The organism is Photobacterium satsumensis (genome assembly GCF_050336935.1).
GTDB classification, from domain to species: Bacteria; Pseudomonadota; Gammaproteobacteria; order Enterobacterales; family Vibrionaceae; genus Photobacterium; species Photobacterium satsumensis.
Map to the genome: position 1 here is coordinate 1 of NZ_JAKJSK010000007.1, position 230686 is coordinate 230686.

Sequence of the window (230686 nt, forward strand, 5' to 3'; positions counted from 1 at the left end):
GTCTCATCGCTCATCGCTCATCGCTCATCGCTCATCGCTCATCGCTCATCGCTCATCGCTCATCGCTCATCGCTCATCGCTCATCGCTCATCGCTCATCGCTCATCGCTCATCGCTCATCGCTCATCGCTCATCGCTCATCGCTCATCGCTCATCGCTCATCGCTCATCGCCCGCATAATCTTTCTTTACTATTCAGCTATTTTTTCACCAACCGCTGTGCTACTTTGAACTTAAAGGTATAAATAACCATTTAAAGTGAATGGTTATGGTTTTAATGGCCCATTGGAATCGGTCAAATGCAATAACAAGCAACAGAGGAGTATGCTTATGATCAGGAGCGATCGACTACTCTATGAACTAGAACCTGATGGTTTTGGCGGCCGCCACTGTGAGTCTTGGGAAGAGTGGCAGCCGAAAGCCAGTCAGGCCTTGCCTAACTTCCCCGAAGATGTGCTGAAGCAATGGCTTTTCAGGCATTGGAAAGGGGTGCTCTGCAACTGGGGTTGGTTGGATTTTCAGTCAATGCGCTTTGAACTTGAGTCTTGGACCAGTGAGCAAATTCAGTCACAAATTCATACGCCCCATCAAGAGGTGGTTGATAAATTATCGCGCCGTATGACCAACCCGGTATTTCAGCGTAGCTGGCTGGTACAGCAGATGCAGGAAACCGGTACTTGGCCACAAGCACCCATTGTGCTTCGCTATGACCGAGATATACCGATGACAAACGGCAAGTCGCTTAAAGCCCCTTATAATTTATTGGAAGGGCATCATCGCATGGCGTATTTGAATAAAATTATTGACCAAGGTGCATATCACCAAGAACAGCATAAAATTTGGATAGTTAGCATCCCGCTGCATTAGCAGCGCAAACCATCTTTCAAGCTCGTCCTTCCAAAAAAGGGAAATGACATTACGTCATTTCCCTTTTTTATTAAACAAGTTTCTCATTGTGTTTTTTTTGTTGTGACTCGGATAAAACGTACTACTTGTTGCGATTTTGTTTCTTTTTGTGCTCAAAAAGTAGCCTGTTGGTTGTTTTTCTTATACCGTTTTTTTTGTTTTATAAATTCCTTATTCCATTTCGTTATTGATAAGGCTGTGATTTGTACTACCGGTATCCTGAATAAAACCTGAACCGAGTGCGGGGTTATCTGAATAATAATGGCGTAATTGAGTTTTTTTGTGGTTTTTTATGTGATTAATTTATGTTTATTTAGGTGGTGAAAAGTACTGTGATATTTTTTTATGTCAGTTTTTTGCTCTATTGATGATTTTTTTTGTTGTTGATATGTTTCATTTCGGCTCAGGACGAGTCTGAAAGATTAAAAAAATTATTACAGGTAAGTAAAAATGAAAAAAACACTTCTAGCAGTAGCAATCCCAGCAGTACTTTTCGCTCATTCCGCATCCGCCGTAGAAATTCTTAAATCCGACGAAGCACTTGTCGACTTCTATGGCCAACTTCGTACTGAAGTGAAAAAACTAGAGGATAAGGATGTCACTCTGAATGCTGGTTCTTCCCGTGCAGGTGTACAGGCACAGTACGCTGTTACGGACTCGGTAGATATTTTCGGTAAAGTTGAGTTTGGCCTGAACTACAACACAGCTTCTGAAGATTACACCATGAAAAACCGCCTACACTTCGCCGGTGTAGATACAGATTTCGGTAAGTTTTCATTCGGTCGCCAGTGGGTGGTTGCGGATGATATTTACGGCGCAGATTACTCATACTTCTTCGGCGGTACCGCACTACGTTACTCAACCCTTTCAGGTGCCCGTCACGACTCGCTAATCAAATATAACTACGAAGGTGAAAACTTCATCGTTGCGGGTAACGTTGGCTTGGCTGAAGATGACACAAACCAAGAGCTAGCAGAGCTGTATGTTGCATCTAGCTACGGTGGCTTTAATTTCCACGTTGGTGGTGGTGTTAACCGTGACAAGTCTTTCGATGTCGAAGAGGATACAGCTGATATTGAAAACACCTATTTCGAAGGTACAGTCGAGTATACAGTTGGCGCAGCACTAATCGGCTTCACTTACTACAACGCTGAGCTGAAGAACAAAGGTACTGGCAACACGATTGATGAAGATGGTTTCAGCCTTGCTGGTACATACAGCTGGGCAGATAACGCAACCGCATACGCTGGTTACGAGTACACTGAACAAGAGTCTAAAGCAATCAACACTGACGGTGATGGCAAGCTGTTCTATATCGGTACTGACTACCACTTCAACAGCTGGTCACGTATCTATGTTGAGTATGCATATGCTGACGGTGACACGCTTGGCTATACTAACAAATCTAGCGATAGCTTCGTGGGCGTAGCTTCTGCTGACGGCGAAAGCAACTTCGCAGTGGGTGCCCGCGTCTACTGGTAAGCCCCAACGTTCATTGTCTTATTTATTTTTGCCCGGCCATGCGCCGGGCCTTTTTTTATCTGAAAGGACGGTTTGAGTAAAGGTTATATAAAGGAGGGGAAGTTAATCGAATTTCTTGAGGTGTTGGTAGCACTTTCTCTCGGCGGCATTGAGTTCCATCATTAGGCGGTTGATATCCGCTTGTTGCTGCTTGAGCTTCTGCTGGCGTGATTGGATGGTGTGGAGCATATGTTGTACCTGAGAAGGGCTCTGGGCACCAGAATCATAGAGCTGGAATAACTCCTGTATTTCTTGGAGACTGAAGCCAAGACGCTTGCCACGCATGATCAAGATTAGCCGTGCCCGATCTTGACGCGAGAACACCCGGGTCTTTCCTTTTCTAAGCGGTGTAATTAATCCCTGATCCTCATAGAACCTGATGCTGCGTAGTGTCAGTGAAAACTCAGCCGCGAGCTGTGAAATGGTATAGCCCTCTTCTTGTCGAGCGGTATCCCTCATCTTTCTTTCCTTGAAATGTCTATGTCATTGCTAGGATCAAGTCCGTGATCCACTGACGATCATTCCATAACATGCGATAGATCACAAGCCATTAACATGGTGGAGCCGTATGAGGGGCAGAAAAAAGCCCCTCATCGAGGGGCTTGTAGACTTGTCTATCAAGGTTCAATTGATACGCTTATTCCGCTTTCGGCTTGTGCGATGGTGGCACATAGCCGTGGCGAACGCGGGAAGGGCTTGGACGCGAAAAACAACCAGCTGGTCTCATACTTTCTGACTCTCAAGGATAACGGAACGGGAACGGAATGTGGGGTAAACCTAAGGTTTGCTCCACAAAAAGATAGTAGCGTTAATAAGAGGTGAGAGAAACGTATCAAAGTTGAAAAGTTCAGCTATGTAACAACTTAATCTATAGAAGCTGTTTCATATAGATATTGGTTATTATAGCGGCGATCTTGTAGAGGGAGTGGAAGGAAAAAGTGCGGAACCTGTGCCATGCTTAATGCTGTGTCTAAGGCAACAGAGTTCGTCTGTGGCAAAGTTACCTTAAAGACATAGGTTATTACATTTATGGGTCAAAAGTGCTGTGGTTAACAGCGGAGGGTTCCATGAAGCATAAAAGAATGTCTAATCGTCGAATTAAGCAAATGTTGGAAGATATTAATCACGATGGTTTGTTCGATGAAGCAATCAGTAACGAGCACAATTCCATGGTTGAGGGAAAAGAACAATCAATAAACGAAGTCCCCCCCAACATTAATATTGATAGCGAGAATAAATAAGAAGCGCCGAAAGGCGCTTTTTTTTTGGCTTGATATCATGCTTTTGCGCAGTTGTTATTGACTTATTGCTTTAGTGTAAACATTGCTAGATGTTTCTGCTGTATATTTATTCATTCCTGCAGTTTTTTATTCAAATTTTACATTTTTTTGGCTTATTTGGCGGATTTTTCTCTAGAAGTCAGGTTTTGTGATAGATATGGCTGCAACAAAACTGACATCTAGCTTGTTGTACTGCTTGAGTGGTTGATATTAAGAATTATGTCGGTTTTTGTAATCAAAATGTGGCAAATTACTTCAATGCCTGATAATGTTTTGACCAATTCTTCGGTTTGCTTTGTGTTGTTTAGGATTAACGATGCAAATATTGTGAGATGGCACCGGCTGGAGAACGCAAGGACGTATTTAACGATGTATTGGAGCTAATGCATGTATAAGAATAAAATTACCCAGGGGATTCTTCTGGGCGCTGGTATGGCTGTAGCAGCCACCTCTTTCTCCACTCTTGCTGCTGACGTACCTGAAGGGGTAAAACTTGCTGCCAAGCAAGAATTGGTTCGTGGTAATGGTACTGAAGTTGCCTCTCTTGACCCACACAAAACAGAAGGTGTGCCTGAGTCACACGTCATCCGTGACCTGCTTGAAGGTTTGGTAAACCAGGATGAAAATGGTAACACTGTCCCTGGTGTTGCTGAAAGTTGGGAGACTACCGACAACCGCACTTTCACATTCCACCTGCGTAAAGATGCTAAATGGTCAAACGGCGATCCTGTGACTGCACACGACTTCGTGTACAGCTTCAAGCGTGCTGTTGATCCCGCGACAGCTTCTCCGTATTCATGGTACCTAGAAATGACCACCATGAAGAATGCAGATGACATTATCGCAGGTAAAGCAGACAAGAATACACTGGGTGTATCAGCGACAGATGACAACACTCTGGTTATCGAGCTTGAGCAGGCTGTACCATACTTCGTGAAGATGATGGGTCACACCACTGTTAAGCCAGTCAACCGCAAAGTTGTTGAGAAATTTGGCGATAACTGGACCAAGCCAGAAAACTTCGTAGGTAACGGTGCATACACCCTAGACAACTGGGTGGTGAACGAGCGCATCGTACTAACTCGCAGCGAGAACTACTGGGATAACGAAAATACCGTTATCAATAAGGTTACGTTCCTGCCAATCGAAAACCAAGTTGCTGAGATGAACCGCTTCCTAGCAGGCGAGATCGATATCACCAACGAACTACCAAACGAGCACTTCCGCCGTCTTGAGAAGCAGCACGCTGATTCAGTGTCTATTTCCGGTAACCTGTGTTCTTACTACTATGGCTTTAACAACCAAAAAGCGCCTTTTGACGACGTACGTGTCCGTAAAGCTCTGTCTTACGCTATCGACCGTGACATCGTGACCAAAGCGCTGCTTGGCCAAGGCCAGAAATCAGGTTATTTCCTAACACCTGAAATTACTGCTAACTTCAACCCAGTGACGCCTGAGTATGGTCAGATGACTCAGAAAGAGCGTAACGCGAAAGCGAAAGAGCTGCTAGAAGAGGCTGGCTTCGGTCCAAGTAACCCACTTAACTTCACGCTGCTGTACAACACATCAGAAAACCACAAGAAGATTGCCGTCGCGGTTGCTTCTATGTGGAAAAAGAACCTGAATGTTACAGCTAACCTGGAAAACCAGGAGTGGAAGACTTACCTAGATACTCGTCGTCAGGGTGACTTTGACGTAACACGTGCTGGTTGGTGTGGTGACTACAATGAAGCGTCAAGCTTCCTGTCACTGATGCAGAGCAACAACAGCTCTAATGACCCTCGTTACAACAGCAAGGCATACGATGCGATCATGGCGAAAGCGTTGGAGTCTACTTCAGATGCAGAGCGCGAGCAGCTATATATCCAGGCTGAGCAGTTGCTAGCTGAAGATATGCCAATTGCACCTATCTACCAATACGTGAAAGCGCGTCTGGTTAACCCGCAAGTGGGTGGCTATCCTGCGAACAACGCAGAAGACAAGCTCTTCTCCAAAGATATGTACATCATTGCTGAATAATAACCAGCAAGAAGCATGATAATAAGCGCTGCTCTCAGGACGGGAGCAGTGCCCTTTCTGGTATTTCACACCAGTATTAATTGACTGTCACAGACTAAAAAGAACGGTGGAGTTTATGATTAAATTCATCGCAAAACGGATTTTTGAAGCAATACCAACCCTGTTGGTACTCATCACAATTTCCTTTTTCCTGATGCGCTTTGCACCAGGCAACCCATTTTCCAGCGAGCGTCCGCTTCCTCCAGAAGTGATGGCTAACATCGAGGCCAAGTATGGCCTAGATAAGCCGGTATTCGAGCAATACACCACCTACCTTGGCAATATCGTGCAAGGTGATTTCGGTCCATCCTTTAAATATAAAGATTTCACCGTCAACGAGCTGGTAACCAAAGCCTTGCCTGTTTCGGCGAAAATTGGTTTCTTCGCGTTTATCTTTGCATTGGTGATGGGGGTCACCGTCGGCACCATTGCCGCGTTGAAGCAAAATAGTTGGATAGATTACTGCATTATGTCGACGGCCATGGCCGGGGTGGTGATGCCGTCGTTTATTCTCGCCCCGGTACTGATCTATATCTTCTCTATTAACTTGGGCTGGCTACCAGCTGGTGGCTGGAACGACGGTGGCATGAAATACATGCTGTTGCCAATGATGGGGATGTCGTTGCTTTATGTGGCAACCTTTGCCCGTATTACCCGTGGTAGCATGATCGAAACCCTCAACAGTAACTTCATTCGTACCGCACGTGCGAAGGGCTTGGGCTATGGCTACATCATCGTCAAGCATGCCCTGAAACCGGCCTTGTTACCTGTGGTCTCCTACATGGGGCCAGCATTCGTCGGTATCATTACCGGCTCGGTTGTTATCGAAACCATCTTCGGCCTGCCGGGGATCGGTAAGTTGTTTGTAAATGCAGCTTTCAACCGTGACTACTCTCTAGTATTGGGTATCACTATTCTGATTGGTTCTTTGACCATTATCTTCAACGCCATTGTCGACATTGTTCTGGCGTACATTGATCCAAAAATCCGTTACTAAGGGGCCCAACCGATGATGCTGACAAAAAAAGAAAACGTAGAAGCGGTTGAGAACTTTTCCGAGCAATTGGAGATTGAAGGCCGTAGTTTGTGGCAGGATGCCCGTATCCGTTTTATGCGAAATAAAGCGGCAATGGTGAGCTTGACGATTCTATCTTTGATCACCTTGGCGGTTATTTTTGGCCCAATGTTTAGTCACTATGCATTTGACGATACTGACTGGTACGCACTGCATGCGGCGCCAAGCCTCGGCGCTGAAGGTCACTTCTTTGGCACCGATAGTCTAGGTCGAGACCTGTTTACCCGTACGTTGGTCGGTGGCCGTATTTCACTGATGGTAGGGATCATGGGGGCACTGGTTGCCGTCTTGATAGGTACCCTTTACGGCGCAACCTCTGGTTTTATTGGTGGCCGTACTGACCGAGTGATGATGCGTATTCTGGAAATTCTCTACTCGATCCCATTCATGTTCTTCGTGATCGTACTGGTGACTTTCTTTGGCCGTAATATCATGCTGATCTTTGTGGCAATTGGTGCAATTTCTTGGCTCGATATGGCCCGTATCGTTCGTGGTCAGACCCTGTCATTACGCAGTAAAGAGTTTATCGAAGCCGCGCGCGTATCAGGCGTTAGCCAGTGGCGTATCATTACCCGCCATATTGTTCCGAATGTACTGGGTATCGTAGCGGTTTACTCAACCTTACTCGTTCCGTCGATGATCCTGACTGAATCATTCCTAAGCTTCCTAGGTTTGGGTGTTCAGGAGCCGATGACCAGCTGGGGGGCTCTGTTGCAAGAAGGCTCTCAGACCATGGAAGTTGCCATCTGGCAGTTGATGTTCCCCGCAGCCTTTATGGTGGTGACGTTGTTCTGCTTTAACTATGTGGGTGACGGCTTGCGTGACGCACTGGATCCAAAAGACAGATAACAAGAAGATCTCGGGCCTGCTGTGCTGGAACGGCGAGCAGGCCAAGAGTAGATAGATTATAAGGAAGTACTATGAGCTTATTAGATGTCAAAGATCTACGCGTAGAATTCAAAACTCAAGACGGTATTGTCACCGCGGTTAACGATCTAAACTTTTCGCTCAACCAGGGTGAAACCCTGGGTATTGTTGGTGAATCCGGCTCAGGTAAGAGCCAGACGGTTTTCGCTATCATGGGCCTGTTGGCCAAAAACGGCATCATTGGCGGTAGCGCTAAATTTGAAGGCCGAGAAATCCTTAACCTACCGGAAAAAGAACTGAACCGGATCCGTGCCGAACAAATCGCGATGATTTTCCAGGATCCGATGACTTCGCTGAATCCCTATATGAAAGTAAGCGATCAGCTGATGGAAGTGCTGATGCTGCACAAGGGAATGGGTAAAGCTGAGGCGTTCGAAGAAAGTGTTCGCATGTTGGATGCAGTGAAAATTCCGGAGGCACGTAAGCGTATTACCATGTACCCACACGAGTTTTCTGGTGGTATGCGCCAGCGTGTGATGATTGCGATGGCTTTGCTGTGCAGTCCTAAGCTTTTGATTGCCGATGAGCCGACGACAGCACTGGATGTGACCGTACAGGCACAGATCATGGAGTTGTTGAACGAGCTGAAAACTGATTTCAACACGGCGATCATTATGATCACTCACGATCTTGGTGTGGTTGCCGGTAGTTGTGACAAGGTTCTGGTGATGTACGCTGGCCGTACCATGGAATACGGCAAAATAAATGAGATATTCTATCAACCATCGCATCCGTATACCGAGGGGCTACTTAGAGCGATCCCGCGTTTGGATACCGACGGTGAAGAGCTGCCAACTATTCCGGGTAACCCGCCTAACTTACTGCGTCTGCCTGTCGGCTGCCCTTATCAGGAACGATGCCACCGTGCATCTAGCCGCTGCTCGCAAGAAGCGCCTCAATTGAAGGCATTTACTGAAGGTCGCTTACGCGCTTGTTTTTCTGATGTGGGGACGTGGTAATGGAAGCTCAAAAGAAAGTATTACTCGATATTCATGATCTGAAGGTTCACTTCAGTATTGCCCAGAAATCAGCATGGCCGTGGACTAAGCCATTGAGCCTTAAAGCGGTTGATGGTGTTGATATCCGCCTTTATGAAGGTGAAACACTGGGCGTGGTTGGAGAGTCAGGTTGTGGTAAATCGACGTTTGCCCGTGCCGTCATCGGCTTGGTCGAAGCAACCGATGGCAATGTGGTTTGGCTCGGCCAAGATCTGACCAAACTCGATCACAAAGCAATGCGTGAAAAACGTAAAGATATCCAGATGATTTTCCAGGATCCGCTGGCATCGCTTAACCCACGTATGACGGTTGGTGAGATCATCGCAGAGCCATTGAAAGCGTATTTCCCAGAGCTTTCTAGCGATGACGTTAAAGATCAAGTTAAAGGCATGATGTCCAAAGTGGGTCTGCTGCCGAACGTCATTAACCGTTATCCACACGAATTTTCCGGGGGCCAGTGTCAGCGTATCGGTATTGCCCGTGCTTTGATCCTCAAGCCTAAAATGATCATTTGTGATGAGCCTGTTTCAGCACTAGATGTATCTATTCAGGCGCAAGTCGTGAATTTGCTGAAATCATTACAGCAAGAAATGGGCCTTAGCCTGATTTTCATCGCTCACGATCTGTCGGTGGTTAAGCACATTTCTGACCGTGTTTTGGTGATGTATCTCGGCAATGCGGTTGAGATGGGTGAATCCGATGCACTGTTCAGTGAGCCAAAGCACCCTTATACCAAAGCTTTGATGTCGGCAGTGCCTATTCCGGATCCGGATTTGGAGCGGGCCAAGCATATTGAGTTGCTGGAAGGGGATCTGCCTTCGCCGATGAACCCGCCATCAGGCTGCGTATTCCGTACTCGCTGTCCTGTTGCGACCGCGGAGTGTGCGAATAAAAAGCCAGTATTGAGCGGCGGTGAAGTTCATGCGGTATCCTGCCTGAATGTTCAGTAATTCAAGCCTGTGACAGGCTTTGGGCGCGGTGTAAAAGCCGCGCCTTTTTTATAGGGTAATGTTGGTGAAAATGCCAATAAAATAAATAGTTATGCTATTGATGAGGGTGTAACTAACATGTAACAATAAGCTGTCATCAATCGTATGGTTCTTGCTTGGATAGCGCGGGATCGGTTGGTGGTAGTGGAATAGTAAACAAGGATTGTTGTATGCGGTCATTATCCGTTAAGTGGAAAATAGCCCTGATGGCCGGGCTAGGGTTACTGGCAACAGTAACGGTATTAACAGGCCTCTCTTTTTATTTTGCCTCCCAGAACCAACAGCTCGTTAGCCAACAGGTGTTTTCTACCCTCAGGACAAAATCACAACTTGTGGTGCAGTCTCAAGCCGAAAAGCAAAGTACGAATGTTCAGCAGTATCTTGATGAAGCTGCATACCGCGCCGAGATGCTGGCACAAAGTGTACTTTTTCTAAAATTCAATGCCGAAGAAAACTACACCAACAGCTCTGAACTACGCGGTTCTATTAGCGAGCTTCTTCGTCGATCCGTTAATGAGTTCGATAATATTCATGGCGCGTTTGTGGTGTTCAACCCTAATGCACTCGATGGTGAAGATAGCAACTATGTGAATGCCGATTACGTTGGTGCCAATGAGCAGGGACGTTTTTCGCCGTATTGGGCTAAATCGCCATCTGGCGACGCTGAGCAATTTATCTTTTCTGAGCAGCAATTACTTTCTAGTCAATCTGTTTGGTCACCATGTCTTAATAATTCTGCTGGGCTGTGTGTGTCCAACCCGCAACGGGCAGGATTTGGCCAGCAAGCACCAGTAGTCAGTACTATAACTGTGCCATTAGATGTTAACGGCGAAGTCGTTGGCGTGATGGGGATTGATATTCGATTAGCCCCACTACAACCTTTGGTGCAAGCTGTTGACCAATCTTTGTTTGACGGTATCGGCAATGTCAGCCTGATCAGTCAGGACAATACGATTGTCGCTTGGGATCAGGGACAAAGCCGAATAGGTTTGAAGGTTAATCAAACAGACGGTTTACCTGAAGAATTGACTCTGTGGCTGCAGGGCGGTGAAGAGCAAATGCTTTGGACCCCTGATGAACAGTGGTTGTATGCCTACACGCCGGTAAGACTGGGACAGATGAGCTGGGGGATTGTTATTCAGCTACCTGTTGAGCGGGTACTGGCCGAAGCCATTGCCTTGGACTCAGATATCTCCCGGCAGCGTGAGCAGTCGACATGGGTGCAATTGGTGACCAGTTTGGTGGTTGCTATTGCCGGTCTGCTGCTGGTGGTACTTGCCGCCTCTCGTTTGGTCGCACCGATTCGCCATGTTGCCGAGCGGCTTGAAGACATAGCAACCGGTGAAGGGGATCTTACCCAGCGACTTCATATCGAGCAGGATGACGAAGTTGGTCAGCTTGCACTGTGGTTCAACCGTTTTCTGGACAAACTCCAGGCGACAATCGGCGATGTTGTTGTTGCCGTGAATGACGTCGGTACCACGTCAAAACAAGCAGCAGAGGTGGCTAACCATACCCGAGATGGTAGCCAAGCTCAGTTCCGTGAAGTCGATATGGTGGCGACAGCCTCTGAGGAAATGGCGCAGACTGCAGAGCAGGTGGTGGGTTATACCGAAACGGCGGTGGTTGCTGCCGGGCAGGCCGATAGCGCCGTCCGCGATGGTCATCAGGTGATCAAGCAATCTGCCACCTCAATGGATAACTTGGTGGTCAGAATGGAAAATGCCGTTCCGGTTGCTAAGGAACTTGAGACCAACAGTGAAGATATCAACCAGATCCTCCAGGTTATAGAAGGTATCTCGGAGCAGACCAATTTACTGGCATTGAATGCAGCAATTGAAGCGGCACGTGCCGGTGAGCAAGGGCGCGGCTTTGCCGTTGTCGCCGATGAGGTTCGCCAGTTGGCCAGCCGTACACATGATTCGGTAGGACAGATCCGTACCGTGATTGAAGTGCTGCAGCAAGGAACGCGCGATGTGGTTGTCGCGATTGAAGAGGGCAACCAACTGGCCGGGGAGACTTCTTCCCAAGTCGGGCAGGCGGTGGTCAGCCTGGGACAGATCACCGAAGCGGTGGCATCTATCCAGTCGATGAACGAACAGATCATGCACGCTGCCCAAGAGCAACAGGCGGTTTCTGCCGAGGTTAACCGCAATGTTTCCAATATCCGTGGCTTGAGTGAAAATATCCTTGAGCAGGCAGAGAGATCGGCGGGGATCGGTGAACGGTTGGCTGAGTTATCTCAGCATCAGCAAGCGCTAGCTGGCCAGTTTAAAGTCTAAGTCAACACTTGATACCAAACGCTTATAAAAACACCGGGAAATAACCCGGTGTTTTCGTTTAGGTCGGGTTAGAACTTAGTCAACCGGATACCAGTAACCATAGTTAACCAACTGCGTGAGTAATGCGACAAAAGCAGGATGATCAATGAGCTTGCCCAGCATGTCTTGGCTGACATCTTCGGCATCGCACAGATAGCTAGCCGCGGTGCCACACTCTTCTGGTAGCTCATAGGTTTCGCCGTTGATATACAGCAGGTGAGGTTGTTCTGGGTAGTAGAAGGCACGCAGACCACCCAGTCGCTTGAGTATTTCGCCGCTTTCGAGGAATTGGTAGATTTCAGCTTGTTGCCATGGTGGCTCAGCAGCAATCACATCTAATTCGTGTCGGCTTTGGCTCAAGTGTTCACCCATCCATCTTTTCATCATGTCAGGGTGATCCAGCAGGCTGCGCATCATGGCTTCCATATCAGCAAACTCGCTGGACAAGATAGCCCCAGGCGTCTTGCGCGCTGGCAGCTCAGGGTTATGGTAGTGGACATCACCCACTTCGTTGGCAATCACAAAGTCAGCAAAACTGCTGAGTAATTCCTGCTTCTTAGGCGAACGGAAGCCGATAGAGAAGCTCATCGAGGTATCGATAGCGTAGCCGTCATGCGGGAAACCCGGTGGGATGTAAAGAATATCACCCGGCTCAAGCACATCGTCGATGATAGGATCGAAGCCTTTGATCTGGCGAAGTGCCGGGTGACCAAATTCCTCTTCGTAATCATCTTTTTTCGGGCCGACTCGCCAGTGGCGCTTCCCCGATCCTTGAACGATGAAGACATCGTACTGGTCGATGTGAGCACCAACGCCGCCACCAGGGGTTGAGTAGCTGATCATCAAATCATCAAACAGCCAGTTGGGCATTTGACGAAATGGCGTGACTAGGCGAGCGGCACCTTCGTGCCAATGGTTGGCCGCTTGAACGATGAACGACCAATTATCTTCCGGTACGTTATCGAAGGTAAGTGGGCCGTGTTTTACATCCCACTCGTCGCCTTGCTTGGCGATATAGCGGGAGTCGACTTCTTCTTCCATGGCAAGGCCTGCCAGCTCGTCTGGGCTGATAGGGTCGATAAAATCTTTGAAGCCACCTTTGATGATGGTCGGTTTCTTTTGCCAGAACTCGGCAAGGAATTCTTCGAAGGAGAAGGTGAGTTGATACATAGGATTGCTTTTAAATGCTGACTATTGTGTGGGGATTATATACCCAAGTTACTTCAAGATGCAGGTTCAGCGAGAATTTTTAAGCTTTTAGACAATGCATTGATTAGAAGATCTAGTGGCTCTAAATCGAAAAGCAATAACGTAGTATAGAAGCTTAGGAAACTCGCCCTTCGGGAGGGGGTCAGCCCATCCAATCCATCGTTGAAGCTTTTTAAAAGGGAGTGCCATTCCTGCAAATGACTGATTTCAAAACGGCACTCATTAGATACCCAAAACAGAGAGAATGTACTCGCATAGGTTGAGTAGAGCCATTACCATGTACGGCTGACCTATTGAAAGAAGTAGTAATTTATGTCTTTTCCTCCTTGCCCAATGTGCAATTCTGAATACGTGTACCCAGATCAAAACCATCTTGTTTGCCCCGAGTGTTCGCATGAATGGAACCCATCGGAAGCCGCGAGTGATGAAGCGGTATTTACCGTAAAAGATGCCAACGGCACGCTGCTGGAAGAAGGGGATAAAGTGACGCTAGCCAAAGATCTCAAAGTTAAAGGCAGCTCGATGGTGATGAAGATTGGTACTAAGGCGGTTATTCGTCGGATCGTTGAAGGCAAGGATCACCAATTGGATTGCAAAGTCGATGGTGCTGGCGAAATGATGGTAACGGCGAAATTCGTGAAAAAAGCCTGACTGAATACCCCAACGAAAACCTCTGTCTAGCAGCCCACAATTTTCTCTTTCCTTGGCTTGCCATCCCTTGGTTGGTAAGCCATGTTGTTAATATCCAACAAATTACAATATTTATGTTATCACCGTCGAAAAGGTCATTGATAATGTTTCCATCTGATTTTATTAGCTATTTTTTATGTTAGTGTCGGTTTTTTGCTATTAAGATTTGGATGTTATATGACGGAAATGGCAATATCGAACTATCTTGCGGGGTTTCTATTTATCATCGCATGTTATCCATTTTGTCTGGTTGCTGTTAACATTTTCTTCCATGCGTCGATACGAAATAAAGTCTCTCTCTGGTTTAATTTAGCCTGCTTGTTACTGCTCGCATTTTTGTTATATATGCATATGCAAGTGGAAGTCATATATGGTCAGGAATTGCTGGACGCTTGGTACAAGGGTAATCCAGATAATTGATGTGTATTACCAACAAAAAGGCCAGCAAAAGCTGGCCTTGGATTAAGCAGTAAATCATTTAGCGATTACAGCTTGTCAGTTAGCTTAATTGCGTCACCGATGTAGTTCGCTGGCGTCATTTCTTTCAGGCGTGCTTTCTCGTGCTCTGGCAGTTCCAGACCATCGATGAAGTTACGCATGCCTTCGCCGTCAACACGCTTGCCGCGAGTTAGCTCTTTTAGCTTCTCGTAAGGCTTTTCGATGCCGTAGCGACGCATGACTGTTTGTACAGGCTCTGCCAGTACTTCCCAGTTTCGGTCTAGCTCAGCTTCTAGTGCTGCTTGGTTAACTTCCAGCTTGCTGATACCTTTTAGCGTTGAAGTGTATGCAATGATTGCATAGCCACAACCTACGCCTAGGTTACGCAGCACTGTCGAGTCCGTTAGGTCACGCTGCCAGCGAGAAACCGGTAGCTTCTGCGCTAGGTGGCCGAAGATAGCGTTTGCTAGGCCAAGGTTACCTTCTGAGTTTTCGAAGTCGATTGGGTTAACTTTGTGCGGCATTGTCGAAGAGCCGATTTCACCTGCGATAGTCTTCTGTTTGAAGTGACCTAGCGCGATGTAGCCCCAAACGTCACGGTCGAAGTCTAGTAGGATCGTGTTGAAGCGAGCGATAGCATCGAATAGCTCTGCGATGTAATCGTGCGGTTCAATCTGAGTCGTGTACGGGTTCCACGTTACGCCAAGAGACTCAGTGATGAACTCTTCGCTGAACTGGTGCCAGTCAACTTCAGGGTATGCAGAGATATGAGCGTTGTAGTTACCTACAGCACCATTGATTTTCGCTAGGATTTCAACGTTAGCGATCTGCTTGTACTGGCGCTCCATACGGTATGCAACGTTAGCCATTTCTTTACCCATCGTAGATGGAGAAGCTGGCTGGCCGTGGGTACGAGAAAGAAGGGGTACTTCACGGTATTCGTTGGCAAGGCCTTTGATCGCATCGATAACGTTGCGAATTTCAGGCAGGATAACTTGCTCGCGCGCTTCGTGTAGCATAAGGGCGTGAGACGTGTTGTTGATATCTTCAGAGGTACATGCGAAGTGAATGAATTCATTTACAGCGTGTAGCTCTGGTACTTCAGCGACTTTTTCTTTCAGGAAGTATTCAACAGCTTTCACATCGTGGTTGGTTGTACGCTCAATAGTCTTGATACGCATTGCGTCTTCTTCGCTGAACTCAGCAGCAACGCGATCTAGGAACGCATTGGCTTCAGCACTAAACGCAGGTACTTCCACGATAGCATCAGTAGCGGCAAGTTTTTGTAGCCAGCGGATCTCAACGATTGTGCGGTACTTTAGCAGACCATATTCACTGAAAATGCTGCGAAGTGAAATCGTTTTACTTCCGTAGCGGCCGTCTACTGGGGAAACAGCAGTCAATGCTGACAGTTCCATGTTGCTCTCTCCTGAATCAATTAAGGTTTAAACAAGGTGTAACTCTCACCCTTGCTATGGTTTAGCGAGGGGATGAAAAAGTGCCAGCAACGCTGGCACTAAATATTTTATTAGCAGCGGGCTAGCAGGATTTTAGCCTGCTCAACCATCTGTTTGCGTCCGAAGATCAAATGGCGGCGTTTGCCACCGACTTGGCGCCATAGTACCGCAGAGCGAATTGCGGCGAGGAGTAGGGCACGCACTTTGTGCTGCACACTCTGCTGCTGGAGCTGGGCGGGTGTGCCCGTTACTTGGATTCGAGGCCCTAGAGGGCTAATGATATCCAGATAAATGCTTGCCAAATTACTGATCATTTGGTCTTCCAGCAGTTCGAAATGATCCGTCTGGCGTTGGGCCGTACTGATACGATCACCCAGCTGCGCCATGCTGTCTCGGCGACTGTCTAGCTTGCGCTCCAGCGCCATAACACTGACTAAGTAGCGAGTCATCTCATTACCTGAAGGCGTGTTATCAATCTCGGCTGCCAGCGCTTCGAGACCTACCTTCAAATTGGCTTCGTTACCAAAGATCTCAATGGTGTTCGACGGGTTGGTTGCCATGATGCTTCTTAAGCTGGCTTCCAGTACGTCATGGTCACAATGGCCGTCTCGGGCAATTTTTTGAACCAGTTTTACTGCCTGGCAAATACCGGCAAAAGCAATGGTACGGTCATATACAGTGTGTGCCACGTGCCTCAACTCCCTTAGATACGCTTCTCAATAATACCGCCGCCTAGACAGATTTCACCGCTGTAGAATACGGCAGACTGTCCTGGCGTTACCGCAATTTGCGGTTCGTCGAAGATGACCTTGATAGTTTCATCATCAACCGGGATGACAGTACAAGGGATATCTTGCTGACGGTAGCGTGTTTTAACCGTGCACTTGAACGGTTCGCGAATAGGTTGGCGGTCAACCCAATGTAGCTGAGCGGCAACCAAACCGTCTGACTTCAAGCGAGGGTGATCTTTACCTTGCCCAACAATCAGAACGTTACGTTCTACATCTTTATCGACAACAAACCATGGCTCTTCATTACCACCGCCACCTTTCTGGCCTCCGATAAGTAGACCTTTACGCTGGCCAAGGGTGTGGTACATCAGACCCTGGTGTTCGCCAATTACTTTGCCTTCGTCGGCTGTTTCAATATTACCTGGCTGAGCCGGTAGGTACTTGCTCAAGAATTCCGTGAACTTACGCTCACCGATAAAGCAGATACCGGTTGAATCTTTTTTCTTCGCGGTGATCAGATCCTGCTCTTCTGCAATGCGGCGAACTTCTGGTTTTTCCAGCTCACCAACAGGGAACAAGCTACGGGCAATTTGCTCGTGGCTCAAGGTGTACAGGAAGTAGCTCTGATCTTTGTTATTGTCGACACCGCGTAGCATTTTCGGCAGTTCACCTTCAGCGGTTGGGAAGCTGCGACGGGTGTAGTGACCCATGGCAATGTAATCGGCTTCCAGTACTTCGTCAGCGAAGTCCAAAAATGCTTTAAATTTGATTTCTTTGTTACAAAGAATGTCTGGGTTTGGTGTACGGCCTGCTTTGTACTCTGCTAGGAAATACTCGAAGACATTGTCCCAGTACTCGGCTGCAAAGTTGATGGTGTGCAGGTGGATACCCAGTTTGTCACATACAGCTTGTGCGTCAGCGAGATCTTCGGCTGCAGAGCAGTACTCATCGTTGTCGTCTTCTTCCCAGTTTTTCATAAACAGGCCTTCAACTTGGTAGCCCTGTTGAAGAAGAAGGTACGCGGATACCGAGGAATCTACACCGCCGGACATGCCGACAATGACTTTTTTCTGGCTGTTATCTGACATTTTACTCTTCAGTCGTTAATAAAAGTTAAGGTCGCGATTCTAACAGAAAGCTAAAGGCCGAAACAGACCGAGAGCGGAATCACACTTTAATAATTTTACCAACGTCATTTTATTATTTGCGCAAACGTTTGCTTTGTGGTGGCAATGATAGATGAGGGCGACGCAAAAGTGTAGTGTTTTTAATGTTAAATTCGTAAAAATGCAGGGTGGAAATGTGAAGTGTTTGCCGGTAGCAAAAAGCTGCCGGCATACTGGGTTAGGAGGTGCCGAGTTGGACTTCTTTCCACTCGCCAGGGGCGAGGTCGTTGACTGTCCAATCTGCCATCTGGTAGCGGATAAGGCGCAGGGTCGGATAGCCCATATGGGCGGTCATTCTACGCACCTGCCGATTACGTCCTTCTTTGAGGGTAATCGCCAACCAAGTGGTGGGTATATTTTTCCGTTCGCGGATTGGCGGAACACGTTCCCAAACTTCTGGGCTGTCGATGACTTCGACGCCAGCAGGTAGGGTTGGACCATCCTTTAGAGTAACGCCCCGGCGCAGCTGTTCGAGTTCTTCCTCGTTAGGTGCCCCTTCAACTTGTACCCAATAGGTTTTTGGTTGCTTGGATTTAGGTTGGGTTAACTGCGCTTGTAATACGCCGTCGTTAGTCAGCACTAACAATCCCTCACTGTCTTTATCCAGTCTGCCTGCGGGATAGACGTCTTTTACCGAAATAAAGTCCGCCAAGGTTTGATCCCCCGGCTCACCGGTGAACTGGGTGAGAACGTTATAAGGTTTGTTAAATAAAATGATCTTTGTGGGGCCGCGTGGACGCCTTGGTTTATTGCGCATTCTTGATGCTCGGCGCTCATTATTGGCACGTTTGGGTTGACGCGAAGAGGTGTTTGGCTTCATAAATAGCGTGTTGTACAAGGGAAAAGAAAATTGACATGCCTATTATACTCGAAAAATTCCATGAGTGGCGTATCGATAAAAATTCAAGTATGATTTGCGCGCATCTTACAAAAAGATAACAAATGGACGCTAGGAGATTTAAATGGATAGTAAAGTAGTTGTACCAGCTGAAGGTCAGAAAATCACTCTGGATTCTGAAGGTAAACTGGTCGTTCCTAACAACCCTGTCATTCCTTATATCGAAGGTGACGGTATTGGGGTTGATGTAAGCCCTGCTATGATTAAAGTCGTTGATGCCGCTATCGATAAAGCGTACGGCGGTGACCGCAAGATTGCCTGGATGGAAATCTACACCGGTGAAAAATCGACGCAAGTATACGGTGAAGATGCTTGGCTACCACAAGAAACCCTTGATTATATCCGCGACTACAAAGTGGCAATCAAAGGCCCGTTGACAACCCCTGTTGGTGGCGGTATCCGTTCACTCAACGTTGCACTTCGCCAAGAGCTAGATCTATACATCTGTGCTCGTCCTGTACGTTATTTCGACGGTGTACCAAGCCCACTTAAGCAGCCTGAACTGACTGACATGGTTATCTACCGTGAAAACTCAGAAGATATCTACGCAGGTGTTGAGTTCCAGGCTGGTACTGCAGAAGCTGATAAAGTCATCAAGTTCTTGCAAGATGAGATGGGTGCCACGAAAATCCGTTTTCCACAGCAATGTGGTGTCGGTATCAAGCCTGTATCTGAAGAAGGTACTAAGCGTCTGGTTCGTGCTGCCATCCAGTACACTATCGACAATGATCGCGACTCGCTAACGCTGGTTCACAAAGGTAACATCATGAAGTTCACCGAAGGTGCCTTCAAAGATTGGGGTTACGAAGTGGCAGCGAAAGAGTTTGGTGCTGAGCTGCTAGACGGCGGCCCATGGATGACGCTGAAAAACCCTAATACGGGTAAAGAGATCATCATCAAAGACAGCATTGCTGATGCATTCCTGCAGCAAATCCTGCTACGCCCTGCTGAGTATGATGTCATTGCGACGATGAACCTGAACGGTGACTATGTGTCTGATGCACTGGCTGCGCAGGTTGGTGGTATTGGTATCGCACCGGGTGCCAACATCGGTGATGGTGTGGCGCTGTTCGAAGCAACACACGGTACAGCACCTAAGTACGCAGGCCAAGACAAAGTGAACCCTGGTTCATTGATTCTATCGGCTGAGATGATGCTTCGCCACCTTGGTTGGACTGAAGCGGCTGATTTGATCATCAGTTCGATGGAAGCGGCTATCAGCAACAAGACTGTGACTTACGATTTCGAGCGCCAAATGGAAGGTGCAACACTGCGTAAGTGTTCTGAGTTTGCTGATGACATGATTGAACAGATGTAATTCTGTGTTATGAATGCGATAAAGTAAGAAAAAGCCCAGCTAAATGCTGGGCTTTTTTGTGCCTGTTTAATGCTAGAAAATGGGAGGATAGTGAAACATTGTAACGATGGTGTTAAGTGAGATGATTATTCTTTAGTGGCGGCTTATGCATTAATTATGCAGTTTGTTTCGAGGGAGAAGAAGGATGTTTGCAGGGCCAATGTCGCGTTTTACGGTGAAAAGACCAGAAGGTAATAAAAAGACGAGCAGTTGCTCGCCTTCAGAAAGAATCGTAAAGATGAAAGTTACTATTTTACTGCTTCACCTTCAACGGGAACGATTTCCTTGGCATGGAACCCTTTAGGACCAGTTTCAACTGTATAGTTGACCTGCTGGCCTGCTTTTAGTGTACGGTAGCCATCCATCTGAATAGTTGAATAATGGGCGAAAATATCGCCTTCGCCTATCTCAGGGCAGATAAAACCAAATCCCTTAGCGTTATTAAACCATTTAACTGTACCTGTTGCCATGCTTACTTCCTTCTGTGCATTCAAGTTCCATTTTGCATTAGTCTGCTATCTCTTTTTAACACGACTTGCATACTAATGCTAATTTGATGCAGTTAATATCTACTACAAGTTACACTTTAGTAAAAAGAGTTGGGCAGTCAAGCTGGTTGCATAACATTTTGTTAAAATATAGTACTACATTCAGTTTTTCACATCTTTCTGCATTTTCTTGCTCTTCTGGTACATTTGTTATGCAACCTATGGCCTTATGGCGGTATCTCCCAGTTTGACTCAAAACGGCGGCAATTAGTCCGGATTGTCGGCTTAGTCATAGTCATCTCTGATTTGCTGGAATACAATGTGTGCATTAGTCTGAATATAGAGGTAGGGAAATGTTGGTCGAATAAGCCATGAAAGCGCTATTGAGTGGTAACTCATTGTTTTTTGGTAGACTATTCCTATCGTACTGGTAAGTTAAGTTTATGAGTAAGTTATACGAGTGGATAATTCCTGACTCTGATGTCTTGGAGGAAGAGGAAGTCCAAGTCAAACCACCATCGATGTACAAAGTAATTTTGAATAATGATGATTACACACCGATGGATTTTGTGATAGAAGTGTTACAGAAGTTCTTCTCCATGGATCTGGAGAAATCAACACAGTTGATGCTAACTGTGCATTACGAGGGGAAAGCGGTGTGCGGAACCTTCACCGCCGAGGTTGCTGAAACTAAGGTGGCCCAGGTGATGATGTATGCGAGGGAGCATGAACATCCGCTACTGTGTACGAAGGAAAAGGCCTAGTCTTTTTCCGGCACGCCATAATTGAGTGGTATTTAGGGGAGGTGCCTTATGCTAAACAAAGAACTTGAAGCGAGCTTGAATGCTGCTTTTGCGCGAGCGAGAGAGAAACGTCATGAATTCATGACGGTAGAACATCTGCTGTTGGCATTATTGGAAAACCCAGCAGCCCAGGAGGCCTTGCTGGCCTGCCGAGCTAATCTGGATACGCTGCGCAAAGAGCTTGATTCGTTTATTGAACAAACGACGCCACTGATCCCAGTGGATGATGAAAGCAGGGAAACTCAGCCTACACTCAGCTTCCAGCGTGTACTACAGCGTGCTGTATTCCACGTTCAGTCTTCCGGCCGCAGCGAAGTGACCGGAGCAAACGTACTGGTCGCGATTTTCAGCGAGCAGGAATCCCATGCGGCTTACTTGCTCAAGAAGAGCGATATTAGCCGTTTGGATGTCGTCAATTTCATTTCACACGGCACAGTCAAAGACAGCGACAATGATGATATCAACGGTCCTGATGTAGGTGGCGGCGAAGAGCCACGCGCAGAGCAGAGCTCAGAAGATAAACTCGAGAACTTTGCCACTAACCTCAACCAACTTGCCCGTGCTGGTGGGGTTGATCCACTCATTGGCCGTGATACTGAGCTTGAACGAACGGTACAGGTATTGTGCCGCCGCCGTAAGAACAACCCACTGTTAGTCGGTGAGGCGGGTGTCGGTAAGACCGCGATTGCTGAAGGTCTGGCATGGCGTATTGTTGAAGGCCAAGTGCCTGATGTCATCAAAGACTGTGTGATTTACTCGCTGGATATCGGTTCATTGTTGGCCGGTACCAAATATCGCGGTGATTTCGAGAAGCGTTTCAAGGCTATCCTGAAGCAGCTTGAGAAAGAAGATCAAGCTATCCTGTTCATTGATGAAATCCATACCATCATTGGTGCGGGTGCGGCCTCCGGTGGCCAGGTCGATGCGGCTAACCTGATTAAGCCTTTGCTAAGCAACGGTAAGCTGCGTTGCATGGGCTCAACCACGTATCAGGAATACAGCAATATTTTCGAGAAAGAACGTGCCTTGTCACGTCGTTTCCAGAAGATTGATATTATCGAGCCTTCTCTCGACGATACCACTAAGATCCTGATGGGCTTGAAGCCGAAGTACGAAGCACACCACGAAGTGCGTTTCACCAATAAAGCTATCCGTGCGGCTGTCGAGCTGTCGGCCAAGTATATCAATGAGCGTCATTTGCCAGATAAAGCCATTGACGTGATCGATGAAGCGGGTGCCCGTTGCCGTTTGGCACCGGTTAGTCGTCGTAAGAAAACCGTTAATGTCAGTGATATCGAGGCGATGATTGCCAAGATGGCACGTATTCCTGAAAAGTCGGTTTCTTCCAGTGATCGTGATGTGCTGCAGAAGCTCGATAGCAAGCTCAAGATGCTGGTGTTCGGTCAGGATCCGGCTATCGATGTACTTACCGAGGCGATTAAACTAAGCCGTGCTGGATTGGGCGCCGAGAATAAACCTGTGGGTTCATTCCTGTTTGCCGGTCCGACGGGTGTGGGTAAGACTGAGGTGACGGTACAGCTGGCTCGTACGCTGGGCATCGAGCTGCTTCGCTTTGATATGTCTGAGTACATGGAGCGCCACACGGTGAGTCGTTTGATTGGTGCGCCTCCGGGCTACGTGGGCTACGATCAGGGTGGTTTGCTAACGGATGCCGTGATCAAGAACCCTCATTCGGTTGTATTGCTGGATGAAATCGAGAAAGCCCACCCGGATGTCTTCAACTTGCTGCTACAGGTGATGGACAACGGTACTCTGACGGATAATAACGGTCGCAAGGCGGATTTCCGTAATGTGATTTTGGTGATGACCACCAATGCCGGTGTTACCGAGACAGTCCGCAAGTCGATCGGCTTGATCCAGCAGGATCACAGCCTTGATGCAATGGGTGAAATCAAGCGCGTGTTTACGCCGGAATTCCGTAACCGCCTAGATGGCATCATCTGGTTCAACCATCTTGAGAAAGACGTTATTTCTTTGGTGGTCGACAAGTTTATTGTCGAACTGCAGGCCCAGCTGGATGCCCGCGGTGTATCGATGGAAGTGTCGTCGAAAGCCCGTGAGTGGTTGGCTAACAAAGGGTATGACAAGGCGATGGGTGCCCGTCCGATGGCCCGAGTGATTCAGGACAACCTGAAAAAACCAATGGCGAACGAATTGCTATTTGGTAGCTTGGTCAACGGTGGCTCGGTACGCGTCAATATCGTTAACGATGAATTGGACTTCCAATTCAGCAGCGATCTCGAGCCTGCTCACTAAGTTGCAAAGACTTTAAGCCATAACGAAATAACCGCCCGAGGGCGGTTTTTTATTTATTACTTCCCACTCGCAAACAAATGCAGCAAATCGGTGGCAATGGTCGCGGCGGCCAAAGCCGTCATGTCGGCATGATCGTATGCTGGCGCCACTTCTACCACATCCATACCGACGAGATTGATGCCCTGCAAGCCACGAATGATTTTCAGTGCCTTGTCGGATGTCAGCCCGCCACATACCGGGGTGCCAGTGCCCGGGGCAAAAGCCGGATCCAAGCAGTCGATATCGAAGGTGAGGTAGACTGGCATATCCCCAACGGTTTGCTTAATCTGCTCGATAATTTGTTCAACCGACCAATCGTTGGCTGTGCCAGCATCTAATACCGTAAACCCCAGCTTGTTGTCATAGTCGGTACGGATCCCGACTTGAATGGAGTGCTGTGGGTCTATCAAGCCCTCGTTTGGTGCATGGTAGAACATGGTACCGTGGTCAAACTGGCTACCCATGTCATAGGTATCTGTATGGGCGTCGAAGTGGATCAGGGCCATCTTACCGAACTTTTTGCCGTGGGCACGCAACAGCGGCAAGGTGACAAAGTGATCCCCGCCAAATGTCAGCAGGGTTTTGCCTGCTTCGAGCAGCGACGTGGCATGGTGTTCCAAACGTTCACACATTTGGGCTGCGTCACCACTGTCAAACACTAAGTCACCGCAATCGGCAATGGAGATCTTGTCCTTTAGCTCGAAAGACCAAGGCCAACGTTTCCCTTCCCAAGCAAGGTGGGTAGAGACCTGGCGAATGGCATTCGGTCCCATTCGGCTACCTGAGCGGCCGGTTGTAGCCATATCAAACGGTACCCCGGTGATAATGACATCGGCATCAGTAGCGTGCGGGTCGAATTGTAGCGGCTGGCGCAAAAAGCCGAAGGCATTCGCTGTTAGCGAATAGTCAGGATAAGTGGCAAGTGTTGCCATGGTTGGCTCCTAAAGAATCTTAGGGCCACCTGTGTATTGGTGGCCCTGTTTAATTGATGAATTATCGCTGGCTCTGGACATCTTCCAAGTAGGTATAGCCGTTAAGCCCTTCTTCGAGTTCGGACAAAATAGCGCGATGTTCGTCTTCAGGCAGATGCTGTTTAACCATCTGTTCGTATTGCGCCAAGAAGCTGGCAGAATCGAGGTGGACACTGCGCAGCACGTCTTTGACGCTGTCGCCGTGATCAATGCGCTCGATCTGGTAGCCGCCTTCTGGCTGGGCGCGGACAATCGCGGTATCGGTATCACCGAACAAGTTGTGCAAATCCCCCAAAATTTCCTGGTAAGCCCCGACCAGGAAGAACCCCATACGATATGGCGATTCATCGCTCCAAGCCGGTACGGCCAACGTCTTTTCAATCCCTTGCCCCTCGACGTATTGCTCAATGGCCCCGTCAGAGTCACAGGTGATGTCCAAAATTACCGCCCGACGATCAGGTTCTTTGTCGAGATTGCTCAGCGGCAGGATAGGGAAGATTTGGTCGATCCCCCAGGCGTCAGGCAGCGACTGGAACAGCGAGAAGTTGACAAAGAATTTGTCAGCAAGGCGCTCATGCAGTTCATCCAGCAGCGGGCGGTGGGCCCGGTTTTTCGCCGACAGCATTTTTTCCAGCTCGTAGCAGAGCCGCAGGCTAATTTGTTCCGCCCAAGCCCGCTCGGTAAAGCTCAGCATCCCGAGGGCAAACTGAGTATGTGCTTCCGCTAAATCGCTCTGGTTATCATGGTAAATCTCAATCAAAGAGCGCGAGTCAGTCAGTGTCATCAGCTCCCGCCATGAGTGCCACATGTTGTGCAGGAGCTGCGGGGCTGCTGCTTCTGGTGGATTAACCGATTCTTGTTTATACCTTTCCACACCGATGACGTCAGTGATCAGTACCGCATGGTGAGCGGTCAGGTTACGCCCTGACTCCGAGATAATTCTCGGCATCGGGATGCTATATTCTTTACAGATATCGCCCAGGGTGTAGACAACATTGTTGGCATACTCACGCAGGCTGTAGTTCATTGAGCAGCTGCTCTGGCTACGGGTTCCTTCGTAGTCGATGGCCAAGCCACCACCGACATCGACAGTGGTGATCCCAGCCCCGAGTTTTTTCAGCTCGGCATAGACGCGGCCAGCTTCACCGACAGCACTGCGCACATCACGGATGTTGGCGATTTGTGAGCCGAGGTGGAAGTGCAGCAGCTGTAGGCAGTCGAGCATATCGTTATCGCGCAGCTGGTTGACCACCGATAGCACTTGTGAAGCCGACAGGCCGAACTTGGACTTTTCACCACCACTGGCCTGCCATTTGCCTTTGCCCTGAGATGCAAGGCGGGCACGCAGGCCAAGGCGTGGCCTAACGCCCAGTTCAATCGCTTCTTGCATGACAGTTTTCAGCTCGGACAGTTTTTCCAGCACGATATAAACGTCATGACCGAGTTTTTCGCCGATAAGCGCTAAACGGATGTACTCCCGGTCTTTGTAACCGTTACAGACAATCACAGAGCTGGCCTGCTGGGCCATGGCAAGTACGGCCATTAGCTCCGGCTTGCTGCCGGCTTCCAAACCTAACTGGCGCTGTTGCTTGGCATACTGGCTGGCGAGGATCTCACTGACAACGGCTTCCTGCTGGTTAACCTTGATCGGGTAGACCGCCAAATACTCACCTTGGTATTGGTAGTGGTCAATCGCTTGGTTGAATACCGTACACAGGGTATCGACCCGGTGGTGGAGAATATCAGGAAATCGCACCAATACTGGCAAAGATGCACCCTTGGCAATTAACTGATCGGCCAACTGTGACAGGGCAATTGTATTGAACGGGTTCTGGCTATCAGGTCTGACAACCACTTCACCCTGAGGGCTGACGTCAAAGTAGCCTTGTCCCCAGTAAGGGATGTTGTAAACGTCACGTGCATTTTGGATAGGCCAATCACTCATTAATTTGTCCTCGAACAGTGATTGGGTACAGACAGTGTATCGATAGCTGTGGCAAGGCCCAGCCTCAGGACTGTAAGCACCAGGTTAGTTAAAACTCATCAGGCAGATGTGCGAAGTGCAGGAAGTGCAATAGGGCTTCAGCAACATCATCAGTGAACCAAATTGGTTTAGACGCAGCTAGATAGCGTCCTTTGCGTTCGCCTTTGCGACATACGCTTTTTTCGACGGCCAAGGTGTGGCGATGTATTAAGCGGTCGGTCTTTGGGGTGAATGGTGGCTGCGATGTCGCAAACGTTCACTAGGCTTAGTTGCACCAGTGCATCATGCATTGCGATAGGTTTCATTGTCATTCCTAAACGGCCGTGCTGCAGACAGATTTCACGGTATGACAGAGTAAGGTGAGGGCGGCTCCCTCGCATACACCTCGTTCGCTTTTGGCCTTTGGGTGCAGGGGGATTAGACAACCGAATGCGGGTCGAGGCAAATAAAATAATTTTGTGTTGTCGATGAAGATTATTTATCGAATCTGTTTGGTAAACCTAGTTTTCGAATCTAAACAGGAGCGATAGGAAAGAGGCCAATTTATAGGGGGCCAAAAAAAATAAAACCCGGCGATAGGCCGGGTTTTATTTGTATTCTGTAATCTTTTTTTAAGATTAACGGGCGCGGAAGACGATGCGGCCTTTGGTTAGGTCGTATGGAGTCAATTCCACAGTTACCTTGTCACCAGTAAGAATACGGATGTAGTTTTTACGCATTTTGCCAGAAATGTGAGCGGTAACAACGTGACCGTTCTCTAGCTCTACGCGGAACATAGTATTAGGTAGTGTATCAAGTACAGTACCTTGCATTTCAATTACGTCTTCTTTTGCCATTGAATCCTCTTAGGCTACCAGCCATTCATCTGATCGGGCTGGATAATGCCTTGAAACTGTTTGAGTGTAAAGTTTAGGCCGCAATTTTACATCTGCGGGTGTGCTTTGTCAGCTACTCTGACGCATTAATACGTATTTTATCGTATTTAGCTCAGGCAGCGGTGAAAAATGCAGCTTAGTTTTCATCAAAATGTTGCCATCCCTCTGCAGTTAGCTTTTCGTAAGGCTTGAAACGAATTTTATAGTTCATGGCTTTGCACTGATCTATCTGGTACCCGGGGTAAAGCCAGCGGCGGCCCGAATGTTGGCAGTACTGGATTTGATACAGGACACAAAGCGTGCCGAGCGACAACGCGCTATCAGGTTCGAAAAAGCTGTAAACGGCGCTCATTGCATCATCGAATATATCTGTGATGGCGATGGCTATCAGCTGTTCACCGTCATAAACATGGAGGAACAAAGTATCCATCCAAGGGGCTGTGCAAAATTCAAAAAATTGCGCTTTATTGGGCGGGTACATACTGCCATCGGCATGACGCTGGGTAATATAGCGCTCATACAGCGGATACCAGTCTGGATCCAGCTCAGTCTTGAATTCCCATTGCAGCTTAGCCATTTGGTTGAGTTGACGCTTTTGGCTTTTCGCTGGGCGAAAAGCGGGGCAGTCAATGCGCAGGGGAGTACAGGCATTGCACTGCTGGCACATTGGCTTATAGACGGCACTGCCGCTGCGACGGTAGCCTGACGCCAGCAAAACGGCATAGCCAGGTGGTGATAGCCAGTGCTGATCCATTACCACGCCCAGCTGCTCGTCTTGCCCGGGAAGATAGCTGCACTGCGATTCCGGCGTCAAGCCTATGCGCAGCGGAAGCTTGTTAAAACTGGTCATGACGGTGAGAAAATTAACTCCTGACTGTGGTAACACGTATCGTTTAGTATGGCATCTCTTTGCTGGTGGAGAAAATGCGTGAATAGGCTTCGTTCCATTTCGGCGGCACCTAGAGAGGCAAGATGGTCATTCATTATTTGGCAATCAATAAGCTGGCCACCATGGGCACTGAAGTGTTCGCAAAACAGCCACAGCGCAATCTTGGACGCATTGTCGGCTAGTGAGAACATGGATTCGCCGCAGAACACGCCGCCGACGCTGATACCATACAATCCCCCGACAAGCTGTCCTTGCTGCCACACTTCCACCGAATGGCAGTATCCGAGATCATGCAAATACTGGTAGGCTTGGATCATCTCGGGCGTGATCCAGGTTTCTTCTGCTTTGCGTGTACTGGCGCAGAGCTCAATGATATCGTGGCAAGCGTGATTCAATGTGACTTGGTAGCCTGATTTTCGGTAAAATTTCCGTAAGCTCTTACTGGGCTGAAACTGCTCGGGAAGGAAAACGGCCCTGGGTGCCGGGCTCCACCACAATAGTGGCTCTCCTTCGGAAAACCACGGAAATATACCTTGGCGATAAGCACTAACAAGGCGTTCAGGGCGCAGATCACCCCCAAAGGCCAACAGGCCATTGGGGTCTGCCAGTGCCGTTTCTGGGGCGGGAAAATCAGTATTGACCGGATCAAGCTCCGGAAGATAAATTGCCATAATTACACTAAATGTAGCTGATATCTCTCCAAGCACCTTATCGTTACTTGGGGATAGAGCTCATGGTTGCCGGGAAAGAGGATTATATGATGAGAAAATGGTTAGTGTTATTGTTAATTTTACCTTTGGCACTTTCTGCGGCGCCGTACAACCGAAATCAGGCGAGAACGGTTAACAAAGTGGTCTTTGGTGATGTCGACAGCGTTCGCTATATTACCCACCAGGATGTGATTGAATCTCAGCGTAATGGCTGGGAAACCCTGCTGGGAGGGGTGATTGGCGGGTTGATCGGTAATCAGTTCGGGGATGGAACCGGGCGAGAGGTCGCGACAGCTGTTGGTGCCGTGGCGGGAGCAGGAATTGCCCATCAGCGGCAGACAACTCAACAGATTGTCCAATATCGGCTAGTTGAATTACTGATAAAAGCAGATAACGGAACCTTGATTGATGTCATTCAAGATGTCGATTCCACCATGCTGTTCCAGCCTAAAGACAAGGTCAGGATCCTGTATTTTGATAATGGGGTGAGGGTCGATAAAACGTACCCGTAGAGTGGCAGATATACAAAAAGCGTGAGGGTAGTAATATCCTCACGCTTTTTACATTCAGGCTATAGATTACTCTACGCTTAAGATTCGCATGTTGTTAGTGCTGCCAATTTTGTCCATGACATCACCCTGGGTGATGATGACAAGGTCACCGGTAGAAAGGAAGCCTTTTTCTTTCAAGGTTTCAACCGCGTGCTTTGCTGCATCTAGGCCAGCGTCGCTGTCGCGGTTGAAGTAAACCGGTGTAACGCCACGGAATAGCGCCGCGCGGTTCAGCGTGTTTTCGTTGCGTGACATCGCAAAGATAGGCTTGCCAGATGAAATACGAGACATCATCAGTGGTGTACGGCCAGATTCAGTCATCGCGATCATCGCTTTAACGCCTTCCATGTGGTTTGCGGCGTACATGGTAGACATTGCAATGGTTTCTTCTGGTGACTCGAAAGTACGCGCTAGGCGGTGGTTAGAGACGTTGATGCTAGGCTCTTTTTCCGCGCCTAGACAAACGTTAGCCATCGCGGTAACGGTTTCTACTGGGAAGCTACCTGCGGCCGTTTCGGCTGAAAGCATTACCGCATCGGTACCATCAAGCACTGCGTTAGCCACGTCCATCACTTCTGCACGTGTTGGCATTGGGCTGGTGATCATGGTTTCCATCATCTGGGTTGCCGTGATCACGGTGCGGTTTAGGCTACGAGCACGACGGATCAGCTTCTTCTGAACACCAACAAGTTCAGGGTCACCGATTTCAACACCAAGATCACCACGGGCTACCATTACCGCATCAGATGCCATGATGATGTCATCCATGGCTTCTGTGGTTGCAACGGCTTCAGCACGCTCAACTTTAGAGACCAGCTTGGCTTCTAGGCCGGCTTCTATCGCTAGGCGGCGAGCGTACTTCATGTCTTCGCCGTTACGAGGGAAAGAAACGGCCAGGTAATCCACACCCATTTGAGCGGCGGTAATAATGTCGGCCTTGTCTTTGTCTGTTAGTGCTTCAGCAGAAAGGCCACCACCTTTCTTGTTGATACCCTTGTTGTTTGACAGCGGGCCAGCAACCGTTACTTCGGTGTGAACCTTGTTGCCTTCAACCGCAGTGACTTTGAGCTGAACGCGACCATCGTCTAGCAACAGGATATCGCCTGTTTCAACGTCTTTTGGTAGCTCTTTGTAGTCAAGGCCAACAGCGTGCTGATCGCCTTCACCTTTTGCTAGATCACTGTCTAGGGTGAATTTGTCGCCGATCGCCAGTTGAATCTTGCCGTCTTTGAACGTAGATACACGGATTTTCGGGCCTTGGAGATCGCCTAGGATTGCAACATGCTTGCCTAGTTTCGCGGCGATTTCACGTACAGTCTTGGTGCGCTGGATGTGATCCTCTGGGCTGCCGTGAGAGAAATTCATTCGCACAACATTTGCACCAGCAGCGATAATCTTTTCTAGATTGTTGTCGCGATCGGTTGCAGGACCCAAAGTAGTAACGATTTTAGTACGTCTTAGCCTTTCAGACATCGGAAACTCCATCTGTATCATTGTTTACCAATGAAACGATTGCTTGTAGAAATCTGCTCCATTGAATTGCGTGAAATTTTACTACACATAAAGGTAGAAATAAGCTGTTCTTTATCAACAAACTGTAAGAAAAAAACATATTGTAGGACAAGGTGTGCGTGTTTCTTCATCGCAGTGCGTCAATGTTGCAGGATTTAATGGGCGACACCGCTCATGGCTGCAGAAAGTTGCTGCGTTCGGTAGGGGTAAGTGTAGTTGAAGGAAGTAGCCAGAGAGCGGCTATTCGAATGGGCAAATACTGAAAAAGCGCAGCCTACGCTGCGCCTATTTTATGCCAAATGATTGTTAATGCCAGTGAGTATCAAGCAAAGAATCATCAACAGGTTAAACGATGCCTTCTTTAGTAAAGCGAGAGTCCTTAAGTGACTCTTTGACTCGCTTTAGGTTCTCGCGAAAGCCCGCACCTCGGCGTAGGGTAAAGCCGGTTGCGAGTACGTCAATGACGGTCATCTGCACCACACGGCTCGCCATTGGCATGTAGACATCGGTATCTTCAGGTACATCCAAGCAGATTGAGATAGAGCACTCGCGGTCCAGCGGTGAGTCTTTGGCTGTAATGCCGATAACAGTGGCGCCGTTTTCGCGTGCCATGCGAGCCACTTCAACCAAGCTCTTTGTGCGTCCCGTATGGGAAATCATCACCACAACGTCACCGTCACTGCAATTGATTACGCTCATGCGCTGCATCACAATATCGTCGAAGCAAACAATTGGGATATTGAAGCGAAAGAACTTATTCTGGGCATCGTGTGCAACAGACGCAGAAGCACCTAGACCGAAGAAGGAGATTTTCTTGGCCTGGGTTAGCAAATCGACCGAGCGGTTAACCTGCATTGGGTCGAGGCTGTTCTTCGCCACATCAAGGCATGCCATGGTCGACTCGAAGATCTTAGAGGTGTAAGCATCAGGGCCATCATCCTCTTCAACGTTACGGTTCACATAAGGCGTACCGTTAGCTAGGCTCTGGGCAAGGTGCAGTTTAAAATCCGGAAAGCCCTTGGTGTCCAAGCGACGACAGAAGCGGTTAACAGTTGGCTCACTGACATCCGCCATTTTAGCCAGTGTTGCGATGCTTGAGTGAATGGCTGTCTGAGGCGATGCAAGGATAACTTCAGCCACTTTACGCTCAGACTTACTGAAGTTATCAAGATTCTTTTGAATTTTCTCTAGGGTATTCATGGCGGTTACCGCTCGTTACTGAATTTCGTTACTGGCTTACTTATCATATAAAGTGCTTAAAGCCATTTTGATGAAACTATACTACTTTTCATGGATCTGCTCCTAGTAAATCCATGAATATCGCTTTCTCTTTTTATTATAGTTTGACAGGGATCGAATTTTTTATTTCAAAACTGAAAATTTTTTTAATCAAAATTACGCTTTTCAGGGCTGATATCAGGCTTTTTTGTAGCTAATTTTCAAACTTCGGGAATTAATTTACAGGCTAAAATAAATCGCGATGAAAAAATGAGCAGCAAAGTGAAACCGACTTTCAGGGTTTTGTGATCGGGGAGAGGTTATGCAACAAGGACAGATTAATAAGATCAGCATTTGTGGCTGTGGGTGGTTTGGCTTGCCGTTGGCGAAGCATTTTGTGGCGTTGGGAATAGAAACGTGGGGCAGCAAGCAAGATACTGAGAAGGCCAAAGCCTTGGCCGAAAGCGGTATTCAAGGTATTGCCCTTTCGCTTCCTCAATCGTTGGAGGAGCCTACTGCAATTACTCCGCAGATTAAGCCGTTCTTTAACACCGATTTGCTCGTGATCAACGTGCCAATCGGTCGTGGCGAGGGAGCGGCTGATGATTTTATAGCCAGCATAAAGCAGCTATCGGATACGGCCAAGCGACTTGGTTGCCAAAAGGTGGTTTTTATCAGTACAACTTCCGTTTACGGCACATGCGAGGGAGTGATAGAGGAAACGGTTGAGCCTTGTCCTGATACGTTGTCGGGGAAAGCCCACCTTGCAATAGAGCAGTATTTGTTGGCGGAGTGGGGGAGTAAAGCGGTGATTCTACGTTTTGCTGGGCTTATTGGACCTAACAGGCACCCTGTTCGTTTTCTATCAGGGCGACAGGGAATAGAAAATGGTCGTGATAGGGTAAACCTTGTCCATCTTGATGATTGTATTACGGCGATTTCCCAGTTGGTTAGTCAATGGCCGCAACAGCAGGTGCTGCATCTTGCTTCATCACAACACCCGACACGACAAGAGTATTACTGCAAAATGGCACAGTTAGCAGGTTTGCCTCTGCCGGTGTTTACCGATTCGATTGACCGTAATAGTAAAGTGATTGATGCGGCGAAAACGTGTCAGTGGCTCTCCATTGATCTTGCCCATGATGGCCTGCTGTCCGAACCCCCTGAGTTATGAGGCTATTGTTTGGTATGAGGTTATTGCCTGGCACAGCGGTTGTTTGAATGAGGGGGGCTCTGGTTCGGCGAAAAAAAAAGCCCACTGAAAGTCAGTGGGCAAAAACCTATATACACAATTAGGAGTTAAGCAGCAGTGGCATCACAATTAAAGAAGGGAAGGATTAACCTGTATGAACCACATCTTTAATCTGAATCATGTAAAGTAAGACAGGCTGAAAATTGGATAGTTCAAAAAAAATAATATTTTTATTCAGGTAAAAAAAAGCCCACTGAAATTCAGTGGGCGAAAGCTCTATATACACAATTAGGAGTTTAGCAGCAGTGGCATCTTAAATTAAAACCGCACAATTCAGGAGTTGATAGTTAACTGAAAAACGCGCCTTTAATATGAATGTCACTATATATGACTGACCTAAATCCAATTGGTTCAAAAAATAATTATTTTTTTGTGATGGTAATAAAATGAGCTATGAGCTATGAGCTATGAGCTATGAGCTATGAGCTATGAGCTATGAGCTATGAGCTATGAGCTATGAGCTATGAGCTATGAGCTAACGGAGCCACAGGGAGTGGGCTGAATTGTCTGCAGTTTTAGGTAAAAAAAAGCCCACTGAAATTCAGTGGGCGAAAGCTCTATATACACAATTAGGAGTTTAGCAGCAGTGGCATCTTTAATTAAAACCGCATAATTCAGGAGTTGATAGTTAACTGAAAAAATGCGCCTTTAATATGAATGTCACTATATAAGACTGAGTTAAATTCGATTGGTTCAAAAAATATTAATTTTTTTTGTGATGGTGAAAAATGGTTAAGTGAGCTATGACCTACGTGCGACGGAAGAGCGGTGTGATTTTGGCTGTAAAACATTACCTGGGGTTTTAGGTAAAAAAAAGCCCACTGAAATTCAGTGGGCGAAAGCTCTATATACAATTAGGAGTTTAGCAGCAGTGGCATTAGCAGATTAAAGAGTAAATGCAATTTGCGGCCAGCAATTCGTGATAAGTCTTTAATCTAAATGTCACTATATAGGACTGGCGGTTTTCACTTTGGTTCAGAAAAAATAGAAAAAAAGCACCATTTTTTTATAACTGCTTGATTTTAAATCAAGCGGAATAAGTAAAAAGAAAAAGGGGGGGGAATCAAATAAAGAAAACCCATCTCCATGGGTGGAGATGGGTTTCGAAGAATGTCTTCTAAGAAAAAGCAGTGGCATTAATTAGGACCAGCGAATGTGCACTTTGTTCCAAAAATTTTTCATTTTCTCAGATTTTTTTTATTTGCTTAAATCTCAATCCTTTTGCATGAGACGAAGGTAAGACAGTTTTTCCCCCGTACTTTGTCGCAGTTCCAGAGTGCAAAAGATTGATCACCTTCACGGCTTGCACATTAAACATAGAAAATATCAACGCGTTACAACATGGTGTATATTTGCGACTTGTTAAAAATGTTTCTTAGATGTAAAGTTTAAACAAGTGTTTAATACGGGTGAATGAATATGGCTGGAAAGGGAGAAACCAAGGCACGTATCTTAGATGCTGCCGAGCTACTCTTTGCCGAACATGGCTTCAAAGATACGTCGTTGCGAACCATTACCAGTAAAGCTGGGGTCAATCTGGCGTCTGTCAATTATCACTATGGCGATAAGAAAACTTTGGTTAGGGCGGTACTGGGTCGTTACCTTGATGCCTTTATGCCTAGCTTGCAGTCAGAGCTGGAAGTACTGCTGACCCGCGACGACTTTTCAATGGAAGATGTTTTCCGCTGTATCAAAGAACCGCTGTTAGCGCTGAATGAGCACCGTACCAATGGCGCCACGGTATTTATGTCCCTGATCGGCAGGGGATATACCGATGTTCAAGGCCATTTGCGTTGGTTCATCATGACCCGTTATGAGCAGATACTGACTTTATTTACGACTGCTGTGTGCAGAGCCAACCCCTCTCTGGATCCGGAAACCTTATTCTGGCGTCTGCACTTCACGCTCGGGGCATCCGTTTTCACCATGGCATCGTCAACGGCGTTGTGTGAGATCGCCGAGAATGACTTTTCCCGTCAGGTTAAACCAGAAGATTTGATTGAGCGTTTGGTGCCTTACTTGGCGGCAGGCGTTGCGGCACCCATAGAACAATCGCTTTCGCTGATCAGCGAACAGCCAACAGGAACACAATAAAAGTATGTAATACCCAAAACCAATAACGATAAAAGTGACAAAAGGACCTGAAACATGAGTACGTTAACCAAGCTAAGAAAACGCTATCTCAGTGATCCCGCATTTAAGATGTTTAAAAAAGTGTTGCCCCCGCTTTCCGACACTGAACGAGAGGCCATGGAGGCCGGTAGTGTTTGGTGGGATGGCGAGTTGTTTGGCGGGAATCCGAACTGGAATACCTTGCTGACTTACCCGCAGCCGACATTGAGTGCTGAGGAGCAGGCGTTCATCGACAACAAGCTAGAGCCTTTGTTGGATATGTTGAACGACTATCAGATTGTCCAGGAAGAGAAAGATCTGCCACCAGAAGTGTGGGAGTATCTGCGCAAAGAAAAATTCTTCTCGCTGATTATTGGTAAGGAATATGGAGGCTTAGACTTCTCAGCCCATGCTAACTCGACCATCGTAACCCGTATTGCAACCAAGAGTTTGAGTGCGGCCGTTTCGGTGATGGTACCTAATTCTTTGGGCCCTGGTGAGCTGTTGACCCACTATGGCACGCAAGAACAAAAAGATTACTGGCTGCCGCGTTTAGCACACGGTGAGGATGTACCTTGTTTCGCCCTTACCGGGCCAGAAGCCGGTTCAGATGCTGGTGGTATTCCCGATCAGGGGGTGGTGTGTTATGACGAGTACCAAGGTGAGCAAGTCTTGGGTATTCGTGTTAGCTGGAACAAGCGTTACATTACCCTTGCGCCAGTGGCCACCGTGCTTGGCTTGGCCTTTAAACTGCAAGATCCTGATGGTTTGATTGGCGACAAGAAAGATTTGGGTATTACCTGTGCCTTGATCCCGTCCGATCATCCCGGTGTCGAAATCGGTGAGCGCCATGATCCGCTTAACCTTGCCTTTATGAATGGTCCAACTCGAGGCAGTGACGTTTTCATCCCTATGGACTGGGTTATTGGCGGTCAGGATTATGTCGGCCGAGGTTGGCGTATGCTGGTGGAATGTCTGTCGGCTGGACGAGGAATATCACTGCCAGCACTGGGTACCGCGGTCGGACATCTGACGGCGAGAACGACAGGTGCCTACGCCTATGTGCGTAAGCAGTTCGGCATGTCGATCGGTAACTTCGAAGGTGTCGCGCAGGCGATGGGCCGCATTGGTGGCTTTACCTATATGCTGGAGGCGTCCAGAACCCTGACAACGACGTCGCTTGATATGGATGAAACGCCGGGAATCGTCACCGCGATTGCCAAGTACCATATGACGGAGATGGCCCGTACCATCCTGAATGATTCGATGGATGTGCACGCCGGCCGTGCTATTCAGCTTGGGCCAATGAACTATATTGGCCACCATTATTTCGGTATGCCGGTTGCCATCACAGTTGAAGGGGCCAATATTCTGACCCGTAACCTGATGATCTTTGGTCAGGGGGCGACCCGTTGTCATCCATATGTACTTAGCGAGATGGAAGCGGCAGCCAACCCTGATAGCAGGGAAGGGGCCAAGGACTTCGATAAACTGCTGGCTAGCCACATTGGTTTTGCTGTTGGCAATGTGAGTAAATCATTGCTTAATGCCTTTAGTGGTTCACGTTTCAATAACTCACCGGTTAGTGGTGAAACGGCAAAATACTATAAGCAGCTATCACGCATGAGCCGGGCATTGGCCGTCGCGGCTGACTTTGCCATGCTGAGTTTGGGCGGTGAGCTGAAGCGACGCGAAATGGTCTCGGCGCGCTTGGGTGATGTATTGAGTCACTTGTATTTGGCTTCTGCAGTTCTTAAGCGTTATGAAGATGAAGGCCGTCAGCAGCAGGATCTCCCTTTTGTTCACTATGGGCTGCAGCATTGCCTGCACCAATGTGGCGTGGCCTTTGATGAGGTATTGGCGAACTTTCCACGCAAAGGGATTGGTCGTTTATTACGTACCCTGCTGTTCCCGTTGGGTATCCATTATGCCGCACCGAAGGATGAGCTTGCCGTGAAGATCGCTGAGCTGTTGATGCGTCCTGGTAAGCAGCGTGACCGTCTGACTCACCTTTGTTATGTCGGTAAACACGAAGATGATCCGGTTGGGCTGATGGATCGGGCATTTGTTGCCATGTATGGGGTGAAGGATCTTGAGCGTAAAATTGCCAAGGCCGTTAAAGCCGGTGAGATCCCGCGCAAGATTTCGTTAACAGAGAAGTTACAAATTGCTCTTGATGCGGGGATCGTCACAGAAGCTGAAGTGAAAAAAATGCAAAATGCCGAGCAGCTAAGACAGAAAGCGATTCAGGTGGATCACTTCTCTGCTGCACACTTTAAAAAAGGCGGCTTACAACCGGGGAAAGCAGCCTAAGGCTCATGCCTTGTGAACAATAAACCTGGTGTCTCCCATGTGCCACGCAATTGCGTGGCACTTTTTTTGGTATTTTTTGTGACTTTCCGCGCGTAACACCTCCAACCACTGTCGAATTTAGCGTTTTCGCTCATAAATTTAATGCGATTTTGTCATTTACCTTTTATCCTACTGTCAATTGTGTAAGGGAAGTTGAAAATGATCATCAAACCTAGAATTCGTGGATTTATTTGTACAACGACTCACCCAGTGGGTTGTGAGGAAAACGTCAAAGAGCAGATTGCATACACTAAGGCGCAGGGCCCAATTGCCGATGCCCCTAAGCGTGTGCTGGTCGTCGGTTCATCAAGCGGCTACGGTTTGTCTTCGCGCATTGCGGCTGCATTCGGTGGCGGTGCTGCAACAATTGGTGTGTTCTTCGAAAAACCGGGAACTGAAAAGAAACCGGGTACAGCAGGCTGGTATAACTCTGCCGCATTCGACAAGTTTGCTAAAGAAGAAGGCCTGTACTCCAAGAGCTTGAATGGTGATGCTTTCTCGCACGAAGCCAAACAGAAAGTGATTGATCTGATCAAAGAAGATCTGGGTCAGATTGATATGGTTGTTTACTCACTGGCTTCTCCAGTGCGTAAAATGCCAGAAACAGGTGAAGTGATTCGCTCTACTCTGAAGCCTATGGGTGAAACCTACACGGCGACAGCGGTTGATACCAACAAAGACGTATTGATTGAAGCAAGCATTGAGCCTGCGACAGAGCAGGAAATTGAAGATACTGTTACTGTGATGGGCGGTCAGGACTGGGAGCTATGGATCAATGCGCTGTCTGATGCTGGTGTATTGGCTGATGGCTGCAAAACTGTTGCCTACAGCTACATCGGTACAGAGATCACTTGGCCAATCTACTGGCACGGTGCTCTGGGCAAGGCGAAAATGGACCTTGACCGTGCGGCTTCTGAGCTTAACGATAAGCTATCTGCAGCGGGTGGTTCAGCTAACGTTGCCGTGCTTAAGAGTGTCGTCACTCAGGCGAGCTCTGCCATTCCTGTCATGCCTCTATACATTGCTATGGTCTTCAAGAAGATGCGTGAAGAAGGCGTTCATGAAGGTTGTATGGAGCAGATCCACCGTATGTTCACTCAGCGCCTATTCAAGGCTGACGGCAGCGCTGCCGAAGTTGACAGTGAAAACCGTCTACGCCTGGATGACTGGGAACTACGTGAAGATATCCAGAAGCACTGTCGTGATCTGTGGCCAACCGTAACCAACGAGAATCTGTTCGATGTTGCTGACTACCAGCAATACAAAGATGAGTTCTTGAAGCTATTTGGCTTTGGTATCGAAGCTGTTGACTACAGTGCTGACGTAAGCCCTGTTGTAGAGTTTGATGTTAAAGACATCTAACTTCTCGCAGAAAGCGTAAAATAAAAAAAACCGCCGAAAGGCGGTTTTTTTATTTATACCCAATAACGTTAACGTTTAATTTTTGGGTAACTCAATCACAAATGCGGCGCCTTCAATCGATGCGGATTCAACATGAATCGTGCCCTTGTAACTCATTACTATCTCGTGGCAAACCGACAGGCCGATACCTTGACCTGGGTTGAGTTGATCAGCTCGAACACCGCGCTGGAAAATAGCTTCTCGCACTTCTTCCGGCACGCCTGGGCCATCATCTTCAATAGCGATGATAAACCGATCAGGCTTTTCCTTCACTGTTACCCGAACCTCGGTAATACAGAATCGGTAGGCATTTTCCAGCAGGTTACCGAACAATTCCATCAAGTCGCTTCGGTTGACCGGCAGCGTCAATTTATCGTTGAAGAAGCAACGTAACGAGACGTTTTTCTCGTTATACACCTTGCTAAGCAAACGGCTGAAACTGTCTGTGAGCGGCTTTAATTCGGTCTTGTCTTTTTGCAGACCTTGTTGGCCCATCATGGCTCGCTTCAGCTGGTACTGCACCAGTTCATCCATTTGGCTGATCTGTTCCATTACCCGCTGATTGAGCTCAAAGCGCGCTATCTCTTTATCATCCAGCAGGGCATTGGTTGCAGCCAGGCGGGTTTTCAGGCTATGTGCCAAGTCATCCATCGCATGGCGGTAACGGCCTTTCTGGGCGTTACTGATCTCAATCAGGCGGTTGAGCGCTAAGGTGATGTCCTGCAATTCCATCGGGAAGTCATCATCCAGCTTGTCGCGTTTGGAATCGGTCATCTGATCAAGCTGTGAAGCCATTTTCCGCAGCGGCTGGAAGCTCCAATGGAAAGCGGCAATCAAGAAGGCGATAGCAATAAGGACAAATAGCCCTAAGTAGAATGTTGTACGCTTGTGTAGCTGGTCGAGTGATGACACATAAGAATCGCCAGAGCGCAGTACCACAAGCTGGTAAACATTGCCGCCTTCCCGTTCTTGGCTCATGTTGTAGGCAATATAGCTTTCGCCTGACAGGGTTTCGACCAAGGTTGGTGCAGGGATGCTGTCGGGCAGTTCACTACAGATATTACCGATATTGGCTTCTTTGGCTTCATCGGAAAGCCAAATGGTGTGATCAGATTTGTCACAAACCACGGACATATAATCAGTGTCGGATGGGTCAACCGAATCAATCCATTTATCGACATCTTTGATCAGGCCTGCGCGGTTTAGCTGGGCAACAACCATCGGCATCTGGGCAACAAGCTCAGACGAATAAGCAGCCATATAGCTTTGGCTATAAAGCTGGTTAATCACCCCGGCGAGTGCTGAGGTGATCAAAACGATAATCGCCACCGAGGTGACAAGGACCCGGCGGCGGAGCCTTGGTTGGATAAATCTATTCATTATTGCGCTTGAAGCTCGAAAATGTAGCCTTGGCCACGGATGGTAGAAATCGGGTTTTCCTGACCATTATTGGTAAACTTCTTACGCAAGCGGCTGATCATCACTTCGATAGTGTTTGGATCACCTTCCTGATCTTCGTACAGCACATCCAGTAGACGTTGCTTGGAGACTACCTGACGGCTATGGCGCATCAGATATTCCAGCAAGTCATATTCAAATGCGGTTAGCTCAAGCAGGTTCTCTTGGATAAAGACTTGTTTGGCCAGCAGGTCGACACGGATGTCACCGGCGGTCATTTCTGGTTTGACAAAGCCAGCACTGCGGCGGACCAGTGCACTGAGTCGTGCGACCATTTCTTCTTTTTGGAATGGCTTAACCAGGTAGTCATCGGCACCGGCCTCAAGCCCGGTGACTTTGTCCTGCCAGTTTGAGCGAGCAGTCAAAATCAGAATCGGCAGGCGCAAGCCTTTTTCACGCATGTCTCTGATTAGGCTGATACCGTCACGATCGGGGAGGCCGATATCAACGATAGCCACATCGTTAGGGTAATCTTGGGCAAAGAAGAGGCCTTCTTCAGCCGTTGCGGCACACTGGACCTGATGGCCCATTTCACTCAGCTGGGATTTTAAGTGGTGGCTCAGAATCGGGTCGTCTTCAACAATAAGGATACGCATAGTTTTGATTACCAATAGTTTTTCATTCTATCCAATGAATATACTGAATAGAGTAAGAAGTGGCGAATATTTCCTAGCAATTTGTGGTGCTAATCAGGGATATACGGAGAATTTTAACTCTATATAGCTTAGATGAAAGGGACTGAATCTGTGCTGACTCGTTGCTTGTCTATTAAGCAAAAAAATGCCCCCAGCAATTTTTAGTTGGGGGCATGTCATTCTGTCTTGTGTTTATGAGGCTGTAAAACCACAGATTAGTTGGCAAGTGGCCGTTAGCTGAGGATCACAAACAGGGTACCCGCAATGGTCAGCAGGACGTTGGCGATGGCATAGGTGCCGGCATAGCCTAGTGCAGGAATGGTACTGCGGGCATGCTCATTAATCATATCCATTGCTGGTGCACAGGTGCGAGCACCGATGATAGCCCCAAATAGCAAGGCGCGGTTCATCTTGAGCACATAGGCGCCAAACAGGTAAGCCAGCACAACCGGGATCACGCTCACCATCAGGCTTGCCGAGAACACGGCCAAGCCGACCTGCGACAGCGAGTCGAACAAGTTGGAGCCGGCACTCAAACCGATACCAACCATAAAGACCATCAGGCCGAGATCTTTGGTCATGTTCAGTGCGCCCTGGGGCACATAGCCGAAAGTTGGGTGATTGGCACGCAGGAACCCGAGGGTGATACCTGCTACGAGCAAACCGGCGGCACTACCTAAACCGAAGGCTATCTGGCCGAAGGTCATGGTGATGGTACCGATCAGCAAGCCAATGATGAAGAAACAGCAGAATGCCAACAGGTCGGCAATTTGGCTATGTACCGAGATGAAACCAATCCGTTCGGCAAGCCCCAGCACACGGCTTTTCTCGCCACTGACCTGAAGGATATCCCCTTTGCTCAGCAGGATATTATGATCCATGGGCATTTCAATCTGAGCACGGACAACGCGGTTGAGGAAACAGCCGTATTCAGACAGGTTCAGCTCCGACAGGCGTTTGCCAGCAATGCTGTCGTTTTTCACCACGATTTCTTCTTCGACGATACGCAAGTCGAGCAAATCGCGGTCGAAGACCTCTTTGCCGTTACGGAAGCTCGGATCCAAACGGGCATGGCTATCTGGGTAACCCACCAACGCGATCTCATCCCCTTCCTGCAAGATGGCGTCACCATCCGGGTTGGCTAAAATGCCGTTTCGGCGAATACGTTCAATGTAGCAACCTGTTTGACGGTAAATACCCAACTCGCGCAGGTTACGGCCATCAATCCAGTTGATCAGCTCGGGTCCAACCCGGTAGGCTCGAATAATTGGCAGGTAGACCTTACGCTGGGCACTTTCACCGATGCCGCGTTCACGGGCGATCTGCTGTGATGACTCAGCCAAGTTCTGCTTTTGCAACTTTGGCATCAGCTTGGCCAGCACAATCACACTGACCAAACCCACCAAGTAAGACATGGCATAGCCAACACTGATACTGTCGATGATCTGCTGAATACTGTCAGGATCGGAGATATTGGATAACCCGCTGGCTAAGGCATCTTTTGCCCCTACCAATATTGGCGTTGCTGTCAGTGAACCCGCCATTAAACCAGTACTTAGACCCAGACCTAATCCGAGGTAGTTACTCATGGTAACCGTAATGACAATGGCTGAAAGAATAACCACCAGCGCCAGCATTAAATAATGTTTACCATCACGGAAAAAGATACCGAAGAAGTTTGGCCCGGCTTCAATACCTACGCAGAATATAAACAGCATAAAGCCGATATTCAGCGCCTCGGAATCAAAGGTAAAACCGGCGTTACCAAAAAGGAGGGCAGTAATGAGAACCCCGATAGAGTTTCCCAATTGCATATTCGCTATGCGAATTTTTCCGGCCGACAGGCCAACAGCAAGTACAACAAAGAGCAACAGAATATCATTCTGATGGAGAAGAGCGGCGACATCGATGTTCACTACAGTTTTTTCCGCGACGAGGGATCAGCAACAAAAGTGATGAAATTCTAGCTGATTTTATGTTTATGGCATACCGAAAATGATCGTAATTGACAGAAAATTTGCGAATTAATTCGCTGGCAAATAATGCAAAAGATAATAAAAAAGGCTGATATTTCAGCCTTTTTAAGAAAATGTTACCAAACTTGTTGCTTAGTGCTTACTGAAACAGGTCTAGGTTTTCTTTTGCGTATGCTTCGAATTCTGTACAGCCACCGATGTGCTCTTGGTCAACGAAGATCTGAGGCACTGTTTCGACAGGCTTACCAACCGTTTTTTCTAGGTCAGCTTTGCTGATGCCTTCAGCGTGGATATCAACGTAACGGTAGTTAAAACCTTCGCGTTCTTCTTTTAGCTTATCAGCCAGATCTTTTGCACGAACACAGAATGGACAACCAGGGCGGCCAAAAATAACAACGAACATAACGTCTCTCCTAAAATTTGATGGAGTTACTATAACGTGACTGGCAGGGATGAGAAAGAAGGATTTATCTCTTGCTGTAATAGACAAAACCGATTGAAGAGAAATGCACCGATTGTAACGGGTAGCTCAGTCTAAAAAGGAACCATTTTACTGCTTGGGGGGAAGTGTGACAGCCGGCAGGTTATGGTTACGCTACTGATATTCAATGGTGAAAAGTTGCTCAGAATCAAAAACAGGAATGGGCATAGGGGCACACTCGATAATAATTAAACAAAAATACGGAATGGAGTGCCTATGTTTCAGTTTATGACGGCCACTCGGATTATATTCGGGGAAGGCGCGCTGAATAACTCGCTGTCGACTTTAAATCAGTTTGGCTACAGCGTGCTGCTTGTGACGGGACGGGACAGTGTCCGTGCGGAGCCATTGATCAGTTATTTCAAGCAACAGGGAATGCGCTATCAGCAAGTGGCGGTGCATGGCGAACCTTTGATTGCTATGGTGGAAGAGATGGCGGCGATGGGGCGAAAATTTCGGCCCGATATGGTGTTGGCGATTGGTGGGGGCAGCGTACTCGATGCCGGTAAGGCGCTTGCCGCGTTAATTCCCAACCAAGGCAGTGTCTACGACTATGTTGAGGTGGTAGGGCGCAACGTGCCGCTGCAGGCCAAGCCCATTCCGTTTATCGCCGTGCCTACCACGGCAGGTACCGGTTCGGAAGTCAGCAAGAGTGCGGTGCTCCGTTCGGCCCAGGAAAATGTCAAAGTGGGCCTGCGTAGCCCTGATATGTTGCCGGATCTGGCGATTGTTGATCCCACTCTGACCTACGGCATGGATCCGGTTATGTCAGGCTGTTGCGGGATGGATGCCTTTACCCACTTGATGGAATCCTATGTTTGCGGTGAGCCCAACCCATTAACCGATATGGTGTGTGAGGAAGGACTGAGACGATTATCAGGGGCTATTCTGGCGGCCTGTGAAGATGATGACCCCCGTGCCCGCTCGGATATGGCTTTTGCAGCCATGCTGGGCGGCATGGCGCTAGCAAATGCCAAACTGGGGGCTGCCCATGGCTTAGCCTCTTCGTTGGGTGGCCGACTCCAAGCACCACATGGTTTGATCACTGCCCAGCTAGCGCCGTATGTGATGCAGGAAAATGTTTTGGCCGCGCGCGAGGCGGGCAGGGCCGACGTCCTTAACCGTTATCGCCAATTGGCTTGCATCCTGACAGGCAGAATGAATGCTGAAATCATCGACGGTATTAACTGGACGAAACGGACCCTCAAGCGCTTGAATCTACCTTCTGTGACTGAGTATGGTTTCTGTAATGTGATGTTTGATGAAGTGGCTGAAGACGCATTGCTTTCCAATTCCATTAAAGGGAACCCGCTGCCGCTGAATAACGAACGCTTGTTGAGCATCCTCAATCAAATGTGCCAATGCAAAAAGCAAGACACAGCGGCTATGGACGATCTATATAGCCAGGAAAATTAAGCAGTAACACCATATCCCTTGTAACCATTTAACTGTGGGGGAGAACGGGTCCCTATGCTAGAGTGAATTGTTCAGCTCACAGTTATACCGAGGTGGCTCTCACTGAACGAGCACCTTGAAGTTACTTGGTTATATAGGGATATGTATGAACCAGACGATTGAAACCATCTTGCAGCACCGCTCTATCCGAAAATTTACCGCCGAACCGATAAGTGAAAGCCAGCGCAATACCATTTTGGATTGTGCCATTGCGGCATCTTCATCGAGTTTCATCCAATGTGTCAGTATTATTCGGGTGACAGAACACAACAAGCGGGTGTTGTTGGCGGAATATGCCGGTGGGCAGGAATATGTGGCCAGTGCTGCAGAGTTCTTTGTTTTTTGTGCTGATTACAATCGTCATCAACAAATTTACCCTGAAGCGAAACTCGGTTTTACCGAACAAACTTTAATCGGCGCTGTCGATGCGGCTTTGATGGCTCAGAATAGCCTGTTGGCGGCAGAGTCTCTGGGACTGGGAGGCGTATATATTGGTGGTTTGCGAAATAACCCCGATAAAGTTTCATCTTTGTTGTCCCTTCCGAAGCATGTGCTGCCGTTATTCGGCCTTTGTCTTGGTCACCCGGATCAATCACCGGAGATTAAGCCTCGTTTACCTCGCTCTCTTATCGTGCATGAAAATAGCTACTCCCCATTGGATATGGATGTGCTCGCCACCTACGATCAGCATGTCAGAGAATATTATCAAAGCCGTACCGGCAGTAGTAAAGATATGTCGTGGAGCGAGCAAATTTCAGGAACGTTGAATAAAGAAGCGCGTCCATTTATAAAGCCGTTTATTGAAGGGCAGGGATTTAGCTTAAAGTAATGGATGACGTTTCGTGGCTATAACGGCTAAATTGATGGTAAAACACACGAAAAGGTTGACCTTATGTCAAGTTTTATTCAAAACTCGACAAAACGCGTCGATGAACTTTTTATAAAACAGTGAGTCAGATAGAATATCGAGAGAAAAGACAATAATAACCAGCCTGAGCAATTTCTCAGGCTGGAAAAAGAATCGGAACACATATCTATGAAGTATGTTGGGAAAGTAGCCAGCATGGCATTATTGGCTGCTTTGCTCGCTGGTTGTGCAAGCACGCCAGATAATGACAACGGATTATCAACGGAAGTGAATGTTGAAAGCGTACTTCAGTCTGCTGATAATATTCACCGCCATTGGCGCAATACCCTCGTCGACGCTGAGGGGTTAATGCTTTATGCGCCGGAAAGATTTGCCGCGATGATGGAAAGTTGGCAGCGTGCTGATAACCTATTTAAAGACATACAATCTTCGCCAGAGCTGGCCAATCAAAGTTATTCACTGTTCTCTTCAGTGACGTATCTTGATCGTTTTTACAGTGATATTGAGGTCGTAAAGAATAACCATACCGAGTTGGTCGATCTTAAGAAAATTGCTGATAAGGTCTTGGAGCCTGCGATGACCCAATTGGCTTATCTGAATTCGATTGATGCCAATGCCCACTACCGCAGTGAGTTTGTTCGACTCAACCGCTTTTATCGTAATTTATTTGCCTTTGTGGCCCGAGGTAATCTTAATCGGGCTCGCGAAGAGCAGACTGAATTCCTTTCACGCGCCCACAGCTTGGAAGTGAGAGTGATAAAGCGTATCTATATTACTCCACAAGAAGAAGCGTTGCGTCAGTTGCGTCGTGAAGATGTCCGCTATTATGCCCCGCTCAGCTATGCCAAGGTGGAAGGGGAAATTACAGCAGGTAAAGACTTAATTGATAATCATCCCCGGGCTTTTGATGCCATCAATCAAGTCGTTTCTGCCATAGAGTTTGAACTTGCCCATGCTACGCATATTGCCGAAGAGGTGAAATACCTTCGTGATCGCAACCGTGATGAATATGAGAACTACATTCTTGCCATTGAAGGTAAGTTGCTCAGTATTTCTAAAGCGCTCAATGACTCAGACTTGCGTGATCAATCTCTGGTAGAACAAGCCCAGCGATTAAGTACGGATGCTGCAGATACGCGCCAGCAATATGAGTTGGTAAAGCGCAAGGCAAAACCTAATCAGCAACAGCTTCAGCTAGAGACCTTGAAGGGGTTGATTGAGAAGCAGAATCAACAAATAGCCAAGCTACAAGCGCAGTTATCGACAACGACGTCAGTGCAGAATAATGCAGACAAACAAGCCGTTGATACCGATGAGATAGAAAATAATAGCAGTGCTGTTGCAGTGACTGCGAATGACGAGGGCGAGGGAAAGGAAATTTGATCCCCCCTCACCGATAAGGTGAAAATAAGCACGTCTGAAAAAGCAGCATTTATGCTGCTTTTTTTATACCTGTTCTCCCAAGTTTGATGAGAAAGAGAAACAGTGAACGTAAAAATGAGCGGTTATGACAACTTATTACAATTTTTGGTGTTGGTGTTATTTTTAACTTATTGTTTTTATTGTTATTTATGGCGGTATTGATGTTGTTGATATCTTTGTTAATTACATTTACTAACACTTAGTCGCAGTTGAAGATTAAAAATGACTTTACAAAAAATCGATAAATTCCAACTTTTTTTGAGTTCGGTTAAGTTTTGTGCGGGTTTTGGCTTGATTTGACCGTCAACGTCCTTTAGAATTCGCCGCGCATTGATTGATGCACCCAAATTTTAATTTTTATCATTTTTGTTGAACCACTCCTATTTGAGGAAAACATGTCTACGAAACTAGCTAACCCAGCACCACTAGGTCTTATGGGCTTTGGTATGACTACCATCCTTCTGAACATCCACAATGCGGGCTTTTTCCCAATTGATTCGATGATCCTAGCTATGGGTATTTTTTACGGTGGCTTGAGCCAAGTTATCGTAGGCATGATGTGCTTCAAGCGTGGTGATACGTTTGGTACCACAGCCTTCACTTCTTACGGTCTGTTCTGGCTGACACTGGTTGGTCTGATTGTTATGCCGTACATGGGTCTGCCTGCTAGCCCTGCGAGCTTCATGGGTTGGTACCTACTTCTATGGGGTATCTTCACAGGCTTCATGTTCATCGGTTCACTGTGCTACCCACGCGCTAAGCAATTTGTATTTGGTTCTCTAACCGTACTTTTCTTCCTACTAGCAGCACGTGACTTCACTGGCAGCACGCTAATCGGTACTATCGCGGGCTTCGAAGGCATCATCTGTGGTGCAAGTGCGATTTACTTCGCAATGGCGCAGGTACTGAACAACGAATACGGCCGTACTATCTTGCCTGTTGGTGAGCTGAAAAAAGACAAAGCACTAAAAGCTGCTGCTTAATTAAAGCGTCTTGCTAATTGATCGTTGATAATTGTTAATTGCTAAAACCCGCCTTATGGCGGGTTTTTTTATTCTTGCTCAGCCAGTTCATGGGAATGGGTATAAGCTTATTGCATCGCGTGTAGCTCATGAAAGGATGAGAATATGGCACAACGTTATGCAGCCTTGATGGGAGCACTGGTCGCAGATGCTGCCAGCATGGGTACCCATTGGATCTACTCACCGGATCGTATCCGCACCCTCCAGTCCCTACCGCATTTTCCTTTTATCGAGCCTGATGCCCACCACTATGAAGGGGTAGAAGGTTATTATGCCCATGACAAGCTTACTGCTGGCGAGCTGACGATTTACGGTGAGTGGCTGGCATTGTATATCCGCCTGCTCAGTGAACCTGATGTTGAAACCCATCGCTTGCAGCAAGAAATTGTCGATTACTTTGGCCCCGGTGGGGAGTTTATTGGTTATGTCGACAGTCCGACCAAGGCTCTGTTGCTGTCGCTGTTTTCTCTTCCGCCGGAGGATTGGCCAGAAGACTCAGGATGCGATGATGATCAGAATCCAGCATTATGCGCTGTTCCAGCCTTGGTTGCCTTGAAGATGCCGTCCGAGAGGCTGGAAAGTGAAATAGACCGTATTGTCGGTGTTACCCATCAAAACGAACAGGCTCTTGCTTGCGCCAAGGCATTTGCCAGCGCCCTCAATGAAGCCTTGCGCTCAAGGCGGATGGAGCCTGTGCTCAATGTCCTGAAAGTAAAATGCCCTGAAGTAGTGCAGGAAAAGATCGAGCAGGTACGGGTGCTCAATGGCGATGTTAACGATCTTTCGCATGTTTTTTCTATTGCCAACAGTGCTTGTCACCTTGTTGACAGCCTGCCGGTGGCGGCTTGGGTATTGCAAAACAGTTCGAGCTATACTGAGGCGATACTCAAAAATATCGCGGTGGGGGGGGATAGTTGCGGTCGCGGGATATTGGTCGGGGCGATAGCCGGGGCATGCTACGGCTTTGGTGATAGCCAGGGGATCCCTATCTCATGGGTCACGACGCTGCAATGTGGCGAAGCGCTGGCGGAAGATATTGAGCAGCTGCTCCACAATGCAGGCGGGGCATTCTAGGCTTGTTACTCAGCGGCCTATTAGGCTCTGCACAAACTTCAGATACAAAAAAGCTACCCTCAGGGTAGCTTTTCAATTCTTACAGTGGGTTAGATTAGCAAATAACCTTGATTGCTAGACCACCCTGAGACGTTTCACGGTATTTCGCGTTCATGTCTTTACCGGTTTCAAGCATCGTTTCGATAACTTTATCCAGTGATACGCGAGGCTCAGAAGAGCGGCGTAGTGCCATACGTGAAGCGTTGATTGCTTTAACTGCTGCGATACCGTTACGCTCGATACATGGAACCTGTACCTGACCAGCAACTGGGTCACAAGTTAGGCCAAGGTTGTGTTCCATTGCGATTTCAGCCGCCATACAGACTTGTTCTGGGCTACCACCCATTAGCTCTGCAAGGCCAGCAGCAGCCATAGAACAAGCAACACCTACTTCACCCTGACAGCCTACTTCAGCGCCAGAGATAGAAGCATTACGCTTGTATAGACCACCAACAGCACCAGATGCCGCAAAGTAGCGAGTGTACTCTTTCGGACCAACAGGCTGGATGAACTTGTCGTAGTAAGCTAATACCGCAGGGATGATACCGCACGCACCGTTTGTTGGTGCAGTTACTACGCGACCACCTGCAGCGTTTTCTTCGTTAACTGCAAACGCATACATGTTAACCCAGTCAACAACTGTCATTGGGTCGTTGCTTAGTTTTTCTGTCGTCATCAGTTGTTGACGAAGGGCTGCAGCACGACGTGGCACGCGTAGAGGACCAGGCAGGATCCCTTCTTCGCTCATACCGCGATCCATACACTCACGCATGGTACGCCAGATGTTGGCAAAGTAAGTATTGATCTCGTCTTCAGCGTTCATCGCACGCTCGTTGGACATCACCATTGAGCTGACTGACAGGCCGTTTTCCTTACACTGGTTTACCAGCTCTTCGGCTGTAGTAAACATGTACGGGACTTTAACCGATGACTCTGTTGCTTTGCCGAAGTTCTCTTCGTCAACAATGAAACCACCACCGATAGAGTAGTAAGTCTTGGTGTAAGCCACTTCTTCGCCGATGAAAGCGTTAATGGTCATGCCATTTTCGTGAAGAGGAAGGTTAGTGGTATGGAAATTCATACCGCCTTCACGTGGGAAGTCTACTGTGTGGCAGTGCATGCCAACAGGTAGGCGCTCTGTTTCTTCAACGCGGGCGATAAAACCAGGGATGCTATCGATGTCAACATGTTCTGGGCTGTTGCCAGCCAAGCCCATAATAATTGCGATATCAGTGTGGTGACCTTTACCGGTTAGAGAAAGTGAACCGTAAACATCCACGGTAATTTTAGTCACGTCACGAAGCTTGCCCATGGAACGCAGGTCATCGATAAATTCTTTACCTGCTTTCATTGGGCCGACAGTGTGTGAACTGGAAGGACCCACACCGATTTTATAGATATCAAAAACACTGATCATTGCTAATACCTCAGTCACGGTAGCTATCTAGTTACCGTCAGACTGTAATAGTTTTTATCATTCCCGCCCCTTCCTTGGCGAGATAATCAAAACAAAAGAGCAGGGGCAAATGCGTCCTGCTCTTTAGTGTCTCTATTGTACGGAATTTGAGTCAGAAGACTATGCGTTGTAGCACATTTTCTTACTAATTCAATTCGTGCTGGTCAATTATCATTAAGTTGATGATAACTAGCCTTATAGTGCACCGTAGATTACAGAAGTAATCGCCGCAATACCACATAGCGCTGTGAAAATCTGTGCTGGAGCAGAAGTCTTGTACTTAGCCATTGCTGGTAGCTTCTGCATTGCAAAGATTGGCATTAGGAACAGGATGGCAGCAATCATTGGTGCGCCCATTGTTTCAATCATGCCTAGGATGCTTGGGTTAACTACTGCAACAATCCAAGTTGTTACTACGATGAAGCCTAGAGAGATTTTCTCGATCTTGCCCTTTGGCATCTCAGAGCGTGACTTAACTAGACCTACTAGACCTTCGTGAGCACCTAGGAAGTGACCGAAGTAGCTAGAAGTAATCGCAGCGAATGCAACCATTGGACCCATTAGTGAAATCAATGGAGATTCGTGGATGTTTGCTAGGTAAGACAGGACAGAGATGTTCTGTGCTTGTGCTTCTGCTAGCTGCTCTGGAGATAGAGACAGAACAACAGAGAACACGAAGAACATCACGAAGCCCATCAGCATCATTGCTGCACCGCCAGTGATCATGTCAGTTTTCTGTACTGCATTGTCACCGTATACACGACGCTGCTCTTTAGAGAACTGAGAAATGATTGGGCTGTGGTTGAATGAGAATACGATGATTGGGATTGCTAGCCAGATAACAGAAGGCATTGAGCTCCAGTCTGGGCTAACTGAAACCATTGAAGCATTCCACTCAGGAATTAGGTATAGAGATAGCGCTAGTAGAACGAATACTAGTGGGTAAACCATTGCTGAAGTGGCTTTCAGCATTAGTTCTTTACCGAATACAACGCCAGCTGTCATTGCCATGATTAAGCCACCAGATAGAATCCAGCGTGGAAGAGATTCCATGCCTAGCTGGTTAACCATAAATGAGTCAACAGTATTGGTAATACCTACACCGTAAATAAGAACGATTGGGTAGATGGCGAAGAAGTAAGCAAAAGTGATGATGTTAGCGCCAGCTTTACCGAAGTGTTCTTCAACAGTATCAGTGATGTCAGCTTCAGGGTTCTTAGCTGATAGTACGAAACGAGCCAAGCTCTTGTGGGCAAACCAAGTCATAGGAAGAGCAAGCAGGGCTAGAATAACAAGTGGCCAAAAACCGCCAGCACCTGCTTTGATAGGTAGGAACAGTACGCCTGCGCCTACAGCAGTACCGAATAGCGATAGCGCCCATGTTACGTCTTTATACGTCCATCCTGCTTTTGCAGCAGTAGTTGCTGCGGTGCTTGTAGATGTTTGCATGATTATATATCCAAAGTTAATTACGGAACGGAAATTAGGAACGGGGCGCATTTTCGCGATTTATTGCAGGAAAACCTTGATCGAGATCTCGTTCTGTAACGGGGCGAAATTGCAATACAATTTAGTGTGATCTTGATCACGCTCAGGGGAGGGGTAAGATTAGGGGAATTGCCGTGCCAGATTAGATTTTCTCATGCCAGAGCTGATCTGAGAGTACTTTTAGCATTTGGGCGGTAGCCCCCCAGATTGAATATTTGCTGAATGGAATTGAATAAATATTGTGGTGTTTACCTTTAAAGGTAACTTTTTGTATCCGTATATTCATCGGGTTTAATACGTGCTCGATAGGTGCTTCGAACAACTCATCAACCTCGTTTGGGTCCAGTTCTGGCCTGTAATCTGGCGAGATCACGGATAAGTACGGAGTGACGATATAACCACTGATTGTCGGTAAGCTCGGCAGCTGTCCAATAATACTGCTACGGTTGCATAAAATACCAGTCTCTTCCTGTGTTTCACGCAAAGCAGTATCAATTAAATCAATATCTTGTGGCTCATATCTACCGCCAGGAAATGAAACTTGGCCTGGATGGTGCTTCAGGTGTTCAGCCCGGCGGGTGAAAATCAGGCTGAAAGAGCCGTGACGGGGTACAAGAGGGATCAGTACAGCGGCCGGTTTTAACGGACGGTCTTCATGGATATGCTGGCGAACACGAAGCGTGTGGCTTTTATCGTAGTTGGCTTGCGGGGCAAGTAGAAAGCGGGTGATGATCTGTTGCTGGCAATTCATAAACCTTCCGTGGTGTTGCGATAACGGCATACTATTAACTATAGATGTTGAAACAGCAACTTAACGAATTGTTTTTCATTCGAAGTGGTTTCAGCGCTGCGGATCCGTGCAGCGGCTAGACAATAGACTGACGATAAAAGAAGGCCAAGCCAAACAAAATGTGTGGCTTGGCCTTGAATCGATGTTGTTTATACGCCTAGGTTAGCGTTCAAGGACCGGCAAAATACGGCTCAGTTTATCGAGAGTTTCTTGGTACTCGCTATCGGCTTCACTGTCGGCGACAATACCACCGCCAGCCCAGACATGCAGTTTTTGGTTATTGGCAACCAAAGTGCGGATCGTGATGCTGGTGTCCATCTGTCCACAACGGCTGATATAGCCAATGCTTCCGCAGTAGGCGCTTCGACGGTTTGGCTCTAGCTCTTCAATGATCTCCATTGCTCTGACTTTCGGTGCCCCGGTAATAGAACCTCCCGGGAAGCAGGCTCGCAGCAGGTCGGTTTCGGTATATTGCTGATCCAGTTCACCGGTTACGGTGCTCACCAAGTGGTGAACAGCCGGGAAGCTTTCAATGTCGAACAGTAGCGGCACTTTTACCGAACCCGGTTTGGCGACTCGGCCGATATCGTTCCTCAGTAAATCGACGATCATCAGGTTTTCTGAACGATCTTTTTCCGCTGTGCGTAGATCGTCAGCCAAAGCCTTATCATAGGACGGGTCTGTGTCCCGTGGTCGGGTTCCTTTGATCGGTTTGGTTTCAATATAACCCTCTCGATGCTGTAGGAACCTTTCCGGTGAAACCGAAAGAATGACGCTGTCACTGGTGCGGAGAAAGCCAGAGAAAGGGGCGCCGTTGCGTTCTTCCAGTAACCGGTATGCCTGCCACTCATCGCCTTGGTAGTGAGCAGAGAATCGCTGGGTTAAGTTGATCTGGTAACAGTCACCTGACAGCAAATACTGCTGGATACGATCGAATTTGTTGCAATATTCGTCTTTATCCATGTTGGCTTGCCACTTCGATGTTAATGCGAAGTCGACAGGGTGTTGCAGCTTTGTGGTCGTGGCCGTTTGTTCGGCAGATTGGCGATGCTGTTGCAGCCATTTCATGCGCCCACTTCCTTCCGGAGAGACTAAGTAAAGCTGCTCGGTAAGATGATCGGCAATGAGTGCCCAGTCGTAAATACCCACCGCCATGTCGGCGGTTGCAATATCATGTAGGGCCGTGGTCGCTATTTTTTCGACCCGACGCCCCAAATCATAGCTGAACAAGCCAACGGCACCGCCGATAAAAGGCACATCTTTCAAAGGGAGTGTCGATGGAACCAACTGTGCTTGTATCGTTTGGATTAAAGCGAACGGATCGTCGTTGCTCGACTTTTCATCACCATTTGAAAAATTAATACGGGTTGTTTCACCATATGTCTCTAAAGTGGCTAAAGGATCAGCAACTAATATGTCGAATCGATTATCTGGATGATCCGAAGCTGCGGAGCGTAATATCATAGCCCACGGCAGACCCGCAAACGATTCAAACCACGTTAGCGAGGCGTCTTTGTGGTAGTCGAGTTGTTCGATACTCAGTTCTGGATGTGATTTACAAATCATTTTCTTTTTTGTGACAGGTGTACGTCTGGCGCATGGCGCGAAATTATTCGCAAGAGTATCATAAACACAGAATTTAATCCGACGCCCAAGGACGTCCTGAAAGTATTATTTTTAGCAGGTAGCACTTAAATATGCTGAATGGAGAAATGCCATGAGGATCATGGCCGCGTGGTTGCATTTTATTACTTACAATGTGAATCACCCCCTACACTGGAAGCAAAAAATCGGGCGCCAGGGAATGATAAAAATCAACGAGGGCAGATATGACCGTCATCCGTAAACAAGATGTGATTAGTAGTGTGGCCGATGCGCTGCAGTACATTTCTTACTACCATCCGCTCGACTTTGTCCAAGCTTTGGAAAAAGCCTATGACAAAGAACAGAGCCAAGCTGCGAAAGATGCAATTGCTCAAATTCTGATCAATTCGCGTATGTCAGCTGAAGGTCGCCGCCCAATCTGTCAAGATACCGGGATTGTGACCTGCTTCGTCAAAATTGGTATGAATGTACAATGGGATAGCGATCTGACTGTACAGGAAATGATTGATGAAGGTGTACGCCAAGCGTATACCAATCCGGATAATCCGCTACGAGCCTCTGTCGTAGCCGATCCTGCCGGTAGCCGTAAAAATACCAAGGATAATGCCCCTGCTGTTGTCCATATTGATATGGTTGCGGGCGATAAAGTTGAAATTCAGGTTGCAGCCAAAGGCGGCGGCTCTGAGAACAAAACCAAGATGGTCATGCTAAACCCGTCGGATGATGTGGCGGCATGGGTTGAAAAAACCGTTCCTCTGATGGGGGCAGGCTGGTGCCCACCGGGTATGCTGGGTATCGGTATTGGTGGTACCGCCGAGAAAGCGGCGGTAATGGCAAAAGAATCGCTAATGGAATCTATTGATATCCATGAGCTGCAAGAGCGCGGTGCACAGACGGCAGAAGAAGAACTGCGTCTGGACATCTACAACCGAGTCAATAAGCTGGGTATTGGTGCACAGGGCCTTGGCGGCCTAACGACTGTGTTGGACGTTAAAATCAAAACAGCCCCGACGCACGCAGCGTCCAAACCGGTTTGTATGATCCCGAACTGTGCTGCGACTCGCCACGTACACTTTACGCTGGATGGCACGGGGCCGGCAGACTTGTCACCACCTAAGTTGGAAGATTGGCCGGAAGTGACATGGGAAGTCGGTGACAACGTTCGCCGTGTAAACCTTGATGAAGTGACTAAAGCTGACGTGCAGGACTGGCGTTCTGGTGAGACTGTGTTGCTGTCAGGTAAGATCCTGACCGGTCGTGATGCGGCACACAAGCGAATTCAGGACATGTTGGCCAAGGGCGAAGACTTCCCAGTTGATTTCAATAACCGCTTTATCTACTACGTTGGCCCTGTTGATGCCGTCGGTGATGAAGTTGTCGGTCCTGCAGGCCCAACAACCTCGACGCGTATGGACAAGTTTACCGATATGATGCTTGAGCAAGCGGGTCTGACTGGCATGATCGGTAAAGCTGAGCGTGGTCCTGCTGCAATCGAGTCTATCAAGAAGCACAAGGCGGTTTACCTGATGGCTGTTGGTGGCGCTGCTTACTTGGTGGCTAAAGCCATCAAACATGCGCGCGTGGTCGCATTTGAAGACTTGGGTATGGAAGCGATTTACGAGTTCGACGTCGTCGATATGCCGGTCACGGTGGCGGTTGATGCTGAAGGCGTGAATGCTCACCAGACAGGCCCAGATACTTGGAAAGTGAAAATTGCCGAGTTTGAAGGTTAAGCGTTGGGGTTGTCACTAATTTGAAAAAGGAGCCGAAAGGCTCCTTTTTTGTTGCCTGTGCTCGGGTAGGAGTCAACCCTACTATTGAGCGACATAAAAATAGCTGAATCCACCTCAAAAAATAACGCATTTGTATATATTGAGTATTCTTCATCTGATTATTACTGACTTTTGCTGATTTCCTTCTTCTGTCTATCGCCGTCTATTCAACCCTCTGTTAGTTTCGTTGGTTTTCTTAATAGCTGTTTTTTTGTTGTTTTTCTGATGTTTGTTTAATTATTGTAGCGATATGTGGACTATAGTATTAACAAGCATTTTGGTGTTATGCGGTAGCGCTTGGCGCAATTAACATCATCAATAAATACAACAATAATGAAGAAATACAGAGGATTTTATGGGACGCGTGATGTGGGCCCCGGCCTTGCTAGCATTATTGGTACAAGGGTGTGGGGATAAAGAAGTCGTCATTCCTGAACCCGACTCTAGGCCTGTCAAGCTTGAGGCTGTATCAGTAGGCAATACTGAAAGTTTCCGGACATTTCCCGCTGTTGTCGAAGCGGGAGATAAAGCCGTACTGGCTTTTCGGGTATCAGGACAATTAGATAAAGTCGACAGCAAGCCCGGTGATATTGTCAAACGGGGACAAGTCCTCGCTCACCTTAATACCGATGAACTCAGTCTTTTACTCGAACAGGCCAACGCTGATTATGAATTAGCCTATGTACAATACAAACGAGATAAAGAACTGCTCAAAACCAATGTGGTATCGGAGTTGGATTTTGATCGCTCGGAAGCCGAATTAAATCAGGCCAAGGCGGACTTGGACAAAGCTCAAGCTAATCTCAATTATGCCAGTTTGATTGCGCCATATGACGGGACGCTGTCCCTTTCTTTGGTGGAGAACTACGAATATATTGCTGCTAAACAACCGGTAATGCACATTCAAAGTGCTGGTTTGATTAATGTTACCTTCCAGTTACCCGATCAATTGTTTGCTCGTTTCCAACACCGTTCTGATTTTGAACGGGATCCTTCCGTGACCTTCGATACTATCCCTGATCAGACATTTTCGGCTGAGTTCAAGGAAATCGATACCGAAGCGGATGAGAAAACCTCAAGTTATAAAGTCACCTTGTTTATGGAACGCCCACAAGGCTTCAACCTCCTACCCGGTATGGCGGGGCATGTACGCGTGGCTATCCCGCAAAATGCCAGTGGCTCTATTCCATCTCGAGCGATTTTGACCGAAGGGGAAAACACTTTTGTCTGGCGTGTTGACGACCAAGGCATTGTCACCAAGGTACCCGTTCAGCTTGATAACAAGCGTAGGGTATTGAATGGCTTGAGTGATGGCGACTTGATTGCGACGTCTGGGGTGCAGGAGCTGAAAGAAGGGCAAAAAGTGCGTAAATGGGTCAAGGAGCGGGGACTGTAAGATGAAGACGTTAACGCTAATACCTTTGGTACTGGGCGGGGTGGCATTCCTTGCGGGTTGTGATAAAGCGGCGGTAGAGCCACGTACCATCGTTGCACCTGTTGCGGTGGTCGAAGTACAGATGGCGCAATCGGCGCCTCAGTTGACTTTTCCGGCAGTTGCGGCAGCGGCAGACAAATCGAGTTTGTCATTCCGGGTCCAGGGTGAAGTCAGCTTTATCGGAGTTCGACCTGGCGATCAGGTTAAAAAGGGGCAATTATTGGCCCGTATTGATCCGACTGACTACAAGCTGGAAGTGGATGATGCCCAGGCCAAGTTCAATGTGTCTGATAGCCAATACCGCCGGTCGGCCAAGTTGGTTAAGCAAGGTTTCTTACCACAGTCGCAGTTTGATGAGCTAAAAGCACAACGTCGGATTGCCAAAGCCCGTTTGGATTACGCCAAGCTCAACCTGACTTTTACTGAACTTAAAGCCCCTTTTTCTGGTGTGGTCTCACGAGTACCGGTTGAACAGTTTGAGAATGTACAGATCGGCCAGTTGGTGATGAACCTGCACTTAGCTGATCAGGTCGATATCATTATCCAGGCGCCGGACCTGATTTATTCACAGAGCACGGCTGTGGAGGTCCAGGAGTCTCAACCGGGGGCGACAATTTTGCTTGAGGATGGCAGTGCATATAAGGCCAACCTCAAGGAGTTTACCACCGAGCCCGATCCTAATTTGGGCTCTTTTTTAGTGACCTTAACCATGCCAATGCCGCAAGACCGCTTTATTCTTGACGGGATGGCGGTTGAGGTGAAAGCCGATGCCCAGAAGCTGAAGGTTTACCGCAAGGGAGAAGCCGTCATACCGCTTGAAGCCATCTTCAATGAGGATGGGGATGAATTGGCAATGGACAATAAATTTGTCTGGGTCGTCAACGACGATAATACGGTGACCAAACGTCAAGTTGTTACCGATAAGGTGGTACCTGAAGGTGTTCGTCTGTTGGAGGGGCTGGAGGCCGGCGAACATATTGTTGTCGAAGGGGCGAATAGATTACGCGAAGGCCAGTCGGTCACCATTGTGGACAAGGAGGCAGGCTGATTATGAAACAGGATATTGCAGCTTATTTTATTCGGAACAAAGTGATCAGCTGGATGCTGACACTGATTTTCTTAATTGGCGGGACCATGGCTTTCTTCGGGCTGGGGCGTTTGGAAGACCCGGCATTTACGATTAAAGATGCGATGGTGATCACCGCTTATCCCGGAGCGACGCCTCTGCAGGTTGAAGAAGAGGTGACCTATCCGATAGAAAAAGAAATCCAGCAGCTGATCTATGTGGATGAGGTCAACTCGGTTTCCAGCCGTGGGCTTTCTCAAATAACCGTCACCATGAAGAACAACTACGGGCCGGATGATCTTCCGCAGATCTGGGATGAAATGCGGCGTAAGGTCAACGATCTCAAACCTTCACTGCCGCCGGGCGTACAAGCTCCTTCGGTGGTGGATGATTTCGGTGATGTGTTTGGTATGCTGCTGGCTGTTACGGGTCAGGGCTACAGCTATAAAGAGCTGAGCGATTACGTTGATTATCTCCGTCGTGAAGTCGAACTAGTGGACGGTGTCGGTAAGGTATCGGTTACCGGTACCCAGCAAGAACAAGTGTTCATCGAAATATCGATGCAGCGCTTGAGCAGCTTAGGGATCTCACCGCAGACTATCTACAGCACGCTCGAGACCCAGAACCTTGTCACCAGTGCGGGTGCTGTGCGTATCGGATCCGAGTATATCCGCGTTCACCCCACCGGGGAATTCCAGAGTGTCGATGAGCTGGGTGACTTAATCATTACGGAAAGCGGTGCAGAAGGACTGATTTACCTTAAGGATGTCGCCGAAATCAAACGAGATTTCCAAGAGGTGCCGAGTAACCTGATCAATTACAACGGGCGGCAGGCGCTTCATGTCGGGATTTCCGCTGTTGAAGGGGTCAATGTTGTTGAAGTCGGTAAGCGTGTTGAGCAACGGTTACGTGAACTCAAAGAGCAGCAGCCCGTCGGTATCGATATTGGGGTGGTGTACAGTCAACCGACAGAGGTCGATAAGTCGGTCAGCGGTTTTGTGGTAAGCCTCGGTCAAGCCGTTGCGATTGTTATCATCGTCTTGTTGTTCTTTATGGGGCTTCGCTCCGGCCTATTGATTGGCTTGATCTTGTTACTGACTGTATTGGGCACGTTTGTCTTTATGAGTTGGCTGGCGATCGATTTGCAGCGGATCTCATTGGGGGCATTGGTTATCGCGCTGGGTATGTTGGTGGATAATGCGATAGTGGTGGTCGAAGGGGTGCTGATTGGCATGCAGAAGGGGCGAACCCGGATGCAGGCCGCTTCTGACATTGTGACCCAAACCAAATGGCCGCTGCTTGGTGCGACGGTAATTGCCGTGATGGCGTTTGCGCCGATTGGTCTCTCTCAGGACTCAACCGGTGAGTACTGTCGAACGCTGTTTACCGTACTGCTGGTTTCACTCATGCTGAGCTGGTTTACGGCAATTTCGTTGACGCCGTTTTTCAGTGATCTGTTCTTCAAAAGTGTAAAGACCGGCAATGATGACCCTAATGCCGACCCTTATGCCGGTAAGCTTTTTGTTTGGTATAAGACCTTCCTTGAGTTCTGTATGCGCCGTGCATGGCTGACAGTGATAGTGCTGGTTGCCATGCTAGGGGCGAGCTTGTATGGCTTCACCTTACTCAAGCAATCTTTCTTCCCGTCATCGACGACACCAATGTTCATGGTGGATGTTTGGTTGCCGGAAGGCACTGACATTCGTGCCACCAATGCGACCTTGAAAGAGTTGGAAGGGTTTGTGGCGCAGGATGAACGGGTGGAGTATGTCAGTACCAGTGCCGGTAAGGGATCACAACGCTTCATGCTGACCTACTCACCTGAGAAGAGCTACTCCTCTTATGGTGAGCTGGTGATCCGGGTCAAGAGCTTTGAGGATGTGATGCCGGTCATGGGGATGATCGGAGAGACGCTGGATACACAACACCCTGAGCTTGAATATAAGCTCAAGCAGATCATGCTTGGCCCATCATCTGGCTCGAAAATCGAAGCGCGCTTGGTTGGTCCAGACCCCACCGTACTACGGACCCTTGCCAAACAGGTTGTGGATATTCTCAACGCCGATCCTGGTGCATTTAATATCCGTCATGACTGGCGTGAGCGTAATAAGGTTATTGAACCGATCTTTAATGAAAGTCAGGCCCGTCGCTACGGGATCACTAAAAAAGATGTCGACGATCTGTTGCAGATGTCCTTCTCTGGCTTAACCGTCGGGATATATCGAGACGGGACGAACTTGATGCCGATTGTCGCTCGTTTGCCTGATGAAGAGCGGGTGGATGTCAGTACTATTGAAGGCATGAAGATTTGGAGCCCGGCAACGCAAGGTTATATCCCTCTTCAGCAAGTGATCAATGGTACGAATATTATTTGGGAAGACCCTCTTATCGCACGTAAGGATCGTAAGCGGATGCTGACGGTAATGGCTGATCCGGATCCGCTGGGTGATGAAACTGCTGCGACCGTGCAGGCTCGGATCCAGTCGAAAATTGAAGGATTGGATTATCCTCCAGGCTATTCATTGGAGTGGGGAGGGGAGTATGAGTCGTCGGCTGATGCGAAAGCCTCTTTGTTCCAGACCATGCCAATGGGCTATTTGGTGATGTTCCTGATCACAATTTTCTTGTTCAACAAGGTCAAGGAAGCCCTGATCGTCTGGGCGACAGTACCGTTGGCGGTTATTGGGGTAACAACAGGCTTGTTGCTGCTCAATACCCCGTTTGGTTTTATGGCTTTGCTCGGTTTCCTCAGCCTCTCCGGAATGCTGGTGAAAAACGGTATCGTCTTGTTGGATCAGATCGAAATTGAGATTGCCAGCGGTAAGGAGAAGTACCAAGCGGTGGTCGATGCGGCGGTGAGTCGTGTAAGGCCGGTCTGTATGGCAGCCATTACCACGGTACTGGGGATGGTGCCTTTGCTACCGGATGTGTTCTTTAAACCTATGGCGGTTACCATCATGTTTGGTTTGGGCTTTGCCACGGTACTGACACTGATCGTGGTTCCTGTGCTTTATCGCCTGTTCCACCATTTGCCATTGCCGGGAAGCAGCCCTGTGGTCCCGGAACCGGTGCACAGTTAAATCAGAATAGGGCTTAAAGGTTAAATAGCTAACTAACAAGAGGGGCGCCATACAGGCGCCCCTTTCTTTTTTGCAGCTTGATTGGCGAAGAGTATTCGACAGACTGACTGATCGTATATTGTCTTGGCGGCGGATTAAGCCGTTACTTTCCAAGTCATTTCTTCGCCTGCACGGATTGGCACGACAACATCGTTACCGAAAGACATGGTCTCTGGCACTGCCCAGTTTTCTTTGGTCAGGGTGATGGTGTCGGCGTTGCGTGGCAGGCCGTAGAAGTCCGGCCCGTTGAAGCTGGCAAACGCTTCTAGCTTGTCTAATGCACCAGCTTGCTCGAACACTTCGGCATACAGCTCGATGGCGGCATGGGCAGTGTAAGAACCGGCACAGCCACAGGCTGATTCTTTACGGCCTTGGGCGTGCGGTGCTGAGTCAGTACCCAAGAAGAACTTCGGGCTACCGCTTGTTGCTGCTGCAACGAGTGCCTGCTGGTGAGTATTGCGCTTAAGGATTGGCAGGCAGTAGAAGTGCGGACGGATCCCGCCGACTAGCATGTGGTTACGGTTGAACATCAGGTGGTGCGCCGTGATGGTTGCCGCCACATTAGGGCCTGCATTATTAACAAACTCTACCGCATCTTTGGTGGTGATATGCTCAACCACGATTTTCAGGTTTGGCATCTGTTTGACGATGGGGCTAAGTACTGTATCTAGGAACTGTTTCTCGCGATCGAAGATGTCGACATCGTGAGTGGTCACTTCACCGTGGATCAGAAGAAGCATACCTTCTTCCTGCATTGCTTCTAGTGTCGGGATCAATGTGTCGATGGATGTGACGCCCGAATCAGAGTTGGTAGTTGCACCTGCAGGGTAAAGCTTAGCGGCATAGATATGGCCAGTTGCTTTGGCTTTTCGAATTTCGTCAGGAGTGGTGTTGTCGGTGAGGTAGAGGGTCATGAGAGGAGAGAAATTGCCTTGGGGCTTTTCGGCTAGGATACGATCTCGGTAAGCTAGAGCAGCTTCAGTATCGGTTACCGGTGGGACCAAGTTTGGCATGATGATAGCTCGACCCATATAGCGGCTGGTATCGCGAACAGTGTCATTGAGCACGTCGCCATCCCGCAAGTGTAAGTGCCAGTCATCAGGACGTGTAATCGTAATAGTCGTCATTGTTGCTTCCCTCCCAAAAAAAATCGACCGATTCTAAAACCTCAGCTGGAGCTTGTAAAGCGGCATCTTCAAACTATTGAATTAATTGACGCAGAAAAGAGCAAACGATTGCTTGCGATGGCCAAATAAAAGGTCTGTCTGTATATAAGGTTAATAAAAAAGCCAGCTGGGTGGCTGGCTTTTCATTGGACTAAGAAGCAAAACGCTAAAGCTTGAAGCGGTGAACCAGGTCGTTTTGCTGGTGGGCAAGGTGATCAAGCTTGCCGCTGGCTTCGGCGACTTCTTCCATAGAACGGTAGTTTGAATCGGCAATATGGCTGATATCTTCCAGCGAGCGGGCAATCTCCCCTGTCGTACTGCGCTGCTCTTCAGCAGCCTGGGCAATTTGGGTACTCATCTGGCTGATCTCGAGAATTATTGCTTGGATCTCTTCCATGGCGCTGTTGGCTTCTGATGCTTGAGTCAGGCTGTTATCCATTTCACTGACACAGCTCTGCATGACCTCGACGGCTTGCCCCGAACTGGACTGTAGGCGCTGGATCATCTGCTCGATTTCCGATGTTGAGTCGGTTGTCCGCTTGGCCAGCACCCGTACCTCGTCGGCGACCACCGCAAAGCCTCGGCCTTGCTCACCGGCGCGTGCCGCTTCGATAGCCGCATTGAGGGCGAGTAGGTTGGTTTGATCGGCAATGTTGCGGATCACATCGAGGATCGAGCCGATATTGCTGCTCATTTCCTGCAGATCCGAGACCGCGTGAACAGACTTGTCCAAACGGGTCGAGAGCTGATGGGTGGTGTTGATATTGCGGCTCATGACTTCACGGCCGGTGCTCGATGCCTTCTCAACCTCGTGGACACGCTCCATGGTATTCTGCGCGCTGTGGGAGACGTCGGTAACAGACTGCTCCATCTCGGTCATCGCAGTGGCGACAGAGGCCGTTTGCTGGCGTTGCTCATGCAGTCGATTTTTGGCCTCGGTGGTTGTTGACTGGTTCTCTTCAGCGACAGCCGTGAGATCACTCGAAGCCTGGCTGAGCTTGCCGAGGATCTCTTGCAGGTTGTCAGCAAGGGTATTGATGTAGTTACCCAGTTTGCTGAATTCAACGAATTGGTTCACTTGGCTGCGTTTGGTCATATCTCCCTTTGCCAGTGCTTCAAGGGTTGCCAGCGTTGCATTCAGCGGTTTGCGGACGCTTTGTGCGAGATACCACCCGATGAACAAGGCAAACAATGTTGTGCCTACTCCGAGTAAGGTCGCATTGCGGTAACCCTGGCTGTAGGTGCTGTCTGCATTGGTGATGGCGGTATTCATCTGGGTATTTGCCTGGGCACTGAAGCTCGCGAGTAACTCCATGGCTTGGTCGATTTCATTCGCAAGGATAGCAATGTTGTCATAGAGCCGGTTGCGTGCTTCGATATACTGGAAGTGATCATCAAGGACCCCGCCTGATTGGCCAATATCCAGCGTGTACTGGGCTATCGACTTATCAAATATCGTTTTGAGTTCAGGCATCATCGCGAGCAGTGAACGGTAGGCATTGTTGAGGTGATTGATATTGCGTCGGTTACTTTTGATGGCTTTGTCAATGGTATCGATATCTTCCGTTGCCAGCGCATCTGACGTGACGACTTCCGTTTCTTGCAGTTTGACAAAGTAGTTTTTTGCGATCATCTTGACCGAAATGCTCTCTTGATCGTCAACATAATCTTTCATCCGGCTATTGAGGCTACCATGCAGTTGCTGGAAACGTCGGGCAGATTGTTGGCGATCGGCCTGGGCAACCAATTGGGCCCGGTAATTGTCCATTGCCGTATGGGCTTCGCGGAAGTAACGGTTTTCCAGTGCGATAAGCGCTTCAAGCTGGCTGCTGAGAGCGGTGTTGTCTTGTGCGGCATTTTCGAGTTGTTCTAAGGCGGTCAGAAATTGTTGGTGGGCGTGGCCGAACTGGGTTTCGTACGTATCCATTCGTACCAGATCTTGGCTTGTCAGGAAATCCTTATAGATCTTATCTGCCGCCAAAAGCCTGACACTGACTTGGTTTGATAATGACACCAAGGGTAATGATTGATTGGTGACGATTTGGAGTTGTTGATGGATCCGACTGGTGCCATCGAGCATCATCATCAGTGTGGCAACAAAAAGCATTACCATAACGGCGATACCGGTATACATACGTCGAATGACAGAGGTCTGTTTCGTTGTCTTCATAATATCCCTAAAAAAATCCAAGCAAGCGACAGCAGAACTTACTTATGGCAATGTAATACGAAGTTAGAGTTATGGTTTTAGTCTTCGTACAAAATGTGACGCTTAAAATTTTAGAAGCAAAAAAAGCAACCCAAAATGCGTCAAAGTTGACTCGGTTGAGTGATAAATCCTTGATATGGTTCTTGAGATTCATGCCAAATAGTAAATGATTTAGCGCCTTACATTCTTTGACCGCTGCATCAAAAAATAACTTTGTTATCTCGCCTGTTGGTATTTGTTTAAGGCGAGGTTCGATGGACGACGAGAGGTGCTTGGAGGAAGTGAATTTGGCGGATATAAAAAAATCACTGGAAAAAAGATTAAAAACAATGTTCAATATTGCTCTTATTTACGTAGTCGAGCATACTGCAAGTGTTGATTCGATAACGATAAATGGAGCAAGACATGGCTGAAGAGACCATTTTCAGTAAGATTATTCGCAAGGAAATCCCAGCTGATGTTGTTTACCAGGACGATTTGGTGACGGCTTTTCGCGATATTAACCCGCGTGCGCCAAGCCACATTTTGATCATCCCGAATAAATTGCTGCCGACCGTCAATGATGTGGAAGCAGAAGACGAGTTGATGATGGGACGCCTGTTTACAGTTGCTCGTAAATTGGCAGAGCAGGAAGGCATTGCTGAAGACGGTTACCGTTTGATCATGAACTGTAATCCACATGGTGGCCAAGAGGTATACCATATTCATATGCACCTGTTGGGCGGTCGCCCTCTAGGGCCAATGCTTGTGGGTTAACACAAGACTTGGTTAGTCCGAGGGCAAGCCAAGAACAAGTGAACTTCTGTTCCAAATTGAAGTCTGAGTGGCGTGTATTTACGGCGTGTTTGCCGATGGTAAGGGCACTCAGGCTTTTTATTAGGGTTAGTAATAAGATGTTGAAACATGCCGTCGTAGCGGTGCTGTCTTTGGGGTTGGTCGCTTGTGCGAACCTGTCGACCCAGAGCTTATTTAGTCATTATAGTGCGGCAAACAGCAAGACCCATCAGGCAATGCAGCAAGGCTTGTACCAGCAAGCGTTGGACGTATTGCCTGATGCGCCTGCAGGTGAAATCCTTGATGGAATGGAAAAAGGGCGGGTCGGCTTTGCCGCTGGCCAATATCCACAAAGCTTTGGTGCGCTGCAATCAGCAGACAATGCGGTAAAAGAGCAGCAGCGCCAGGCCAGTATCCAGATATCGGAAGGGTTCAATCAGGTTGGCTCGTTACTGACCAACGACAATATGCTCACCTATCAGCCGGCAGATTATGAACTGGGCTTTTTACATTTGTATTTGGCTCTTAACTACCTCCAGCAAAGAGATCTCAGTGGCGCCTTGGTAGAAGTACGTCGAGCAAACCAAGTACAAGAAGCCGCTAAAAGACTGCGAGAAGCTGAGCTGAACAAGGCGGCGAAAGAAGCTCGTCGCAAAGGGTTAGATCAAAACCTTGGTGCTGTTTTGGCGCGCTACCCAGATGTCGGCAGCCAGCTGGGCAATATTCAGAACGGGTATTTGTTCTTTCTCTCTGGGGTGTTGTATGAAGCCGACGGTGATCTGAACAGTGCCTATATCGACTACAAACGAGCACTGGCAGTGGCGCCTAACAACCCGTTTGTCGCCGAGACAGTATTGCGTTTGGCGACACGTATGCGTATGGATCAGGATCTGCCGTCTTTGCAAGCGCGATATGGCAAATACCAAGCACCTTCTGCCAACACTGGCAGGGTGATCGTGTTTGACGAGCAAGGAGTGGTATCGGCAAGAGACGGCTGGCGTTTGCCTATTTGGCTGACAGACAGTCGAGGTGACGGCGTGATTTATAATCTGGCGCTGCCTTATTATGGTAATCCGTCCAATAAAGCTTTTTCACCATTGCAACTCAACGGCAAACCGCTGGTTGATAGCACCGTCGCTAATGTTGATGGGATGGCACGTTACAGCTTGCAGGAAGATCTACCCGTGATTGTGCTCCGACAGGCTTTGCGGGTCGCAGCCAAGAACGAAGTGCGCAAAACCGCGGCGAGGAAAGGGGATGATATCGGCAACGTGTTGACCAATATTTTCAACACCCTCACCGAACAGCCAGATACCCGAAGTTGGCAAAGCTTGCCGGCCTCTGTGGCTATTGCCCAGCAAGATATCACGGCAGGGCAGTATGATCTGGCTTGGAATGGCCATCAGATAGATGTTGATGTAAAAGCAGGCAGAACAACCATGGTTTGGGTGTCACGCCAGGGAAATCAGCTGACCGGTTGGTCAGTCTTATTGGGGAATAACTAATGAGAATATTACTTGTATTGGGGATGGTCTTGGGATTAGCAGCATGTTCCACGACAACATCTGGGATCAGCATAGAAAGCAGCAACCAAAGTGTGGTGATTGGTAACTCTCACTTGGCCAGTCGCTTATCGATTGAGCAAGCCAGTATTTCTGAAGTCAACGGACTGATGAAGGCTGGGGTTCCGGTGACCAGCCAAATTGATTCTGATCTCAACCTGCAGTACCGCTTTTATTGGTATGACGCTCAGGGCCTTGAAGTGAGCGGTAGTGATAGTCCATGGCGCCAGGTTGTGCTGCACGGTAAAGATACAATGACATTACAAGCGGTTGCCAGAAGCCCTCAGGCAACGCAATACCGGATATATATCCGAAAAGCAGATTATTAATTTTGGGATTGGCACTGTCGCGAGTGCTGTTTGACTGATAAAGGTAAGACAATGAAAAAAAGCGTAATCGCATTAATGGGTGTGGCTGCACTGATGGGCGGCTGTGCCCAGAAGGTGAGCTATGGTGATGCTCAGCAGGCTGAAACGACGACTATTGAGTTTGGCTCGACAGACTTGCAGAAGATTGCTGAAGAAATGACAGACAGCATGCTGACATCGGGTTCGGTGGCTTATATTACCGGTAATGGCCAGCGCCCAATCATTGTTGTTGATAGCATCAAGAATAAAACCAGTGAGCACATTGATACCGAGTCGGTAACCGATTCTGTCAGCACTCGTTTGCTAAACTCGGGTAAATTCCGCTTTGTGGACATGACTCGTGTAGAAGATGTGCGCAAGCAGCTTAACTTCCAGAACCACGATGAACTGGTTAACCAGAGCACAGCCATCCAGTTTGGTAAAATGGTCGGCGCGGAATACATGCTTTACGGTAACCTGTCGAGCATTGTGAAGTCAGCCGGTAGTGACAAAGACGTTTACTACAAAATGACCATGCGTTTGATGGACTTGGAGACTGGCCTGATTGAGTGGGCTGATGAAACCGAGATCCGTAAGCAGGAATCAAAGAGCCTGCTAGGCTGGTAATTGGGCATTCCGGTGACATGAGTATTGATAGCTTACAGGCTCTGCTTAGAACTAGGTTACCGGAGTACCACCTAAACAGTGCCAAACCTCTCAGCGGCGGGCTCAGTAACCGCTGCTGGCAGGTGGTTATCGAGCATGGCCTCACGGGTCTATGCCATACATTGGTATGGCGACCCCATTCGGCAGCGTCACAGGCTTTTGGTGTGTCACGGCTGAATGAGCATGATGTGCTTCATGCCATCGACACCTCTGCCAAGCGTGATATAGCACCGAGTACCTTTGCCCTTTTTCCTGAGGGGTTATTGGTAGAGTGGGCTGAAGGCCAAACCGCGAAACCTGATCTCCCCATTGCAACCATCATGACCTTATTGGGGACGATTCATCACCTTCCTTTGCCTTCGTGGCGGCTGGACTGTCAGCAGCGAGGCGCGCATTATTGGCAGTATGTCGGCGGTGCTGTGGATGATCATCAACTTTGCCATATCCATGCGTATTTCCAATCCCTATCTGTGACAACGTGGTTTGCTGACACCTGCTGCCACCATGATCTGGGGTGGTATAACGTAATTGTTACTCCAGACGGCCAGCACAAAGTGATTGATTGGGAGTATTCGGCCGCGGGTGATCCGTCATTGGATTTAGCGCTGACCATTGCAGCCAACCAGCTTGAGCCTTCAAAGGCTGTATCCTTCTATTGCCAGCGAATGGGGATCACTGATGCTGCTAGTCAGTCCCGCTGGCTATCGGCGGTTACGTATTGGCAGCCGTGGTGCGATTATTTGGCAATGCTGTGGTTCTATGTTGGGGCGCAGCACTTTTCAGGTCAAGAGCAGCCAGATGAGGGCTACCTCTCGGAAGCTCAAGTATTACAAGCAAAATTGTGGAATGAGCTGCAATTCTCTGATTAATCAAACCTTTTAAATGCTTCTCGTCTACAATTGAGGGACGCCTTTTCTGTTTGTACGAAATGCGTATCAATTGGGTCTTTATGCTTATAGCTGTTTTCACTTTCTGTTTACCTCGATATAGCTATATCGAAGGCAGGCATAAACAACGTAAATCAAACGACATAGCTTACATGAAGCAAGCAAAACGTTGGGTTAGGATGAGGGGGTGGTAATGAGTAAGTTGCTTCCAAAGTGGGCGGGCGTTACTTTGGCAGTCGTCTTGGTTGGAGGGTGCACCACCCGCTTGGCTTACAACAATTTGGATGTATGGCTGAACTATCGCCTTTCCTCTTATGTTACCCTCAGTTCATCTCAGGAATCCAGTTTTGATCAAGGTGTCGACCGTGCTCATGCACTTCATCGCCAGCAAGAGCTCCCCAAAATCCACAGTGCTATCGATCGCCTACAGGCAGATCTCTTTTCTCCAATGACGTTCGGTCAAATGCGGGAATACTATAAGGTTTTTACCCGCTTGGGGCAGGATTCTGCGGCGATTTTAGCTAATCCGATGGCCGATATGTTTGCTCAATTGAATGATGCTCAAGCAGCTCAGTTCGAAGGTAGTTTGCGCCAAAGGTTTACAGAGTTTGATCAGGAGAGAAGTAAGCTGAGTCAATCTCAGCAGCTTGCTAAGCGGTCGGAGCGATTGCAAGACTTCACCCAGGATTGGGTCGGCTCCTTGACCAGTCGGCAGGAGGAGTTGTTGACTGAGCTGGCAGGTTACCAATTGGAAATGGCCCCTATATTCCGTTCATTGCGCAACGGCTATTTTGACCGTTGGCGGCAATTAATGAAAAACCGAGCCCAACCCGCATTCAAAGCACAGTTTACCCAGTTGATGCGGGACATGGTGGCCCTTAACAGTAGCCGGTATCAATCTGAGATCCGCTTCTACCTCAACCGCCGATTTGAATTGATGCGCCGGCTCAATCATACCCTGTCGCGACAGCAGCAAACTCACTTGAACCGTAAGCTGGTAGACCTACGCAAGGATGTTGCTTTGCTGATCAATCAATAACGGATATTTACTGTGAAAGTAGTGTCAACAAACCCTACAAAACGTGGTAGATTGATTTTACTGATAATCACAATAGGGAAGAATAATGATTATTTATCTGCATGGCTTTGACTCAACAAGCCCGGGGAACCATGAAAAGGTATTGCAGCTTCAATTCATTGATCCTGACGTACGTTTTGTGAATTACAGTACTCTGCATCCTAAGCATGATATGCAGCACTTATTAAAAGAAGTACTCAAGCTAAAGGAAGAATCTGCTGATGAGCAACCACTGATTTGTGGTGTGGGGCTTGGCGGATATTGGTCCGAGCGGGTGGGTTTTCTGTGCGGCATGAAGCAAGTCATTTTCAACCCCAACCTGACTCCTGAACACAATATGGAAGGCCGTATTGACCGTCCAGAAGAGTATGCTGATATTTCCACTAAATGTGTAACCGATTTTCGTAACAAAAATGCAGGCAATTGCCTTTGCATACTTTCAACAAATGATGAAGTCTTAGACAACAAGCAAACCAAAGATGCGCTTGGTGATTTTTACAAGATCATTTGGGACGATAAAGAAACGCATAAATTCAAGAAAATTTCTCAGCACCTGCAAACGATAAAAGTGTTTAAAGAAACCGCTTAATTCCTACTTATTACTTTGCTTGGCAAGATAACAAGATAAGCAGACGGCCCATGTCCGTCTGCTCTATGTTCATCAGCCCTATGCCAATAGTGATATCAACTGTTACCCTCTCTCACAGCCAAACTAGAATTGGCTAACCTGGTGTTCCTCAGCATCCCATGCCGCCGGCTTTGATCCTAATCAATTATTTCTTGCCTTGAAATAATATTCGCTTATAATGCAAATCTTAACTTTTTTTGAGGTAAATCAAAAAAAGTTGAGTTAATTAAACGAAGAAGATGTACTAAACATCCCTCGCATATCCAAAGTTAAGCTGTTGATAAAAAAGAATTATACTGACTGGATTTTGTTCGGGTCAGGTTGAATTTGTAAATTTATAAATTTGTGGAAGGAATGTTGTGATGACACGAATTATTGTTGTCGGTGGTGGTGCTGGTGGTTTGGAGCTAGCAACAAAGCTGGGTCGTACCTTGGGCCGTAAAGGCCGTGCAAAAGTCACCTTGGTAGACCGTAAGGGCAGCCATTTGTGGAAACCACTGTTGCACGAAGTCGCAACCGGCTCTATGGATGCAGGTGTTGATGCTCTGAGTTACCGTGCGCATGCAAAAAATCATTCGTTTGATTTCCAGATGGGTAGCCTGAAAGATATTGACCGTGAGCGTAAGGTGATCACCCTTGCGCCATTGCATGACAAACAAAATGAACTGCTGATGCCTGAGCGTGAGCTAGAGTACGATATCCTTGTTATGGCTATCGGTTCTACCTCAAACGACTTCAATACTCCTGGCGTGCGCGAGAACTGTATCTTCCTGGACAGTCCAGAGCAGGCACACCGCTTCCGTTCGCAAATGAACAACCAGTTCCTGAAACTGCACGCAAACAAAGAGCAGAAAACGGTTGATATCGCGATTGTGGGTGCCGGTGCAACCGGTGTTGAGCTATCTGCGGAGCTACACAATGCTGTTCAAGAATTGCAGAACTACGGTTTTGGTGATCTGGATAGCTCACGATTGAATGTTAACTTGGTTGAAGCCGGTGAGCGTATCTTGCCAGCACTGCCGCCGCGTATTTCGTCAGCTGCCCACAGTGAGCTGACTAAGCTGGGTGTGAATGTTCGTACTGCGACTATGGTAACCAAGGCTGATGAAACTGGCCTGACGACCAAAGATGGCGATCATATCCCAGCCCAAATTATGGTATGGGCGGCAGGTATTAAGGCACCTGACTTTATCAAGGATATCGCTGGTCTTGAGACCAACCGTATCAACCAGCTGGTGGTTAAACCGACTCTTCAAACCACTCGCGATGATGATATTTACGTGATTGGCGATCTGGCTTCTTGTGTTCAGGAAGATGGCAGCTTTGTTCCACCACGTGCTCAGGCTGCTCACCAGATGGCAAGCCGCTGCTTCTCTAACATTGTAGCTAAAATTACAGACCGTGAGCAGAAGCCATATACTTACAGTGACCACGGTTCGTTGGTTTCGCTAAGTCGTTTCTCAACCGTTGGTAGCCTGATGGGTAACCTAACCAAAGGCTCGATGATGGTTGAAGGCCGTATTGCTCGCGTGGTATACATTTCGTTGTACCGCATGCACCAAATCGCTCTTCACGGTGTCATTAAAACGAGCCTGATGATGCTGGTTGGCCGCATTAACCGCGTGTTGCGCCCAAACCTGAAGCTTCACTAAGCGAGTAACGCTATACGGGGCACAAAAAGGAGAACAATGATGTTCTTAATGTTTGATGTATTCGGCACCAAGATGTCAGTGCAGAAAAAAGATGGATTTTGGTTGCTGTTCAAAGAATCAGAGACCGCAATGCGTGCCCGTATTTATGATGTTGTTATTCCCCCCGAGCTGGAAGACGTTGATTTGGCGACGTACCTCGCGGATATCTATCATGAGCAGGCGAGTAGTAAACACCCTGACGTTCGTCAGTTATAAGCTTGAATGAAAAAAACGCCCCTATTTAGGGGCGTTTTTTTATGTCGTCTAGCAGTAGCAATTAGTTGATCTTAAACAGTTCAACATCAAAAATCAGCACTGAGCCTGGTGGTATAGCGCCAATAGCGCGGTTGCCATAGGCTAGGTTAGCCGGGACGAAGAAACGTGTCTTCTCTCCTTCAACCATCAATTGTACGCCTTCTGTCCAGCCCTTGATAACCTGATTTAGGCCAAACTGTATGGTCTCCCCACGCTCTACAGAGCTATCGAATACCGTGCCATCGAGCAGTGTACCATGGTAGTGAACGGTCACTTTATCACTTGCCTTTGGGTGTACAGAACCTGTTCCTTCTTGCAGTACCAAGTACTGTAGGCCTGATGCAGTGGTTTGTACCCCTTCTTTTTCCTTGTTCTCGGCAAGGAACGTTTCACCCACTTGGATGTTTTCGGCAGCAGCTTGCTTATTACCTTGCGAGCGTTGCATAAAGAAGATAACTAGCGCAATAAGGGCGATACCCAAGATAATTTTAAACACGTAAGTTCCTTATTTCGTAATACAAAGCTGAATATACTCGACGATAGTAGCAGAGCTCACCCGCAGGTGAAAGGCAGGTCAACAGGTACTTAAGCTAAGGTTATAACTCGTTAGGCGTGGTCATAGTCTAGGCGGCGTGGAAGTGGCAATGTCACTGGGGATCAACGAAAACAGCAAGCCGTCGACGGGACCGTCTTGGGTGATGATGCGGTTTCTAGCTGTGCATTCGAAATGGGCTTTCGTGGCAAGGGCAGTGCGCTGGCTAGCAAGGTTACCGGTATGGGTAACGATTTCAATGCGTGTCAGGCCAACGGTGTCAAAGGCAAACTGGGCAATGGCTTGGCAGGCTTCTTTGGCATAGCCTTTTCGTTGTGCACTGGAGCGGATCCAGTACCCCAATTCAGCTGAATTAGTGAGATCGGACAAGTTGCTCAAGGACGTGCTGCCAAGAAATATGTCGGTGGCGCGTTCAAAGATAGCAAACTCATAGCTGATGTCATACACCCAGTTCTGTTGGCTGGCATGTATCCACTCATGGGCGTCGTGTTGATTATATTGGGCGTGGCACCAAGGTAACCAGGGAGCAAGGCTGTGCTGTGAGCGGTGGATCGCATCGAGCAAATCCAGCAGGTCAACATTCTTATAGGGGCGAAGTAGCAAGCGTTCGCTTGTTAATTGGTAGTCTGCTTTCATCCTGGCAACAGTCTCCGTCGAATTACTTTCTTAGCATAAACCGGAGTAGGGGGAAAGTCGTGGGTGTCGTTGGAATAGGTGGCGAAAAGTGTGAAAAGGGCTGCGTTTGCAGCCCTTAATCTTGAAAGTAAACGAACTTAGCCGTCGATACGGCGAATTTGAATCACCATACCCATTAACGGGTGATCGAGGTAGTGGGTTTCGCTACTGCGCATTTTACGCTGCTGTTGGAACGGGTAGGATTTGAGGAACTCCTCCACCTTCACCTGTTTTTTGACTTCCTGCAGGTGGCCGATCTGGACGTTGCCTTCCGGCTCTAATGCATTTTCCATTGGGTCGAGCGGCTCAGCACCGATGATCACTTCGCGTCGGCTTGGCTCGCGCAGCACAAAGTTGGCTTCTGTAAACAAGAAGTGCTGAACATAGACGCGAAGTGTGCCATCAAGCTCGCGCAATGCGCTTGCTTGCTCTGTGGTCTCATCAGACGCTGGGTCCAGTGATTCCTCGGTAAACCCTTGTTCTGACGGAACAGCTGTTTGCGCATCTGCTTGGGCTGACTTCAGTGTACCGTCTGCTAAGAACTGCGCGGAAAAGTCTTTGCCAGCAGTAAAATGAATGCGAGGCGCAGCAGCACGGCTTAAATCACCCTGTCGCCAGCCAAAATGAGCCAGTGGGGTAAATCCAGCATGCTGCTTGAGCTTGTTGTATTGTGCATTGAGCTCGAACTGGGATGAAGGCATCGGAGTGAGCCCCCTTGCTTGGAGACGAGAGGTGTCACCGAAGTCGATCGCCCCTTTGAGGTTAATGGGCTTCGGGCTATCCGGCCAAGACTCGCTGACTTGCTCAGGCGCAATGTTACGCTTGAACATGATCACTTCAATATCGAACTGTCGTGCTGCTAGGCTTGGCCAGCTAATGGCGAATAGCAGCAAATAAATGATATTTTTCAAGATAATACTCCGCACTTAAGTGCTATCTATTATAGAGCGTTTTCGGCCAACTTTGTTAGAAGACCGTCAACATACTTTATTCTGTCTTTTCTGTCACTCATCGGGGCCATGACTTTCAGCTTGGTTGGCCCTTCCATCCGGAAATGCTGCGGTTGTGACTGAAGTAAACCGACGATCAGGCTAGGGTCGATGTTGGCATTCGGGTTAAATTCAATAAACCCACCTTTTTCACCGGCTTCAATTTTGCGCACACCAATACCGGCGGCTTTGAGCTTGATTTTATTGAGTACCAGTAAGTTGCTGGTTGGATCCGGCAGTAGGCCAAAGCGGTCGATAAGTTCAACCTTAAGCTCATCCAGTGCCTTGTCGTTGCTGGCACTGGCTATGCGTTTGTATAGCGACAAACGGGTATTGATATCCGGGATAAATTCTTCCGGTAGCAGTGCCGGTAGGCGAAGCTCCACTTCGGTCTGCTGGCGCAACAGGTCATCAAGCGAAGGCTCTTTACCTTCTTTAAGTGCTTCGACGGCTTGCTCAAGCATTTCCATGTACAAGGTGAAACCGACTGACTGGATTTGGCCACTTTGCTCGTCACCAAGCAGCTCACCCGCTCCTCGAATTTCAAGATCATGAGTGGCAAGCGTAAAGCCTGCACCTAAATCTTCCAGCGATGAAATGGCTTCAAGTCGTTTAACCGCATCTTTGGTCATCCGCTTAGGATGCGGTGTCAGCATATAAGCATAGGCCTGGTGGTGCGAACGTCCGACACGGCCCCGTAGCTGGTGAAGCTGGGCAAGGCCGAGATGATCGGCACGGTTGATAATGATGGTATTGGCGGTAGGGACGTCGATACCGGTTTCGATAATAGTGGTACATACCAATAGGTTGAAGCGCTGGTGGTAGAAGTCACTCATGATCTTCTCAAGCTCTCGCTCGCGCATCTGGCCATGGGCAAAGGTAACCCGTGCTTCTGGGATCAGCTTGGCGAGATCTTCTGTCATCTTCTCAATGGAGTCGACATCGTTGTGCAGGAAGTAGATTTGACCACCGCGCATCACCTCACGCAGTACCGCCTCTCTAACCAAGGCATCGTCCGACTCGCGGACAAAGGTCTTGATGGCCAGGCGGCGGGCTGGTGGTGTTGCAATGATCGAGAGATCGCGCATACCGCTCATTGCCATATTCAGCGTACGCGGAATAGGGGTGGCGGTTAGGGTCAGGATATCAACATCGGATCGGATTGCTTTGAGCTTTTCTTTTTGGCGAACCCCGAAGCGGTGCTCCTCATCGACAATCAATAAACCCAGATCATGGTAATTCACCGAGGCATTAAGCAGCTTGTGGGTGCCGATCAGGATGTCGATTTTCCCTTCGGCCATGTCGGCCAAGATTTGCTTTTGCTCTTTGGCAGTTTTAAAGCGAGAAAGGACTTCAACCCTGACTGGAGTATTGGCAAAGCGGTCACGGAAATTCTCAAAATGCTGCTGGGCAAGCAGGGTGGTCGGGACCAGTACGGTGACCTGCTTGTTATTATCGACAGCGACAAAGGCGGCGCGCATGGCGACTTCTGTTTTACCAAAGCCGACATCACCACAAACCAGGCGGTCCATTGCCTTCGGTTGGCACATATCAGACAGCACAGCATTGATTGCCAGTGCTTGATCATGGGTTTCTTCGAACGGGAAGCCAGTACTGAAGTCGGCATAGGCTTCACGATCAAGCGTGAATTTGTGGCCCGGCTTCATTTCTCGCTTGGCGTACACGTCGAGCAGTTCGGCGGCAACATCACGGACTTTTTCAGCCGCTTTGTTTCGTGCTTTCACCCACGTTTCACCGCCTAGCTTGTGGATCGGAGCGGAATCTTCCGCACCGCCCGAGTAGCGGCTGATCAAGTGCAGCGAGGCAACAGGGACGTAAAGCTTGGCACCGCCTTGGTATTCCAAGGTGACGTATTCGGTTTTCATGCCGCCGGCTTCTAGTGTCTGCAAGCCCTGAAAGCGACCGATACCATGGTCTAGGTGGACCACCGGTTGGCCTACCTTGAGTTCGGCAAGGTTGCGGATAATGGTATCGGCATTGACCGATTTCTTTTCATCCCGGCGACGGCGCTGAACCACGCGCTCACCCAGTAAGTCACTTTCACAGATCAGGGCGACTTCTGGCTGTTCAAGCAAAAAGCCATGCTCAGCCGAGCCAATCACCAGGCTAAATTTGCCTGGTGTCGCCAAGGCTTCTGTCAGGGTTGGTGCAACGACAGGGCGAAGTTTGATCCGGCCCAGTAGATCGAGCAGTGCTTCGCGACGGCCCTCAGAGGCAACCGAGAAGATAATTTTACCTTGGTAGCTTTCCGAATAACGTCGAAGTTCAGCCAATGGCTCTTTGAGCTGGTGGTTGATGGTTAGCTCAGGAACGGCTTTAACTGGCAGGTTGTAGCGGCCAGCCTTGTCGGGCTCGCTTTCCTGGCGGATACGCACTTGAGGCAGCGTTTTGAAATGGGTGAACATTTCCTCTTTGGTCAGCCATAGCTCTTTAGGTTCGAGCAATGGGCGAAGAGGATCGACCCGTCGCTGGTCGAAACGGTACTCGGCGTCGGTCAAGAACTGGTCGACAGCGGGCTCAAGTGCCCCGATGGTTATCAGCAGGCTATTTTGCGGCAAGTAATCGAAAAGTGTTTCGGTTTGTTCGAAGAACAGAGGCTGCCAATACTCGATACCGGCAGGCCAAGTGCGCTTGCTGACCTGTTGATAGATAGATTCAGGCTCGCGTCGAGCCTCGAAACGCTCGCGCCAGCGCATACGGAAATTCTCGATGGCTATTTCATCGGTTGGGAATTCGTGGGCTGGCAATAGGCGAATTTGTTCGATCTCGCCGGTAGAACGCTGGTTTTCGGGATCGAATTGGCGGATAGAATCGACTTCATCATCAAAGAAGTCAATGCGGTACGGCTGGTTGCTGCCCATTGGGAACAGGTCAATCAGCGAACCACGGCTGGCATATTCGCCGTGTTCGATAACCTGATCAACATGGCGGTAGCCTGAGGCTTCCAATTGTAAGCGCAGCTTTTCCAGCGACAGTTTATCGCCGTTATGTACCATCAGCGCATGCTGGTGGATGAAAGCCCTTGGTGTCATTCGCTGCAGCAGGGTGCTGATTGGCACCAAGACCACCCCGTTAGCTTGCTGGGGGAGGCTATATAAGCGAGTCAGTCTATCTGAAATGATATCTTGGTGCGGCGAAAAATTATCATACGGCAAGGTTTCCCAGTCTGGGAATACACTGACTTCTAATGATGTAAACTGGCTGACTTCGGGTTGTAGACGTAAAGCCGTCTGGGTGTCTGGCACCACGGCCAAGATAGGGCCTTGATGATCGTGGGCCACTTCTGCAACAGAAAGTGCCAGCGCTGCACCGGACACATTACCGATGAATCGGCTGTCACCCGGCTTGGACGGTAATGGAAGAGAGAGAATAGACTGTGCTTTCATGGTTAACTTTTATTATCTGATCGCTGTTGGGCGCGTTGGCGCAGAATTTTTTGCTGGAAATACAGAGCGGCTCGGATCAGCAAATCCCTGTCATCTTCCATTAAGCATACGTACTTCAAGGCAATTTCGTAGCTGCCGGCTTGTTGAAGCTGGCATTGGGTTACTTCAGCATAGGCGTAAACGGCCGCTGCGGGGTTATCGAGAAACAGCTTGAGCCTTACCTTGTCGCCTTCGGCTAACGCCTCAGTTGAAAAATAGGACAGTTGGCTAGCGCCGAAAGTATGCGTGGTAAAGCGAAGTTCGGCATTATCCTGTTGGGCAAGAACAAAAGATAATAATAAATTTATCTTGTTGTTCTGTGCCGTAAGGTAATTCGATAGTGCTTTGAATTCATCTTTTTTTAATTGAGATAATGAATGCTCCAAGCCTTCATCCAAGCTGCTGCATTCACTGGCGATACGAAACAGGGGCGGGATTTCTTGCTGGAAAGCCAGCATCTCGGGAACACTTTCACCCAGTTGGAGTGGTTCTACATTGATGGTCAATCCAGCATGGACTGAAAAATACTCGTCCTGATTCATGTCGCACTCGATATAAATTAACTATCCTACGATTATCACCCACCTATTGCTCAGGGACAAGTAAAGTGGTCGCAGAGTGGTGGTTTTACCCGCTGTTTTTACATTAGTTTTACTGTGCTTAATGGTAATCAGACGCGGCAACAGGTATGCTTTCGGGCAGTTTTTATAAGGATGGTATCTTTCTTATCTATGTTTCATCCCGTCTCGTTTTTTATCGGCTTGCGTTATCTCAGAGGGCGCTCTGGTGATAGGTTCAGCCGTTTTGTTTCTTATATGTCGACCGCGGGTATTACCGTCGGGGTGTTATCCCTCGTAACGGTCTTGTCTGTGATGAATGGTTTTGAGCAGCAACTCAAGGAGCGGATCCTTGGGGTGATGCCCCAAGCTGTTATCTCGACCCCCGATGGTCATCTTACCCGCACGGAACAACCGCCTGAAGTGCTTACCTCTATCCCCTATGTTGATATGGTGTCGCCGCTTACCCGTAGCGAAGCAATTCTGCAAAGTGCCAAGTCATTGGCGGCAGGGATGCTGCTGGGGGTCGACCCTGACGCCTTTGAACCTGTTGGCTATTACATTAATCATGGCGATATCCAGGATCTGGAATCGGGTAGCTATAAAGTTATCCTTGGCCAAACGCTGGCAAACCAACTAGGGGTGAAGGTTGGGGACAAGGTCCGCCTGATGGTGACCAGTGCCAGCCAATATACGCCGCTCGGACGAATCCCTAGCCAGCGAAACTTTGAAGTGGCAGGCCTATATAACACCGGTTCGGATGTTGACGGCCAGCTTATCTTGACCCACATCAATGATGCTGGGCGACTGTTACGGTTCAAACCCGGTCAAATGACAGGGTGGCGCCTGTTTGTTGATGATCCGTTTGTGGTGGCTGACCTTGCTAACCGGCCTCTACCCGATGGGATGACCTGGTCAGACTGGCGTGAACAACGCGGTGAACTGTTCCAAGCGGTGAAAATGGAAAAGAACATGATGGGCTTGATGCTGGGGCTGATCATCGGTGTCGCAGCCTTCAATATTATTTCGGCCTTGATCATGGTTGTGATGGAAAAGCAGGCCGAAGTAGCCATTTTGAAAACGCAGGGCATGAGCAGCCGCCAAGTCTTGCTGGTGTTCATGGTACAAGGCGCCAGTAGCGGCGTGATCGGCGCTATCATGGGGGGAGTATTGGGCACCCTATTGGCACTGAACTTGAATTCTTTGCTCACTGTTATTGGTGTTAACTTGATCACCGCAGGTGGTCAGCTACCCGTTGTGATCTCACCCTTGCAGATTGTTTTAGTTATTGTCGGCGCGATTGTTCTGAGTTTGCTGGCGACTGTTTTTCCTTCCTACCGGGCGGCATCGGTTCGTCCAGCAGAGGCACTTCGTTATGAGTAATGCACTATTGGTTTGTCATGGCCTAAGAAAAGTTTATCAAGAAGCCCAACTTGAAACAGAGGTGCTAAAAGGGGTGGGCTTTCATCTCGATGCTGGTGAACTGGTCGGTATTGTTGGGGCGTCAGGCTCGGGCAAGAGTACTCTATTGCATTTACTTGGTGCGTTGGACGATCCGACTGAGGGTGAAGTGTTCTTCAAGGGGCAAAAGCTCAATGCCATGAGTGCCAATAAGCAGGCTAAGCTGCGTAATCAGGAAATTGGTTTTGTGTACCAATTTCATCACCTGCTGGCTGATTTTAGTGCGGTGGAAAATGTGGCGATGCCATTGTTGATTGGGGGTGTTGCTGCGAGTAAAGCCCGGGCGCAGGCCCACAGTATCTTGGAGTTGGTTGGTCTTGGCCACCGACTGGAGCACCGCCCTTCCGAGCTCAGTGGGGGGGAACGCCAACGGGTGGCGATTGCAAGAGCACTGGTAAACAAGCCGTCTCTGGTATTGGCTGATGAGCCTACGGGTAACCTGGATCATAAAACGGCGCTGGAAATCTATGATTTGATGCGCAAGCTTAACAAGGAGTCCGGTACCGCTTTCTTGGTGGTGACCCATGATAATGAGCTGGCTGGTAAACTCGATCGCTGCATGCACATGCAAGACGGCGAATTGCAGCTGGTAGAGGTGGCTTAATGTTCCGACCGCTTTCTCTATATATCGGCAGCCGCTTCAGCCGCGCCAAACAACGAAACCGGATGGTATCGTTTATTTCGATCTCATCGACCTTGGGGATTGCTGTAGGTGTCGCCGTGATCATCATTGGTTTATCGGCGATGAACGGTTTTGAGCGGGAGTTGCAAAACCGGGTCCTATCCGTGATCCCTCATGGAGAGCTGGAGGCCGTGACGCCGCCCTTTGAAGACTGGCAGCCTGTGCTCGATTTGGTCGAACAGCACCCTAGAGTGACGGCAGCAGCCCCTTATATCAACTTTACTGCCCTGCTTGAGAAAGGTAACAGCCTCAAGGCGGTGGAAGTGCGTGGCGTGAACCCTGAAAAGCAACGTGACGTCAGTGTGTTGCCGCAATTTGTCAAGGACAATGCTTGGGACAGCTTTGAGGCTGGTAAACAACAGGTTATTTTGGGTCAAGGCGTGGCCGACAAGCTTGGTATCGGCGTGGGAGATTGGATCACGGCCATGATCCCCAATCCTGACCCGAGCCTCAAGCTCAAGGCGCCGCATCGTATCCGGCTTCAAGTTGCTGGCTTGCTCGCGTTGGCGGGGCAGATTGACCATAATTTTGCCTTAGTGCCGCTTCAAGATGCCCAAGGGTATTTATCGATGGGCGAGGGTATCACAGGCATTGAGCTGAACGTAGACAAGGTGCTGGATGCCCAGAGCATCGTGCGTGAGGTCGGCTTTACCTTACCGGTTTATGTGTACCTGAAAAGCTGGAACCAAAAGTATGGTTACCTGTACCGTGATATCCAAATGGTTCGTACCATTATGTATCTGGTGATGGTGCTCGTTATCGGGGTCGCTAGCTTCAATATCGTATCGACCTTGATGATGGCAGTGAAAGACAGGGCGGCGGATATTGCGATATTACGTACTATGGGGGCGACCGATCGGCTGATCCGATCCATTTTTGTTTGGCACGGCGTGTTGTCTGGTGTCGTGGGTAGCTTGGTGGGCTCGTTGTTAGGTTCTTTGGTTGCCGTCAATCTCACGAGCCTGATCAAGGGTGTCGAAACCCTCATTGGCCACCAGTTTTTGTCTGGCGACATTTATTTTGTCGACTTTCTTCCAACGTTACTGTCTATGCAGGATGTCTTGCTGGTGACAACGACAGCGGTGATCTTGAGTTTCTTGGCCACCTGGTATCCAGCAAAACGAGCAGGGGCACTGCAGCCGGCAACGGTATTGAGTGCTAAATAAGTTGATGGCTTTCCTTCGAAGGGGGATTGTTTAAGCCCTTGCTTTGGCAAGGGGTCTATAACATCGCACTTTGGGGGAAAGATCGACTTTTGGCCGAGTCAGCGCCAGTGGCTTTCAGTGGTTTGCCAACTACTTCCCTAAGTGAACAGATATATTTGAGAAGGCCTAATTATAAGGCTACAAAAAACCTCGCAGATGCGAGGTTTTTTTGTTTTAGCTGCCGAAAACTATATTTGCACAGAACTATTTCAGCATACGGAATCGACGTTTTTGCCAGCTTCGTACCACCGAGTAGCGCCATAGGCCGCGGATGCCAAAGTAGCCGAGGGCAGAAAAGAACACGGCACAGATGGCACAGCCCAATAGGAAAGGAGGACCAATCTGATTCATTTGGTGCAGCAAAAATTCCCAGGACAATTCAAAGTGGAAGGCTTGGTGTGGCGTATTCATCAGCCAAGCACCGACTTTGTATGCGCCATAAAACATGACTGGCATGGTGATCGGGTTGCTGATCCAAACCAAACAGATCGAGAGTGGCAAGTTGACGCTGAAAAATATGGCGACGCCGGCAGCCATAATCATCTGACTGGGAAGGGGAACGAACGCCATAAACAAACCGACCGCAAATGCACCAGACGCCGAACGGCGATTAAGGCACCACAAATTTGGGTTATAAAGCACATTGCCAAATATCTTCAACGCTTTCTGGCGCTTGATGACATCATGGCTTGGCATCATTCGTTTAATTACTTGTCTTGGCATTGTAATTCTTTTGTTCACAGGCAGGCTTGAGATGAACACAAGCGCTGCCGGGGTTGCACTTGGACTGCTATCGCTTCACTTATGGCTGGCATTGCCAACCTATCATGGATTTATTACAGCCTTAATGATAGGCAGTGTAGTGTGTTTCTATTTCCGATGGCGACTTTTGATCTATGTCGGTATCGGCGCTTGTTTGGCGAATCTCGCCGCAACATCCTATCTGAAAAACGTCCAATTGGCTTTTATTGAGCCGAGGAATATTACCATAGTTGGGGAAGTTAGCAGCCTATTAAATCATAAGAAATTAGATACTTTGTTTGATTTTGTAACGTCAGAATTACGTCAGCCAGGTTTTCGCGTGAGCAAAACACTGCGCCTAAGATTGAGTTGGCAAGATAAAGCCAATATTCCGGTGATGAGACAGGGAGAGCGTTGGCAGTTGCAAGTGAGGCTAAGGCCACCACATGGTCGCGTCAACAGTGCCGGTTATGATCGAGAGCGGCAGTTTGTTGGTAAGGGGATCCATGCGGTAGGCGTTGTGACCGGTGGTGTTCGCTTGAGCAGTGGCCAATACTCGTGGGCTGGCCTTCGCCAAATGGTTTTCGATCTCGCAATGGAACATACCGAGGGGCTCAGCCACCAAGGGTATCTGTTGGCACTGGGTTTTGGTTTTCGTGGTGCCCTGGAAGCACAGGATTGGGATCTCTTGCGTGACAGTGGACTTGCCCACCTGATGGCGATCTCCGGATTACACATTGGTCTTGCCATCATGCTGGGGTGGTGGAGCGGTGGTGTTTTGAGAAATCTTGCTGGTGACTGGCCTCATGCCATATGGCTACCGTTGTGGCTGGGGCTGACCACGGGAGCGTTATACGCCTGGCTTGCTGGATTTACCTTACCGACGCAGCGGGCATTGTTGATGAGTTTGGTCGTGCTGGTGTTACTTCGGTTTCGGATAGTCTGGCCGGGTTGGCAAATTTTGTTATTGGTTTTTACTGTTAGCCTAGCGTTGGACCCACTCGCTTCATACAACGCGGGTTTTTGGCTTTCATTTACCGCAGTCGCGGTTATCGCTTTGGCACATGCTGGGGGCGTAAGGTTCGAGGAAAACTCAGAGCTGAAGCTTCACCAGAGATGGCTGGGCAAATGGTGGGCGTTGTTGTTGCTCCAGTTATCATTGCTCGTGTTGATGCTGCCGGTACAGTGGTTGTGGTTTGGTGGTTTTTCCCCCTGGGCACCACAGGTGAACTTGTTGGCCGTGCCGTGGGTCAGTATGACCACGGTGCCTTTGGTGTTGGCGGCCATTGTGTTATCTCCTTTTGAACAAGGGGCTATGGTGTGCTGGCAATTGGCTAACACGACATTATCGCCGGTGCTTTGGCTTGCTGAATGGGCGCGTGGCGGCTGGTGGATGTTATCCGACAGTTCAGGGATTTGGATCTTGGCGATAGCGGTCATGTCCGTTTTACTTTGGCTGCTGCCACTGAGGCGCTTTGCCGCTTTGTTTATCGTGCTATCAAGTGTGGCCATACTGTGGAATCAACCATTAGTACCCAGTGATAGACCGGTGACGAATAGTGATGGTAAGCAGGGCCTTCTTGACGCCCTTGAAACGTGGCAGATTGATTTGCTCGATGTCGGGCATGGCTTGGCGGTATTGATATCGACCCAGAACCGTAGCGTACTTTATGATACCGGTAACCGCTGGCCGGGAGGCTCTATCGCGCGTTCAGTCATAGAGCCGGTATTGACACAGAAGGGACAAACGTCACTTGATGGTTTAATTCTGAGCCACGCAGACAGTGATCACGCTGCAGGTGCCGACTATTTGGTGGAGACTTTTGAGCCGGTATGGAAGCGCAGTAGTGATGTTCGTGTAGGTTACCAAGCTTGTGTCCGTGGCGAAACATGGCAGTGGTACAGTTTGAGCTTCCGTGTGCTGTGGCCGCCAAAGCGAGTCACGAGAGCAGTAAATCCCCATTCCTGCGTCATCGAAGTCAAGCAAGAGATGGGTGACAGCAACGCTGGCGGGGTATCTTTGCTCCTGACCGGGGATATCGATGCGATCTCTGAGTTACTGCTAGCAAGGCTGGAACCTCACCTGTCACCAGACATCCTGCTGGTCCCGCACCATGGCAGCCGCAGCTCGTCGACAGTCACCTGGCTTGATCAAATGGGCTGGTTCAACAGGATGGCACCCAAGTATGCACTGGTCTCGGTTGCTCGTTTAAATCCTTGGCAGCTGCCGTCGGGTGAGGTACGCCAGCGCTACCTAGACAGAAGCGTCAACTGGTTATCAACGGCTGAATCAGGTCAAGTCTCATTGCATATTCATGGTAATAAGGTGGAAGTCGTTCGGTATCGCCAAGATATTAAAGCTGCTTGGTTCAGGCCTGTGTTGTCGCAGTAGAAACCGGAATTGGTTCTATAGATAAGAATGGCTGCTTGAAAAACAAGCAGTTTTATGAGTTGGGGGGTGAACTTATTTGGTCTATGGGCTTTATGCGAGTAGAATGGGAAAATTGTCTTTAAGAAAAAATGGTTTCCATGACTACTTCGAACGATCAAACCACTTGGGAGACGTTTAAGCGACTGTGGCCTTCAATTAGCCTCTATAAAGCCGGTCTGGCTGTCGCTGTTGTTGCATTGATTATCAATGCTGCAAGTGATGCATTGATGCTCTCGATGATTAAACCGCTGATGGATGAAAGCTTTGGTGGGATAGATGGTATCGAGTCGAATTTCCTGGCAATGATGCCAATTTACTTGATGGGGCTAATGATCCTGCGTGGGTTCAGTGGCTTTGTTTCTACCTATTGCCTTTCATGGGTCTCTGGCAATGTGGTGATGAGCATGCGCCGCCAGATGTTCAATCACTTTATGAAAATGCCCGTTAGTTTTTTCGACAAAGAATCGTCGGGCAAACTGCTTTCGCGTATTACCTATGACTCGGAGCAAGTCGCAGCCGCGACCAGTAACGCCATGGTCAGTCTGGTGCGAGAGGGTGCGAGTATTATTGCCTTGATGGCAATCATGTTCTACAACAGCTGGCAGCTGTCTGCGATCTTGCTGGTGATTGCGCCTGTGGTTGCGATCAGTATCCGCGTGGTATCCAAGCGCTTCCGTCGTATTTCCAAAAATATGCAAGATGCGATGGGCTCAGTGACATCTTCAGCAGAGCAGATGCTAAAAGGCCACAAAGTGGTATTGAGCTATGGTGGCCAGCAAGTTGAGCAGGAACGTTTTGAGCAAGTGAGTAATCGGATGCGCCAGCAGACGATGAAGCTGGTATCGGCTCAAGCGATAGCTAACCCTGTGATTCAGGTTATAGCCTCTATGGCACTGGTTGTGGTGCTGATCCTTGCAAATACTGAGTCGCTGCGTGAGTCTTTGACGCCGGGTACCTTTGCCCTGATCTTTGGCTCAATGTTCGGCTTGATGCGCCCGCTAAAAGCCCTAACTAACGTGACGTCGCAATTCCAACGTGGTATGGCAGCTTGTCAGACCCTGTTTGGCTTGATGGAACTGGAAACAGAAAAAGACAACGGCCAGCATGAAGTCAAACGCGTGAACGGTGATATTCATGTTAAAGATGTCACGTTCACTTATCCGACAAAAGATGCTCCGGCACTGAGAAGCGTGAACTTTGATTTGCCGGCCGGGCAGACACTTGCCTTGGTGGGACGTTCCGGTTCGGGCAAAAGTACCATTGCCAACTTGCTGACCCGTTTCTATGACATTGACTCGGGAAGCATCACTATCGATAGCCATGATATCTGTGACTACAGACTTTCCAATTTGCGTGAGCAGGTTGCGGTTGTGTCGCAGAATGTCCACCTGTTCAACGATACCGTCGCCAATAACATTGCCTATGCAAGTGGTGAAACATTTAGCCGTGCAGACATTGAAAAAGCGGCCGAACTCGCTTATGCCATGGACTTTATCAATGGCATGGACAATGGCTTGGATACCATGATTGGTGAGAACGGTGTGAGCTTGTCTGGCGGCCAGCGTCAGCGTATCGCGATTGCCCGTGCCTTGCTGCGCAATGCCCCGGTGCTTATCCTCGATGAGGCAACCTCAGCCTTGGATACCGAATCAGAGCGTGCTATTCAGTCTGCACTGGATGAATTACAGAAAGACCGGACGGTATTGGTCATTGCCCACCGCTTGTCGACCATTGAAAACGCAGATCAAATCCTGGTGGTTGATGACGGTGAAATCGTTGAGCGTGGTGTGCATGCTGAATTGTTGGCGCAAGACGGCGCTTATGCCCAGCTGCACCGTATTCAGTTTGGTGAGTAATGGCTTCGGTTATCGAAAAAATCTGGTTTGAGGATCACCCGGCAGGAGTGGTCCTTAAGCCTCTGCTGTGGCCACTGAGTAAGTTGTTTGGCGCTGTGAGTCAACGTCGTCGTACACAATACCAAACCGGCCAGAAAGCGGTATACCGCCCATCTGTGCCGGTGGTGGTGGTGGGCAATATTACAGCGGGTGGCAATGGTAAGACCCCCGTTGTTATTTGGCTGGTTGAACGGCTCAAAGCTGCGGGACTTAATCCCGGTGTCGTCTCGCGAGGCTATGGTGCCAAGGCGCCGCATTACCCATATCGGGTTGATGGCCAGAGCACCACAGCTGAAGCCGGGGATGAGCCGGTGCTGATATTCCGCCGTACCGGTGTGCCTGTCGCTGTGTCGCCCAAGCGCGCTGAGGCTGTACAACTGATTGAGTCTGATGTTGACGTGATCATTACCGACGATGGCCTGCAGCACTATGCGCTGGCAAGGGATATCGAAATTGTGGTGATTGACGGTCAGCGCCGGTTTGGCAATCAACAGCTGATCCCGTTGGGACCACTGCGTGAAGGCTGTGACCGCTTGCAAGAGGTGGATTTTCTTATTTGTAATGGCGGCAGTGCCGAAGATAATGAAATTCCGATGCAATTGCTCCCGTCCGATTTGGTTAATCTCAAAACGGGTGAGCGCTTGGACGTGTCCAGATTGCAAGGTGATGTTGTCGCCATGGCCGGGATTGGCCATCCGCCCCGATTTTTTAATACACTAGAACAGCTTGGTATTACACCGGTGAAGTGCCAGCCTTTTGCTGATCACCAGGCATTTTCCGAGCAAGAATTACAACAGCTGTCCGAGCAAGGCCAGCATCTCGTCATGACAGAGAAAGATGCGGTGAAATGCCACACTTTCGCCCAGCCTAATTGGTGGTATTTGCCGGTTGACGCCGACATGCCCGCCGAGCAGGCTGATAGCTTGATTAACCGGATTATTAAGGTAAAGGAAGAGTATGGATCATCGTCTGCTTGAAATCGTTGCATGCCCGGTATGTAAGGGTAAATTGAACTTCGATAAAGACAAAAATGAACTGATCTGCAAGTTTGATCGTCTAGCATATGCTATTAAAGATGGTATTCCTGTATTGCTTGAGCCTGAGGCGCGTACTCTGAGCTCAGAAGAGGTGAAGTGATGTCTTTTACGGTGATTATTCCGGCTCGTTACCAGTCATCACGCCTACCGGGCAAGCCGCTGGCTGATATTGCGGGCAAGCCAATGATCCAATGGGTCTATGAGCAGGCAAGCAAAGCAGGGGCTGAGCAAGTCATTGTAGCCACTGACGACCAGCGTATTGCTGATGCGGTTAAAGCGTTTGGTGGTGAAGTGTGTATGACCCGTGATGACCACGAATCAGGCACCGAGCGCCTAGCTGAAGTGGTTGCCAAATACCAACTGGCTGATGATCATATTGTGGTTAATGTTCAGGGTGATGAGCCACTGATCCCAGACAGTATTATCCGCCAAGTTGCTACCAATCTTGCTGACAGCAAAGCGCCGATGGCAACGCTGGCGGTTGAGATAGACCATGCCGATGAAGTGTTTAATCCGAATGCGGTTAAGGTGGTAACAGACAAAGATGGCTACGCGCTGTATTTCAGCCGTGCCTCCATTCCTTGGGACCGTGATAACTTCGCCAAGCGCCCGCAGGAAGTTCACCAGAACCTGATGCGCCATATCGGTATTTACGCTTATCGTGCCGGCTTTATCAATACCTACATTAACTGGGAGCCGAGTGCGCTGGAGAAAATCGAAGCGCTGGAGCAACTTCGTGTGCTTTGGTACGGCGAGAAAATCCATGTCGAGGTTGCCGTTGATGCGCCACCTGCTGGTGTCGACACACCAGAAGATCTGGAAAAAGTACGCCAGTTAGTAGGCTAAGGCTAGAACAGGTTGATAGCCATATAAATCACAAAAGGGGCTGTGGAGTGATCCACAGCCCCTTTTCTATTGACCCGTCCAAGAAGTGAAGGGTTTACGCTATTCAATAGCGGGTTATTGAATAGGCTCCAAAGGATGTGTTTATTACAATAAATCAGACCTTTTGCCGACAACTGGGAGAGAGGCGCCATTACTACCAGTTAATGGTACATAGCCTTTGGTTTCGTTATCATAAATATTCACGCCTCTTTTTATTAGATCTATGGCGGTTTGGTAATTTTGAGTATGGTCCCGCTTGGTGCTATCCCATGCTCTTAACAAAAAATTATTTTCATTTGATGTAATTGCAATGGAATTTATATTACTGCTATCCCACTTGATGCTATTGCATATCAGGTATTCACTTTCACCCTCTCCATCAATCCAATATTTATGTGGGTAAACCTGGTCAGCTTTGGTAACCGTTGGACATGGGAAACCGACTCCGGCACCATGATCCTGTGTTATAAGTGATTGCTTAATATATCCGCCGATTCTTTTATTGTTATCTTTCGCATTTCCGGCTCCCCCTCCAGTGTAATAAATGATGATTTTCTTATCGCCTAACTCATCGATTGTTGGCCAGCCGTGAGCGCGTATCGCCTCTCGCAGGGAAATACGACCATATTCTATAATAGAGCTGTCATTTATGCTCTCAAAATGGGCAATCATATCTGCTGGGGTGTAAAATATATCGGGATTATTATTTACCACCTCACGCGCTGCAGCGTTTACTTGTTTAAAGCCCCACTTGACTTCAATTCCCAAAAGTAATGGCCTTTTATCCTCCTTATTATCACGAACGTAGTTAACTATTTTAACTAAGCATCTATCTAAGTGGTCATTCTCACAATTAGAATCTCTTCTGGCGGGAATTGGAAGATCATGGGATATATACTGAACTCCAGCACTTTCCCACACGTCGAGCTCAATTGAACGATAGTTATCTAGAAAGTGAGATAAGTCGTTAATGTATTTGTCCGTGCCATTTTGATACTCATCAAAATGTGCATAGGTATTGTGGTATCCAGTAAAATACAACTCATTTATTTTTGAGCTCCCGTTTATGTTAGCCGCATGACTTACGCCAGCACTCAAGAGCATCACTACGCTCAGAAGATTTTTATTTTTACTAAAACACATAATCACACCTTGTTGGTATATTGTTTGTTGTTATGCATTGTTGTTTCTGAACGCATCTAAATAGTGGCTTTTCACTATGTCCCAATCACAGAAATAGTCTTTTCGGCATTGGTCGATAGGAAATTTGATAGGCTTCTCATTTAAGAGCATCCTGACTTTATATTTGTTATCCTTTTCGACTACTTGCCAGACTACATTGGATGATTTGTGAATTTGATCCCATGCGTTCCATGTCTCTAATTTTTCAGCATCCGTCCCCTCGCTACTAATTATTCCTAGCGCAACGAGCGAAGCTGATACGTTACTATCGTGACCAAATCGCACATCCAGCGAGGGTACACCGGAATAGGTGGATATCGATTTATCGGTCACTTCGATATAGTCACGAATGATGGGTTTTCCCATCTCATAGTTGATCCCTTCAAAGACATCGGCAGTCCCAAACATATAGAACTTACTGACGTTTTTAATCAAGGTTAACCACTCAATGGATTCAATATCATTATTAGCAGCAATTTCTTTAAACGGTTTACACATGCCCATCCGCCCACCTTGCGGCGCGTCTTGCATGCATAATCCCTGTAAAGCAACTGTCATCTTCCCTGCGTCTGACGGAGACAACCCGTTGACATAGCGTGAGAATTCTTTTGTAACAGATACTGGAGGATTCGCCACAATGTCATCAATGATGTCTTTTTTGTAATTATCAGCTTTTGGTCGATATACGCCTCGATAGAACCAGCTATAATGATGGGTGTTTATTTTTCTAGCTTCATCTTCGGAGTTAATTATTGATACGTGAAGCTGTTTGCCTTGCCTATTGGCCTCTTGCGTCATGCCGGATAAGTACGAGGATTGGCTCTGCAATGTTCGCTCAATATTAGAGTTTCGGCTAAGGACGTCTAGTTCTCTATTTTTTGATGAATTCATTGTCATATATAACATTCGTTCACCAAGTTGGGCCATTTCCTCCTTTCCCTCTTGGGTTAGCTTTCCAAGCAGAAAAGAGTTTTTAACCCACCAATCAGAGAATGCTTGGACATTCTCTAGCAGTAGCTGACCTTCAGAAGTAACCTCTCCCTTTTTTATCGAATTTTCAAATGTAATGGCAAGTTCAGGCACTAAGTTATTATCTAACGCATAGCGAGACCCATGCCTGTAAAGTGCGTTGACTGACACGAGATTATAATCCGCCGGGATCAGAGGCAGAGTGTTTACTGGCTCGAAAGGGTAGGGTCTATGTTCTGCTAAGATGGATTCCCAGTTTGTTTCTGAGTGCGCTATCATTGGTATAAGTAAAGATATTGCAGCTGTTATTGATTTTTTATTCATATCTAACTCTCTGTTTTATTTTCACGTTTAAAAAAAAAGGAAAGATACTACTAGAGTATCTTTCCTTTTTTGTAGGAACGAAAAATTAACCAACTGATTTTTATCAGCTAATTTTCGATATAGTCCTATAGTTCTTACCCATGAAGATTTGAATGAAAACTGCAATCTACATAGTTTGAGTATTATGAGTAATGCGGAGCAATGATTGTTTAGAACTTTTGTTTCGGTTCCGTTGGAGTAGCGTCTAATAACCGTATTAAACATTGAAGTGATTTGGTTACGGGAAGCACGATATACGGTTTGATATAGGCAGTTAAGATCGTTAGATAGCTGATCTGATGCTTCAGAATGAACCGAATCTGAAAGTAATGCATTGTGAATATTGGTGTTAACTAACGCCAGCACAAAACCAACTAGGCAATCAATCAGATAATTACCTAGTTTGGGTTGTGCTTTTGTGGGTAACATATCCATACACATTCACATCCGCTGTTTTTTGCTTTGGTTATTGTATAATGGAAAAAAACAAAATTTTTGAATTAGGATCAAAATATTAAAATTGATTTGGATTAACAATTGTTTCTGAATAATTTCAATATATTGTGTTTGTTGCCAAGCAGCGAACTGGAACCAAAATCAATATTTTGGCTCATTGAAGGTTAGATCTATATTAGACAAAAGCCAATTGAATCTCTGGTTACGCCGTGATAAATGCAAAGTATACGTATTAGAAATGCTTGCTTTTGTGAATCGGTTATTTATGTGTCGCGATTTAATTCATTTGATTAGTCATGCGTATTGCTTGAAATAGACGTGACCATTTTACCGGCATCATCGGCACCACAATTAGCAAGATCCCAATCACTGTGAGCAAATCGGGGATTTCATCAAACCACATCATTCCGAAGGCGGTCACGAAAACTAGCCCTGAGTATTCTGCCAGTGCTATCTGGCCAGCCGCTGCTTTCTTATAGCCAATGACAACCAAAGCGTGATAACCCAACACAAAGAGGTTGATCGCCATTATCCAGCCAACATGGTGCCATTCGATAGCTGCCCACTGCGAGACAGCGAGTACTAGTGATAGTGGCAGAGTCATCACCCCAGTCCAGAACAAGGTCGACACCAAATGCTGATCTTCCGGTAGCTTGCGGATCAAGATATTTCCCAGTCCCATGGCTAGTGCACTGCCAAGCCCAACAATAGCCGCCCAGTGAAAATGTTCGGGACGCAGGACGACCAGCACTCCGGCAAAACCAATATAGGTAGCAATGACTTTCGCCCTGGGGGGCGTTTCCTTGAGCAAGAAAACAGATAACGGCAGCATCAGCAGGGGCCCGACATAGAACATCGCATTGGCCGTTGCCAGCGGTAAGAAGGTGATGGCGACCATAGCACAGGCGCTGCCCATTAGAATGAGCTGGGCGCGCCAAAAGGCTATCTTGCAACAACCTTGTTGGCGTTTAGCCGGCGGTAGTGCAAGCCAGAATGGCAGTAGCATGATAACGCTAAGTAACTGCCGGATGAAAACATACTGGAAGGTCGGGACTTCACCATTGAGGATTTTCAGTGAAACATCCGAGAAAGAGGCGAGCAAGTTGGCGGCAACAAGAAGGACGATTGCTTGATTAACAGGATTGCGCATTGAAACTCAGTGTTCGAAATAGGGTAAGTGAAAATATGCTTATGCCATATTGTATGGCAAGATGCGTATTCTACCGATTAACGATGAAAATTCACTGAGTATTTTTATATGCTACGCGCGAGAATAGGGTTAGTGATTGATTTGAAATCAAAAAAAAGCCACCTGCTTATACAGGTGGCTTGATGTTTTTTAGCTCAGAGCGGTGTTTGGCGTTAAGCTGTCGCCGTTTTCTCTTCGATCTCGTCATCAGACTCGAACACGCTGTTGTCGGCTTGTCCCAGTACACGAGAAGTGATCGTACCGGCAGTCATCGCGCCGCTTACGTTCACGGCGGTACGGCCCATATCAATCAACGGCTCGATAGAGATAAGCAGGCCTGCAAGGGCAACCGGCATATCAAGGGCAGAAAGCACAATCAGGGCAGCAAAGGTTGCACCACCACCCACGCCGGCAATACCGAATGAGCTAACAGTTACAATGGCAATTAGGGTCAGCATGAAGCCAGGATCCAGCGGGTTGATACCTACTGTTGGCGCAATCATCACTGCCAGCATTGCAGGGTACAGACCGGCACAGCCATTTTGACCCATGGTGGCGCCGAAAGAAGCCGAGAAGTTTGATACCGCATCGCCGTTACCCAGTTTTTTCACTTGAGTCTCAACGTTTAGTGGGATCGTACCGGCGCTTGAGCGTGAAGTGAACGCAAAGGTCAGTACCGGTAGGATCTTCTTCAGGAAGCGAATTGGATTCACACCGACGAACGCTACCAGCACCAGATGCATGACCAGAATCAGGCCAAGACCCACGTAAGAGGCAACCACAAAGTTAATCAAGCTCAGGATATCGTCGTAGTTTGACCCTGCAACGACTTTGGTCATCAGGGCCAGTACACCGTATGGTGTCAGGCTTAGGACCATACGAACCAAGGTACGCACCACTTCCTGGGCAACATTGATGAACTTCTCGAAGCTCGCGCCAAGCTCTGGCTGGGTACGGATCACGGTAAGGCCAGCAACACCGATAAACGCAGAGAAAATCACCACCGCAATGGTTGATGTTGGGCGGCTACCGGCTAGGTCAGCAAACGGGTTCGCTGGGAAGAAAGAAATAATCATGTCAGCAAATGACATGGCTTCCACTGAAGTCAGACGAGTTTCCAGCATTTCACCACGGGCGATTTCGCGTGCACCCTGAACAATCCCTTCCGCACTTAGACCGAACATACTGCTGATCAGAATACCAATCAGCGCGGAAGCGGCGGTGGTTGCGAGAAGGATACCGATACTCAGGCCAGAAATTTTACCCAGCGAGCCGGAATCTTTTACCTTGAGGATGGCACCAATGATAGACACGGTGATCAACGGCATGATGATCATCTTCAGCAGGCTGACATAGCCCGCACCAACAATATTGATGTAATCCAGCGTATCTGTGATGACCTTGCTGCCGCCACCATAAACAAGTTGCAGCGCACCACCGAAAAGCACACCAAGACCCAGAGCGGTAAAGACACGCTTTGAAAGGGTTTGTTCTGTTTTCTGTTGTTTAACCAACAGGGCAATAATAATGGCGAAGACCGCCAAGTTGAGTATCTGGAACATCGAACCTAATCCTACCGTTGTTATTAACCCGCAATTCCGTTTTGCTAAGTCATCAATCATTTATTGGCCGTAATAGTATGATGTGAGTCGCAAAACCTGAACCGGTTTTGGCTGATTTGGATATGAGTAATTGGTATTTAATAAAACCAAAAAGAATAAAGATTAAAAGACAAACAAAACAGTAATGTTTTATGCAAAAAATAGCTTGTAGTGTTAAGGAATGAGGGGGGCTGGTCGTTGATCAATGGCGAGATAATGGTTGCCTTGCGTCACTGGGTATAACGCTTAGTGCCGCTGACCAAGTAGGCCAGCGGAGTCGGGAGGGTCATTGCGTAGCGGTTTCAGGGTGTTCTTTTTCACCGGCTAAGGTGCGTAATTCCTGCCACCAACGGCCGAGTGTTTCGTGCCAGTAGCGCTCGGTTTGTTCGAGGTATTTGGCCTGAGGGCGGTAGCGCTCCCAGGGTTGCTCGATCTTGTTGCTGGCAAGGAAGTTGGTTGGGGCCGCTGTTGGGGTCAAGCCCACTTGATAGAACTCTTCCATGGCTCTTTTCATATGGCTGGCTGACGTAACGACCACCAGTTTGTCATCGCCGACAACAGAAGCGGCCTGGAAGGCCTCTTCCCAGGTATCTTTTGCCGTCTCTAACAGTAAAATATCGTTCTTGTTGACCCCAAGCGCCAGCGCGACTTTCGCCATCATGCGTGCTTGGCTGATATCGGTACCGCCACCATAACCGGACAGAATCAGTTTAGAACCTGGGAACAAGCGGTGGATACGCATGCCTTCATTTAAGCGCATTAATGCCGTGCGTGACAGCTGCGAAGTGATCGGCATTGCATAATCAATGACATGGCCACTCCCCAGCACCATGACATAATCCACCGATTGGCCAGACGGCACGTAAGGCGGATAGGCTTTTTCAAGTGGTCGCAGTAAGCTGGTTGCTATCGGTTGGAAGGAGACGAGAAAGATCCCCAAGAAAGCAAAGCTAATGAAAAAGGTTGCCAGCCCCTTACGGCGGGTAAACCAGAGTATTAACAGCCCAAACAAGCCAAGTATAAGCAAGGCTGGTAGGGGCATGAGTAAAGCAGAGACAATTTTTTTTAGTTCAAACATGCAATGTCGTCCGAAAAATCAGCAGTTGAGCTCGAAAAAGCACCACAAGCCTTTATTCCTTTATCGCTTGTGAGAAAATAAGCCACATTTTTAGAACCGCTATCATAACGTAAAGCTGACGTGATCGAAGATCGAAATTTTGACGACTTAGCGCAAAAATTTGCAAAAAATATTTACGGAACCGGCAAAGGCCAGATCCGCCAAACTGTGGTTTGGGAAGATCTTGAGCAAATTTTAGCCCTATTGAAGAGCGATAAACCATTGCATCTCCTAGATGCAGGTGGGGGTGTTGGCCAGCTGTCACAAAAAGTGGCAGAGCTAGGGCATCACGTTACTTTGTGTGATCTTTCTAGCGAAATGCTGAAGCTAGCTGAGCAAGATATTGCTAAAAACGGCTTGCTTGAGCAGTATCGTCTAGTTCACAGCCCGGTACAGGAGATTGAAGAACATCTAGACAGTAAGGTGGATCTGGTCCTGTTTCATGCTGTGATGGAATGGTTGGCAGATCCGCAAGCTGCGCTGGAATACCTTTTGGAGCAGGTGAAGCCGGGCGGTATTATTTCCGTTATGTTCTACAACTATAATGGCCTGCTGTTTAAGAACTTGATTTGTGGCAACCTGACCCATATCGAAGAAGGGATGCCGCATAGAAAGCGTTTCAAGCTGCAACCACTGCAAGGGATTAAACCCGACGAGGTGTATAGCTGGCTTGAAAACGCAGGTTTTGACATTCTGGGTAAGACCGGAGTACGTACTTTCCACGATTATATGCAGACAACCATGGTCGGGGATTACAGTTTTGAACAGGTACTGGCGATGGAGCAAAAACTTTGCCGCCAGGAACCTTATTTGTCTCTGGGCCGATATATTCATGTTTACGCCCAAAAGCCGTTAGCGGGTCCAGAGGCTGAGAAATACAAAAGCAATAAGGACAACGGATGAGTGAAGTAACCCAGACCGTTCCCGAGTTGGTCAGTTGGGTTAAGCAGCATGAATTCGAGCTTAACCTGCCAACCGAGCGGCTGGCGTTCCTGTTGGCGATTGCTGTGCTGAGCGGCGATCGTTTTGATGAAGAATTAGGGGAAGGTGAACTGATTGATGCATTTCGCATTGTTAGCGATTTGTTCGAGCAGACACCGGAAACCGTGGCCTTCCGTGCCAACAACGCCATAAATGAGTTGGTTCGCCAACGCTTGATTTCCCGATTCACCAGTGAGGTTACCGACGGTGCAAGTATTTACCGTTTGAGTCCATTGGCACTCGGGATCACCGATTATTATGCCCGCCACCGCGAGTATTCAACGCTGAAACTTTCCATTCAGCTTGCCATGGTTGCCGATGAAATTAACAAGGCAGCTACAGCAGCACAAGAAGGGGGCGATGAACGACACTGGCGTCAGAATGTCCATGCAGTACTGAAATATTCAGTCGCTGAGATCTTTGACCGTATTGATCTCAACCAGCGCACCATGGACGAGCAGCAGCAACAAGTGAAGCAAGATATTGCCGAGCTGCTGAATCAAGACTGGCGAGCGGCGATCAGTAGCTGTGAAGTGCTGCTGAACGAAACCTCAAGCACCCTTCGCGAACTGCAAGATACCTTGCAGGCGGCGGGTGACCAGTTGCAAACCCAGCTACTGATTATCCAAGAAGAGATTCAGGGCAACCCAGATCTGGAGTTTGTTGATGCGATGGTATTCAACTTGCAAGCCAAGTTGGACCGCATCATCAACTGGGGCCAGCAGGCGATTGATCTGTGGATTGGTTACGACCGCCACGTTCACAAGTTTATCCGTACGGCTATCGACATGGACAAGAACCGTGCCTTCAGCCAGCGCTTGCGCCAGTCGGTAAAAGATTACTTCGATGCGCCATGGGTACTGACTTACGCCGATGCCGAGCGCTTGCTCGACATGCGTGACGAGGCACTGGTTCTGCGTGATGACGAAGTGACCGGTATCGTACCGGAGGAAATGGAATTTGAAGAGCTGGATCTGGTCAATGACCAACTGGCTGAACAAATTGCCGCGATGTTGCAGGCCCATAAAGAAACCGGTGCTGCAATTAACTTGAGTTTGCTTCTTAAAGATTATTTGGCTCAGCACCCATACGCCCAGCATTTCGATATGGCGCGATTGGTGATTGATCAGGCAGTGCGACTGGGTTACTCCGAGTCGGATTTCAATGCTATTCAGCCTGATTGGGAAGCTATTAATGAGTATGGAGCCAAGGTACAAGCAAATGTCATTGACAAATATTGAAGAATTTATGCCTGAGAAGCTGGCCAAGGCAATTGCCAACCCGCTTTTCCCGGCTCTGGATAATGCCCTTCGTTCTGGTCGTCATATCTCCAGCGAAGATTTGGATAACCACGCCCTGTTGATTGAGTTCGAGCACGATCTGGTACTGTTTTACAAGCGCTACAACGCCGAATTGGTTCGTGCGCCGGAAGGTTTCTTTTACCTGCGCCCGCGTTCGACGTCATTGATTAGCCGTTCGGTGCTGACTGAGCTGGATATGCTGGTGGGCAAGGTCTTGTGTTTCCTTTACCTCAGCCCAGAGCGCTTGGCGCACGAAGGTATCTTCAGCAACCAAGAGTTGTTCGACGAACTGATGCAGCTAGCCGATGAGAAGAAGCTAATGAAGCTGGTGACCCACCGTGCGACAGGCTCTGATCTTGATCGGGAAAAACTGTTCGACAAGACTAAGACTTCGCTGCGTCGCCTGCGCCGTCTTGGCATGATCATCCCTATCGGTGAAAACGGCAAATTCCGTATCAGTGAAGCGGTGTTCCGTTTCGGTGCCGATGTCCGCGTCGGTGATGATATTCGTGAAGCGCAAATCCGCCTGATCCGTGACGGTGAAGCGGTGGTTGTTCACCAGCAGGAGCCAAGCCAATCGAGCTTGCTTGACGCTGACGATGCATCAGAAAATGAGTTAGACAAATCCGGTTTGGAGGGTGAAGCCTAATGGAACGCGGTAAGTATCAATCGTTGACCATGGTCAACTGGAATGGCTTCTTTGCCCGTACATTTGATATCGACAATTTGGTCACTACGCTATCTGGCGGTAACGGTGCCGGTAAGTCGACCACTATGGCGGCCTTTATTACATCTCTTATTCCGGATCAGAGCCTGCTTCATTTCCGTAATACCACTGAAGCGGGTAGCTCTAATGCGTCTCGTGACAAGGGTCTGCACGGTAAGTTGAAACCAGGTACGTGTTACTCGGCATTGGATGTGGTGAACTCGAAGCACCAACGCATCATTTTTGCAGTGAAACTGCAGCAGGTTGCGGGTCGTGATAAGAAGGTGGATATCAAGCCTTTCATTATCCAGGGCTTGCCATCGCATGTTAAACCGACGGAAATACTGGTTGAGACGCTGTCTGACAACCAGGCGCGTGTACGTCAAATCAATGAAGTCAAAGAATTGGTAACGGGTGAATATGAAGGTGTGGTATTCAAAGCCTTCAACTCGGTCACTGATTATCACGTACAGATGTTCGAATTCGGTGTATTGCCGAAGAAACTGCGTAACAGTACCGACCGCTCGAAGTTCTACCGTCTGATTGAAGCCTCGCTGTACGGTGGTATTTCCAGTGCGATTACCCGCTCGCTGCGTGACTACCTGTTGCCACACAACAGCGGTGTGAAAAAAGCCTTCCAGGACATGGAAGCGGCACTGCGCGAAAACCGCATGACACTGGAAGCGATCAAGCTGACCCAGAGTGATCGTGATCTGTTCAAACACCTGATCACCGAAGCGACTAACTACGTGGCGGCGGATTACATGCGCCACGCCAACGAGCGCCGCCAGAAGCTGGAGAAAACACTGGGCTTGCGTGGCGAGCTGATGGGTTCTCGCAAGAACTTGGATGATCAGCAGACGTCACTGACCAACATGACCGCAGAGCTGGATGAACTGACCGAGCGCGAAGGTGCGCTGGAGCAGGATCACCAGGCGGCATCTGATCACTTGCAGCTGGTACAAACCGCTGTGCGTCAGCAGGAAAAGATTGAACGTTACCGTGAAGATCTCGAAGAGCTGACCGAGCGCTTGGAAGAGCAGGTGATGGTGGTTGAAGAAGCCGCTGAGCAGCTTGCCATGGCTGAAGAGCAGTCTCTGCTGACTGAAGAAGAAGTCGATAGCCTGAAAACCCAGCTCGCTGACTACCAGCAGGCGCTGGATATGCAGCAAACCCGTGCTCTGCAATATCAACAGGCCGTTCAGGCGCTGGAGAAAGCCCGTGATATCACCGGCGAGCACCAGATGCTGGCTGATCAGGCGGTACCTTATCTTGCTCAGCTAAAGCAAGATCAAGAAACACAGACCACTGCATTGCTAGCCCTAAAGCACAAGCTAGATATGTCATCGGCTGCCGCACAGCAGTTTGATAAAGGTCTACAGATTGTTACTACCATTGCCGGTAGCATCGAGCGCTCACAAGCGGGCAGCAAAGCCCGCGAACTGATTGCTAAAGCTCGACAGCTAGGCGCGATCACTGAACGTAGCGAACAGCTGAAAGCCCAATACCGTGATCTTGAGCGCTCGGTGCGCAATCAACGTCAGGCTATTGAGCTGGCTGAAACATACACCAAACGTTTTGCCGTTCAGATTGATGGTGAACTGGCGTTGGCTGAAGAGCAGGCCCGCCATGAAGCGACATTGGAAGAGCTTGAGCAACAGCAGGAAGTCTTGGTCGAGCAGCGTAATGACCTACGTCGTCAAGAGCAGCAGCTAACCAGTCAGATTTCGACCCTGGAAGCGGCAGCACCTGCGTGGATCGCGGCGTCTGATGCACTGGAAAAACTGTCAGAGCAATCTGAGCGTGAGCTATACGATAGCCAGGCGGTGATGGAAGCCATGCAGCTGACGCTGGACAAAGAGCGTGGCATCTCTGCAACCCGCGACAAGCTGGCAGTACGCAAACAGCAAATTGAGCTGGATATCGAGCGCCTTGCCCAGCCGGGTGGTAGCGATGATTCCCGTTTGCGCGCTCTGGCTGATACCCTGGGTGGTAGTCTGTTGTCGGAAATTTATGACGACATCACCTTGGCCGATGCCCCTTATTTCAGTGCCATGTATGGTCCTGCGCGTCATGCTATTGTGGTACCGGATCTAAAAGGCATCAAAGAAAAATTGGTTGCGCTGGATGATTGTCCGGACGACCTGTATATCATCGAGGGCGATGCAGACTCTTTCGACGACAGCGGCTTTGATGTTGACGAGATGGAAGGGGCGGTGTGTGTTCATCTTAACGATCGCCAGCTGCGTTATTCTCGCTTCCCGAAAGTACCGCTGTTTGGTCGTGCCGCACGTGAACAGCGCCTTGAGCACCTGCGTGAAGAACGTGAGCAGTTGATTGAAGATCACGCCAAGGCCGCATTCGACTCGCAGAAACTGCAGCGTTTGTACCAGAGCTTCAACAGCTTTGTCGCAACCCATATGGGCGTGGCATTTAACGATGATCCTGAAGCCGGCCTGAAAGTGGCGCGAGACAAGCGTAATCAGGTGAGTCGCCAGCTGACAGATTCGCAAGCACAAGAGCAGCAGCAACGCAGCCAGCTATCTGCAGCCCGTGAAGCGTTGGGACTGTTGGGTAAAATCAATCCACTGGTTAACCTGCTTGAAGATGACACGTTGCAGGCCCGATTTGACGAAGTGCAACAGCAGTTGTCACAGCTTGATGAAGCTCGTCACTACCTAGACCGCCACGGTAAAGCGATTGCCGAGTTGGAATCCTTGGTGACCGCGCTGGATGCGGACCCGCAGCAGTTTGATGCACTGCAAATCAGCTATGATGACGCTGACAAGCAGCTACAGATGCTAAAAGCCAAGATCTTCGCTGTGGCTGATTTGGCTGAACGCCGTCACCACTTTGGTTATGCCGATTCAATCGACATGCTCAACAAGAGCTCCGAGCTTAACGAGCAGCTGAAAGCCAAACTGGCATCGGCTGAGCGTGAGCGTAACCGGTGCCGTGATGCCTTGAAGCAGACTCGCTCGCAGGCTAACCAGTACAACCAGCTGTTGGCATCACTGAAGAGTTCGCATCAGGCAAAACTGGAAACGGTTCAGGAATTCGAGCGTGAGCTTCAGGAGCTGGGTGTCCGTGCCGATGTTGAAGCTGAAGAGCGCGCGCGCCTTCGCCGTGATGAATTGAACGAGCGTTTGCATACTTCACGTACCCGCCGTAGCCAGCTAGAAAAAGGCATCACGTCTGTTGAGCTGGAGATGAAAGGGTTGGTGAAGCGCCTGCGTAAAGTGGGCAAAGAATACCAAGACATCCGTAAGCTGGTCGTGACGGCGAAAGCCGGTTGGTGTGCCGTATTGCGCTTGGCGCGTGAAAGTGATGTTGAACGTCGTCTGCACCGTCGTGAAATGGCTTACATGTCGGCTGACGAACTGCGTTCACTATCGGATAAATCACTGGGTGCGCTTCGTTTGGCGGTGGCTGATAACGAGAACCTGCGTGATGCGTTGCGTGCATCGGAAGATGTGTCTCGTCCAGAGCGCAAGGTACTGTTCTACATTGCCGTCTACCAGCATCTGCGCGAGCGTATTCGCCATGACATCATTCGCACCGACGATCCGGTCGAAGCGATTGAAGAGATGGAAGTGGAACTGGCACGCCTGAGTGAAGAATTGACAGCACGTGAACAGCGTCTGGCGCTCAGCTCAGACTCGGTAGCGAGCATCATTCGCAAAACGATTCAGCGTGAGCAGAACCGTATCCGTATGCTGAACCAAGGCCTGCAGAATATCGGTTTTGGTCAGGTTAAGGGCGTACGCCTGAATGTGAAAGTGCGTGACACTCACGAGCAGTTGTTGGAAGGTCTGGCTGATCAGCAAGACCAGCACCAAGACTTGTTTGGTAATCACCGTCTGTCATTCTCAGAAGCGATTGCCAAGCTGTTCCAGCGCCTGAACCCGCATATTGATGTTGGCCAGCGTTCGCCGCAGATCATGGGTGAAGAGCTACTGGATTACCGTAACTACCTTGAGCTAAGCATCGAGGTTAACCGTGGTACTGATGGCTGGCTACAAGCTGAGTCGGGTGCGTTGTCTACCGGTGAGGCGATTGGTACTGGTCAGGCAATCCTATTGATGGTTGTACAGAGCTGGGAAGAAGAGTCTCGACGCTTGCGCGGTAAAGATATCATCCCATGCCGTCTGCTATTCCTGGATGAGGCTGCACGATTGGATGGTAAGTCGATTGCGACTCTGTTTGAGCTGTGTGATCGTCTCGATATGCAGTTATTGATCGCTGCGCCGGAGAATATCAGCCCAGAGAAAGGGACCACTTATAAGCTGGTGCGTAAGATCTTCAAGGATCGCGAACATGTGCATGTGGTGGGGCTGCGTGGTTTTGGTCAGGAGTCGAAATCTCCAGCCAATATCCAGACCATGCTGGAGTTAGATCCGGTGTAACCAAGTACAAGCTGTTTTCGATTTAGTAAAGCCGGTCTAACGACCGGCTTTTTTCGTCTTGAAGATAAGAACTTTTTCTCATTAATTAATTACCCTAACGATAAATTTTTTGCCCTTTCATATCCGCCTAAAATTTTAACTGTCAGATTCGGCCACTTGTCAGCCTGAACAGGCATGGCACACAAATACATAACCAAACACTAAGCGGCCAGCATATTGGTTTGGTACAGGCCAGATTTTATTTTGTCGTAGGGGTGATGACATGAAAAAAATAATATTACCAGTGCTCGCCACGCTCATTGTGGCCGGGTGTAGTGATTCCGATGGAGCCGCTTCGTCATTGGCAAACAATGACACTGCAGCCAATCAGGATGACGGTTCAGTACCAGTATCGGTGGATGTTTCCATGCCACCTAACGAGGTACCTAAGGGGGCAGATGATCTTCAAGCATGTGTGGCGATCGACGCTGTACAGGTAATGGACTTAGCAGGCACCATTATCGAATGGACCACCAAGAGTATGACAGACCCTTACGGGGTTAACTCGACGCAATGTATCCCAGCAGATTCTGATATTCCGGTTGATAACGATGGGTATCCGAAGTTTATCGTCATCGACTTGTACGATGTAACGGGTGTTGATCTGGTTAATTTGATTTCCGAGCAGCTGTTACCTGTGGGTGAATACACCGGTATGGCGCTTTCAATCCTGCAAGGTAGCTACGGTGATTTCCTCGATACACCTTATTCCTATGTCGGTAATCCAGTCGACAAAATGAAGATGGATATCGTTGATGATCTGACCTTTGATGGTTTGGATATCAACATCGATGTGCCAACTACCTTTACCATGACGTTTGACCTCAAGAGTATGATTCAGCTCATTGAGCAAGCTTATTATCTGAAAAGTGAAGGCTTCAAGGTCGTAGACAATATCACGGCAGGAACATTGTTTGGTGATATCGATGTATCGTCATGTGCGACCTCGGTGAAGGATGCGTATGTTTATCTCTATGAAGCAGATACAGCTGAATACGGTGATCTGGGATCTGATTACCCACCGGTAAAAACCGCTAAGGTGACTGACGATAACACCTATGAAATGCAGTACGTACCGGAAGGTGAATATGATGTGGTTCTAGTGTGTGATGCACTATTGGATCTACCAAATGAAATCGATTTGGATATCGACCTTGATGGCGATAGAGCATATCACGAAGGGCAATACATCAGTGCCGGTGATGAACATTACCGTAATCTATAGGTGGTGTAAGTACTCATAGAGTAAGTACAAATAAAGACAGCCAGACATAATGTCTGGCTGTCTTTATTTACGTGGTGGCAAACCAGCGCCGCCAACAGATTATTCTGCTATCAAGCTGTTATTCAGCAAATACCCGTATCTTATAGTCTATATAAATCGGATCTATATCTCATTTTTGACTTATAGCTATATTTTTTTGTCAGCGATAAGTTGCTGACATAAGTAATATTAACCTCATATGTCACCACTTCTGGTCTCTGCTGTCTCCTTTTAATGGTTGTTTTTTGACCGCTACTTCTTTAAATTTCCTACCCATAAACCGCAAACGCTTTGAAAGAGACCGAGATATGCCAGCTACCATGACCCTGAAAAAAGTTGTATTCGGCGCCATTTTCGGCCTTGTTGCTTTCGGTGCAACAACAGCCCATGCTTCTATTACCACTTCACCTGAGAACCACCTGCTATCAACCCTGAACTATGTAGAGCTTGAAGCCGAGCAGGGTGACAAAAATATGCAGCTTTTTTTAGGGCGCGCGTATCTTGAAGGAAGCAACGGACTAAAAGCCGATCCGCTAAAAGGCATGTACTGGTTAGAAAAAGCAGCGGTAGATATGCCAGAAGTAAAAACCCTGATTGGCGATTTGTTCAAGAAAGGTGAGGTATTGCCTCGTGATAACCAGCAGGCTTTGCATTGGTACTCGGAAGCTGCCAATGAAGGGGATGTACCTGCGATGGTTGAGCTAGGTATGTACTATGCTTCTGGCGCAACAGGTTCAACCGATTGTGCAAATGCGATTAAGTGGTTTAACGAAGCAGCAAATGGCGGTTCGTTGGAATCAAAGCGTAACCTAGTTTGGTTGTATGCAACATGTTCGGATGAGCGTATGCGTGACGGTGACCGTGCGTTGAAATTGGCCAAGCAGGTATTGAGCCGTAATGGTACTGGTGATGCGGGTGACTACGATAACCTTGCTGCCGCCTATGCCGCCTGCGGTGAATTCCGCCGCGCGATTGAAGCCCAGCAAACGGCAATCGGTAAACTGCAAGAGCCAAATGGCCAGCGCTATGCGAACTTTGAACAGCGTTTGAAGCTCTACCAGCAGAACCAGACAATCTACAGCGCTTCATTGTAATAAGCTGATAAATATAGAACAAAAAGGAAAAAGGTGCCCAGTGGCACCTTTTTTTTGTGCCATTATCTAGCCCCCGTCACCAAACAGATTTTTAGCTTCATAATTCCTTAGCAATTTTAAGTCCAGTTTCTATCCTTAACTATACTTACTGAAATTAGCTCTTAAGAGTGATGCCAACCTACATAAGTAATTGATCAATCAATTGTCCAGGTTGGTATTAGGCAAGCGCTTTACTTAAGAGACAGATAAGAAGAATGGTAGAAGGAAAAAAGCAATGAGCAACCCTGAATCCGTCAGTGACAAAGAGAAAGCCAAATATGAATGGCGCTCTTTTTTGTTTATCACCATTTTTTTGTTCCCCATATTAGCTGTTGCCATCGTCGGTGGTTACGGCTTCATCGTTTGGGCGATGCAGGTGTTTTTGCTTGGGCCTCCTGGCCACGGGTGATATCAATTGCCGATAGATGAACGCCAGGGCAACGAGCAAAGGATGAGATAGGTAAACACTATGATGAGTGCTTTGAAAAAACTGTGGGCGACATTTTGGCGTCCAGCAGTACATATAAGTTTGGGTGTATTGACCCTTGGTGGGTTTATCGCCGGGGTCATTTTCTGGGGGGGCTTTAACACCGCCCTTGAAATAACGAACACAGAGAAATTCTGTATTGGCTGTCATGAAATGCGTGACAATGTCTACGAGGAATTGCAGCAAACGGTTCATTGGTCAAATCACTCCGGCGTAAGGGCAACCTGCCCAGATTGCCATGTTCCCCATAACTGGACGGATAAAATCGCCCGTAAAATGCAAGCCAGCAAAGAGGTATACGGGGCTATTTTTGGCACGATCAATACCCGTGAAAAATTCTTGGAAAAGCGCCTAGAACTTGCCAATCATGAGTGGGAACGCTTTGCATCCAACGGGTCGCTGGAATGTAAAAATTGTCACAACTACGACAGCATGAAGTGGGATGAGATGTCGGATCTTGCTCGTACCCAGATGAAGCAAGCCGCTGAGCGTGATCAAAGCTGTATCGATTGCCACAAAGGGATCGCTCACGAACTGCCTGGTAATATGAACCTCTCTGGCGGTATGGTTCAGCAGTTGGTTCAGAGAGCCGGAAATACCTCTTTCAAAGAAGGCGAGAATTACTTCAGTGTCCGCTATCTCCCTATGTATGAGGATGAAGCGCTGACAATAGATGGCGGTGAGCTTAACCCCGCTTCTGAAGTTAAGGTAGTGCAAGTCAAAAGCGATGCGGTTCAGGTGGAAATCGCCGGTTGGCGCAAAACCAAGGGCTTTGGCCGGGTGATCAACGAGGACTTCGGTCTTAACATCCCGACGGCGGCATTGAGTAAAGATGCGGCGTTGAGCGATACCTTGGTTGAGAAATTTGAAGAGAAAGAAGATGACCTAACGGGTTTGGGCTGGCAGCGGGTCACCGTGAAACTGTGGATGCCAAAAGAATCATTGCTTGATGATGTGGAACCAATATGGTCTGAGGCGAGACCGGCCTATAACAACAATTGTAGTACTTGCCATACTCAGCCAGCGGAAAATCACTTCGATGCAAATACATGGCCGGGCATGTTTAACGGTATGTTGGCGTTCGTCAATCTTGACCGTGATAGTGAAGCCTTGGTACTGAAATACTTACAGAAACACTCATCAGATTTTTCTGATGCTGGCCATTAAAAGAAGCGAAGCGAGGTAAAAACATGTCTCTGAGTCGACGTCAATTTTTATCAGGGCTGGTAACAACGAGTGCTGTTGGTGTTATCGGTCCAAGTTTACTCACCTCTGTTGCCCGGGCAGCCGAAGAGGTATCGTCACCGTATTCGGCGGACGGGGTTTGGAAAACCACAGGCTCCCACTGGGGGGCATTCCGCGCCAAGATCTATAACGGTAAGGTCACCGAGATCAAACCGTTAGAGCGGGACAAGTACCCGACCGATATGATTAACGGGGTCAAAGGGATTATCTATAACCCTTCCCGAGTCCGTTATCCCATGATCCGACTCGACTGGCTGAAGAAGCACAAGTACAGCGGCGATACCCGGGGTAATAACCGATTTGTCCGGGTTACCTGGGATGAGGCGTTAGACATCTTCTATAACGAGTTAGAACGGATCCAGAAGGACTATGGGCCTTGGGCACTGCATGCCGGCATGACCGGTTGGCGCCAGACCGGCCAGTTCCACAGCTGTGGTAACCATATGCAGCGTGCCGTGGGTATGCATGGCAATTTCATGACCAAGGTCGGGGATTACTCGACCGGTGCCGGCCAGACGATCATGCCTTACGTGCTGGGCTCAACCGAGGTCTACGCTCAGGGGACTTCTTGGCCGGATATTCTGGCTAACAGCAAGACGGTCGTGTTGTGGGCGAATGATCCAATCAAGAACACCCAAGTAGGCTGGCAGTGCGAGACTCACGACTCCTACATGTACTACGAGCAACTCAAAGACAAGATCGCCAAAGGGGAGATCAAAGTGATCTCGGTGGATCCGGTGAAATCGAAAAGCCAAAACTACTTTGGCTGTGATCAGCTTTATGTGAACCCCCAAACCGATGTGCCATTCATGCTGGCTATCGCCCATACCCTGTATAAAGAAGAATTGTACGATAAAGCATTCATCGACACCTATGCCTTGGGCTTCGATGAATTTATTCCTTATGTGCTCGGAGAGTCCAAAGACAAGGTAGAGAAAACCCCTGAATGGGCGGAGCCTATCTGTGGTGTCAAAGCCGATGATATCCGTGAGTTTGCCCGCTTGCTGGCCAAAGACCGTACCCAGTTGATCTTTGGCTGGGCGGTGCAGCGTCAGCAACACGGTGAGCAGCCCTATTGGATGGGGGCGGTAATTGCCACTATGCTAGGGCAAATAGGTTTGCCGGGGGGCGGAATATCCTATTCTCACCATTACAGTGGGGTGGGTATCCCACCGACGGGGGCGGCTGGCCCGGGTGGCTTTCCGCGTAATGTTGATGAAGGCAAGAAACCGAAGTGGGATAACAGTGACTTCAAGGGCTATAGCCGAACGATTCCTGTCGCCCGTTGGGTCGATGCGATTATTGAACCAGGTAAAGAGATTAATTATAACGGCGCGAAGGTCGTCTTGCCCGATACCAAGATGCTGGTGGTCAGTGGCTGTAACCCTTGGCACCACCATCAAGATCGAAACCGAATGAAAACCGCCTTCCAGAAGTTGCAAACCGTAGTAACGATTGATTTCGCCTGGACGGCGACGTGCCGCTTCTCGGACATTGTACTCCCCGCGTGTACCCAATTTGAGCGTAATGATATCGACCTGTATGGGGCCTACTCCGGAACCGGGGTGCTGGCGATGCATAAGCTGGTTGATCCGCTTTACCAGTCGCGTACCGACTTTGATATCTTTACCGATTTCTGCCGCCGTTTTGGCCGTAATAAAGAATATACCCGCGGTATGGATGAGATGGAGTGGGTACGTTCACTCTATGATGATTGCCGTGAAGCCAATAAGGCCAACTTTGAAATGCCGGAATTCGACGAGTTCTGGGAAGTGGGGCAAGCGGGGTGGGTCGACTTTGGTGAAGGCAAAAACTTTGTCCGCCATGCTGACTTCCGTGAAGACCCGGAAATCAATCCGTTGGGGACACCTTCAGGGTTTATTGAAATCTACAGCCGTAAGATTGCCAGCTATAACTACGAGCACTGCCAAGGGCACCCGATGTGGTTTGAAAAAGCCGAGCGCTCACACGGTGGGCCGGGCTCTGATAAATACCCGCTTTGGTTGCAGTCCTGCCACCCGGATAAGCGATTGCACTCGCAGATGTGTGAGTCGGACGAATACCGCGCCACCTATGCGGTACAGGATCGCGAGCCTGTCTATATCAGTCCGGAAGATGCCAAAGCCCGTGGGATCAACGATGGGGATCTGGTCAGGGTGTTTAACGACCGCGGCCAGTTATTGGCCGGTGCGGTGGTATCCGACGATTATCCACCGGGTGTGATCCGTATCCATGAAGGGGCGTGGTATGGGCCGCTTAGTGAGAAACTGGGGGCCATCGATACCTATGGCGATCCGAATACCTTGACCATGGACGTAGGCACGTCCGAACTGGCTCAGGCAACCAGTGCCAATACCGTGGTGGCGGATATCGAGAAATTCAAAGGGGAAGTACCACCGGTTACCGCATTCGGTGGGCCGATCTATGAGTCTTGATAGGATTTTCACTGTGTAAAAAAGAAGGCCACCAATAAGGTGGCTTTTTTCTGAGATGTAACACAGCACTCGCCTGCAATTATTCCGTATAATTCCATTATTGATACATCAAACAGTTGTAGATAAACATGAAGCCATATAGACCCAATGATTACACCGTTCGAGAAAAAACGGCGCCAGATTATACGGTAGGGGAAAATGCCTTCAATGCGGCAGGGGGAGAAGAGGGAATAAGGGCTTTGGTTGAGTCATTCTATCGCCATATGGATACCTTGCCGCAGGCCAAGAAAGTGCGTCAGATGCACGATGATGATTTGACTGAATCTATCGACAAGCTGACGACTTTCCTGGTTGGTTGGCTCGGCGGTCCAGCGCGATACGAAGAGAAGTTCGGGATGATGAACCTGCCCGGTGCGCACCGCCATTTAGCGATTGGTGTTGCCGAGAAAGAAATGTGGCTGCATTGTATGCAAAAAGCCCTCGACGAGCAGGGTTATGACGAACTGTTCATTCGTCATGTCATGGTTCAGTTGTCATTCCCTGCTGAAATGTGCCGTAATCGCACCTAGCACTTAACGGCTACAAATCATCAATGATGACATAGGTGGCATGGATCGGGCCGTGGACCCCGACAACCTTGATAAGCTCAATATCGGCGGTAGAGCTCGGTCCGGAGATAAAGTTTACGCACGAGGGTAGCCTTTCCCCTTGCTGGGCTTTCTTGTGCAGTTCAGCGGTCGCTTGGGTCAAGCGTGCCACCAGTGCACTTTTGGGCACCACGAACACCGAGGCTTCAGGGAGCAGGCTGATAGCCCTACCTTGCGCGGGTTGGCTATACAGTACCATGGTGCCGGATTCAGCCAGCGCCTGCTCGGCATACACTATCCCCACTTTGGCTCGCTCGGCGATCTCGATATTCGGTCCATAGCCCAGTTGGGTATTCCATACATGGACGGTATGACTATCAGTATCCAACTGCTCGGGATCAAATAATTCCAGCAATCGCGGATCGGCGGACACCAAGGTTTCGTTTGGTACTGTTGACTGGCTTACTGCGGTTTCATCATTGCAGTAATCGGCACACACCCTGCGCAAAGATTCGGTTAGGCCGGTTTTGGTGGTGACCAGAGCTTGGGCCCCCAGTGCCTTGCGGGTGTAGTCAATCAGGATGCGCTTTAGTTCATCGCTGTTTTTTCCAGCCATGACTTCATGATGGCATGCATAACGCAGTGGTGGGCGTTCAACAGGTGCTGTTTGCCGTGGACGTCCCAGCTTGGCAGCGATGTTATCGAGAAAACGCTCGCGGTTGATGATATCGCTCATGATCAAGACTCCGGGGTCGATTGTCTGTTTTTAAACCAGCTGCGGAATGACTGGCCGTCGGGCTGAGGGAGATCCCTTGCTTCCGTCCACTCACCGATAGCGCCGACCTGCAGTGGTAGTTTGCCGTTACGAATTAGGCCGCTGGCCATCGTTGCCCCGACCTTGACTGTTTTATCCCACAACAGCGGCCGGGCATTGATGATGTTAAATGCTGCTACGCTCATGCGCTCTGACAGCGGTGTCATGCCTTGTTCGGCCATTTTCTGACGGTGTTTCAGCAGCAGATCGGATAATGGGATCTTGACTGGACACACATCATGGCACGCCCGGCAAAGGCTGCAGGCATACGGCAACTCCTTAAAGTCCTCATACCCGCCAAGTAATGGCGACAGCACGGCACCTATCGGCCCTGAGTAGATCGAGCCGTATGATTGTCCACCTATATGGCGGTAGGCCGGACAGGTATTCACACAGGCAGCACAGCGAATACAACGCAGTATGTCTTTGAACTCCGAGCCCAAGATATCAGAGCGACCATTATCGACGATGACTAAATGGAACTCTTCCGGGCCGTCGAGGTGATCGTCTTCACGCGGACCGGTTAACGCTGTCACATACCCGGTGAGAGGGAGGCCAACCGCACTGCGGCATAGCAGGCTAATAACGATATCCAGTTCCTCAAAGGTCGGCACAATACGCTCCATCCCCATGACCGCAATATGGGTTTTGGGCAGGCTGGTGGCGAGGCGGGCATTTCCTTCGTTGGTCACCAGTGTCACGGTACCCGATTCGGCAACGGCGAAATTACAGCCGGTAATACCGATGTCAGCTTCCAGGAAATCGTGGCGGATATACTCCCTGACGTAGCGGGTGAGTGCCTCTGGCTCCTCGCTGCCTTGGTAACCAATTTTATCGCGGAAGATATCGCGGATCTGATAGCGGTTTTTGTGCAGCGCCGGGACCACGATATGCGAGGGGGCATCGTAATCATCGACCTGTAGGATATATTCCCCGAGGTCCGTTTCAACCACCTCACAGCCGTTGCGCTCTATCATTGCATTGAGGCTGATTTCCTCGGTGACCATGGATTTGGACTTGACGACTTTCTTGGCTTTCTTGTCCTTGATGATCGTTTCTATATAGTCCGTGGCTTCTTCGGCCGTCTGGGCAAAGAAAACCTTGCCGCCGTTACGACTGACGCTTTCGCTCAGTTGGTGGAGGTAGTAATCAAGGTGCTCAAGTACATGGTTGCGAATATCCATGCCCATTTCACGCCATTGCTCCCATTGACCGAGCTTCTCTGCTGCGATCTGGCGGTTAGTGAACATCCGGGTTTGGGCATTGGCGACCGATTCACGCATGAAGGTATCTTGCATTTGGACTTCGATGCGTTGCTTGAAGTGGTTAGTACTGGTTTTCATCGACATGGTGTTTTCTCCCTCAGCGACTCATCAACACATCAACAATGTGCAATACCTTGATGGGCTTACCCTCACGGCTAATACGGCCGCCGATATTCATCAGGCAGCTGATATCTGCGCCGATAAGGTAATCGGGCTCGGCAGCTGAAATATGGCTGACTTTTTCTTTGACCATCTCAGCGGAGATCTCTGACATCTTGATGGAAAATGTCCCGCCGAATCCGCAGCAGGTTTCTTGGTGGTTGATAGGGAGCAGGGTCAAGCCCTCAACTTGCTCTAGCAGTTTGATGGGCTCTTCACGCACATTCAGCTTTCTGATCAGGCTGCATGAAGGGTGGTAAACGGCGCGGCCACTAAGCTTGGCACCGACTTGGGTGACATCCAACTGATTGACGACAAACTGGGTAAGTTCAAAGAAACGATCGGCAACATTCTGAGCGCGTAGGGCCCACTCCGGTTCATCAGCCAAGTATTCCGGGTAGCGTTTGATGGAGGCAACACAGGAACCTGCTGGGGAAACAATAGGGAAATCATTGGCTTCGAAAGCCATGATCAGGCTCTTTATCCCCTTTTTACTGGCATTGATGTAGCCACTATTGAGTGAAGGTTGGCCACAACAGCCTTGCTGTTCGGGAAATACAATTTCACAGCCGAGTTGTTCCAGCAGTAAAACACTTTTTTTGGCGACTTCTGCCTTGATGGTGTCGCACAGGCAGGTGGCGAAAAGATTGACCTTCATACTGGCTCCAGTGCATGAGGTGAAGTCGTTAGCGAACCAACGCGTCACTCTTTGTAATTTTGTTTACAGGGTGTAACGAAATGTTGTTATAGGAAGAATATTGTAGGGAATAGCCGATTTTACGCTACGTTTTTTTGTCGGCATTAAAGCGAAAAACAACATAATTAACACCTGTGCTGGGGAGTGTTAGTTTTGATGGTTAACCACTATGGGTAATTAAAATAATAGGTTATGAGTTATAAGGCGAAGGGGGGTGACATTCTATTTATCAAGTTTTGGAAATAATGATTGTAGATCCCTGCACTAATCTTAGGGTTAATTTTTCTGTGTTATTGGTACCTTGCTTTGCATCGCATGAAAGCCCACCATTCTTACCTCGCGATAATGTTGGTAAATTAACAACAAATAGGGCGTGACTGACTGTAAAAAGAAATTTAATTACTGAATGAAAATCCGTATTCTATCGAGCCTCTTGAGCGGTCACGTTTTGAGAAGTCGGTTGCCTATTGCTGTGTTTTATCTTGAGTGTTGGAAATAGTATGGAATTTTCTTGGGAAATTATTGGGGCCTTGTTTGTGGTTGCTAGCCTCGCGGGCTTTATTGATGCCATCGCTGGCGGTGGAGGCATGCTTACCGTGCCGGCATTATTAGCCGCAGGGATCCCTCCGGCTCAGGCATTGGCGACCAATAAACTACAAAGTTCATTCGGCAGTTTTTCTGCCACTTTGTATTTTGTCCGTAACGGGTTGGTCAAGCTCAATGATATGCGTCTGGCCATAGCGTGTACGTTTGTTGGCTCTGCGGCAGGGGCCTTGCTGGTGCAGTATATGGATGCCGGTACGTTAACCAAGGTGATCCCGGGGCTTTTGGTCGCGATTGCACTTTACTTCTTGTTTGCCCCAGATGCCGGTGACGGGGGCGGCAATCCCAAGCTAAGCCAAGCGGGCTTTGCCTTGACGGTGGGTACTGGCATCGGCTTTTACGATGGCTTTTTTGGCCCGGGAACCGGCTCACTGTTTGCTGTCTGTTTTGTTGTGATCGCCCAGTTGGGGATTGTTGAAGCGACGGCAAAAACCAAGGTACTTAACTTTACGTCGAATATTGCAGCATTGCTGTTTTTCATTTTTGCCGGCTTGCCTATTTGGGAAATCGGCTTGGTGATGGCTCTGGGCGGCTTTATTGGCGCACGGCTGGGGGCGAAAGTGGTGGTTACCAAAGGACGGAAGTTGATCCGTCCCTTAGTGGTGATGGTATCGATGGTTATGGCCGTCAAGCTTCTTGCTGAACAGCACCCCCAATGGATAGATACTATCGTTTCTTTCGTCTAGTTTTATTCTGCATATGACTGTTTTTATTAGGCAACAAGTTCGGCAGAGTCTGCTGTTGCCCAATCAATACAGGCTTTTGCCAAAATATTGAGAGAGTCTAGGCACTGTTCTGGCTGGTGGTAGACCGTTTCTGCAAGGGCTACCGGGATTTCAGTGCACCCCAAAATTACGGCATCAGCGCCTTGTTCGAGTAGGGCATCAAATACCGGCTTCATTAAACGGTGCCCCTGCTCGACATCGCCTGCTTTTACTGCATAGATTCCTTCCATTACCGCTTGTTGCTGGGCCTGTTCAGGGGCAATGGCCGAAATTTGTTTTTGTGCCAGTTTGGTTTGGTACATCCTCGTCGTCATGGTTGCTGTGGTAGCCAGGATGCCTACTTTACGATAGCCTCGCTGTTGGGCTTCGCTAACAACACTATCGAGAATACTAATCATGTGTACCCGGCAGGTGTTGCTCAGGCGGGGATACCAGTAGTGCGCGGTATTACAAGGCATAACGATACATTCGGCCCCTGCTTGTTCGAGTTGCTCCATACCTTGTTTTAGAGCCGGGTAGGGATCGTCGCCGTTGCTGATCAGGAAGGCGGTACGATCGGGGATCTGAGGGTTATTACTAACCAGCATAGGAATATGTTGTTGATCACTGCTGGCGGGCGTCTGTGCGATAATTTTTTGCATGAACTCGACAGTAGCGAGTGGTCCCATTCCGCCCAATATACCTAATTTCCTGCTCATCTTATTGTTCCTACAGTATTTTCCACTGACTTCACTATAGGGGAGCGCTATCGCTGTGAGAAATGCCGTTGCTGAGCCCGTCATGCAAAATCAGTATGGCTATGTGCCAAAACTGTGATCCCAATAGCTTGAAATAATTCTGTATGTGCAAAGTGTTTCGCTATACTGCCGTTGCTTCTGGTTAGGGATAGGCGTGTTGTGCCGTTATGAATATAGAAAGTAAGTGGTTGGAAGATTTTTTGGCGTTGGCAGAGGTGAGAAACTTCTCTCTGGCAGCGGAAAAGCGTAATGTCACCCAGCCTGCATTTAGTCGCCGGATAAAAGCGCTAGAGCAGACGGTCGGTGCAGAGTTGGTCGATCGTAGCAAAACGCCGGTAGCGCTTACACCCAGTGGCCGGCTGTTCCGAATTACAGCCAGGACATTGATCAACCAGATGATGGATGGGGTTGGTCAACTGTCAGATTTGTCAAAACTGGGGGGGAACAATGTCCGTGTTGCGGCAGCCCACTCGTTGGCAACCAGCCTGGTACCATCCATTCAATCGGAATTGCTTGCAGGCAAGCATAAGCCGGTTTTGAGTGTCGAAGCGATCGATGTAGATGATGCGATAGAGGAGCTGCAAGAGGGGGGCTGTGACCTGCTGCTTGCGTTCGATGATGAACTGCTGCGCTTGCCGCCATACCAGTCTTTGCCAATCGGCCAAGCTGAACTTTTACCGGTATGTGCCTGCGACAGTGCAGGCAAACCGCTCTACCGAATTACCAGTAATACGGAAGTGCCTTGGTTGGCGTACAGCCCGAGCTCTTACATGGGGCGTCAAGTTGAGGCGATACGGGGTCAGGTTAACTTGCAACCCGTATTCCTGTCATCAATGACAGACTTATTGAAGTCATTGGCACTGCAAGGATTAGGTGTCGCTTGGTTACCGGATTACGCTATTAAGCACGAGCTTGAAAGTGGGAAAGTCGCTATTGTTGGCGATGACTCACTCCGACTGCCTATTGCTTATTACGCTTACCGTTATCAAGCTCGCTTGCACCCTGCAGGCGAGCAAGTCTGGCAAGCATTGCGTCTTCATGCTGAAAAGCAGAGATAAACAAATAGCGAAGCCCCATCCGGTGCTTCGCTATACATCAGCTATTTCCTACGTTGTTTCCCAAAAAACTACACAATCTAAACCCTACACAATCATCGGGGCTAGCAGGAAGCCACAAACCGTCGAGACGGCGACCCCAACTAAACCTGGCATCAGAAATGGGTGGTCAAAAATATTTTTGCCCATCCGGGTAGAGCCCGTCGAATCGAATTCAATAGCAGCCAACGAGGTTGGGTAGGTCGGTAGGACAAACACCCCAGTTACCGCGACGAACGAAGCTAGGATAGCCCAATGAGGGACCTGTAAGCTCAACGCCAAAGGAATGATCAATGGGGTTGTCGCACCTTGCGATAGTAGCAAGGTACAGGTTCCAAATAGTACCAATGACAACAGCATTGGGTAGGATTGCAGCAAGGAACCAGCAAAGTCTTTGATTTCAGGTAAGTAGGCATTCACCATCGTCGAGCCCATGGTGACGATACCGAGAATAACCGCCACAGAGCTCATACCGGAGCGGAAGGTCGTGGTACGGATGATTTTCTCCGGATCAACATTGCACAAAGGCACCATCAAACAGGCAACGGCGAACATCGAAACGATGATGATATCGCGGGTCGACATCATGCTGCCGTCAGCGAAATGCGGGCGTAGTGTAGGGAAAGCGGCGTAGACAACAATCGCAATGGTCGCGAGCAGAAACAGCATGACGGAATATTTTGCTTTCGGCGCTAAGGTAATGCTCTGCTGTTGTTTATGCTCATGGGCTTGCTGGATGCGGGTAAGGTAGACGGGATCATCCTTAAGCTCACAGCCTTGGCGGGACGCAATGAAAGCGCCGACCATTGCGGCAATAAATGAGGCAGGTAAGCAAACGGCCATGATTTCAAGGAAGCTTACGCCCATCGGTTCCATGATGGAAATCATTGCAGCCATTGCCGCAGAGATAGGAGAGCCAGAAATGGCAACTTGCGAGGCGACTACTGCGCCGGCCAGTGGGCGGGAAGGGCGCACGCCAATCTCTTTTGCTACCTCTGAAATGACCGGCAAGGTCGAAAACACGGTGTACCCGGTGCCGGCCATTATGGTCATTAGCCAGGTGATCATCGGCGCCAGAAAACAGATGTATTTAGGGTTACGGCGCATTAGGTTGCCGGCGTGATGCACTAGCCAGTCCATACCGCCTGCTGCCTGCATGGTTGAAGCGGCGGTCACGACCGCCATGATGATCAGGATAACATTGACGGCGGGAGCACTGGGTTCAAGGCCAAAGCCGAGGGTTAGAATTGCCAGCCCCAGTCCCCCAGCGAGCCCGACGCCGAGCCCGCCCATCTTTAATCCCCAGTATATGCAGCCTAATACCACTATCAGCTCTAATGCTACTAACATATTGTTTCCTATCCGTTTGGAATTGTTAAACCATAAAAAAACTGCGGGTATAGTGCTAAAACGGATAAATGCTGTTAAATGCTAAATATCGCTTTTCAATAACGAATCGGCATAGCGGTTAGATTGAAACTGAGACTGAGTTCACAGACGAATGACAATATTCAAATTGTTGCGCATAATGTCGCCGATATTTGCTGATAAAACCATCAGCTTCATTGCTTGGAGTCAGTAATATGTATTAGCAATTTGTGAGCTAAGGTTGACCAATTCCAAACTGGAATAGGTTGTTATCCGACGTTTCGCTATTCCAAGGTTGGGGGGAATGGTACTTTTCTCGACCTGAACTCAAGAGCTTAACGAAAAGAAGATACTAAATGGAATGGTCAATTGAAGTGCTGGGGCTGCTGTTTCTTGTGGCAGGGTTAGCGGGGTTTATCGATGCCATCGCAGGTGGTGGCGGGCTGCTAACGGTACCTGCTTTGCTTGCTGCGGGGGTGCCGCCAACACAGGCATTGGCAACGAATAAGCTACAGGGGTCATTTGGCAGTTTTTCAGCGTCGCTGTACTTCGTTCGTAATGGGTTGGTCAGTTTGCGCGATATGCGCAATGCGATCGTGTTTACCTTCGTCGGTGCAGCCATCGGTGCTGAGCTGGTCCAACGCATTGATGCCGGACTATTGACTCAATTGATCCCTATCTTACTGGTGTGTATCTCTCTGTATTTCTTGTTCGCGCCACAGATAGGCCAGGGAGGCGGTAAGCCGAAATTGTCGGAGAATGTTTTTGCTCTGACGGTCGGTACCAGTATCGGTTTCTATGACGGCTTCTTTGGCCCTGGGGCGGGGGCACTGTACACCATCTGCTTTGTTGCTATTGCTCAGTTTGGCCTGGTGGAAGCGACAGCAAGAACTAAAATTCTTAACTTTACCTCGAACTTTGCGGCCTTACTGTTTTTTATTTTTGCCGGTCTGCCCGTGTGGGAAATCGGGATCATAATGGCAGTTGGTGGGTTTATCGGGGCGAGAATGGGCGCGAAAGTTGTCATATCCAAGGGACGCAAGTTAATTAGACCTATGGTGGTGATCACCTCGATGTGTATGGCGGCTAAACTGCTAGTTGAACAGAATCCGCAATGGTTTCAATAAGTCGGCGGATCCGAGTTGATTGGAAGCTCGTTTGGCGATAGCAAAGCTGGGCTGGACGTGTGAGTTCATCAAGGAAAGGGAAGTGGTGGCAGTGGTGAGGGGCTATTTTAAGGGTTCTTACAATTGAAATCGGTACCAATGCGGCTGCGACCCCGCTTAATGCAAGTTGGGCGGCGGCGGTATAGGAATCCATTTCCATCAAAGGGGCAATCCCCGCTTTTTGTAACGTACTCACTTGGTTGGCATTGGCCGGATTTTTTAAGTCATTAACCAATAACTGGTTAGGCTGTTGCTCAAGCGGCTGTTGGCTGACAACAGCAAATGGTTCGTCGAACAGATGGGTGACAGCCAATCCGTGTTGCGGCGGTAGGTGACCGGCGCAGAAGCCCACAGCGGCATCCCCAGATTGTACTTTCTCGACAATGATCGGGGTATGGTGGGTGCTTATGTAAAGGTAAGGGTCTCGCTGGATATACTTACCCATAAAGGGAGCCAAATAGCCCGCAACAAGGGTTTCCGAGCAAGCGATGTGAATGAGTGTGTGATCATCAACATCGAGTTGATCAAAAATCTGTCCTTTCAATGCTTTGAAGCCAGGCTCGACGGCAGAGATTAACTGAAGGGCATCGGCTGTCAGCTTGATGCGTCGCCCATCAGGCTCAATAAGCTTTTTACCGATCCGCTTTTCCAGTTTGGCGATACGTTTGCTTACGGCGCTTTGGCTCAGGTACAAACGGCTTCCAGCCTTACTCATGGTACCTTCTTGGGCCAATACCAGCAGCGTTTCTATACCTTCAAGTAACAATTGAAAACCTTATGCCGTGCTGCCGAATAGGCTTAGCGATCTGTTTCTTGCTTGGTGATGCTACCGACTTCCAGCATGGCTGCAACATCAAGGTGCTCGGCATTCATCATTGATGAAATGCGCTGTACAGAAGATAGCAGTAATGATTGCTCCCATTCCTCCAGACGCTGATAACGGGCAACGAAATCTTCTTGCAGTGGTAGCGGTGCTTTTGCCAACAATTCTTTTCCGTCCTCAGTGAGGTAGGCGTGGACTTTACGCTTGTCCAGTTTACTGCGCTCACGGATCACCAAGTTACGCTTTTCCAATCGGTCCAAGATAGTGGTTGCCGTTGCTTGGCTCATATTGGTGTTATTGGAAAGTTGGCGGATAGTCACTTCGCCGGAGTCGCGTATCGCGCGCATTAACACCAGCTGTGGGCCCGTCAAACCAGCCAGCTTGTTTAATTTGCGGGAATGCAGATCGATCGCTCGGATGATTTGTCGCAGGGCAATCAAGACCTCTTCGTGCTTGTCCATTTTACTCTCCTAATTAGTGCTCGGCGAAATTACATCAAACGGGCGAAAGTTGGAAGCCTTACTTTTCATAATGTTGTCTCGATCTGATTTGTTATTGGATATCGAAGCAATACATTGCTTAATAAAAATTATTTACATTTTATTACAAACTTAGTTATCATTATTGGAACAAGAATAGTTATCACTTACATTATCGTTCGTGGTTATAAAACAGCTTTCACATGGATGAATAAAAACAATGAAGACTCAATTCCCTCGTAACTTGATTATGGCTACATTTTTGGTGGCGCCAGCGATAGCTAGCGCCACAACTGTTTCCAAGCAGCAGGTTGTATCCCACTATGCTGATCTCGCCCACAGTGTCTACAGTGATTCGCTAACGACAGCACAAGGCTTGGATAAAGCCATTGATGCGTTTATTGCTTCCCCTTCACAACAAAGCCTAGATAAAGCACGTACGGCTTGGAAGGCTGCGCGCGTACCTTACCAGCAATCTGAGGTGTTCCGCTTTGGTAACCCAGTGGTCGATGACTGGGAAGGTCAGCTTAATGCATGGCCGCTTGACGAAGGCTTGATCGATTATGTGGCCGATGATTACCAGTATGAACTAGGTAACGATGGTGCTAAAGCTAACATTGTGGCTAGCAAGTTTGTTCAGGTGGGTAACCAAAAGGTTGATACCGCAAACATCACGCCTGAACTATTGGCTGATCTCAACGAAATCGGTGGCTCGGAAGCCAATGTGGCTACTGGCTACCATGCGATTGAGTTTTTGTTATGGGGTCAGGATCTCAACGGCACCAAACCCGGAGCCGGCCAGCGCCAGTACTCAGACTTTGCCTACGGTGAAGCGTGTACCAACGGTAACTGTGAACGCCGCCGAGAATACCTCAAAGCGGCATCAGTGCTGCTACAAAATGATTTGAGCTGGATGACTCAGCAATGGTCTCCAGAAGTTAAAGATAATTACCGTGCCGAGCTGCTGGCTGATTCGGCGGATAATGGCTTGCGTAAGATGCTGTTTGGTATGGGGTCACTCTCGCTTGGCGAACTCGCCGGTGAGCGGATGAAAGTCGCCCTGGAAGCAAACTCTACCGAAGATGAGCACGATTGTTTCTCGGATAATACCCATAACTCTCACTACTATAACGAGCAGGGTATCTACAACGTTTATACCGGTACCTACAAGCGTGTGAACGGTACTTTGGTCTCTGGTCCTAGTATCCACGACCTCGTCGCCAATAAAGACAAAGATGCAGCAGAGTCGATTCAGGCTGAGTTCGATCGTGCTCGTCGTCAGGTTTATACCTTGGTTGAGTCTGCAGAGAAACAAGATCAAGCGTTTGACCAACTTATCGCCGCGGGTAATCAAGCAGGTAACGCGTTGGTGAATGAATCAATCATGGCACTGGTAAAGCAGACCGCCAGTATTGAGCAAGCAGCGTCAATTATCGGGGTTAGCAACCTTAACCCAGATACCGCTGATCATCAGTTCTAAGTTTGACTAAATATATCGAAATAGACAAAGGGCTCGGTTGAGCCCTTTCGTCATCATAATAATTATATTTTGAGTGATGAATCATGATGTTGCGTTTTAATTTATTAGCAGCTGGCGTGCTGCTCTCAACCGTATTCTCTTTGACGGTCTCAGCCCAAGCGAAAGATGCCCCTTTGTCGGCGGAAGACATACTGGCGATGAAATCTGGCGGGGAGACCACGGTTAGAAAAAACGGTGCCAATGCATTTTCCCTACCGGCGGCCAACTTGCCCCTTTCTAAGCGGTTGGACTTCAGTGTTGGTAACAGCTTTTTCCGTAACCCCTGGGTACAAGCGCCAGCAACAACCGATGCCCGTGATGGCTTAGGCCCGCTGTTCAATACCAATGGCTGCCAAAACTGCCATATCAAAGATGGCCGTGGTCACCCTCCGCAAGATGGGGATACCAACGCGGTGTCAATGTTGGTTCGTTTGAGTATTCCGGCCCAAACTGCTGCGCAGAAGCAAGCCATTATTAAAAACGGGGTGATCCCCGACCCGATCTACGGCGGACAATTACAAGATTTTTCGTTATCCAGCGCCAAGCCGGAAGGACAAATCCAACTTACCTACCAGGCAATACCGGTAACAATGGCTGGGGGGGAGGTCATTACTTTGCGCCAGCCGCAATTAACGATCACTGACCTACAGTATGGCCCGATGCACCCGCAGGTGATGATGTCAGCACGGGTGGCGCCGCCTATGATTGGCTTGGGTTTGCTTGAGCTTATCCCAGAACACACCTTGAAGCAGATTGCCAAAGAACAACAGGCCGAGGCAAAAGGTGTTTCGGGTAAGCTGAATCGGGTCTGGGATGTTGAAGCGCAGGCATTTGCCGTGGGTCGTTTTGGCTGGAAAGCCGGCCAGCCAAGCTTGATGCAGCAGAATGCGGCGGCATTCAATGGCGATCTTGGCCTGACGAGCGAACTGTTTCCGGTCGAAAATTGTTCGTCGATGCAGTCGGTGTGTGATGAACTTCCTAATGGCGGCAAACCGGAGGTGAGCCGTAATGTCCTGACATTTGTTGAGTTCTACTCTCGCCATTTAGCCGTACCGGCTCGCCGTAATGTCAATGATCCCAAGGTGATCAAAGGTGAAGCCTTGTTTGCTGAGGTGGGATGCCAAAGCTGCCATGTAACCCAAATAACAACGGCGAAGAATACCGATTCGCCGGCATTGTCTGAACAGTTAATCAACCCTTATACGGATTTGTTGCTCCATGATATGGGGGAAGGGTTGGCTGACAACCGCGGAGAATACCTTGCTGATGGCCAAGAGTGGCGTACGGCGCCATTGTGGGGGTTGGGGTATACCCAAGAGGTTAATGGGCACACTAACTTGCTCCATGATGGTCGCGCCCGCAATGTGATGGAAGCGATTCTGTGGCACGGTGGGGAAGCCCAGCAAAGCCGTGATCAGGTCGCCGCGCTCTCCAAGCCAGACCGAGAGGCGCTGGTCGCTTTTCTCCATTCATTATAAGGAGTGGGCAAGTATGAATCATCGTGTTAAGGCTTTAGCGCTCTTGTCGGCAGCCATGTTGGTGGGCTGTAATGGCGATGCCAATAAAACGAGCCAAACCATTCACCAGCAACACCTTGCCGCCGCCAATCAGTTTTCGTCAGCGGCGGCTGAATTGAACACCTCGATGGCCGCACTGTGCAAACAAGACAGTGCCGCATCACTGGAATCAGTACAGCAGGCTTGGAGCGATACCATGCAGAGCTGGATGCCGTTCCAAGGTCGAGAGAAAGGCAGTGAAGCGGCATTGGCGTTCAGCTGGCAAATTCAATTTTGGCCTGACAAGAAAAACACCACCGGACGTAAGCTTGGTCAGTTGTTGAAACAGGATAACGCGTGGACTGCCGATGATCTCGCCAGCCAAAGTGTTGCGGTTCAGGGACTGGGGGCTGCCGAATGGTTTTTGTACGACAACCCGCAGTCACTGCAGTCGATGGAGGGTTGCCAGCTGGCCGGGGCGGTGACGGCTCATATCAAACAAAGCAGCGACGCGCTGGTTGGGGCATGGCAAGACAATCCATGGCAAATCATGACGCCCGAGCTAGCCTTGAGCGAGTACCTAGGGGCGCTGAACAATCAGCTTGATTACAGCATCAAGAAGCTGCAGCGGCCAATGGGCAAGCCCGGCACCCCTAAGCCCTATCAGGCTGAGTCATGGCGTTCTGGCACCTCGATGCTGAACCTAAAGGCCAGTGTTGCCGCGATGCAGCAATTGTATCTTGCTGATGGGCACGGGCTGGATCAATTGCTGCGTAGCAAAGGCTACCCAGAGACAGCGGATCGCCTCGTTTCTCAATTTGCCAATTTACTGGCTTCTTGGCCGAAAGAGCCGTCGATGACAGCGATGCTCAAAAGCCGTGAGGGTTACCGTGAGCTGATCACCATTTTCAATGGACTGGAATATATCCAGTTGACGTTGCAAGAAGAAGTCGCTCCTGAGCTGGGCATTGTAGTGGGGTTCAATGCAACTGATGGTGACTGATCAAACGCGGCGCCGGCTTTTGTTCGGCGCATTGGGCAGCGTTGCCCTGCGGCCTTTGTCTGCCGTTGTAGCGGGAAGTACCTTGCTTGGTGGATGTAGCTGGAATGGTGGTAGCGGCGCAGCCAACTCAACCATGGGCAGCGCTCGTGGTATATCAGCCAACAGTGCCAGTGCCGGGCAGGCAGCAATTGTCGGTTGTAGCCGCCAGCCTGATGGCGGCTACAGTGTGGTTGTTGCTAGTGATGATGGCGCACCGCTCTATCAAATGGCGCTGCCTGATCGTGGCCATGGCGTGGCTCTGCAACCTAACGGATCTTTAGCGGCGGCATTTAGTCGCCGTCCGGGCAGCTATTTACAGGTATTCGATTATCGTCAAGGCCGGGCTTGGCCAATCTATACAGCTCCTTCCGACCGCCATTTTTATGGCCATGGTGTATTTTCCCCTGATGGCAAGTACCTCTACGCCACAGAAGGGGCTCGTCAAACCAGTCAAGGGGTCATCGGGGTCTACGAGTTGGGAGGTTCAGCATCAGGACAGCTTGAGAAAGTGGCTGAATTCAGTGGTTTTGGTATTGGGCCGCATGAAGTGGTGTTAGCTGATGATCAAACGTTGGCCATTGGCGTCGGTGGCGTTCACACCCGTGGCCGGACACCGTTGAATTTAGACACCATGCAACCTGCGCTTGTCTACCTTGATCGAGAAACCGGGGACGTCGTCGATAGGGCTGTATTGGCCGATAAGCAGCTGAGTATCCGCCATTTGACTGTGACCGACACCGGTGAAATTGCCTGCGGACAACAATATCGAGGCCATCCTGAAGATGCCGCTCCGCTTGTGGCTTTCCATCGTAAGGGAGAAGGCGGTATGCTCAAACCGCTGTTGGCGGAGGAAGAGCAGTGGTTACGGTTCAACCATTATATTGCCAGTATTGCCAGCCTGGATGGCTACTTATTGGCAACGTCTCCCCGTGGCAATTGTTATGGGATTTGGCATGAGGCCAGCCGTGAGCTGATTGAGCTGCGTCCCTTGGTTGATGCTTCAGGGGTCGGTGTCAAGGACGGTAAATGGTTAGTTGGTTCTGGCGCTGGAAAAGTTTTATCGATTTATCCCCCTAAGGAGGTTGCAGCGGTGCAAAGCCCCGTAATGTGGGATAACCACTGGAATATTCTCTGAAATGACAGGGGGGCAGATTCGTCACTAAAGTACGACTGGTAGATTGTTGTCCTAAAAATAGCAAAATATGTCAAATATCCTGACAGTTGTCAGGATTTGAAACATTACCAACTGGTGATGACGGCTAAATTTAGTCCGTTATAGATCAAACTTGCCATAATTATGATAACGGCAATGAGGAGTCAGTTGGTAATGTTACAGCTCAGTCGTATGGGGCTTGTCCTAATGTGTGTCTTCTCTCAGGTGAACCATGCCGAGGAAGAGACCTGGCCGGTACAGCCATTATCTGCAAGAGATCAACTGGAGCAACAGTTCTCAGATGATATCCTGCAGCAGAAGAAAGCCCGTCAATGGGTGCATGAAGTTGCCAATGATATAGCGGCCATCCGTTATATTGATGAGCTAGCAGAACTGTACCAAAGCATTGGCTTTGTTCCGCTGTGGCAGGATACCTTTACTGCCAGTGATTTCGAGCAGCAGCTACGGATGGTGGTGCTGTCGAATATCAGTAGTGATTTCAACCGCCGCTATTCACTTCTCCAGCATTACAAACAAGCAAACGACTGGCGTCAGTATGATTTGCTGGCAACCGATACGCTGTTTGCTTACATGAGCTATGTCGAGGGGATCCCATCCTACGGCCGGGGCTGGTTGTTTGGTGCAGGGGTCGATCCTCAATTACCCATGCCGTCAGAGGCGACCCTGTCCCGACTTTATAACGCGATTGATACCGAGCAACTGCGCTTTTATGTCAACAGCCTCAAACCTGACGATGAAAACTATACCCGGTTACTTCTGGCTATCGATGCTCTTGAGCCATTAGCCAACGAGAGCTGGCCCGGGTTTTATCAACCGGGGATCATCCGGTTAGGCACCCGGTTGAAAAACCCGGATTCGCTTATCTCAACCTTAGAGAAGCTGGGCGATTTACGTGACTTCGAAGCCGATCAGCTCCGTGCTGCAGGCGTTCGTACTTATAACGTTGATTTGGCCAATGCGGTGAAGAGTTTTCAGAGCCGTCACGGACTGAAAGTCGATGGGGCGATTGGCCCGCAAACACGGCAATGGTTGGCGATATCGCCCAAGTCGCGGATTCGTGTCTTAGCCCTTAACGCCCAGCGTACCCGATTATGGCCTTCGGATGCCTCGTCGTTGTTGGTGGTCAATATCCCGAACTACGCGCTAAGCCTGTGGCTCAATGACCGGCATGTACTCGATAGCAAGGTGATTGTTGGTCGGCCAAGCCGTCGAACGCCGCTAATGACAACTAATGTGTCATCCGTGGTGTTCAATCCGTACTGGAACGTCCCCATGTCGATAATGCGCAAAGACATTTTACCTAAGGCGCGAAGGGATAGGGGATATTTGCACCGCAACGGTTTTGCGGTGATTCGAAGTTGGCAGAGTTCAGAGCAAATCCCTATTCACACCATTGATTGGCGGATCGTCAATGCCAAGCAGTTCCCATATCGCTTACGGCAAAAACCGGGCAATAAAAATGCACTGGGTCGCTTCAAGTTCAACATGCCCAATGATCACGCCGTCTATTTACATGACACACCTTCCAAGAGCTTGTTCGCCAAAGAGACGAGGGCATTCAGTTCGGGCTGTGTCAGGGTAGAGCAAGCTGGAAGTTTGGCCATGATTTTACTTAATCATTCTGGCGTGACGGAGGAACGGGTGAATCAGCTTAAGGCACGTACGAAAACCAAGACAGTTGGCCTGTCCAATAAAGTGAAAATACAAGTGATCTACCAGACCGCATGGGTCGATAACGATGGCTTGGTAAACTATCGCAACGATGTTTACGACTATGACAAGTTTATCGCTATGTCGCAAAACCAAGAATTATTTACATCTCTTTACACTGAATAAAATGCTTTGGTGTCAATAATTAGGCAGCTTTTGATTAAAAAGCTGCCGGTTTTTTGTCATTTCAAGGTTTGACTGAACAATATCTGAACGTTATCTTGCTTCTTCATTAAGGGAGCCCGTTTGGGGTTGCGTGACAATGCCTGAAAAAGGCAAGAAGTTAGTTGTTGTTGAGTTATGTCTGAAATTGATTACAAGCGCCGTCAGCTACTGGCTGCTGGTGGAGTAGCGCTTGGGGCATGTTTATTGCCAAGTTGGGCGATAGCAAGTCCGTATAAAGCAGGGAGTGCTCGCCAGATTTCGTTGCACAATATTCATACCAGTGAAGATCTTGAGAGTGAATACTTCAATGGTAAGCTGTATGTCAAAGAAGAATTACAGAAAATTAACCATATCTGCCGTGATTTCAGGCGCAACGAAGTAGCGCATATGGATCGCCGCTTGTTTGATGCGATCACTGAAATCCAAGCTGGACTTGGTCACAAAGGGCAGGTACGGATCATCTCTGGCTACCGTTCCCCCGCGACCAATAAAGCGCTGCAGAAAAATGGCGGTGTTGCGACAAAGAGCTATCATATGAAAGGTCAGGCAATTGACTTCAATCTTGAAGGTGTCTCTCTGTCACGGATCCGTAATGCCGCACTTGAAATGCGCCTAGGTGGTGTAGGATATTATCCTCGTAGCGGATTCGTCCATATTGATACGGGTCCTGTGCGTCGCTGGAATGGGTAATTAACCTATTTGCGGATGCTGAAACAAGCCAAATAATTACAAAGCCGACACTGCCTCCCTCTCTTGGCAGCTGTCGGCTTTGCTGTCCCTATTCTCCCATTTTTACTCTGCTGAATCCTGCAATTTGAAGTCACTTGGGTATATGCTATCCTGCGGCAAGAACTGAAACCGCTAGGGAAAATCAATGAGCCTTCAATTTGAAATTGTGCCGGTCACCCCATTTCAGCAAAACTGCTCCATCATCTGGTGTGATGAAACCAAAGAAGCAGCAATGGTTGATCCGGGAGGTGATATTCACCTTCTTAAAGAAAAAGCACAGCAATTAGGACTGACTGTTACCAAACTGCTCTTGACCCACGGTCACCTTGACCACGTTGGTGGCACAGCGCCGCTGGCGAAAGAGTTGGATATTCCGGTGATTGGTCCGCATAAGGAAGACGCATTCTGGCTACAGGGCTTACCTCGCCAAAGTGAGATGTTTGGCTTTCCGTTAACCGAAGCGTTTGATCCTGATCAGTGGCTGGAAGAAGGCGACACAGTGACGGTCGGTAACCAGACACTGTCGGTTTTGCATACACCGGGCCACACACCTGGTCACGTGGTGCTTTACAGCAATGAAGCAAACTTGGCGTTTGTCGGTGATGTACTGTTCAATGGCGGTATTGGCCGTACCGATTTTCCTAAGGGCGATTACCAAACCCTGATTGACTCAATCAAGGGTAAGCTGTGGCCACTGGGCAATGAGGTTACCTTTATTCCGGGTCACGGCCCGCTCTCGACCTTTGGCAGAGAGCGCGCATCGAACCCATTTGTTGCCGATGAGATGCCACTGTATTAATGATTCTTACAGCCCAGATTACTCTGGGCTGTCTTTCCTCCATCTCCTTGTGATTTTTGTGACTACTTTCACGTTTCTCCCTCCGCTTGACTGGAAATAGGAAATTTTCCTAATTGTCCTAAGTCTGCTTCTCAAGCCGATCCAAACTTGCCTCCCTACAATGCCTACCAATGGTCTTCTTGCTCTGTTTGCTGATCTGGCGAGTAGGGGCTGTTGAAGCTTTATGCTCAGAAGAGGCTTTGAAGTTTCAACAGGCCCTATTCGGCAGAAGAAGATCAGAACGTACAGCCTGCGCTGTAAATAACGTCGAAAAAGTATTGAGGGTGACACATGCTTAAACTTCTTGACCAGGTCAGAAAGCCAACGTTGGATCTGCCTGTAGAAGAACGCCGTAAAATGTGGTTCAAGCCGTTTATGCAATCGTACTTGGTTGTATTTATTGGTTACATGACCATGTATCTGATCCGTAAAAACTTCAACGTTGCTCAGAACGACATGATTTCAACCTACGGCCTGTCGATGACAGACCTGGGTCTGATCGGTCTGGGTTTCTCCATTACCTACGGTATTGGTAAAACCGTTGTTTCTTATTATGCCGATGGAAAGAACACCAAACAGTTTCTTCCTTTCATGTTGATTCTTTCTGGCATCGCAATGTTGGGCTTCAGTGTCAGTTTGGGTGGCTCAAGCGCCAGCCTGTTCATGATGGTCGGCTTCTATGCACTGAGCGGTTTCTTCCAAAGTACCGGTGGTCCATCGAGCTACTCAACCATCACCAAGTGGACGCCGCGTAACAAGCGTGGTACCTACCTAGGCCTGTGGAATATGTCCCACAACGTAGGTGGTGCCGGTGCTGCCGGTGTTGCACTGTTCGGTGCAAACTACCTGTTCGACGGACATGTGATTGGTATGTTCATCTTCCCATCGATCATTGCGTTGGTGGTGGGTTTCATGTGTTTGCGCTTTGGTAGCGATTCACCGGAAGCATACGGTCTGGGTAAAGCAGAAGAGCTATTCGGCGAGGAAATTAGCGAAGAAGATATCAACGCTGAAGAAAACCAGATGACCAAGCGCGAAATCTTCATGGAGTACGTGCTGAAGAACAAGGTTATTTGGCTATTGTGTTTCGCCAACATCTTCCTATACGTTGTACGTATTGGTATCGATCAGTGGTCAACGGTTTATGCTTACCAAGAGCTTGGCCTGTCAAAAGAAACGGCTATCTCTGGTTTCACTCTATTTGAAGTCGGTGCCCTAGTCGGTACGTTGATGTGGGGCTACTTGTCTGACTTAGCAAATGGTCGTCGTGCATTAGTTGCGTGTGTTTCTCTGGTACTGATTATCTTTAGCCTAGAGTTCTACCAGCATGCGACGAACGAGTACATGTACTTGGGTTCACTGTTCGTACTTGGCTTCCTGGTATTCGGTCCTCAGCTTCTGATTGGTGTTGCGGCGGTAGGCTTTGTACCGAAGAAAGCAATCAGTGTGGCCGACGGCGTCAAAGGTACCTTTGCTTACCTGATTGGTGACAGCTTCGCTAAACTGGGTCTGGGTATGATTGCAGATGGTACGCCAATCTTTGGCCTGACGGGTTGGAAAGGGACATTCGCTGCGCTAGATACCTCTGCTGCTATCTGTATTGTCTTGCTTCTCTTTGTTGCTGTTGCGGAAGAGAAAAAGATCCGCCGCGAAAAGCGTCTGCAAAAAGAGCTTGAGCTTAAAACGGCTTAATTGCACGACTTAGCAAAATAGACTGAGCAAAAAACTGCCTACGGGCAGTTTTTTTATATCTGTTTGTTATAGGTGCTTGGTTGCAATATTACTATTTTTGATTAATTACATTTCAGCCTTGTTTCACAAAGGATGAACAGGTAGTTTATGCCTCTTTTTCGCCTTGGGGGATAAAAAATGATCAACGTTGCTTTGGTTGATGATCACATCATTGTTCGTTCTGGATTTGCACAGTTACTGATGTTGGAAGAGGACATCAATGTGGTGGGTGAATTTGGGTCGGCCAAAGATGCCCGTCAAGGACTGCCTGGGAGCCAGGCCAATGTCTGTATCCTCGATATCTCGATGCCGGATGAAAGCGGTTTGTCATTGCTGGCCGATCTCCCCGAGGGGATAGCCTGCATTATGCTCAGTGTCCACGACAGCGCCGCTGTGGTGGAAAAAGCGTTACAGGCGGGTGCCAGAGGGTACCTCAGTAAACGCTGTAGCCCTGATGAGCTGGTCCAAGCGGTAAGGACGGCGGCGGCCGGTGGCTGTTACCTCACGCCAGATATTGCGATCAAGCTGGCAACAACCGCGAAATCGTCTGCGTCAGTGTCCCAGTTAACCAAACGTGAACGCCAAATTGGTGAAATGCTGGCAACTGGCTTGGATGTCAAAGCCGTGGCGGCCGAACTTGGCCTGAGCCACAAGACCATCCATGTCCACAGGGCGAATGCCATGGACAAACTCGGTGCCAAAAACAACGTTGAGCTAGCCAAGCATTTCAATACCGAGGTGTTGTAGTGCGTAACTTTGCCCTTACCACGTTAGGTGGGTGGCTGTTGATCGCCTGTGCGTGGTTTTGCCTCTGGGCCATTGCTTCCTATTTTACCCTCGATCCTGAATTGGCCGTTTTCCTTTTCCCTTTCGCACTTCGAATGGGGATCGCCTTGCATTGCCCTAAGAAGTACTGGGGCGCGGTATATGGTGCCGAATGGACCTTGATGCTGGCATTGGCTCCGCAGGTGGGCAACCCGCTATGGGGGGCGGCACTGTGCGCGAGTATTGCCAGCGTACCATTGCTGTGGGTGGCACACGGCCAATACTATGGCTCCCAACTTCGCCGATTATGTGTGATGGGCGCGGTGATTGGCTTGGCAGCGATGCTCAATGTTGCGATATCCGGTTGGTTCAGCGATCACAGTTGGATGGTACTGTTGGTCAGTATTACCGGCGGGTTGATGCTTGTGCCGAGTTGCTACCTTATCTGGAGTTATTTATTCCAGCAGGCCTGGATCCCGTTAACGGTCGATCTCGTCTCCCGCCCAGTGGCTTTGCGGGTGCGGCATGTTTTTTTCTACGCCGGGCTGTTTATTGCCAGTATCGCTCTACAGCTTGGCCTACCGGAAGAGATGCGTCGTTTTGCACCTTTTTGTTTGGCAATCCCGATTATTTTGCTGGCTTTTCGCTATGGCTGGCAAGGAGCCTTGTTGGGTACGCTTCTCAACAGTGTGGTGTTGATTGCGGCCCGAAGTACGGGGAGCAACCTGGAAGTGACCGACCTATTGCTTTCACTGTCGGCACAAAGCCTGACCGGTATTTTGCTGGGGATGGGAATCCAACGCCAGCGTGAGCTGAATCAACAACTGCGACTGCAGCTCAACCGCAACCATAGTTTATCCCGTCAGCTGGTCAAAGCTGAAGAATCCGTGCGGCGTGACATTGCCCGAGAGCTCCATGATGAAATCGGCCAGAATATCACGGCAATTCGTACCCAGGCCTCTATCATCCAGCGGGTAGAAACCACGCCAGTGGGGGCAGGGTGTGCCGGCATGATTGAAAATCTATCACTGAATATCTATGACACTACCAAGGGCTTGTTGAGCCGCTTGCGGCCTAAATCACTTGATGACATGGGATTGGTCGATTCCCTAGAGCAGTTGATAAGGGATTTAGAGTGCGAGGCACAGGGGATTTCAGCGTCTATCGATTGGCACTGCAACGGATGCGAACCCGATGGTTTAAGCGATACCCTGAGTGTGACCCTTTACCGCCTTTGTCAGGAATCGATGAACAATGTGGTCAAGTACGCAAAAGCCAGTCAGCTTGAGCTGACTTTTGTGCTGGAAGCAGAAACGGTCGCTCTGACGGTTCGCGATAATGGCCGGGGGTTTAGTGTCGAGCAGGTGATGCAGATGTCTTCCCATGGCTTTGGTTTGCAAGGTATGCGAGAGCGGGTTGAAGCGCTGGGCGGCTCTATTCACGTGGATAGCCATACTTCAGGGCCAAGCAAAGGCACCTGCATCGCTATCCAATTGCCTATTTTGTAAAGGCGGGCCGTAATCGGCTATGAAGAATTGTTGTGAGGACATTATTGTGAAAACGCAAGTGTTGGGGAGCCCAGAGTCCTCACCAAGTTCAGAGGCAGTCGTTAATCCAGAGCTATCCAGCAGCGCCCAACGTGTCGATGAGCAATACCGTTACTGGCGTTTGCACATCATGTTGACGATGTATGTTGGTTATGCGGTGTTTTACTTTACCCGCAAGAACTTCAATTATGCCATGCCGACCATGTTGGTGGATCTCGGCTTGGACAAGTCCGACATCGGTTTGATGGGTACATTGTTCTACATTACCTATGGTGCCTCGAAGTTTCTCTCTGGCGTGATCTCCGATCGTTCTAACCCCCGTTACTTCATGGGCATTGGCCTGATGGCGACCGGTGTGGTGAATATCATGTTCGGTTTCGCCGACTCGCTTTGGTGGCTGATGACCCTTTGGGTGTGTAACGCTTGGTTTCAAGGCTGGGGTTGGCCACCATGCTCGAAGCTGATGACGACATGGTACTCCCGCTCGGAACGTGGCTTCTGGTGGTCAATTTGGAACACCGCCCATAATGTGGGCGGTGCATTGATCCCCTTGTTGGTCGGTTACCTCACCTTGCACTACAGCTGGCGGCTGGGGTTTATTGTTCCCGGTGCGATTGCCGTGGTGATTGGGCTGGTACTTTGCTGGCGGCTGCGGGATAAGCCTAATACTCTAGGCTTGCCCACGGTCGGTGAGTGGCGTCAGGACCGGCTTGAATTGACCCATGAGCGTGAAGGATTTGGTTTGAGCACCCGGGAGATCCTGCGCAAATATGTACTGACCAATAAGTATATTTGGTTGCTGGCTTTCAGTTATGTGCTGGTGTATGTGGTGCGAACCGCCATTAATGACTGGGGCAATTTGTACTTGAGCGAGCAGCAAGGCTATGGGTTGATCCAGGCCAATATGGCACTGTCCTTATTTGAGGTCGGTGGTTTTGTCGGCTCGCTGGTGGCCGGCTGGGGCTCAGATCGGTTATTTGGCGGTAACCGGGGGCCGATGAATGTTATTTTTGCTATTGGCATTTTCCTCTCAGTCGCGGCGCTGTGGCTGATGCCGGTGAAAAGCTTTGCTTTGCTGTCAGGGTGTTTCTTCTCGGTCGGCTTTTTTGTCTTCGGTCCACAGATGTTGATTGGCATGGCGGCGGCGGAATGTTCGCACAAAGATTCAGTAGGGGCTGCGACCGGCTTTGTCGGCTTGTTTGCCTATATGGGGGCGGCACTGGCAGGTTACCCACTGGCCCTTGTGATGGAGTATTTTCACTGGACCGGCTTTTTCGTTGTCATCTCCATTGCTGCCGGCGTCATTGGGCTGCTGTTGTTACCTTTCCTTAAGGCACAGGCGACACCGGAAAGCATTACGTCATAAACGTCATAATGTTGTGTCTATTCCCCTCAGCTTGCTGCGAGATAACGCCTTGCCAAGCCGGCAAAGTCGGCAGCCGGGCGGTCCAAAAAGTCTTCAGATATGAAGAAGTCGTAACCGAGAAGCTCTCGATTATAGTGCATTCGGTTGGCTAGCATCGCTTGCAGCCCTTTCAGCACATTGCCGGATTGGGTGGTGTAGTGGTGATCATCGAACATGATGTCTTCTATCTCAAAGGGCGGGTTGTCGAGTCCTTTGTGGGCCATGATCAACAGGATTCGCTGATCGATAAGGATCTTGGTGGCGACCCGAGGGCAAATAGCCGCGATGAACTCTTCATAGTCTTTGAGCCTAACACCAACCCAAGGAACCGGCTGATGCCAGCCGTCTTTGGCAATGCTGGCTTGGGAGATAGTATCGATATTTTTCCAGCGAGCGAGCCAGCCACCGCAATGGCTGTGAAACTGGATATGCATAAAAGTCAGGGTGAAAGAAAGCTCTGGGCCTTGTGAATATTTGTAACCTACAAGCATCGTAATGCACGCGCCAATCAATAAGATGGCGACAACGGGTGGAGCCACGGCGGGGAATACCAGGCCAATGAATGTGGCAACAACGAACCCCGCAATACCTGCAATAAACAGGTTCGCTTGGTAAGGGGTGATACCGGTGGTGATGTACCGTGTTTTCAAACTGCCGCGCATAGCCAATACCGATCTGTTTTGATCAACTTAAGTATTGCCGAAATGGCCAAAACGATCACTGAAGTTGTCATTTTAATATTTCGTTATGATTAATGACCCTTTAATTGCATATGGGGATTTATCCAGATGTTTGGCGAAGATGCAGAAATATCCCTGCATATTTCCATAACATCTTTTTATTTCGAGCTTTTTCCTGTCAGTTGCAAAACATCAAAAATGAGAGGTGGTCGCCTATTTTTGAGTTAAATCACCTTTTGTTGCGGATGAAATAACCGTTTGCTGGTATTTCTCTGACATCCTTGGTATAACACGCGCTTACTTTTTCCCGCTGGAAGTATCGGCCTGTTATGTTTTCAGGTTGATGAATGGTGGTGACTGAAAGTAGTGCAACGGAGTAGGAAATTTAATGAGAATCTCTCACAAACGTAAAGTTCAGCTGAAACTACAAAAACGCCTTAAAGGTCTTGTCGTTGAAGCAAAACCAGCAGCAGTTAAGGCTGTTGTGAAAAAAGCACCAACTGCAGAAACAGTAAAAGCTGCTCCAGCGGCGAAACCTGTTGTTGAAGAGCAGAAGTCAGTTGAAGCAGCAGCCCCTGTTGCTGTGAAAGTGTCTTTGACTCCAAAACAGCAGCAAGTGCTAGATATTGTTGTTAAGAATGCTGAAGGCATCAATCCGAAAGGTATTGGTCTTGAAGCGGGCCAAGAAGACACCAAAGCGGCTTCTTGGGCCACTGGTGCGCTGAAAAAACTGACCGAAGAAGGTTTGGTTGAGCGCATCCAACTGGCAGGCAACAAGGTGCTTTACAAAGCACTTTAATTCCAAAATGATGAAGCGCGCTGCCTGAAGCAGGGCGATTCTTAACCGTTTTGGAATTGCAGCCAGGCCCGTTCCTGATTTTGTCAGGGGCGGGTATAACCCTTCTTTTTTTGTTATATTCCCCCGTTCAAACCGTCATCCTGCAACATTTGTAATACTGTCTCAATATTGCGCTAATTTGTATCTCAATGATAAACGTGTTGCATTCTCCTGTCGTTATGTCTCATCTCTGCTATAACTTATTATAAATAGTCACCTATCAGTAACGTCTTGGATTTCAAGACGTGTATGCGGAGGCGAGTTTATGACAATGATAAGTGCTAGAGAGTTCGCCGGCTGGTTGCGCGATCGATTCGCTAACGATGAGACAGGCGTGAGTTTAACAAGGGAAGACATTAACCAACTGACTGGACGCCAAAGCTTTTCGCTAGGGTTCGTCAACGATATCCACTACGAACTCATGCAGCATGGTATGGCATTTGTCACTGATACATCACGAGAAAATTTCTATTTGGTTCCTGTGACGAACAAACCTTGGCGCGAGCAGTTGGAGCATCAATACGAACGAGAGCTGTTCTGTAACGTGCTACCGTTAGACAAGTCTGGCTAATCGGCATGACTAAAGCATCAGCATAAAAAAACGGGCGCAGAAGCGCCCGTTATTGTCTTTAGCTGATGTCGTAAGAGGGTTAGGCGCTGGTTAAAGAACCGCGGCAATGCCTTTACACAACGGCTGCATGTTTGCCTTGGTCATACCGGCGACACTGATACGGCCAGAGCCAACGATATAGATACCGAATTCGTCTTTCAGGCGGTTCACTTGGTCTTTATTCAGACCAGAGAAAGAGAACATACCGTTTTGACGTTCAATAAAGCTGAAGTCAGCCTCGACACCCAACTCTTTCAGGGTCTGAACAAACAGCGTGCGCATTTCTTGAATACGATCGCGCATGTCTGCCACTTCAACTTCCCACTCGGCTCGTAGGGCTACATCGTTCAAAATTTCGGTCACAATCGCGGCACCATGTGCAGGCGGATTGGAGTAGATCACGCGGGCAATACTCTTCACTTGGCTAAATGCGGTTGTCGCTTCAGCGGAATCTTTAGCAACTAACGTGAACGCACCGACACGCTCGTTGTATAGACCGAAGTTTTTCGAGAATGAGCTGGCGATAAGAAGTTCTTCACACAGGTCTGCAAAAATACGAAGCCCTTGAGCATCATCTTCTACCCCTTTGGCAAAGCCCTGGTAGGCAAAGTCAAACATAGGTAGTAGCTGTTTCTCTTTACACAGATCAGCCAGCTGCTGCCATTGTGGTGCTTGCGGGTCGATGCCCGTTGGGTTGTGGCAGCAGCCGTGAAGCAGAACAACATCACCAGGAGCGGCATTCGCCAAATCAGCGAGGGCTGCGTCAAAGTCCATGTCTTTGCTTTGCGCGTCGTAATAGCTGTATTGCACGGTCTCAAGGCCTGCAGCGGTGAACACACCGTTATGGTTGGCCCAGGTAGGGTTGCTGATCCAGACCTTTACATCGCCAAGCTGGCGCTTGATAAACTCAGCAGCTAGACGAAGGGCACCCGTACCGCCTGGGGCTTGTGCTGTCTGTGCTCGCTTGGATGAAATGATTGGCGAGTCGGCGCCGAACAACAACTGCTGTACAGCCAGGCCGTATTCTGCCGTGCCAGGGATACTTAGGTAAGACTTGGTGGTTTCTTTTTCCAGCAAAATCGCTTCCGCTTTTTTGACGGTGGCTAGAACCGGTGTATTACCTGATTCATTTTTATAGATACCTACGCCAAGATTGATTTTTTCAGGGCGGGTGTCTTTCTTGAATTCTTCAGTTAAACCAAGAATTGGATCGGCGGGTGCAGCAGAAATTTTCTCAAACATTGTCAATCATCCATGCTGGTAATGGTAAAAGGTTAATATGTTCTTTATACCTTTTATCACCGGCGGTTGACAAGAAATTGTAACATCTTGGCCAAATAAAATATGACAGCAGTGAATTGTTACTAGTTTTCACTAACATTTGAGCAAAGTGGCCAAAGTCTCATCAATGTTGTTTGCAAGAAAATTACAACAAAATACAATGAAATACTGATGTTTTGTGCGTCAAGTCTCGCTAAATCTGTATAAATTTCATCTAAAAACGTAATTTAATTATAAATCAAATATGCAAGTGTGACCCTATGTGAAACTGATCACAGTTGGTAGGGGTGGGGTTGTCATAGCATTGCTTCCCGATGGAAATCGGTCAAATGTGATGATCATGGCCTGAATTGACGATGTAAACATAGAAAAATCCTGTTTTCACCTCGGTTAATTCAGAAACATACTAATATACCCAAGTTATCTCTAAGCTTCGTATTTTGAAGTCACCTGGGTTTGAATATAAAAACGATCATCTGTTTTGTCCGAATATTGTAAATCTGTTGCAGTTTCAATGAGTTTTGCAGCAGGCATTATCGGGGAACACTCAATGGAAAAGCCACGCCTTACGTTTTGGCAGATATGGAATATGAGCTTCGGCTTTATGGGGATTCAATTTGGCTTTGGCTTGCAAAATGCCAATGTCAGCCGAATTTTTGAAACGCTGGGAGCCAGCATTGATCAAATCCCGATTCTTTGGATAGCGGCACCGTTAACCGGCTTGCTCGTCCAGCCGATCATCGGTTACTTCAGTGACCGCACCTGGACGGTACTCGGCCGTCGCCGTCCGTATTTTCTCTGCGGGGCCATTGCTTCATCGTTGGCATTGATTATCATGCCATATTCACCGTACCTGTGGGTGGCTGCCGGTATGCTGTGGATCTTGGATGCGTCTATCAATATTTCAATGGAGCCGTTCCGGGCCTTGGTGGCCGATAACCTTCCTTCCGAGCAGCGTACCCAAGGCTTTGCCGTTCAGACATTCTTTATTGGTGTCGGCTCGGTTGTGGCATCCGCCATGCCTTACCTGCTGAGCAATGTGTTCAATGTGGCCAATACTGCACCGGCAGGGGAAGTGCCACCCTCGGTGAAGATTTCATTCCTGTGCGGTGCTTTGGTATTTGTGGCATCGATTCTTTGGACTGTGTTCAGAACCAAAGAATACACGCCGAATGAGTTAGCCGCTTTTCATAATACAGAGCCTGAACAGCAGGAAGAAAAGGCGAGTCTTAAAGCTATTTTTTCAGATATCAAGGCAATGCCTAAGACCATGATGCAATTGGCAGTGGTACAGTTCTTCTCTTGGTTTGCCCTCTTTGCAATGTGGATTTACACCACCTCAGCAGTAACCTCGCAAATTTTCGGAACGACAGATACCAGCTCGACCCTGTATAACGAGGGGGCTGACTGGGTAGGGTTGTGCTTTGCTGCCTATAACGGTATTTCTGCGCTGGCAGCCTTTGCCCTGCCTTGGCTGGCACAGCGTACTAGTCGTAAATTTGTTCACAGCCTATCGTTAATCATCGGTGGTTTGAGCCTTGCTTCAATCTCTCTTATCGACAACCCAGCAATGTTAATGGTGAATATGGTCGGTATTGGTTTGGCTTGGGCAAGTATTCTTTGTATGCCATACGCGATCCTTGCCGGGGCATTACCTGCGCACAAGATGGGCTTCTATATGGGGGTGTTCAACTTCTTTATTGTACTGCCACAAATCTTGGCTGCAGGTATTCTGGGTTTCTTTACCCGCTGGGCGTTTGACGGCAATACCATGATGGCGATTGTTCTGGGTGGGGGGTCAATGGTATTCGCCGGCCTAGTCGTCTGTATTGTGAAAGACGAGGATGAGCCTAACAAAATTGAACAAGGTGTATCGGCAAAAGCTGTTACAGTTTAACTTCAACACCTTGACGCTACGAAAAGGCCAGCGTAATGCTGGCCTAGTTCGCGATGGTGGGGGATGTGTCTTTTGCCAATAGCCAATAGCCAATAGCCAAGAGAGTCAAACTTAACTGAATTGAGCCGGTCTTTTTTCTAAAAAGGCACTCACAGCCTCCTTGGCCTCTTCACTTCGGATCCTTTTTATCAGCTGGACGTTTTCGTCTTCAATGGTTCGCAACAAACGCTGTTTATCTTGCTGCCCAAGCATGCTTTTACTGATCTTCATCGCTTTGGGAGGGAGTAGAGCAATTTGCTCAGCGCATTTTAGGGCAAGGTCATCAGGCGTGTTGCTGATTTGATTGACAAAGCCCAGTTCTCGCGCCTCCACGGCGGTCATTGGTGTACCCAGCAATAACATTTCTTTGGCCTTTCTTGGGCCGACCAGTTTGGAAAACTCGGTACTTGAAGCCATCTCCGGGCAAAGCCCTAATTGTACAAATGGTGTTTTGAATACGGCGGATGGCGAGCAATACACAACATCGACGAACTGCAACATGGTGGTACCTATACCTATTGCAGGGCCTGAAACAGAGGCAACGATCGGCGTTTCGCACTCTACCAGCGATTTCATAAACCGTTCGCCATGAAAGTCTGCCATGCCTTGCGAGATAGCAACAAAGTCCTGCATGTCATTGCCCCCACAAAATATTTCCGGTAATCCCCGCAATACAATTACTCGAGTTTCTGAGGAATGGTTACCCTGAGTAATGGTATCTGCCAAGGTATGGTACATGGCTTGATTAAGGGAATTTTTGGCTTCTGGGCGAGTAAATTGAATATCCAGAATCGGCCCGCTGCGTGTAATGCGAATATCCATTTCAGCTGTCCTTAAGTGGTAAGAGGAGTTGTATTATTTACTAATCATGGACAAGGTTTAGCGGGATGCCAATCAATGGCACAAAAAGTGAGATCTAACGATGGAAAGACAGTATTCAGCTAAGAGCTATAGTTAACCGAACTGCGTGTCATTATGGAGAGGAAGTATGTCTTGTCGTTTGCTGGCTGTGATCTACGTTGTCACTGGTTTCACTTTAGCTGGGTGCCAGTCGGCAGATAGTGGCTATGACTGGTCACCGGGTGATGATGTCCAGACCAACTCAAGTGGGGAAGTCGTGGTTCCCGATGCCATTATATTGCCAGAAGAGGATATTGAAGCGATTAATAAACTTTAGACTTCGCTTTTTGCCATCTTGTTAGGGTTTTTAGTCCGTAGCAGACGGCAACTTAGGTATAATCTGACGGTTATGATTTCGAGAAAGGAATGCCGCTTTGAATACCCAGACAGAGAATTTGGTGCAGCAAGTGTGCGATGCACTGGCAAAAGTACGTGAGAATAAGCCTTTGGTTGTCAATGTGACCAACTATGTGGTGATGAACAATACGGCTAATGCTTTGCTGGCTGTAGGTGCATCGCCAATTATGGTCCATAGCCGAGAGGAAATGGCTGAAATGATGGGGTTTGCCGGTGCCCTCGTGATCAATATCGGCACCCTAGACAGTCAGTGGGTGCCTCGTATGGTTTATGCGGTCGAACAGGCTAATGCCAATGGCAAGCCGGTCGTGCTTGACCCGGTTGGTTGTGGGGCGAGCCAGCTTCGTACCGAGGCTTCACGTCAGTTGGCAAAATTGGCAGATAACCTGGTCATTCGTGCTAATGCTTCAGAAGTGATAGCACTGGCGGGTGAGTCGGCCCAGAGCAAAGGGGTTGATGCCCTTGATAGCAGTGATACCGCAGTGAATGCTGCTAAAGCGCTAGTTGAAAACTATAACTGTACCGTAGTGATTTCCGGTGCGACTGATTATGTCGTGGATAGCGATAGGGTCATTGCACTCAACAATGGCCATGAAATGATGCCATTTGTGACCGGAATGGGCTGTTCGCATACCGCTCTTACCGGTGCATTTGCGGCTGTCGGGGTTAATGCGGGTTTGGCCGCAACGGCTATTCTTGGTGTTTCTGGTGAGTTAGCGGCGGCAAAATCAGCTGGCCCGGGCAGTCTGCAGGTGAACTTGCTGGATACTATTTATCAGCTTGATGAAGAAACGATTAAGTCACGTTTGAAAATTACAGAGTGCTAGGAGTTTGCCATGTATGATTATCGCTTGTACTTGGTGACTGATGAACATCAAGAGATCGAACAGCTTGAGTTTGTGATCAGCGAGGCGGTTGCTGGTGGTGTCACTATGGTTCAGTTGCGTGAAAAGCATGGTGATATCAGAGCCTTCATTGAGCGTGCCCGAGCGATCAAGGTGTTATTACAGCCGGCGGGGATCCCGCTGATCATCAACGATCGGGTCGATGTTGCTCTGGCTGTTGATGCGGATGGTGTCCATTTAGGACAGTCAGATATGCCTGCTTATATCGCCCGTCGCCTGATTGGCGAAGAGAAAATTTTGGGTCTATCGGTAGAAAATGAACAGCAGCTAGAAGCGGCGCAAAATCTGCCAGTGGATTACCTTGGCTTGAGTGCTATTTTTCCGACTCCAACTAAAACTGATACGGTGTATGCGTGGGGGCTAGATGGTTTGACGAAAGCCGCGCAGTCTAGTCGCTTACCGTTGGTGGCTATTGGCGGGATTAACCAGGGGAACATCCGTTCGGTGATTGAAGCGGGTGCCGACGGTATCGCGCTGGTATCGGCGATTTGCCATGCTGACTCGCCAAAGGAAGCGTGCCAGCAGTTATTGGCTTTGGTCGGCGAAGGTAATTAGATGATAAAGGTATCGAGATACAGTTGCTCAACTTCTTTCCTCGCCCATTCAGTGCGACGCAGGAACTTCAGGCTCGACTTGATACTTGGGTCACTGTTGAAACAACGCACTTTGACGATTTTGCCAAGTTCTTCCCAGCCATAATGGTCGACGAGCTCTTGCACGATGTTTTGCAGGGTAAGGCCGTGTAATGGGTTGTTTGGTTGGTGCTGGTTCATTGAGTCTGCTTCATGGTTTGATCTGGGAGTGGCACTATACCAGCTTGGGTTGCACGATTGAATCTTCGGCTATTAATATCTGTTAGACTATAGAAGAACTTCGCAGCGAGCCATATTGGCAAGGCTGCATTATTTTTTAGGATTTATTGTGCTCAATAACGATATCTTGCGACGTATCCGCTACACCTTCGACTTCAACGACTCAGCGATGATCAATATTTTTGCTGCAGCGGAACATGAGGTGACACGTGAGCAAGTTAGTGATTGGTTGAAAAAAGAAGACGATCCTGCATTTAAAAAATGCACAGATCGTGAATTAGCGATTTTTCTAAATGGCTTGATCAATGAAAAACGCGGCAAAAAAGAAGGCCCGCAGGCTGAGCCAGAATCGCGTCTGACCAATAATATGATCTTTATGAAACTGCGTATTGCGTTGAACTATAAAGCGGAAGATATTCTTGAAATCATGGAGAGTGCTGATTTCAATCTGAGCAAGCATGAGCTTAGTGCTTTTTTCAGAAAGCCGGACAACAAGCATTACCGTGAGTGTAAAGATCAGATCCTGCGCAACTTCTTGTTAGGTGTGCAGAATAAGTTCCGCCCGGAAGCGGCAGAGTAACATTTGGGTAAGTTCACGCCTTAACGTGATAAATAGAGGCTACCAGCCAGTTATATAGTATCTGGTAGCCTTTGTTATTTTTAACCTACATGCTGCCTTGGGCAGCCAGAAATTTGGCAATTAACTGCATTTCCTCTTCACTATAACTCTCCATAGCAACTTCCATTGGCACGAATAAGCCATTCTTTCTTTTTTTATTCTTGTAGTCATTGAGTTGGTTGAGGGTATATTGCTCCATTTGACCGCCAAGTTTGGGGTACATGGGCATCGCAGGTTCGTTGCCTGTCGGACCATGGCAGGACGCACACCCTCCTTTTCCCGGAGAAAGATACAACATTTTACCTTGCTCGATTGCATCGTCAGCAAACAGGGGACATGAGAGTAAGCCTAACAGACATATCGTAGCCTTTTTCATTCACATATTCTCCTTGGCAAGACAGGTTAACCAACTCGCCAGCCGATCTGCCGAATGCTGGATATATCCTGAGTAGCGGTACATTACTTGCTGGTTGACCACTATCATCGTGGCGGGCAGTCCGTGAAAGCCCCATTGTTGTAGAGTGGCAACATCTGCTTCGATGGTTTGTGGCAGGTGTGTTATCGCCAGTTTATCGAATTGGGTGTCGATAGCTGTCGGATTATCACCGATATGGATAGTCTCCACGGCAAAGCTTGCTTGGTTGGCGATACTATCAAGCATGGGCAACTCTTTGAGGCAGGGAGGGCACCAGACTGCCCAGAGGTTAACGAGTCTCACTTTAGCTGGCGAGTGACGTTGCCAGGTGAAATTTGTTGTGTTTAGTTCGAACCCTGAAGGTGTTGGACATTCACTGGCCCATGTCGGTAATGCAATAAACAATGAGGCGAGGTAAATCAAACATCTATTCATTTAAATGCCTCTTGATACTGCGTCCAATCTTGGCACCACCTTCGCCGTAGCCGTATACATCAATTAGCTCACGGTCGGGACCATAAAAATAAAGATAGGCAGAATGGAATACTTCATAGCGCGTAGGGAGCGGAGGATAAATGGGTTTACCTTGTAGTGAGTAGCCATAGGTTGCTCGCAGGCTTTTCGCTGTCAGCTTGATTTGCTCGTCAGTACCGGACAAGCCGACCATCTTTTTCGAGAAATATTTGACGTACAAATCCATATTCTCCGCCGAGTCACGATTGGGATCTACCGTAATGAAAATAGGTATCACCTGGTCTTTGTCATCGGCCAGTGAACTGACAGCAGTGACTTGATCGAGCACGGTTGTTGGGCAGATATCGGGGCAACTGGTGTAGCCAATGCCGATAAGCAAATACTTCCCGGGCCAACTTTCTTCGGTTACGGTTCCCAAGTTTTGATCTTCGAGGGTAAACTGCAGTGGTTTAGCGACTACACCGGTAGCAAGAAGTATACCGCCAAGCAGGGTCAAGGCTACACGATAGGGGATTGTCATCATTGTCGGCTCCTAGTGGCAGATGGTGTTAGTGATCCCCATTGCAAGCAGCAAGGGGGTCGTCAAACCGGTGTCGATAGTTGGGCGTTGGGTTTGGGTGCGGATGTCATAAATGAACAAGTCGCTGCTGTTTTGTTGGGTGGCAAACAGGGTTTTGGAGTCCGATACCACTACGACATCATGCAGAGGGGTCGCCAAAGGGACTTGCAGGGCTGGCGAGTCGCCGGCCAATTCGAAAATGCTCAAACTCTGTAGGCTTTCGACAATCCCGATAGTTTCCAGCCAACCGGTACGGATTGAGCGCGGTGCATGGCCAAGTTTGAATTCATTAACCAGCTCTCCTGACCAGGTATTGATAACTTTGGCCTTACCGTCTTCTGAGACAAAAACCATGTGTTCCGAGTCCGAGCTAACATAGGGGCGCCACGGTTTAGCATCCATCGCATAGGTGCTGTAGGGGGCTTCGTTGAATAAGTCATGGACGACTACCGAGTCAGACTTGTAGTCTGATACCAGTGCCAAGCGAGCGTCAGGCGATAGGGTCAGTGGCGAGATATTGCCTGTTCCCATTTGGAAACTGGACTGCTTGCCATCATGGTTTCGGTAAACCAAGGTTCTGCCAGATTGCTGCTCGGAGATATATAGGTTGTAGCCGCCGTTGTCGAAAATCATGCTAAATGGTGATTTTACTCCGGAGATGGATGTGACATGTTCTTGCTTTAGCGGACGGATAATATCGATTTGGTCCGGCCCTGCGACAGCCAGTTGGGCACCATCCGAGTGGAAAACAATATCGGTAGGAATGTAGTTAAGTGACATTTCGGTGTTGCTGTGTGTGACCAAATCAAAGCTGTACACTTTCGGGCTTTTTCCATCGATGTAGATCAGCAAGTCTTGGACATCAGAGACTTCCATTTGGGTCGGTACTGCTTTCAGCTTTAGGTAGCCTGCCAATTTGAACTCGAAGGTATCAACTACAGCAACCCGGGTTGTGTCCTGTTCTGAAATAAATGCCCAGCGGGCACCGTCATCATAGCGAGGCAGGTCGGCATAGGCGAAGAAGCTAAATGTTGCGATGAAGCCAATAAAAAATAGGTGGAGTCGTTTACGCATGATTATTACCTAACAAAATCACCACTCCCCTGAGCTGAAGGGAGTGGTGTAACCACAATAGCTAGAGAGTTCGTACACAACGGTTGTAAAACTCATTGTCCTTTTGCATGCCGTAGCCAGAGCCGATCATGTAGCCTTGGGCCCAGCCTTCGTTGTCATCGGTATGGCGCAAATCCAGTTCGTCAGCGCTCTGATCTTTCTTCCTCTTGCCAAGCGGTCTAACATGTAAGGTTGGCCCGGCAACATCTGAGGTGCTGGTCCAGAAGAAGTATTTCACCGGGGTATTGGGGAAGAATTCTTCATCAATTGATGGTGAGGTTTTGTTGTAATTAACAATCGAGACCGCCTCTTTGATGTTGGGTAGGCGCCAGTCCGAATAGCCTGCAAGTTCAAGGTTGCTACAGTACTGGAGTGACGATTCCCAATCACGGCGGTTAAAGTCAATCTCTTGCTGCCACATACGTCCGGTGACCAGCTCGGAAACAGTACCATCTTTGTTATCGACATAATTCATGTTGTGGTAGGCCGCCCCGTTGTCTGCACGGACACAGCGAACTAATTTTGTGGAAGCGGTATGCTGGCCCATGATATGGGCATCGGGGAAGCCAATATGCCAAACATGATCAGGGTGGTCACTGATTGGGAAGGCCCAGATGCCAGAATTCTGCCGTGGCATGTTGAGGAAGGCATCCATATCAATTGCCGGGCGGAAGTCACCCATATCAGCAATGCTCTGTAGTTCCTTCATCAATGGAAAACGCCAATCGGTATAGCCATCGAGTTCAAGGTTATCGCAATATGTCTGACCTTCAGCTGCTGTCATCCAGATCCGTGACGAATCACGTTCCCACATCAACTTGGTGTTGTTATCTAGGGTGACTTTGCCAGATTTGCTAATGGTATAGCTCAGTGGGTTTTTGATGTAATCGGAGTCTTGTCCTGGGGAGTCGGTAAAGGTCTGGATTTGGCCCGAATCGGGCAAGACGAAGCCTTCGGGTGCTGGCAGTCCGATACCTGTAATGAACTCCTGGCGTTCAACCTGCTTGACTTCCTGACCTGTGACATAGGCAATTATGTCTTTGTAATCTTCTTCGGAGTACATCTTGGCAAAAGGCACCATCATTGGGGCTTGGCGGTTGGTTCGCTTGCCGTTGCGGTAAGAGATCATTTGCTCGAACAAGTAGGTTGGCATTTGGCCCTTCAGCGGTGGGTAGGCCGAATGTTCACTTGCACCTTGTTCACCGTGGCACATCTTGCATGATTGGTCATAGAGTTTTTTGCCGTTGGCAAACTCCTCGCTCACGAGTACATGATCCATCGGGTTATATTTCATGGTACGGGTCGAGAGGACAATCGATGTATTGGCCATATCCCGTGGGCTGAACGCATAAACGAGTTCTTTCATCTGAGATGACACCCCAGAGTGGCGCTCATTATCCATATCCACCCATTGGTTATATAAATACTGGGCATCTAGGCCTTCAAGTTTCGGGCTCAGGGTCTCTGGGACTTCCTCTACGGCGGGTCGGTGGCAGCCCATGTAACAGCCGTAGATGATCCGGTTGGCGACTTGGCGTTCTTTGGCCGTCAGATCCTCAATGGTGCGGTTGATGGTGTAGTCTTCATATCCGTTATCAATGTCTTGGCGTGGGGATGCATTGGCAGAATGAGAAATATAAAGAGTGCTGGCAATGCTCAGTGAAAGTAGGGTTAAAGGTTTCATTTAGATGCCTCCCAATGCTGCGAGGTGGTCGCGTAATTTATCTTCTTCACGAAGGCGCATGTTGTGTTTTAAATTAGGATGAGCAATATCGTAATGGCAGCTGGCACATTGATAGTCAGGGTCACTATCACGTTTATTGAACGCCAGTTGATGTACCTGATCGGCAAGCGGTGAGCTTTCGTTGGCAGTTACTGCTCTTGATTCAAGTTTTTGATGGCAGCTTTCGCAGCCTGAGTCATAGACAAAATCGGTACGTTTTTCGTGCAGTTCTTGGTAGTCGAGAGATTCCATGCCCAATACATACTCCCCCCACATATGGCGCATGCCTGAGCTGCCTTTGACGTAGAGTTCTTCGACAACATTGGATACTGGTAGGTGGCAGTCTACACAATTGGCGACAATGCCTTTTGAACCACCGCCACCATGCGGGCTGCTGGCAAAGGTCTCTGCCATTGGGGCCATGGTGTGGCAAGATGCACAGAAGTCATTTGAACTTACGGCATGCATGGCTTTTGGTACGGCAAAGATCCCCACTCCGACAATGGCAAGTACTAAGACGACGAAACTCGAGCGCTTTATTTTTTTTATTTTGTTGAAAATTGACATAGGCAATCCATTGGCTTAAATGTGTTGGATTTTCACTACATCGGCGGTGCACTGCACATCACCGAGGTAACTGAACCAGATATTGATCGGGTAGGTTTCCCCTTCGAGTGGGCGTTGTTTCAAGTCAAATAGCATGAAATGCAACCCGCCTTTTTCAAGGCTGACCTGGTCGTTTTCCTTGAGGAAGATTTTTGGTACTTGGGTCATCTTCATAACACCGTTGTCCATGGTGGTTTCATGCATTTCAATATGATCTGACAAGACAGTCACATCGCCCCCAAGGATCGCTTCTGGGGAAGGGAGGCGAAGCGATTTCATCTCGTCGTTGAGGGTGTAATCAACCTTAAAATACAGGGCCGTGTGGGTTTTGTTGGAGACAGGTTCAACAATCACACAGTCAGTGACGGAAACACCAGCAATAGTGTGCCCGGCTGCTAGTAATCCGATACCTGCGATTAGCGTTCTCATTGGAACTCCTTAAAAGCTAGAAAGAGAGTTTATTTTCAAGCTGTCGACGGAATGTGGGGCTGGGGTTGTCTTTTCCCGGTGTTTTCTCGCGCTGCTTGTAAAGTGACAGGCCTTTTTACAGCCAACTCACAAAAGGAATAGTTAGTGTTTTGAGGCAATTATAAAGAGCGCTAGAATTTGCAATACACACATACCTCATAAGGGTTATTCATAAAGTGAATAGCCCAAGTGAGATCAAAAAAGTGGTCGGTTTTTTCTCAATAAGTGTGAACTATCAAGAATATTCAAACTTGAGCGATAATAATCGTTGAAGGAAGCTGAGGGTGGTTTTCGGAGTCGCAATGGATTTAGATGCAATTAAAATGTTTTCGCTGTTGGCGGTGAAATTGAATTATACCGAAACAGCCAAAGCGCTTGATGTCAGTCAACCGACCTTGAGCCGCAAAATAAAAAGCTTGGAACAAAGCTTGAAGGTGACCTTATTCCACCGCCGTGGCAGTAGTATTTGTTTGACACCCCAAGGAGAGGCGTTCCTTAAATCTTCCTGTCAGATCCTTGATGTTATTGAGCGAAGCATTGAAGAGCTACATGCTGAGAAAAAAGGGGGGAGCGGCTTGCTTCGTATTGGTTGCCTTCACCCTATGGCCCGTTTTCTTACCCAACGTTTTTTACCTGACTTCAACCAGAAATATCCTAATATTGCCTTGCATTTTCAGACGTTGCCTCCTGATACGCTTGAGCGGTTCGAAGATGTAGATTTGATGATATCCCCGATTAAACCAGCGGATGAAACGGTTGTTTGTAAGAAAATTACCAATTTTCATCGCTACTGCTATGCCTCACCTGAATATTTAGCAAAGCATGGCACCCCCAAAAATATCCATGAGCTTGAACTTCACCAGTGTATAACCCAGACCATTACCCCAACCGTAGAAAAATTCTGGCGGCTTAGAAATAAGCTAGGGGATAAAAAAATTGCAGAAGTGACCGGAGATATGACCACCAATTCTATTGATATAGCGATCGAATTGGCTTTGGGGGGATTCGGGATTGGTTTGATTCCGGAGAGCCAGACCATCGAGTGGGTTCAGCAAAATAAGTTGGTGAAATTGTTTGAGGGGGAGTGGTTCGAGCAGTGTGAGATGTACATTATCTTTAAGCCGAATATATATACACCCAAGCGGTACAAAATTTTTATCGAAGAGTTCACAACTTTTCAGAGTTACTGGCACCAAAAAGCCAAGGAGCTATAGTCTTTTTTAAAATTCTGACCAGCCCTATATAAGGCCAGCGTCATTTCCAACGCTGGCTTTATATCATTTACGAGGTTACTCACGCTTTATCCTGCGCTTTCATCCAGGCTAATATCACCGTCATGTTGATTCAGTAGCATTTTCTGAACATTGAAGCCACACAGCATTAAGATCAGGCACCAGTTCAAGAAAGGCAGAGTCCCTTTTTCTAAACTTTCAGCCAGTTGGGCTGGTTTCCACTGAAAAGTGTCACTAAGGCTGTCAATCGTGATCCCCGTAAAGGTGTTGTCGCCGATTACGCGCTTGAATTCTTTTTCCGTCGGCATCTCAAAAGCACTCTTGCTTTTAAATGCGGTTGGTTTGAACGCACGCATTACTTTTCTTGCATCGACTTCAAGCGGCTGACCATTGTTTTGAATATTTGGTCGGCCAACCAGAGCGGCGAGGAAACACCAGCAAGGGTATGGGATATCAGACATATTCTCAGGTTCACGCTTGTAGCGTGACATCCAATCAGAGAGTTTCTTCTCTTGTAGACCCGTTAATCGCGCAAGGGTAGCGCCATCGTAACCATACTCTTTGAGCAGGTTGATAATTTCAGCCACCTCGGAAACGAAGGGTTTTTTCCATTGGTTGGCTGGGGCTAGGGTGACGTCTCTGATCATAGTAGGCTCATTGGGTATCTGGCAGTGGCTTGAGAGGTTCAAGCGGATGGGCATAAGCTTATGCGAAGCCAATAACTAAGTCTATTGGCTCGTGTCGATTAAACTTGTATCTGCTGTTTTCATCAGCAGTTAGGTATGGGATGGCGCTGGGCGAGAGGCCTTGCTCCGACGGCGTTGAAATAGCATCAAGGGTAAATACAGCACGGAGTTGAGTCCAAAAGCGATGACTACACAGATAGCAATACTTTCCATATCAATCGGAATACCGGGTTTGAAATGAATTAACACTCGCTGAAGTTCGTCGACCCTTAGCGGATTAAACATATAAAGCGCTTTTTCGATCAGGTGGCCTTCTGAAAGAGTTTCTATCGCCTGCTCAAGCATGTGGTGCTGTTGGAGAACGTCTCGTTTTTGTTCTGCATCAACCCGGACAATAGAGTTCTTTTCCTGTAACAGTGCATTGATCAGACTCTCGGCGCTGTCAAAGCCGTGCAGACGAGCATTGTCTTCATAGCTGCTAACTTGCTGCTTGTTTGCATCATAAAAGCCAGAAAGGTACTGCAGGTAATGGTCAGCCAACATGGGGATTTGCAGCGTTGCTATCAACAGCCCGCCGAAGATAAGCCTATCAATTATCCGTTTAATCATGGTGCCTCCATACTTCGCGTCTCTCTGAATATAAACAGAAATCTCTTTCAAAGAAAAGGAGCCAAGCTTTGCGTTATTATTTATAGCGTAGTGTGATTGGTGGATGTTCTGCGAATGTCAAAAAGGGCTGGAGGGGGAGTGAAGCTGTTAAATCAAGGGGGGAGTCAGTTGGATTTAGCGCGGCAGAAAACAAACAGGACGAGCATAAAGCTCGTCCTGTACATTTCTAACGATGATTAGATGTTAGAAATTTGCAGAGCGTGGTGCACGAGGGAACGGGATCACATCACGGATGTTAGCCATACCAGTAACGTAAGTTACCAGACGCTCGAAGCCCAAACCGAAACCAGCGTGTGGTACGGTGCCGTAACGGCGCAGGTCGCGGTACCAGTTCATGTGCTCAGGGTCGATGTTCATCTCAACCATGCGCTTGTCTAGTAGGTCTAGGCGCTCTTCACGCTGAGAACCACCGATGATTTCACCAATACCCGGTGCAAGTACGTCCATGGCTGCAACTGTCTTGCCATCTTCGTTCATGCGCATGTAGAACGCTTTGATGTCTTTCGGGTAGTTCTTAACAACAACCGGAGCTTTAAAGTGTTCTTCAGCCAGGTAGCGTTCGTGCTCAGAAGACATATCGATGCCCCACTCAACGTCGAACTCAAAATCACGGCCAGAGTCTTTCAGGATCTGGATTGCATCGGTGTAGTCAACCTGTGCAAAATCAGAAGAAACAAATTGCTCTAGACGAGTGATTGCCTCTTTGTTGATGCGCTGAGCAAAGAACTCAAGGTCATCACGGCGCTCTTCAAGTACAGCCTTGAATACATACTTAAGCATGTCTTCTGCAAGCTTTGCTACATCATTAAGATCAGCGAATGCAACTTCAGGCTCAACCATCCAGAACTCAGCCAAGTGGCGGCTAGTGTTTGAATTTTCAGCACGGAAAGTCGGGCCGAAAGTGTATACCTTGCTTAGTGCACACGCGTATGCTTCAGCGTTCAGCTGGCCAGAAACCGTCAGGAAGGTCTCTTTTCCGAAGAAGTCTTTGTCGAAGTCCACTTCGCCAGCGTCTGTCATTGGTGTATTCACCAAATCAAGCGTTGAAACGCGGAACATTTCACCAGCGCCTTCTGCATCAGATGCAGTGATAAGCGGAGCTGACATCCAGAAGAAGCCTTGCTCGTGGTAGAAACGGTGGATAGCTTGAGACAAGCAGTTACGAACACGTGCAACCGCACCAATTACGTTGGTGCGAGGGCGCAGGTGTGCCACTTCACGAAGGTACTCGATAGAGTGACGAGTTTTCGCCATTGGGTAAGTATCAGCATCTTCAACCCAACCAACCACTTTAACGTCGGTTGCTGCAAGTTCGAAATCCTGGCCTTTAGCTGGTGATTCAACAATCTTACCTGTGACCTCAACAGAGCAACCAGTTGTCAGCTTAAGCACTTCTTCCTGGTAATTATTTAACTCATTAGGGACCACGGCCTGAATCGGGTCGAAACAAGAGCCGTCATAAATGGCAAGGAAAGAGATTCCAGCTTTGGAATCACGACGTGAACGGATCCAGCCGCGAACAGTGACTTCACTGTCAACCGCTAGCTTACCGCTAAGTACGTCTGTTACAGGCGCGTAAGTCATGTGTAAATTATTCTCCGTTAAGGCACTTTATTAGTGTACTGCCGGGTATTTTACCCCAATACACAGTCCAAGGAGACCATATTACCTGTCTTACGTTTCGCATCAACCCTTGTTATTGCCTGAAAGGGTAAATTGATGCAGTAATCGCTCTAATTGTTCTGCTAAGTGTTCAAGATTTACACTAATTTCTTTCGATGCCTGGGCGTGAGTAGCGGTATCGTCTGCATGTTGGGTGATAGTGTCGACTTTTGAGCGGATACCATCTGCCAATGAGGCTTGGCTGGCACTTTGCTGCTGAATGTCGATGGCATGGTTGTTAACCACCTGGCTCTGATCGCCCATTGCCGCTAAAGCCGCAGATAATTCTTGGATGGTATCGACTTTGGCATAGGCTGTGTGGCAGGTCGTATCGATAGCGTCTGCAGAGGCGTCGCAATCATTGTGCAGGGTTTCAATGATGGTCTGGATATCGCCAGTGGCTTGGTGGGTGCGGGTGGCAAGGCTACGTACTTCATCGGCAACCACGGCAAAGCCACGCCCTTGTTCACCGGCCCTTGCCGCTTCAATGGCCGCGTTGAGCGCCAGCAAGTTGGTTTGCTCGGCAATATTGCGGATCACATCAAGGATGCTGCCTACCTGTAGGCTCTGCTGGTTGAGGTGGTCGATTTTCAGTTTGACGTTCTCGATGTCTTTGACCAGTAATTGGATACTCTCGCCGGCTTCAGAAGCCAGTTGGGTACCGGTGATGGCCGACTCAGCGGCGTGTTGGCTCAAGGTGGCAGATTCAGTGGTACGCTGCTCGATGTCATGTTGTTGCTGCTGCATGGTATCGATGGCATTGAACATGTCACTGGTTTCGACGCGTTGGCTATCAGCAGCCTGAGTGGTATGGGATGATACCGAAATCAAATGGTTGGCTTGTTCGGTCAGCGATTCTGAAGTCTGCTGGACTTGCACCAAGCTGCCAGAGAAGTTATCCAGCATTTGGTCGTAACTATTGCATAGCTCACCAATTTCATCTTGCCGGGTTTCATTCAGCCGCTGGCTCAAATCTTTATTCTTGCTGGTGGTCTTCATGTAATTAGACAGTCGTTTTAGCGGGCTGACAATGATCCGGCGGATCATGAATAGGGTGAAGAGGAACCCTGTTGCCGCGATGGCTGCCATGATACTGCCTGCCGACAGCAGCTGTTGGTTAACTCGCTGGTAGAGCGGCGTCAGATCGTATTCCAGCCTAACCACACCAAGTACATCATTCTCTGGCACGATATGGCACTGCAAGCAATTGGTTCCCCGGTAGTCGGCACTGGCTTTCATCGGTAGGGCGACTAACAATTTTTTGCCGCTCTCTGAGGTAATGGTCTCGGTAATGGTTTCGCCGGCCAGCGCCCGTTGGTCGAAGTTGTCTGCTGGCGCCTGGTTTTCCAAACCGGGGCCGAAGAACTGGGTGATGCCAGGACCGCGAACGACCCGGACATTCTCAATACCACTGTGTGATAGCACCTTTTCCCGAAGCGTTTCCTTTTGCGACATGGTGCCGGTGAGCATCATCATATTTAAGCTATCAAAGTAGTTGCCAGCTTTATCGAGGGTTTGCTCACTGATCACCGACTCTAGCAGGTTTTTCTGTTGCCTCGCTTCGTAAATCAGGCTGCTGACCAATACGATAGTGAAAACAGAAAATAGGGTAAACAGCAGTTTGTTGGCAATTGTTAGGCGCATCTTCCATGATCTCTTATTTTTATTGTGGATATTGTAATGTGTTTGAAATGTTAAGAGATGGTTGGTTTTTGTTGGTGTGATGCTGAGCAAATATTCTAGGTGAGAACGTGACTTGAATGTGATCTGGGCGAACCCCTAGCTGATTGTTGCAGCAAGATATTTAGTGGGCTTCGAGAGGTTTCGGTATAAAGAAACAACCCAAGAAAATGCTTGGGTTGTTAGGGCGAAGTTACTGCTGGGCAATAAACTGTGCGGCGGTCATGCCGTAGTAGACTTTGTCATCGAACCCTTGTTCGACTTTGTAGTAGTCCTTTTGGCGTCCTTCAAACTGATAGCCGCATTTTTCCAGTGTTTTGTATGAACCAATATTCGCGCCGTAGCAGTCAGCGCTGATCTTATGGCTCTCTAATTCCGTAAAACCAATTCTCGTCATTAACTGGCAGGCACTGGTTGCGATACCTTGTCCCCAAGCATGGGCTGGTAGCTGGTAACCGACTTCATAATTGCCGTCACAGAACATTACCTGAGTGATGGCGGTCATCCCCATGTAGCGGCCCTGCGAGTCGCGGATAATAAAGGTGGGGCTATCAGGCCATACCCCGTTGCTAATCGCTTCTTGGGTATTTTCAATAATGGGCGTGAAGAAGCCTTGGTATAAGCTCTCATCCGCTGGAGCAAAAAATAGGTATTGGTTTACCTGGTCATCATCAAACATGCTGATGATATCGTTCAAGTCTGATGGCTGGATAAGCCTGATGGTCAATGAGTCGTGAAACGCGACTGACTCGCCTTGTTTTAATTGTGAGTATGACCCTGAATTTGTTTTTGAAATTGACCTAGAGTTTTCTTTTGACATAACTACCTCGTTTTCTTGCGGCCATATTAGCGAACCTTACTCGCTCGCAATTGGACTTTTGCGACAAAAGGAAAATAAAAGGCTGTGAGTTATTCAAAATCACCGTAGATGTCGATAGTCAAATCCCGTTTTTCCAGGTAGTGGGAAGGTGTACGTTTGAGTTGCTGCTTGAGCTGTCGAATCAAATGCGACTGGTCGCTAAAGCCAAACTGCTGAGAAAATGCCGCCCAATCGATGTCTCCGGGTTGACTGTAGAGAGCTAAAATCATTTGTTCCAGTTTCATCATCAGCTGGTACTTCTTGATACTTAACCCCGTGACTTGGCGAAAGCTACGCTCCAGTGTACGTCTAGAGCAAGCGCATTGCTCTGCCAGGGCATTAATATCCAAGGTGTGCTGTTCCATGGCCGCAATCGCTTTTTGCGATATGGAGAATGGCTTATCGATATTGGAAGCCAAACTCAATGCGTCAATTTGGCGGTTAATACAACCGATAATGTTTTTCTTAGACCGGCACTGCCATAAGGCATCTTGAAACTGGCTATCAAACATGGGTGTCAGCCAGTCAAACCAGCCACACTGATTGACCAGCCCTTCGCTGGCCTTGTTCAATAGATAGAGCCCTTCAGGCCGAAAGGTAATACCGATTCGCTTAAGTGGCGCGGTGTCGACAAGGGTAAGCAGTTGATCACTGGCTGCAAGTAAGTGACTGCCTTGGCCTGAAATATGTTCACTACTGCCCTGATAGCTATAGCTCTGATCCCTTGGAGTAAAGAGAAGATGCGCCCTAGGATTTGGTATGAGCTGTGGCAGTTGTTCAATGGTGTCACCTTGTTCCACCTCCAGATACCAGATCTGGTGGATCAGCCATTCATAGCCTTTTAGAGGTTGTTTCCAAGTGATCATTTACACTGCCTTTCATTGACTCATCGATTTGCTCTCTTTTCGATATTCTAATCCATTTGGGTTTAAAGTTTCTTGGTTTGAGTGAAGGGGGATAGCATTCTGGGCGGGGTTAGTCGATGCAAAAAGCCCGGTTTCCCGGGCTTCTTTATCATATCGGTGCAATTACGGAGCGGGCTCTTCAGGCACTTCGAGGTAGGCACATGTCTGGCCGTCGTTGAGGATCGTACCACCCGGAGGACCTGCAGGTTCTTCTTCTGCTGGTGGCTCTTCCTCAGCTGGCGGGGTTTCACCTTCTGCCGGTGGCGTTTCACCTTCAGGTGGTGTCTCTTCTTCAACCGGAGGTGGCGGCTCTACTGGTACCACATTCGGTACCAGGTTGGCGTCAATCAAGGTTACGATGTCACTCCAGATCTCGCCTTCATCACTGCCATATAGAAGGGCCTCATCAGTTTGCCAACGGCTCTGGTGGTTGAAGGCTTTGATAGCCAGCTTCAAGCCATCGGTATCGGTGAGTTGGATCCGCTCGTTCATCGACCCGTCAATAGCTTCATAGTATAGGGTGCCATCTTCCTCAATTTTCCAACGAATATCGAAGTTGAAGCCACAGCCGTCTTCGTCGACATAGCTGCCCAAGAAGTATTCACCCTCAAAATTATCGCTCAATTTTAGGTAGCGTGAACTGTCACTGGCGAATGTCAGGGCTTTATCATCACTAGTATTGCCTGTTTGTCCAACGAGCAGTCCTTCAGTAAATACCGGATTGCGGCCAAACCAAACTTGCTTGCACAACTGGACTTGATCGTTGTAGTTGGTGAGGCTTTCTTTGACCACTGGCGTGGTCGTGGCTTGGTCCCAGCCTGAGTCGCTATCAATGCATGCAGACAATGTATCTGGCTCATATGCACGGGCCATCAAACTGGAAATCTGTGCTTGTTGTCCTTGCTGGCTGAACACTTTGATAGCAAGTAGGTTTCTCTGATATTCGTAATTGGTCAGTGCCCAGAAGTCGAATTCGTCTTCGAGGTTGGTGTCACCCACCAGTTTCATGTAACCCTCTTCAGTCAGAGACCAATTGCGGGAGCCTGTTTCTTCGAGAGTATTGCGGTAGTGATCCCAGCTGTTGTCATTACGCAGGATATGGGCGGTGATTTCACCCTCCTCGTTGATCTGTACCAAGGTCTTATCCACTAAATCGTTGACCGTTTGGGTAGTGAATCGCTCATCACCGCCACATTCAGTTACCGCGTTAAGGAATAAACCTTCATTGGCCAAACTGGTGTTACCGAATCCACACTCATCGAATGGTGGCAAGTTATCACGGGTTGCCGCTGAGAAAATCTGTGCCTTGGCATCATTATCGAATCCGGAAAAGTTGAATTCTGCCAGCTCTAGCAGGACTTCACCGATGTTGACAAACCCTCTGTCCTCAATAAGAAATAGGTGACGGCCATTGTATGGGTAGTCGTCGGCGAGTTGCTTGATGATATCCGGTATATCGAATCGGATCACCGGCTTGCCTGATACTGTAGTGGGCGCCCAGACTCCTGTGTCTTGGATAGTCCATTCGTTGGCTGCGATACGGCTCCAGTAGCGGACAGTAAAGAAATCATCACCGATGAATTCAGCGACGATATTATCGCTCAGTTTGAAGCCGTTGACTTGATCGATAGTAATTCCTACATTGAATAATGGTGTCTTGATATCTTCGAGAGAAGTAAAGCCAGCATCAGGGGTCAGGATTGGATAGGCGCGGCAGGTGTCCTGATCATTGGTATTATCGCACAGTAAATAAGTTTCACTTTCTGGGCGCCAAGTGAAGAAAAAGCCTGATGAGCCGTCTGAAAAAGTGGTGTCCTCAGGGATATATCGGGTCAGGTAATGATTGTCCTTGCTCGATAGGAAATCATGCATTTTTTTGCCTGACAACCCATAGACCTTGGCTTCGAGAGTAATACCTTTCTCAACAGAGGTACTCAGTGCAGCATCTGTCAGCAGAGCGTTGCGGTCGGTAGAAAATTGCACTTTGAGGTACTCAAACAGGCCAATCCAGCCTTGATTGGTCAACACTTGCGAGCGGATATCCTCGGTGCCAAAGCTGGTTGAATTACTGAGGTAAGTAAACGCCTCGGAGAGAGTGATATCTTCACTACCACTTTTATCCCAACTGAATTCAGTGATGGTGGTTTCGCTGCCGTCATAGGATGTTCTGTCAGTAAAAATGCCTTTGCCATCGTTACCCTCAGAAGCACTGATCTCCCAGTAGCCATCATTTAGGATTGCAAGTATGTTGGCTAACGTTGCTGATTGCTCAGTAAAGAAGCGTTCTAGCCTACCTTCAGTCATGGTTTGTACTATGGTGAGGCTCATCAGATCTTTGAGTGTCAGCCCCTGAACGCCGATCTTAGGGAAGAGGGTGTCACGGATATCGATGGAAATCTTGTTAATGTCTTCAAGCGCGAGAGCAACAGCCCCCTGGGCACCGGATTCAAACACATCGTTGAAGACCCCCCAGTTTTCATCGGCGGCGACGCGCTGGGCAAGGGCAAAATAAGTCAAAGATGATTCGAGCGATATGGCTAACCGTTCGGCGGCCAGTGGGGTCATAAATAGACCTGTAGGTAAGCTTTCTCCGAGAGTAAACTCAGGGACACCGTCGAGATCAACCAATAACACGGCATTGATTCTCGCTCGGGTACCGGCATCCAGTTCATAGATCCCGTCCCCTTTTGCTTCGAGCCGGGTGATTTCGATAGAGTCGAATACTTTTCCCTTGTCATCTAGCCATACAGCAGCAAAGTTTTGTTCTGTAAGTTCTTTTACGGCATTGGCATAAGCTGGCTGGATCAAAGAGAAGGCTTGCTGGTTGGCAAGAATCATACCGTCGGGAGCATCAACAGACACCGTAAAAGTTGTTGATACTGGTACCGGTGTGCCCGCGACAGGGGCGGGGCTGTCGCTACCGCCTCCACAGGCAGAGAGCAGCAGGCTGCTGATAAACAGCAGGGTATATCCCATGTAACTGCGCATAATAAATTCCCCAATAGGTCATGAATCTTTTATTGGTATTTGTTTTCTGCTGAGTATAGATAGGACAAAAAGGTGCAAAGTTAAGAAAGGAGATGGGTCTCGGATATAGAGCGGAAGTCCTAAAAATAAGACCGCCGCTCGAGGAGCTGAAATGCGAGATATTTGCGGGCTAGTTAGGCAATAGCCAAGTATTTGTGGGTTTGGATCGAAAGGCGCCAGTTACGTTTGATACAGGTATCGATACACAGCTCAGTCGCTCTTGGCTTCTGGCTAATTGGCTGCAGTGCGATTTCAACACCGGTTTTGAGTTGCTTGCCGGCAAGTAGGTCATCAAGTTGCTCGATATCTTTTTGGGTGCCGACCGGATGCTTGATCTCATCGGCTCGTTCAAGCGCACTTTTAAGCACTGGTAGCTTGGCTTTCATGTTTATCTTTGGAGACACGGTGACCCAAGTATTTTCCGTAGCCTGTACCTCTGATGTGCCGCTGGTCTCAATTTGGCAACGGAAGCCAGCTTGCTCCAATGCGGTGGTCAATGGGAGCAAGTCATAGATACAAGGCTCACCACCGGTGATAACCACATGTTTGGCGGTGTACTGTTGCTCTATGAGCAAATTAACGATGCCTTGAGCATCTAGCTCAGTCCAAAGAGGTGAATCACCGGTCTTAGCCATGACGTCGGCGACCGAGCCGTGATCTTGAGGTTCGGCGCTCCAAGTTTGTTTGGTGTCACACCAGGCACAGCCGACAGGGCAGATCTGGAGCCTGACAAAAATGGCTGGCACACCGGTAAATACGCCTTCGCCTTGGATAGTTTCAAAGACTTCGTTAATTTTGTACACCGTTAACCTCATGGTGGGGATTTTCGCGACCGGCGATTATCGCAAAATTGCAGCTGGCTGTCTTTAAATAGGTTAATTTTCGTTGTTAAAAAAAAGGCAATCTTTTTGCGGTAGAATGAGAGCTAGGGCAAAAATTGCGGGGTTTTTCATATTTCGTCGTGACCGTTGTCACGGACTTAACATAATAGACTTCACAATTACTTCGCAAAGTAAAAAAATTCAATGTGTATTAAATAATGACAGATTTTTTCGGGAGTTTAGGCATGTATGTCGCTCAGCCAGGTCATATCGACCACATCAAAAGAAATAATGCCGGCAGCGTTTACAAGCTTATTGACTTGTTTGGCCCAATCTCCCGCATCGAGCTTTCCAAACGCAGCCAGTTAGCTCCTGCGAGTATAACCAAGATTACCCGTGAGTTGATTGAAGCTCACCTGATCAAGGAAACGGCGATTCAGGAGTCGTCCAGCCGAGGTCGGCCTGCTGTCGGTTTGGTGCCGTCCAATGAAGGTTGGCAGTTCATGTCTATCCGTTTAGGGCGGGGCTATCTAACGATTGCTTTGCATGAACTTGGCGGAGATATTCTGGTTGAAGAGCGGCAGGATATTGACGTACTTCACCAAGATGAAGTAATGAAAAAGCTTATCGCTGAAATCCATACCTTTTTCGCCAACCATGTGAGTGAACTCGATCGCATTACTGCTATCGCGGTGACCTTGCCGGGACTGGTGAATTCTGCGACTGGTACGATTATTCAGATGCCGCATTATGATGTTCATAACCTTGAACTCGGGCCGGCGATACATCAAGCAACAGGGTTACCGGTATTTATCGGTAATGACACCCGCTCGTGGGCGCTGGCTGAGAAGTTATTTGGTAATTCGCGTGATGTTGCCAATTCCATTTTGGTTTCTATCCATCACGGTGTCGGTGCTGGGATCGTACTTGATAATGTGGTATTGCAGGGACGGATCGGTAATGTCGGCGAGCTTGGCCATATTCAAATTAAACCTTACGGTAAACGCTGTTTCTGCGGTAACCATGGTTGCTTGGAAACCGTGGCGAGCCTGAAGGCTGTTATCGAGCAAGTCGAACAGCGTTTGCGAGAGGGCCATCCTTCATCGCTGCACGGCAAGACCCTGACCATTGAACGTATCTGTGATGCTGCGATGGCAGGAGATACCTTGGCTAGGCAGGTGATTGTTGAATTGGGACATCATTTGGGGCAGGCCATTGCGATTATGGTGAATTTGTTTAATCCAGAGAAGATCCTCCTCGGCGGTGAATTCAACCGGGCAAAAGACATTCTGTATCCGGCGATCATGGAGTGTGTCCGCAACCAGTCATTACCGGTTTACAATCGTGATTTGGTTATCGAACAAAGCTCGTTTTATACCCAGGCGACAATGCCAGGCGCGGCCTTAGTCAAACAGGCGATGTATGATGGTCACTTGCTGATGAAGTTGATTGAAGGTTAATTGGCTTCGACGCGAAGTCATCATGTCTTTGTAAAAATTCACATCCACAGACATGTGCTTGCATATTGTTATTTGCCTAGCATTCTCTTTTTAGTTGATCGTCAATGACATTGTGCAGAAATGAAAGTGCTGCACGGTGGTCATTGCGACTCATAAACCATTGCTTCTGGTTGGTTTCCAGAGGCAACAATTCGAGCCAGCGCTGGCACACCCAAGTCATGTCATTGTAATCGGGTAGAGGATAGTTTTCTGCATGTTCAGGGTATTCTTCAAATAGTGCTTTTAAGCTATTTGAAATATCCCGATCGACAAACTTGATCTGGCTTGGTGTCCAGTTGCTCATCGGTGTGACATCACCAAACCGTAAACCATCTTCCTCCTGCCAATGTTTATTAATTAAAAACTTTTCAACCCCTCTGATGGTTATACCAAGCAGACCATCGGGGAGTTGTTCGAAATCCGTAATGATTGCTCGGGTTCCAAAGTGGCAGAGTGTCGTTTCATCTTTCATACAGAGGCCGAAACCGTTGCCGTCACCCATAGCCAGCTTGACTAACCGGGTATAGCGAGGTTCGAAGATCCTCAGTTTACTTATCCCACCAGGTAGTAGGTATATCTGTAACGGAAATAGTGGTAATTGCATAGTTCTAGCCTTACTGACGTTATTCATTATAAATACGAGCTAACCATAAGTTGGGATTGCTATAACGTTCAGGAAAAGTATAAGCAGACCATCATTAGATGTTGTCTGCTTTTCGATACTACTTAAGTGCTAACTTGATAGCCGAAGTGAGTTGGCTAAGTTGTTGTTGATTAATGATAAATGGAGGCATTATGTAGACAAGTGTGCCAAAAGGGCGAATCCAGACGCCACTGTCTACAAATGTTTCCTGAATTTTGGCCATATCGACTGGCTCATACAACTCGACAACACCGATAGCTCCCAGCCAGCGAACGGCTTTGACCTTGTCCAGTTTTTCTATCTCAGGCAGTGACTCAGATAGTTGTTTTTCAATTGTTTTTACCTGTTCCTGCCAATGGCCTTGGGCGAGAAGATCCAGGCTGGCATTGGCGACAGCACAGGCTAGCGGATTACCCATAAATGTCGGGCCGTGCATGAAACAGCCTGCCTCCCCACTGCATACCGTATTTGCGACATGAGTACTGGCGAGGGTCGCGGAAAGGGTCATGTAGCCGCCGGTCAGTGCCTTGCCGACACACATAATATCAGGACTGATACCGGCATGTTCACAGGCAAATAATTTTCCTGTGCGGCCAAAACCGGTCGCAATTTCATCTGCAATGAGCAAGATCCCGTATTCGTCGCACAACTGGCGTACTCGCTTGAGGAAAGTTGGATGATAGATCCGCATCCCGCCCGCACCTTGAACGATAGGCTCGATAATCACCGCGGCAACCTCATTCTGATGTTGCTCTAGCTGGTGGCGGAAGTCGTTGATGTCCGATTCTTGCCAGGGTTCGAAAAAACCACACTCTGGGGACTGGGCAAAAATATGCTCCGGTAAGAATCCTTTGTACAGGCTGTGCATGGAATTGTCGGGATCGGTGACTGACATCGCGGCAAAAGTGTCACCGTGGTAGCCGTGCTTGACGGTGAGGAACTTCGGCCGGCGTTCGCCTTTGGCATGCCAGTACTGCAACGCCATCTTCAGCGACACTTCTACCGCGACTGAGCCTGAGTCGGCCAGAAAAACATGCTGTAGAGGCTCCGGGGTGATGTTGACCAGCTTACGGCAGAGTTCAACAGCAGGCTGGTGGGTAATGCCACCAAACATCACATGCGACATCTTGTCGAGCTGGGCTTTGGCCGCTTCTGTCAGAGCAGGGTGGTTGTAGCCATGGATCGTTGACCACCAAGATGACATTCCGTCAATAATTTCTCTGCCGTCTTCAAGTTGTAAATATACCCCGCTGGCACTAACAACTGGATAGCATGGCAGTGGGTTGAGTGTTGACGTGTATGGGTGCCAGACATGCTGTTGGTCAAATTCCAAATCGACCGTATTGTTTGTTTTTTGCACAGTTGTAAACCTTGCTCCTTATTGATGGTTGACAGTCTACCGTCTCAAAGTAGACTAGCCAAGTAACAAGAAGCAATGAATGCATAATTCCAGTGGCAATAAAAACGGCTTGCTGGACACATAATAAGAGGTGATTACACGTGGAAGTACGTCACGACTGGACAGTCGAGGAAGTTCAAGCGCTATTTGATAAGCCATTTATGGATTTGGTGTTTGAAGCCCAACAGGTACATCGCCAGTACCACGATCCTAACAAGGTACAAGTGAGTACGCTGCTTTCAATTAAAACGGGCGCTTGCCCTGAAGATTGCAAGTACTGTCCACAAAGTGCGCATTACCGCACAGATGTTGATCGCGAGCGCCTGCTGGAAGTGGAACGTGTGCTCGACGCGGCGGAAAAAGCTAGAACCTCGGGAGCAACACGATTCTGCATGGGAGCGGCATGGAAAAACCCCAAAGAACGCGATATGCCTTATCTGCTCGATATGGTACGCGGGGTGAAATCCATGGGGCTGGAAACCTGTATGACGCTCGGTATGATCACCGGTGATCAAGCCAATGAGCTGGCAGAAGCTGGCTTGGATTACTATAACCATAACCTCGATACCTCGCCGGAGTTCTACGGCAACATCATTACGACCCGTACTTACCAGGATCGCCTTGACACCTTGAGCTATGTCCGTGAAGCGGGGATGAAAATTTGCTCCGGCGGGATCATCGGTATGGGCGAAAGTTCCCGTGACCGAGCGGGCTTATTGGTTGAGCTGGCTAATTTACCGACCCACCCAGAAAGTGTACCTATCAACATGCTGGTCAAGGTAAAAGGCACTCCGCTAGAGTCTGTTGACGACGTTGACCCGTTCGATTTTGTTCGTATCATCGCGGTTGCCCGTATCATCATGCCGCAGTCGGCTGTTCGTTTATCTGCGGGCCGTGAGGACATGAACGAGCAAATGCAGGCGCTGTGTTTTATGGCGGGTGCCAACTCGGTGTTCTACGGCTGTAAGCTCCTCACCACACCGAACCCAGGTGAAGACAAAGACATGCAGTTGTTTGCCAAGCTAGGCATAAACCGTGCGGAGCAAGCAGCCAAGCCAGATGAAGTGCAGGCACAAGAGCTGTTGGGGCAAGTTGCACAACGCGTCGCAGCACGTCCAAGCAAGGATGATTTGTTCTACGATGCATCGGTTTAACCAACGGATCGCATCAGCCCTTGAGGAAAGAAAAGCTCAAGGGCTGTACCGCACGCTGAATTGCTTAAGTCGCGGGCAGGCTATGTCGGTGCAGTATGAAGGTAAATCGTTGCTTAATTTTTCCAGCAACGACTATCTTGGCCTAGCACAAGAACCTGAGCTGGTTAGCGCATGGCAAGAAGGGCTTTCCCGCTTTGGTGCCGGTAGCGGTGCGAGTCCACTGGTTACCGGGTTCCACTCTCCCCATAATCACCTGCAAGCACAGCTGTCGGAATGGCTAGGCTATGAGCATGCCTTGCTGTTCAGCAGTGGTTTCAGTGCCAACCAAGCGCTATTGTTTGCCTTGCTGCAAGAGGGTGATCACTTGCTGCAGGACAAGCTCAATCATGCATCGCTGATTGAGGCGGGGATGCTCTCACCGGCAACCATGAGACGCTTTGCCCACAACGACCCATCCTCCTTATCGCGTTTGTTATCTCGTCTTCCTGAAGATTCTCCCAAATTAGTGGTGACTGAAGGGGTCTTTAGTATGGACGGGGATCTCTCGCCACTCAGTGATATCGCAAGTGTCTGCCAGCAAACACATAGCATGCTGGTGGTTGATGACGCCCATGGTTGTGGGGTACTTGGGGAGTTTGGCCGCGGCAGTTGTGATCACGCAGGCATCAAGCCGGATATTTTAGTGGTGACTTTTGGCAAGGCCTTTGGTCTGCAAGGAGCCGCCATATTGTGTAGCAAAGCGATGGCTGAATATCTGGTGCAGTTTGCCCGCCACTTTATTTATTCAACCGCGATGCCACCCGCTCAGGCTCATGCACTGTCCAAAGCATGTGACATGATTCAGCGTGGCGATTGGCGCCGTGAAAAACTCACCGCGCTTGGACAAACCTTGGCACAACACCTATCACCAGATGTCGAGATACTAGAAACCCAAACGCCAATCAAACCGTTAATGGTGGGGAGTAGCGAGAGGGCAGTGAACCTTGCCGAAAAATTGCGACAGCGAGGGCTATGGGTCAGCGCTATCCGGCCGCCGACAGTTCCCGCTAATGCAGCAAGGTTGCGGATAACCTTGACCGCAGCCCACCAAGAAGCAGACGTTCGTTTGTTGGCACAGGCTATCAATGAGGTATGGCATGAAGAATAATGCAGACACCGCAGCCCCTTATCTGGATGATGTCATTGTTACCGATAAGCAAGCTATCGCCGATGCGTTCGGCAAGGCCGCGAAACATTATGATCGATCTGCGGCGTTTCAGCGCCAGGTCGGGTATCACTTGTTGGCTAAATTGCCGATTCTCAATGTGGCGGGTAGCCAAGTGCTCGATCTAGGCTGCGGAACCGGTTATTTCAGCCAGCAGTTGCAGCAACGAGGTATGCAAGTTTGTGCGGCAGACTTGTCTAGCCAGATGCTTGAACAGGCCAAATTACGTTGTGGTGAGGAAATCAGCTACGTAGAAGGTGATGCGGAGTGCCTGCCATTACCGGACAATCAGTTTGATTTTGCCTTTACTAGCTTGGCCCTGCAGTGGTGCGATGACCTGTCGGTACCGCTGCGTGAGCTACGCCGTGTGGTAAAGCCGGGAGGAAAAATAGTGTTTTCGACCTTGGCCGAAGGCTCACTGCACGAGCTTGCGCGTGCATGGGAACAGGTTGATCAATATCAACATGTGAACCAGTTTCTTTCGCAAAAGGCCATAAAACTTGCGCTGGCGCAAGCGGGATGTACAGAGGTTGACCTAGAATTCGAGCCAATCACCATGTATTACCGTTCGGCAGTTGACCTTATGAAAGATTTGAAAGGTATAGGGGCAACACATATTCATCAGGGGCGAAAAGCAGGCTTGGCCGGTCGAAAGACATTTAAGGCATTAGAGAGCGCTTATGATGAGTTTCGACATGAGGACAACCAGCTGCCGGCGACATACCAAGTCTGTTTTGGAGTAATTAATAATGACTAACGCTTTCTTTGTAACAGGTACAGATACTGAAGTAGGTAAAACTGTAGCCTCTCGCGCCATTCTTCATGCTGCAGCTAGCGCGAATATCAAGATGGCGGGTTATAAGCCGGTCGCATCCGGAAGCGCACGGACAGCCAATGGTATGCGTAATTCAGATGCCTTGTATATCCAAGACGCCTCGGTTGTTGAGCTAGAGTACGATGAAGTTAACCCATACGCTTTTGAAGCTGCCATTTCTCCGCATTTGGCCGCTGAGCAGGAAAAGCGTGTTATTGAATTTGATGTTTTGTCGCAAGGCCTAGACAGCCTAAAGCATAAATCTGAGGCGGTATTGGTAGAAGGTGCAGGTGGCTGGCGTGTCCCTGTTTCTTGGAATGACTACCTGTCTACTTGGGTTAAGCAGGAAAAACTGCCTGTTATCTTGGTTGTTGGGGTGAAGCTGGGCTGTTTGAGCCATGCCATTCTAACGGCTGAAGCGATTCAAAATGATGGCTTGGAAGTGGTTGGCTGGGTCGCAAACCGTATTAATCCAGGTACTGAGAACTACGCGGATATCATCCGTATGCTGGAAGAAAACCTGCCTGGCAAAAAATTGGGTGAAATCCCATATATGCCGGGTATCAAAAAGCGCAACTTGTCGAGCTACATTAACTTGTCACCGCTTGGCTTATAACTGACAGCGAACATACTGATAAAAAAACCTGCCGCTTGGCAGGTTTTTTTTCGCGGGTGATCGCTGAGTGAGTTATTTTACAGAAAGCTTGCCCTGAGCCTGCTTGAGTTGCGGTAGGCAATACCACGTTGCGGAAAACAGGATCAGAGTATAGGCAAGTAGCTCGACCCCTTCTTCGGCTAGGTTCTTCACACCACGCACATAATGCTCTTGCATGATCCCTTGCCATAATCCCCCCATACCAAAGATACGAGCGAAAACAAGCAGTGTCGCCATGGCGCCGAGCATCAAGCTGAAACTGTTGTGCTTCATATAGTCCATCAACGGCTCGACAGTTGTTTTTCTGTTCATGATAGCGTACCCAATAGCCGACGATGCGATAAGCCAAGCCGGATACTTCCAGAAGCCGTGGACAATTTGATCCAGTACCGAGTCCATTTCACGTACAAACATCACGGCAAAAAATGCAGAAACCAGAATGGCAAAACCGCGTTGTTGTGATTGGCGAACTGCGACGGTAGCAAATAGGCTGAATGTGATGAACAGGTAGCTCTCCTGCAAAAATTCCGTCCAGGAATTTTCACCAATATTATTTTGGATCTGAAGGACATCAAAATGGATGGTGAAAGCGGACAAAGCCAGTAATAGCGCCAGCAGAATGAACAGCGATACGCTTTTGAGTAGTGGTTGGTATAGTGAGTTTGCCTGCATTGGTTGAGAGGCAGAGGTTGTGGTCGACGGCATAGCGTACCTACGTGCTGTAAAATGGTCTCGAAGGGGGCACAGTCTATGCTTGCTAGCTGAATAGCGGCTGAATCGTGATCTTGATCACGCTATATATAAAAAAGCCTCTCTTTGCAGAGAGGCTTTTAGTAAATCTGGTTATATCCAGAAGTGCCTAGTTATTGCCTGTTAGGCCAATAAGCGCTTCTTGAGTATCAGTAAGCTTTTTGTTATTTCCGTCTAGCCCTAGCTCTTTTCGTGCTTCATCTGCCGACAGACCAAGATGACAGCGTAAGATGTCAATCGCTACCTGATAGTTTTCATGATCGGCCATCATTCCTCCTTGATAATTGAATACCATGCATCATCACTAACTAAATACGACAATAGAATATCTCAGTCCTAGATACAATAAGACTAAAGTCTAAACCTGTCTAGTCTTACAGTTTCATTGTGTTGCATATGTGCTGTTAGCTTGCCATTCAGCGCATTTTTTGTAAGTGGTGGTTGGACCACTTTTTGTGACGGCGCTATCTAACACATTGCTTAACAAAGATATTCGAGTGATATCCCAAGATAAACAGTATTGATTACACAAGGTGTTTCCCCATCTGTGACCACAATAGCGGGAGCGGTGATATGAGGTGTATACAGGATGGGCAGAACCTATGATTTAGTAAAAAGCAGTGATAGAGGAAGATTGAAATGGAATATGCGCCGGAGTATACCTTGCGGGAAAAAGTCACGCGTGTATCTGTGCTAGCTTGTTTGGGATTATTGGTAATAGTAAGCGTTAAACGTTGGCTGGAACCTGTAATGAATACGTTTTCTGAGCGGCCACATTGTTATGAGTTTTACGGGTTCAATGCAGCAGAGCATTTATGGCATATTGCGTTTGTTGGTATTCCATTGTCTGCTTGGCTACTTGCAAGCTTAGTGATGCTCCCTATCGGCATACGAGGCTTGAGAGATAAGCAGTTTCCGCCCAAATCGATGAAAGTGTTTAAGCCAACCGTTATCTGCCGGGGGATGGTGGGAAAGGTAAAATCGACAGCATTTTTTATTGTGCCTACCCTTATGCTATTTATCAGTGTCTGGGGATATGCTCAAGCAGAAAAGCTGTCGCCGATTGATGTCAGTAGGCTACATGAAGCAATCAGTTGCGATGATTGATTAGCGTAAGATACATATACTACGTTAAGCCCCAATTAAAGCTGTTTCTATTATCATAAAAAAGATTGTTTAATAGTATTTGATTGTTTAATAACAAAAACGAAACGTAACAATTTTTCACTTCCACTTGTTTTCTGTTTCAACGACCATACTATACATATCAATAACAAATGGATGATGCCTCCGTGGCCCCAATTGTGGGGGTTACTGGGGAACAGCACCTTCTTTTCTGGAGCAAGAGTATTTTATGAAGCGTATTGCATTGTTTTTGGCAACTAACCTGGCTGTAATGCTGGTTTTCAGTGTTGTCTTGAACGTCGTTTATGCGGTGACAGGCATGCAACCGGGTAGCCTTTCTGGGCTATTGGTAATGGCTGCTTTGTTTGGTTTTGGTGGTTCATTGATTTCACTGTTCATGTCGAAATCAATGGCGCTGCGCTCTGTGGGCGGGATGGTGATTGAGCACCCGCGTAATGAGACAGAGCATTGGTTAATGGAAACGGTTGCCCGTCAGGCACAGCAGTCTGGCATTGGTATGCCAACGGTCGCGGTTTACGACTCTGCTGATATCAACGCATTTGCGACCGGCGCAAAGCGTGATGATTCGCTGGTTGCTGTTTCGACAGGTTTGCTGCATAGCATGACTCGTGACGAAGCCGAAGCGGTATTGGCCCATGAAGTCAGCCACATCTCCAATGGTGACATGGTAACCATGACCCTAATGCAGGGCGTGGTGAATACCTTTGTGATCTTTGTATCTCGCTTGGTGGCTGGCGCTATCAGTGGCGTGAATAACAATGACGAAGAAGGCGGTAGCGGTAGCTACATGACCTACTTCATTGTCTCCTCTATCATGGAAGTGCTGTTCGGTTTCTTGGCGAGCATCCTGACTATGTGGTACAGCCGTCATCGTGAGTTCAAGGCCGATGCGGGTTCTGCGCACCTAGTGGGTAAAGAGAAGATGATTGCTGCGCTTGAGCGCCTGAAAATGAGCCACGAGCCTCAGCTTGAAGGTTCGATGATGGCGTTTGGTATTAACGGCAAGAAATCACTTTCTGAGCTGTTCATGACACACCCACCATTGGACAAGCGTATTGATGCGCTGCGCCGTGGTGAGCATCTGTAAGCATCGAAAAAGCGTCTAAGTCACGCTGTTTCAATGATGATAAAAAAGCCCCCGGTTTATGACCGGGGGTTTTTTGTTTGAAGATACGATTTATAGCCGTTATGCGGCAGCAGCCTGGCGAATAATTGGCTTGTCGTTGATCGGAATATGCAGCAGCGCGGCAATCAGGGCAAGCACAACCGTTGACCACCAGATTGGCTCATAGCTACCGTAGTAATCGTAGATTCGTCCCCCGAACCATGCACCAAGGAAGCTACCGACTTGGTGGGTGAAGAAAACCAATCCGTATAATGTGGATAGGTAACGTGGGCCAAAGATCTGGCGAACCAAACCTGAGGTGAGTGGCACGGTACCGAGCCAGCAAAAACCGATTGCACCACCAAACAAGGCTGCCGTTTCTGTTGTAACAGGTAGGGTTACAAAACCGGCAATGACCAAAGTACGCATAATGTACAGGGCAGACATGACATAGCGCTTGTTGAACTTGTCACCCATCACACCCCAGAAGTAGCTACCGAAGATATTGAAAATCCCCACATAGGCCAGTGCCATGGCGGCAGTGGTCCCCGGTAACCCTTTATCTGCTAGATAGCTTGGCAGGTGGGTAGCAATGAACATCACGTGGAAGCCACAGACGAAAAAGCCCATGTGAATTAGCCAGTAGCCACGGTGGCTGAATGCTTCTTTCAAAGCCTCTTTCAATGTTTGTTCACTGTGTGCAACTGCCGAAGTGGATGATTTCTCGTTAGTCTTCATAAAATAGGAGAAAGCCATCATGAGTGCGCACAGCATGGCGAACACTTGCAGAGCGGTTTGCCAGTTGAAGTCACTGAGCATGTATTGAGCACCTGGGATCACCGCAAACATACCGAAAGAGCCTGCTGCTGTGGTTAGGCCAAAGGCTTTCGCGGTATGCTCGGCTGGAACGACACGCGCAACCGCGCCCAATACGATAACGTAGCTGGTCGCACTTAAGCCAAGGCCGACTAAAGCCCCCAGAGAAACAAACAGCCAGTTAGGTTCAACAGCGATTGAGGTTAGGTATAGTCCTAAACCATAGGCGATAGCACCTGTCCAAATGACTTTCTGCGGGCCCCAACGGTCGGACGCCATACCGACGAATGGCTGGAATACACCGAACAGTAAGTTTTGTACTGCGATTGCCAGACTAAAAAATTCACGGCCAGTATCAAAGTGCATAGAAATAGGCATCATGAAGATACCGAAAGACTGCCTGATCCCTAGGCTGATAATTAGTGTTCCAATGCCCATCCACACGAGTAGTGGAAAGCGAAAAATACTCATTGTTATAGTCCGGTCAAAGTGTGATCGTTTGAGTTTTGCTGATGGCAACCGCCGCTCATGGCATGCTCAGCCAGCGAGTCCAACAAAGGCTGGCAGTGATGAACACCAACCAAAGTCAGAGCAAGCAGCAGCACCATGCGCATTAGCTGGGCTGAGAGGGATTGTGAAAACATCAGTGCCTCAACGTGCAAAAAAGAGCGGGGATAGTAGTGGAATTCAACCTATGACTCAAATGAGAAAATATCAAAGATATTATGCATAATATGCATGCGGCAATAACCCTGCTGATCATTGGGGGATGATCCTGATGTGATTGTTCCTGCAAGGCAAATTTGCTCTGCTTGGAGGTGTTAACAGGGCTGCTTATTGGCTTTTAGGTCTTAGCCGGTAAATCGCACCAGAATCAGCTGAGAAATACAGCCAGCCTTGAGGATCCAGCACCAGGGCCCTGACTCGCTCATCCAACTCTTCAAGCAACCGCTCTTCATTTTCTAGCTTTCCGGTGTCGGTGACGCTAACGCGGTTTAAATGGCGAAGCTTCAGTGCGCCGCTGAATAAGTGACCCTGCCAATTGGGAAAGGCTGTGCCTCGATAGAGAAGCAGGCTTCCCGGTGCGATGGAAGGGGTATAGACCTTGAGCGGCGAGATGATGCCTTCTTTTTCGGTAGATTCACCCACCGCAATTGGTCCCCAATATTCTTTGCCATGGGAAACGTCAGGCCAACCATAGTTGGCACCCGCGGTGATTAAATTAATTTCATCTCCGCCACGAGGCCCATGTTCGTTGGACCAAAGGCGATTTGTTTGCGGATCGAACTGCAGTCCCTGTGGGTTGCGGTGGCCGTAGCTCCATATTTCAGGCAATGCGTTGGTTGTACCGATAAAGGGATTGTCTTTGGGGATAGAGCCATCGAGGTTGAGCCTTATGATACTGCCGGCATGGGTAGAGATATCTTGCCCGTTAGGGCGGTGTGCTCGGTCACCGATAGAAAAAAAGACGTGTCCCTCGTTATCAAAGGCGATTCGGCTTCCGAAGTGGCGGGAGGCATCGCTGAATGATTGAGTAACTAATAAATCCTGCCACTGGGTTAATTGGGCACCGTTAAGTTTGGCACGGGCAAGGGTGGTTGCTGCCTGTCCGTCCTTGGCCTTGCTATAGGTAAAGTAATACCATGTTGCTTTGCGATTGTTGTCACTGGCTAGATTCGAACTATCTAACCTTGCCACATCCAACCTCGCCACATCCAACAATCCGCCTTGGCCGTATTGTCTGATAGTTGGTTGCCCTGAAACATCTTGTGTCGTGCCGTTGGCTGGATTTAGGAGGCGAATCGTGCCGTCACGGTAAGTGATCAGCAGTTGATTGTCGGGTGTGAATACCATCCCCCAGGGTACACTGTCGGTTTGGGCGATTCGCTCGACGATGTAGTGCATTCCCTCGCTGCTACCCTCAAGCACGGTTACTGGGGCTGAAAGGACTTTGGGGGCAGATGTTAAGCTGATAATACATAGCAATGTGATGAGCGCAGAGTTCATCATGGCAGATAAATTGAGACCTGAAATCATGAAGGCTCCTTCCTCTATTCAGTACGGTACAAGTAGTGTAGCAGTTTGATCTCTGGTGTTTCAGGCTGTTGGGACGATTTGCTTTGCAATGATCGCTGCCAGCTGCTTTAGGCCTCGTTGCCAAGTATCGTTTTCTCGGAAATTAGCAAAGCTTAAACGCAGGCAGTGCGCATAGCGTTTGTTTGTGCTGAACATGCTACCGGGCAGTACACTGATCCCTTGCTCTAGGGTTTCTTGGTAGATGGCTTGGCTGTCTGTATTTTCAGGCAAGGTTAGCCAGCATAAGAATCCACCCATCGGTTGAGTAAGATGATACTGCCCCTGTAGCTGTGGATATTGATCCAAGGCTTGGGTTAGTTGCTGATAAAATAGCTTTTGTTTTTTTGCATAACTGCGACGGATCTTTCCTAGATGCTGGCGGTATTTCCCCCCTTCAAGGAACTGGGCAACGGCAGAGTGGATCAGGTTGGGGCTGCCCATGTTGTCTGTCAGTAAGCGTTTTTCAATCACTGTTTGGTATTTGCCTGCAATGACCCAGCCGATACGTAGACGGGAGTCCAAGGTTTTCGATAAAGAGTTGCAATAGATCACCCGGTTTTCTTGATCAAGGGTTTTCAATGGCAGGGGACGTTGTTGATAGGCGAGTCCACCAAAGACATCATCTTCGATGATCGGGATCCCACTGGTCATGGCTAGGAAGCGCAGCCGATCGGCTGTCGACATTACATACCCGGTAGGGTTATTGAAGCTGGGGTTGATCAAAATAGCTTTGACTGACCACTCCATGAGGGCTTGTTCAAGGGCATCAAGATGGATCCCCGTTACTGGACTGGCAGGAATTTCAATAACTCTCAGGCCGAGAGACTCCAGCAACATCAAATTACCAAAGTAACTGGCAGATTCGACCAAGACAATATCACCGGCAGAGGTAATCGCCTGCAAGCTTAGGCTGATCGCTTGCTGGGCACCGTGGGTCACCAGCAATGATTGTTTGGAGGTGGTAATTCCAAGCTCTCGATTTATCCCAACTAATTGTTGTAGTAACAAATCGTTGCCGGGAGGCAGCTGATAGTGACTGGGAATATGGCTCTGATAGCGACTATGACGGCCAATCTCAGCATACAGGTTATTGATTGCGGGAAAGTCTGTATCGGGGTGAGCCGAGCCCATCGGCAGCACCTCTCGAGAAATTGGCAGCCCCATAATTTTCTTGCTCAGGGACATTAAATCTACAAACCCCGGTTCCGGTACTGGCTCGTTGTTGACTGAAGCCGTGGCTGGTGCGGCGACCCGGTAGCCAGAGCGAGCCAGTGCGGTGATTTTCTGGTTAGCCTCCAGTTGCTGGTAGGCGCGGATCACCGTATTTTTGCTCACTGCCAACTGTTGGCTGAGCTCTCGAATAGAAGGCAGGCGCTCTCCGGGTTGAAAGCTCTGCTTATCAATGCGCTCTGCAATCCACCGATATACATAGTGGTATTTGGTTTTTAACTGACTGTGACCATCATCCATATCATCTGTACCCTAAAAAATACATCAATCTGTCCCTGTCTATGTTTTTTGTACCCCTATAAAGTAAAAGCTATTGAGGGAAAAGGAAAGTGAGAGGACTATGATGACGCGATTTATCCCATTTTTGTTTGTTGTGCTTTGGAGCTCCGGCTTTATCGGTGCAAGGTTGGGTTTACCCTATGCCGAGCCTGCGACATTCTTGCTGATGAGGATGATCGCTAATATTGCCGTGTTCTTGTTGCTGGTTGTTATTCTCAAATCCCGCCTCCCGACCGGCAAGGCTATTGTTCATTGCATGGTCGCAGGATTGCTGATCCACGGCTTTTACTTGGGGGGGACTTATATCGCAATTGGTCTTGGTATGCCTGCAGGGTTGTGTTCGCTGCTGGTCGGGTTACAGCCGATAGTGACTGCCGTGGTGATGTTTGGGTGTGCCGGAGAGCGGATGCGGGTATCGCAATGGATTGGGCTCGCTGTTGGTTTTATCGGGATCAATCTTGTGTTGCAAGGCAATATGGCTTGGCACCAAGACGGTAGCCGTGAGGCCGCTTACCTCTTCACATTTTTAGCCTTAGTAGGAATCACTTTTGGCACTTTATACCAGAAGAAATTCTGCCAGGGGATCGATATGGTGGGCAGTGCGGTGTGGCAATACAGCGCGGCGGCTTTACTGTTTTTGCCGGTGGCATTGACCACTGAGACAATGGAGGTTAATTGGACCCCGACATTTGTGTTTGCCTTGAGTTGGTTAGTTTTGGTGTTGTCCGTGGTGGCGATTTTGCTACTGCTGCACATGGTCAAGCATGGTGAGTCATCCAAAGTCGCCTCGACTTTTTATCTGGTGCCGCCAATGACCGCTTTCCAAGCTTGGTTGATTTTTGGTGAAAGTTTTAATGAGCTGGGTGCCGCTGGGTTTGTTTTGGCTGCTGTTGCCGTGTTCCTCGTTACCCGAAAGCCCAAAGCGGTGCCAAGATTGATGGGGCAATCATCTGGGGTATAGGGATAACAAAAGACCAGCGTGAGCTGGTCTTTTCTGTCTGAACATGAGAATGCTAACTTTACCTGACCGAGTTATTTAGCCACGTTGCCAGCAACGTTCATGACGTCCCAAGTACGGGCAAACGGTGGTGCGTAGGCAAAATCGAGCATACCCAGCTGCTGGGTAGTTAGCTTGGCTGTGATGGCAACCGCCATTGCATCGATGCGGTGTACCGCGCCTTTCTTGCCAATCATCTGCGCACCGAGGATCACCTTGGTATCCGCTTCATAGACCAGCTTCATGTGGATATCGGATTGGCCTTCACAGTAGTTGGTATGGCATTTGTCTTTGATGGTAATGGTTTTGTAGTTGATGCCAGCGGCAATCGCTTCCGGCTCTGAAATACCGGTACGTCCTGCTTCCAGCGACAGGACTTTTACACAGCTGGTACCTAACGAACCGGGGAAGGTTAGAGATTTTCCGGCAATATTCTCACCGACCAAGCGGCCTAGTTTATTCGCTCCAGTCGCCAATGGGATGTAGACATTCTTATTGAGCACCGTGTGCCAAATGGAAGCGCAGTCGCCTGCTGCCCATATGTCAGGCAGTGACGTTCGGCCTTGCTGATCGACACAAATAGCACCGTTGGCCAATGTGTCGATATCTGTTTCTTTTAGGAAAGCGGTATTGGGTTTAACGCCCGTACAAACGACAACCAAATCCGTTGGGTAAAGGCCCTTGTCGGTCTTAATTGAAGAGACCGTATCGTCTCCCAGTACCTCTTCGAGAGATTCATCAAGCAGAACCTCTACACCAGCGCCTTTTAGCTCAGTCAGGAAGTGCTCATTGATCTCACTGTCGAAAGCGTCGGGGATCAAGCGCTCAGCCCGTTCAATCAAGCGCACCTGTTTACCTTGATGCACCATGGCTTCAACGACCTCAAGGCCAATAAAACCAGAGCCGATAACGGTAATATGCTGGCAATGAGGCTGGTTGATAGCGGCTTTTAAATTGATGCCATCATCCATGCGGCGAAGGCTGTGAACGCCTTGTTTTTCAAGACCTTTGACGGGAGGTAAGGTCTCACTGGCGCCAGTTGCAATCATCAGGCGATCATAATGAGCGACGAATGTCTCTTCACCATGTTGCACCTCGAGTTTCTTATTGGAGGCATCGACTTTATTGACGCGGTGTCCGGTCTTAACGTCGATGCCACGCTCGGCAAATTGCTCTGGGGTAAATTCAGCCATGTAGTTGTGGTCTTGGAATTCATCACCGACATAATAAGGGAGGCCACAAGCGCCGAAGGAAATCACCTCTGAAGCTTCAAAGACTGTAATTTCAGCATCACGGTTAATACGTCGAGCCTTTGCCGCCGCACTCATGCCTGCCGCTTCACCACCAATAATGACTATTTTCATTGTTTTTTCTCTGTTGTGCTGGGGGAAAGGGAAGCCGGCGCTTCCCTTTGTTTTGTATCAATCAGCTAGTGCTGGTTTGAACATGTAATTATGCGGCTGCGTCTTCACCGTCAAGGTTGATTTCAGCATCGCTGTTGAATATATCCATGTCGGTCTCGCCAAGCACCTTGCTGGTTACCGTACCAGCGGTAATGGAGCCTGATACGTTAAGCGCAGTTCGACCCATGTCAATCAGCGGCTCGATAGAAATCAACAGGCCGGCTAGCGCGACAGGGAAGTCCATGGCAGACAGTACAATCAGTGCTGCGAAGGTGGCGCCACCGCCAATACCCGCGACACCAAATGAACTGACTGTAATGATGGCCACCAAGGTGATGAGGAAGCCGAAGTCCATTGGGTTAACGCCAACGGTTGGTGCGATCATCACGGCCAGCATGGCTGGATAAATACCGGCACACCCGTTTTGACCGATGGTTGAACCGAATGATGCAGAAAAGTTAGCAATACCGCTTGGGATCCCAAGATGCTTTTCCTGAGTCTGAACATTCATTGGGATGGAGCCTGCGCTGGTACGAGACGTAAAGGCAAAGAGCAGGACTGGGAGAACTTTCTTCAAGTGGCGGATAGGGTTCAGGCCAACCATTGCGACGATAGCAAGGTGAATACCGAACATAATAAATATTGCGCCATAAGAAGCGATAACAAAGTTGGCTAGGTTAACGATATCGGCATAGTTAGAACCAGAGATCACTTTGGTCATCAGGGCTAGCACACCGAATGGTGTCAGGCGAAGGACGAGTGTCACCATGCGCATAACAATGGCTTGGGCTACACCAATAAAGCTTTCAAATGAAGCAAAGGCTTCCGGCTTCTTGCGTGCAATGCCCGTTGCGGCAATACCGATGAAGACTGAGAAAATCACCACGGCAATGGTTGAGGTGCGGCGTGCGCCAGTCATATCCATAAATGGGTTAGCAGGCAGGAACTCAATCATTAGCTTGGCAAATGACATTGCCTCCACAGAACCCAGTCTGTTTTCTAGTGCTTCACCACGAGCAATTTCAGCAGCACCCGATGTAAGCCCTTCAGCCGTTAAACCGAAGAGGTTCGCCATGGCAATACCGACAAAGGCAGAAATCATGGTGGTAACAATGAGGACACCAATGGTCATGCCACTTATTTTACCCAGAGACGTCCCCCCATTAAGGCGGAGGATGGCTGAGATGATCGATACCATCACCAATGGGATGATGATCATCTGGAGAAGTTTGACATAACCAACGCCGACAATGTCGAAATATTCGATACTGGTTTTAATGACGTCTGAGCCGGCACCGTAGAATACTTGAAGAGCCCCCCCGAAGATAATCCCCAGCCCCAAACCGGCAAATACCCGCTTGGTAAAGGTGACATACTTAGTTTGTAAGCGATATAAGAAGAGAATTAAAGCGAGGAATATCCCCAAGTTGGCTATAACGCTGAAGGTCATTTTTCATTCCTTTAAAAGATAAACATACAAAACATCAAGCTATGCCAAGGCATAACCGCGAATTATGGAAATAATTAGCTTATTGCTATTACTTGTTTGTTACCGATTTCCTATCAGGCACAAAGGTGCCGTGTTTTAACTACAAGAGTTAAAACAATGAAACTTATTAATACACAGCGGTATGTCGTTATTGTTTATGATTTCTTATATGTAAATATACGGTGTGTTTAGATATTCCTAATTTATCAGCCACTAGGGTTGGAGATTCTTTTAATTCAAAAATCCCCCTGTCGTACAATTGGCAAATAATTTCTTTGTTTTTTAAGTTACTTGCCAGAGTCGAGTCATTATTTACCTGAGTGATGATTTGACTAATTAAATCATCGACGGATGTTGCAAATGTTTCGCTGTAGATAGGCTCGTTTTTGTCATTAGCGATTACAGGCAAGGTAAAGGCTTCAAGCAAACTGGCAATGGGCGCATTCAAGCTAAAATTCACACACAACATGCCGATGGGTTTACCTTCTCTGTTACATATTGTGGTCGAGGCCGACTTCATCATTTGCCCGTCTTTAGTGCGGGTAAAATAGGTACTCCATTTAGAGCCGCACTTGGCAGTAAGCTTTTGTAAGGCAAAATCGGTGACAGGGGCTCCGGCTTGCCTACCGGTGACGTGGCCGTTCGCAATCTTAGTGACTGATGACTGTAAGTTGTTGAATGAATGGAGAACAACTTCACAGCTGCTACCAAAAAGAGAGGCGATAGCATCCACTGCCGGTTCCCATGACATGATGAGTAGCTCATCTTCTGTTAACTCAGAGGCTCCCTGAGCGGTTTTCATATCCATATTCAACTCCTCACTTAACAAGTGGTAATTTACCTCTTTAGAGGTAAAAAAAAGTTGAGTTGGATCGGGGTGTGATTGTAGCAATGTCAATCTCTGTAAATTTATGTAGAAAATCGGCGGTTGTGCACAAAAAATTGGTGCCTCAACCGTTAAATATCAACTCGTAGTTAACAAAATTTTAATTATAATTTTGTCGGGATAAACAAATGGTAATTGAAGTTGAATTGGGGCAAAGAGTGCTATTAGATTCTTTTATAAAGAGCATTATATTCATTTATAGTTGATTCTGCTCAACGTGAAAATAATATAGCTATTAACGTCGTGCTTGTGGGTGAATGCGGTAGCTATGCGTGGCGTGGAATAATGTTGGTTTGTTCAGTTTGCATTAATTGAACGTTGTTTCATTGTTTGTCATTATCGTGTCAATATTCAGGTTTGAGGTTGCATGATGAATGGTGTAATGAAGACAGGTTTGCTAGGTTTGGCTCTAGGTTGCTCTTTACTGGTTGTCAGTTTGGAGCAAGATGCGCCGCAAGCGGGTGAAGGCCCGCAAGGTTATGCTGTTCAGAGTCGATCGTCACAAAATCAATCTGTACAAATTCAGCAGGACTACATCGCCGAACTTTATAAGGCACGTGAAAAACTTAAGTCGCTAGGCGAAGAAAACTCTGAGCTATTCCTTTCAATCGAAAACGCCATTGCACTTAATGAAGAGCTATTTGATGATGCCGGCTACTGGCGGGCTCATTACTTGAGTCCTTCTTCATAGCTGTGTATGGGGTTCCATCAAACCAGAGAATAGATCTACTCAGCCACCCGTAGGTAAGGTGAGAAAATCTCCTTGAGGTTGACGCTGGCTTTTGGCTGGTTTCCTTTTGTTGTTAATTGACTCCGTTTTCATATCGCACTTTCAGGAAAGGCCCTAGATAACAATAAGGCCAGCAGTGCTGGCCTTGGGGAATTATCGGTTTGTGCGGGTATCGTGGCTTAAAACGGATACCAGAAGAGTTGCTCGGCCTGATAGCGGTTAGCAAAGCCCAGCACTAATACAACAGCGATAGTGAACAATACAGCAAAATCCGCTTTGGTCATTGGTTTTAGGCTGTACCAGCTGCGTCGTTTGTGTTGGCCGAAACCGCGTAAGGTCATGGCGTTGGAGATCACCTCGGCCCGGTCTAGGCTTGAGAAAATCAATGGTCCGAGGATTTTTGCCACATTCTTGATGCGGGTAAAGACTGGCGCATTTTTCGAAATATCAACACCGCGCGCTTGCTGGGCATGCATGATATTGATGAAGTCTTTGGTCACTTCTGGTAAATAGCGCAATGTCAGACTTACCGCATAGGCGATACGGTAAGGTACGCCCAGTTTATTCAGGCTGGCTGAAAACTCAGTCGGGTGGGTGGCAAATACGAACACCAAGGCAACCGGGAACATGCTGAAGTATTTCAGCGTCACGGTTACCAAGTAAAACAGGGTTTCCTGAGTCAGTGAGTAGTTACCTGGCAGAGCAAGCAAGATGGTTTGGCTTCCCATGTATTCTTTACCCTGTTGCGGGGCAATCAGGAACATGAACAGCGCATTAAGCAGCAATACCGTTACGGTCCCTGTCATCAGGGTTTTGTAGTTGGCAAAAGGGACACGTGAAAGGTGCAGTAAACCAAAGCCAACCACGATCATCGTGATGATGATACGGACATCGAATGTCATCAATACCATGGTGACCCAAGCCATAAACAAGATGAACTTGGTGATCCCGTTTAGCGCATGCAGGGGAGAGCCGGTATTGATGTAGCTAATACCGAATTTAATCTTATTGGTTTTCATTAGTGTGAGCCTGCCTCATGGTTAATGAAGCAATGGATAAAGTGATCGATGCGTTCGATACCCAAGCGAGTCGCAAGTGTATACAAACTGGTGACTGTTAGGTTGGCCTGCTCCAGCAATGCTGGTTGGCTGAACACTTCGTTAACGGCGGAGTCGGCCAGCAGCTTGCTGTCAGCAATGACAATGGCGCGCTGGGTATACTCCAGAACCAAATGCATATCGTGGGAAATGATCAAAATAGTGATCCCCAGTTTTTGGTTCAGCTCTTTGATAAAGCTCATCATCACAGTGTAGTGATGGTAATCTTGACCCGCTGTCGGCTCATCAAGGATCAGCAGTTTAGGCTCTAACACCAAAATAGTGGCAATGGTTACGCGCTTTTTCTGGCCGTAACTCAAAGCATCGATTGGCCAATGGCGATAGCGCTCCAGCCCACACAATTTTAATGTTTCCAGCACCTTGGTTTCGACTTCGTTTTCAGATATCCCGCGGTTACGCAGACCCGAAGCAACTTCGTCGAAAATCATATGGTGAGAAATCATGTGGTTCGGATTTTGCAGCACAATACCGATATCTTGGCTGCGCTCGAAAATCGAACGTGTTGCCAAGTCAATGCCTTCAAAACAAATGGACCCAGTATCCGGTTCCAATACGCCCATGATTAAACGGGTGATTGTCGACTTGCCCGAACCGTTCTTACCCAAGATAGAAACAAATTCGCCTTGGTGGACGGTAAAGCTAACATCGTCCAGTGTCTGGCGCTCACCGTCATACGAATAGCTGAGGCTGTTGACCTCAAGCAGAGGAGCGGCGTCTGACTCTGTTGTGACCATGTCACCTTGTTGGAACCAGTCGAGCACTTGTGGTTTGAAGCGCTCGATATCGATAGTCGACAAGTAGGCTGGCTTGTCTGATTGGTGAACTTCGCAACCGGCCGCTTTTAGCGCTGATAAATAAAGAGGTTCGCGGATCCCGTATTTGGCCAAAAGTGGGCTGGCCAGCAGTTCATCAGGTGTCATGTTAGCAACGATTTCACCGCGCTCCATCAGGATAATACGGTCAGCGTGACAGTGTAGTACATCCTCTAGGCGGTGCTCGATGATAACGACGGTTTTATCCGTTTCACGGTGAAGACGATCAATAATCTCGATGGTTGATTTGCCTGTTTTCGGATCCAGACTTGCTAGGGGTTCGTCAAACAGCAGGATATCGACCTCATCGACCATGACGCCGGCCAGTGAGACACGTTGTTTCTGGCCACCACTGAGGTCGAAAGGTGACAGCTGTAGCATGTCGTCCAGCTCTAGCATCGCGGCGGTTTCTTTAACCACTTGGCGCATAGGGCCTGGTGCAATCATCTGGTTTTCAAGAGCAAAAGCAATGTCTTCGCCGACGCTCAAACCGACAAACTGACCATCGGTATCTTGCAGTACCGTTCCCACCATACCGGTGCACTGGTGAAGGTCCATTTTCTGGGTTTCTTTGCCTTTGATTTTAAGGCTACCGGTAATATCACCTTTGACCGAGAAAGGGATCAAACCATTCAAACACTGTCCTAGGGTCGATTTTCCGCTGCCGCTTGGGCCAACAATGACAACCTTTTCACCTTGTTCGATAGTCAGGTTGATGTTTTTCAGGGTTGGCTTCTGCAACGCCCAGTATTTGAATGAGAAGTCAGTAAACTGAATCGACATAGCTTATTCGGCCTCTATCAGGTTATAGCTTTGTTGCTTGCGTTTTGCGACAGCGGTAAGGATGAAGTGGCCGACAATAGCGATCAGTACGGTGTTACCAGCGGCAATAATAGTTAGCTGTGCCAGTACTTTGGTAAACGGTTCGGCATATAAAACGGCGTCTAGGTAGGCTGAACAACCATAGCCAACGACATTGCCAATAAAGGCAAGGATCACAAACAGGCAGAAGTCGAACTTGGAAAATAGCCCTTTTTCAATGCGCTCTTTGGTGAGCTTTGGATATAGGCCAATGACAAGGCCTACAATCCCAGAGCCGAGTACCCAAGTGACCCACACGCCCCAACCGGCAAACAGGTCGGTAACCCAGTGGCCGATGAACCCAACAAGAAATCCAACGAGAGGACCGAATAGCACGCCAAACAAGGCAAGTACAGCCATGGCGGGTTTGAGAGTGGTATTTGCAAAGACAGGAATACCAAACATAGGTAAACCACCAATACCATATAAGGCTGCACCGATTGCGATGAGCACAACTGTCTTGGCAGAGAGATTCATGACATAACCTTTAAAGCTCTTGGGTATTTGCTTGCATATTGCCGACCATAGTCTGCTCGCCAACGACGAAAGAAAACCCACACTAAGTTGTTGGGTTAGACGCTGCAAATATCCATATTTAAGCAAGAGCAGTTATGCCGGCAGGCATAAGGACGCGACATAATACATGAACATCAAACAGAAGGGAAACCTCTACATCTAGACGTCTAACTCTTAGCCAGAATCGTATTTCCTTGCTGTCGGGTTGAACATAGCCTGAGGTTGAACCGTCTTGTAGGGCCGTTGATTAAATTAACAAGTTGCCTTTTTTAACAGGCAATGGTGAGTAATACTTAATACAAAAGGGGGTTGTTACTTGATGAGCAGTCTAACCCTCATCTTGATGATTTTGACTAATCTTGTGAGCACAGGTCATTAGCGGTGATTTATATAAAATTTTATGTAGCTCGCCGAAAAGAAAGGAGATTACAGGTAAGCATTTGCTTTTTTTAGGCTTTGGCATAGAAAGCCCTTATAGACACCACTTATGGATAATTGATTTAACGTATTGATTGTCACAATAATATTACAGCTTAGAGCTATCTTTTTGAGATAAATCTAACTAATTGGATATCTTGAATATTTCACTTTATTTTTTTCGAAATATAGTAAATACTGCTGTCCGAGCTCATTTATTTTGAAGCTTGTAAAAACTGACAAATCATTGTTTTGTCAAGCCTTAACTTACTGCGAAAACTTGCGCTGTTACACAGAAACGGCATGAGATCAGATGTGAAGTTAAGGTAGAATTGGGTAATATCAGTAACAGCTATCCCGCCAATTCGGCTGGGTGCAGAGCCAAATCATATTGGAGATACAGCTTGATTAATGTATTCCTTGTAGATGATCACGAACTGGTTCGCACAGGGATCCGACGTCTGCTTGAAGATGTCCGTGGTATAAAAGTGGTAGGGGAAGCCGACAGTGGTGAAGAAGCCGTAAAATGGTGCCGTAACTCGCATGCGGATATCATTCTTATGGATATGAATATGCCAGGTATCGGTGGCCTTGAAGCGACACGTAAAATCTTGCGCTTTAGTCCTGATGTCAAAATTATCGTTCTGACGATTCATACAGAAAATCCGTTTCCGACGAAAGTGATGCAGGCAGGTGCAGCAGGCTACCTGACTAAAGGTGCCGGCCCTGACGAAATGATTAATGCAATTCGTATGGTCAACAGCGGTCAACGTTACATTTCACCGGAAATCGCACAACAGATGGCATTGAGCCAGTTTGCACCAGATTCGGAAAACCCTTTCAAAGATCTTTCAGAACGTGAACTTCAGATCATGATGATGATCACGAAGGGACAGAAAGTGACCGATATTTCAGAACAACTGAATCTGAGTCCAAAGACAGTCAACAGCTATCGCTACCGTCTGTTCAATAAGCTAGACATCAACGGTGATGTTGAGCTTACTCACCTCGCTATCCGCCATGGAATGTTAGACACAGAGACGTTGTAGTGTCGGAACAGTTTGACGCAAAGAGTTTTCTAAAAACCGTTACTCATCAGCCAGGTGTATACAGGATGTATGATCTGGCCGATGAGGTCATCTATGTTGGTAAGGCGAAAGATCTCAAAAAACGCCTTTCCAGTTACTTCCGGGCTAATGTGGCTGGGGAGAAAACCCGCGCACTGGTCAAAAATATCGTCAAGGTTGATGTCACTGTTACGCATACCGAAACAGAAGCGCTAATCCTTGAACACAACTACATCAAGCTTTACCTTCCAAAGTATAATGTCCTGCTCCGGGACGATAAATCCTACCCTTATATTTTCCTCAGCGCTTCGGCTCACCCTCGACTGTCGATGCATCGTGGTGCCAAGAAACGTAAAGGTGAATATTTCGGACCATATCCTGATGGCGGTGCTGTTAGGGAGAGCTTGCATCTGCTGCAGAAAATTTTCCCAATTCGTCAGTGCGAAGACTCGGTCTATGCCAACCGCAGCCGTCCTTGCCTGATGTATCAGATTGGACGTTGTCTTGGCCCTTGTGTCAAAGGGCTGGTGAGTGACGACGATTACAGTGAGCAGGCCAACTACGTCCGGATGTTTTTGCGGGGCAAAGATCGTCAGGTCATTACATCGATGGTCGAGAAGATGGAGCAGGCGAGCCAGCAGCTGGCATTCGAGAAGGCTGCGATCTATCGCGATCAAATTCAGGCACTAAGGCGTGTGCAGGAGCAACAGTTTGTCAGTCACGACAGTGACGACGATCTTGATGTTGTGGGTATTGCCTACGAAAACGGTATGGCCTGTATCCACGCGCTTTATATCCGCCAGGGCAAGATCCTCGGTAGCCGAAGTTATTTCCCTAAAATGCCCGTCGACGCCGAGATCACCGAGGTGTTATCCAGTTTTGTGACTCAGTTTTACCTCAACCAAGCAGAGGGGAGGGTGATCCCGAGTGAAATCCTATTGGGAGAAGCGCTAGGTGATGAGCAAGCGGTTATCGCAGAAACCTTGACCGAGTTAGCTGGGCGTAAGATCGTGATTAAATCAAGCACCCGAGGGAATAAAGCCAAGTACCAAAGGTTGGCCCAAACCAATGCCAGAACGGCGTTGACGAGCAAGCTCAGCCACCGGATGACGGTTCATCAACGCTTCTCTGCCTTGCGTGAAGCGCTTGAGCTCAATAGCCTTGAGCGGATGGAGTGTTTTGATATCAGCCATACCATGGGTGAGAAGACGGTTGCTTCCTGCGTGGTGTTCAATCAAGATGGACCCTTAAAGCAAGAGTATCGCCGTTATAATATTTCGGGTATTACTGGTGGTGATGATTATGCTGCTATGGCACAAGCTTTAGAACGTAGGTATGGCTCACAAGTCGATCCGGATAGAATTCCTGATATTATTTTTATCGATGGGGGTAGAGGTCAGCTGTCAAGAGCGTATGATGTAGTTAACCCTTTGATGAAGGAGTGGCCTAAGCGCTCAATGCTCGTGGGTGTGGCCAAAGGAACAACCCGGAAGCCGGGGTTGGAAACTTTGGTGCTGACAACTGGTGAAGAGTTTTCGATGCCTGCAGATTCTCCAGCGTTGCATTTAATTCAACATATCAGGGATGAAAGTCACAATCATGCAATCAGTGGTCACCGTGCCCAGCGTGCAAAAGTAAGAAAACGCAGTGCTTTGGAAGACATAGAGGGAATTGGCCCGAAACGCCGGCAAGCATTGCTCAAGAATATGGGTGGCCTACAGGAACTGAAGAAAGCTAGCAGAGAAGAAATCGCAAAGGTGCCGGGCATCAGTCGTGCTATGGCAGAAAAAATTTATGACGCGCTGAATCACTAGGCCAGCGCGGTACATCTACACAATAAGAACGAAGAATTATGCGTTTAACAATTCCGAACATTCTAAGCTTCATACGGTTAATTTTGATTCCATTTTTCGTGATCACCTTTTACTTACCGTATAGCTGGTCTCCTTTTGCGACTGCATTGATTTTCTTGATTGCCGGCGTAACAGATTGGTTTGATGGCTACTTGGCCCGTAAGCTTAACCAGACAACGCGCTTTGGTGCCTTTATTGACCCGGTGGCCGATAAGGTAATGGTGGCAGCGGCGATGGTATTGGTCGTCGAACATTATAACTCGGTTTGGGTGACCATTCCGGCTATTACTATGATTGGCCGTGAGATCATCATCTCTGCATTGCGTGAGTGGATGGCCGAGCTAGGTAAACGTTCAAGTGTGGCTGTTTCATGGGTTGGCAAGGTGAAAACAGGGGCTCAGATGGTCGCACTCATCGTTTTGCTGTGGCACCCAAACGAGTGGATGGTCTGGGCGGGTTATATTGCACTGTACGTTGCAATGTTCCTCACTTACTGGTCGATGTACATCTATCTTAAAGCGGCCAAGCATGACTTGCTGAACTCCGAGCATCTATAAAGTCATAGATAATGTGGATATAGAAAAAAGCGGCCAAAAAGCCGCTTTTTTGTTATCTAAGGAATGATAATTTCAGAGCATTGCGGTTCGCTACTGCTTGCTGACCATGAGTAACCTGCTTTGGACAAGCCAGTGACACAAAATTGGTAGCTCCCTGACGTTGACCGACTTCGACGAGAATAGAATAGAGCAGAGCCGGCAGGGTCAGTCACTTTTTCGCTATCACCATCACTCACCACTCCTGACCACTGGCCTGTAACGATAACACCTTGTTGGAGTTGTCCTTCGTTATCTGTCACTGTAACGGTAGCTGAAGCTTGAGTCGCTTTGTTATTTAACGAGATCCCATGGTTTGAAATGACGAGGTTCTCGGACGGTGAGGGTGGGGGTTCGGGAGTATCGAAGTTACATTCACCACCTTCGGTGAAGCCAACATTTTTAAATTGACCAAGGATGGGCATCATAGGATAGCTAAATTCACCGGCCCAGCCAGATGCGCTGGAGTCAACCGGCCACATGTTCATCATTATTTTGTGGGTACCATCAGTGACTTTAGGGGTTGGATCGCTGGCTGTGCCAATGACACTATAAACCAGCTTTTTGTTGATATACCAATTAATACCAGTTTCGCTCCAATCGAATGCATAATGGTTAAATGATGTTGAAGCATCAAAACCCAAGTCAATGATTGTCTCATGGCCATTGATATACTGATCATCGTTGGTCCAGAAGTTTAGTTGCACGACTTGGGTGTTATTGCCCAAGAATTCAATGTCTATTTCATTGTGCTGGCCATTTCCCCCCTGAACATTGTCATAAGGGCCCATAAAGGTAAAAAAGGCACTGACAACGCCACTTACAGCAGCCGGTCTCATTTCGACTTCATAACACCCATAGCCGTAGAACGCATTCGTTCGCAACTCTCCGGATGTGTAGGCATAGCCGAGTAGCGGGGAGTCACTAAGTACCACGCCTAATCCATCATTACTAAAATCCAGCGCTGCCGATGACCAAGCATTTAAAAATGGAGAGCCATTGGCCCAGCCGTCAGCGGCTTGCCAATGATTAGTATCGAACGATATAAGAGGGTCACTGAAGCTTGGTGCCGAGGTGATTGTCTTATTGTTCCCCTTTCCTGGTGGAGGGGCGGATAGACATAAGCTCGGGGTTAGGGTTAAAAGAAGGGAGTATAAGAAGAAATAGCGCATGAAATCCTCAATAAACAGCTTAAAAGGCGAGGAAAATATAGCTAAGGATTGCTGTTTCATTATTTGTAATTCTCTGAGAAATGAGAATATCTCATGAGGATTGGTGAACAATTAGTCGTTTGATGTTGTTTTTTAAGACGATTGGTTGAAAATGAATCGAACGAGTTGTTTTTTTTAATTTTTTCCGTGACACCAAATTTGAGTTGTGTAAAATGGCTGCCATACCAACGGGGATGACCCGAAGGTAACGGCGCGTTGGCAGAGTGGCTATGCAGCGGATTGCAAATCCGTGGACCTCGGTTCGACTCCGGGACGCGCCTCCATTTGCGACACTAGCTCAGTTGGTAGAGCGCAACCTTGCCAAGGTTGAGGTCACGAGTTCGAACCTCGTGTGTCGCTCCAAATTTAAAGATTGATGTGCTCCAACGAGGAACCTCATGTACCTGGTCGGCCACGTCTCTCCAAATTAAAATCTTACGGTGAGGCAACAAGCGGTAAGATAAAGATGGTGTTTAACTTTTCAGTTAGCGCATCGCAAGAAATTGCGTGCCCTGGTGGTGGAATTGGTAGACACAAGGGATTTAAAATCCCTCGACGTTCGCGTTGTGCCGGTTCAAGTCCGGCCCGGGGCACCATCTCATATTAAGCCCACAAGCTTAGCTTGTGGGCTTTTTTGATCTCGATAGCTTCTGACAATAGTTTCTGACAAAATCGACCTATACAAGTAGTCCTGCTCAAAATCTCCTTCTCTACAGTTAAACTGCATCTCTTTTCTGGCGTTAAATCAAGAAACAATAACGCAGTACAGAAGCTTATAAAGCTCGCCCTCTGAATCCTGAACTAATCTGGGTATATTTGCTTTTGTTTACAGGCGGTGAAATTTATAACCAATTAGCAAATGCATGGGAGTCGAAAGTGTATTTGCATTGTGTGGGACACAAAGTGAAAGAAAGCTGACTTGAAGTGTGCTTAGAAAAGAAAAAGCCGTCGCACAAAAGAGGTGCGACGGTATAAAGAATGTAGAACTCTTGATAAGGCTTAAATCATCAAGATGGGGCTATTATGGCACAAAACCCACAGGTATCAATAAAAATGATACACTTGCCTTTTTTAATAAGAAAAAATTCTTTTCTGGGTGTTTGATTGCTCATTTAGTGCTCAGTTGAGATACGAACGAAATGAATGATAAACCGCTGAAATTGGTTGAATAATTTACATATATTTAATATGGATGTATAATTCTCTACTATTAAGTATTTTTATGCTTTTAGTTTGATAAGCCTATCATAATGGCTTTTTATTACTTTTTAACAGTGAGGTTGAAAGTATTTTGAATAAATCGGTAAGGATAGATGCAGCTTAATAATGATTATGAACCTGAGTTCTTAGCCCATAGAATCAAGACCCTCAGAGAATTTCGTGGAAAAACACAAATTCAGGTTGCTAAATGCATCAATGTTTCTAGAAGAACCTATATTGATATTGAATCAAGTAAGTCAGATATTAAGTTATCAACGCTTTACCGGATCTGTAACTGCTTGAAGTGTGAAGTTGCATATATGTTAGGCATTACTAGCAAAGGACCTATAGCTGTAGGTAACCAGAGATAGCCCCTTTATTACTCCAGTCGTTTAACTCTATTGCCGCTATTATCTAAACGCCCGCTAACGACATACCGACTGAACCGTATGTCTTCAACGGGCTTTTTTGTTGTTAGCCGTTAGCAAAGCGTTGAAGCGGCACGCGTTCAGCCAGTAGCTTGTTATATATGCGGTTTCCGAGAATACCGCCCACCAAGCCGGCGATGGCTGCCGCAAAGGTTGCCATCAGCAAGGTGTGAGGCTCATTGAAGGCTATCGATGCCAATAACCCTGGGATTGGCGCTGCACTCCCTGGCGCATCGTTAACGATTCCGAAATAAGCGGCAATGACCCCAGCTAAAGCGCCCCCGATAAAGTTCGACATAAAAATAGGGACTGGATTTCTGGTTACTATATGGGCTTGGGTTAGGGGTTCCAGCATAACACTGATGGTGTTGCTCGATTTACCCAGTTTTAGAGAGTGGAAGATATAGCCATTGGTAAATGACCCACCGACACAGGCAATGGCTGCGATCCCCATGGGCAGGCCGGTTAAGCCCAGCATAGCGGTTAATGCCATCGAGCTTAACGGTGAAGTACAGACCATTTTGATCAAGCCGCCAAGTAGGAAGCCCATCGCGATTGGCGATAGCAGTGTTGCTTCTGTGATCATGCTGGCCAGTGTTCCCATCAAGACTTCCAATCCTGGGCTGATAAAGATACCGACTAAGCGGGCTAGTGGCGCGAGGGTGAGTACACCCAAGATCACATCTACGCCTTCAGGCAGGTATTTCTTGAACAGTGGAGCGGCGAACGAGAACAGGTAGCCGACAATGAACCCTTCAAGGATCCCCAGGTTTGCCATTGCAAGGCCGGTAACGATGGCATAGACAGGTTGGACACCCATACGTAGCATGACCAAGGTAGCCGCGGCGATCCCACCCATTCCGCCAACCATATTCCCGAAATCGGCTAGGTAGCTAATGCCCAAAAGGTTACCCATTACGTATTTATGTATGGCTTCCACCAGAAAAGTAGCGATAGCGGCATCGGCGAGGCCACTCATCGCAGCACTGCCGTTGGGGGCTTTGAAGCTAAACAATGAAAAAAGGCAGAGTGCAGCCAGAAGGGCTGCGACACCCAATAAGATTTCCATAATCATTCCTTGTATTTGAATACTGCATTGGAGAAAGGTGAACAGAAATCAATAGGTGGGCCGGGATCGGGAATAGAAAGGAGCAGGTGGTGTTTGGTGGTTGAAAAGTAGTTGCTGAACAGACCGTTAGCAGCTGGTGGAAATCAGGGGTGAGCCCCTGCTGGTGGGCGGAATAGAATAATGTGCCTCATAAGTGATCCTCGGTGGTAGCATTAAACTGCTATAACACTAGCATATGAAACTGGATGTTATGTTGAGCGGCTTCATGTTCTTTTGCTTTATTTGATCTTATTGGTTAATTCATCCGGAGTGGGGGCTTTTTGTAGTCGTCGATCATAAAGTTAAGTTTTGACACATAATTCAATTAAATATTTCTGGCATACACATTTCTGGTGTGTTACTTTTCTGCGCAATCTCAGCAGCAGATTTCTGAGGCACATTGTATCAAGAGGTATTCGGGCTGATTGCCACTTGATGCGCCGTAGGTACTAACCTATTAGGGTTAGTAGAAGGGCATTAATAATGCGGTCCTGTAGGTATAACACAGGCGCATATTGAAGGAACCCAACAGTGAATACTTTTACTCTTATTACTCTCATCAGCTTTGTCTTACCCAATTGCAGTATTATTACTGAGCCTTGATCGTCCCGATCACAATCACTGGTATTTAACTTTCTGATCACATGCTGTCGCTTTCTATCGGCAGGCATTTAGGCAAACGTTTGTCTTGGTAATCAGTTGGTTTTCGGTCCGCCGAGAGCGCAAGCAATCGGTTATCTATAGTCAATGCATCTATGAAAGATGCAACTGCACCGAGCCTTGATACTTTCTCCAGTTCACATCATTTACATCACCATTTACTGGGTGGTGTTTGTAGTGCTGAGCAAAAATCACTTTTGACATTGATATCAATGGAAAGAATAACAAGGGGTGTGGTGTTTCAAATGGAAAAGAACATGAGTAATGTGTTTGACCTTGATGAGCTAAAACTCGCTTCGAATGTACCTGTTGTACATGATGTTTATGATTTAACGCCTGATGAGTTACTGCTTAGTCAAGAGCATTATGAATCCGAAGTGCGCTCGTACCCACGTCGCTTGCCATTGGCTATTGCCAAGGCTTCAGGAGCGCTGGTCGAAGACAGCCGTGGTCAACTGTTTCTGGATTGCCTAGCAGGTGCAGGTACATTGGCAATGGGCTATAACCACCCTGAAATTAACCAGGCCATTATTGATCAGCTACATGCCGGCTTGCCATACCAGACGCTGGATATCACAACGCCAGTTAAAGACAAATTCATTAAGGAGTTGATGAACTTCCTTCCTGATGAATTTGCGAAAAATGCCCGTATTCAGTTCTGCGGACCATCAGGTGCGGATGCGGTAGAAGCTGCAATCAAACTCGCTAAACAAACCACTGGCCGTAATACCATGGCAGCCTTCCACGGTGCGTATCATGGAATGACTAACGGTACCATGGCGATGATGGGCAACCTGGGCACCAAAGCCCGCCGCCAAGGCCTGATGGCTGATGTTCATTTCCTACCTTTCCCATACAGCTTACGCTGCCCGTTTGGTATGCACGGTGATGAGGGTGCCAAGCAGACACTTCGTTACATTGAGCGTATGTTAAATGACGATGAGAGTGGTGTGCAAAAGCCTGCAGCAATCATCGTTGAGCCCGTTCAAGGTGAGGGAGGGGTGATCCCAGCACCTGCATTCTGGTTGCGTGAACTGCGCCGCATTACTCAAGAGCACGGTATCTTGCTGATCTTTGATGAGATCCAGTGTGGTATTGGTAAGACCGGCTCTAACTTTGCCTTTGAAGAGTCAGGTATTACTCCTGACATTCTGTGTCTATCGAAAGCGGTAGGTGGTGGTTTGCCGATGTCGGTACTTATCTTCGATAAGTCAATTGATACCTGGAAACCGGGTGAACATACCGGTACCTTCCGTGGTAACCAACTGGCAATGGCGACAGGCGCTAAAGCTCTAGAAATTATCCAGCGTGATAACTTGGTTGAACATGCTCAAAAAGCGGGTCAATACTTACGTGAAGGCTTGGAGCGTATTGCCCAATATACTGACTGTATCGCAGAAGTGCGCGGTAAAGGGTTAATGCTGGGTATGGAGATCTGCAAGACAGACGGTTCGAAGAACAAGTTCGGCGAACCAGAGGCTGATCCAGAGTTGACCATCGCGATTCAACGTGCAGCGCTAGAGCGTGGCCTGATTATCGAAAAAGGTGGCCGCCAAGGCTCTGTATTGCGCTTCCTTCCGCCACTGATTATCTCTTATGAGCAGTTGGATTTTGCCATTGATACAATGAGCAAAGCGATAATGGCAACGGCTGGCCCATCAAAGGTAAAAGAGTCTGTTGTTGCTGACGTTGCGGATTGGCGACTGCACTTCATCCATACCGGTAAAGGCGGTGCGGATACCTTCGAAGCGGCACTGAACCAAACCACACGTGTACTGAAGCATGTTTTTGAGAATACAGAAACACCGTACTCGGGTATGGATCCGCAGCAGCTGAAAACCCTGATCAACAACATTGATCTTGATAACCAGCAAATGCCACTGGACTTGGTGATTGAGCAAACCGGCGAGCTGATCGCCAAGAACTCTATCATGGTCCAGCATCCGCACTGTATCGCCCACCTCCACACACCGCCATTGCTTCCTGCTGTTGCGGCAGAAGCCTTTATTGCTGCCCTGAACCAGTCTATGGATTCTTGGGATCAGGCAAGTGCAGCAACATTCGTTGAGCAGAAAGTGGTCGATTGGCTATGCGAACTATACCAGCTAGGCAACCAGGCGGACGGCGTGTTCACCAGTGGTGGTACACAGTCAAACCTTATGGGCTTGTTACTGGCACGTGATTGGGCAGCTGATACGATTTCTGGTCACAATATCCAGAAGCAAGGTCTGCCGGATTACGCCGGTAAGCTTCGTATCTTGTGCTCGAAGAAATCGCACTTCACGGTTCAAAAATCAGCATCGCTAATGGGGCTGGGTGAAAATGCAGTTGTTACTGTCGATACCAACCCTGACGGTACGATCAAACTGGCTTCTTTGGTCAATACCATTGAAACGCTTAAAAACGATGGCCTGTTGCCGTTTGCTATGGTCGGTACCGCGGGTACCACTGACCACGGTGCAATTGATGATCTGACAGGCATGGCAGATGTTGCTAAACAGCATAACCTATGGCTACACGTTGATGGCGCTTATGGTGGCGCATTGATCCTTAGCCGTCATAAAACTCGCCTGCACGGTATTGAGAAGGCCGACTCGGTCAGTGTCGACTTCCACAAGCTGTTCTATCAGCCAATCAGTTGCGGTGCAGTTCTTGTTAAAGACAAAGAAAACTTCAAGTATCTGCTTCACCATGCAGATTACTTGAACCGTGAGGACGATTTGCTGCCAAACTTGGTCGATAAGTCGATTGCGACCACTAAGCGTTTTGATGCTTTGAAAGTGTTGATGACAATGCAGTGTGTGGGGCCTCAGGCATTGGGTGCGATGTATGATCACCTTCTGAACCAAACACAACTGGTCGCAGACATGATTAACCAGTCGGCAGAATTTGAGCTGTTGGCTGATCCGGCTCTATCAACTGTGTTGTTCCGTTACATCGGTAACAATGATGAGTCGGTACTAGATGGAATTAACAAACAATTACGCATTGATGCACTTGTTGAAGGCAAGGCAGTACTGGGTGAAACCGTGGTAGATGGCAATGTAGCCCTGAAATTTACGATTTTGAACCCGTGTCTGACCCTGTCTGACTTTGAATCATTACTAAAAGAAATCAACCTGATTGCGGCAAAAGCAGAACGCAAACTAGGTTAACAAACAGGTACGGCACAGCTGGCAAGTGGCTGTGCCGGAATACTTACTCATTTAATTATGGAATAAAGAAGAATGGCAATTCTACAGATTGGTGCTGGTGGTGTTGGCTGGGTAGTTGCGCACAAAGCAGCTCAAAATAACGAAGTTCTTGGTGATATCACGATTGCGTCACGCACGATTGGTAAGTGTGAGAAAATCATTGAGTCGATCAACAAAAAGAACAACTTGAAAGACCCATCAAAGAAACTAGAAGCTCGTGCGGTTAATGCCGATGACGTCGACGCGCTAGTCGCACTGATTAAAGAAGTTCAGCCTGATCTTGTGATCAATGCTGGTCCTCCTTGGGTAAACATGACCATCATGGAAGCGTGTTACCAAGCGAAAGTGTCTTACCTTGATACATCTGTCGCGGTAGATCTATGCTCTGAAGGCCAGCAAGTGCCTCAGGCGTACGATTGGCAGTGGGGTTACCGTGAGAAGTTCGAAGCAGCGGGTATCACTGGTATCCTAGGCGCAGGTTTCGATCCGGGCGTCGTGTCTGTATTTGCAGCCTACGCGGTTAAGCACCTGTTCGATGAAATCGACACGATTGACGTAATGGACGTTAATGCCGGTGACCACGGCAAGAAATTCGCCACCAACTTCGATCCAGAAACCAACATGTTGGAAATCCAAGGCGATTCATTCTACTGGGAAAACGAAGAGTGGAAACAAGTACCGTGTCACTCACGTATGCTTGAGTTTGATTTCCCGAACTGTGGCACACACAAAGTTTACTCAATGGCGCACGATGAAGTTCGCTCAATGAAAGAGTTCATCCCAGCCAAGCGTATTGAATTTTGGATGGGCTTTGGTGACAAATACCTGAACTACTTCAATTGCATGCGTGACATCGGCCTACTAAGCCCTGATCCGCTAACACTGCACGATGGCACTGTGGTTCAGCCACTGCACGTTCTTAAAGCGCTGCTACCGGATCCAACGTCACTAGCACCGGGCTATACAGGCCTAACGTGTATCGGTACTTGGGTACAAGGTAAGAAAGACGGCAAAGAGCGCTCTGTATTCATCTACAACAATGCAGATCACGAAGTCGCTTATGAAGACGTTGAGCACCAAGCGATCTCTTACACCACAGGTGTACCAGCGATCACTGCAGCACTTCAGTTCTTCCGTGGCAAGTGGGCAGACAAAGGCGTGTTTAACATGGAGCAGTTGGACCCAGATCCGTTCCTAGAAACCATGCCTGAAATCGGTCTTGATTGGCATGTTCAGGAACTAGAGGTCGGCCAACCTGACATCAAAATCCTGAAATAAGGCCCTGAGCTGGTTGTTTCTCTCCATGGCGGTGTCGGAAGTACTCATTTATGTTTATAAACTCCGTGCTTCCTCCTAGCCCTGAAGAGAAACACCGGCGCTCAGCATCTTATTTGTAGTGACTTAGAGGTTGCCAAGTGTTGTCTCGAAATCCTGCGAGTTCTATTCAAAATAGATAGAAAGTAAGAACAGAAGGGAGCAGCGACTGCTCCCTTCTTAGTGCGATTGATTCGGTTTGGATACATAGATTGGTTGTTGCTTGGGATATTTCTCTGCTTTGTCCTGTCTGAACGCAGTGAGTTACCAAGCAGAGAAATATCTCAAGCAACTATCAGGCAGACAAACCTGAACGCGGAACAGAACAATGACATTTAAGAAAGAAGAATTGAAAACACCTTACTTCATGATCAATGAAGATAAGCTGATTGCCAACTTGGAAAAAGCCAAGCTGCTCAAAGAGCTTTCGGGTGTAAAACTGGTATTGGCCCTGAAGTGCTTCTCGACGTGGGGCGTGTTTGACATCATCAAGCCATACCTAGACGGTACAACCAGCAGCGGCCCGTTTGAAGTGAAACTTGGCTACGAAACCTTCGGTGGCGAAACGCATGCTTACAGTGTGGGTTACAGCGAAGATGACGTCCGTGAAGTGGCAGAAATCTGCGATAAGGTGATCTTCAATTCACAGAGCCAGCTAGCTGCTCACCGCCATATCGTTGAAGGCAAAGCATCGCTAGGTTTACGCCTTAACCCAGGTGTTAGCTATGCTGGACAAGATTTGGCAAACCCAGCCCGCCAGTATTCTCGTCTGGGGGTACAGGCTGATCACATCAAACCAGAAGTCTTTGAAGATCTTGATGGTGTGATGTTCCACATGAACTGTGAGAACAAAGACGTAGATGCTTTCATCGGCTTGCTTGATGCTATCTCTGAGCAGTTCGGTAGCCACCTAGACAAGCTTGATTGGGTAAGCCTTGGCGGCGGCGTGTTCTTTACTTGGCCGGGTTATGACATCGAGAAGCTGGCACAAGCCCTGAAAGCCTTCTCAGAAAAACACGGCGTTCAGCTATACCTTGAGCCGGGTGAAGCCATTATTACCAAAACCACAGACCTTGTGGTGACTGTCGTCGACATCGTTGAAAATGTTAAGAAAACAGCCATCGTTGACTCAGCGACAGAAGCACACCGTCTAGATACGCTGATTTATGACGAGCCAGCTTCTGTTTTTGAAGCATCAGACAACGGTGAGCACGAATACGTGATCGGATCATGTTCATGTTTGGCCGGTGATCAGTTCTGTGTGGCTAATTTTGATCAGCCGCTGCAAATTGGCCAGAAGTTACATATCATGGACAGTGCAGGCTACACCATGGTGAAACTGAATTGGTTTAATGGTCTGAAGATGCCGTCAATCTACTGCGAGCGCGGTAATGGCGATATCCAAATGCTCAACGAATTTGGCTACGACGATTTCAAACGTTCACTGTCGCAGTGGTCGGTTAGCTAAGTCTATCGGCAAAGCATCGAATTACCCGTTAAGGCCGTCTGAAAGACGGCCTTTTTATTGAGCAATCAGATGAGTATCTATTTGCGCATTTGGAGAGGTGATAGATGAATCTTTTGGTGCTTATATATTTTCTTCATTAATGCTTTCGACCTCTCCCGTGGAATATGAACGACTTTTTGTGACGTGCCTCACGTTATCCCTTGGCGTTACGCCTATTTTCATGCGCTTGATCACTGCTGGTTTTATCTGCTCATATCGAGCTCTCACGATCAACTACATCAGTATTCCGGTTAATTAAAATACCCACTCTTCTTAATTAACAATGGAGCCAAATATAATGCCCTATATCATTGCGTTAGCTGCCGGAACATTATTTCTGGGTAGTTTTGTTCAGGGTATGGTCGGTTTTGGGCTGGGAATGGTGTCAGTCCCGCTTCTATCCTTGTTTTTGGATGTCAAATTGGCGATACCCATTGCGACAGTGTTTGGTTGGCTAATTACTATTCCTGTTTGTCTTAAAATGCGCCAGCATATCAACTTTAAATTGGCGTTTATTCTTTATATCCCAGCAATAGTTGGTATCCAGTTCGGTGGTGAATTACTTAAAAATGTCGAGTCTGGATATATTCTTTTGGCGATGGGGATCATTCTTATTTTTGTTGGTGGCTCAACGTTGATTAACCGCCCTATACGAGTGAAAGATAATACATTTTCAGCAATGGTGTGTGGTTTGCTATCGGGCGTACTAGGTGCCGGTGCTGGCGAGTCTGGACCACCGATTGTTACCTATATGAACTGCTTGAAAGTGAGTGCAGAGAAAATAAAGGCAACCACAAACTTTTACTTTTTCATGGCGATGCTAACTGTCATCTTCAAGCTATTTTCGAATGGTGTAATCACTCACGAGGTTGGGGTTATTACTGCTTGGTCAATTCCAGCAATGCTAGCTGGTGGCCTGATAGGAATGCGATTATTTGATTATGTTCAACGAAACCAATTTGATGTTAAGAAAATAATGAATTTCACCATTCTTATTCTCGGCATCATTATTACAGTTAAAGGTTTTTCTCATATATAAATTTCAAACTAGTTGTGTAAGGCAGGCAATGCCTGCCATTACCAGTGGGAGTTAAAATGGATTCATTCATTGTGATTGCAGATGATTTTACCGGTGCAAATGACACTGGTATGCAATTTTATAATCAAGGCTGCAGTGTTGATGTTTCGCTAACTGACAGTAAAGTGCTGTTTGAAAGCGACATTGTGGTGCATAACACCGATAGCCGTAGTATGTGTACTGTAGCGGCAAAGCGAGCAATCAAGAAGGTGGTCGAGCATAGTGAGATCACCAAAGACACTTATATTTATAAGAAGATTGATGCGACCTTTCGTGGAAATATAGGGGCGGAGATTGAAGCGCTTCTTGAGGCAACGCAGTTTAACTTTGCTGTGCTTTGTAACGCACTACCTAGTAAGTCTCGAACGATTGAGGGAGGCAAGTGTTTGTACAGAGGGTTAGGGGTAACGAAAAGTGAATTTGCCACTGACCCCAAAACACCAGTGAAGAGCGATATAATCAGTGACATCATTGCGGTACAAACCGATATTGATGTCCATTCGATTAGCAAATACGATTTACGAAATGCGATTTTGACAGCACAAAAAGAGGACAGCGAATTCGCTATCATAGTCGTCGATGCCAAGACGAATGAGGACTTATCTTATATCGGTCAGACAATAGCTGAAACAATGGACGGCGGGATCTTAATTGGATCTTCAGGGCTTGCGTCTCATCTCCCTCCAACGGTCTACCTTCCTGACTTTGTAAAGCCAAGCCTCGTTATCGCTGGCACCATGAGCCCAGTAACAATAAGCCAGGCGAACTATGCTGTCGAACAAGATACAGCGACCGTTTACTTTGTGAATATTCACCAGATCATGACAGAGCAGGATTACTTAGATCAATGCCTTGCTGGGGTTATGTCAATTTTGGATGATGGGCGTAACTGTATAATCCAATCGGCAAAATCAGAACAAGATCGTTTTGATGTTGATGCAAACTGCACATTATATGGCCTTTCCCGTTCAGAGTTCGGAAGTTTCATTTCAGGCTTTTTGGGCAATTTGGCTTCAGCAATCGCACATCGTATCAACTTATCAGGGATCTTATTCACCGGGGGAGATATCGCAATATCCTGTGCAGCCTCGCTTGGTAGCAAATGCTATTCAATCAAAGGTGAAATTTTACCCTGTATCCCTGTTGGATATTTGGAAGGTATTGAGGGAACATTGATTGCCACTAAAGCCGGAAGTCATGGTGATGAAGATACTTTGGTTAAGGTAATGGAGTTCTTTACCAAAGCGCCTAACCGATATTAACGTAGGAGCCATATGCCGTCACACAAACAGACATTAAAACATCGGGAAGAGATACACCGAATCTTAAATGAACGCTCTTCCGTTAGCATCCAAGAGTTGAGCGAACTGTTGTATATCTCACCAAGCACAGTGCGTCGAAATGTCGCTGCAATGTCAGATATGTACCCTAATATTACAAGGACTCACGGTGGCGTCACGATAGATGCTTTTGTTAGCGCAAGAGGGGGGAGGAAGAGCCTAGTTCCTGCTGATTTGGTGAGTAATGCGACAGCAATGATTAACCCTGGGGATACTGTCTATCTTGATAGTGGTCAGACAGCGTTGTCTGTCGCCAAATCCCTGTGTGAGATGGATATTAATGTAGTAACCATTGATATTAATGTTGCTTTCTATTTGAAGGACTTCCAGCGTTGCAATACCACCCTGATTGGCGGCGAAATGACAAGTAGCTGTGAATTCACGACTGGTGATATTGCTATGTCACAATTGATGGAATACCGTTTTGATGTCGCCTTCATATCGACAAATTGCTTTGATTTAGTTCACGGGGTAACAGCGCCCCATGCAATCAACGCCATGATAAAACGCACAGTGATGAAGAAAGCCAAAAGACGTTACCTTATTGCTGAAGGTCAGAAGTTCAATAAGTTCTCTTTCCATCAGGTAGCCAAGCTTCAAGAGTTTGATAAGGTGATAACGGATGGGGCTATTCCCATAAAGACGATAGAGATGCTAAGAAGGCACTGTGTGGTGATCAGCTAAAACCGACACTGTAAGATATGTCCTTCTGAATCAAATGTCATAAACAAGGTCTGCCAGTTTATCTGGGTATGTTCAAATGTTGCTAGACAGGTGTGGTTTTCCATTTCAATATCACTGGACGCGCCAGCACTAATAATGACGTCCAGTCCCTTCACTTTATTGGCTATCAGTGAGTTGTACTGAGTGTCATATTGGCTGAGTAGGACGATTTTATTCTGCCCCTGAGTCGCCAATCTATCAACAGAATGAGCCAGTACCGCGAGATCGTGGGCAAGCGGTGCGTCTTGGTCAGAGTGCGTTTGCCTGATCAAAGACAGGTAGGCGATAGATTCGGTGTTTTCCTTTTGGATGTAAGCTTCGGCACGGGCCTTGTTTGGGTTATAGGCAAAGATGTCATTACCTGACTGTGCTATGCCAAAGTCAATATTACTGGCAAGAATGGCTTGGTCTGCCATGGCGTCAGCATCAATACTTTCGTGTCGATCTTGATTGGAGAGGATAGCCGTCACATACGAAAATGCCGGAGTGAGGATCGGTTTGTCGTGTTGCTGATCGGAGTAGAAAGCAATGTAGGCGGCATTGTTCTCTGTCGCTTTTCTCGCAGCAACACGGTACTGGTGATTGAACCAGTTTGCTGTCTGGTTTGGTACGTAGTGATTTGATTCATCCAGTAAATACGCTGGTGCCTGGGTAATTAAACTGATCCCGGTCGTAATAGGCTGGTGTTGTTTTGGCGTGCAGGCAGGTAAAAGGCTGATAGCAAGAGTGATAAAGCCTATACGGCGCAGGGTAGTCATGATTTTCTGGATGATTAAATGTGATGAAGCTCACTATTTTCCGAGATGCTGGGCTGATTTACAAGCGCTCTAGTATGACAATTTTGGGGGGCATGGCGTTTATGCTACCGAGGCGAGCAAGCGCAACCCAATGGTTGTGGTGAAAATATCATCGTTGATGTGGGTCTTGGATGTAAAATGACCAGTTGATGATTTTTGGATTAATTTCTTATTGACTCGATTGCTCCAATGCGTAGAATGCACCCCATACCGCAGCGAGGTACACCTCGTAGGTATTGAAGGCGCGTTGGCAGAGTGGCTATGCAGCGGATTGCAAATCCGTGGACCTCGGTTCGACTCCGGGACGCGCCTCCATTTGCGACACTAGCTCAGTTGGTAGAGCGCAACCTTGCCAAGGTTGAGGTCACGAGTTCGAACCTCGTGTGTCGCTCCAAATTTAAGGAAGATGTGCTAACACGAGGAACCTCGTGTACCTAGTCGGCCACGTCTCTCCAAATTCAGAAAAAGCCCTAGCAGAAATGCTGGGGCTTTTTCGTTTCAGGTTCTCCTTACGCTCACGTTACCTTTCTGCTCGCTCCTCATCCCATTTGTTATCCCACTTGTTATACTTACTTGAGTCGATTTAATATCAATAACTTAGTTTGGTATGAAGCAGGGAGCAAATATGAAACTCAATTGTGATATGGGCGAAAGCTATGGCAGTTGGACGATGGGGAAGGACTCCGATGTGATGCCGTATGTTGACATGGCTAACATTGCCTGTGGCTTTCACGCCTCCGATCCGGATCATATGGCCAAAACCATTCAGCTGGCCGTTGAGGATAATGTTGAAATTGGTGCCCACCCCGGTTATGACGACAAAAGTGGTTTCGGACGCCGCTCAATTCCCCATAGTGCAGAGGCAATCACCCGTCTGGTTGCTTATCAAATCGGTGCGTTGGATGCGCTGTGCCAGTTATATGGCGGTGAGGTGAGTTATGTGAAGCCTCATGGGGCGCTATATAACGATATGATGGCTGATGAGGCGATATTTAAAGCGATAGTTAATGCGGTTTCTGATTTGAATCGATACCGAACTTCAGCGCTAAAATTAATGATTTTGGCCCGCTGTGATAATCAACAATATACTGATCTAGCGGCACAGTTGGGCGTCGAGCTACTGTTGGAAGGTTTTGCGGATAGGGCATATAACAGTGATGGGTTGTTGGTACCGAGGACTCAGGCTGGTTCTGTATACCATGACAGCCGTCGTATTCGCCAACAAGTTGCAGAGCTTGCCAAGGGCAAAGTCACTACCATAGACGGAAAGACGCTGGCATTACACGTTGATACGGTCTGTGTCCACGGTGACAACGATGAATCCATAGCGATCGTTCGACAGCTCGCTGAGGATCTTAGTCATGTTCAAGATTGAAGCGGTATCGGAATGCAACGCCATAGTCTACTTCGGTGATCAGATTGATCTTTTGCTTACACCTAAGATCAGCGAGTTCGTCGCTCATCTTCAATCTTTGGCTCATCCCGCCATTGTTGAGGTTATCCCGTCATATACCTCGGTACTCATTCAATATCGCCCCGATGTGCTGAGTTACGAACAGCTCTATCGCTTGCTGGTGGGATCTATTTCTCAGCTTGAGAAAGGGCCGGTTGAAGGTGTTGAGAAGGAAGGAAATTATCAAGCCAAGCAAATTACACTGCCAGTGTACTACGGAGCGGAGGTTGGCCCAGATTTAGAGGCGATTGCTGAGGAAAAAGGCTTAAGTGTTGAAGATGTCATTCATCGTCATTCCCAGCATACTTATACCGTTTGTGCTATCGGCTTTGCGCCGGGGTTCGCTTTTCTTGCCTCAGTTGATGAAACCATTGTTGTCCCTCGTCATGTTGAACCAAGGAAATGGATACCAGCCGGCAGCGTCGGCATTGCCAACCAACAGACTGCGGTTTACCCCAATGAATCCCCTGGCGGTTGGCAGATTATAGGAAATTGTCCGCTACCTTTGTTTCAACCACAGCAATCACCCATGACCCCTTTTCAGGTTGGTGATCAGGTGCAATTTACCCCTATCTCCAAGGAAGCGTTTTTACAGCAAGGAGGGCAAATATGGCCGAAATGGAAGTGATCCGCCCGGGAATGCTAACCCTTATTCAAGACATCGGGCGGTACGGTGCTGGGGGACAGGGACTGAGCCAAGGCGGCGCGGTTGATTTGCATGCTTATTGCTGGGCCAATTATTTGTTAGCCAATAAGCCGAATAGCGCAATGCTAGAAATTACCCTAGGTCAGGCTGAATTTCAGGTTTTGCACGATGGCCAAATAGCCGTTACTGGTGCCGATATGAAGCCGACCCTAGACGGTAGCCCTTTACCTATGTGGCAAAGTGTTACGGTAAAAAAAGGGCAGCGGCTTGTATTTGGCTTTGCCCGTACTGGATTGCGGGCATATTTAGCCATACAAGGTGGATTGGACGTGCCCTTGATTATGGGAAGTGCCTCAGCAGTACCGCGTAACCAATTAGGCGGCTTTCACCAAGGAAAGGGACTCGAAAAAGGCGATATCTTATCAGCCAAGCAAGTATCGGTGGATGCGCTACACATTCAGCACGAACAGGCTATAACTAGGCAGACCTCAGCGCGGTTTATTCCGGATTACAGCACCCCGATTCAGTTGCGAGTGATTGAGTCCTATCAGCATGAGAGATTTCCCGAAAGGGAAAAACAGCGCTTCTATGCCGGTCGCTATACTGTTAGTCAGGAAACTGATCGTATGGGTTGCCGGTTATCCGGTGAGCCCGTCCACGCTGAAATCGAAGGCATTGTTTCTGAAGGTATTGCGCTTGGTGCGATTCAGATCCCCCCCAATGGGCAGCCAATTGTTTTACTCAATGACAGGCAAACTCTTGGCGGGTATCCCAAGCTCGGCTGTGTCGCCCGAGTCGATTTGCCCCGTTTGGCTCAAGCAAGACCGGGTACCGAAGTGGTATTCAAACGTGCTACATTGGCTGAGGTTATTGATCAATGGCTGCGATTTTCGCGCTTTTTTGGGTTTGAATAATTAGAGAGGTACTTACAGGTTTATGTACATTTTTGGTTACGGAAGTTTGATTAACCACGCTTCTCGGTTGCTCACCGGGCAGGCGAAAGAAGCACAACCCGTTACTGTCCATGGTTTGCAGCGGTATTGGGGTAAAGTCGACAGCACCTACCATATTTCTCCGCTTGTGGCTGCGCCCGGTGACGGTGTCTGTAATGGTGTGTTGGTTAAAGTGGATGAAAAGTCGCTGCAGCAATTTGACCACCGAGAAAAAGGCTACCGTCGTATAGAGCTTGATCCTACTCAGTTAGAGAGCCTCCAGCCGATAGAGGGCCATTTACCGGTGTGGGTATATACCAAGGCGGATCATGAGCCTCCCTGTCATATCCAGCCGATCATGCAGACTTATGTGGATACGGTTCTTGCTGGGTGCCTATCAATATCGAGCTCTTTTGCCAAAACATTTGTCGATACGACCCAAGGCTGGCATCATCCTTTGGAAAATGATCGCCACGAGCCGAAATATGGCAATCATGCGGGTGTCCGTGATGATCATTTAGCGCGGATCGATCAACTTCTGGCACAGGTAAGAACAAAGCATCACCATGGCAAAACCGAATAAGAAAGGCCCAACCAAAACTGTCGACATCTATTGTGCGGGCTGCAAAACCCAGTTGTACAAATACCGCAAAGGAGGCAAGGGGGCCTTGGTGAAGTGCTTCAAGGAGCGGATAGTTAAAGACTTTACTCAGCAGGAAGGAATATGTCCCAACTGTGAACAAGCCTTTGCCAGAGACACCCTGATACGCGGCGCACCGGCGTTGAAAATGATAGGTGGCAAAGTGACGATGAAGTAGCCCGGCTTCCTAGGTGAAATAACAGACTGGGGTTAGGGGGTATTCGGTGCGGCGGTTAGTGAGAATTGACTTGTCGGGGGACAGACCTTTTTATTACTGAGCAAGACGGCTTTGAGATCCAATATTTTGCGTTTATAGGTGGCACGGACCAGTTGGTAGTCCACCTCCGGTGAGAACCACATCACAAGCTTTCTGTCACTTTTCTTAATTTGCTCAACTCTGATGGTATTGATGCTACCGAAGTTAGAGTTGATCCGCTCCTTGCCTTTGACCTGAAAGTAGTAACGGTTTACATCGTCTGTATCTTGTAGATTGTATTCAAATTGCGTCTTCCCTTCGATCAACCCCAGCCTCATTTGGCTGCCTAGCGCATCGGCATCGAGTAGGGGGAGGGCATCACTGGTAAAAGAAGATACTTTCCCATCGGCGGTGACTTTGGATGATGTTCCGTTGTCATTAAATGATACCTCTGTTTTGCCGCCCAATAAGCCTTTGACTTCGCGCTGGAAGCCTTTGGAGAGAAAGCTTTGTTGCTCTTCTGACCAGAAGACGTTGCTTTGCTGGTTGAATCGGGTTTTTGTCGCCAGTACTTCGATATTGCTGTAGGCATTAATTTGGGCTTGTTTATCCTGCCAGCGTAGGACCCGGGTCATCTGGCCAATTCTTAGGTTATTGAAAAAAAGCTGGTAGGTGAGTGTTTTTGTACACTGGTGAAAAGCAGGGGCAGGTTCTGCATGACTTTGGGATGAGGCGGAAATGCCAAGGTAAGCCAGTAAAAGCAAAAAAAGGTTAACCTGCACACTGACACCTTCAAGATACAAGACGTTGGACAATGTAATTAAATTAGCAGGGCTAGCGGTAATATGCCAAATTGGCCTGTCTTATCAACAGGCCAACAGGTAATAACAAGGTGTGCAGGTTGCTGCTATTTAAGCAAGCGTTTGAGGATTTTACCGGTCGCCGTCATTGGTAGGGTGTCGACAATCTCAATCTGGCGTGGATATTTGTAATCGGCCAAGCGTTCTTTACCCCACGCAACCAATTCTTTGTGGGTTGTGGAGGCATTTTCCTTCAAGATCACGAATGCCTTGGCTTCTTCACCATACGTTTTATGCGGAACCCCAATTACCGCAATCATTTGAACATCTGGGTGAGCCATAAAGGTCTCTTCAATATCCCGCGGGTAAATATTGAATCCTCCCCGGATAATGACTTCTTTCAAACGGTCGACAACATACACATAGCCGTCATCATCCATCCGGACGATATCGCCGGTGTGTAGCCATCCATCTACAATCGCCTGAGCGGTTTCTTCCGGCTTTTTGTAATAGCCCTTCATGACGTTATGGCCACGGATCAGCAGTTCACCCTCTTTACCGCGAGGTTGCTCTTGCCCATTGTCATCGACCACTTTCATTGCCACGCCTGGCAACGGTTGGCCAATACTGCCGGGCTTGCGTTCATACTCCAAATGGTTGAAGGCAGCAACCGGTGATGATTCTGACAACCCATAGCCTTCGATGACGGGAACCTTGAGTTTTTCTTCGAACTGCTTAAGGATCTCAACCGGCATCGAGGCACCTCCGGAAATAGCCACCTTCAGGTTGGCTGCAATTTCATCGAGATCGTCACTGCCGTGTTTTTCGGTAAAGGCGAGTAAGCCCATAAACATTGTCGGTACCCCAGCCATATGGGTCACTTTGTGGCGATGCATTTGCTGGAGAACCTGTTTTGGTACAAAGCGCGGGATCAGAACCAGTGCGCTACCGGCAAGGATTGACGTGTTCATGATCAGTGATTGGCCGAATGTATGGAATAGCGGCAAGATAGCGATGCTGACATCCGAGCCTTTCTGGTTGGTTAGTGCTTGGCAGGCTTGAGCATTACACAGCATGTTACTCTGGCTCAGCTCCGCACCCTTGGCTCGTCCAGTGGTACCAGAGGTGTAGAGGATCACGCAGGTATCCTCTGCCCGGCGGTAGATGGCTTCAAATTGATCACTGCCTGACTCCAGCCATTGGTTGAAGCGATGGACACCCTCTGGGAGCGGATCACCGCATCCAGATTCAATGGAAATAAAGTGCTGGCAGTTTGGTGTTTGGCTAAATCCTTCGAAGCAATATTCACCGCTAGGTAAGGCACTGTTGCCCTGGAAACTAATAATGGCAACCGCGTCGGAGTCGTTCAGGTGGTAAGCCACCTCTGGCCCTTTGAGCATAATATTCAGCGGGACAGTAACGGCTCCTACTTTTTGGATTGCATAATAACCAATGACGAAGGCGGGCATATTGGGGCAAGAGATCGCGACTTTGTCGTCGGGCTTGATGCCTAGTTTGCAAAGGTGATTGGCAATGGCATTCACCATTTTATCCAATGCCCTGAAGTTAATTTTTTCGTCGTTAAATATCAGTGCCGTGTCGTTTCCACGGAATTCGGCATTGCGTTCAAGATTGGTGGCTAAGTTGTACATAAGCTAAGTTGTTATAGGTATTTGTTTTTGATTGTAAGTCCTCATTAAGGTAACGGCTATACCCAAGTGGCTTCAAGTTGCAGAATTCAGAACTCCGACAGGAAATTTATTTGGATGCTATGCAGTGTTCGTGGTGTCTGTGTTAGTACCGTTTGATTTAGAGCGAGTGCAGATTGAAGGTGAGATGTATAGCAAATCTAACATCACTGTATACATTGATTAACCCCTTAAAAATGAATATTTTCTGTCATTCGGGTTAATTTTTCATGATGTAATTAGTTCTTATAATTCATGTGCTTATGGTAGTGATATTTAAGACCTAACAAGCATGACTTTGCACTTGATAATAACACCTTGAAATATAAGGGCATCAAAAATCGTCCTTAGCGGCTATTTATGAAGTTTACGAGTCCTTTATTTGACGATTTTCTTAACGCCTCCTATTTTTATTTGGGCTCAATCAATAGAGGTGTGTAATGATGAAGAAAATGAACTCGGCTTATCGCTTACAAATCATCAAAGAAGTTGCGACTCGCCGCCGTTTGACGACCGGTGGTGATCCAATGGCATGCCACATATCTAAGTTGATTGAATCCAATAAACAAGAGCCAGCAATAACCGAAAAGCATTATACCAATTGTCATTTTGATGATGCGGTAGGTGGCTGGGTAAGTAATTTGTGGGATCAGAAAAAATAGTCAGATAAATCAGCAAAACATCGGGCGGTATGTCACCGCTCGTGTTGAGTGCAGTAATTAATCTTTAATTCCGATATTTGCTGGCACAAAGGGGGCGACTCAGGTACATTTCTCCCGTCTTAAATTGTTAGGTCGTCCCATGAACTACGTAGAGTTAGATAGCTATTCCCGTAAGTGGATTTTTACCCACGCATCCATGCCTGTTGCTGAATCAGATCTGGCGCTAATCAAGCCGTATACCCAAGCGCGATCTTCCCAGATCTGGGGTGAGCATGTTAGCCGTCAAAGTCCTGATGCCGATCATTTCGAGAAAGGTGATTGGGCGCATAACGACAAGATTTGGTCGGAATACATTGACTGGCAAGCTGCTTGGGATAGCGATGAACCTGAGTTGCCGGAAGAGATGTTGTCGTTTCTCGATTGGGAAGATAATACGACCGTGTACTTTTGCTATGAAAAATACAATGTGATCGAAACCAAGTGGGGCGTGTTCAAGCGTAACTGGAAAAACTTCCTGTTCTTCGATGATGGTCCAATGCTGCTAGGCCGTAAAAAAACACAAGTTGTTTGGTTTAGTTCTAAAGGAACTTTCCGTTTGGCTAACCGCTAGACGCCGACACCTCGGATTCGTAATGTCATACAGCACCACCACAGCCATAAAGCACTGAAGTGGTAGCAAGTTACCGTTATACCCAAGGCTATATACTCATTTGCCATTTGCCACCGTTTCTGGCTCAAGATGCTGGGAAGGTAGATAGTGAATGAGCTGGCCTTTACCTTTCAGTTTTGCTTTATACATCGCTTTATCTGCCCGCCTCAAAATATCATTGATATTCTGATACTCATCATTTTGAACGAGATAGCTACCAATACTCGCCCCGATGTTTAAATGATAATTCTCAATCTTTATTGGTGCAGAAATGCGCTGCATAATTTGTTGGCAGGTATTCTGTATTTTCGACGGTTTTTGCCCTTCGGATAAAACAACCACGAATTCATCACCGGCGATGCGGGCGACAACATCCTGGTCATTAACGGCTTGGGTGAGTCGATTGGCAATAGTAATCAGTACTTGATCGCCAATATCATGGCCAAAATTGTCGTTGATATTTTTAAACCCATCCAAATCAAGAAACAGCACACAAAAGGAATGGCCTGATAGTTGTTGTTCACGAAGCTTGTCGTAAAGGGTTTGATATAATTTACCGCGATTTGGCAAGTTAGTCAGTATGTCATGGTTAGCCTGATATTCGAGTTGCTTCATTTTTTTCATGGAACGTAGATCGGATCCGATCACGACAGTTTGCTGATCTTGGCTATGGGGTTCGTTAATTTGGCTGACCCGAATATACAGGGGAAGCTCCTGGCCATCTTTGGTCTGGAGGTTGATCTCGCCATGCCATTGCGTTTGGGTGGCAAGTGCTTCTTTTATCAAGGGGACAACGGGGGAAAATTTATCCTCGTCGATAATACGGTAATAATGCTGACCTAAAATATCGTCCTCGCTGAACCCTGATAGACGAATAAAAGTCGTATTGACCATGGTGATTCGAGCATCACTATCAAACAGTAAAATCGCATCCTGACTGTTGTCGAAGACTTTGGTGACGAGCTTTTGCTGTCTATCGGCACGCTGACACTCAGTCACGTCCTCAATGGCAAAGAGCGCTTGCTGCTTATTTCGAAGTGGCCGGCTTACCAGCTGAAATACTCGCATTTCTTGAGAATGGGCGCGGCTTTCAATTACCAAGTGTTCAATCTCTTGGTGTTTGTTGAGCTTGTTATTAAGTAACAGCTGGAAAGCGTCTCGTTCTGTGGGTTGCAGAATATCAATTAGAGGTTTATTGAATAGCTGAAAGGACGATAACTCGAACATTTTTTGGCAAGCTTCATTTGCCAGCGTGATCACCCCTTCGTTGTCGACAACGATCAGGGCGTGCTGCACTGTTTCAATCACTTCATCGGCAAATGCTTTTTCCATCGCGAGCTTTTGCATGGCATTTCGTAGCTCTATGTTACGTTGGTTGATGGTGTGCACCATGTTGTTAAATCCAAGAGTTAACTCATTAAGCTCGTCATTGGTATATTGGCTGTGGGGTATAGGCCGGTGTTCATCACCTTTGATTAGCCGACGAATGCCTTTATTGATCTCGGTGATCGGCGTAACCACCCAGTGCTGGATCCGGTTGATAAAATACAGGCTAGTAATGATCAATATGAGAAACAGAAACAAGCTGACCTTTAGGTGGGTTATTTGGATTTCATTGATTTTAAGTAGAGAAACTGCGAGATGGATATGGGCAATTTCCTCACCGTCAATGGTGACAGGCACGATGAGGTAGAGATTGTCCTTGCCAAAATAGTATCCATTTTGACGGATGTTTTGTTGCTGTATTTCATTTGGGGCAACATAAGTGAGTTGTTTGTTTTCAAATCCAGCAAACAAAGAGTGATCAGGCAACTCGAGCCGAGCTCTTGCTATTAGACTGTCGGCCTTCAGGGCTGACAGAACTTCTTTGGCGGCAAAAGTATCATGGAACAAAACGGGGGCCGACAAGTTGCTACCGACGCCTTTGGCAAGCACTTGGGTTCTAGAGACGAGGTTTTCACGCTCAATCGATAGGTAGCTCTGGTAGCTGATAAATTGAAACCCGATCAATACCAGCAAGTTAAAAGTCATAATCGGAAAAGATAAGCGTTGGTTGAGGGTGAGGTTTTTGAGCCAATTATTCATGGGTACCTCCATTTTCCCCATCGGAACCTGCGATAAGTAAGGCAATACGTAATAGCTGTGAACTGACTTCTAGCTGGCCATTTTGTATGTTGTCGCGATGCAAGGCGGGTTTTATCTGATAATTCAATGTTCGTAATTCGATCATCCCCCCCTCGGAGAGCATATTGGGTGAATCACTAATAGTGAGTAGGCCCTTATACTGCGGTAGTGGCGTAATAGGCTGAATGGCATCATGGGTGATGAAAAGAAGGTCGCAATGCAACGCTGCATCTGTCAGCGAAGAGGTTGCTTTAAGTTCACCTCTTGAGCCCGGTTGTGCAAACAAGGCGTGTAAACTGCGGGTCGTTTTATCTTCACCTAGAGTACAGTACTTTATGTTATTTTTTTTTCCCTCTGGCCAGCGGATAAAGCTTGCGAGGCGATAGACATAAACAGCCTTAATATCGTATTCAGAAAAGCTTTGGCTGTGCTGGTTTTTTGCTTGCGCAGCCCAACTGAATGGCAGAGCCAAGCAAGCTATCGTGGAAAGTAAAGTCGGATACCATCGACGGAGCATTATTGGAACCCCCAACTTGCCTTGAGGATTACAGTTTGATCAATGCGGGCCATGCCTGGCATATCCTCATAAGGTTTTTTTCCAAGGGCATCAGCTATCAATTCCATACGGGGCCAATGAGGTTTTTCATGCCATGCGACTCTGGCATCAAGCGTGCTGATAGATCGGGCCTGCAGTAAGGTATGGTTTGTCGACACGGCACTTTTATGCTTGAACCATAGGTCGAGCTGCCATTCTGGTGTGACCTGCCACAGGGTCTGCAAGGAGAGCAAATGTGCGGGTTGGTGTTCGTATAACAGCTTGCTGCCGGTAGTTGTGTTAGGTTCACAGTTAGCATGGCCGGAACAAGATGCAGAGGTCTGAATATAGCTATAGCTGGTATTGATAGTGAACGATGGTAGGGGATACCAGCTGACGGCCGTTTCAAATCCATAGTTCTCCAGCTTTAAGTTATCACTGTAGGTCTGCACTAGCGTAAAGATCTCGCTGGGAAGCTGTGTACCATCCATACATTGGCCATAAATACAAAGCCATTGACTGTCACTTTCCATCAATAGGTTATCGTAGTGGCTGTAAAAAATAGTGCTGTCTATCGTTAAGCTATCGGAGACAAAATAGCGATGGCCCAAATCCAGGGTCACCACCGACTCAGTATCGAGATCCTCATTGGCTGCCGTGTAAACAAGGGCTGGACGGTTGTCCTGGCAGTCTGCGTTTAGGCATACAGAAGACAAAAAGTATCCATCTGTTTTAGTAGCAACAAAAGAAGGGGTGACCACAGCACGTGCGGCACCGAGCCAAAATTGTTGGTTGTTGCTAGGTTTGTACAGTAAACGTGCCTGAGGTTGAAGTTCGGTACTGTTGTTGAGGCTGAAGTGTTCCACCTTGACACCTAACGTTGAGGTCAGTGTTTCTGTCAACTCGGATTCCAGCTGAAAATAGGCATTTAAAATGGTATCAGTGCCAATTGGATCGCGGCTGTATCGTCCCCAAGGTTCAATATGGCTGTAGCGGTTATCAGGGTAGGGTGCCGCTCGGCGGTGGATAACACGAGCCCCACCACCAAGAGTGAGCTGGTGGTCGGGGTTGAGTTGCTGGTGGGCGAGAGCATCCAGATCCAACGTATGGAACTTCCCTGCCGCAGAGGGCTCATCAGTCGAATTGGTATCGGCCCACAGGTTTAATTCATAGAAGCCGTTGTCGTGCTGCTCTTGCCAATTGGCACTGATGTACGCCCCCTCTGAATAGACGTCAAGTTCTGTTTCATGGTAAAAGCTGTAAGGAGACATTGATGAAAAGTCGGCATAAAGCCAATTGTGATCAGACTTGGTTTGATAACCGCCGACTTGAAGGGTAATTTTACGATTATCTTGGCTGATATCCGCTCTTATTCCGCCGCGAAGGTTGCGCCAGGAGTCATCATTTTCAATGTAATAATCGCCTTTTACCCCTTTTACAAACGCCCGGGCGGTGACATTGTCATTGAGTCGAGTTCCGTAACGGTAATTTAGATCTCGGTATCCATAGTCACCACCGGCTATTTCCCCATAGTGACCAAGTGTATCTTGGCTGTCTTTAGTGATGATATTGACCACACCGTTGGCGGCATTGCCACCCCACATAGTGCCTGCGGCCCCCCGAATAACTTCGATCCGATCAATGTCTTCAAGCAGGGTATCGATGGTGTGCCAGAATGTACCAGACATCAAGGGGCTGTAAACTGTGCGGCCATCGACCATGACGAGTAGTTTGTTGAACAAGACTTCATTGAGCCCACGCAACGACACCTGCCAATTGAACTCTGAAATACGGGTTACCTGTACACCTGGCGCCAAAGCGAGCGCTTCGGCTATCGAGCGAACACCGCTTCGTCGGATCTGCTCATTGCTAATAACATAGACAGCGGCCGGAATATCTTTCAGTGATTGTGGTTTTTTTGCGGCAGACGTGACGTGGATATCGGCCATTGTGAGCTCTTCGAGGCTCATGGACATTAATTGCGTGAGATCGTTGGCCTGTCCCTTTACGCTACATAGGCCAACCAGTACTGGCAGTAAAATCTTGCTGCGGGTCAATATCAACAAGTCTGAGCGTAAAAAGGGTACCGGCATAATGTAGCGACCTGTCAACATAGGTGGAATTAGATAGTAAGATAATAAAATAAAACCTTTAATTTTAAAGGTTTATGTTATTTTTATGATTTCTGGATATATCGTTATTAGGAATGTGCTGGCAGGGGTTGTATCTGATGTATTCTTTTTGGGGATGTGCTAAGGGCAGAAAATTGTCACGCTTTTTCGCAATAGCAAAACTGCGGTAATTGCTGGTTGAGTTTTGAACAGGATGGGTCAAAAGCAACCCGAACTCAGAGAGTGGAGAGTGGGTAGGCGGTAAAAAGCGTCAAAAAATTGAGTGTTATATTTTGTGATGAAGATCACTTAATGGCCGTGCTGTGGAGCAAGATCACTTTCTTGATGTGAGCAAATGATCGATGTTTTGTGTCGCTTTTGTCATGTTCTGCGGTGACGAGTGGACTGAATGCTGGTTTGAAAATAGTGGTTGTTGTTGGGGTTTGCCTGTAGCGATAAAGATCCTTGCACCGAGCTTACTTGTTCTGATCTCTATCGGTAAAGATGACGGGACCAATGTTGCCATTTGCTGATGGTGAAGTTGACTGCCGCTAATGTACACGCTACCTGAGCGTAAATAAACAAATCCGGCAATTTGCTCCGGATCGGTATCAAAAGACCAACAACCATAAGGAGCGATCATGATATCGAGGAAGGTCATTGGAATACTGTATTTAACTGGACTGGCAGCGCCTTTGTAGCGTCCGATAATCACCTTTGTGGTTGAATCATGCTCCTCAATCAAAGGCATTTTCTGGGCGTGCAAGTTGATACAGCTAGCCGGTGCCATTTCGATTTTCCCTGCCGGCAGAACGGTGCCGAGGCTAAAAGACTCTACTTGCCCATTTTGTGGGGTCATGATCTCTTTGTGAATGACGCCGTCGCCCGACGTCATGATATGTACATCACCGCTGGCAAGCGTAACATGGTTGCCAGTTGAGTCATGGTGGCTTAGCTTGCCGATCACGGGGTAGCAGACAGTATCAATACCCGAATGGCTTTGGTAGTCGAGTCGCTTAGCATGAAGCAACGCTTTGGCGGTGAAATGATCCCATTGCACAAACGGGTTAAGTTCTTCAAGTTCTGACGGCTTGATAAAAGTGGTCTGGAGGCCACGCTTTGTGCCAAAACGAACTTTATGTACGGTTCTTGTTTTTCTCATGGTGTTGACCAAGATCGTGATGAGAAGATGGGCATGGGATCAAAGAAAAAAGCCAAGTCTAAGAAACATGCTGTAATCATGAAATTGATACAATAAATCTTAGACCCAAGACAGGTGCTTCACCATGCTAATTTATGAAAAAAAACAAAAACATTGAGATCTAAAAAAGCGAAAACCCAAGAGAGTTTTCGCCCTTTATGTTGAGCAGTATGAACTACAGCTTAAAACGAACGGCTATATTGTAAGCCGAACAAGATAGCATCGGCACGTGTCGTTGCCCCGGTAATGGATGGAGCATCCAGCTCTGGACTTAATTTTTCGTCAAAAGTGACATCTTGACCGACGAGGTAAGTCAAACCAAAATCGATACTCTCTTTTTGACTGAGATGGTAGCTAAAGCCTGCAGAGAACCACTGACGATCAGAATCCGGAATTGAGATCGATTTCAGTTCGTCGGTTGCCGCGATGTCGTACATGTAACCAGCACGCAGTGTCCAGTCATTGTTCAGGTAATAAGTACCACCGACGGAAATATGGCCGGCATCTTTCCATTGATAATCTTTTTCAATGGCGCCGATATGCAGTGTATCGAATGCGCTCCATTCAACCCATTGTAGGCTGTAGTGGGCCGCGAATTTGTCGCTTAGGCGATGGTAACCTGAAAATTCGGCGATATCTGGTAGGGGTAAATCCATAGAGCCAGCGGTTTGCATGCCACCCATGACATCGCCTTTCGCTTCAACGGTTGGGCTGTAGCGGTAGCTAAGGCCAAAGCGGTGATTTTCATTGATCTCGTAAACCAAACCGGCGTTCCAGCCAAGCGCTGTACCCGATGCATCAACGTCCAAGACATTTTGTTTTAGCTCGGTACAGAAGAGCGGGCTGCCCATAACGGCAGGGCAAACTTCTGCATCAAAATCGCGGGATAGTTCACCTACACCGTAGATGATGTCTAGGCCCGCACCGACACTGAGGTGCTCATTGAGGCGATAGGATAGGCTCGCCCCTAGGTTCATGCTTTTAACGCTTGTTTTGCCGCCGAAGATGGAGGCTGAAAAGTCGTCTTCAAATTCGGTTGCGGTGCCAAAGTTCGAGTATGCAGACAAGCCCCATGCCCATTTCTCATTTATAGGCATTACAAGGTGCAGGTTGGGTACCAATGAAGTGCCACCAATGTCATCAGTGCCTGAAATATCGTAGCTGTTTGATTCCACGCCCAGGATTTCACCATCTATACCAGCGATCACTTTGGGTTGGTGGTAAGTACCTGATTTCACTTTGACATCAGTAGCGATGACATTGAAACCCAGAGAAAAGTTAGCCTCTTTAAATAAAGCCATTGCCGCTGGGTTACGGGCAGCTACCGAGGCATTGTCTGCAATCACTGCGTCACCGGCAAAAGCACGGCCAAGACCCGTTGCAGATTGACTATTTAATTGGAACCCTGCTGCTAGTGAGGGCGTTGAATAAAGTGCAATAGCCGAAACTACAGCACTTGTTAAAAGGCGCTTCTTGAACATGTGTATATATCTTTTTTAATTATTGAATTTGGCGTTTTAATATCGCCATAAATTATGTTGCGATTCTAGAGTGAGTATTTATTTAAACAACTCTGACCAGTTGTTAATAATATATTTGTTTTGATGTTGTGGTGAGTGGTGTTAAATACTATAGTTTAATTATTATGGGGTGAAATACGTCTAAATTTTATATTTAAATTTACAATGTTTCGGTTGTGATATGAGGCAAGTTAACCATCCATATTAGGATTGATGTATCTAATTTTTTACCATGGATGATAGCTATATGTCTATGATTCTTATAGTTATTAAAAAATACCATTCAGCAGGGGTATAGGTGGGGCTGGTATATGCTTTATTGTTTTGGATTTAACTGTTTTGTTTCATGTTCTAGTGTTTATTAAAACGTCAGACCAGATCAATATTCGATTTAATTTCACAATAGATTAATTATAATAAAAGCATACAAGAACCTTTATTATAAACGATGGGATAATATCTCGTTGCTTAAAGGTGCTTATTAATAAAAAACAAGAAGCATATAAAGACTATAATTATGAAAATTTATTCCCGCTCTATAATTGCAACGGGCATCGCGTTGGCCTTGGTTGCTTGTAATAATGATTCATCAACATCAGGCAAAGAAAATGTTTTGCCGTCAAATGTGACTGTCGAGGTGGGCGAAGCCCAGATTACAGGTTTGGTTGAAAAAAGTGCCATCAGTAATCTGGCTGGTCAGGCTGAAACCGTTGAGATCGAAGCATTTAAAGGTATTCGTTTTGCTAGTGCTGAACGTTTCGAGCACAGTAAGCTAACCAATCCAACAGGGGATATAGATGCCTCAGAGTTTGGTGCCATTTGCCCGCAGCTTGGTAACTCTGAAACCGAACAATCGGAAGACTGCTTGAGTCTTAACATTTGGCGTCCAGTTCCTACTGCCGACCAGAAACCATTACCTGTATATGTTTTCATCCATGGTGGTTCATTTGAAAGTGGTGCCGGTTCATCGCCTTTGAACCAAGCTGATACCATCGTTGCGCAGAGTATTTCTGATACTGCCCTTGGTAAGCGAGAGAAGCCGTTTATTGCTGTGTCGCTTAACTACCGCGTTGGCTTATTAGGAAGTAAGTGGGTCAACGTAGAAGAGCAGCCTCAGGGCGGCAACTTCGGTATCGGAGATCAGAAAAAGGGGCTTGAGTGGGTAAATAAATACATATCTCAGTTTGGTGGAGACAACACCAATGTGACCGTATTCGGTGAGAGTGCTGGTGCGATGTCGATTGGTATTTTGCAACAGGACAACACGATCGCAGGGCCTTACTATCAGCGTGCGATCATGCAGAGCAACCCGTATGGTATTGCCTATAAAGACTACGGCTCTGCCAAGCGCTTAGAAGAGCAGCTAGATGCGCAAGCGCAGGAACAGTTTCAAAAGCCGCTAGAAGCGCTAAGTCTTGATGAATTGAAGGTGATCCAGGCTTATGCCAAAGAACCAATGCAATTGGTAACCGGGCTTGTGACTTCTTTCCCTGCGACATCAGGCTTTTTGCCGTTTGCTCCTTATATTGAAAGTAGAGAAAAGAGCATTATCGGTGGGGGAGAGATTGAAGGTTACCACGTCGTTGAGCAACCGATTGATACACAGTTTCATGTTCCTACCGTCGTAGGCTTTAACACCGATGAAGCGAATATCTTTACCTCGATGTTGGATTGGCTGTTCCTGTACAACATCACGACAGTTGATCCGGCTACAGGCGAGCGAGTGCCTTTGATCATGCCGGGTGTTTCTCAGAGTGATACAACCGATATCAGCGCGCCGAAAGAAGAAGTTATTGCACTAATCAAAAAATACTATTGGGGTGTTTGGGCAATTGACCGAGATCTGGCTGCCAAGATGAAGGCGATTCAAAAAGAGCTTGAAGCTATGCCGGATGAAGTCATTACCCGGCAAAACCTGTACCCGATCATTACCCGTTTGTTCTTGGGACTTCAGAACCAAACGGCAAACAACGCATTGGAGTTTGCTGATTATGCCCCGTTTGATGATAAAACCTTAACCGGTAACGGTGTAGACGGTGAGAAAGGGGCGCTGGGTAATATCGGCCAAATCCGTAAATTAGCGAATGACCTATTATTTACCTGTGCTGCGCGTAATGTCGTCGATAATCAAATTCAGACTGACAAGAATACGACTTTGTACCACTACGATTACACATCGAGCATCAATATCTGGCCATTTGGCCACGGTACCATGGGTGATTTGGCAGCATTGAGTTGTAGCAATACAGACGGTACTGGTAAAGCGTGTCATGCATCAGAATTGCCGTTTGTATTCAACAAGGCGGTGAATATCGCTGGCGATAAGATTTATCCAAACAAGCAAGATCGTAAATTGATGAACACCATGTCACGAGTTTGGTTTACCGATGCGTTGTTCGATGAATACCTGCGCAACAGTACTGACAGGGTATTGATGATCAATGCTGAGGGTGAGTTTGTAGAGCAAGTGGATTGGGATAGAGCATATAACCCAGCGCAAGATGCAGGCCTGAGCAATTACGGTGGCATTTGTGATGGACTTATTGGTGAAGAGATTTTGTTTGATTACTTTCCTAAGTAAGCCATTAGCTAAGTAAGAGACTTGAGCAAAAAAAGCGGAAACCAACATGGTTTCCGCTTTTTCTTTTGAACTTAAGCTTAGCAATTAGAAGCTGCGGCTGTATTGTAGGCCGACGAGGATTGCATCTGCACGGGTCGTGGCTGACACGCTGGTACCGATGTCACCGATTGGAGTATCAACGCCCATGAACTCGTCGACTTGGGTATCTTTACCAAGGAGGTAGGTGGCACCAAAATCGATATTTGAACGAGAGTCAATGTGGTAGGTAAAGCCTGCCGATAACCATTGGCGATCCGAATCCGGGATAGAAATAGACTTGATTTCGTCCGTAGCGGCTACGTCATACATGTAGCCAGCGCGCAGCGTCCAATCATTGTTCAGGTAGTAAGTACCACCGACTGAAATGTGGCCAGCATCTTTCCATGCATACTCTTTTTCAATACCGGCCATTTGTAATGAATCAAAGGCACTCCACTGTACCCATTGCACACTATAGTGCGCGGCAAATTTATCGGCTAGGCGGTGATAACCTGAGAACTCGGCCATGTCCGGTAGTGGCATGTCCATTTTATTGGTATCGCCGGTAATCGTATTAACGTCACCTTTGGCTGTGACGGTCGGGCTGTAGCGGTAGGAAAGACCAAAGCGATGATTGTCGTTCAGCTCATAAACCACGCCAATATTACCACCGACAGCAAAGCCAGATGCATCGACATCAAGGGCGTTGAATTTGTGGGTATTACATTGCCAGTCTGGGTTCCAGATACTGCCTTCGTTTTGGCAGTTTTCAAAATCTATATCACGCTTTAGCTTACCGATACCATAAATCAGATCCAGACCGGCACCTAAGCTCCATTGCTCGTTCAGGCGGTATGAAACACTGGCACCAAAGTTCATGCTCTTAATATCGGTTGTACCGCCAAATACGGAAGCGGCAAAGTCATCTTTAAACTCGGTACCGGTGCCAAAGTTGGAATAAGCGGAGAGACCCCATGCCCACTGATCATTGACTGGAACAACTAAGTAGAAGTTAGGAACTACAGCAGTACTACCAATACCGTCAGTACCTGAAATATCGATTTCATTGTTACCAGGAACAGGACCCAGAGCGGTATCTGTGACCTTAAATTGATTATAAGTACCGTCTTTAATACGTACGTCAGTGTCAATAACAGTGAAACCCAAGGACATGCTGGTTTCTTTGAACATCGCCATGGTTGCAGGGTTGCGGGCCATCGCTGAGGCATTATCTGCAATAACAGCATCACCCGCAAAAGCGCGGCCAAGGCCAGTCGCTGATTGGCTATTGAGTTGGAAACCTGCTGCCATGCTTTGTGCAGACGCAACAGAGAGTGCCGTTAATACAGCACAGGATAACAAACGCTTCTTGAACATATAGAATTCTTTAATATTATGTAATTAGTTTTATAGCGATTAATGCATGCGCATAAATTCGAGAGAATTCTAGGAGGGAGTGTAAATACAACAAATCTGACCAGTTAATTATGTTTTGTTGTGGAGGTGTTGGAATTATTAAATATATTCGAGTGATGGTGTTTTCGTTGAATTCACGTTTTTATTTATACCTCAATACGTTCATAAAATAAAGTAAATACTCTATATTGGGGTGTTTAATTATTTCTAGATAGTGCCTGCTGTTTTTAGTCTGTTGTTTTTATAATGATTTGTTGGTTATGGCTTTAAGTTGGTGGTGGTAAATTGCTACTATGCTTGTTGTTTGTATTTGGCCATATTCATTTGTGGTTATTCTCAGTAGTCATACTTTAGTATTCATTTAACCCGTTGAATGTTGTTTGAGTAGGTTTATTGTTAACTGTTTTTAAATTGTTATTTTATTGCGATTTATTGCTTTGCTTTGTTTGTATTTAATACAGATTGAAAAGTTCAGAGAAATAATTTTTTACAAACTATTTTCTGAACTTTATTTCTATTAGCCTGTACAAAGTTATGTAATGTGATCTGTATCCAAAACCTGGTCTTACACCCATTCCACATACACGACTTTCGCGTTGATCTGATTTTGCTGGAACATCTTCAGCCAACGAATTTGGTTTTTTTGTAGTGTGTCGCCGGGCCCTTTTACCTCAGCAAAGCAGTACTGTTCGTCTTTGAACAGGATCAAATCGGGGAAACCATTGCGGTTGTTCCTTGGATCGAACAGTATCCGTTTGAATATCGCAACTAAAGCCGATGTTGGAATCGCCGAAACGGCCTGGTGGACTATCGCTTCAGGTAACATATCCCAGTTAACCCAGTCATTGCTAATACCTTGCTTGGCACGATAGATCTCGAGCCAATCCTGCCATTCACCTGACTCCAATGCCGCCAACCGCTCGTCTATCTGTAGCCGGCGGCTTAGGTAGAATTTGTGGGAAAACATATCTTTCGGCGAGCGTTGGAATGGGTTGAGGAAAGCGCCTTGTTGAGCTGAAAAGATAATATCCCATAGTGCGAGGCCGAATAAACCACAAAGTAGGGTGTTCTCAAGGTAATAGCTGTGCCAACCGTGCTGTTGGAAATAAGCTGCAACATCCAGTTCCACGCTGGCTTGGTGTTGGGCAAGACAAAGACGTTCGTTTTCGAATTGGGGCTTTTTCCGCGGCGGTTGCTTGTTGCCAAGCTTATTGAGCAGGCGATGGGTGAGGACATCCGCGACATCCGCTTCTTCTTCGTTGGTCGGGGAGGCCTGTATTAACTGGGCTAGGGCCAGTGCTTGCGAAATATTGCCTTGTTTGTCGAGGATCCTGACTTGCCTCTCCCTTGAGGGAGGGCGCTCACTTTGTTGATAGAGTAGACGAGCTTGATCCAGCTTTTCAGGAACGTTGCTACCCAACCTTTCGATATCACGGCCAACATGATTGATAAGCTGTTGCCTTTTTCGCTCTAAGGGAGGCCAGTCAAAACGTTCGGGCAAGGATTCTGCCATGGCCGCAATAGCGGTGAGATCCTTCGCTTCTTTGTATTGCCAATATAGCTCGTTCAGGGCTGATAGCTGTAGCCATTGATCGATATCCTGCCGTTGCTGGAACAACCTGTAATTTGGGTCTATCGGATAGTCCTCAAACTGATGTAGACCAAGATCAGCCAAGACAAACTGACTGAGATCTTGATGGCTATTGCCAAAAAACAACAAGAAAAAGACGGGGAGGTGCTCATTGTGGTAAACCTCTACCAGCCGAACCGTATGTAGGCTGATATCTGGCTGGTGGTTGATCACCTGATTGACAATATCAGGTTTCTTCGCTTGTTTATGAGAGGCCAGAAAATCAAATAGCTGGAGCAGTTCTGGCTTGCTGTAGAGGGCACAAAAGGTGTCATAGCAAATATTATTTGGATTAAGGCTAACCATTTTGGCTTGTTTAAGTTCAGTGAAGGCAGCATCAACCGAGTCAATCTCAGGGTAATGGATCTTATCGTAGCGAAAATAAGGCCCTTTGCGGGTTAAGAGTCGGATATACAAACACTGTGCAGCTTCACTGAGTGCGGAAAATGAGTCATACCAGTGTTTTTCATTGCTTGCCAGAAGATCGCCGTACATTTTATTGACGGTATTGATCAAGCAAATGAAGTTATCTCGGTAATAAGTCGGTGGTAATTCGGGTAAAGTGGTTGGTTTATTCATATCGCATCATGGGTTATAGGTATAAAGGTTGTTATTATGCAATGCTCTTATAACGGTAAGCTGATGATCGAGTGTGAAATATATCATCATTTTATTTCAATGGCTTAGCGATATTTTTGTTGATAGTATTAGCATTAATCTCCCTTTGAGTATCTATTGGCTATTACGGTGAAAACAACCCCAATTATTCTATATTTAGGATACCTTATATTATCGCTCTTGAGTTTAAGTGTTGTGGCAGAACAACGACCGGTTTCTGCGAATGCCCTGTCTGATAATAATGCCCTATCTGATAAAAAGTCTCTGCCTGATAATATAGTGGGCGCTGTATGCGTGATCCGTCATGGTGATAAGTTGGTGCTGCTATCGGAAGTGATCACCAAGAAGTTTTCCCTGCCCGGTGGCTATATTGATAAAGGTGATACCCCTCAGCAAGCCGCTGCGCGTGAAGCGCTCGAAGAAGCGGGTATTGGGGTAGAGGTCAAGCACCTTATTCAATACCGCGGGCGGGCGGCAATATACGCTTGTCAGGCAGTATCACCGATCCCGGTATCGTCGTTCAAAGACAGCAGAGGGTATCCGATTGTTGCATCATGGTTTTCCAAGCATTTTGCAACGGAAGTTGAACGTACCTACCTTATTGATCCCGCAGCTATTGATAAACAGGAATATCGCTACGCAGAAGATGCGCCGCTACTACCTCTATGGCTTGCTGTAACTCCCGAAAGTGATGTGATCATCTATGAGCGTTTAGATACTGAGATCAGTTTGCTGCATCAATACGAGCTAGGATTGATTGAGCAGATCCAGCACTATTCTTCAACTTGGTCAGCACAAGCACAATGGTTATTTACTGGGTTAATGCGCGGTATCAGTGTCATGGGGGAGCCATGGTTTGTCTTTCTCATGGCCGTTGTTTTTGCCGGTTATTTCCGCACGCCTTTATTTCTTGAAGTGGCCTTCTTGATGGTGGTCTCTTTGTTTTGTGCCTCTTTGCTAAAACATGGACTGGCGCTTCCTCGCCCATTTTTTATTGTCCCTGAACTGCAAAAATCCAATGCGTATGGCTTTGGCTTTCCGAGCGGTCATATATTGATGACGACATTGATATTCGGGATCTGGGGGTATTTTCTACAGCGACGTTTTTCTTCAGTTGGGCAACAACGATTGATTGCTGTGGTGATGGTGCTATTGATTTTGGGCCAGTGTGTGGCGAGAGTATGGTTAGGTGTTCACTTTATCAGCGATGCAGTGTTGAGCTTGATGCTGGGTATCGTCATCGTTGCGATATTTATTGTTTGGCGAAATTACGAGTTTACTGTTTTCCAACGCCAATTAACCAATCGCTGGTTCTGGTTGGGCTTGAGTGTGTTAGTCGGCGCGTCGGCGGGCCTCTCTCTGGTACCCGGTCAGGCATACCTGTTTGCTGTTTTGCTTGGGGCCTTCCTGAGTATTGATTATGCCGTGCAAGTTAATCAAAGCACACCGACTATGCCATTTATTCGCCAGCTCGTTGCCTGTGTCTGTGTTGTCGCGGGGGCACTCGCCATTAATGGTACCATTATCGTTTTGTCATCGATGCAGACGGTGAGTTTGATTGTGCTGGGGATAAAAGGTGTCGGTTACCTCTCTTTGACAGCTTGGATGCTTGCTGGCTCTGCCTGGGTAAGGGCTTTGGTAAGCCGTTAGCACGGCCATGGCATATCTTGGTGCAAGCGGCGCATCGGTGTTAGTGGTTTGAATCAGGCGCTTTTTTTCCCGATACCGGTAGGGTAAAGTGTGACGATAACCAAATAATAACGCATAGAGAGGCCAGTCGTCGTAGGATACGGCGTGATACTGGAAAAGGAGAGCAATGTTACCTGCACTGACACACCCAAACGGTACTGAAGATGTCGTACTGTCATTCCTGCAAGAGCTAGAGAAATCAGGCTTTTGTGGGGACATTGAAAGCGCCTACGCCAGCCGCCTTGCAGTGGCGACGGATAATAGCGTCTATCAACAGTTGCCTCAGGCTGTGGTATTCCCGACTCAAACCCAAGATCTGATTGTACTTGGCCAGTTGGCTCAAGTTGATGCTTTTAAAACCATTACTTTTTCTGCCCGGGGCGGGGGAACAGGAACCAATGGTCAGTCGTTAACGCCGGGTATCGTGGTTGATTTATCTCGCCATATGAACAAGGTACTGGAAATCAATGCTGAAGAGGGGTGGGCTCGGGTTCAAACCGGGGTGATCAAAGATCAGCTCAACGACGCTTTGCGCCCTCATGGTTTCTTTTTCTCGCCGGATTTATCGACCAGTAACCGGGCAACGGTCGGTGGCATGATAAATACCGATGCGTCAGGTCAAGGCTCACTCAAGTACGGTAAAACATCTGATCATGTGCTGGGGCTCAAGGCGGTGTTGGTGGATGGGTCGGTATTAGATACCGAACCGCTGCACAGCGAGGAGATCCAGTCTTTGGCGGATACTGGCGGGTTGGCAACTCGGGCACATAAGGTGTCGGAGCACGTTTGTCGAGACAAGCGAGAGCAAATTGTCGATAAGTTCCCGCCGCTTAACCGCTTCCTCACCGGTTATGATTTAAAGAATGTGTTCGATGACGAGCTCAGTCAGTTTGACATCACCCGGTTGCTCTGTGGCTCGGAAGGCTCATTAGCCTTTATTACTGAAGCTAAGCTCAACCTTACTCCCATTCCGAAATCCCGCACCTTGGTCAATATCAAGTACGACAGTTTCGATTCGGCACTGCGTAATGCCCCGATGATGGTCGAGGCGAGAGCCTTATCTGTGGAAACAGTGGACTCCAGGGTACTGAATCTGGCCAAGCAAGATATTGTTTGGCATACGGTAAGTGACTTGATCACCGATGTGCCTAATCAAGAAATGCTGGGTATTAACATCGTCGAGTATGCCAGTAACGATCCCCAAGAGAACCAGCAACAGGTAACGGCTTTGTGCCAGCAGCTTGATGAGATGCTGGCAAACAACCAACACGGCATTATTGGCTATCAGGTGTGTAATGAGCTCGCTGATATCCAAAAAATCTACAATATGCGTAAAAAAGCCGTGGGGCTTCTGGGCGCGGCCAAAGGTAGCAAGAAGCCGGTGCCTTTTGCTGAAGATACCTGCGTGCCGCCGGAAAATTTAGCAGACTTTATTGCCGAGTTCCGCCAGCTATTAGATGAATACCAGCTAAATTACGGTATGTTCGGCCATGTTGACGCGGGGGTACTGCATGTAAGGCCCGCGCTCGACATGTGTGATCCTGAACAAGAACGTTTGATGAAGCAGATTTCTGATCAAGTTGTTGCTTTAGTTGCGAAATATGGCGGCCTAATGTGGGGCGAGCATGGTAAAGGTTATCGCTCTGAATATGGGCCGGCGTTCTTTGGTGATGAGCTGTATACCGAGTTGCGTAGAATTAAGGCGGCGTTTGATCCCGACAACCGGATGAACCCGGGTAAGATCTGTACACCGCTCGACAATGACGACGAATTGGTGAAGGTTGATGGGGTGAAGCGGGGTTATTATGACCGGCAGATCCCGGTTAAGGTGCGAGATAGTTTCAAACAAGCAATGGAGTGTAACGGTAACGGCCTTTGCTTTAACTACGACACCAGCTCACCGATGTGCCCGTCGATGAAAATTAGTGCAGACCGGCGCCATTCGCCGAAAGGGCGGGCAGGCCTGGTACGTGAATGGCTCCGCTTATTGTCTGAGCAAGGGATTGATCCCGTAGAGCTTGAAAAGACATTGCTTGATAGCTCCCCCTCAGTAAAGCAAATCATTGACCGCTTTAGAAATACCTTTGGTGCCAAGCGCAATGAATATGACTTTTCCCATGAAGTCATGGAGGCAATGAACGGCTGTCTGGCGTGTAAAGCCTGTGCCAGCCAATGTCCGATCAAGGTAGATGTACCGAGTTTCCGTTCGCGCTTTATGAATATGTATTACAGTCGCTACCAGCGCCCGGCGAAAGATTACCTGGTCGCTTATGTCGAAAGCTATTTGCCGATCATGGCCAAAGCTCCAGCGACCTTTAATGCCATTATGCGCCCTAAGTGGTCGAAGCGCTTAACGGCAAACGCAATTGGCTATGTTGATATGCCGGCGCTGTCGGTGCCGACACTGTTTGAATGCTTGGATGGCCATCATGCCACCCGTTTTGACTTGCAGTGGTTGCAGGCACTCTCAGAGCGGGAGCGGCAGAATTATGTATTGATTGTTCAAGACCCATTTACCAGCTATTACGATGCTGAAGTGGTTCGTGATTTGGTTTTCTTGGCTGAGAGGCTGGGTAAGAAACCGATGTTGGTACCTTTCAAGCCCAATGGTAAAGCCCAGCACGTGAAAGGCTTCTTGCGTCAATTCGCTAAAACAGCCAAGAGCACGGCAGAGTTTCTCAATCAGCTGGCACAATTAGGTATTCCCATGGTGGGGGTCGATCCCGCTCTCGTGCTCTGTTATCGCGATGAATACGATGAAGTACTGGGGAATAAACGCGGTGAATTCAACGTACTGACAGCGCATGAATGGTTGTTACCGGCACTGAAAGATAAGCCGGCATCACCTAAAATTGACGGTGATGACTGGTATTTGTTTGCGCACTGCACAGAAAAGACTAAGCTTCCGAATGCTGAAAAAGAGTGGGGGACTATTTTCCATCACTTTGGAGCGAACCTGATATCGGTCTCTGTGGGCTGTTGCGGTATGGCTGGCACATTCGGCCATGAAAAAGACAAGCTCGAGACATCAAAGGGGGTTTATGCCTTGAGTTGGCAGCCAAGCCTTGCCAACTTGGATGTCGACCGCTGTTTGGCAACCGGTTACTCTTGCCGTAGTCAGGCCAAGCGCTTCGAGCATATTAAAATGAAGCACCCGGTACAGGTATTGTTGCGGATCTTGAGTAGTCGGTAAGGGCATTCAATCATCTGGCTAACAAACATAAAAAATGCGGCATTGAGCCGCATTTTTTATTGAGGCTTGGGTACTGGTTATTCGTCAGGTGACAGCCACCGATAAACCAGACCGGCAATCAGGGCACCGAGTAGAGGCGCTAGCCAGAATAGCCACAGTTGGCTCATCGCCCAGTCGCCAACCATGATTGCCGGACCAGTACTGCGGGCAGGATTAACTGAGGTATTGGTCACCGGAATACTGACTAGGTGGATCAGCGTCAGTGCCAACCCAATCGCTAGCCCAGCCATTGCTGGCGATGAGAGTTTGTGGGTGGCTCCAAGGATCACGAACAGAAACATGAACGTCATGACAAATTCAGTAATAAACCCGGACACCATGGAGTAATTACCGGGAGAATGGTCGCCATAGCCATTAGAGGCGAGGCCGCCGGCAAGACTGAACCCGGCTTGCCCGCTGGCAATAAGATAAAGAACAAACGCGCCAGCAATGGCTCCGAGTACTTGAAACACGATATAAGGGATGACGT

Annotated in this window: 195 protein-coding genes, 5 tRNA genes and 1 pseudogene (1 of these 201 cut by a window edge); 112 read left to right on the plus strand and 89 right to left on the minus strand. The window is 48.1% G+C overall.

Annotation, left to right across the window (positions count from 1 at the left end):
- The 3 genes and pseudogenes from L4D79_RS11760 to L4D79_RS11770 all read left to right on the plus strand — a co-directional run.
- Positions 1-243, plus strand: a pseudogene (locus tag L4D79_RS11760) (hypothetical protein); the annotation flags it as partial.
- 85 nt (positions 244-328) lie between these two features.
- Complete coding sequence (locus L4D79_RS11765; RefSeq protein WP_428651767.1) at positions 329-865, plus strand: hypothetical protein; 537 nt, start codon at positions 329-331, stop codon at positions 863-865.
- Positions 866-1354: 489 nt separating this feature from the next.
- Complete coding sequence (locus L4D79_RS11770; protein ID WP_428651768.1) at positions 1355-2386, plus strand: porin; 1032 nt, start codon at positions 1355-1357, stop codon at positions 2384-2386.
- Positions 2387-2488: 102 nt separating this feature from the next.
- On the opposite strand, the gene L4D79_RS11775 is transcribed toward L4D79_RS11770, so the two are convergent.
- On the minus strand, positions 2489-2884 hold the full coding sequence (locus L4D79_RS11775) for a MerR family transcriptional regulator (RefSeq protein WP_428651769.1): 396 nt from the start codon (positions 2882-2884) through the stop codon (positions 2489-2491).
- A 608-nt stretch (positions 2885-3492) separates the two neighbouring features.
- Between L4D79_RS11775 and L4D79_RS11780 the strand changes: the two genes are divergently transcribed.
- From L4D79_RS11780 to L4D79_RS11810, 7 genes are all read left to right on the plus strand, one after another.
- Positions 3493-3666, plus strand: a complete 174-nt coding sequence (locus L4D79_RS11780; protein ID WP_428651770.1) for a hypothetical protein — start codon at positions 3493-3495, stop codon at positions 3664-3666.
- Positions 3667-4092: 426 nt separating this feature from the next.
- The gene (locus tag L4D79_RS11785; protein WP_428651771.1) at positions 4093-5724 is read left to right on the plus strand and encodes an ABC transporter substrate-binding protein; all 1632 of its coding nucleotides are present in this window, start codon (positions 4093-4095) and stop codon (positions 5722-5724) included.
- A 115-nt stretch (positions 5725-5839) separates the two neighbouring features.
- Positions 5840-6760: an oligopeptide ABC transporter permease OppB gene (gene oppB, locus L4D79_RS11790; RefSeq protein WP_428651772.1), complete on the plus strand. Its 921-nt coding sequence runs from the start codon at positions 5840-5842 to the stop codon at positions 6758-6760.
- Positions 6761-6775: 15 nt separating this feature from the next.
- The gene (oppC, locus tag L4D79_RS11795) at positions 6776-7687 is read left to right on the plus strand and encodes an oligopeptide ABC transporter permease OppC (RefSeq protein WP_428652586.1); all 912 of its coding nucleotides are present in this window, start codon (positions 6776-6778) and stop codon (positions 7685-7687) included.
- Between the two features lie 71 nt (positions 7688-7758).
- A complete protein-coding gene (locus tag L4D79_RS11800; RefSeq protein ID WP_428651773.1) occupies positions 7759-8724 on the plus strand; it encodes an ABC transporter ATP-binding protein in 966 nt (321 codons plus the stop codon).
- Positions 8724-9713 (plus strand): murein tripeptide/oligopeptide ABC transporter ATP binding protein OppF, encoded by a 990-nt coding sequence (gene oppF, locus L4D79_RS11805; RefSeq protein ID WP_428651774.1) that lies wholly within the window; start codon positions 8724-8726, stop codon positions 9711-9713. Before L4D79_RS11800 ends, oppF begins: the two co-directional genes overlap by 1 nt.
- Before the next feature lie 209 nt (positions 9714-9922).
- Positions 9923-12034 (plus strand): methyl-accepting chemotaxis protein, encoded by a 2112-nt coding sequence (locus L4D79_RS11810; RefSeq protein ID WP_428651775.1) that lies wholly within the window; start codon positions 9923-9925, stop codon positions 12032-12034.
- 75 nt (positions 12035-12109) lie between these two features.
- Here L4D79_RS11810 and L4D79_RS11815 read toward each other — a convergent pair whose 3' ends face one another.
- Positions 12110-13243, minus strand: coding sequence for a ribosomal protein uL16 3-hydroxylase (locus L4D79_RS11815; RefSeq protein WP_428651776.1), 1134 nt, complete (start codon positions 13241-13243; stop codon positions 12110-12112).
- Positions 13244-13594: 351 nt separating this feature from the next.
- Here L4D79_RS11815 and L4D79_RS11820 point away from each other — a divergent pair, with 351 nt between their 5' ends.
- Both L4D79_RS11820 and L4D79_RS11825 read left to right on the plus strand, forming a co-directional pair.
- The gene (locus tag L4D79_RS11820; RefSeq protein ID WP_428651777.1) at positions 13595-13933 is read left to right on the plus strand and encodes a zinc ribbon domain-containing protein YjdM; all 339 of its coding nucleotides are present in this window, start codon (positions 13595-13597) and stop codon (positions 13931-13933) included.
- Positions 13934-14149: 216 nt separating this feature from the next.
- The gene (locus L4D79_RS11825) at positions 14150-14392 is read left to right on the plus strand and encodes a hypothetical protein (protein ID WP_428651778.1); all 243 of its coding nucleotides are present in this window, start codon (positions 14150-14152) and stop codon (positions 14390-14392) included.
- Between the two features lie 65 nt (positions 14393-14457).
- Here L4D79_RS11825 and purB read toward each other — a convergent pair whose 3' ends face one another.
- The 4 genes from purB to L4D79_RS11845 form a co-directional block, all read right to left on the minus strand.
- Positions 14458-15828, minus strand: a complete 1371-nt coding sequence (purB, locus tag L4D79_RS11830) for an adenylosuccinate lyase (protein ID WP_428651779.1) — start codon at positions 15826-15828, stop codon at positions 14458-14460.
- A gap of 110 nt (positions 15829-15938) precedes the next feature.
- A complete protein-coding gene (hflD, locus tag L4D79_RS11835) occupies positions 15939-16556 on the minus strand; it encodes a high frequency lysogenization protein HflD (protein ID WP_255042066.1) in 618 nt (205 codons plus the stop codon).
- A 14-nt stretch (positions 16557-16570) separates the two neighbouring features.
- Positions 16571-17686, minus strand: coding sequence for a tRNA 2-thiouridine(34) synthase MnmA (mnmA, locus tag L4D79_RS11840; protein ID WP_428651780.1), 1116 nt, complete (start codon positions 17684-17686; stop codon positions 16571-16573).
- A gap of 256 nt (positions 17687-17942) precedes the next feature.
- The gene (locus L4D79_RS11845) at positions 17943-18584 is read right to left on the minus strand and encodes a pseudouridine synthase (RefSeq protein ID WP_428651781.1); all 642 of its coding nucleotides are present in this window, start codon (positions 18582-18584) and stop codon (positions 17943-17945) included.
- Positions 18585-18726: 142 nt separating this feature from the next.
- On the opposite strand from L4D79_RS11845, the gene icd reads away from it, so the two are divergent.
- On the plus strand, positions 18727-19980 hold the full coding sequence (gene icd, locus L4D79_RS11850; protein WP_428651782.1) for an NADP-dependent isocitrate dehydrogenase: 1254 nt from the start codon (positions 18727-18729) through the stop codon (positions 19978-19980).
- Positions 19981-20267: 287 nt separating this feature from the next.
- Here icd and cspD read toward each other — a convergent pair whose 3' ends face one another.
- Positions 20268-20489 (minus strand): cold shock domain-containing protein CspD, encoded by a 222-nt coding sequence (gene cspD / locus L4D79_RS11855; RefSeq protein ID WP_428651783.1) that lies wholly within the window; start codon positions 20487-20489, stop codon positions 20268-20270.
- A gap of 461 nt (positions 20490-20950) precedes the next feature.
- Between cspD and clpS the strand changes: the two genes are divergently transcribed.
- The gene (gene clpS / locus L4D79_RS11860; protein WP_428651784.1) at positions 20951-21271 is read left to right on the plus strand and encodes an ATP-dependent Clp protease adapter ClpS; all 321 of its coding nucleotides are present in this window, start codon (positions 20951-20953) and stop codon (positions 21269-21271) included.
- Positions 21272-21319: 48 nt separating this feature from the next.
- Positions 21320-23587: an ATP-dependent Clp protease ATP-binding subunit ClpA gene (clpA, locus tag L4D79_RS11865; RefSeq protein ID WP_428651785.1), complete on the plus strand. Its 2268-nt coding sequence runs from the start codon at positions 21320-21322 to the stop codon at positions 23585-23587.
- Positions 23588-23643: 56 nt separating this feature from the next.
- Here clpA and speB read toward each other — a convergent pair whose 3' ends face one another.
- The 6 genes from speB to aat form a co-directional block, all read right to left on the minus strand.
- Complete coding sequence (speB, locus tag L4D79_RS11870) at positions 23644-24558, minus strand: agmatinase (protein ID WP_428651786.1); 915 nt, start codon at positions 24556-24558, stop codon at positions 23644-23646.
- A 61-nt stretch (positions 24559-24619) separates the two neighbouring features.
- Positions 24620-26542, minus strand: coding sequence for a biosynthetic arginine decarboxylase (speA, locus tag L4D79_RS11875; RefSeq protein ID WP_428651787.1), 1923 nt, complete (start codon positions 26540-26542; stop codon positions 24620-24622).
- Between the two features lie 167 nt (positions 26543-26709).
- Complete coding sequence (locus L4D79_RS11880; RefSeq protein WP_428651788.1) at positions 26710-26886, minus strand: hypothetical protein; 177 nt, start codon at positions 26884-26886, stop codon at positions 26710-26712.
- A 312-nt stretch (positions 26887-27198) separates the two neighbouring features.
- Positions 27199-27417: a translation initiation factor IF-1 gene (infA, locus tag L4D79_RS11885; RefSeq protein ID WP_005298441.1), complete on the minus strand. Its 219-nt coding sequence runs from the start codon at positions 27415-27417 to the stop codon at positions 27199-27201.
- A gap of 175 nt (positions 27418-27592) precedes the next feature.
- Positions 27593-28306, minus strand: coding sequence for an arginyltransferase (locus L4D79_RS11890; RefSeq protein ID WP_428651789.1), 714 nt, complete (start codon positions 28304-28306; stop codon positions 27593-27595).
- Positions 28303-29016, minus strand: coding sequence for a leucyl/phenylalanyl-tRNA--protein transferase (gene aat, locus L4D79_RS11895; RefSeq protein WP_428651790.1), 714 nt, complete (start codon positions 29014-29016; stop codon positions 28303-28305). The genes L4D79_RS11890 and aat overlap by 4 nt, the downstream gene beginning before the upstream one ends.
- An 89-nt stretch (positions 29017-29105) precedes the next feature.
- On the opposite strand from aat, the gene L4D79_RS11900 reads away from it, so the two are divergent.
- Positions 29106-29567, plus strand: a complete 462-nt coding sequence (locus L4D79_RS11900; RefSeq protein ID WP_428651791.1) for a glycine zipper 2TM domain-containing protein — start codon at positions 29106-29108, stop codon at positions 29565-29567.
- 66 nt (positions 29568-29633) lie between these two features.
- Here the strand turns inward: L4D79_RS11900 and pyk are convergent, their stop codons facing one another.
- Positions 29634-31079, minus strand: coding sequence for a pyruvate kinase (pyk, locus tag L4D79_RS11905; RefSeq protein WP_428651792.1), 1446 nt, complete (start codon positions 31077-31079; stop codon positions 29634-29636).
- A gap of 384 nt (positions 31080-31463) precedes the next feature.
- Positions 31464-32318 (minus strand): MurR/RpiR family transcriptional regulator, encoded by an 855-nt coding sequence (locus L4D79_RS11910; RefSeq protein WP_428651793.1) that lies wholly within the window; start codon positions 32316-32318, stop codon positions 31464-31466.
- Positions 32319-32658: 340 nt separating this feature from the next.
- Here L4D79_RS11910 and L4D79_RS11915 point away from each other — a divergent pair, with 340 nt between their 5' ends.
- From L4D79_RS11915 to fabV, 4 genes are all read left to right on the plus strand, one after another.
- Complete coding sequence (locus L4D79_RS11915; protein ID WP_428651794.1) at positions 32659-33510, plus strand: SDR family oxidoreductase; 852 nt, start codon at positions 32659-32661, stop codon at positions 33508-33510.
- A gap of 1497 nt (positions 33511-35007) precedes the next feature.
- Complete coding sequence (gene psrA, locus L4D79_RS11920) at positions 35008-35682, plus strand: TetR family transcriptional repressor PsrA (protein ID WP_428651795.1); 675 nt, start codon at positions 35008-35010, stop codon at positions 35680-35682.
- A 54-nt stretch (positions 35683-35736) separates the two neighbouring features.
- On the plus strand, positions 35737-38013 hold the full coding sequence (locus L4D79_RS11925; RefSeq protein WP_428651796.1) for an acyl-CoA dehydrogenase: 2277 nt from the start codon (positions 35737-35739) through the stop codon (positions 38011-38013).
- 198 nt (positions 38014-38211) lie between these two features.
- Positions 38212-39414 (plus strand): enoyl-ACP reductase FabV, encoded by a 1203-nt coding sequence (gene fabV / locus L4D79_RS11930; protein WP_428651797.1) that lies wholly within the window; start codon positions 38212-38214, stop codon positions 39412-39414.
- A gap of 75 nt (positions 39415-39489) precedes the next feature.
- Here fabV and L4D79_RS11935 read toward each other — a convergent pair whose 3' ends face one another.
- From L4D79_RS11935 to L4D79_RS11950, 4 genes are all read right to left on the minus strand, one after another.
- Positions 39490-40833 carry an ATP-binding protein gene (locus tag L4D79_RS11935; protein WP_428651798.1) on the minus strand — a complete coding sequence of 448 codons (1344 nt, stop codon included), beginning with the start codon at positions 40831-40833 and terminating at the stop codon, positions 39490-39492.
- A complete protein-coding gene (locus L4D79_RS11940) occupies positions 40833-41507 on the minus strand; it encodes a response regulator (protein WP_428651799.1) in 675 nt (224 codons plus the stop codon). Before L4D79_RS11940 ends, L4D79_RS11935 begins: the two co-directional genes overlap by 1 nt.
- 272 nt (positions 41508-41779) lie before the next feature.
- The gene (locus L4D79_RS11945; protein WP_428651800.1) at positions 41780-43462 is read right to left on the minus strand and encodes an aspartate:alanine antiporter; all 1683 of its coding nucleotides are present in this window, start codon (positions 43460-43462) and stop codon (positions 41780-41782) included.
- A 199-nt stretch (positions 43463-43661) separates the two neighbouring features.
- Positions 43662-43925 carry a GrxA family glutaredoxin gene (locus L4D79_RS11950; RefSeq protein ID WP_428651801.1) on the minus strand — a complete coding sequence of 88 codons (264 nt, stop codon included), beginning with the start codon at positions 43923-43925 and terminating at the stop codon, positions 43662-43664.
- Positions 43926-44219: 294 nt separating this feature from the next.
- Here L4D79_RS11950 and L4D79_RS11955 point away from each other — a divergent pair, with 294 nt between their 5' ends.
- The 5 genes from L4D79_RS11955 to L4D79_RS11975 all read left to right on the plus strand — a co-directional run bounded on the left by L4D79_RS11955 (position 44220) and on the right by L4D79_RS11975 (position 49844).
- Entirely contained in the window at positions 44220-45419 is a 1200-nt protein-coding gene (locus L4D79_RS11955) for an iron-containing alcohol dehydrogenase (RefSeq protein WP_428651802.1), read from the plus strand.
- A 145-nt stretch (positions 45420-45564) separates the two neighbouring features.
- The gene (nfsA, locus tag L4D79_RS11960; RefSeq protein ID WP_428651803.1) at positions 45565-46287 is read left to right on the plus strand and encodes an oxygen-insensitive NADPH nitroreductase; all 723 of its coding nucleotides are present in this window, start codon (positions 45565-45567) and stop codon (positions 46285-46287) included.
- Positions 46288-46494: 207 nt separating this feature from the next.
- Positions 46495-47709: a hypothetical protein gene (locus L4D79_RS11965; RefSeq protein WP_428651804.1), complete on the plus strand. Its 1215-nt coding sequence runs from the start codon at positions 46495-46497 to the stop codon at positions 47707-47709.
- A gap of 434 nt (positions 47710-48143) precedes the next feature.
- Complete coding sequence (locus L4D79_RS11970; RefSeq protein WP_039457464.1) at positions 48144-48731, plus strand: acetate uptake transporter; 588 nt, start codon at positions 48144-48146, stop codon at positions 48729-48731.
- A 144-nt stretch (positions 48732-48875) separates the two neighbouring features.
- Positions 48876-49844: an ADP-ribosylglycohydrolase family protein gene (locus tag L4D79_RS11975; protein WP_428651805.1), complete on the plus strand. Its 969-nt coding sequence runs from the start codon at positions 48876-48878 to the stop codon at positions 49842-49844.
- A 94-nt stretch (positions 49845-49938) separates the two neighbouring features.
- Here L4D79_RS11975 and L4D79_RS11980 read toward each other — a convergent pair whose 3' ends face one another.
- The 4 genes from L4D79_RS11980 to pabB all read right to left on the minus strand — a co-directional run bounded on the left by L4D79_RS11980 (position 49939) and on the right by pabB (position 55183).
- Positions 49939-51300, minus strand: a complete 1362-nt coding sequence (locus tag L4D79_RS11980) for an L-serine ammonia-lyase (RefSeq protein WP_428651806.1) — start codon at positions 51298-51300, stop codon at positions 49939-49941.
- A 234-nt stretch (positions 51301-51534) separates the two neighbouring features.
- A complete protein-coding gene (locus L4D79_RS11985) occupies positions 51535-52788 on the minus strand; it encodes an aromatic amino acid transport family protein (protein ID WP_428651807.1) in 1254 nt (417 codons plus the stop codon).
- A 181-nt stretch (positions 52789-52969) separates the two neighbouring features.
- Positions 52970-53578 carry a CoA pyrophosphatase gene (locus L4D79_RS11990; protein ID WP_428651808.1) on the minus strand — a complete coding sequence of 203 codons (609 nt, stop codon included), beginning with the start codon at positions 53576-53578 and terminating at the stop codon, positions 52970-52972.
- 201 nt (positions 53579-53779) lie between these two features.
- Positions 53780-55183, minus strand: coding sequence for an aminodeoxychorismate synthase component I (gene pabB, locus L4D79_RS11995; protein ID WP_428651809.1), 1404 nt, complete (start codon positions 55181-55183; stop codon positions 53780-53782).
- A gap of 263 nt (positions 55184-55446) precedes the next feature.
- Here pabB and L4D79_RS12000 point away from each other — a divergent pair, with 263 nt between their 5' ends.
- From L4D79_RS12000 to L4D79_RS12015, 4 genes are all read left to right on the plus strand, one after another.
- A complete protein-coding gene (locus L4D79_RS12000; RefSeq protein WP_428651810.1) occupies positions 55447-56955 on the plus strand; it encodes a fumarate hydratase in 1509 nt (502 codons plus the stop codon).
- A gap of 394 nt (positions 56956-57349) precedes the next feature.
- Entirely contained in the window at positions 57350-58390 is a 1041-nt protein-coding gene (locus L4D79_RS12005; RefSeq protein ID WP_428651811.1) for an efflux RND transporter periplasmic adaptor subunit, read from the plus strand.
- Position 58391: 1 nt separating this feature from the next.
- Positions 58392-59477, plus strand: coding sequence for an efflux RND transporter periplasmic adaptor subunit (locus L4D79_RS12010; RefSeq protein ID WP_428651812.1), 1086 nt, complete (start codon positions 58392-58394; stop codon positions 59475-59477).
- A gap of 2 nt (positions 59478-59479) precedes the next feature.
- A complete protein-coding gene (locus L4D79_RS12015) occupies positions 59480-62575 on the plus strand; it encodes an efflux RND transporter permease subunit (protein ID WP_428651813.1) in 3096 nt (1031 codons plus the stop codon).
- Positions 62576-62709: 134 nt separating this feature from the next.
- On the opposite strand, the gene pyrC is transcribed toward L4D79_RS12015, so the two are convergent.
- On the minus strand, positions 62710-63741 hold the full coding sequence (pyrC, locus tag L4D79_RS12020; protein WP_428651814.1) for a dihydroorotase: 1032 nt from the start codon (positions 63739-63741) through the stop codon (positions 62710-62712).
- A 205-nt stretch (positions 63742-63946) separates the two neighbouring features.
- Entirely contained in the window at positions 63947-65950 is a 2004-nt protein-coding gene (locus L4D79_RS12025; protein WP_428651815.1) for a methyl-accepting chemotaxis protein, read from the minus strand.
- 444 nt (positions 65951-66394) lie between these two features.
- Between L4D79_RS12025 and hinT the strand changes: the two genes are divergently transcribed.
- The 9 genes from hinT to L4D79_RS12070 all read left to right on the plus strand — a co-directional run bounded on the left by hinT (position 66395) and on the right by L4D79_RS12070 (position 73838).
- A complete protein-coding gene (hinT, locus tag L4D79_RS12030) occupies positions 66395-66745 on the plus strand; it encodes a purine nucleoside phosphoramidase (RefSeq protein ID WP_107348449.1) in 351 nt (116 codons plus the stop codon).
- 137 nt (positions 66746-66882) lie between these two features.
- The gene (locus tag L4D79_RS12035) at positions 66883-68268 is read left to right on the plus strand and encodes a COG3014 family protein (protein WP_428651816.1); all 1386 of its coding nucleotides are present in this window, start codon (positions 66883-66885) and stop codon (positions 68266-68268) included.
- Positions 68268-68654, plus strand: a complete 387-nt coding sequence (locus L4D79_RS12040) for a YcfL family putative periplasmic lipoprotein (protein ID WP_428651817.1) — start codon at positions 68268-68270, stop codon at positions 68652-68654. Before L4D79_RS12035 ends, L4D79_RS12040 begins: the two co-directional genes overlap by 1 nt.
- A 51-nt stretch (positions 68655-68705) precedes the next feature.
- A complete protein-coding gene (gene lpoB, locus L4D79_RS12045) occupies positions 68706-69299 on the plus strand; it encodes a penicillin-binding protein activator LpoB (protein ID WP_428651818.1) in 594 nt (197 codons plus the stop codon).
- Between the two features lie 17 nt (positions 69300-69316).
- Positions 69317-70207, plus strand: coding sequence for a phosphotransferase (locus tag L4D79_RS12050; protein WP_428651819.1), 891 nt, complete (start codon positions 69317-69319; stop codon positions 70205-70207).
- 211 nt (positions 70208-70418) lie between these two features.
- Entirely contained in the window at positions 70419-71264 is an 846-nt protein-coding gene (locus L4D79_RS12055; RefSeq protein WP_428651820.1) for a DUF6279 family lipoprotein, read from the plus strand.
- An 85-nt stretch (positions 71265-71349) separates the two neighbouring features.
- The gene (gene ycfP / locus L4D79_RS12060; RefSeq protein WP_428651821.1) at positions 71350-71892 is read left to right on the plus strand and encodes an alpha/beta hydrolase YcfP; all 543 of its coding nucleotides are present in this window, start codon (positions 71350-71352) and stop codon (positions 71890-71892) included.
- A gap of 401 nt (positions 71893-72293) precedes the next feature.
- A complete protein-coding gene (locus L4D79_RS12065; RefSeq protein WP_428651822.1) occupies positions 72294-73583 on the plus strand; it encodes an NAD(P)/FAD-dependent oxidoreductase in 1290 nt (429 codons plus the stop codon).
- A 36-nt stretch (positions 73584-73619) separates the two neighbouring features.
- The gene (locus L4D79_RS12070) at positions 73620-73838 is read left to right on the plus strand and encodes a DUF7661 family protein (RefSeq protein WP_428651823.1); all 219 of its coding nucleotides are present in this window, start codon (positions 73620-73622) and stop codon (positions 73836-73838) included.
- A gap of 61 nt (positions 73839-73899) precedes the next feature.
- On the opposite strand, the gene bamJ is transcribed toward L4D79_RS12070, so the two are convergent.
- The 5 genes from bamJ to L4D79_RS12095 form a co-directional block, all read right to left on the minus strand.
- Complete coding sequence (gene bamJ, locus L4D79_RS12075) at positions 73900-74373, minus strand: BamJ family beta-barrel-assembly machinery protein (RefSeq protein ID WP_428651824.1); 474 nt, start codon at positions 74371-74373, stop codon at positions 73900-73902.
- Between the two features lie 120 nt (positions 74374-74493).
- Complete coding sequence (locus tag L4D79_RS12080; protein ID WP_428651825.1) at positions 74494-75066, minus strand: GNAT family N-acetyltransferase; 573 nt, start codon at positions 75064-75066, stop codon at positions 74494-74496.
- A gap of 137 nt (positions 75067-75203) precedes the next feature.
- Positions 75204-76016 (minus strand): peptidoglycan binding protein CsiV, encoded by an 813-nt coding sequence (locus L4D79_RS12085; RefSeq protein ID WP_428651826.1) that lies wholly within the window; start codon positions 76014-76016, stop codon positions 75204-75206.
- 29 nt (positions 76017-76045) lie between these two features.
- Positions 76046-79501: a transcription-repair coupling factor gene (mfd, locus tag L4D79_RS12090; protein ID WP_428651827.1), complete on the minus strand. Its 3456-nt coding sequence runs from the start codon at positions 79499-79501 to the stop codon at positions 76046-76048.
- Between the two features lie 2 nt (positions 79502-79503).
- Positions 79504-80082 (minus strand): PilZ domain-containing protein, encoded by a 579-nt coding sequence (locus L4D79_RS12095; RefSeq protein WP_428651828.1) that lies wholly within the window; start codon positions 80080-80082, stop codon positions 79504-79506.
- Between the two features lie 189 nt (positions 80083-80271).
- Here L4D79_RS12095 and lolC point away from each other — a divergent pair, with 189 nt between their 5' ends.
- The 3 genes from lolC to lolE are packed head-to-tail and all read left to right on the plus strand — an operon-like array spanning position 80272 to position 83406.
- Positions 80272-81480: a lipoprotein-releasing ABC transporter permease subunit LolC gene (gene lolC, locus L4D79_RS12100; RefSeq protein WP_428651829.1), complete on the plus strand. Its 1209-nt coding sequence runs from the start codon at positions 80272-80274 to the stop codon at positions 81478-81480.
- Entirely contained in the window at positions 81473-82162 is a 690-nt protein-coding gene (lolD, locus tag L4D79_RS12105; protein WP_428651830.1) for a lipoprotein-releasing ABC transporter ATP-binding protein LolD, read from the plus strand. Before lolC ends, lolD begins: the two co-directional genes overlap by 8 nt.
- On the plus strand, positions 82162-83406 hold the full coding sequence (lolE, locus tag L4D79_RS12110) for a lipoprotein-releasing ABC transporter permease subunit LolE (protein WP_428651831.1): 1245 nt from the start codon (positions 82162-82164) through the stop codon (positions 83404-83406). Before lolD ends, lolE begins: the two co-directional genes overlap by 1 nt.
- A gap of 243 nt (positions 83407-83649) precedes the next feature.
- On the opposite strand, the gene L4D79_RS12115 is transcribed toward lolE, so the two are convergent.
- Positions 83650-84168, minus strand: coding sequence for a DUF2062 domain-containing protein (locus L4D79_RS12115; protein WP_428651832.1), 519 nt, complete (start codon positions 84166-84168; stop codon positions 83650-83652).
- 31 nt (positions 84169-84199) lie between these two features.
- On the opposite strand from L4D79_RS12115, the gene L4D79_RS12120 reads away from it, so the two are divergent.
- The 5 genes from L4D79_RS12120 (at position 84200) to kdsB (ending at position 90395) form a co-directional block, all read left to right on the plus strand.
- On the plus strand, positions 84200-86578 hold the full coding sequence (locus tag L4D79_RS12120) for a DNA internalization-related competence protein ComEC/Rec2 (protein WP_428651833.1): 2379 nt from the start codon (positions 84200-84202) through the stop codon (positions 86576-86578).
- A 137-nt stretch (positions 86579-86715) separates the two neighbouring features.
- Positions 86716-88473 (plus strand): lipid A ABC transporter ATP-binding protein/permease MsbA, encoded by a 1758-nt coding sequence (gene msbA, locus L4D79_RS12125; RefSeq protein ID WP_428651834.1) that lies wholly within the window; start codon positions 86716-86718, stop codon positions 88471-88473.
- Entirely contained in the window at positions 88473-89489 is a 1017-nt protein-coding gene (gene lpxK / locus L4D79_RS12130) for a tetraacyldisaccharide 4'-kinase (protein ID WP_428651835.1), read from the plus strand. Before msbA ends, lpxK begins: the two co-directional genes overlap by 1 nt.
- Positions 89470-89649 carry a Trm112 family protein gene (locus L4D79_RS12135; protein ID WP_107348429.1) on the plus strand — a complete coding sequence of 60 codons (180 nt, stop codon included), beginning with the start codon at positions 89470-89472 and terminating at the stop codon, positions 89647-89649. Before lpxK ends, L4D79_RS12135 begins: the two co-directional genes overlap by 20 nt.
- Positions 89649-90395: a 3-deoxy-manno-octulosonate cytidylyltransferase gene (gene kdsB / locus L4D79_RS12140; RefSeq protein WP_428651836.1), complete on the plus strand. Its 747-nt coding sequence runs from the start codon at positions 89649-89651 to the stop codon at positions 90393-90395. Before L4D79_RS12135 ends, kdsB begins: the two co-directional genes overlap by 1 nt.
- 144 nt (positions 90396-90539) lie before the next feature.
- Here the strand turns inward: kdsB and L4D79_RS12145 are convergent, their stop codons facing one another.
- The 5 genes from L4D79_RS12145 to elyC form a co-directional block, all read right to left on the minus strand.
- A complete protein-coding gene (locus L4D79_RS12145) occupies positions 90540-91577 on the minus strand; it encodes a PI-PLC domain-containing protein (protein WP_428651837.1) in 1038 nt (345 codons plus the stop codon).
- Between the two features lie 30 nt (positions 91578-91607).
- Positions 91608-92909, minus strand: coding sequence for a histidine-type phosphatase (locus L4D79_RS12150; RefSeq protein ID WP_428651838.1), 1302 nt, complete (start codon positions 92907-92909; stop codon positions 91608-91610).
- 772 nt (positions 92910-93681) lie between these two features.
- Entirely contained in the window at positions 93682-94554 is an 873-nt protein-coding gene (locus L4D79_RS12155; protein WP_428651839.1) for a DMT family transporter, read from the minus strand.
- Between the two features lie 212 nt (positions 94555-94766).
- Positions 94767-96155, minus strand: a complete 1389-nt coding sequence (locus tag L4D79_RS12160; protein ID WP_428651840.1) for an L-cystine transporter — start codon at positions 96153-96155, stop codon at positions 94767-94769.
- A gap of 325 nt (positions 96156-96480) precedes the next feature.
- Positions 96481-97272, minus strand: coding sequence for an envelope biogenesis factor ElyC (gene elyC, locus L4D79_RS12165; protein ID WP_428651841.1), 792 nt, complete (start codon positions 97270-97272; stop codon positions 96481-96483).
- A gap of 120 nt (positions 97273-97392) precedes the next feature.
- On the opposite strand from elyC, the gene cmoM reads away from it, so the two are divergent.
- The 10 genes from cmoM (at position 97393) to L4D79_RS12215 (ending at position 111877) form a co-directional block, all read left to right on the plus strand.
- Positions 97393-98214, plus strand: coding sequence for a tRNA uridine 5-oxyacetic acid(34) methyltransferase CmoM (gene cmoM / locus L4D79_RS12170; protein ID WP_428651842.1), 822 nt, complete (start codon positions 97393-97395; stop codon positions 98212-98214).
- On the plus strand, positions 98211-99533 hold the full coding sequence (mukF, locus tag L4D79_RS12175; protein WP_428651843.1) for a chromosome partition protein MukF: 1323 nt from the start codon (positions 98211-98213) through the stop codon (positions 99531-99533). The genes cmoM and mukF overlap by 4 nt, the downstream gene beginning before the upstream one ends.
- Complete coding sequence (mukE, locus tag L4D79_RS12180; protein ID WP_428651844.1) at positions 99514-100242, plus strand: chromosome partition protein MukE; 729 nt, start codon at positions 99514-99516, stop codon at positions 100240-100242. The genes mukF and mukE overlap by 20 nt, the downstream gene beginning before the upstream one ends.
- Complete coding sequence (gene mukB, locus L4D79_RS12185) at positions 100242-104705, plus strand: chromosome partition protein MukB (RefSeq protein ID WP_428651845.1); 4464 nt, start codon at positions 100242-100244, stop codon at positions 104703-104705. The genes mukE and mukB overlap by 1 nt, the downstream gene beginning before the upstream one ends.
- Positions 104706-104967: 262 nt before the next feature.
- The gene (locus L4D79_RS12190) at positions 104968-105969 is read left to right on the plus strand and encodes a membrane lipoprotein lipid attachment site-containing protein (RefSeq protein ID WP_428651846.1); all 1002 of its coding nucleotides are present in this window, start codon (positions 104968-104970) and stop codon (positions 105967-105969) included.
- A 347-nt stretch (positions 105970-106316) separates the two neighbouring features.
- Complete coding sequence (locus L4D79_RS12195; RefSeq protein ID WP_428651847.1) at positions 106317-107102, plus strand: tetratricopeptide repeat protein; 786 nt, start codon at positions 106317-106319, stop codon at positions 107100-107102.
- Positions 107103-107376: 274 nt separating this feature from the next.
- The gene (gene torE / locus L4D79_RS12200; RefSeq protein ID WP_428651848.1) at positions 107377-107550 is read left to right on the plus strand and encodes a trimethylamine N-oxide reductase system protein TorE; all 174 of its coding nucleotides are present in this window, start codon (positions 107377-107379) and stop codon (positions 107548-107550) included.
- 60 nt (positions 107551-107610) lie between these two features.
- Positions 107611-108795, plus strand: a complete 1185-nt coding sequence (gene torC, locus L4D79_RS12205; RefSeq protein ID WP_428651849.1) for a pentaheme c-type cytochrome TorC — start codon at positions 107611-107613, stop codon at positions 108793-108795.
- Between the two features lie 23 nt (positions 108796-108818).
- On the plus strand, positions 108819-111308 hold the full coding sequence (torA, locus tag L4D79_RS12210) for a trimethylamine-N-oxide reductase TorA (RefSeq protein ID WP_428651850.1): 2490 nt from the start codon (positions 108819-108821) through the stop codon (positions 111306-111308).
- Between the two features lie 128 nt (positions 111309-111436).
- Positions 111437-111877, plus strand: coding sequence for a group II truncated hemoglobin (locus L4D79_RS12215; protein WP_428651851.1), 441 nt, complete (start codon positions 111437-111439; stop codon positions 111875-111877).
- Positions 111878-111887: 10 nt separating this feature from the next.
- On the opposite strand, the gene L4D79_RS12220 is transcribed toward L4D79_RS12215, so the two are convergent.
- Genes L4D79_RS12220 through L4D79_RS12230 form a run of 3 tightly spaced genes read right to left on the minus strand, consistent with a single transcriptional unit; the run spans position 111888 to position 114791 of the window.
- Positions 111888-112631 (minus strand): LutC/YkgG family protein, encoded by a 744-nt coding sequence (locus tag L4D79_RS12220; protein ID WP_428651852.1) that lies wholly within the window; start codon positions 112629-112631, stop codon positions 111888-111890.
- A 2-nt stretch (positions 112632-112633) separates the two neighbouring features.
- Positions 112634-114058 (minus strand): LutB/LldF family L-lactate oxidation iron-sulfur protein, encoded by a 1425-nt coding sequence (locus L4D79_RS12225; protein ID WP_428651853.1) that lies wholly within the window; start codon positions 114056-114058, stop codon positions 112634-112636.
- 13 nt (positions 114059-114071) lie between these two features.
- Positions 114072-114791, minus strand: coding sequence for a (Fe-S)-binding protein (locus tag L4D79_RS12230; protein ID WP_428651854.1), 720 nt, complete (start codon positions 114789-114791; stop codon positions 114072-114074).
- A 539-nt stretch (positions 114792-115330) separates the two neighbouring features.
- Here L4D79_RS12230 and L4D79_RS12235 point away from each other — a divergent pair.
- Positions 115331-116119: a TSUP family transporter gene (locus L4D79_RS12235; protein WP_428651855.1), complete on the plus strand. Its 789-nt coding sequence runs from the start codon at positions 115331-115333 to the stop codon at positions 116117-116119.
- 26 nt (positions 116120-116145) lie between these two features.
- On the opposite strand, the gene cuyB is transcribed toward L4D79_RS12235, so the two are convergent.
- A complete protein-coding gene (cuyB, locus tag L4D79_RS12240) occupies positions 116146-116856 on the minus strand; it encodes a cysteate racemase (protein ID WP_428651856.1) in 711 nt (236 codons plus the stop codon).
- A gap of 206 nt (positions 116857-117062) precedes the next feature.
- Here cuyB and L4D79_RS12245 point away from each other — a divergent pair, with 206 nt between their 5' ends.
- Positions 117063-117953, plus strand: coding sequence for a LysR substrate-binding domain-containing protein (locus L4D79_RS12245; protein WP_428651857.1), 891 nt, complete (start codon positions 117063-117065; stop codon positions 117951-117953).
- A gap of 84 nt (positions 117954-118037) precedes the next feature.
- Here the strand turns inward: L4D79_RS12245 and L4D79_RS12250 are convergent, their stop codons facing one another.
- Entirely contained in the window at positions 118038-119339 is a 1302-nt protein-coding gene (locus tag L4D79_RS12250; RefSeq protein WP_428651858.1) for an anaerobic C4-dicarboxylate transporter, read from the minus strand.
- Positions 119340-119713: 374 nt separating this feature from the next.
- On the opposite strand from L4D79_RS12250, the gene L4D79_RS12255 reads away from it, so the two are divergent.
- Positions 119714-120484, plus strand: a complete 771-nt coding sequence (locus L4D79_RS12255) for a TSUP family transporter (RefSeq protein WP_428651859.1) — start codon at positions 119714-119716, stop codon at positions 120482-120484.
- Here the strand turns inward: L4D79_RS12255 and L4D79_RS12260 are convergent.
- Both L4D79_RS12260 and L4D79_RS12265 read right to left on the minus strand, forming a co-directional pair.
- Positions 120444-121289 (minus strand): LysR family transcriptional regulator, encoded by an 846-nt coding sequence (locus L4D79_RS12260; RefSeq protein ID WP_428651860.1) that lies wholly within the window; start codon positions 121287-121289, stop codon positions 120444-120446. The two genes, L4D79_RS12255 and L4D79_RS12260, sit on opposite strands and share 41 nt — an antisense overlap.
- A 32-nt stretch (positions 121290-121321) precedes the next feature.
- On the minus strand, positions 121322-121807 hold the full coding sequence (locus L4D79_RS12265; RefSeq protein ID WP_428651861.1) for a MarR family winged helix-turn-helix transcriptional regulator: 486 nt from the start codon (positions 121805-121807) through the stop codon (positions 121322-121324).
- Between the two features lie 238 nt (positions 121808-122045).
- On the opposite strand from L4D79_RS12265, the gene L4D79_RS12270 reads away from it, so the two are divergent.
- From L4D79_RS12270 to L4D79_RS12320, 11 genes are all read left to right on the plus strand, one after another.
- Positions 122046-123305 (plus strand): imelysin family protein, encoded by a 1260-nt coding sequence (locus tag L4D79_RS12270; RefSeq protein ID WP_428651862.1) that lies wholly within the window; start codon positions 122046-122048, stop codon positions 123303-123305.
- 83 nt (positions 123306-123388) lie between these two features.
- On the plus strand, positions 123389-124822 hold the full coding sequence (locus tag L4D79_RS12275; protein ID WP_428651863.1) for a di-heme oxidoreductase family protein: 1434 nt from the start codon (positions 123389-123391) through the stop codon (positions 124820-124822).
- Positions 124823-124835: 13 nt separating this feature from the next.
- On the plus strand, positions 124836-125843 hold the full coding sequence (locus tag L4D79_RS12280; protein ID WP_428651864.1) for an imelysin family protein: 1008 nt from the start codon (positions 124836-124838) through the stop codon (positions 125841-125843).
- Entirely contained in the window at positions 125824-127017 is a 1194-nt protein-coding gene (locus L4D79_RS12285) for a DUF1513 domain-containing protein (protein ID WP_428651865.1), read from the plus strand. The genes L4D79_RS12280 and L4D79_RS12285 overlap by 20 nt, the downstream gene beginning before the upstream one ends.
- 192 nt (positions 127018-127209) lie before the next feature.
- Complete coding sequence (locus L4D79_RS12290; protein ID WP_428651866.1) at positions 127210-128892, plus strand: L,D-transpeptidase family protein; 1683 nt, start codon at positions 127210-127212, stop codon at positions 128890-128892.
- A 174-nt stretch (positions 128893-129066) separates the two neighbouring features.
- On the plus strand, positions 129067-129621 hold the full coding sequence (mepK, locus tag L4D79_RS12295) for a peptidoglycan L,D-endopeptidase MepK (protein ID WP_428651867.1): 555 nt from the start codon (positions 129067-129069) through the stop codon (positions 129619-129621).
- A 184-nt stretch (positions 129622-129805) separates the two neighbouring features.
- Positions 129806-130459, plus strand: coding sequence for an MBL fold metallo-hydrolase (locus tag L4D79_RS12300; protein ID WP_428651868.1), 654 nt, complete (start codon positions 129806-129808; stop codon positions 130457-130459).
- 330 nt (positions 130460-130789) lie between these two features.
- Positions 130790-132190, plus strand: a complete 1401-nt coding sequence (gene uhpT, locus L4D79_RS12305; protein WP_428651869.1) for a hexose-6-phosphate:phosphate antiporter UhpT — start codon at positions 130790-130792, stop codon at positions 132188-132190.
- Positions 132191-132367: 177 nt separating this feature from the next.
- On the plus strand, positions 132368-132976 hold the full coding sequence (gene uhpA, locus L4D79_RS12310; protein ID WP_428651870.1) for a response regulator transcription factor UhpA: 609 nt from the start codon (positions 132368-132370) through the stop codon (positions 132974-132976).
- Positions 132976-134502, plus strand: coding sequence for a signal transduction histidine-protein kinase/phosphatase UhpB (gene uhpB, locus L4D79_RS12315; protein ID WP_428651871.1), 1527 nt, complete (start codon positions 132976-132978; stop codon positions 134500-134502). The genes uhpA and uhpB overlap by 1 nt, the downstream gene beginning before the upstream one ends.
- 58 nt (positions 134503-134560) lie before the next feature.
- Positions 134561-135907 carry an MFS transporter gene (locus L4D79_RS12320; protein ID WP_428652587.1) on the plus strand — a complete coding sequence of 449 codons (1347 nt, stop codon included), beginning with the start codon at positions 134561-134563 and terminating at the stop codon, positions 135905-135907.
- Positions 135908-135933: 26 nt separating this feature from the next.
- On the opposite strand, the gene L4D79_RS12325 is transcribed toward L4D79_RS12320, so the two are convergent.
- Positions 135934-136608, minus strand: a complete 675-nt coding sequence (locus L4D79_RS12325) for a DUF2982 domain-containing protein (RefSeq protein ID WP_428651872.1) — start codon at positions 136606-136608, stop codon at positions 135934-135936.
- A 406-nt stretch (positions 136609-137014) separates the two neighbouring features.
- Here L4D79_RS12325 and L4D79_RS12330 point away from each other — a divergent pair, with 406 nt between their 5' ends.
- Both L4D79_RS12330 and L4D79_RS12335 read left to right on the plus strand, forming a co-directional pair.
- Positions 137015-137425 (plus strand): MarR family transcriptional regulator, encoded by a 411-nt coding sequence (locus L4D79_RS12330; RefSeq protein ID WP_428651873.1) that lies wholly within the window; start codon positions 137015-137017, stop codon positions 137423-137425.
- Positions 137426-137729: 304 nt separating this feature from the next.
- Complete coding sequence (locus L4D79_RS12335) at positions 137730-138035, plus strand: hypothetical protein (protein WP_428651874.1); 306 nt, start codon at positions 137730-137732, stop codon at positions 138033-138035.
- A 90-nt stretch (positions 138036-138125) separates the two neighbouring features.
- Here L4D79_RS12335 and L4D79_RS12340 read toward each other — a convergent pair whose 3' ends face one another.
- Positions 138126-139316: an amino acid aminotransferase gene (locus L4D79_RS12340; protein ID WP_428651875.1), complete on the minus strand. Its 1191-nt coding sequence runs from the start codon at positions 139314-139316 to the stop codon at positions 138126-138128.
- A 589-nt stretch (positions 139317-139905) separates the two neighbouring features.
- On the opposite strand from L4D79_RS12340, the gene L4D79_RS12345 reads away from it, so the two are divergent.
- A complete protein-coding gene (locus L4D79_RS12345; RefSeq protein WP_428651876.1) occupies positions 139906-141252 on the plus strand; it encodes an MFS transporter in 1347 nt (448 codons plus the stop codon).
- 111 nt (positions 141253-141363) lie between these two features.
- Here L4D79_RS12345 and L4D79_RS12350 read toward each other — a convergent pair whose 3' ends face one another.
- A complete protein-coding gene (locus L4D79_RS12350; RefSeq protein ID WP_428651877.1) occupies positions 141364-142113 on the minus strand; it encodes an enoyl-CoA hydratase-related protein in 750 nt (249 codons plus the stop codon).
- Positions 142114-142279: 166 nt separating this feature from the next.
- Here L4D79_RS12350 and L4D79_RS12355 point away from each other — a divergent pair, with 166 nt between their 5' ends.
- The 3 genes from L4D79_RS12355 to thiE all read left to right on the plus strand — a co-directional run bounded on the left by L4D79_RS12355 (position 142280) and on the right by thiE (position 144008).
- Positions 142280-142468 carry a hypothetical protein gene (locus L4D79_RS12355; protein WP_428651878.1) on the plus strand — a complete coding sequence of 63 codons (189 nt, stop codon included), beginning with the start codon at positions 142280-142282 and terminating at the stop codon, positions 142466-142468.
- A gap of 118 nt (positions 142469-142586) precedes the next feature.
- Complete coding sequence (thiM, locus tag L4D79_RS12360; RefSeq protein WP_428652588.1) at positions 142587-143375, plus strand: hydroxyethylthiazole kinase; 789 nt, start codon at positions 142587-142589, stop codon at positions 143373-143375.
- Positions 143376-143384: 9 nt separating this feature from the next.
- The gene (thiE, locus tag L4D79_RS12365) at positions 143385-144008 is read left to right on the plus strand and encodes a thiamine phosphate synthase (protein ID WP_428651879.1); all 624 of its coding nucleotides are present in this window, start codon (positions 143385-143387) and stop codon (positions 144006-144008) included.
- Here thiE and L4D79_RS12370 read toward each other — a convergent pair.
- Positions 144005-144226: a VF530 family protein gene (locus tag L4D79_RS12370; protein ID WP_107348391.1), complete on the minus strand. Its 222-nt coding sequence runs from the start codon at positions 144224-144226 to the stop codon at positions 144005-144007. The two genes, thiE and L4D79_RS12370, sit on opposite strands and share 4 nt — an antisense overlap.
- A 148-nt stretch (positions 144227-144374) precedes the next feature.
- Here L4D79_RS12370 and L4D79_RS12375 point away from each other — a divergent pair, with 148 nt between their 5' ends.
- Positions 144375-144845 (plus strand): YehS family protein, encoded by a 471-nt coding sequence (locus L4D79_RS12375; protein WP_107348390.1) that lies wholly within the window; start codon positions 144375-144377, stop codon positions 144843-144845.
- 85 nt (positions 144846-144930) lie between these two features.
- On the opposite strand, the gene L4D79_RS12380 is transcribed toward L4D79_RS12375, so the two are convergent.
- The 7 genes from L4D79_RS12380 to L4D79_RS12410 form a co-directional block, all read right to left on the minus strand.
- On the minus strand, positions 144931-145260 hold the full coding sequence (locus L4D79_RS12380; protein WP_428651880.1) for a c-type cytochrome: 330 nt from the start codon (positions 145258-145260) through the stop codon (positions 144931-144933).
- Positions 145261-145734, minus strand: a complete 474-nt coding sequence (locus L4D79_RS12385; protein ID WP_428651881.1) for a TlpA family protein disulfide reductase — start codon at positions 145732-145734, stop codon at positions 145261-145263.
- Entirely contained in the window at positions 145727-146296 is a 570-nt protein-coding gene (locus L4D79_RS12390; protein WP_428651882.1) for an SCO family protein, read from the minus strand. Before L4D79_RS12390 ends, L4D79_RS12385 begins: the two co-directional genes overlap by 8 nt.
- Positions 146297-146305: 9 nt before the next feature.
- Complete coding sequence (locus L4D79_RS12395) at positions 146306-147406, minus strand: YncE family protein (protein WP_428651883.1); 1101 nt, start codon at positions 147404-147406, stop codon at positions 146306-146308.
- Between the two features lie 61 nt (positions 147407-147467).
- Positions 147468-149129: an Lcl domain-containing protein gene (locus tag L4D79_RS12400; protein ID WP_428651884.1), complete on the minus strand. Its 1662-nt coding sequence runs from the start codon at positions 149127-149129 to the stop codon at positions 147468-147470.
- Entirely contained in the window at positions 149130-149735 is a 606-nt protein-coding gene (locus L4D79_RS12405; protein ID WP_428651885.1) for a cytochrome c3 family protein, read from the minus strand. It abuts the gene before it with no gap.
- A 15-nt stretch (positions 149736-149750) separates the two neighbouring features.
- Positions 149751-150203, minus strand: a complete 453-nt coding sequence (locus L4D79_RS12410; RefSeq protein WP_428651886.1) for a copper chaperone PCu(A)C — start codon at positions 150201-150203, stop codon at positions 149751-149753.
- A gap of 341 nt (positions 150204-150544) precedes the next feature.
- On the opposite strand from L4D79_RS12410, the gene L4D79_RS12415 reads away from it, so the two are divergent.
- Positions 150545-151456, plus strand: a complete 912-nt coding sequence (locus L4D79_RS12415; protein ID WP_428651887.1) for a LysR family transcriptional regulator — start codon at positions 150545-150547, stop codon at positions 151454-151456.
- Positions 151457-151542: 86 nt separating this feature from the next.
- On the opposite strand, the gene L4D79_RS12420 is transcribed toward L4D79_RS12415, so the two are convergent.
- The 8 genes from L4D79_RS12420 to queE form a co-directional block, all read right to left on the minus strand.
- The gene (locus L4D79_RS12420; protein WP_428651888.1) at positions 151543-152121 is read right to left on the minus strand and encodes a hypothetical protein; all 579 of its coding nucleotides are present in this window, start codon (positions 152119-152121) and stop codon (positions 151543-151545) included.
- 129 nt (positions 152122-152250) lie between these two features.
- Entirely contained in the window at positions 152251-152769 is a 519-nt protein-coding gene (locus L4D79_RS12425; protein WP_428651889.1) for a DUF2937 family protein, read from the minus strand.
- A gap of 243 nt (positions 152770-153012) precedes the next feature.
- Entirely contained in the window at positions 153013-154413 is a 1401-nt protein-coding gene (gene asnS / locus L4D79_RS12430; RefSeq protein ID WP_428651890.1) for an asparagine--tRNA ligase, read from the minus strand.
- Positions 154414-154515: 102 nt separating this feature from the next.
- The gene (locus tag L4D79_RS12435) at positions 154516-156135 is read right to left on the minus strand and encodes a methyl-accepting chemotaxis protein (RefSeq protein WP_428651891.1); all 1620 of its coding nucleotides are present in this window, start codon (positions 156133-156135) and stop codon (positions 154516-154518) included.
- A gap of 229 nt (positions 156136-156364) precedes the next feature.
- Positions 156365-156991: a GNAT family N-acetyltransferase gene (locus L4D79_RS12440; RefSeq protein WP_428651892.1), complete on the minus strand. Its 627-nt coding sequence runs from the start codon at positions 156989-156991 to the stop codon at positions 156365-156367.
- An 89-nt stretch (positions 156992-157080) separates the two neighbouring features.
- Positions 157081-157896 carry an AraC family transcriptional regulator gene (locus L4D79_RS12445; RefSeq protein WP_428651893.1) on the minus strand — a complete coding sequence of 272 codons (816 nt, stop codon included), beginning with the start codon at positions 157894-157896 and terminating at the stop codon, positions 157081-157083.
- A 162-nt stretch (positions 157897-158058) separates the two neighbouring features.
- The gene (locus L4D79_RS12450) at positions 158059-160923 is read right to left on the minus strand and encodes a hydrogenase expression protein HypA (RefSeq protein WP_428651894.1); all 2865 of its coding nucleotides are present in this window, start codon (positions 160921-160923) and stop codon (positions 158059-158061) included.
- A gap of 173 nt (positions 160924-161096) precedes the next feature.
- The gene (gene queE / locus L4D79_RS12455; RefSeq protein WP_428651895.1) at positions 161097-161777 is read right to left on the minus strand and encodes a 7-carboxy-7-deazaguanine synthase QueE; all 681 of its coding nucleotides are present in this window, start codon (positions 161775-161777) and stop codon (positions 161097-161099) included.
- A gap of 251 nt (positions 161778-162028) precedes the next feature.
- Between queE and mlc the strand changes: the two genes are divergently transcribed.
- On the plus strand, positions 162029-163243 hold the full coding sequence (mlc, locus tag L4D79_RS12460; RefSeq protein WP_428652589.1) for a sugar metabolism global transcriptional regulator Mlc: 1215 nt from the start codon (positions 162029-162031) through the stop codon (positions 163241-163243).
- Positions 163244-163319: 76 nt separating this feature from the next.
- Here mlc and L4D79_RS12465 read toward each other — a convergent pair whose 3' ends face one another.
- Both L4D79_RS12465 and bioA read right to left on the minus strand, forming a co-directional pair.
- A complete protein-coding gene (locus L4D79_RS12465) occupies positions 163320-163886 on the minus strand; it encodes an LON peptidase substrate-binding domain-containing protein (protein WP_428651896.1) in 567 nt (188 codons plus the stop codon).
- Positions 163887-164004: 118 nt separating this feature from the next.
- Positions 164005-165285, minus strand: coding sequence for an adenosylmethionine--8-amino-7-oxononanoate transaminase (gene bioA / locus L4D79_RS12470; protein ID WP_428651897.1), 1281 nt, complete (start codon positions 165283-165285; stop codon positions 164005-164007).
- A 140-nt stretch (positions 165286-165425) separates the two neighbouring features.
- On the opposite strand from bioA, the gene bioB reads away from it, so the two are divergent.
- Genes bioB through bioD form a run of 4 tightly spaced genes read left to right on the plus strand, consistent with a single transcriptional unit; the run spans position 165426 to position 169112 of the window.
- Complete coding sequence (bioB, locus tag L4D79_RS12475; RefSeq protein ID WP_428651898.1) at positions 165426-166478, plus strand: biotin synthase BioB; 1053 nt, start codon at positions 165426-165428, stop codon at positions 166476-166478.
- Positions 166465-167625: an 8-amino-7-oxononanoate synthase gene (gene bioF / locus L4D79_RS12480; protein ID WP_428651899.1), complete on the plus strand. Its 1161-nt coding sequence runs from the start codon at positions 166465-166467 to the stop codon at positions 167623-167625. The genes bioB and bioF overlap by 14 nt, the downstream gene beginning before the upstream one ends.
- Positions 167615-168439: a malonyl-ACP O-methyltransferase BioC gene (bioC, locus tag L4D79_RS12485; RefSeq protein WP_428651900.1), complete on the plus strand. Its 825-nt coding sequence runs from the start codon at positions 167615-167617 to the stop codon at positions 168437-168439. Before bioF ends, bioC begins: the two co-directional genes overlap by 11 nt.
- Positions 168432-169112, plus strand: coding sequence for a dethiobiotin synthase (gene bioD, locus L4D79_RS12490; protein ID WP_428651901.1), 681 nt, complete (start codon positions 168432-168434; stop codon positions 169110-169112). The genes bioC and bioD overlap by 8 nt, the downstream gene beginning before the upstream one ends.
- A 72-nt stretch (positions 169113-169184) precedes the next feature.
- Here the strand turns inward: bioD and L4D79_RS12495 are convergent, their stop codons facing one another.
- Both L4D79_RS12495 and L4D79_RS12500 read right to left on the minus strand, forming a co-directional pair.
- Positions 169185-169856 carry a hypothetical protein gene (locus L4D79_RS12495; RefSeq protein WP_428651902.1) on the minus strand — a complete coding sequence of 224 codons (672 nt, stop codon included), beginning with the start codon at positions 169854-169856 and terminating at the stop codon, positions 169185-169187.
- A 154-nt stretch (positions 169857-170010) separates the two neighbouring features.
- Positions 170011-170169 (minus strand): hypothetical protein, encoded by a 159-nt coding sequence (locus L4D79_RS12500; protein ID WP_274126094.1) that lies wholly within the window; start codon positions 170167-170169, stop codon positions 170011-170013.
- 371 nt (positions 170170-170540) lie between these two features.
- On the opposite strand from L4D79_RS12500, the gene L4D79_RS12505 reads away from it, so the two are divergent.
- Complete coding sequence (locus L4D79_RS12505) at positions 170541-171008, plus strand: hypothetical protein (RefSeq protein ID WP_428651903.1); 468 nt, start codon at positions 170541-170543, stop codon at positions 171006-171008.
- Positions 171009-171255: 247 nt separating this feature from the next.
- Positions 171256-172134 carry a protease HtpX gene (htpX, locus tag L4D79_RS12510; protein WP_428651904.1) on the plus strand — a complete coding sequence of 293 codons (879 nt, stop codon included), beginning with the start codon at positions 171256-171258 and terminating at the stop codon, positions 172132-172134.
- Between the two features lie 99 nt (positions 172135-172233).
- On the opposite strand, the gene L4D79_RS12515 is transcribed toward htpX, so the two are convergent.
- The 4 genes from L4D79_RS12515 to L4D79_RS12530 all read right to left on the minus strand — a co-directional run bounded on the left by L4D79_RS12515 (position 172234) and on the right by L4D79_RS12530 (position 176514).
- Positions 172234-173439: an MFS transporter gene (locus L4D79_RS12515; RefSeq protein WP_428651905.1), complete on the minus strand. Its 1206-nt coding sequence runs from the start codon at positions 173437-173439 to the stop codon at positions 172234-172236.
- Positions 173440-173441: 2 nt separating this feature from the next.
- Positions 173442-173612, minus strand: a complete 171-nt coding sequence (locus L4D79_RS12520; RefSeq protein ID WP_428651906.1) for a hypothetical protein — start codon at positions 173610-173612, stop codon at positions 173442-173444.
- A 190-nt stretch (positions 173613-173802) separates the two neighbouring features.
- On the minus strand, positions 173803-174975 hold the full coding sequence (locus L4D79_RS12525; RefSeq protein WP_428652590.1) for a PQQ-dependent sugar dehydrogenase: 1173 nt from the start codon (positions 174973-174975) through the stop codon (positions 173803-173805).
- Positions 174976-175065: 90 nt separating this feature from the next.
- Positions 175066-176514 (minus strand): aminotransferase-like domain-containing protein, encoded by a 1449-nt coding sequence (locus L4D79_RS12530; RefSeq protein ID WP_428651907.1) that lies wholly within the window; start codon positions 176512-176514, stop codon positions 175066-175068.
- A gap of 100 nt (positions 176515-176614) precedes the next feature.
- Between L4D79_RS12530 and L4D79_RS12535 the strand changes: the two genes are divergently transcribed.
- Positions 176615-177514 (plus strand): DMT family transporter, encoded by a 900-nt coding sequence (locus tag L4D79_RS12535; protein WP_428651908.1) that lies wholly within the window; start codon positions 176615-176617, stop codon positions 177512-177514.
- A gap of 71 nt (positions 177515-177585) precedes the next feature.
- Here L4D79_RS12535 and L4D79_RS12540 read toward each other — a convergent pair whose 3' ends face one another.
- From L4D79_RS12540 to L4D79_RS12550, 3 genes are all read right to left on the minus strand, one after another.
- Positions 177586-178914 (minus strand): CoA-disulfide reductase, encoded by a 1329-nt coding sequence (locus tag L4D79_RS12540; RefSeq protein WP_428651909.1) that lies wholly within the window; start codon positions 178912-178914, stop codon positions 177586-177588.
- Positions 178915-179002: 88 nt separating this feature from the next.
- Positions 179003-180403 carry an L-cystine transporter gene (locus L4D79_RS12545; protein ID WP_428651910.1) on the minus strand — a complete coding sequence of 467 codons (1401 nt, stop codon included), beginning with the start codon at positions 180401-180403 and terminating at the stop codon, positions 179003-179005.
- 187 nt (positions 180404-180590) lie between these two features.
- Positions 180591-181250 carry a helix-turn-helix transcriptional regulator gene (locus tag L4D79_RS12550; RefSeq protein WP_428651911.1) on the minus strand — a complete coding sequence of 220 codons (660 nt, stop codon included), beginning with the start codon at positions 181248-181250 and terminating at the stop codon, positions 180591-180593.
- 460 nt (positions 181251-181710) lie between these two features.
- On the opposite strand from L4D79_RS12550, the gene L4D79_RS12555 reads away from it, so the two are divergent.
- Positions 181711-182019, plus strand: coding sequence for a hypothetical protein (locus tag L4D79_RS12555; protein ID WP_428651912.1), 309 nt, complete (start codon positions 181711-181713; stop codon positions 182017-182019).
- Positions 182020-182237: 218 nt separating this feature from the next.
- Here L4D79_RS12555 and L4D79_RS12560 read toward each other — a convergent pair whose 3' ends face one another.
- Genes L4D79_RS12560 through L4D79_RS12570 form a run of 3 tightly spaced genes read right to left on the minus strand, consistent with a single transcriptional unit; the run spans position 182238 to position 185326 of the window.
- Positions 182238-183077 (minus strand): energy-coupling factor transporter transmembrane component T family protein, encoded by an 840-nt coding sequence (locus L4D79_RS12560; RefSeq protein WP_428651913.1) that lies wholly within the window; start codon positions 183075-183077, stop codon positions 182238-182240.
- A complete protein-coding gene (locus L4D79_RS12565) occupies positions 183077-184771 on the minus strand; it encodes an ABC transporter ATP-binding protein (RefSeq protein WP_428651914.1) in 1695 nt (564 codons plus the stop codon). The genes L4D79_RS12560 and L4D79_RS12565 overlap by 1 nt, the downstream gene beginning before the upstream one ends.
- 3 nt (positions 184772-184774) lie before the next feature.
- Positions 184775-185326, minus strand: a complete 552-nt coding sequence (locus L4D79_RS12570) for an ECF-type riboflavin transporter substrate-binding protein (RefSeq protein WP_428651915.1) — start codon at positions 185324-185326, stop codon at positions 184775-184777.
- 860 nt (positions 185327-186186) lie between these two features.
- Between L4D79_RS12570 and uvrY the strand changes: the two genes are divergently transcribed.
- The 3 genes from uvrY to pgsA are packed head-to-tail and all read left to right on the plus strand — an operon-like array spanning position 186187 to position 189259.
- Entirely contained in the window at positions 186187-186831 is a 645-nt protein-coding gene (gene uvrY, locus L4D79_RS12575) for a UvrY/SirA/GacA family response regulator transcription factor (RefSeq protein ID WP_039468571.1), read from the plus strand.
- Positions 186831-188663: an excinuclease ABC subunit UvrC gene (uvrC, locus tag L4D79_RS12580; RefSeq protein ID WP_428651916.1), complete on the plus strand. Its 1833-nt coding sequence runs from the start codon at positions 186831-186833 to the stop codon at positions 188661-188663. Before uvrY ends, uvrC begins: the two co-directional genes overlap by 1 nt.
- Positions 188664-188701: 38 nt before the next feature.
- Entirely contained in the window at positions 188702-189259 is a 558-nt protein-coding gene (gene pgsA, locus L4D79_RS12585; protein WP_428651917.1) for a CDP-diacylglycerol--glycerol-3-phosphate 3-phosphatidyltransferase, read from the plus strand.
- Positions 189260-189315: 56 nt separating this feature from the next.
- On the opposite strand, the gene L4D79_RS12590 is transcribed toward pgsA, so the two are convergent.
- The gene (locus L4D79_RS12590) at positions 189316-190527 is read right to left on the minus strand and encodes a family 16 glycosylhydrolase (protein WP_428651918.1); all 1212 of its coding nucleotides are present in this window, start codon (positions 190525-190527) and stop codon (positions 189316-189318) included.
- Between the two features lie 189 nt (positions 190528-190716).
- Between L4D79_RS12590 and L4D79_RS12595 the strand changes: the two genes are divergently transcribed.
- From L4D79_RS12595 to L4D79_RS12610, 4 genes are all read left to right on the plus strand, one after another.
- Positions 190717-190790 (plus strand) — tRNA-Cys (locus L4D79_RS12595).
- A 3-nt stretch (positions 190791-190793) separates the two neighbouring features.
- A tRNA-Gly gene (locus L4D79_RS12600) sits at positions 190794-190869 on the plus strand.
- A gap of 146 nt (positions 190870-191015) precedes the next feature.
- Positions 191016-191102: transfer RNA gene (locus L4D79_RS12605), tRNA-Leu, on the plus strand.
- Positions 191103-191819: 717 nt separating this feature from the next.
- Positions 191820-192077, plus strand: coding sequence for a helix-turn-helix transcriptional regulator (locus L4D79_RS12610; protein WP_428651919.1), 258 nt, complete (start codon positions 191820-191822; stop codon positions 192075-192077).
- A 103-nt stretch (positions 192078-192180) separates the two neighbouring features.
- On the opposite strand, the gene L4D79_RS12615 is transcribed toward L4D79_RS12610, so the two are convergent.
- A complete protein-coding gene (locus L4D79_RS12615) occupies positions 192181-193203 on the minus strand; it encodes a PTS sugar transporter subunit IIC (RefSeq protein ID WP_428651920.1) in 1023 nt (340 codons plus the stop codon).
- A 944-nt stretch (positions 193204-194147) separates the two neighbouring features.
- Between L4D79_RS12615 and L4D79_RS12620 the strand changes: the two genes are divergently transcribed.
- From L4D79_RS12620 to L4D79_RS12645, 6 genes are all read left to right on the plus strand, one after another.
- Positions 194148-197057, plus strand: coding sequence for a pyridoxal phosphate-dependent class III aminotransferase (locus L4D79_RS12620; RefSeq protein WP_428651921.1), 2910 nt, complete (start codon positions 194148-194150; stop codon positions 197055-197057).
- 72 nt (positions 197058-197129) lie between these two features.
- Positions 197130-198374, plus strand: a complete 1245-nt coding sequence (locus L4D79_RS12625) for a carboxynorspermidine synthase (protein WP_428651922.1) — start codon at positions 197130-197132, stop codon at positions 198372-198374.
- Between the two features lie 364 nt (positions 198375-198738).
- Positions 198739-199878 (plus strand): carboxynorspermidine decarboxylase, encoded by a 1140-nt coding sequence (gene nspC, locus L4D79_RS12630; RefSeq protein ID WP_428651923.1) that lies wholly within the window; start codon positions 198739-198741, stop codon positions 199876-199878.
- Positions 199879-200215: 337 nt separating this feature from the next.
- Positions 200216-200956 carry a sulfite exporter TauE/SafE family protein gene (locus L4D79_RS12635; RefSeq protein ID WP_428651924.1) on the plus strand — a complete coding sequence of 247 codons (741 nt, stop codon included), beginning with the start codon at positions 200216-200218 and terminating at the stop codon, positions 200954-200956.
- 56 nt (positions 200957-201012) lie between these two features.
- Positions 201013-202257 carry a four-carbon acid sugar kinase family protein gene (locus tag L4D79_RS12640; RefSeq protein ID WP_428651925.1) on the plus strand — a complete coding sequence of 415 codons (1245 nt, stop codon included), beginning with the start codon at positions 201013-201015 and terminating at the stop codon, positions 202255-202257.
- Positions 202258-202269: 12 nt separating this feature from the next.
- Positions 202270-203019, plus strand: a complete 750-nt coding sequence (locus L4D79_RS12645; protein WP_428651926.1) for a DeoR/GlpR family DNA-binding transcription regulator — start codon at positions 202270-202272, stop codon at positions 203017-203019.
- Here L4D79_RS12645 and L4D79_RS12650 read toward each other — a convergent pair.
- Complete coding sequence (locus L4D79_RS12650) at positions 203016-203816, minus strand: bifunctional UDP-sugar hydrolase/5'-nucleotidase (RefSeq protein WP_428651927.1); 801 nt, start codon at positions 203814-203816, stop codon at positions 203016-203018. The genes L4D79_RS12645 and L4D79_RS12650 overlap by 4 nt on opposite strands.
- A 280-nt stretch (positions 203817-204096) precedes the next feature.
- On the opposite strand from L4D79_RS12650, the gene L4D79_RS12655 reads away from it, so the two are divergent.
- From L4D79_RS12655 to L4D79_RS12685, 7 genes are all read left to right on the plus strand, one after another.
- Positions 204097-204170, plus strand: a tRNA-Cys gene (locus L4D79_RS12655).
- Between the two features lie 3 nt (positions 204171-204173).
- Positions 204174-204249 (plus strand) — tRNA-Gly (locus tag L4D79_RS12660).
- A gap of 231 nt (positions 204250-204480) precedes the next feature.
- On the plus strand, positions 204481-205230 hold the full coding sequence (locus tag L4D79_RS12665) for a 5-oxoprolinase subunit PxpA (RefSeq protein WP_428651928.1): 750 nt from the start codon (positions 204481-204483) through the stop codon (positions 205228-205230).
- Positions 205217-205936, plus strand: coding sequence for a 5-oxoprolinase subunit PxpB (gene pxpB, locus L4D79_RS12670; protein WP_428651929.1), 720 nt, complete (start codon positions 205217-205219; stop codon positions 205934-205936). Before L4D79_RS12665 ends, pxpB begins: the two co-directional genes overlap by 14 nt.
- Positions 205918-206868, plus strand: coding sequence for a 5-oxoprolinase subunit C family protein (locus L4D79_RS12675; RefSeq protein ID WP_428651930.1), 951 nt, complete (start codon positions 205918-205920; stop codon positions 206866-206868). The genes pxpB and L4D79_RS12675 overlap by 19 nt, the downstream gene beginning before the upstream one ends.
- Before the next feature lie 22 nt (positions 206869-206890).
- Positions 206891-207469, plus strand: a complete 579-nt coding sequence (locus L4D79_RS12680) for a gamma-glutamylcyclotransferase family protein (protein WP_428651931.1) — start codon at positions 206891-206893, stop codon at positions 207467-207469.
- Positions 207453-207704 carry a hypothetical protein gene (locus L4D79_RS12685; RefSeq protein ID WP_428651932.1) on the plus strand — a complete coding sequence of 84 codons (252 nt, stop codon included), beginning with the start codon at positions 207453-207455 and terminating at the stop codon, positions 207702-207704. Before L4D79_RS12680 ends, L4D79_RS12685 begins: the two co-directional genes overlap by 17 nt.
- Positions 207705-207736: 32 nt before the next feature.
- Here the strand turns inward: L4D79_RS12685 and L4D79_RS12690 are convergent, their stop codons facing one another.
- Both L4D79_RS12690 and L4D79_RS12695 read right to left on the minus strand, forming a co-directional pair.
- On the minus strand, positions 207737-208504 hold the full coding sequence (locus L4D79_RS12690) for a DUF3108 domain-containing protein (RefSeq protein ID WP_428651933.1): 768 nt from the start codon (positions 208502-208504) through the stop codon (positions 207737-207739).
- Positions 208505-208629: 125 nt separating this feature from the next.
- Positions 208630-210174 (minus strand): long-chain-fatty-acid--CoA ligase, encoded by a 1545-nt coding sequence (locus L4D79_RS12695; RefSeq protein ID WP_428651934.1) that lies wholly within the window; start codon positions 210172-210174, stop codon positions 208630-208632.
- Positions 210175-210650: 476 nt separating this feature from the next.
- Here L4D79_RS12695 and L4D79_RS12700 point away from each other — a divergent pair, with 476 nt between their 5' ends.
- Both L4D79_RS12700 and L4D79_RS12705 read left to right on the plus strand, forming a co-directional pair.
- Complete coding sequence (locus tag L4D79_RS12700; protein WP_428651935.1) at positions 210651-210872, plus strand: hypothetical protein; 222 nt, start codon at positions 210651-210653, stop codon at positions 210870-210872.
- Positions 210873-211011: 139 nt separating this feature from the next.
- A complete protein-coding gene (locus L4D79_RS12705) occupies positions 211012-211482 on the plus strand; it encodes a DUF2947 domain-containing protein (RefSeq protein ID WP_428651936.1) in 471 nt (156 codons plus the stop codon).
- A gap of 96 nt (positions 211483-211578) precedes the next feature.
- Here L4D79_RS12705 and L4D79_RS12710 read toward each other — a convergent pair whose 3' ends face one another.
- From L4D79_RS12710 to L4D79_RS12730, 5 genes are all read right to left on the minus strand, one after another.
- Positions 211579-213606, minus strand: coding sequence for a diguanylate cyclase domain-containing protein (locus tag L4D79_RS12710; protein ID WP_428651937.1), 2028 nt, complete (start codon positions 213604-213606; stop codon positions 211579-211581).
- Positions 213599-214162 (minus strand): YfiR family protein, encoded by a 564-nt coding sequence (locus L4D79_RS12715; protein ID WP_428651938.1) that lies wholly within the window; start codon positions 214160-214162, stop codon positions 213599-213601. Before L4D79_RS12715 ends, L4D79_RS12710 begins: the two co-directional genes overlap by 8 nt.
- Positions 214162-216273, minus strand: coding sequence for a TonB-dependent receptor plug domain-containing protein (locus L4D79_RS12720; RefSeq protein ID WP_428651939.1), 2112 nt, complete (start codon positions 216271-216273; stop codon positions 214162-214164). The genes L4D79_RS12715 and L4D79_RS12720 overlap by 1 nt, the downstream gene beginning before the upstream one ends.
- Before the next feature lie 352 nt (positions 216274-216625).
- Complete coding sequence (locus L4D79_RS12725) at positions 216626-217453, minus strand: pirin family protein (protein ID WP_428651940.1); 828 nt, start codon at positions 217451-217453, stop codon at positions 216626-216628.
- A 221-nt stretch (positions 217454-217674) separates the two neighbouring features.
- Positions 217675-218973: an outer membrane protein transport protein gene (locus L4D79_RS12730; protein WP_428651941.1), complete on the minus strand. Its 1299-nt coding sequence runs from the start codon at positions 218971-218973 to the stop codon at positions 217675-217677.
- 556 nt (positions 218974-219529) lie between these two features.
- Between L4D79_RS12730 and L4D79_RS12735 the strand changes: the two genes are divergently transcribed.
- Positions 219530-221593: a carboxylesterase family protein gene (locus L4D79_RS12735; protein ID WP_428651942.1), complete on the plus strand. Its 2064-nt coding sequence runs from the start codon at positions 219530-219532 to the stop codon at positions 221591-221593.
- 84 nt (positions 221594-221677) lie between these two features.
- Here L4D79_RS12735 and L4D79_RS12740 read toward each other — a convergent pair whose 3' ends face one another.
- Together L4D79_RS12740 and L4D79_RS12745 are read right to left on the minus strand one after the other, a co-directional pair.
- Positions 221678-222988: an outer membrane protein transport protein gene (locus L4D79_RS12740; protein WP_428651943.1), complete on the minus strand. Its 1311-nt coding sequence runs from the start codon at positions 222986-222988 to the stop codon at positions 221678-221680.
- Positions 222989-223592: 604 nt separating this feature from the next.
- Positions 223593-225236, minus strand: a complete 1644-nt coding sequence (locus L4D79_RS12745) for a VRR-NUC domain-containing protein (RefSeq protein ID WP_428651944.1) — start codon at positions 225234-225236, stop codon at positions 223593-223595.
- Between the two features lie 234 nt (positions 225237-225470).
- On the opposite strand from L4D79_RS12745, the gene L4D79_RS12750 reads away from it, so the two are divergent.
- Together L4D79_RS12750 and ydiJ are read left to right on the plus strand one after the other, a co-directional pair.
- Positions 225471-226925, plus strand: a complete 1455-nt coding sequence (locus L4D79_RS12750) for a phosphatase PAP2 family protein (protein WP_428651945.1) — start codon at positions 225471-225473, stop codon at positions 226923-226925.
- A 166-nt stretch (positions 226926-227091) separates the two neighbouring features.
- Positions 227092-230157, plus strand: coding sequence for a D-2-hydroxyglutarate dehydrogenase YdiJ (gene ydiJ / locus L4D79_RS12755; RefSeq protein ID WP_428651946.1), 3066 nt, complete (start codon positions 227092-227094; stop codon positions 230155-230157).
- A 77-nt stretch (positions 230158-230234) separates the two neighbouring features.
- On the opposite strand, the gene aqpZ is transcribed toward ydiJ, so the two are convergent.
- Positions 230235-230686 carry the 3' portion of an aquaporin Z gene (gene aqpZ, locus L4D79_RS12760; protein ID WP_428652591.1) on the minus strand. Its footprint extends 235 nt past the window's final position, so 452 of the gene's 687 nt are visible here — the last part of the coding sequence; its start codon lies off the right edge, out of view; the stop codon is at positions 230235-230237.

Bases quoted from the DNA above. Each gene is read 5' to 3' on its own strand.
- L4D79_RS12070 (WP_428651823.1), top strand. From the start codon at position 73,620: ATGATGTTCTTAATGTTTGATGTATTCGGCACCAAGATGTCAGTGCAG.
- pgsA (WP_428651917.1), top strand. From the start codon at position 188,702: ATGCGTTTAACAATTCCGAACATTCTAAGCTTCATACGGTTAATTTTG.
- L4D79_RS12645 (WP_428651926.1), top strand. From the start codon at position 202,270: ATGCCGTCACACAAACAGACATTAAAACATCGGGAAGAGATACACCGA.
- L4D79_RS12080 (WP_428651825.1), bottom strand. From the start codon at position 75,066: ATGAAAGCAGACTACCAATTAACAAGCGAACGCTTGCTACTTCGCCCC.
- L4D79_RS12280 (WP_428651864.1), top strand. From the start codon at position 124,836: ATGAATCATCGTGTTAAGGCTTTAGCGCTCTTGTCGGCAGCCATGTTG.
- L4D79_RS12675 (WP_428651930.1), top strand. From the start codon at position 205,918: ATGGCCGAAATGGAAGTGATCCGCCCGGGAATGCTAACCCTTATTCAA.
- L4D79_RS11935 (WP_428651798.1), bottom strand. From the start codon at position 40,833: ATGAATAGATTTATCCAACCAAGGCTCCGCCGCCGGGTCCTTGTCACC.
- L4D79_RS12120 (WP_428651833.1), top strand. From the start codon at position 84,200: ATGAACACAAGCGCTGCCGGGGTTGCACTTGGACTGCTATCGCTTCAC.
- asnS (WP_428651890.1), bottom strand. From the start codon at position 154,413: ATGACTTACGCGCCTGTAACAGACGTACTTAGCGGTAAGCTAGCGGTT.
- L4D79_RS12340 (WP_428651875.1), bottom strand. From the start codon at position 139,316: ATGTTTGAGAAAATTTCTGCTGCACCCGCCGATCCAATTCTTGGTTTA.
- L4D79_RS12015 (WP_428651813.1), top strand. From the start codon at position 59,480: ATGAAACAGGATATTGCAGCTTATTTTATTCGGAACAAAGTGATCAGC.
- L4D79_RS11970 (WP_039457464.1), top strand. From the start codon at position 48,144: ATGTCTACGAAACTAGCTAACCCAGCACCACTAGGTCTTATGGGCTTT.
- uhpT (WP_428651869.1), top strand. From the start codon at position 130,790: ATGCTTAAACTTCTTGACCAGGTCAGAAAGCCAACGTTGGATCTGCCT.
- elyC (WP_428651841.1), bottom strand. From the start codon at position 97,272: ATGTTTGAACTAAAAAAAATTGTCTCTGCTTTACTCATGCCCCTACCA.
- L4D79_RS12435 (WP_428651891.1), bottom strand. From the start codon at position 156,135: ATGCGCCTAACAATTGCCAACAAACTGCTGTTTACCCTATTTTCTGTT.
- L4D79_RS11845 (WP_428651781.1), bottom strand. From the start codon at position 18,584: ATGAAGCCAAACACCTCTTCGCGTCAACCCAAACGTGCCAATAATGAG.
- L4D79_RS12265 (WP_428651861.1), bottom strand. From the start codon at position 121,807: ATGGACAAGCACGAAGAGGTCTTGATTGCCCTGCGACAAATCATCCGA.
- cuyB (WP_428651856.1), bottom strand. From the start codon at position 116,856: ATGAGCAGGAAATTAGGTATATTGGGCGGAATGGGACCACTCGCTACT.
- L4D79_RS11770 (WP_428651768.1), top strand. From the start codon at position 1,355: ATGAAAAAAACACTTCTAGCAGTAGCAATCCCAGCAGTACTTTTCGCT.
- L4D79_RS12370 (WP_107348391.1), bottom strand. From the start codon at position 144,226: ATGAACCAGCACCAACCAAACAACCCATTACACGGCCTTACCCTGCAA.
- L4D79_RS12115 (WP_428651832.1), bottom strand. From the start codon at position 84,168: ATGCCAAGACAAGTAATTAAACGAATGATGCCAAGCCATGATGTCATC.
- mepK (WP_428651867.1), top strand. From the start codon at position 129,067: ATGTCTGAAATTGATTACAAGCGCCGTCAGCTACTGGCTGCTGGTGGA.
- L4D79_RS12555 (WP_428651912.1), top strand. From the start codon at position 181,711: ATGAAGACAGGTTTGCTAGGTTTGGCTCTAGGTTGCTCTTTACTGGTT.
- L4D79_RS12380 (WP_428651880.1), bottom strand. From the start codon at position 145,260: ATGAAAAAGGCTACGATATGTCTGTTAGGCTTACTCTCATGTCCCCTG.
- L4D79_RS12515 (WP_428651905.1), bottom strand. From the start codon at position 173,439: ATGAGTATTTTTCGCTTTCCACTACTCGTGTGGATGGGCATTGGAACA.
- mfd (WP_428651827.1), bottom strand. From the start codon at position 79,501: ATGAAAGCACAGTCTATTCTCTCTCTTCCATTACCGTCCAAGCCGGGT.
- L4D79_RS12625 (WP_428651922.1), top strand. From the start codon at position 197,130: ATGGCAATTCTACAGATTGGTGCTGGTGGTGTTGGCTGGGTAGTTGCG.
- L4D79_RS12640 (WP_428651925.1), top strand. From the start codon at position 201,013: ATGGATTCATTCATTGTGATTGCAGATGATTTTACCGGTGCAAATGAC.
- lolC (WP_428651829.1), top strand. From the start codon at position 80,272: ATGTTTCATCCCGTCTCGTTTTTTATCGGCTTGCGTTATCTCAGAGGG.
- L4D79_RS12345 (WP_428651876.1), top strand. From the start codon at position 139,906: ATGGAAAAGCCACGCCTTACGTTTTGGCAGATATGGAATATGAGCTTC.
- L4D79_RS12335 (WP_428651874.1), top strand. From the start codon at position 137,730: ATGACAATGATAAGTGCTAGAGAGTTCGCCGGCTGGTTGCGCGATCGA.
- L4D79_RS11785 (WP_428651771.1), top strand. From the start codon at position 4,093: ATGTATAAGAATAAAATTACCCAGGGGATTCTTCTGGGCGCTGGTATG.
- L4D79_RS12065 (WP_428651822.1), top strand. From the start codon at position 72,294: ATGACACGAATTATTGTTGTCGGTGGTGGTGCTGGTGGTTTGGAGCTA.
- thiE (WP_428651879.1), top strand. From the start codon at position 143,385: ATGTATGATTATCGCTTGTACTTGGTGACTGATGAACATCAAGAGATC.
- nspC (WP_428651923.1), top strand. From the start codon at position 198,739: ATGACATTTAAGAAAGAAGAATTGAAAACACCTTACTTCATGATCAAT.
- L4D79_RS11925 (WP_428651796.1), top strand. From the start codon at position 35,737: ATGAGTACGTTAACCAAGCTAAGAAAACGCTATCTCAGTGATCCCGCA.
- L4D79_RS11815 (WP_428651776.1), bottom strand. From the start codon at position 13,243: ATGTATCAACTCACCTTCTCCTTCGAAGAATTCCTTGCCGAGTTCTGG.
- infA (WP_005298441.1), bottom strand. From the start codon at position 27,417: ATGGCAAAAGAAGACGTAATTGAAATGCAAGGTACTGTACTTGATACA.
- lolE (WP_428651831.1), top strand. From the start codon at position 82,162: ATGTTCCGACCGCTTTCTCTATATATCGGCAGCCGCTTCAGCCGCGCC.
- L4D79_RS12560 (WP_428651913.1), bottom strand. From the start codon at position 183,077: ATGAAAACCAATAAGATTAAATTCGGTATTAGCTACATCAATACCGGC.
- speA (WP_428651787.1), bottom strand. From the start codon at position 26,542: ATGAGTGATTGGCCTATCCAAAATGCACGTGACGTTTACAACATCCCT.
- ydiJ (WP_428651946.1), top strand. From the start codon at position 227,092: ATGTTACCTGCACTGACACACCCAAACGGTACTGAAGATGTCGTACTG.
- hinT (WP_107348449.1), top strand. From the start codon at position 66,395: ATGGCTGAAGAGACCATTTTCAGTAAGATTATTCGCAAGGAAATCCCA.
- L4D79_RS12195 (WP_428651847.1), top strand. From the start codon at position 106,317: ATGCCAGCTACCATGACCCTGAAAAAAGTTGTATTCGGCGCCATTTTC.
- L4D79_RS12520 (WP_428651906.1), bottom strand. From the start codon at position 173,612: ATGTTTTCACAATCCCTCTCAGCCCAGCTAATGCGCATGGTGCTGCTG.
- L4D79_RS11990 (WP_428651808.1), bottom strand. From the start codon at position 53,578: ATGAATTGCCAGCAACAGATCATCACCCGCTTTCTACTTGCCCCGCAA.
- L4D79_RS12155 (WP_428651839.1), bottom strand. From the start codon at position 94,554: ATGCGCAATCCTGTTAATCAAGCAATCGTCCTTCTTGTTGCCGCCAAC.
- oppB (WP_428651772.1), top strand. From the start codon at position 5,840: ATGATTAAATTCATCGCAAAACGGATTTTTGAAGCAATACCAACCCTG.
- mlc (WP_428652589.1), top strand. From the start codon at position 162,029: ATGTATGTCGCTCAGCCAGGTCATATCGACCACATCAAAAGAAATAAT.
- L4D79_RS12680 (WP_428651931.1), top strand. From the start codon at position 206,891: ATGTACATTTTTGGTTACGGAAGTTTGATTAACCACGCTTCTCGGTTG.
- L4D79_RS12230 (WP_428651854.1), bottom strand. From the start codon at position 114,791: ATGAAGGTCAATCTTTTCGCCACCTGCCTGTGCGACACCATCAAGGCA.
- oppF (WP_428651774.1), top strand. From the start codon at position 8,724: ATGGAAGCTCAAAAGAAAGTATTACTCGATATTCATGATCTGAAGGTT.
- L4D79_RS12550 (WP_428651911.1), bottom strand. From the start codon at position 181,250: ATGGATATGAAAACCGCTCAGGGAGCCTCTGAGTTAACAGAAGATGAG.
- mnmA (WP_428651780.1), bottom strand. From the start codon at position 17,686: ATGTCAGATAACAGCCAGAAAAAAGTCATTGTCGGCATGTCCGGCGGT.
- L4D79_RS12715 (WP_428651938.1), bottom strand. From the start codon at position 214,162: ATGCTCCGTCGATGGTATCCGACTTTACTTTCCACGATAGCTTGCTTG.
- kdsB (WP_428651836.1), top strand. From the start codon at position 89,649: ATGTCTTTTACGGTGATTATTCCGGCTCGTTACCAGTCATCACGCCTA.
- L4D79_RS12275 (WP_428651863.1), top strand. From the start codon at position 123,389: ATGATGTTGCGTTTTAATTTATTAGCAGCTGGCGTGCTGCTCTCAACC.
- L4D79_RS12635 (WP_428651924.1), top strand. From the start codon at position 200,216: ATGCCCTATATCATTGCGTTAGCTGCCGGAACATTATTTCTGGGTAGT.
- L4D79_RS12450 (WP_428651894.1), bottom strand. From the start codon at position 160,923: ATGCGCAGTTACATGGGATATACCCTGCTGTTTATCAGCAGCCTGCTG.
- L4D79_RS12525 (WP_428652590.1), bottom strand. From the start codon at position 174,975: ATGAACTCTGCGCTCATCACATTGCTATGTATTATCAGCTTAACATCT.
- aat (WP_428651790.1), bottom strand. From the start codon at position 29,016: ATGGCAATTTATCTTCCGGAGCTTGATCCGGTCAATACTGATTTTCCC.
- lpoB (WP_428651818.1), top strand. From the start codon at position 68,706: ATGAAAAAAAGCGTAATCGCATTAATGGGTGTGGCTGCACTGATGGGC.
- L4D79_RS11940 (WP_428651799.1), bottom strand. From the start codon at position 41,507: ATGCGTATCCTTATTGTTGAAGACGACCCGATTCTGAGCCACCACTTA.
- L4D79_RS12040 (WP_428651817.1), top strand. From the start codon at position 68,268: ATGAGAATATTACTTGTATTGGGGATGGTCTTGGGATTAGCAGCATGT.
- L4D79_RS12425 (WP_428651889.1), bottom strand. From the start codon at position 152,769: ATGATTAAACGGATAATTGATAGGCTTATCTTCGGCGGGCTGTTGATA.
- L4D79_RS11975 (WP_428651805.1), top strand. From the start codon at position 48,876: ATGGCACAACGTTATGCAGCCTTGATGGGAGCACTGGTCGCAGATGCT.
- L4D79_RS12225 (WP_428651853.1), bottom strand. From the start codon at position 114,058: ATGTCGATGAAAACCAGTACTAACCACTTCAAGCAACGCATCGAAGTC.
- L4D79_RS12290 (WP_428651866.1), top strand. From the start codon at position 127,210: ATGTTACAGCTCAGTCGTATGGGGCTTGTCCTAATGTGTGTCTTCTCT.
- L4D79_RS11800 (WP_428651773.1), top strand. From the start codon at position 7,759: ATGAGCTTATTAGATGTCAAAGATCTACGCGTAGAATTCAAAACTCAA.
- L4D79_RS12540 (WP_428651909.1), bottom strand. From the start codon at position 178,914: ATGAAAATAGTCATTATTGGTGGTGAAGCGGCAGGCATGAGTGCGGCG.
- mukE (WP_428651844.1), top strand. From the start codon at position 99,514: ATGTCATTGACAAATATTGAAGAATTTATGCCTGAGAAGCTGGCCAAG.
- L4D79_RS12150 (WP_428651838.1), bottom strand. From the start codon at position 92,909: ATGAATAAAAAATCAATAACAGCTGCAATATCTTTACTTATACCAATG.
- L4D79_RS11980 (WP_428651806.1), bottom strand. From the start codon at position 51,300: ATGATCAGTGTTTTTGATATCTATAAAATCGGTGTGGGTCCTTCCAGT.
- L4D79_RS12350 (WP_428651877.1), bottom strand. From the start codon at position 142,113: ATGGATATTCGCATTACACGCAGCGGGCCGATTCTGGATATTCAATTT.
- pxpB (WP_428651929.1), top strand. From the start codon at position 205,217: ATGTTCAAGATTGAAGCGGTATCGGAATGCAACGCCATAGTCTACTTC.
- L4D79_RS12250 (WP_428651858.1), bottom strand. From the start codon at position 119,339: ATGTTAGTAGCATTAGAGCTGATAGTGGTATTAGGCTGCATATACTGG.
- L4D79_RS12215 (WP_428651851.1), top strand. From the start codon at position 111,437: ATGAAGCCATATAGACCCAATGATTACACCGTTCGAGAAAAAACGGCG.
- L4D79_RS12535 (WP_428651908.1), top strand. From the start codon at position 176,615: ATGATGACGCGATTTATCCCATTTTTGTTTGTTGTGCTTTGGAGCTCC.
- L4D79_RS12495 (WP_428651902.1), bottom strand. From the start codon at position 169,856: ATGCCGTCGACCACAACCTCTGCCTCTCAACCAATGCAGGCAAACTCA.
- htpX (WP_428651904.1), top strand. From the start codon at position 171,256: ATGAAGCGTATTGCATTGTTTTTGGCAACTAACCTGGCTGTAATGCTG.
- L4D79_RS12700 (WP_428651935.1), top strand. From the start codon at position 210,651: ATGATGAAGAAAATGAACTCGGCTTATCGCTTACAAATCATCAAAGAA.
- L4D79_RS12300 (WP_428651868.1), top strand. From the start codon at position 129,806: ATGAGCCTTCAATTTGAAATTGTGCCGGTCACCCCATTTCAGCAAAAC.
- L4D79_RS12190 (WP_428651846.1), top strand. From the start codon at position 104,968: ATGAAAAAAATAATATTACCAGTGCTCGCCACGCTCATTGTGGCCGGG.
- L4D79_RS12005 (WP_428651811.1), top strand. From the start codon at position 57,350: ATGGGACGCGTGATGTGGGCCCCGGCCTTGCTAGCATTATTGGTACAA.
- L4D79_RS12720 (WP_428651939.1), bottom strand. From the start codon at position 216,273: ATGCCGGTACCCTTTTTACGCTCAGACTTGTTGATATTGACCCGCAGC.
- purB (WP_428651779.1), bottom strand. From the start codon at position 15,828: ATGGAACTGTCAGCATTGACTGCTGTTTCCCCAGTAGACGGCCGCTAC.
- uhpA (WP_428651870.1), top strand. From the start codon at position 132,368: ATGATCAACGTTGCTTTGGTTGATGATCACATCATTGTTCGTTCTGGA.
- L4D79_RS11965 (WP_428651804.1), top strand. From the start codon at position 46,495: ATGAAGTATGTTGGGAAAGTAGCCAGCATGGCATTATTGGCTGCTTTG.
- L4D79_RS12025 (WP_428651815.1), bottom strand. From the start codon at position 65,950: ATGAAGACAACGAAACAGACCTCTGTCATTCGACGTATGTATACCGGT.
- L4D79_RS12705 (WP_428651936.1), top strand. From the start codon at position 211,012: ATGAACTACGTAGAGTTAGATAGCTATTCCCGTAAGTGGATTTTTACC.
- L4D79_RS11955 (WP_428651802.1), top strand. From the start codon at position 44,220: ATGTTTCAGTTTATGACGGCCACTCGGATTATATTCGGGGAAGGCGCG.
- bioC (WP_428651900.1), top strand. From the start codon at position 167,615: ATGAAGAATAATGCAGACACCGCAGCCCCTTATCTGGATGATGTCATT.
- L4D79_RS12395 (WP_428651883.1), bottom strand. From the start codon at position 147,406: ATGCGTAAACGACTCCACCTATTTTTTATTGGCTTCATCGCAACATTT.
- L4D79_RS12745 (WP_428651944.1), bottom strand. From the start codon at position 225,236: ATGAATAAACCAACCACTTTACCCGAATTACCACCGACTTATTACCGA.
- L4D79_RS11915 (WP_428651794.1), top strand. From the start codon at position 32,659: ATGCAACAAGGACAGATTAATAAGATCAGCATTTGTGGCTGTGGGTGG.
- L4D79_RS12530 (WP_428651907.1), bottom strand. From the start codon at position 176,514: ATGGATGATGGTCACAGTCAGTTAAAAACCAAATACCACTATGTATAT.
- L4D79_RS12725 (WP_428651940.1), bottom strand. From the start codon at position 217,453: ATGAGAAAAACAAGAACCGTACATAAAGTTCGTTTTGGCACAAAGCGT.
- L4D79_RS12050 (WP_428651819.1), top strand. From the start codon at position 69,317: ATGAGTATTGATAGCTTACAGGCTCTGCTTAGAACTAGGTTACCGGAG.
- L4D79_RS12285 (WP_428651865.1), top strand. From the start codon at position 125,824: ATGCAACTGATGGTGACTGATCAAACGCGGCGCCGGCTTTTGTTCGGC.
- ycfP (WP_428651821.1), top strand. From the start codon at position 71,350: ATGATTATTTATCTGCATGGCTTTGACTCAACAAGCCCGGGGAACCAT.
- L4D79_RS12620 (WP_428651921.1), top strand. From the start codon at position 194,148: ATGGAAAAGAACATGAGTAATGTGTTTGACCTTGATGAGCTAAAACTC.
- L4D79_RS11775 (WP_428651769.1), bottom strand. From the start codon at position 2,884: ATGAGGGATACCGCTCGACAAGAAGAGGGCTATACCATTTCACAGCTC.
- L4D79_RS12000 (WP_428651810.1), top strand. From the start codon at position 55,447: ATGACCGTCATCCGTAAACAAGATGTGATTAGTAGTGTGGCCGATGCG.
- L4D79_RS11765 (WP_428651767.1), top strand. From the start codon at position 329: ATGATCAGGAGCGATCGACTACTCTATGAACTAGAACCTGATGGTTTT.
- fabV (WP_428651797.1), top strand. From the start codon at position 38,212: ATGATCATCAAACCTAGAATTCGTGGATTTATTTGTACAACGACTCAC.
- L4D79_RS11880 (WP_428651788.1), bottom strand. From the start codon at position 26,886: ATGAAACCTATCGCAATGCATGATGCACTGGTGCAACTAAGCCTAGTG.
- pabB (WP_428651809.1), bottom strand. From the start codon at position 55,183: ATGATTTGTAAATCACATCCAGAACTGAGTATCGAACAACTCGACTAC.
- mukF (WP_428651843.1), top strand. From the start codon at position 98,211: ATGAGTGAAGTAACCCAGACCGTTCCCGAGTTGGTCAGTTGGGTTAAG.
- L4D79_RS12010 (WP_428651812.1), top strand. From the start codon at position 58,392: ATGAAGACGTTAACGCTAATACCTTTGGTACTGGGCGGGGTGGCATTC.
- L4D79_RS12730 (WP_428651941.1), bottom strand. From the start codon at position 218,973: ATGTTCAAGAAGCGCCTTTTAACAAGTGCTGTAGTTTCGGCTATTGCA.
- L4D79_RS12270 (WP_428651862.1), top strand. From the start codon at position 122,046: ATGAAGACTCAATTCCCTCGTAACTTGATTATGGCTACATTTTTGGTG.
- L4D79_RS12055 (WP_428651820.1), top strand. From the start codon at position 70,419: ATGAGTAAGTTGCTTCCAAAGTGGGCGGGCGTTACTTTGGCAGTCGTC.
- torC (WP_428651849.1), top strand. From the start codon at position 107,611: ATGATGAGTGCTTTGAAAAAACTGTGGGCGACATTTTGGCGTCCAGCA.
- msbA (WP_428651834.1), top strand. From the start codon at position 86,716: ATGACTACTTCGAACGATCAAACCACTTGGGAGACGTTTAAGCGACTG.
- L4D79_RS12095 (WP_428651828.1), bottom strand. From the start codon at position 80,082: ATGAATCAGGACGAGTATTTTTCAGTCCATGCTGGATTGACCATCAAT.
- L4D79_RS12400 (WP_428651884.1), bottom strand. From the start codon at position 149,129: ATGAAACCTTTAACCCTACTTTCACTGAGCATTGCCAGCACTCTTTAT.
- L4D79_RS12740 (WP_428651943.1), bottom strand. From the start codon at position 222,988: ATGTTCAAGAAGCGTTTGTTATCCTGTGCTGTATTAACGGCACTCTCT.
- L4D79_RS12590 (WP_428651918.1), bottom strand. From the start codon at position 190,527: ATGAAACAGCAATCCTTAGCTATATTTTCCTCGCCTTTTAAGCTGTTT.
- icd (WP_428651782.1), top strand. From the start codon at position 18,727: ATGGATAGTAAAGTAGTTGTACCAGCTGAAGGTCAGAAAATCACTCTG.
- psrA (WP_428651795.1), top strand. From the start codon at position 35,008: ATGGCTGGAAAGGGAGAAACCAAGGCACGTATCTTAGATGCTGCCGAG.
- L4D79_RS12650 (WP_428651927.1), bottom strand. From the start codon at position 203,816: ATGACTACCCTGCGCCGTATAGGCTTTATCACTCTTGCTATCAGCCTT.
- L4D79_RS12415 (WP_428651887.1), top strand. From the start codon at position 150,545: ATGGATTTAGATGCAATTAAAATGTTTTCGCTGTTGGCGGTGAAATTG.
- L4D79_RS12610 (WP_428651919.1), top strand. From the start codon at position 191,820: ATGCAGCTTAATAATGATTATGAACCTGAGTTCTTAGCCCATAGAATC.
- L4D79_RS12410 (WP_428651886.1), bottom strand. From the start codon at position 150,203: ATGAGAACGCTAATCGCAGGTATCGGATTACTAGCAGCCGGGCACACT.
- clpA (WP_428651785.1), top strand. From the start codon at position 21,320: ATGCTAAACAAAGAACTTGAAGCGAGCTTGAATGCTGCTTTTGCGCGA.
- L4D79_RS12220 (WP_428651852.1), bottom strand. From the start codon at position 112,631: ATGAGCGATATCATCAACCGCGAGCGTTTTCTCGATAACATCGCTGCC.
- bioD (WP_428651901.1), top strand. From the start codon at position 168,432: ATGACTAACGCTTTCTTTGTAACAGGTACAGATACTGAAGTAGGTAAA.
- bioF (WP_428651899.1), top strand. From the start codon at position 166,465: ATGCATCGGTTTAACCAACGGATCGCATCAGCCCTTGAGGAAAGAAAA.
- L4D79_RS12420 (WP_428651888.1), bottom strand. From the start codon at position 152,121: ATGATCAGAGACGTCACCCTAGCCCCAGCCAACCAATGGAAAAAACCC.
- queE (WP_428651895.1), bottom strand. From the start codon at position 161,777: ATGAGGTTAACGGTGTACAAAATTAACGAAGTCTTTGAAACTATCCAA.
- nfsA (WP_428651803.1), top strand. From the start codon at position 45,565: ATGAACCAGACGATTGAAACCATCTTGCAGCACCGCTCTATCCGAAAA.
- L4D79_RS12325 (WP_428651872.1), bottom strand. From the start codon at position 136,608: ATGCGCGGCAGTTTGAAAACACGGTACATCACCACCGGTATCACCCCT.
- L4D79_RS11825 (WP_428651778.1), top strand. From the start codon at position 14,150: ATGACGGAAATGGCAATATCGAACTATCTTGCGGGGTTTCTATTTATC.
- L4D79_RS12390 (WP_428651882.1), bottom strand. From the start codon at position 146,296: ATGATGACAATCCCCTATCGTGTAGCCTTGACCCTGCTTGGCGGTATA.
- L4D79_RS12445 (WP_428651893.1), bottom strand. From the start codon at position 157,896: ATGATCACTTGGAAACAACCTCTAAAAGGCTATGAATGGCTGATCCAC.
- pyk (WP_428651792.1), bottom strand. From the start codon at position 31,079: ATGTCTGAAAGGCTAAGACGTACTAAAATCGTTACTACTTTGGGTCCT.
- L4D79_RS12565 (WP_428651914.1), bottom strand. From the start codon at position 184,771: ATGTCGATTCAGTTTACTGACTTCTCATTCAAATACTGGGCGTTGCAG.
- L4D79_RS11820 (WP_428651777.1), top strand. From the start codon at position 13,595: ATGTCTTTTCCTCCTTGCCCAATGTGCAATTCTGAATACGTGTACCCA.
- L4D79_RS11910 (WP_428651793.1), bottom strand. From the start codon at position 32,318: ATGAATACCCTAGAGAAAATTCAAAAGAATCTTGATAACTTCAGTAAG.
- torE (WP_428651848.1), top strand. From the start codon at position 107,377: ATGAGCAACCCTGAATCCGTCAGTGACAAAGAGAAAGCCAAATATGAA.
- L4D79_RS12255 (WP_428651859.1), top strand. From the start codon at position 119,714: ATGGAATGGTCAATTGAAGTGCTGGGGCTGCTGTTTCTTGTGGCAGGG.
- oppC (WP_428652586.1), top strand. From the start codon at position 6,776: ATGCTGACAAAAAAAGAAAACGTAGAAGCGGTTGAGAACTTTTCCGAG.
- mukB (WP_428651845.1), top strand. From the start codon at position 100,242: ATGGAACGCGGTAAGTATCAATCGTTGACCATGGTCAACTGGAATGGC.
- L4D79_RS12735 (WP_428651942.1), top strand. From the start codon at position 219,530: ATGAAAATTTATTCCCGCTCTATAATTGCAACGGGCATCGCGTTGGCC.
- L4D79_RS12035 (WP_428651816.1), top strand. From the start codon at position 66,883: ATGTTGAAACATGCCGTCGTAGCGGTGCTGTCTTTGGGGTTGGTCGCT.
- lolD (WP_428651830.1), top strand. From the start codon at position 81,473: ATGAGTAATGCACTATTGGTTTGTCATGGCCTAAGAAAAGTTTATCAA.
- L4D79_RS12615 (WP_428651920.1), bottom strand. From the start codon at position 193,203: ATGGAAATCTTATTGGGTGTCGCAGCCCTTCTGGCTGCACTCTGCCTT.
- L4D79_RS11810 (WP_428651775.1), top strand. From the start codon at position 9,923: ATGCGGTCATTATCCGTTAAGTGGAAAATAGCCCTGATGGCCGGGCTA.
- L4D79_RS11985 (WP_428651807.1), bottom strand. From the start codon at position 52,788: ATGCAAACATCTACAAGCACCGCAGCAACTACTGCTGCAAAAGCAGGA.
- L4D79_RS11890 (WP_428651789.1), bottom strand. From the start codon at position 28,306: ATGACCAGTTTTAACAAGCTTCCGCTGCGCATAGGCTTGACGCCGGAA.
- L4D79_RS12710 (WP_428651937.1), bottom strand. From the start codon at position 213,606: ATGAATAATTGGCTCAAAAACCTCACCCTCAACCAACGCTTATCTTTT.
- L4D79_RS12330 (WP_428651873.1), top strand. From the start codon at position 137,015: ATGAGAATCTCTCACAAACGTAAAGTTCAGCTGAAACTACAAAAACGC.
- L4D79_RS11900 (WP_428651791.1), top strand. From the start codon at position 29,106: ATGAGAAAATGGTTAGTGTTATTGTTAATTTTACCTTTGGCACTTTCT.
- L4D79_RS12145 (WP_428651837.1), bottom strand. From the start codon at position 91,577: ATGTGTTTTAGTAAAAATAAAAATCTTCTGAGCGTAGTGATGCTCTTG.
- L4D79_RS12235 (WP_428651855.1), top strand. From the start codon at position 115,331: ATGGAATTTTCTTGGGAAATTATTGGGGCCTTGTTTGTGGTTGCTAGC.
- pyrC (WP_428651814.1), bottom strand. From the start codon at position 63,741: ATGACGACTATTACGATTACACGTCCTGATGACTGGCACTTACACTTG.
- lpxK (WP_428651835.1), top strand. From the start codon at position 88,473: ATGGCTTCGGTTATCGAAAAAATCTGGTTTGAGGATCACCCGGCAGGA.
- L4D79_RS11780 (WP_428651770.1), top strand. From the start codon at position 3,493: ATGAAGCATAAAAGAATGTCTAATCGTCGAATTAAGCAAATGTTGGAA.
- L4D79_RS12160 (WP_428651840.1), bottom strand. From the start codon at position 96,155: ATGTTCCAGATACTCAACTTGGCGGTCTTCGCCATTATTATTGCCCTG.
- L4D79_RS12695 (WP_428651934.1), bottom strand. From the start codon at position 210,174: ATGTACAACTTAGCCACCAATCTTGAACGCAATGCCGAATTCCGTGGA.
- L4D79_RS12385 (WP_428651881.1), bottom strand. From the start codon at position 145,734: ATGAATAGATGTTTGATTTACCTCGCCTCATTGTTTATTGCATTACCG.
- L4D79_RS12500 (WP_274126094.1), bottom strand. From the start codon at position 170,169: ATGGCCGATCATGAAAACTATCAGGTAGCGATTGACATCTTACGCTGT.
- L4D79_RS12440 (WP_428651892.1), bottom strand. From the start codon at position 156,991: ATGTCAAAAGAAAACTCTAGGTCAATTTCAAAAACAAATTCAGGGTCA.
- L4D79_RS12465 (WP_428651896.1), bottom strand. From the start codon at position 163,886: ATGCAATTACCACTATTTCCGTTACAGATATACCTACTACCTGGTGGG.
- L4D79_RS12405 (WP_428651885.1), bottom strand. From the start codon at position 149,735: ATGTCAATTTTCAACAAAATAAAAAAAATAAAGCGCTCGAGTTTCGTC.
- L4D79_RS12685 (WP_428651932.1), top strand. From the start codon at position 207,453: ATGGCAAAACCGAATAAGAAAGGCCCAACCAAAACTGTCGACATCTAT.
- L4D79_RS12135 (WP_107348429.1), top strand. From the start codon at position 89,470: ATGGATCATCGTCTGCTTGAAATCGTTGCATGCCCGGTATGTAAGGGT.
- L4D79_RS12665 (WP_428651928.1), top strand. From the start codon at position 204,481: ATGAAACTCAATTGTGATATGGGCGAAAGCTATGGCAGTTGGACGATG.
- L4D79_RS12245 (WP_428651857.1), top strand. From the start codon at position 117,063: ATGAATATAGAAAGTAAGTGGTTGGAAGATTTTTTGGCGTTGGCAGAG.
- L4D79_RS12545 (WP_428651910.1), bottom strand. From the start codon at position 180,403: ATGACCTTCAGCGTTATAGCCAACTTGGGGATATTCCTCGCTTTAATT.
- torA (WP_428651850.1), top strand. From the start codon at position 108,819: ATGTCTCTGAGTCGACGTCAATTTTTATCAGGGCTGGTAACAACGAGT.
- L4D79_RS12570 (WP_428651915.1), bottom strand. From the start codon at position 185,326: ATGAATCTCTCTGCCAAGACAGTTGTGCTCATCGCAATCGGTGCAGCC.
- speB (WP_428651786.1), bottom strand. From the start codon at position 24,558: ATGGCAACACTTGCCACTTATCCTGACTATTCGCTAACAGCGAATGCC.
- L4D79_RS12505 (WP_428651903.1), top strand. From the start codon at position 170,541: ATGGAATATGCGCCGGAGTATACCTTGCGGGAAAAAGTCACGCGTGTA.
- L4D79_RS11950 (WP_428651801.1), bottom strand. From the start codon at position 43,925: ATGTTCGTTGTTATTTTTGGCCGCCCTGGTTGTCCATTCTGTGTTCGT.
- cspD (WP_428651783.1), bottom strand. From the start codon at position 20,489: ATGGCAACAGGTACAGTTAAATGGTTTAATAACGCTAAGGGATTTGGT.
- L4D79_RS12355 (WP_428651878.1), top strand. From the start codon at position 142,280: ATGTCTTGTCGTTTGCTGGCTGTGATCTACGTTGTCACTGGTTTCACT.
- clpS (WP_428651784.1), top strand. From the start codon at position 20,951: ATGAGTAAGTTATACGAGTGGATAATTCCTGACTCTGATGTCTTGGAG.